The following is a 230686-nucleotide window of genomic DNA, read 5'->3' as shown; positions in this document are numbered from 1 at the left end:
GACCGCCACGCGCAGGCAGCGTGGTGCGATCCGCCAGACAGACGAATGTTTCTTCGAACAGCGTCTGCGTCTCCAATTCCCCCGGAAACTCGTGAAACACACCCAAAGCCAAATCGATTTCACCGTCGAGTAGCTGGGTGAGCATCGCTTCGCGGCTCGCTTGCGTGGCTGCGAGATCGATGCCCGGTGCGTGCTCTCGCACGCGACGCGTGAGCTGAGGCAGCGCCACGCGCGAGCCGTAATCGGACAGCGCGATACGAAAGGTGCGCTTCGCCCGACGTGGATCGAACGCCGGTGCGTGCAACAACCCTTGCAACTGATCGAGGGCGTCTTCAAGCGGACGTTGTAGTTCCAGTGCCCGCGAAGTCAGTGCGAGGCCGCCGTCGCGCCGTACCAGCAGCGGGTCGTCGAAGATGCCGCGCAACTGCGCGAGCGCGTGGCTCACTGCGGGCTGACTGCGATGCAGACGTAGCGCTGCGCGCGACACATGGCGCTCCGCCAGCAAGGCGTGCAGCGTCAGCAGCAGATTGAGGTCGATTCGACGCAGATCATCCATGTGATGAATAGTTTGTGTGACGAATTCGAATTTCCATTATTGAAATGGATGATTCATGCTGAAGGCAAGCAATATTTACGTATAGAGAGGTCCCCCCATGAATGCGTCGTTGACACCCCAAATCCCCGCGACTGTCTTGTTGCCGCTCGTCATTGCGATGCTGGCCGGTGCTGTCGTCCCGTTTCAGGCTGGCAGTAACGCAGCGCTCGGGCGTGCGCTGGGTCACCCGCTGTGGGCGACGGTGGCGTCGTTGCTCGTGAGTCTCATCGTTGTGCTGCCCGTGCTGATCGGCATGCGCGCCGGATTGCCGGACATCGGCACTGCCGCGCGCGGGCCGTGGTGGCTGTGGATCGGCGGTATTGCGGGCGTGGCCTACATTACGGCGGCGCTGGTGCTCACGCCGCGTCTGGGCGCTGCGAACTTCATCGTCTGTGTGGTGGCGGGGCAGGTCGTCGCGTCGCTGATCATCGACCACTTCGGGCTGATGGGACTTGCCGCCAAGCCTGTCAATCTCGCGCGCATTGCCGGTGTAGCGCTCATAGTCCTGGGCATGCTCGTCGTGCAATGGGGAACGCGTGCAGCATCGACAGGGCCGGTCGCGGCGAAATCCGTCGTTTCCTGAACGGGACGCAACCCGCATCGTCGTCACCCGTTCGGCATTGCGTTCAACGTCGATGTAATCAGGTGGCTTGATATATGTGATGGATACGCAATTCGCGTTGTTCCGATTCCATTTCGGTGCACGTTTCCATCGGTGGAACGCCTTGTCTGGCGGGCGTTTGCGGGGAGTCGCGCGAATTTGTCGCGGCAAGGCTCAAGTTTCGTCAAAAGCACTCGTTAAGTCTCGTCAGAGGTACCGAAAGCGGTACGGAGAGAGACAGAGACCTGCCACGCGTGCTGGCGGCAGGGCGAAACCAAGACCCCCAGGACGAATCGCGCAACCACCGATGTTCAAGAATCTGAGTATCAGCAAACGGCTCGCCGCCGCCTTTTCCCTCAACGTTCTCATGCTGTTGGTCGTGGCGGTCGTCGCCGTGACGAAGATGGCGACGATGGACACGAACACGCAGCTCATCGTGTCCGACCTGAACAACAAGATTCTCGAATTCCATAACCTGAAGGATCGCGCGTCCTATGTGGCTGTGCTGCTGCGCGACATCGCGATGTCCGAAGACGCTTCGCAGCTCGACACGCGTCTGAAGAAGATCGACGAGCTGCGTCAGGCGAACCTGAAGAGCATCGACGGCATGGCGACGATGTTCTACACGGAGAAGGGCAAGGCGCTCTATCAGACGCTCACGCAGGCTAGCGCGGAATACGGCAAGCAACTCGACGCGTTCAAGACGCTCGTGCACAACGGCGACTACGCCGGTGCCAAGGCGCAACTGCTGGGCAGTCTCCAGAAGGCGCAACTGGCGTTCTTCTCGCCGCTCGACGACCTGATGGGTGTCGGCAAAGCCGTGAGCGCAAAGGAAGCAGCCGACGCGAACGACGCCTATCTGTCGGCACGCGTGTGGCTGTTCGCGACGTTGTTGCTGTCGGTGACGTTGTCCGTGGTGGCAGGCGTGGCGATTGCGCGTTCGGTGACGCGTCCGGTGCGCGCCGTCTCGGAAGGGGCTTCGGCGCTCGCCAACGGCGATCTGACGCATCGCGTGCAAGTGGAAAGCCGCGACGAAATCGGCGAGATGGCCAATGCGCTGGATACGGCCATCGCACAACTGAGTCATCTGGTGCGCAACATTCAGGGCGCATCGGGTGCCATCGACACCGCAGCGCGTGAGATCGCGCAGGGCAACACGGATCTGTCGCAACGTACGGAAGAGCAAGCCGCCTCGCTCGAGGAGACGGCGGCGTCGATGGAAGAACTGACGTCGACCGTGCGTCAGAACGTGGAGCACGCCGTCGAGGCGAAGCGTCTGTCGCAAGAGGCGTCGGGCGTGGCCGACGCAGGGGCGCACAGTGTGCGTGCCGTCGTAGAGACGATGCAGGCGATGGCCAGCGCCTCGGCACGCATGAGCGAGATGATCACCGCTATCGAAGGCATTGCCTTCCAGACCAACATTCTCGCGCTCAATGCCGCAGTGGAAGCTGCGCGTGCGGGCGAGCAAGGTCGCGGGTTCGCTGTCGTGGCGGGCGAAGTGCGCACGCTGGCGCAGCGCTCGGCAGGCACCGCAAAGGACATCCGCGAACTGATCGCGGCATCGGTTCAGCAGGTGCAGGACGGCTCGTCGCGCGTGGAAGTCGCAGGTCGCACGATGGATCAGATCGTGGTGTCCGTGCGTCGTGTGAGCGAACTCATCACCGAAATCGCAGCGGCGAGCGACGAGCAGGCACGCGGCATCGAACAGGTCAATCAGGCCGTCGCACAGATGGATCAGGTGACGCAGCAGAACGCCGCGCTCGTCGAAGAGGCTGCGGCGGCGGCCGAGCATATGCGTCAGCAGGCTTCCGACCTTGTGAGCGAGACGTCGAAGTTCCGCGTGGACAGCAGCGTCGGTGTGCACGGTGGCTTCGCGCATCATCCGGTGTCCATGACGCCGAGGCTTGCAGCCCCAGACGACAGGCATCTGCGCGTCGTCGGCTGACGACGCGCCCATCGCCGTCTTCCCGTCAGGCAGCGTCGGCGACCGTCGCGCCTTGCGCCGCCTTCGCACCGAATGCCGTGTCGATGGCGGCGACGGCATCTACCAACTGCTGCGCAAGCGCCGGTGACGCACTCGTCATCGGTGCACGCAGCACGTCTTCAAGCCAGCCTTCGCGCGCGAGCCACGCCTTCACGGGGCCAGGGTTCGCTTCGGCAAACAACAGCTTCACGACCGGCATGAGTGCATGAAAGAGCACGCGCGCGACGTCGAGTTGCTGTGCGCGTACGGCACGATAGAGCGCGGCGAAATGGGCTGGACGGCAATGCGACGACGCAATGATCGCGCCGTGACCGCCCATCGTCAGTGTCGACAGCAGTTGATGATCTTCACCGGCAAGGACAGACAGACGCCCGTCGGCGATTAGCGCCTGCGTCGTGTGCGCGTTGCCGCCGCAATCCTTGATGCCGCGAATGTTGGCGTGACCGGCCAGCGTGAGCAGTGTCTCCAGCGTCAGCGTCGCCCCTGTGCGATACGGAATGTCGTAGAGCACCAGCGGCGCTGCCGAGCGGTCGGCCAGCGCGTGGAACCAGTCGACGAGTCCCGCCTGCGACGGGCGGATGTAATACGGCGCGGGCGTCAGCACACCGGCGAGCGGCAGTGCGTTCAGGGCGCCCACGCGTGCGAGCGTATGCCCGAGATGATTCCCCGCGAGACCGGCGATGACAGGCAGTCCGTCGGCTTCTGCCAATACGGTCTCAAGCACAGCGATCTGTTCGTCGTCTTCCAATGCGGCCGCTTCACCGGTCGTGCCGCAGATCACGAAGCCTGCAATCCCCGAGTGACGATAGTGCGCAACGAGCCGCCGCAGTGCGGTGTGATCGACCGGGGTGTGTGCGCCTTCGCGCTTGAAGGGCGTGATGAGCGGCAGCCAGATCCCGCGAAAGGCTGACGGTGCGTGCAGCGAAGCAGTTGGGTTGGCGGCGATGGGCGATTGCGTGTCTTGCATGGTGTCTCCCTGATACGAATGCGATGAACGTGTGGTGACCTTGTACGGAAACCGTTCAGCAGGGCGACGCAAGATTTGACGCGTGGTGTTCGGGGCAGATTGGCCGGTGATGCGGGGCGGTGCAGGTATTGCAGGCGCGCACTGGGCGCTGGGCGGGACTGCCGGTCCACGTGGCTATTCCGTCGCTCAACTGACGGAACAGCACGCTCCGGTCAGTTGAGCGACTGTTTTTTGCTTTTGACGAACGCACCCCGTTGTCCCGGAAGGGCAACGCGCAGCGTCTGCGAACGGAGGAGGGCGGTATTCGTCATGCGGTGACTCTATACGCAATGCGCGGGTAACGTCAAGCACGTCACCGCAAAACGTCACGGCGATGCCCGCGCGACCGGCGACGTCGGCGCACTCGCACGTCCAAATGTCCGGAAGCGGTCGCCAGCCGGTTGTACAAGTTCTTCAGCCCGTTGCGGCGCGGTCGAGCGTGGCGATATCGATCTTGTGCATGGTCATCATGGCTTCCATCGCACGGCGCGCTTTGGCGACATCGGGATCGGCCATGAGATCGAGCAGTCGCTTCGGCGTGATCTGCCACGAGAATCCCCAGCGGTCCTTGCACCATCCGCAAGCCGATTCGGCGCCGCCGTTGCCGATGATGGCGTTCCAGTAGCGGTCGGTCTCTTCCTGATCCTTCGTGACGACCATGAAGCTGATCGCCTCGTTCGGCTTGAACTCCGGGCCACCGTTCAGGCCGACGAACGGCTGGCCCAGCACGGTGAACTCGACCGTCAGTTCTTGCCCGGCGCCAATACCCGGAATGGGCGAAACGTGGCGCGCCTGAACGTGACTGTCGGGAAAGGTGGCTGCGTAGAATTCGGCGGCCTGGCGGGCCTCACCGTTGAACCAAACACATGTGACGAGCTTCGTCATGAATGTCTCCTGTCGTGAGTCGCCGACGCAATGAAGAGGGCGAAGGCGAGTCAGGTTACTACACCGGTTCGCTGCCGAAGTCGGGCATCCCACTGCCGGTGTCGAGCGGCGTCGCGACGCGTGAGTATGCCGCCGCGACGCACAACAATTATCGGCGATGAATTGTCGATCGTCTCAGGATATTTAATTCGTATTCCGATGTAATTAGAAGAATAAAAATTACGGATGAATTCCTGTGGTGCATGCCTCCGTCGCATGGCGAGCGGTCGTTCCGAGTATCGTTGGTTTCGCCCGCAAAGCCCCGTCGCGCGGGCACCACGGGTCAGTTTTGCCGGTTGCTAATTTGAAAAGTCCAAGTGACAATCACCGAAACCCGGGCAGTCAAAAATATCGGGGGGAAGAAGGGCGGGCAATAACGAATAAGAATCGGGACAAGATGGCAGCCAAAGTGGTGAAGTATTCGCGCGACGGGGTAATTTATTACGAAATTCGAGGCGCTTTACCGGACGGCACGCGATACGTCGACCGGGTGGGCTTCAGCGACCGGGAGTTGGGATTCCGTCACCCGGTGGCGGCGAGAATCAAGCTGCTCCGCACCGAGTACGCGGCAGCATGCAGCAAGGTGCGGGCAGAATGTGCGGCGGATGTCGTCACACCGCGTTGGGTCAAGCAATTGATTTTTTAAGCGAAATCGGTCGGCCCGGCCGGTCAGTCCTGGCAACGACCGTCGCAGGAAGGCAATCGCAAGTCTTGCGTTGTCATGGTGATGAAATATTCACATGTTGAGATTGCCTTATACGGGCCGGGCGCTTCATGGCCGTTCGAAATAAATGGAATTCGTAACAAAAGACGTCCTGGCGAGTTGCATGGAGTTGCTGCTGGACGCAGTGTTTCTCGTCAATCGGTCCGGCACTCTCGTGTACGTGAGTCCGGCCTGCGAAGCTATTCTCGGCTATAGCTCGCAAGAGTTGATGGGGCGCTCGATGATCGATTTCGTGGCGAAGGAAGACCGCGACAGGACCATCGAAGAATCGAAGCTGGTCATGGCGGGACGCCCGCGGATCGGGTTCGAAAACCGTTACATCCACAAGGACGGCCATTACGTCCACATCATGTGGTCGGCGCGTTGGTCCGAAGAGCATGGCATGCGTATCGGCGTCGCCCGCGACGTCTCGGCCCGCAAACGGGCCGAAGCCTTGCAGCGCGCCACCTACTCGATTTCCGAAGCGGCTCACGACGCCGCCGACATTCGCTCCCTCTGCAAGGCCGTCCACGACACGCTGGGCACGCTGTTTCCCATCGACGCTATCGTCGTCGCGACTTGCGACGCGGACCTGCGCGTGTGGGACAAGGCTTATCAGTACCGCGACAGCACGGACGTCCCGCTGCTCGACTGGACGCAGGCAGAAGCGCTTTCGACGCACGCCACCAATGCGCAAGAGCCGCTCTGGCAACTGATCGAGACGGTGCCCGATGCCGATCCTGCGACGGATGCTGTTCACGTGCGCACCGAGCCATTCTCATTAGATGATAACGTTGAAGCCGCACGGCACGCGCTGGCGGTGTTGCCCATGCATACGGCACGGCGCGCTGTCGGCACGCTCATGATTTACGGGCCTGTGAAGGCGTTGCAGGCGGAAGCGGCACAGCGGCTACTGGCGTTCGTCTGCGATCAGACGGCGCTGGCCATCGAGCGCAAGCAACTCATCGACGACCTCTACAACGCCGCGCGCTTCGACGAACTGACCGGACTGCCGAATCGCCGCACGTTTGGCGAATTCGCCAGCGAAGCGGTACGCCGCGCGCAGCGCACCAACGGCAAGCTGGCGCTGCTCGTCGCCGATATCGATGGATTCAAGGACGTGAACGACAGCCTCGGACACGCGACCGGCGATCTGCTGCTCAAGGAGATTGGACGCCGCATGAAGGCCGGGGTGTCGGACTGTGGCTTTGTGGCGCGGCATTCGGGCGACGAGTTCGTCGCCATCGTGCAGGACGCCGAGATCGTCGAGCGGATCGACTTCGCCGTCAACCGGCTGCGCGCGGAGATCGAACAGGCGATCTCGGTGAACGATGCGAGCCTGACGGTACGGGTGAGCGTGGGCGTCGCCGTGTTCCCCGACGACGGTGAGTCCATGAGCGAATTGATCCGCGTGGCCGATCAGCGCATGTACGCCAACAAAGCCGCGCGCAAGTCAGGTGGCGCGAGTTTCCTCGAACGGTTGATGTGATGCGACGCTGAACATCGCCGTGCCGCCCGCGTTACCTCAGCATCACCCCAGCGTCTGCGTCGGCCAGACCATTTCGATTTCGACGGCAATCGAGCGCGCGAGTCCGTCGAGATCCGGAAACAGCGACGCGTTCGTGACGTTCATCCGGTAGAGCCACTTCATGGCATCGGCGCGCAGCGCGACCGGCAGCACGATCTTGCGCAGCAGCGGTTCGTCGCTCTCGTAGCCGTCCAGAATGCGATGCATCGGCCGGTCGATCACACCGGGCACGACGAAGGTGCCGGACTGCGCGATCAGACGGCCATCCATTTCCTCCGGCTCGCCGAACCAGACCACTTCGTTGTCGTTGCCGAGAAAGTACTTCTCCATATTCCCTTTAACGCGCGGGTCGATCGTGTCGCGCGTGAGCCACGGCGCATGGCGCGGTCGTGCGCGGTCGTCGTACAGCGCGGGCGTGTTGAGCGCAAAGATGGCGGAGTCGGACGTCGCGCGTTCCAGTGCAAAGAACGCCGCCACGAACGGCGACTTGGTGAAATCGAGCAGACGAGTGGGCGCGCCGTGGTGCTGCATCAGCCCGAGGCAGCGCAGGTCGTCGTGCAGCAGTTCGGGCCAGGGCACATGGTTGTGCGCCTTGCGACGGAAGATGCGAATCGCGCGGGCCTCCCGGCTGCGCCACTGCTCCTTGTCCGACACGTAGGCGTGCAGGTAGCGGGACAACGAACTTTGCAGATGCCAGCGAGCGTCTTGCTGCCCGCGAAACGCCCAGCCTTCGAAGCGGGAGGACAGCTCCATGAAATCCTTCCAGCTCTCGACGACAGTGGTGTCCATAGTGGGCGAAATCCTTGAGTCGGCGTGCCACGGTGCCCTGTGCCGCCATACAATTTTGTGAGGACGCCACGGCGCAACGAGTGCGACATGGCGTCGGCCACTATAGTACGGCGTCCGTGACAGCTCAAGCGCGAAGGGGGCGTTCGCGCGGACTTGCGCTCAGCCCTAGGCGGCGATGATGGCCATTGCGACGCTGACCACCCACGCACCCGCATATAAACCCAGACCGAACACTGTGTGCGTCATCAGACTGCGCAGGCGTGCCTGCGCCGGTTTGGGTGTTTTGCTGGCGGCAACACCAGCGCCGAACGCGGGTTGCATGACGAAGAAGGGCATCACGACGGTGGCCACACCGAACGCGACCGCCGGGAGCCACGTTGGCGCATCCAGCCAGGCGGCACCCGCGAGCATGACGAGGGCGGCGGCGAAGCCGACCCCGATGGCGTAGTGCGCGAACCACCCGAGCGCTTTCTCACCGGTGACGGGCGTCGCACGGGCGATACCGGCGTGAGCGAAGCGACCTGCAGGCATGTGCCCAAGCCAGCGCCCGACCATCGCGAAGTCGAGCGATGCGATGCCGAAGACGCGGCGAAGCAACAGCGCCCAGAGGTCCATCACAACCGTGGCGAATACACCGATCGCAAGGATCTGCGCGGCGAGCGTGAGCGTTGTCATTGTCAATCTCCTGAATCGATAGGGCATCCGCGCCGAGACGGCGAGTCCGCGATTAGGGCACTATACGAATTCAAGTCAACTTGAAGTCAAGCGGGAGTCTCGACATGACACTGGACATTGGCGACGTCGTCGCGCGTGCGGGTGTGCCGCCGTCCACGCTGCGGTTTTACGAAGAGAAGGGGCTGATTGCCGCGACGGGCCGACGCGGGTTGCGACGGCAATACGATGAGTCGGTCTTGCAGACGCTGTCGCTCATCGCATTGGGCCGCACGGCCGGATTCTCGCTGGACGACATCGCCACGATGTTGTTGCCGCAAGGTAAGGCGAACATCGACCGTGAGCGGTTGCAGGCGAAGGCGGAGGACATCGACAAGACGATCCGGCAACTGAGCGCGTTGCGTGACGGCTTGCGCCACGCAGCGGAGTGTCCGGCGACGGAGCATCTTGCATGCCCGCAGTTTCAGCGTCTGATGCGGCTTGCCAGCATGAAAGGAGCGAAGGGGGCGAAGGCATCCCCGTTGGCGACGCGCTCGCCCCGGCCAGGCAAAGTCGCGAAGGCAGGCTGAAGCCGTCTGAGGTTACGGACGGTCGCCACCGTTCCCGAACGACGGCATCGAGCACACGGCAGCGAGACTCCCTGGCGCGGCCGGACGCGCTTGCAAGGCGCGTTGCGTGTCAGGCGTGCCGATGAGCGCCATCAATCCACACGCCAGCGAACCACGCCAGTGCAGGTAGTCGTGTCCGGTGGCGGTCGACGTGTACGTCACGCGGTAGCCCTTCGCACGCAACACATCGCGCATGTGACGGCCGGACGTGCCGATACCGGTCGGCCCGCGTCGGTCTTCGAACAGCCCCGATTCAAGGTAGAACTTCACAGGCAGACGCGGGCCGTCAGCGTACTGACGGATCAACCAACCGGATTCGCGCGCGTCGGCATCGCCTTGCGACGGCGCCCACCAATATGACCCCGACTGCGAGAGCACGTTGCCGAACCACTGCGGTGCTTCATGGGCTGCCCATGCCGACGCCAGTCCCCCGTAACTCGATCCGGCAACCACCGTGTGTTCGGCGGATGCGGACACGCCCTGTGCCTTGGCCCACGGCATCAGTTCATCGGACAGGAACCGCGCGAACGCCGGATTCGGCGGTAGCTCCTTGCCTCGGGTGCTGCCGTCGATCACGCCGACGATGAGCGCAGCCGTTCGCGGGATTCGTCCCTCGGCGATCAGGTTGTCGAGAATCACCGGCGTGGGCACGGTGTTCACATAGGCGTGTGCGTCGAACACCACGAGCAGGCCTCGCGAGGCGTCATCCGCACGATATCCCGCAGGACGATAGACGTAGACGTCGCGCGTATTGCCGAGCACTTTGCTGGTGAAGCGTGTGGCTTGCAGGGTGCCCGACGGTACATCGGCACGGCGTTCGATCCACGGTTGCGGCGGGGCGTCGGGCAGGACGACCGACGACTTCACGCTGCGCTTGCCGTCGAAGCCTTCCACCGTGAATGGATGGCGGTTGAGCGGGTCGGCCTGCAACGTCTTCAGGACCGCCCGACGACGCTCCATTGGCGTGCCTTCGACGTCGGGGACGTTCGGCGCGAGCTGGTAGGACAGCCGGGTGCTGTCGGGCACGACGTAGCTGCGGTACCAGACGTCGCTGTTGCCCAACTGACGCATGTCGTCATGATCGCCGGACGGCGCCCCCAGAATGCGCACGTTATGCGGATGGCCGCGCCAGAGAAAGGTCATCAGCGACACTTTGCCGGGGGGCGCTGCGAGCGGCGAGGCCATCTCGTCGCCGGTGATGGCACCCGGTGCAACTACCTCGATCATCGGCGTGCCCGTCGCACTGACTTCTTGCCAGAAGGCGTCGGTATTACCACCCGTGCATAGCGTCGCATTCAATGCGAGCAGACGCGGACTCACGAGTCCAAGCCGGTATTGCGGTGCGTGAGGATCGCTCGCGCAAGCGGCGTCGGACGGTGTCGGGGCTGCCAGCGCGAGGCTCGTCATGCCGCCGGACGCAACGAGCGCGACGGCGACCGCCGTCGCCCGAATCATAGGGAATGTCATGGCGAACCTCAGAAGTCGACGCTGGCGGAGAGCTTGAACGTGCGCGGGGCGTTCTGGATCACGTAACCGTCGTTGAACGTGCCCGACCATGCAATGCGATTGGTGACGTTTTCGACAGCAGCACGGAACACCACGCCTTTGCCGTAAACACGTGTGGCATAGCGCGCGCCGACGTCATAGCGCGTCCATCCACCGATCTGCTGTGTGTTGGCCGAGTTCACATACTGCGAGCTGGTTGTGATCATGCGACCGGTGAGTGTCACGCCCGGCACCCACGGCAAGTCCCATTCGGTGCCGAGGTTGGCCGTCCACTTCGGCACACCGTACGGCGTGTTGCCGTTGTAGAGATTGCCCGCCGTTTTGGTCAGCTCGCCACGCGTGTAGGCCACACCGCCCAGCACACGCCAGCGCGGCGTGAATTCGCCGAAGACGTTCCATTCCACGCCGCGGTTACGCTGCTCGCCGTCCGGGTTGTAGGTGTTGGTCGCGACGTCCTTGATCATGCCCGGCTTGGTGATCTGGAAGAACGAGAGCGTGTTCGTGAAGCTGCCTGCGTCCCACTTCACGCCGAACTCAGCCTGCTTGCTGCGATACGGCGCGAAGACCTGTCCGTAGTTGGCGGCGCTCACGTCCGTGACCATGCCGCCTTGCGTAAGGCCTTCGATGTAATTGCCGTAGAGCGAAACGTTCGGCCCGAAGGGTTTGAGCACGAGACCGAAGGCCGGGGTGATGGCGTTCTCGTCGTAGTTGGACGTGCGCGCGCCGGTCGTCGCCGAGAAGGCGGCAGCGCGAACGCGCTGGCTGCGCAAACCGGCGATCAGCGTCACGCGGTCCTGGAACATCGAGACGGTGTCGGCCAGTGCAAAGCTGGAGAGCGTGGATTCGGCGGTTTTCGGGGCCGAACCGGCGTCTTTGGCCAGCGTCGGATTGACCGGGGCGTAGATGTTCGAGTTGTAGTTCGCGCTCGTCGTGAAGACGTTGCCGCTGGTCGTGTCGAGCGACGTGGCCGAGAGCGTCAGCTCATGCTTGAGCGGGCCGGTGCGAAAACGCGTGCGAACACCCGCGTCGAGCGAGAGGGTGTCGGTCCAGCCACGCTGGAAATAGGTTGCGCCGGTGTAGCTGCCGTCCGCCTTGATCGGCCCGGTGCGCGTGCCGGTGATGAAGCCGGAGTAGCGGTAGCTCAATGCGCCGATACCGGCGTAGGCCGTGATGGCGTCGGTCACATCGACCTCACCGCGCAGTTGTACGCCGGTGCTTTCGAGATTGCCGAACTCTCCGCGCAGCACGTTGGTGCCCGAAGCGGGCGGAGCGACGACTTTCGTTGCGAAGGTCGCCATCCACGGACTGCCGCCGGTGTACTTCTCCGAGTCGGTATAGGCGTCGAGGCCGATACGGACGCGGTCCGTCTTCAGATCCAGCGCGACGGAGCCGAATTCGCGACGCTTGTTCTGACCTTCGAGCGTGGTGCGCCCGTCGCGCAGTGCGCCGTTAAAGCGAATGCCGATCTGTTCGTTGTCGCCGAAGCGTCGGCCGATGTCGGCCTGCACGCCGAATTGCGAGTCCGACAGATAGTCGGCGGTCACGCGTGTGAGCGGCGCGCTTTCCGCCTTCTTCGTCACCACATTGATCGCGCCGCCGACCGCGCCCGACGGCGACATGCCGTTGAGTAGCGCGTTCGGTCCCTTGAGCACTTCGACCCGTTCGATGAACTCGGTCGGCACGTGGCCGTACGGCGACAGGCCGAACATGCCGTTGAGCGAGACTTCGTCGGCCGTCAGCGGGAAGCCGCGCACGCTGAAGTTTTCGTACATGTGGCCGCTCGACGTCGTGAAGCGGACCGACGGGTCGTTGTCGAGCACGTCGGCCAGCGTGGTCGATTGCTGGTCCTGAATCGTCTTGGCCGTATAGGACGTGACGTTGAACGGCACATCCATGAAGTCCTTGTTGCCGAGCAGGCCGAGACGTCCGCCGCGCGCGACCTGTCCGCCATCGTACGCTTCCGGCAGGCCGACGGCCTGCGCGACGACGTGCGTTGTCGGCAGCAACACGCCGTCGCCTGCGACCGCCGCACTGGTGTCTTGTGAGGCGGCGCGCAGCGTGTAGACGCCCTGACTGCTGCGCATCGCCTGCAACTGATGCGGCGAAAGCAGTTGGTACAGCGCTTGCGTCAACGTGTAGTCGCCGTGCAGGCCGGTGCTCTGACGTCCTTGCGTGAGCGACGCATCGATGACCAACTCGATGCCTGCCGCGTTGGCAAACCGGTTGAGCACGGCGTCGAGTGTGCCGGGGGCGATCTGCCATGCGCGATGCGCATCGGCGGCGTTTTGCGCGACGGGGGCGGCAGTGGATGCGGGCGCAGCGGTGGCGCGCTCGGCAACGCTTGCGGCTGCGAGGGCGATCAGCAGGGCGACAGCGGGACGAAGGGCTGCGGAAGAGGGCTTCAAGCGCGGCGTCGGGCGCTGCAGGGCGGCGTCGGGAGTCAACACGTTCGTGAACACGGTGGTCAGGTCTGGAGAGCCAGAAGGTTCGGAAAGGGATGCCGGTGCGGTCATGCCGCACCAGCGCATACAGGTATTCCGAACGAGATCGGCAAACCCTCAACCGATTTGGAAAAAATCTGAAAAAAGTTGGCAGGACTTGGCGAGCCGGGGCGTCAGACGTGACGTGCCATCGCTATCGCGCCTTGACCGTCACCCAGTACCGCGTGCGATAGACCGTCTCGACGGGCAGGCCGACGGCCAGACTTGCCAGCGCCCGGTCGGTGTCGGCGAGCGAGAACACGCCGCTCACCAGAAGATCGGCGACGGCGGCATCGCAGCGGAGGACACCGCGCCGATAGTGCGAGAGCGTCTCGACGAGATCGCCGAGGCGAATGCGTTCGACGACGAGTTGCGCGCGCGTCCATGCTGCGGCGTTTTCGTCGAACGGCGTGGATTCGGCCAACGGCTCGATGGCGCTGGATGAGAAGCTCGCCGCTTGCCCGGCGTCGAGCCGCTGCGTGTGCGCACCGTGTGTGGGACGCACGAGTACGATGCCGTCGAAGACAGCGACCTGCGTGTGGGCGCCGTCGTCGCGCACGGTAAAGCGCGTGCCGATATCCCGAATCTCGCCTTGCCGGGTGGCGACGGTCAGCGGCGCGCGGTCGGTTGTGTTGGACGGACCGGTCTCGATGCAGATACGACCGCGTCGCAACGAGATGCGTCGCTCGTTCGGCGAGAGGCGCACGTCAACCGACGAGGCCGTATCGAGCCACAGTTGGGTGCCATCGGCCAACATGACACGACGCACTTCGCCCACGCCGGTTGAATAGTCCGCCGTCACGGTGTCCCACATCGGCGAGCGACTTAACGTGTAACCCGCTCCCGCCAGCGTGATGACACCCCCGAACACGCGTAGCGCCCGGCGGCGTCCGGCATCGCTCACGCGCGGCGCCGGGCGGGCGGTCAGCGTGTCGAAGGCTACCCGTGGTGGCAGCTTGTCGAGCGCTTCGAACTTCTGTCCGATGATGCCCAGACGTTGCCACGCACGCTCGTGATCGGGATGTGCGGCGCGCCAGTGCTCGCAGGCGGCAACGTCCTCAGCGGTCACGGCTTCGGACCAGAGTCGGGCGAGCCAGAGGCTGGCGCGCTCGACGACTTCCGGTGAGAGAGGCGCAACGGGTGCGTTCGGCAAGCTCATACGTCGCTCCCGAACTGCACGGCATAGCACTCGCGCAGCGCCTGCGAGATGTACTTTTCCACCGACGACACCGAAACCTGCAACTGCTCGGCGATCTCCCGATAGCCCAGCCCTTCGAGCTTGCACAGCAGGAACGCGGTGCGCGCTTTGGCGGGCAGACGCGAGAGCAGGGTATCGATTTCGATGAGTGCCTCAAGCACGAGGGCGCGTGTTTCAGGCGACGGGGCGATCGGCTCGGGCAGCGCGGCCAGCGTTTCGAGATAGGCCGTCTCGATGTGACGTCGCCGGAACAGATCGATCACCAGACAGTTGGCGATGCGCGCCAGATAACGACGGGAATCTTCGATGTGCGGCGCACGTCCGTTGGAGAGCACGCGCAGGTAGGTGTCGTGCGCAAGATCGGCCGCGTCGAACGCATTGCCGAGCTTCTTGCGCAACCAGCCGCGCAGCCAGCCGTGATGATCGCGGTAAAGCGCGCCCACCTCGCGCTGAAAATGACTTTCCATGATTCCCCGTGTTTGCATGACGCGTATTCCACGGGCGATGCCGCTCAAGAAAGGACGCTGATCCGCAAATGATAATGATTCTTATTAATTCTAAGCGTGAATCGTGGGGCGACGCAATAGGCGTGACATTCGTGTGGGAAAACGCGCGATGAAATTCAGGCGGCGCGGGCAGGGGACAGACGCGCCTGAAGGTCGGCAAGCGCGGCCTCGGGCGTGATGTCAGACGTGTCGAGCGTGATGTCGGCCAGCCGGTACAGCGACTCGCGGGCGTCGAGCATGCGATGGATGTGATCGAGCGCCTCGTTACGGAGGGCTTCGGTGGCGATGCGCGCGTCGTTCTGCTGCATCACGCGCTGGAAGTGGACTTCCGGGCGTGCGCGTAGCCACACCGTACGGAATGCGCGCAGCACGCGTTCGAACGTCGGTGCTTCCGAGACGATGCCGCCGCCGGTGGCCAGCACGACATGCTCATGCTCGCCGATGATCCGCTCGATGCACTGCCGCTCGATGCGACGCATCGCGGCCTGCCCGTAAAGCGTGATGACTTCACCGATGGCAATACCGGCTTCGCGTTCGACTTCCTTGTCGAGTTCGATGAAGGGCGCGCCGATGGCTTCGGCCAATTGAGGACCGAGCGTCGACTTGCCCGCCCCGCGCAGACCGATGAGCGCGATGCGCTGGCCCGTCCGTGCGGCGTCGGCCGCGACAGGCACGACGAGCTGGCGGCGCAGCCGCGAGAGCACCTCCGGCGATTGCTGGCGCAGGTACTCGATCAGGATGAGTAGATCGCCGTCGTGAATGGAACGCTCGGCGACCAGTGTTTCGACGCCCACATTCAGGGCTTCGGCCAGCTTGTGCAGCACCGCCAGCGACACATTGCCGGTACCGGCTTCCACGCGAGCGAGATACGGCAGCGAGACGCCCGACTGCGCGGCGAGCTGCTTGCGCGTCATGCCGCGCTGGGCGCGCAGCGTGCGCACCTGCCGGGCGAGCGACGCCAGACGTGACGTCACCCCGGCGTCGGCGTCTTCGGCCGGATCGAGCGGTGGCGTGGCGGCAGGCGGTGTTTTCATAGGCTAGCGGGGTGTGGTGCGGTTGCTGATAAATATACTATGAGATAGCACGTACAGAAGTGACTCGCTGCGCACTTCCTGCAACGAGGCGATTGAATGTGCATTAAATTGCCTTTGCAAGCAAAATATCCCTGTTAACCCTGAACTGCATTGCACAAGCTGCGCAACGGCGAAAATATCTTATAAGATACTTTTCACGATTTGGAGCGATGCAGACTATGACCTACCCCCACCTGCGCGTGCGCGTCGAAGACGCCATCGCGTTTGTCACTCTCGACCGCGCCGAGAAGCGCAATGCGCTTTGCGATGCGGCCATCGATTCGCTCGAAGCCGCCTTCCGCGATTTCGACGACAGCGTCAGAGCCGTTGTCCTGAGCGGTGCTGGCGAGCACTTCTGCGCCGGACTGGATCTCTCGGAGAACAGCACGCGCGATCCCATCGACGTGTTGCGCGTCTCGCAGCGCTGGCACAAGGTCTTCCATGAGATTCAGTTTGGCGGACGTCCGGTGGTCGCTGTCCTGCAAGGCGCCGTCATCGGCGGCGGGCTGGAACTGGCGCTGGCAGCCCATGTGCGCGTGATCGAGCGCAACGCGTTTTTCCAACTGCCCGAGGGCAAGCGCGGGATCTTCGTGGGCGGCGGTGCCTCGGTGCGCGTGGCGCGCATTCTCGGCCCGGACCGGATGACGGAAATGATGCTGACGGGCCGCCGGTACGACGCTGTCGACGGTGAACGTCTGGGCCTTGGACACTATCTGGCAGATGTCGGCGACGGACTCGCGCTGGCGACACAACTGGCGCGCGACACGGCCGCCAACAGCCCGCTGTCGAATTGGGCGACGATACATGCGCTGTCGCGCATTCACGACATGTCGATGGCCGACGGCCTCTTCACCGAATCGGTGACGAGCGCACTCATGCTCGCCACGCCCGAAGCGCGTGAGCGGATGGAACGCTTTCTGGGCCGAGCGGCGCGCTAGCCATCCGGCCATCCCCACGGAGACGAATGTGAAATACGACAACATCGAGCAGGTCGCCGTCATCGGCACTGGCGTCATCGGCGCGAGCTGGGCCGCGTACTTTCTGGCGCGCGGTCTGCGCGTGAGCGCATGGGACCCCGCGCCGGGCGCGCATGAGCGCCTGCGTGAAGCTGTCGATGCGCACTGGCCCACGCTCATCCGCATCGGGCTGACGGCGGGCGCGACACGAGACAGCCTTACCTTCCACGACACACTCGACGCCGCGCTCGAAGGGGCCGACTTCGTCCAGGAGAGCGGCCCCGAGCGTGAAGACCTCAAGCAGGATCTTTTCCGCAAGATGGACAGCGCGCTGCCGCCGTCGGTGGTGATTGCGTCGAGTTCGTCGGGGTTGTTGATGAGCCGGGTGCAGTCGGTGTGTGCGCATCCCGAACGTGTGGTGCTCGGGCACCCGTTCAATCCGCCGCATCTGATTCCGCTCGTCGAGGTGATCGGCGGCGAACAGTCGTCGCAAGCCGCCATCGACACCGCCATGCAGTTCTATCGCGCGATCGGCAAGCGCGCGATCCACGTCCGCAAGGAAGTGAAGGGGCATATCGCGAACCGTCTGCAAGCGGCGCTGTGGCGCGAGGCGATTCATCTGGTGGATACCGGCGTCGCCTCGGTTGCGGATATCGACGATGCCATCGCTTACGGCCCGGGCCTGCGCTGGGCGGCGCTGGGGCCGTTCCTGAATCTGCATCTGTCGGGTGGCGCGGGCGGCATCGCCCATCTGCTCGAACACCTCGGCCCGCCCATCGAGTCGTGGTGGGCAGACCTTGGCGAGCCGGTCCTGACGGACGACCTCAAGGCGCGTATCACCGCAGGTGTTGAAGCCGAGCTGGCCGGTCGCGGCAATGCACGTCTCGAAGCGCAGCGCGACGCCGTCATCCTCGGCATTCTCGCGAGCAAGCCCTGAAGCCTTGACCTGAACGCATTCCGATCCAACGAACGAACCACCGATTCGAAGAAGGAGACACGCATGAGCAAACCCAAAGTCATCGTCACCATCGCGCCCACGGGCGGCATGGCGTACAAGTCGCAGAATCCCCATCTGCCCACGCAGCCGGATGAGATCGCGCGCGATGTCTACGACTGCTACAACGCTGGCGCGAGCGTCGTGGCGATTCACGCGCGGCGTCCGGGCGACGACGGTGCGACGTGCAATCCGGCGATCTATCGCGACATCAACCGCCGCATTCGCGACAAGTGCGACATCGTCATCAATAACTCGACGGGCGGTGGCGTTCACGGCGACATGATCGGGCAGCAGGCCGATAACGGTTATTGGGAAATCCTCTGGGAAGAACGTCTGAAAGGCATGGATGCCGGTGCCGAGATGTGCACGCTCGACGCCACGACCATCATCGCGAGCTTCGGTGGCAAGGAGTTGCTGATGCACACCTCGCCGGAGCGCTCAAAGCATCTGGCCATCGAGATGAAGAAGCGCGGCATCAAGCCGGAGTGGGAGGTCTTTAGTCCCACGCACATCGTGCAGGACCTTGCCACGCTCACCGCTGCCGGATTCGACGACGAGCCGTTCTTCGTCAACCTCGTGCTCGGTGTGCATCGTGGCTTCCAGAACGCCATGCCGTACACGCCGCGCGTGTTGCAGTCGATGGTCGACCTGTTGCCCAAGGGCAGCATCTTCTGCGTGAGCGGCATCGGTCCGGCGCAACTGCCGTCCGCGATGAATTCGCTATTGCTCGGTGGCCACGTGCGGGTCGGTCTGGAGGACAACCTGTACTACGAGCATGGTGTGCCCGCGACGAACCAGCAACTCACCGAGCGTGTGGTGCGGCTTGTGCGCGAGATGGGTTACGAGCCTGCCACGCCGACCGAAGCCCGCGAAATCATGGGCTTGCCGCGCAACCGTGAAGTACTGCCGGAGTTCGCCGTGCGCTAACGAGGAGGTGTGCGTCGCAAGCTGTCCAGCCCCTAGAACGAAAACATCCCAGGAGACAAGTCACATGGCGGCAAACAGGTTCACACGCAGTTTCGCGTTATCTCGCATGCTTTCGTTGTCGACGCTCGCCGGTGTGGCGATGCTCTGCGCGACCTCGCAAGCGTACGCCCAACCGGCGGGCGTCACCGTAGGCGTCACGCTTTCGACGACCGGCCCCGGCGCGTCGCTCGGCATTCCGGAGAAGCAGGCCATCGGCATGCTGCCGCCGACACTTGGCGGCTTGCCCGCGCGCTACATCGTGCTCGACGACGCCACCGATCCGACCACCGCGACGAAGAACGCGCGTCGTCTCGCGACGGAAGACAAGGTCGACGCGATCATCGGGTCGTCCACGACGCCCGCGTGTCTGGCCGTCGCCGCTGTGGCGGCCGATACCGGCACCCCGCAACTGGGCCTGTGCCCGTTCGTGCCGAGCGCCACGCAGATGCGCTACGTCTTCTCGTTGCCGCAATCGGTCGCCGTCATGGCCGACGCCGTACTCGACGACATGAAGGCGCACAAGGTGAAGACGCTGGGCTTCATCGGCTTTAACGATTCCTATGGCGAAGCGTGGCTCAAGGACATTCAGGCGCGTGCCGTCGCCCGTCAGATTCAGGTCGCACCGGTCGAGCGTTACGCGCGCAACGATCAGTCCGTGACGGCGCAGGTGCTGAAGGTCATGTCGTCCAATGTGGACGCCGTCATCATCGCGGCGAGCGGTACGCCGGGGGCGCTGCCCATGAGCACGTTGCGCGAGCGCGGCTATAAGGGACGCATCTACCAGACGCACGGTGTCGCCAACAACGACTTCCTGCGCGTCGCGGGCAAGAGTGCGGAGGGCGCGATTCTGCCGGTGGGCAACATCCTCGTCGCTGAGCAATTGTCGGCGAACCATCCGGGCAAGGCCGTCGCCACGGACTTCGCGAAGCGTTACGAGGCACAGTACGGTGCGGGCTCGCGCAACCTGTTCGCGGGTTATGCGTACGACGCTTATCTGGTCCTCGACCGTGCCGTCGCGGTGGCGGCGAAGCAGGCGCAACCGGGCACGCAGGCGTTTCGCGACGCACTCGTCACCGCCGTCGAACAGACGCGCGGTCTGGCGGCCACGCACGGCATGATCAATGTCAACGCACAGGACCACTCGGCTTATGGCGAAGACGGTCGTGTGCTCGTCACGGTGAAGCGCGGAAAGTGGACCATCGAGTGAACGTGGCGGCGGGCGCGCGCCGTCTCGCCCGGCCCGATATCGAACGCGAGGTGCGCGCGGACGGCAGCTTCGTGATTCGCTCTCGCACTGTGCTCGGCGAGTTCGCGCGCAGCCCGGCGGACTGGCTCGTGCAATGGGCATCGAGGACGCCGGAGGCTGTTTTCGTGGCTGAGCGGCGGCAGCCCGGCGACGCCACGTCTGGCGCGGGCCTCTGGCGTGAGGTCACCTACGGCGAAGGGCTCGCGATGGCACGCGGCATCGGGCAGGCGTTGCTCGATCTCGACGTGCCGCGTGAGCGTCCGGTGGTGATTCTGTCGGACAACAGCGTCAATCACGCGCTGCTCGTGCTCGGCGCGATGATGGCGGGGCGTCAGACGGCCATCGTGTCGTCGGCCTACTCGCGCATCGCGAAGGACATGAGCAAGCTGCACGGCATTCTCGCGCGGCTCGACCCGGCGCTCGTGTATGTCGAAGACGGCGATGCCTACGCGCGTGCGCTGGACGGTGCACCGATCCGCTGCCCCGTCGTCGCTACGCGTAATGCGCGTGCAGACTGGTTGCGCTTCGACGCGCTTGCGTCGACGTCGGCATCGGCGGCGCTGGATGCCGTCTTCGCGCAAGTGCGGCCTGAGGATACGGCGAAGCTGCTGCTGACCTCCGGCTCCACGGGTAAGCCGAAAATCGTCGTCAACACGCACCGCATGCTGGCAGCGAATCAGCAGATGATCGCGCAGTGCTGGCATTTCCTCGACGAGACGCCGCCGGTCGTGGTCGACTGGCTGCCGTGGAGCCATACGTTCGGCGCGAATCACAACTTCCACATGGCGTTGCGCAACGGCGGGGCGTTCTATGTGGACGACGGTCGTCCGGTGCCCGAACTCGTGGAGCGCTCCGTCGAGGCGCTGCGCGACGTGTCGCCCACGCTGCACTTCAACGTCCCGAAGGGGTTCGAAGCGCTCGCACCGTTTCTCGAAGACGACGAGGCATTCGCCGCGCGCTTCTTCGGCCGTCTCCAAGTGCTGTTCTACGCGGCGGCGAGTTTGCCCCCGGCGGTATGGCAGCGCTTCGAGCGACTGGCGTCGCGGCACTGCGAGACGCTGCCGTTCTTCACGTCGGCGTGGGGCGCGACCGAGACGTCGCCGCTGATCACCAGCGTTCACTTCCCGATTCCGGGTGCGGGCAATATCGGTCTGCCCGCGCCGGGTAACGAGCTGAAGTTCGTGCCCAACGGCGACAAGCTGGAGATGCGTGTGCGCGGTCCGTCGGTATTTCGCAGTTATGCGGGCGATCCGGAGGCAACGGCGCAGGCGTTCGACGAAGAGGGCTTCTATCGCACCGGCGATGCGGGCCGTCTGTCTGATGCGAACGATCCCGGCGCGGGGGTGATTTTCGACGGACGGGTGTCGGAGGACTTCAAGCTGACGAGCGGCACGTGGGTTTCCGTCGGTGCGCTGCGGCTGCGTGCGGTGACGGCGTTGGCCCCTTATGCGTCGGACGTGGTGATCGCCGGGCATGATCGCGATGAGATCGGGCTACTGATCTTCCCGAGTCCGGCGATGCGGGCGAAGACGGCCTCTGCCCCGGTGTCCGCAGACGATCACGCAGGCAAAACACTCGCGATGCACGACGATGTCCGTTCGCTCATTGCACAGGCACTCGCGCAACTGGCGCATGACGCCGGGAGTTCGCAACGCGCGGCGCGTGCGGCCATTCTGGCATCGCCGCCGTCGCTCGAACAAGGGGAGATCACAGACAAGGGATACGTGAATCAGCGCGCGGTGCTGACGTTGCGCGCCGACGACGTCACACGGCTTTACTCGGACTGCCCGTCGGTCATTCGCTTACCGTCTTCCAACGGGTAAGTGCGACAACTTGAGAGGTGGGGGAAGTGAGAGCGACGGCGCGCCGGTGGCGGGGAATGCCACCGGCGCGTCAGATCGCCGGAACTGAGCGTCTGCGTTCAGCGCTCAGGCGAGCGCTTCGCCGTGACTTTCCGGCAGGAAGAAGTAGACGATGATGGCGGCGAGCAGGAAGAAGCCCGCCGTGGCGCCGAGTGCAACGCTCACGTTCTCGCCACGCGACAGCAGGCCGACAGCCGCCGGGGCGAGGGCGCTCGCGGCGCGTCCCGTGTTGTAGATGAAGCCTTGTGCCGTGGCGCGCACCTGCGTCGGGAACATCTCCGCGAACGTCGGGGCGAAGCCGCTATAAAAGCCCGTGCCGAAGAACGCCACGACCGGCCCGAACACCAGCAACAGCATCGGCTCGCGAATCGCGACATAAAGCGGCACAGTAATTGCCGACACGATGAAGAACAGCAGGAACGACTTGCGGCATCCGATACGGTCCGCGATGTAGCCGAAGCACACGAATCCTGCCGCTGCGCCGATCTGCATGATGACGATCCACGTCGTCGAGCGCATCAGATCGAAGCCCGGGCCGCCCTGATCGATTGGCGTCGACAGATACGCAGGAATCCACGTGAACAGTCCCCAGTAACCGCACATCGCTGCCGCCGTGAAGGCAAGGCCGACGACTGTGTTGCGCGCATACGGCCCGAACAGCATGCCGAGGGTCTGGCCGAGCGTGAGCCGCACGCGTTGTTCGCGCCAGATCGCGGGCTCTTCCACGTGACGACGCACCCAGAACGCCAGCACCGTCGGCACCAGACCGAAGGCGAACACCCAGCGCCAGCCGAAATGCGGCAGGATGACGGCGGCCACGATAGCGGCGACTGCATAACCTACGGCAAACGCACTCTGCACCCACGCCATCACCTTGGCGCGGTGCTCGGCTGGCCACGTTTCGGTAATCAGCGCAGCACCCGCGGACCACTCGCCGCCAATGCCCAGACCCAGCAGGAAACGGAAGATGAGGAGCGACGTCACCGAATCGGCGAAGCCGCACAGCGCGGTGCCGATGGAGTAACACAGGATCGAGAGAATCATCGACTTCGTACGACCGATGCGGTCGGCGAGGAAGCCAAAGAACAGACCGCCGAAGGCCGTCGCCAGCAACGTGAGCGAAGCGATGATGCCCGCCACGCCCTTGTCGAAATGCAGGTCGACGCTGATGTAGCGAATCACCATCGCGAACAGCATCAGATCCATGATGTCGAGCATCCAGCCGATATAGGCCGAACCAAATGCCCGCCATTGCGCCGGGGTCGCGCCGCGATACCACGGTCGACGTGCCGCGCCCGCCGCGTTCAGGGCGGTCGTGCCAGTGTCCATTCTTGTCTCCTTCATGGAACTATCCTAATGTCAGTCCTAGCGTATCGACTATCGATACGCATGGGAATGATTTCGTTTGAATGGTAGCAGGACATTCCAAAGTCATGTCTCGTGGTAAACCATAAATGGTGCTTTGCGTATCGATGATCGATACTAAATGCCAGTGTTGTCTCGATGGTCGGGGCAATCGACTGGTCACAGGAGATCGAAGTGAAGCCGTTTCAATTGCGTTTGTACGAGGATGTCATCGCACCGAACCATCCGCCCGTGTATCTGCCGTCTGCGCGTCGCGCAATTTATGTCGTGCGGGGTGACGTCGCCATCGAGTTCGACACGGGCGCGCAGCATCATCCAGCCGAGAGTGCGTGGCTGGGCGACGACAGCGTCGCGCTGATCGCTGGGAGTGAAGGGGCGACGCTGTGGCGTTGGGAACTGATGTCGGGCAGTGAGCCGACACCGGGTGAGATCGCGTCGGCACCGGGAGCGTCGTCGACGCTCAAGCTCGACGCGCCTGTCGAGCTGGACCCGCGCCAACAGTGGCTCATGCGTTGCGACAAGGTACAATTCCCCCCCGGCGGCGTGGCGCATACGCACGTGCATCAGGGGCCCGGCGTGCGTTGCACGCTCGAAGGCGAGATCACGATCGAGACGTTGGGCGCGTCGCACACCCATCCGGCAGGGCAAGCCTGGCTCGAACTCGGACATGCGCCGGTGCTGGCACCGACGACCGAGGCACGCGATACGACGTTCATCCGCTGCTTCGTCCTGCCGCGGGCGTGCCGTAATCGCAGCTCGATTCGCTACGTCCGCCCCGAGGACGTGAACAAGAACAAGCCGCAGCGCTATCACGTGTTCGGCGAGCGTTTCATCTCGCTCGAAGCACAGTAATCAGCGCGCGACGACAGTGACAAAGGACACGCAGTGAAAGGATCGAAGGACACCCCGAACGACGTCATCCGCCGCCCGCGCGCCGCCGCTGTGCCGAGTGCCGCCGGCGACGAGCGCGCAGAGCAGGGCGGCGACGAAATCAACACGTCGTCGACTTCGGTCATTTCGTTGCGCATTCTGGAGTTGCTGGCCGAGCGCAATGCCGAGTGCGGCGTGACGCATCTGGCAGAAGCGCTCGGCGTCCCCAAAGCACGGGTTCACCGGCATCTCACGGCACTGCGTCAGGAAGGGTATGTGGTGCAGAACCCGCGCACGAGCCGTTACCGAATCGGCTGGCGTCTCTTTCTGCTCGGACAAAAGCTCGTCAAACAGTTCGACGTGGTGGGGCTGGCACGCCCTGTCATGGAAGAATTGCGCGACGCCGTGGGGCAGACCATCGTCATCAGTTCGTTCACCGAGACCGATGTGGTCGTGCTCGACGTGATGCGTGGCCGCAGTCCGCTGGAGATCCTGCTGCATCCCGGCACGCAGTTCAAGCTGCACAGCGTGGCGCAGGGCAAGATTGCGCTGGCGTTCGGCGCAAAGGAGCGGCGCGACGCGGTGCTCGAAGGCCCGCTCGACGCCTGTACACCGCACACCATCACCGACGCGATGCGCCTGTCGCACGAACTCGCGCTGGTCCGCGAGCGTGGCTGGGCGGATGCGCCGGAAGAAGTGTTTCTCGGCGTCAACGCGCTGGCGGCACCGATTGTGCAGGACGACGGAACGCTGTTCGGCACGCTCGCCATCGTCGGCTCGATTCACTATTTGCCTGCGCACCCGAACCCGCAGACGGTCGCAGCGCTCACCGACGCAGCACGACGCATCTCGCGTCTGCTCGGGAGCGGGCGCAGCAACTGAGCGCCACGCTCACGTCCTTCACGTCTTTCACATCCGCAAGACGGCGCCTGCGGCAATCGTCAGCGTCAGCAACATCATGTGCGTGAGTTGCAGACCTTCCTGACGAATCCAGTAGCCGAACCACAAGCCGCCGATCATCATCATCAGCCACGCTGCGCTCAGGGCCGAGAGGCCCAGCGTCGCCCATGCAATGGCAGCGTGGGTCGCGTGAGCGGCACCCACACCGATGGCGCCTGCCAACTGAATGCCACCCCAGCCGAGGCACACCGTCGCCGTGAACTGAAGCGCGATCAGTACGAGCAACGCCAGCACCGACCAGCCCTTCGCATGCATCGCACGACGCAGCAACGGAATTTCGATGGCCGGTGCTTCGCGCAGGGGCGACATGTCCAGCGTTCGGCCGATGGCCCACGACGACGCACCGAACGCCACCACGTTGTTCAGCGCGGCAATGGCCGACCAAAGCGTCAGGCCGGTCACGAGCACCAGCTTGAAAATTACGAACGCATCGAAGGCATCGAGAACACTGACAGCACCGGGCATCGAGAACGGCTCCTGGGGTTTTGGATTGCACGTCTTCGCAAAGACGAGCATGGGGACGTAGGCCAAAGGATAGGAGCGCATCGTTATTTATGCAAGTTAACGCTTGTATAAATCAGGGGTATGCGAAGCCTTTCGCGGACGGCTTCCCCGGCAGGCATCCGAGGCCTTCGAGGGTCGTTTGGATGGCGACGTCGAGCGGCGTGTGCGGCTCCTCGCCGAGGGCATCGACCAGACGGGCGTTGTCCATGCGAACCGGCTGCTTCCAGAGATAGCGCATCTCCTGCAACTCGCGCAGCGTCGTGACGAAGGGCGACGCCAGCGTCATCAGCCACCACGGGAAACGGCGCGTTTTGACTTCGACGCCATGACGCGACATCACACGCGTGATCGCTGCGGCCATTTCCGTGCCGTCGGCATCCCAATGCCCGGCCATGTGAAAGTTTGCGAACGCGTCGAGCGTGTGGCGGCGTTCGATCAGCATGACCATCGCACGGGCCACGTCGGGCAGATACGACCATTGATGGCCGACGCCGGTGGCGTTGGGGATCTGCACCACGCGTGTCGTTTGTCCCGGCTTCACCAGTCCCTGAGCGAACCAGCTATTGCGGGTGAGCGGGCCGAAGAAGTCGCCTGCACGCACAATGATCGTCTGCACGCCGTTGCGGCTCGCGTCACGCAAACGATCCTCCATCGTCGCGCGAATGCGGCCCTTGCGGGTCAGCGGCCGTTGGGGTGTGTCTTCATGCAGCACGGGGAACGTCTCCGGCCCGTAGTTATAGACGGTGCCCGGCAGGACGATGGTTGCACCATAGCGTGTGGCAGCGGCAATCGTGTTGTCCAGCATGGGCAGCACCTGCGTGTTCCAGTTGCGATAGCCCGGCGGGTTGACGGCATGCACGATCACGGCGCAATCGCGGGCGGCGGCGAGGACGTCGTCGGCATGCATGGCATCGCCGTCGATCCACTCGATGCCAGCGTCCGTCACCGAGGCGGGAGCGCCACCTCGGCGCATCGCACGCACTTGCCAACCCGCTGCGAGCAACTGCCGCGCGACTTCTCCGCCGATGCCGCCCGTAGCACCTAGCACCAGTGCACGGGATGTTGTCTGTTGAGTGGAATGGCTCATGAGGAGGCTCCTCGTTCGTTGTCGGTGATGCAATTCTCCGCGCGAGTCGATTAGAATAAAATTACCTAAAACAATCTATCGGCTATACATTTTTGTATGACATCGAATCTCAGCTGGGATCTCTACCGAACGTTCCTGGCCGTGCTGACGGAGGGTTCGCTCTCGGGCGCAGCGCGCGCGCTGGGCATCACGCAGCCAACGGCGGGACGGCATATCGCCACGCTGGAACAAGCGCTGGGGCAGACGCTCTTCACGCGCTCGCAAACGGGCTTGCTGCCGACGGATGCGGCGCAGTCGCTACGCTCGCACGCGCAGGCGATGCAGCACACGGCGCTGGCCTTCGAGCGGGCGGCAGCGAGCCATGGCGACGGAGTGAACGGGGTGGTGCGGATCTCGGCGAGCGAGGTCGTCGGGGTGGAAGTCTTGCCGCCGATCCTGACGGCGCTGCGTCGCGCGCACCCGGATCTGACCATCGAACTGGTGCCGACGAATCGCATTCAGGATTTGTTGCATCGGGAAGTGGACATCGCGGTGCGCATGGCCCCGCCGCAGCAGGACGCGCTGATTGCCCGCCGCGTCGGCGTCATCGACGTCGGCCTGCACGCGCGCGACGACTATGTCGCCCGCTACGGCGCTCCGGCCTCGCTGGCGGACCTCGCGCATCACACAGTGATCGGATTCGACAAGTTGACGCCGTTCCTGCGAGACGCGACGAAGGGCGTGCCAATGTGGGCGCGGGAGACGTTCGCGTTCCGGGCAGACAGTGATCTGGCGCAACTGGCGATGATTCGCGCCGGATACGGAATAGGCGGGTGTCAGGTGCCGCTGGCCAGACGCGACCCGCGACTGGTGCGTCTGCTGCCGAGTGCCTTCCGATTCCGGCTACAGACGTGGGTCACGATGCACGAAGACCTGCGCGCCAATCCCCGTTGCAAAGTCGCGTTCGACGCGCTCGTGGCCGGATTAACCACCTACATGGCCGGATAAGACGCGGAGAAGTCGTCGGCGCGGCAAATATCGGACGTAATCGATGAATAGTGTGATATACAATATATCAATAACATCAACGATTACGGGACAATCACTGCGCCATGTTCGACCCTTCCTTGTTCGGACGCATGCCACCGGACGTCATCGCGTCCGCCGCCCCGAGCGCGCCAGCGTCGGCCTCTGCTTCATCGCCATCCTCTCCGCCATCTCCCGACCCGCTGCCTGAACCGTTCTCACCCGGTCGCCATTCGCTGGGCCTGAGTGAGACACGCGACGCAGTCCTATACGTTCCCACCGATTTGCCCACCGACAGACCGGTGCCGCTGTTCGTGATGTTTCACGGCGCGGGTGGTTTCCCGGAGAAGGTGCTGCCGTTCATCGAACCGCACGCGGATCAACACAAGTTTCTCGTGCTTGCGCCGCATTCGACCTTCCCAACGTGGGACATCGTGATCGGCGGCAACGGCCCCGATCTGGAACGTCTGCAAGCGGCGCTGCGACGCGTTGCTGCGCGCTATCGCCTCGATGCGCAGCGTGTGGCCTTCGCGGGCTTTTCCGACGGCGCGAGCTACGCGCTGTCGATTGGCGTGACGAACGGCGACATTGCGAGCCACGTCATCGCGTTCTCCGGCGGATTCATGTCGATCTTCGTGCAGGAAGGGCTGCCGAAAGTGTTCATCGCCCACGGGCTGATCGACGAGCAATTGCCGATTGCCACGAGCGGGCGTCAAAACGCAAACAAGCTCAAAGCGGCGGGCTACGATGTGCAATACGTCGAATTCGACGGGCTGCACATCATCGAGCCGGGTGTCGTGGCGCGTGCCATCGACTTCTTCCTCGCCTGAACCGATACGCCATACGGGGAGTGCCGTCCATGGATTTCGAAATTCCTGAATCATTGATTCATCCGCTGATGCAACTTATCGGCACCGAGTCACCGCTGGGCAAGCAACTGACGGCCTACGGGGTGTGTCGCGGCAATATGCTGGTCTCCAGCGAATGGTTCGACGCGAAGTCGCTCAACACGCTTTACGTGCTGAGCAAGTCACAAAACGAGCGCGCATTGATGTTCCAGATGCTCGCGCTCGATAACGTCTACAACGCGCCGCAAGCGCGCGTGATTCCCAGTCTGGACAAACTCGTGCCGGGGCTGGTCGCTTACCTCGCACGCGATGTGATCGACGGCTGGCTGTATCAGCGTCATCGCGACGGTGCGTTGTTGCCCTGGCTGGTGCGACGTTTGCGCTACGTCGAACCGGATCAGGGCTCGCCGTACGTCGTCGTCGACATGCTGGCGAACACCATGCAGTCGGCGAATCTGAGCCCGACGGAGCATCGTCCGCGTCGCTCGGGGATGACCACGTCACTTGTCTTCACGCGCGACGACATCGCGAATCGCACCATTCCCGAATTGCTCGCGGAGTTCGGTTTCTACAAAGAGTGCGCGGAGTTCAAGACCGAATACGAACAGCATGCGCAACGCTTCTTGCGCGTGCAGCGTGCGTTCGGTGCGCAGTTCGTGCTGAGCCGCGCCGCGTTCTCCGTCGACCCGAAGGGCGTGACGGAACTGATTCGTGTGGGCGACGGCGTGACGGCGAAGTGCGTCAACGACGAAGAGCGGCTGGAGCGCAACTTCGAAATGGCGTGCGATGCCGACTTCTGGCGCAACGCCGAGATCGGGCAGGCATTCGAGACGATTCCGCTGCACTGCTACGTGCACGTGTTCCATCTCGACTGGCACCGCAATCTCTGGGTCCACGTGCAGAACATGACCGAGTACGAATATCAGCCGAGTCTGCGCGACAAGCTGGTATTGCCCGCGCACCATCACGATCTGATCGACATCCTGACGTCGAATATGGACGTGATGATGCCGGACTTCGTCCCGGGCAAATCGGGTGGTGCGACGATCCTGTGTCAGGGCGCACCGGGCCTCGGCAAGACGCTGACGGCGGAGATCTACTCGGAAGTGGTCGGCAAGCCGTTGTATCGCGTGCACTCAGGTCAGTTGGGCACGACGGCGGCGTCCGTGGGCGCCACGCTCATGAGCATCTTGCGGCGCGCCATGCGCTGGAACGCGATCCTGTTGCTCGACGAAGCCGACGTGTACATCCGGCGTCGCGACAACGATCTGGAGCACAACGCCATCGTCGCGGAGTTCCTGCGCTCGCTGGAGTACTTCCACGGGTTGTTGTTCATGACGACGAACCGCATCGGCGACGTGGACGACGCCATCCTCTCGCGCTGCATCGCCACGATCCACTACGAAGTGCCGTCGTCGGCGGACGCGCGCAGGCTCTGGCGTATGCAGGCGGAGCAGGTGGGCGCGCATCTCGATGATGGGCTGATCGAGACGCTGGCCGCGCGATATCCGAAAGCCAGCGGGCGCGACATCAAGGAGTTGATGAAACTCGCGAGCCGCTATTGCAAGGTCAAGCAGTTGCCTTACACGGAAGACGTGTTCCGTTTGTGCGGCCTGTTCCGTGGCTACGACGCGTGACCGTCCGGCGGCAATCTTATCCGTTATACGACGCCGTCACTCCCGGTTGAAACGACGGTGAGCGATCGATCGTGCTCGCGTGTCGATCGCAAGTGACGCGACAGATGGATGGCGGTTGCCGCCAACGCGATCCCGGCGATGATGTCGATCAGGTAGTGTCCGCCGAAGGGCAGCGCCGAGACGATCATCAGGACGTTCACGGCGGGAATCACAAGATTCCAGCCGCGTAAGTGTCGAACCACATAGCTGAATATCACGGCGTGTGCTGCATGCAATGACGGCAGGGAAATCAGCCCCTGATTGTCATTCAGGTCGATGGTCCTCTGCATGCCCTCTCGAATGCTGGCGAATTGCGACCATTCAGATAGGTCATGCGGACCAATGCGGCCGAAATGGATGTAGGGGTTCGATGCAGGCACTGCTGTCGAAATCAAAATGGACAGGACCACGGTTGCGCAGAACAGTAGGAGGTAGTCCGTTAGCTCGACAGGTTTGTCTTTATAAGCCAGCAATACTGGCAGTAACGCTACCTGCCATCCGTACACCCGATAGCAAGTGCGAAGCAGATCGAAGAGGGGCGGGTGATTTTCAAACCAAGGATAGGCGGCATGCCAGCGAAAGCCCAGTGCGTCGTCGATCTGTTCGAGTCGATTGTCCACCAGGTCGAAGTGGATCGCGATGGCGCAGTCCTGAAGCACGAACGCCGCGAATGAGAAAACGGTGAGGAAGTAGAGACAGATGAGTGCGACGCTCGTTCGCGCCCAGAATCGTCGTAGTTTCGACCGGGTTTGACGAGACAGAACGGCCATGGCGATCCCAGTCAGCGCAACGGGGCTCGCCCAGTAGACATGATCAAGCCCGGTGAGCGTGAAGCCGAGCATCTGCGTACCGATGACATCCAGCAACAGTACGCCCGCCAGCAACGCCAACGCGAGCTGGAGTTTGCGCTGCGCAAAGAACGCTGCCAACAACGCGTTGGACGCACCACTTGCGCCGCGATTTCCGAACGTCCCCGAATGCCCTGATTCACCGTCTGCGTCGATCTCATTCATATGAGTATGCACACGACTTTTGTTAGATGTACTTTTTATTTCCCCGATGGCCAATGGTATATCGGGATGCTGGCTTCAGATCGAAGGATTTATCGGGGTTTACCAAAGGTCGACGGTTGGCTGGCGTGCGACGAGTTTCCATCCATTTTTCGAATACCACCCAACCAAACATTTAATTTCCCAATTCAAAACGTCCCACCCATACTCCATTGCACCAACACGCATTCAGCAAGGGCGATGCATAGACCGCGCCAATAAGCGGTCAGACCGAACGGTCAGGTCGTCCTTGCTTCAATCAAGGAGACAATGCGGATGCAATTGGACGTTTCGAACGAGGTCCTGGGCGGCATGCCCTCGACCGGGCAGTCTCATGCCCAAACTCACGCCCATCACTCTGTGCACGGGCTGAGCCCACGGCTGCATAACGCCGATCTGGCCCCGACAAAGGCCGAAGGACGGCGCTGGGGCCGCTACAGCATCTTTGCGCTGTGGACCAACGATGTGCACAACATCGCCAACTACTCCTTCGCTATCGGACTCTTCGCGCTGGGCCTGACCGGCTGGCAGATGCTCGCGTCGCTTGGCATCGGCGCGGCGCTCGTCTACGTCTTCATGAACCTGACGGGCTACATGGGCCAGAAGACCGGCGTGCCGTTCCCGGTCGTCAGTCGCATGAGTTTCGGTGTCTTTGGTGCGCAGATTCCTGCCATTGTGCGTGCCGTCATCGCGATTGCGTGGTTCGGCATTCAGACGTATCTCGCCTCGGTCGTGCTGCGGGTATTGCTCGTGGCGGTGTGGCCTGCGGTGGGTGCCTTCGATCACAACAGTGTGCTAGGTCTGTCGACACTCGGCTGGCTGAGCTTCGTCGCCATCTGGCTCGTGCAACTCGCGATTCTCGCGTACGGCATGGAGATGGTGCGCAAGTACGAAGCGTTCGCCGGGCCGATCATTCTCGTGACCGTCACGAGTCTTGCGGTGTGGATGTATCACCGCGCCGGAGGCCATATCGCCATGTCGGTCGGCACGCCGCTCACGGGCGTTGCCATGTGGATGAAGGTCTTCGCGGGCGGCGCGTTGTGGCTCGCCATCTATGGCACGCTGGTATTGAACTTCTGCGACTTCACGCGTGCTTCACCGAGCCGCAAGGTCATTCGCACCGGCAATTTCTGGGGGCTGCCCGTCAATATCCTGATCTTCGCGGTGATCAGCTTCGTGCTCGCCGGTGCGCAGTTCAGTCTGAACGGTCAGATCATCCACAGCCCGACCGAGATCATCGCCACCATTCCCGACAAGACGTTCCTCGTGCTCGGCTGTCTCGCGTTTCTCGTCGTGACGGTCGCCGTCAACATCATGGCGAACTTCGTCGCCCCGGCGTTCGTGCTCACGAGTCTCGCACCGCATCGGCTGACGTTCCGTCGCGCAGGGCTCATCAGCGCCACGATTGCCGTCGTTATCTTGCCGTGGAATCTCTATAACAGCCCCATCGTGATCGTGTACTTCCTGTCCGGTCTCGGTGCGTTGCTCGGTCCGCTCTACGGCATCATCACCGTGGACTACTGGCTGCTTCGCAAGACGTGCGTGCACGTGCCGCATCTGTACAGCGAAATGCGCGAGGGCACTTACCACTATGTGCGCGGCGTGAACCCGAAGGCGGTGATCGCGCTGGTGCCGTCGGCGCTGGTCGCGGTGACGGCGGCGCTCGTGCCTGCGTTCAGCGCGCTCACACCGTTCTCCTGGCTGCTCGGCGCAGGCATTGCCGGTGGCGTGTACTACGCCATCTCGGACCGTCGCCGCACGTTCGACGATTGCTCGGGCGAGCACTTCGCCGTCGACAGCGCCGCACACTAGGGTCTGTTCACATTAATACGGGCTCGTGAACGTGTTCTACCGGCTGGCTGGCAAGGCGCTCGCAGCGCCGCTTGGTTGCCCCAAGCAAGCTGCGGGCAACGCCGCCAGACGGCCGGTAGGGCACGTTCCCTTCGGGTTGTCCACCCAAAGGGGCGATCGCGGCGTCATGATCCTCGCGAATATTACCGATATTCGCTTCGGCTCATTCCTTGCGCTCGCCCCTTTGGCCGGGCAACACGAGCCCGTATTAATGTGAACAGACCCTAGTCCCCCCGCCTGCGCTGCGCCGGTAGCGCAGGCGAGTTTTACCTCTGCACCCATCCCATCTAGTCCCTTCTGGAGTGTTTATGAAGATCCTTGTCGTGAACGTCAACACGACGGCCGCGATAACCGACGCCATCGCGCACCATGCACGTGCGAGCGCGTCGCCGGGCACGGAAATCGTCGGACTCACGCCGCACTTCGGTGCGGAATCCGTCGAAGGCAATTTCGAAAGCTATCTCGCGGCCATTGCCGTGATGCAGCGCGTGATGAGTTACGACGAACCGTACGACGCCGTGATTCAAGCCGGTTACGGCGAACACGGACGCGAAGGCTTGCAGGAATTGCTGCACGTGCCCGTCGTCGACATCACTGAAGCCGCCGCGAGCATGGCGATGCTCCTAGGCCACAGATACTCGGTCGTGACCACGCTCGATCGCACGGTGCCGCTCATCGAAGATCGCTTGAAGCTGGCGGGTCTCGACGCTCGCTGTGCTTCGGTGCGCGCGAGCGGCATGCCGGTGCTGGAGCTGGAGCGCGATCCGCAGCGCGCCATCGAGGCCGTCGTGGCGCAGGCGGAGATCGCCGTGCGCGACGACCATGCCGAAGTCATCTGTCTTGGTTGCGGCGGGATGGTGGGGCTCGACGCGAAGATTCGCGAGCGCACGGGCGTACCGGTTGTCGATGGCGTGTCTGCTGCCGTCGCACTCGCCGAGTCGCTGGTGCGGCTCGGCCTGAGCACGTCCAAGGTGCGCACGTATGCACCGCCCCGCCGCAAGCAGATCGTCGGCTGGCCGCAGGCGCTGTTCGGCTGACGCAGATGATATCTGCCCGTTGCTCCCGCCCCGCTGCGACATCCATCAGAAAAACTCATGAAACGTTGCAGCATGCCGATATGCGGGAAAACTAGAGGCGCGCCCGCGCGCCGGTCTGGCTATATTGGTTGCGGACCGGTGCTGGTGTCATGGCGAACCTTTGGCAAGGCGAGCGCCTTGTTTTCAAGCCTCTGACTGTGCTGCACCGCGCCATTTCATCGGTACGGCAAGGAGACGCAGTGGAGACGCATGGCGAACTGCACCGGGCGATTCTGAACAACATCCCGGATCAGGCGTGGCTCAAAGACACCGAGTCGCGCTATATCCTCGTCAATGACGCCTTCATGGCCGCATGCGGGCGCACCGAGGCTGACATCATTGGCAGCACGCCGGACAAGGTCTGGTCCTCCGAGTGGGGACGTGTGTACCTCGCTACCGACCGTGCTGTCGTCGCGAGCGGCGTTCGTCGTCGCTACGAAGAAAGCCGACCCGGTGCGGACGGCGCACCACGCTGGTTCGACACCGTCAAGATGCCTGTGCGCGATGCGCACGGACGCATCGTCGGCACCGTCGGCATCTCCCGCGACATCACAGACCGAAAGCGCTCCGAGATGGCGCTGCTCGATTCGCGCGCACAACTTCGTCAGCTCTCCGCGTATCTGCAAACCGTACGTGAAGCCGAACGCACACGCCTGTCGCGCGAATTGCATGACGAACTCGGGCAGTGGCTGGGCGGTCTGCGTCTCGGTCTTAACTATCTGGAGACGCAACCGGACCTGCCTGCCGCAGATCAGTCCGCCCAAATCCAGATGCTCAAGGAACTGGTCGACGAGACCATCGACGCTGTGCATCGCATTGCGGCGGATCTGCGCCCGGCGGTACTCGACGAACTCGGCCTGCACGCCGCGCTGGAATGGCTCACGGAATCGTTTGCGCAGCGTCACGGCTTGCCGTGCGAACTGGCGATGCCCGAGTCGGTGACGGCGTGCCTCGATAGCGAGTGCAGCACAGCCATCTTCCGCATCGTGCAGGAGTCGCTCACGAACGCGAGCCGTCACGGACAGCCGACGCAAGTCCGCGTGACGCTCGAACTGCGCGACGGTCACTGCCACGTGTGCATCAGCGACGACGGGCGGGGTATGGATCCGTTGCGCGCCGGACATGGCCAGCGGCTTGGCCTCATGGGCATGCGCGAGCGGGCGCTGATGCTGGGCGGTGCCTTCGATATCGAAAGCGCGCCAGGGCAGGGCACGCGCATCGTCGTGCGGATTCCCGCACGGCCCGCAACGCACGCCTCGACGATTCCGGCGACTCACGATGCGGGGTGGCCATGCGTGTAATGATTGCCGACGACCACGCGATCATTCGCGACGGTCTGAAAAAGATCATTTCGATGGCCCCCGACATGGCCGTCGTGTCCGAGGCGGTGGATGGCGAAGACGTTCTGAAGCGTCTGCGCCTGACCACCGTCGATGTGCTGTTGCTCGATATGTCGATGCCCGGCAAGAGCGGCATCGCGCTTATCGCCCAGATCAAGTCTAGCTATCCGTCGCTGCCGATTCTGGTGCTCAGCATGTATCGCGAGTCGCAATATGCGGTGCAGGCCATCCGCGCGGGTGCGGCGGGCTATCTGACGAAGAACGCCGAGTCCGAGCAACTGATGAGCGCCATCCGGCGCGTGGCACGTGGTGGCACGGTCGTGTCGCCGCTGGTGGCCGACAAGCTCGTGCGTCAGTTGCAGCAACCGGCCGAGGCGCTACCGCACACGCGTCTGACGGCGCGCGAGTTCCAGATTTTCCAGATGCTGGTCGAAGGCAACGGCATCAACGACATTGCGCGCTGCCTGTCGTTGTCGGCCAAGACCGTCAGCACGCACAAAGCGAACATTCTCACCAAGATGGACATTCCATCGACGGCAGGGCTTGTGCATTACGCCATCGAACATGGCCTGATCGTCGCCGGTACCGATGCCTGATCAGGCGTTGAATTCCCTTGGCCGGACCCTCTGTCCGGTCAAACCCTTCCCCACGTTTTGATTGCTGCACCGCGTCTAGGGAAATTCTTAGGCGAAAACCAGCAAATCCCGATGCCCCGTAGTCGGGCGCTCTTCTAATCTTGGTTCAAGCCTCTCTTGAACCTTTGCCACCCCGGCCGTCAACGCATTCCTAGCACCCCGGCCAAGTCCATCAACCTCACTCTGCGACGTGATTCGCAAGTGCTTTTCGTGACGTAAGGAGACCCGCACCATGCATGTGGACCTGCTGATCAACAACGTGTGCGTACGCGATGACGCGCCGCTCGTGGATATCGCCATCAAGGGCGGACGCATCGCCGCGATAGAGCCGGGCATCGACGCCACCGCCGACGAGCAGATCGACGCGCAGGGCCGGGCTGCGATTCCCGGCCTCGTCGAGGCGCATTTGCATCTCGATAAGGCGCTGCTGCATCGTCGTCTGCCCGCACGTTTCGGCACGCTCGACGAGGCCATTCGCGTGACTGGCATTCTCAAGAGTAAGCAGGAGCGAGAAGACGTGCTCGACCGCTCGCGTCAGGTGCTCGACATGGCCGTCAAGAACGGCACGGTCGCCGTGCGTGCGCATCCGGACGTCGACCTGATTCAGGGCCTCATCGGCGTGGAGACGCTGCTCACGCTCAAGGACGAGTACGACAGCCTGCTCGATCTGCAGATCGTGGCGTTCCCGCAGGAAGGCATTCTCAAGTCAAAGGGCACCTATGAGCTGATGATCGACGCGCTGCGCATGGGCGCCGATGTCGTGGGTGGCTGCCCGTACAACGAGCTGAACTGGGAAGACACGAAGCGCCACATCGATATCGTGTTCGAGCTGGCGCAGCGCTTCGATGCGCCCGTCGACATGCACGCAGACTTCGCGGACGACACCAGCGATCAGCGCTTCGCCGCGATTTCCTACATCGCGCAGCGGACCATCGACACGGGCTATCAGGGACGCGTGTCGCTCGGCCACGTGACGAGTCTGGGCGCGCTTGACAACGACGAACTCGCGCCGGTGATCGAACAGATCCGGCTGGCGGGCATCAGCATCGTCACGTTGCCAGCAACGGATCTGTATCTCGGGGGGCGCAAGGATGTGCGGAACCAGCGCCGTGGACTGACCCCTGTAAAAGCGTTGCATAGCGCGGGCGTGAACGTCGCGTACTCGTCGAACAACGTACGTAACGCGTTCACGCCGTTCGGCAAGGCCGACATGTTGCAGATCGGCAATTTGCTCGCGCACGTGGCGCAGTTCGGCGTGCCCGAGCATCAGCAGGCGATTCTGGACATGGGCACGCATAACGCCGCGCGGGCCATCGGGCTGTCGCACGACTACGGCATCGCCGTGGGCAAGCAGGCCGATCTGATCATTCTCGATACGTTCCGGGTGGCCGACGCGCTGCTCGATATCCCGCCACGTCTGTGGGTCATCAAACGCGGCCGCATCACGGTCGTGACGCAGCACAGCTGCGAGATTCACCGGCATTCATGTTGTTGTGCGCAATGAAGTTCTTATAAAACTCAAGGAGACAATCATGAAGAAGCTGCCTGCGGAAGTCGTTGCCTCACTACTTGCTGTCACCACTATCCCGATTGCGATGCTGCCGTTGCATCTGCCGCCCTGGGCGATCTTCATCAGCTGGGCAGCCACGTTTGCGATGGGCGGCCCGACGCTGGTGAACCTCAAACGCATCTGGGCGACGCTACCGATCGGATCGTTCTTCGCGTTCCTGATCGTGCTGGGCTTCAAACAGGCCGCGACGCAATTCAGCGGCAACACGCTGGTGGTCGCGGAGATGGTGATTCTCTTCGCTGGCAACGGCTCGATGATGGCGCTGGCGCGCTTCTTCCCCGGCCTGAACTTCATCCCGGGCATGTTCTTCGGTTTCGCGACTTACTTCGCCACGCTGTTCGGCGGCTTCGGTCCCGTTGCGCAGGACCCGCTGGCCGCACTGGCCGCCGCCGTGGCGATGAACGCCCTCGGTCCGGTCTACGCCTGGGTCAAGGAGCGTTACTCCGCCCCGGAAGTTTCGCATCAGCGCAACTGGAAGGGCTGGAAGGCGGAAGTCTGACCTCCAACGCTTTGACGACTTAACTATGCGAGGGCGAAGCGCTGCCAGTGTCGGGTGCGCTTCGCCTTCCAATGACATCCCCAAGGGAGACGGCATGACGTTCGCACCAAAACTGGCCGATGGCCTCACTCCGACACCCCCGCAATCACAGCCTTCCACCAACGGCGACGCGACCGGCATCAACGCGCGTCGCAACTTTCTGATGGGAACGGCGGCACTCGCCGGTAGCGCCGTCCTGCCGCTCTCGGCTGTCGAGGCTGCCGAAGCCGTGGCAGCCGCGCCGTCGGTGGCGTCGAAAGCCGAGACGAACGCAAAGCCGGACGGGCGTCTCGCACAATCGACGCGCGGCATGGTGACCAGTCCGCATGAGCTGGCGAGCGAAGCGGGGCTGGAAGTGCTGCGCGCGGGCGGGAACGCCATCGAAGCGGCGATTGCCATCGGCGCGGTGCTGAGCGTCACCTATCCGCATTTCACCGGTCTGGGCGGCGATGCCTTCATGGTCATCAGCGATCGTGACGGCAATGTACGCACGCTCTCAGGCATCGGTCAGGCCGCAGCGCAACCGCCCGAGTACGGTAGCGCGATTCCTGTGCGCGGCCCCGGCGCGACGCTGACCACCGCCGCGACCGTTGCCATCTGGGACAAAGCATTCGAATTGAGTCGCACGCAGTGGGGCGGACAACAATCGTGGCCGTCGCTCTTTTCGCGTGCGACCGAGTACGCCGCGAACGGCTTTCCGGTGACGCCGTCGCAGCACTTCTGGCAGACGTTTCGTGCCAACGAGTTGTCCGGCTGGGAGGGCTTCTCAAGCACCTTCATGCCGAACGGACGCATCCCGCAGGCCGGTGAGCGCTTTCATCAGCCAGCGCTGGCGCGAAGCCTCGACAGCATCGCCACCCACGGCGGACGCGAATTCTATGAAGGCGATCTGGCCGGACGCATCGCCGCCGGTCTGAAGAAGGTGGGCTCGCCGTTGCGCGCGAGCGATCTCTCGCGTGCGCAGGCGCGTGAGGAAGTGCCGTTGCGCGTGGCATATCGGGACGGCGAGTTGCTCGGGTTGCGTCCGCCGACACAGGGCGTCACGACGCTTGAGATCATGGGCATCCTCAACCGCTTCGATCTGAAGTCGATGCCGGAGGGCAGCGCCGACTACTATCACGTGCTGGTCGAAGCCGTGAAGCTCGCGTTTCTCGACCGCAACCGCTACGTGGCCGATCCCGATTTCGTCGACGTGCCGGTGGATCGTCTGCTGTCGAGCACGAATCTCGACGCTCACGCGCGCAGCATTCGCATGGACCGCGCGATGCCGTGGCCGCACGTCTACAAGACAGGCGACACGGTGTACATCGGGGCGGCGGACAGTCAGGGCAATTGCGTGAGCATGCTGCAAACCGTCTACTTCGACTGGGGCAGCGGAGTAGTGTTGGGCGACACCGGTGTGCTGTGGCACAACCGAGGGGCATCGTTTAGCGTGGACCCGGCGAGTCCCAACGTGCTGCGCGGCGGCAAGCGTCCGTTCCATACGCTCAATCCCGGCATGTACCTGAAGGGTGGACGCCCGCAATTGCTTTACGGCACGCAAGGTGCAGACGGGCAACCGCAGACGCTGGCGGCCGTGCTCACCCGTCTCATCGACTACGACATGGATCCGTTGACGGCATTGAAGCGCCCACGCTTCCTGCTGGGCAAGACGTTCTCGGATTCGCGCGACAGCCTCAAGCTGGAGCAAGACGCAGGTGCTGGGGTGTTCACCGCGCTGGCGGCGCGAGGACACGAGATGAGTCCGCTGCCGCCACAAAGTCAACTTGCCGGGCATCCGGGGGCCATCCGTATCAGCCCGCAAGGACAGATGAGCGGCGCGCACGATCCGCGCAGCGACGGACGGGCGTTGGGCGTCTAACCAAGCGCTACCTGCACGACGCGGTGCCGGTCGCCACCCTGGCGCTGGCACCGCCGAAAACCCCAGTTGCCGGGCGTTCATCGCGCGTGATACAAGTTCAGCCATTCATCGCAAAAATAAATATGAGACATGGCTGGCAGTGCGAAATCGAATCGACCGCTGTTCGATCTGGACCTCTTGCGCTCGATCATCATGGTGGCCGATTGCGGCAGCTTCACGACGGCGGCCGCCCGTCTGCATTCGACGCAGTCCACCGTCAGTCAGAAGGTGAAGCGCCTGGAGGACATGGTCGGCCATAAGCTGCTCGACCGTGGCAATCGCGAGGTGCACGCCACCGACGCAGGCGAGCTGTTGCTCGGTTACGCGCGTCAGATGCTCGCACTCAACGATCAGATGTTCGAGGCGCTTTCGGGGGCGGTGGTGGCGGTGACGGTGCGCCTCGGTGTGCCGGAGGATTTCGCCACCGGTGCGACGACGCAGGTGCTCGCTCGTTTCAACCGTCAGTATCCGCAGGTCAAACTCGAAGTCACGAGCGGTCTGAGCCGCGATTTGCTAGGCAGTTACGATCACGGCGAACTGGATCTCGTGCTGGTCAAGCAGCGTCGCAACAGTCGCGAGTCGGTGGCGAGCAGTCCGGAAAAGCTGGCGTGGATCGACAGTGCGAAGCATCCGTCGTTCGGTCTCGATCCGGTACCGCTCGTGACGTTCCCCACGCGGGGGCTGTACCGCGACGACATGATCAACGCGCTCGAAGCGATGGGACGCAACTGGCGCATCAGCTTCACGAGTTCGAGTCTGAGCGGGATTCAGGGTGCCGTGGCCGATGGCATGGGGATCAGTCTGGTGCCGCCGCGCGCAGTGCTGCCGGGGCATGTGGTGCTCGGTCGTGCGCAGGGATTGCCTGTCGTCGACACGTTCGAGCTGGCGATCTTTCACCGGCCGACGGCCGACCCGATGGTGGTGGCGCTCGCCAAGGTGCTTGTCGGGATGCTGGAATCGAAACCGCGTGCGTCGAAGTGATCACGACGCACGCGGCTGAACTACCCGGGAACTACCGCTGAATACCGCTTACTTCGGCTGAGCGCCCAGCGTCAGATTCATGTGACGGTTGACGTCTTTGTACAGCAGGTAGCGGAACGGGCCCGGACCACCGGCGTAGCAGGCCTGCGGGCAGAACGCACGCAACCACATGAAGTCACCGGCTTCGACTTCCACCCAATCCTGATTCAGACGGTAGACGGCCTTGCCTTCGAGCACATACAGGCCGTGCTCCATCACGTGCGTTTCCGCGAACGGGATCACGCCGCCCGGCTGGAACGTCACGATGTTGACGTGCATGTCGTGGCGCATGTCCTGAATGTCGACGAAGCGCGTCGTCACCCAGCGGCCGTCGGTGCCCGGCATCGCGATCGGCTCGACGTCCTGCTCGTTCTTCACGAACGGTTCCGGATACGGCAGACCTTCCACGGCCTGATAGTGCTTGCGGATCCAGTGGAAGCGCGCCGTGCTCTGGCTGTTGTTGCGCAGTTGCCAGTCGGTCGCGGGCGGAATGAACGCGTAGCCGCCCGGGGTGAGCGTGTTCGCCTTGCCCTGAATCGTCACGGTGATTTCGCCTTCCACGACGAACAGCACGCCTTCGGCCTTGTCGTCCTGCTCGGGCTTGTCGCTACCGCCGCCGGCGCCCACTTCCATGATGTATTGCGCGAACGTCTCGGCGAAACCCGAGAGCGGACGTGCCAGCACCCACAGACGCGTGTTGTCCCAGAACGGGAGGTGGCTGGTCACGATGTCGCGCATCACGCCCTTCGGGATAACGGCGTACGCTTCGGTGAACATGGCGCGGTCGGTGAGCAGTTCCGTTTGGCTCGGATGCCCGCCGTGCGGCGCGTAATACGTAGTCTTGGACATGCTTGTTAGCTCCTGATGATTCTGATACGTCGTTCTGTTTTTCTCCCCATCGTCCGCCGCCGGGTTCCTGGGTCACGATCCACGCTTGGGGGCGCGCACGGATCGCTTCACCTCGGTGCGACGAACGTGAGCGACGCCAGCGCCTCGCGCAGGCAGCGGCGTCGCGCATGACAGTCAGGTCGGGGTGACCCCTGCTGTGTCTTTGAGCAGGGCGGGGTCCAGCGCGAGTTGCGCCGGGCCGCCCCAATAACGTCCGTGACGAATCACTGCACGCGCCGCCGGTGCGGCTGCCACAGCGGCTGCGGCGTTCGGTGCGTCGAAGACGACGAAGCTGGCTTCGTTGCCGGTGTGCAGTCCGTAGTCCGCTTTGCCGATCACGGCCGCAGCTGCCGTCGTCGCCATTTCCAGTGCGACGTGCAGGTCTTCGTCCGTATAGAAACCCGAGCGATAGCCGATCAGCATCGCGCGTTGCAGCATGTCGCCGTTGCCGTACGGCCACCAGCTGTCCTGAATGTTGTCGTTGCCCGTAAAGACACGCACACCCGCTTCGCGCAAGCGCAGAATCGGCGGGAAGGCTCGGTCGCCCGGGGCATTGGTCATGATCGAGACGTCGGCGTCGGCCAGCGCACGGGCGATGGTGTCGAGTTCCTCCGGGCCGATGTCGCCCAGTCCGTAGGCGTGGCTGACGGACACACGTCCCTGCAACCCGGCCGCCTGCGTACGTGCAGCAATGCGATGCAACTGCGCGAGACCGATATCGCCCGGCTCATGCAGATGGATGTCGATCTTCGTGCCGTGCTTCTCGGCAATGCCGAAGATCACACTCAGTTGCCCGTGCGGGTCGCCGTCGAGCGTGGTCGGGTCGATGCCGCCCACGACTTGCACACCGGCGCGGACGGCGTCTTCCAGGACTTCGGCCGTGCCGGGGCACGTCATCACACCGGCTTGCGGGAAGGCGACGAGTTCGATGTCCAGCCATTCGCGCCACTTTTCGCGCATGGCCAGGATTTCGTTCAGGTGCGTGAGGCCGGTGCTGGCTTCGACGTCCACATGACAGCGCATGGCGACGGTGCCGAACGACACGGTTTGACGCATGAGGGTGTCGGCACGCTGAGCCATCGGCGCGGCGGCGGCGATTTCCTGTTTCTCGGCGGCAAGGCGCTCGCGCAGGGTCGCAGCAGGGCGGTGCGGCCGCCAGCCATCGCCGACGAAGCTCTTGTCCAGATGGATGTGCCCATCGACGAAACCGGGCAGCACGAGCTTGCCTTGCAGATCGATGATTTGGGCGCCGGTGGCGTCGGGGGTGTACGACTCGGGCGCGCCGACGTAGGTGAAACGTCCGTCGCGCACAGCGAGGGTGATGGGGTTGCCGTCGGCACCGACGGCGCCGACGAAAACGCGGTGAGTCATTGGGAACGCCTCTATGCTGCCCGGGGCCTCGCTGGCGCTGCCTCACAACGTGCCGTGTGAACCTGTCGTGTGGAGGTGCGCAGCCGCGCTGCGGGGTCTCGTGGGGGGTGAAACTGCGGGGTAAGACTTACAAGATAGCGAACCGATCGGGCATCGACAAATTAAATATCAAAATGCATGCCATTCGATTTATGAATAGTTGGTTGCGGGTGAATCCATCAGCCCGCAACGATGGATAGCGGCCATCGAAATGTACCGAGGACCTCCGCATTTCGATCCGTCACGATTGCCTCGATCTGCATGTCGACGCTTCCCTCCGCAACAACGTCGACCTCCCAGCATGCGTCATGCGTGGTGCGCGTTTCGAACTTGGTGGGGTCTTCCATTTGTGGGACGAAGAGCGTCGCGTCGGGATTCGTCGTCAGGACCAGATCCGTGAGTACGTCGTCGTCAGGCAACTGCAAGTCAAGCAGGATTGCATGCTCGCCGCGCACCGATGTCGGGGACCAGCGGAAGCTGACACGCTCGCCAGGCATCGCATTCAGGTGAAGTTGCCCGTCGTTGCTGGTCAGCAGAGAATCCAGCCCGGTGCATAGCGCGTAACAGCAATCGGCGGCGGACTCTCCCGACAGCAACGCTGCGGCGTCGATGATTAACAGCACGTCCGCGCTGGTTTGGGATTCGGGCATAGCGGATTCCTTGCCGTGGGCAGTGGATTTGCGATCCACCGGCCGGTGGATCGCTGCCGTCAGTGATTTAGTCGTTGCGAATGCTGATGAACGGATCCCATTGATAGCAGCCGCAGAGATTGCCGCTGCGATCCAGAATCTGGAACTGGAAGTGATAGGTCACGCGTCCGGTCTTGAGCGTTTCGCACGACCAGAAGTAGTTGGATACCTGCTGCTTCTTCGGATGCGTGGGGTCCTGCGGGTTCGGCACGGGAATCTTGACCTCCGCTTCGCGCGGCGAGGGCTCCGAGATGAGATTGACCTGGCCGCTGACGAACTTGTAGAAGATGCATGACTCCTCGAAGCCCAACGAGAGGGAGTTTTCGCGCCAGCGGATCACGTCGCCGATCCGGGCAGCAACATCGAGTTCGCCACCGGCCTGACCGCTGACCACGTTCTTCTGCGTCACGATCATGAAAACGTGCTTGGCGTCGATGAGCGGCGGATTCGACAGACTGCTGTTCTTGCCATAGCGGTCGAGGATCGCCCTCGTGTCGATGGCAACGAGTACGTCAGTGACTTCAGACATGTGAGTCTCCCAAGAGGTGGAGTGATATGCCGTCGCAGAAGAGCGACGTCGTGGCGCGTAGCGATAGCGGTGCTTCGCGTCTCACTCGTGCAGGCTAGAAGCCCGTGCGGAGGACAGCAACCTACTCTGGGCGCGGAAAGGTGCGCTACTCAAGTGACGAACACGCGGAATACGCGATGAGCGTTGGATCGGCGGCGTGAGCGGCCTTCTCGGTCGAGTATCACCAAACGATGGATTGAATCGCCCGTCAATGTCCGTTTGCGTGGCGGACGTCGGAAAGGTGACTTCGGAGACGATGCAATGGCAGGGGAGGGAGAGCGTCACCCGGCCGCAGGTGGGCCGGGTGTACGTAAAGCTAACGCGAGGATTACGCGTCCTTGCGGCTATGTTGCAGACGTTCGAGTACGTGGATGCTCAGACGCGCCGTGTGGCTGCGCATCGCGTTATAGGCGGCTTCGGCATCGGCGGCCAGCACGGCTTCCACGACGCGGTCGTGTTCGTCGAACGACACGGTAAAGCGTTCTTCGACATCGGACTGCGCCGCCCGGAACGGGGCGAGCCGTTCGCGGTGGCTGTCGATCAGCGCCATCAGCGTTTTGTTCTGCGTGCCAGCGCTCAGCAACTGATGGAACTCGCGGTTGAGCGCGAGATAACCGGCTTCGTCGCCTGCGTCCATGCACTGCTTGCTCTGGACGTGGATCATCTCCAACTGCTTCTTCTGCATGGCGCTCATGCGCTGTGCACTCAGGCGGCAGCAAAGCGCGTCGAGTTCGCACATCGCTTCGAGCATGTCGGACAGGTCGTCGACGCTGATGCTCGCGACGACACCGCCCTTGTGCGGCGTGAGTTCGATGAGGCCACGGGCGTTCAGCTCGCGCAGCGCTTCCCGAATGGGCGTGCGCGACGCCTTGAAGCGCTCGGCCAGCACGACTTCTTCAAGCTTCTGGCCCGGGGGCAGGCGGCCGTCGATGATTTCGCCCGTCAATACGCGGCAGATCCGTGCGGCAATGGTTTCGGCCATGCTGGTTTATCTCGCTCCGTAGATGCGTCGTTTTAGTCGGATTGTATACATGCGGATTATACGAGTATTTTTCCTCGTGTTCTCGTGTAAAAAGGGCGCAACGCCATAAGGGACGGGGTTTTGTCGATTTCCGGAACGATGGGAGGCTCAGCATGCATTCAAAAATACGTTTTTGAATGCAATATGCTTAGATAGTATACATAAGCCATTCGTCGGCGGTGCCGGCGAGGCCTATCACCTCAATCCGAAGGAGACATTCATCATGGCCAAACTGCGTCACATTGCGCTTTCCGTGCCGGACCCCTGGAAGGCAGCCGAGTTCTATATGCAGGCGTTCGATTTCAAGAAGGTCGGGGAGACGGACTCCTCGCTCGCCCGGGGCGTCTACCTCTCGGACGGCGTCATCAACCTTGCGCTGCTCAACTATAAGAACGACGAAGCGGCAGGCGACCGCGGACGCGAGTTCGTCGGCCTGCATCACATCGGCATCTGGGTGGAAGACGTGGCCGCCACGCGCGCGAAGATCGAAGCCGCTGGCGGACGCTATTACATGGGCGAAGTGCCGGTGAAGAGCAACATCTTTTACGAAGTGAAGTTCTTTGACCCGAACGGCGTGATCTTCGACGTCACCGCGCACGGCTGGGGCGGCGCCTCGAAAGACGGCACGGGCAGCGACAACGCACCGAAGCTGCGCCACGAAGGCCTCCAGGCCGACCGCAGCGGACTTTGATCCGCGCGCGACGCATCTCGATATTCCCCACCGTCGTGCCTCAAATCGCCGCTGGCCACCTCGCGTGCATCGCGCCAGGTGTGTCGGCGGCGATTCATCATCCAAAGTCCTAAGGGGTAACCCGCTATAAAAAAATAGCCCGTTTGTATAAGCAAATAGCAGTAGAAATTCAATTTCTTTGATATGTATAATCATTCGAAAGATTGTATACATGCAACGGGCGAGCGGCAGACATCCCGGCAGTTAAACAGGGGAGGCGTCGCAAATAAAACGAGAAACATCAGGAGACAGCATGAAGAAGCGAGTGTTGTGTGCATTGCTGCTGGGTGCAATGCAGGGCGGTGCGTACGCGCAGTCTTCCGGGGGTGTCACGCTCTCGGGGTTCATCGACCTGAACATGGAGCAACTGTGGGGGTCGGGCGCGAATGGCGGCAAGGTCACGAGAATGTCCAGTGGTGGGCTGAACAACTCGCGTTTCAACCTGAGCGGCTATGAAGAACTTGGCGGTGGGAACCGCGCGTTCTTTACGTACGAGCCGATGTTCTCAGCCAACAACGGCACACAATCGGCGCAGGCGCGTCAGTCGTTCGTGGGGATCAAGGGGCCGTGGGGCGATCTGTCGCTGGGCCGTCAGTTCACGCCGTCGTACTGGATCGCGGGTTATGCCGATCCGAGCTGGGCGGCTGACTTCAGTATGGTCAACAACATGGAGTTCTTCTACGCGTCGTATCGCGTCGACAACTCCATCCAGTACAAGACGCCGACCTGGTACGGCCTGAACGCTCGCTTCATGGCGACGACCGGTGTGGGTGACGGTACGCGCTCCGGCCGCTTCTACTCCGCTGCGCTGGAATATCGCCAGGGTGGCATCTTCCTCGGCGCGGTCAGTGAGCTGCAATATACCCGCGACATCTATTCGGCCAGCCAGATCCGCTCGTCGCGCGACAACTACTTTGCTGCGACGTACAAGTTCGGCAGCGTCGAACCGACGTTCATCTATCACACGTACAACGGTTACTACGCCTATCCCCCGTACGTTGCGTTCAACGTGCGCGGTTGGGACATTCAGGCGGGCGTGCGCTATGCACTCACCGACCGCCATCGCTTCTACGCAAGCTTTGTTCACCGTCAGGACGACGACAACAAGGCGCTCTCCAACGCCAACGGTTTCGTCGTCGGCTACATGTACGGCTTGTCGAAGCGCACCACGCTTTATGCGACCTACGCTCGCGTGCAGCACAGCAACGACACGACCGTCCATTACCCGGTGACGTTCCAGGTCACGCCGACCGGAACGCAGAACCCGTCGGGCGTGCAGTTGGGTATTCGTCACGCGTTCTGACGCAGACGTCGTTCGCTATCCGCATTTCCGCATTCCCGCTTTTCGGTAATACGCCGCCGGCGTAGGTCGTTCACAGCGCCGGCGAGAAGACTTTTGAGACGAAGGAGGAAGACATGTTTCGCATGCAGACACGCGGTGCAGCCCCCGCCATGTTGACAGCCACGGCAGTGCTCGCGGCGCTCACGATGACGCTTGCCGCACACGCGTCGGCTCCCGAGAGCGCGCCGGTCGCGCAACCGGCCGCCGCTGAGAATCCGTCCGGTACGCCCGGCACGCCGAACGTCAAGGACCCGTATCTCGCCGGATGGTTGCGCCTCACGCCGGACCGCGAACCGAAGCCGCTCAAGGCCGGTGTCGACTACGGTATGGACCCGGCCACCGGCAAGTTCATCTGGCCGAAGGCATCGCCCGAAATTCACACGGGCCAGCGCTTCCCCGGCGAACTGACCACGTGGGACAAGAAGAGCTATTCGAAGAACGTGAAGGTGCTGGCGTTCTATCCGGGCGTCGATTCGCCGTTCCATGCGTGGAACAACATCGCCGACTTCAACGGCAAACGCTATCTCTACATCCACGACCGCGACTATCTGCGCATCATGGACGTGACCGATCCGGCCAACGGCAAGGTCGTCTACTCGAAGGGCGGCGTGTGGGGGCCGAAGGGATCGAGCGAGAAGTTCGACGCCAACAACGTGCAGGACTACCTCGGCGGCGCCACCATCGTGTGGAACAAGAAGCTGGGCAAGCCGATCCTCGTCGCGTCGTTCGAAATCGGCCGCTACGGGCTGATGCAGGACAAGTCGAAGCAGCCGGACAAGGTCGCAGCACAACGCAATTACAACTCGCTCAAGGGCTTCAAGGTCTTCGTGATGGACGGCCCGTTGCCGTCCGACTGGAAGCTGATCGCCACGCGCACGACCGACTACAAGCATCCGAACGCGCCGGTCGGCCAGCAGCAAGGCTCGGGTTCGCTTGACTCGCCGGAATTCTACGGCGGCAAGTACATGATTCTCTCGTCGGCGCCGGACGACAGCTACGCGCTCACCGAATACCCGAACTATCTCTACTCGCCGGGTTACCAGGTGTGGGATATGTCGGACCCCGCGAATCCGAAGTTCATCTCGCAGATTTCGGTGCCGGGCCAGATTCTCGGCAACGAAGAGCATGAGCAGGCCTACCTGCAAAACCCGCGTGCAGGCAACCGTACATCGTGGATGGGCTCGCGTATGCCGATCTTCCTGCCCAAGCCGCTGGAGCAGGGCGGCAAGGTGGGCTTCGGCGCGATGGGCGGTCTCGGACTGTGGTCGTTCGATCTGAGCGATCCGGCGCATCCTAAGGTCGTTGGTAACGTGAACACGGCACCGAGCTTCGCAGGCACGGAGTATGACAACGCCGACGTCAGCCAGTACGAGCGCACGGGTTATGTGCTCACCAGCGGCTACCCGATGAACCGCGACTGCTACGAGCCGTACAAGGACATCTTCGTCGTCGACGCGCGCAATCCCGCAAAGATGAAAGTGGCGGGCAAGCTGCCCGAGCCGGAAGTGCCGGAAGGCGCGCCGTTCACCAGCTTCTGCCAGCGTGGCGGCAACTACGGTCCGAAGCGTTCGAACTCCATCGGTCAGCCGGGTACGTGGCGTCAGGGCATCGTGCCGTACTCGTTCTACAACGCAGGCGTGCAGATTTTCGACGTGAAGGACCCGACCAAGCCGCGCATTGCCGGTTACTTCGTGCCGGGTCTGGCCGACGAGACGGAACTGCCGGTCTACACGCTGGGTAAGGGGGTGTTCGCGATGTACACCGAGTACGACCGCAACATCATGTGGGCCTTCACCGAGAACGGTGCCTACGCGCTGTCGAGCCCGCTGCTGGGTGAGCCGGTGATGGGCGCGCCTGCTAAGCCGTACCCGGCACGCTAACGAACGATTCGACGTCATGGGCGGCGCGACCGGAGGCATCGGTTCGCGCCGTCACCGCCGACTTCACAGGGCCTCCAAAGCGTGAAGTGTTGAAGCGGGCAACCTCCGATGGTCTCCCGGTTGCCCGCTTCTTTTTTATTTTGACGCGTTGCGATGTCCAACGGCGTTGACGGCAGCCGGTAGCGACGTGCCAGCCAGATGGGCGCGTGCGTTCGCCAGCAGCAGGTCGATCTGTGCTTGTAGCGCGGCGGGAGAGCGGCCTGAGATGTGCGGCGTGAGCACCACGTTCTCGAGCATGCGCAGTGCAGACGGCACCTCGGGTTCGGTCTCGAAGACGTCGAGTGCGGCACCGGCAATTACGCCGTCGCAAAGCGCTTCGATCAGCGCCACGGTATCGACCACGCTGCCTCGGGCCACATTGACGAGGAAGCCTTGTGCGCCCAGACGCGCCAGCACGTCGGTGCTCACGAGGTGATGCGTGGCCGGGCCGCCGGGACAGGCGAGTACGAGGAAGTCGCTCACGTCGGCCAGTGCGCCGATGTCGTCGAAGTGCTGCCAGCGACAGTCCGTGCGAGCCGTGCGCGTGTGATAGCCGATGGACATGCCGAAGGCTTCCGCACGCGTTGCGATGGCCTGACCGATGTTGCCGAGACCGACGATGCCGAGTCGTGCGCCGCTCAGCGTGGGACGCGGTGCGCGATGTTTCGCCCAGCCGCCAGCCTTCACGGCGCGGTCGAGCGTGACGAGTCCGCGTGCGCTGGCCAGCATCAGCGCGAGCGCGTGATCGGCGACGGTCTCGCCGTTCGTGTTCGGCGCATGGGCCACAGCAATGCCGCGCTGCGTGGCGGCGTCGACGTCGATGTTTTCAAAACCCGCGCCGAACGCGCAGATGAGTTCGAGCTGCGGTAACGCGTCCATTTGGGCAGCCGTGAGACCGGTGGTGCCGTTGGTCAGCACGAGGCGCACATGGGGCGTTACGGGGTCGTCCCCGACGCAAAGCTGGGTGGCGTCGACGTCGTGCAGATGCAGTCCGGCGGCAAGCAATTGGGCGCGGGCGAGCGGTTCGAGCGGGATGAGATTGAGGAGCAGCGGCGTGTCGTTCATGGGCCTTAATCGTCTCGACGAGATGGATTGAAAAATAAAATACAAATCAGTTGCTATGTATACATATGCTATGTATTGTGTTTCAACATAGCAATCAAAAAGACAGCCGATACGTGAAAACGAGATCGGTTACCGATGGAAGACAAGGAGGAAGGTGTGACCTGGTTTGGATTGGCAACTTATGAATCGCTGGCGCCGGGCGCCGTCGCCGCTCGTCGTACCGCACTGGTGCAGCACGGCCGTCTGTATGACCTCGAAGCGGTGCTGCGTCACATGGGCGCGGGTGCGGAAGACGACCTCGCGTCGGCACAAGACCTGACGGCGCTGCTCTCGGACTGGTATGTGCATGGCGAGGCCGTGTCGGCTGCGGTGCGTCGAGCACTGGACGCAGGCGTTCCGGCCAAGGTGGGTGCGCTGGCCACCGACAGCTACCGTCTGTGCGTGCCGTATCAGCCGGGCCGCATCTTTGCCACGGCGTCCAACTTCTACGAACACGCGGCGGAAATGGGCACCAAGCTTGCCCCGCGCAGCGAAAGCTCGCCGTACATGTTCATGAAGGCCGAGACGAGCGTGACGGCCACCGGCACCGATGTCGTGCTGCCGCCGCATGCCGAGCGCGTCGACTGGGAGGTCGAGCTGGCCGTGGTGATCGGCCGTCCGGGCCGTCACGTGCCGGTCGAACAGGCCCATGAATGGATCGCCGGTTACACCGTGATCAACGACGTGAGCGCACGGGATTTGAACCGTCGCACCGACTATCCGTTCACGCACGACTGGTTTCGCGGCAAGAGTTTCGATACCTTCGCACCTCTGGGGCCGTGGTTTGTGCCGCGCGACGTCATTCGCGATCCCCAGAACCTGCGCATGACCCTGTCGGTGAACGGCGAGTCGATGCAGGACGACACGACGGCAGGCATGATCTTCAACATTGCGGAGCAGATCGCTTACCTGTCGGAAATCCTCACGCTCAAGCCCGGCGATCTGATCGCCACGGGCACGCCGACCGGTGTGGGCATGGGGCGTGGCGTGTATCTCAAGGCGGGTGACGTGATGGTGGCGGGTATCGAGGGCATCGGCGCCATCGAGAACCGCGTCGTGGCACAACGCAAATAAGAAAGACCGCTCATGTGGCGGTCAGGAGGAGGCAGCAATGCAGCAGTGGCAGTGGACCCGGCGCTGGTGGACGGCGCTCGCATGTGCCAGCACGATCGGCACGGCAGGGATTGTCGGCGCAGGCGCGTTGTGGGCGACGCCGGTCGCCGCACAGGACAAGGTCAAGTTCAACCTCTCATGGCTGCCGCAGGGCAGTACCGGCGGCGTGCTCGTCGCGATCAACAAGGGCTATTACCGCGAGGCAGGGCTGGAAGTCTCGGCCATCGTCGGTCACGGCGGGCAACGCACCGTCAATGAAGTCGATCAGGGCCTGTTCGAGTTCGGCTACGGCGACCCGATCAGCGTCATGCTCAATCGCGCACAGGGCGGCAAGACCCGCATGGTCGGCTCGATCAACGCGGTCTGGCCCGGCGCGATCTGCTATCTCGCCAAGCCCGGGCGCACCATCACCAAGCCCGCCGATCTGAAAGGCATGTCGATGGGCGGTGGCGGCGCGTCGCCGTTGCAGAACATCGTACCGGCGTGGCTCAAGGCGAACGGCCTGCCGCCGACGTCCGTCAAGCTGCTTCGCCTCGATCCGTCCACGATCAATCCTTCGTTCCTGCAAGGGCGCGTGGATCTGACGGAATGCTGGGAAGGCGCGAATTTGCCGGTGCTCAAGTCGCTGGCGTCGAAGCAGGGTCGCGAGATCGGCTCGCTGCGCTATCGCGATTTCGGGCTGGACATGGTCGGCAACGGCATCGTCACGACCGAAACGATGATCGCGCAGAAGCCGGACGTGGTGCGTCGCTTCGTGCAGGCGACCTACAAGGGCTATGCCTGGATGCGCGAGCACCCGGAGGAGTCCGCCGGTGTGATCGTCTCGCAGTACCCGATGCTCGACAAGCAGGTCATGGTCGAACAGATTCGCCAGATCGGCGCGCTGGAGACCGATAGCGAGACGAAGGGCCACAAGCCGGGCTGGCTGCCGGTGCCGCGTATGGAGTCCACCGCGAAGTTCGTGCGCGATGCTTTCAATCTCGCGCCGACGCTCAAAGCCACCGACATCTATACCAATCAGTTCGTCGAGTGATTCCCGGTGTTCGGGAATTCGATCGATAGGCGATGAGAACTGTTGCAATGCAAGGAGTGGAGATGACAAGCCCCAAACCCAAACTCAATCCGAAGCGTCTCGGCCATCTGGTGCTGGTCGTGCGCGATATTCAGAAGTCGGTGAAGTTCTATACCGAAGTGCTCGGCCTCACGGTCTCCGACTGGATCGACGACCAGATGGTGTTCCTGCGTGCGGGCAGCGATCACCACGATCTGGCGCTGTCGCAGATTCCGAAAAACTCGCCCGACATCGACGATCTGCCGCGCTACGGACGTCCCGGCATGGAGCACTTCTCGTATCTGGTCGACAGCGTCGACGAGATGGAGAAGGCTGTGGAAGTGCTGCGTGCGCATGAGGTCGAAATTGTGCGCGGCATCGGCCGCCACGGTCCCGGTGCGAACTACTTCCTCGTGTTCAAGGATCCGGACGGCAACAACGTCGAGCTGTATTGCGAGATGACGCAGATCGACGCCGAGCATCCGTACGAGGCGAAGGTGTGGGAGCGCAACATCGAGAGCTTCGACCGGTTCCGGTTCGAGCGTTTCGTCGTGCCGCCCCCGCCGGGGATGGTCAAGGAGAAGTCGGGCGGCAAGGCTTAAGCCCCGTCCATCCGGAGGAGACATTCGAATGAAACGCATCGCACAGACGATCGTATTCTGGGGCGTGTTGCTCGCCCTGTGGGAATTGGCCGTGACGTACTTCAAGGTGCAGTCGTACCTGATGCCGCCGCCGTCGGCCATCTTTCGCGCCGCGTGGGAAGTGCATCCGCAGATGCTGGCGGACACATGGGTGACGACTGTCGAAGTGCTGACGGGGTTCGTCGCGGCCGTCGTGGGCGGGCTGGTGATCGGTGTGGTGATCAGTTACAGCGCGTTCGCGCGCCGCACGCTGTATCCGCTCGTCACCGCTTTGCAGAGCATGCCGAAGATCGCGCTCGCGCCGCTCATGATCGTGTGGTTCGGCTACGGCTTCGCCTCGAAGCTGGCGTCGACGTTCCTGTTCGCCTTCTTCCCGGTCGTGGTGGCGACGATGGGCGGTCTTGCGTCCGTCGCCCGCAATCTCGACGAGCACTTCCGTGCGCTGGGCGCAAGCCCGTGGGACACCTTCTGGCGGTTGTATCTCCCGGCGGCGCTGCCCGCGTTTGCCGACGGTCTCAAGATCGCCATGCCGCTCGCGGTCATCGGCGCCATCGTCGGCGAGTTCATCGGGTCGGAAGAAGGGCTGGGGCATCTGATCGTGTTCGCCTCGGCAGCGGCACGCACCGACGTGATGTTCGCGGCGATTCTCATGGTGACGTTGCTGGCGGTGGTGCTCTATTGGGCCATCGAACGGCTGGCACGGTTTGTCTGGTGGCGGGGGATCAACGTATGAGCGGTCTGACTAACTCGAAGGCGAACATCGTGACGCCTCTGCACTCGACGCGCGCGGCCGAAGCGCCGTCTGTGGCCCCCCAAACGTCGGACGCCATGATCGAAGTGCGCCACATCGACAAGACCTTTCCGGCGAAGAACCGCAAGACTGCGCCGGTGAAGATCCTCGACGACGTATCGCTCTCCATCGCGGACCAGGAGTTCGTGTCGATTCTCGGCACCAGCGGCTGCGGCAAGAGCACGCTGTTGCGTATCGTGGCGGGCCTGGTGGCGCATGACGGCGGTGAGGTGCGGGTGGCTGGCCAGCGCGTGTCGCGTCCGGTGCCCGAGATCGGCGTCGTGTTCCAGACGAGCAACATGCTGCCGTGGCTCACGGTGCGTCAGAACCTGCTGCTCGGCACCAGCCTGCGCAAGATTCCGAAGGAGAAGAGCGAGCCGCGCGTGGCGGCGCTGCTGGAGATGCTGGGACTTGCGCAGTTCGCCGACCACCATCCGCACGAGCTGTCCGGCGGTATGCGCCAGCGCGCGTCCATCGGCCAGATTCTGGCGCTCGAACCCAAAGTACTGCTCATGGACGAGCCGTTCGGTGCGCTCGACGCGCTCACTCGCGACAACCTGAACGTCGAACTGCTGCGCATCTGGCAGGAGCACCGGCAGACGGTGTTGCTCGTCACGCACAGCATCGAGGAGGCGGTGTTCCTGTCGGACCGCGTGATCGTGATGTCGGCACGTCCGGGCAAGGTCGAGCAGGAAGTGGTGATCGATCTGCCGCGTCCGCGCTCGCCGCAGACGATCAAGCAGCATCCGCGCTACGCCGGGTACATCGCGCAGCTTTCGCAGTTGATGGGAGTCTATTGATGGACGGACAGAGGTCAGTCGCCGCCGAGTGGGAAGTCGCACGCGCGGTCATGCGGGTGATCGGCCCTTCGTGGACCGACGACATCGCCGCTGGACGCCGTGCCGTGCTCGACACCTACACGCCGTTGCTGGCGAAGGCGTCGACGGAAGGCTTCTCCGTCGTGCAGGATCTGGCCTATGGCCCGCATGCGCGGCATCGGCTCGACGTCTACCGTCCGACAGCGCCGACCGGACCCGCGCCCGTTGTGGTCTTCGTGCACGGTGGCGGATTCGTGCGTGGCGATATGAATGCCAACGCGCAGATCTACGGCAACGTGCCGCGCTACTTCGCGCGTCACGGCTGCGTGGCCGTCAACGTGGAGTATCGGCTCGCGCCGGAAGCCACGTTCCCGGGCGGCGCAGAGGATGTCGCGCTGGCGATGCGATGGATCCGCGAGCACATCGCGCAATACGCGGGCGAGGGCGGGGCCGACTTGTCCCGCATCCTGCTGATCGGGCATTCGGCGGGCGGCTCGCACGTCGCCAGCTATCTGTGCGATCCGCGTGTGCGTCCGGTGGTACCTGAGGTGGCCGGAACCGTGCTGATCAGCGCGCGGCTACGTGCCGACGTCTTGCCGGACAATCCGAATGCCCCGGGCGTCATCGCTTATTACGGCGTCGACGCGGCGCGTCATGAAGCGGACGCCCCGATGGCGCACGTCGATGCCATGCCGGTGCCGGTGATGACGGTCGTTGCCGAGTTCGAGAATCCCCATCTCGATACTTACGCGCTCGAATTCTGTCATCGACTCGCGAAGCGCGATGCGCACGCGCCGCGCTTCGTTCAGGTGCACGACCACAACCACACGTCGGTCGTTGCGCATCTCGACACGGGTGACGATTCGCTCGGCCGCGAAATTCTGCAATTCCTGCACGAAATCAACCCATCGCCCTGATGCGGTCCGCGCCTGCCTGAATCGCTGAACGGGGACGTTCAGCGAGGGCAGCGCCGCAACTCTCTCCCTCTCTCTTAGGAACTGTCATGGTCGATCACGAATTGACCGGGGCGTTTGCGCCCGTCGTCACGCCGTTTCACGCGGATCTGACGCCGGATGCCCCCCGTTTTCTCGCGCATTGCGAATGGTTGCTCTCGCAAGGTGCCGGTCTCGCGCCGTTTGGTACGAACAGCGAAGCGAACTCGCTCGGACTCAGCGAACGTATGTCGTTGCTCGACCTGCTCGTCGACAACGGTCTCGACACGCGACGTATGCTGCCGGGCACTGGATGCTGCTCGTTGCCGGAAACGGTGGCGCTCACGCGTCATGCCGTCGAGCGCGGCTGCGCCGGTGTGCTGATGCTGCCGCCGTTCTTCTACAAGGGCATCTCGGACGACGGCCTGTACGCCTACTACGCCCGCGTGATCGAGCAAGTGGCCGATGCGCGTCTGCGCGCGTACCTGTATCACATCCCCGCGTTGTCGGGCGTGCCGATCACGCTGCCGGTGATCGAGCGGCTGACTCGCGACTTCCCGCAGACGGTTGTCGGTATCAAGGACAGCTCGGGGGACTGGAACAACCTGAATGCCATGCTCGACGCCTTCCCCGGCTTCGGCATCTTCCCGGCGTCCGAATCGCTTGTGTCGCGCGCGTCGGCCAAAGGTGCGAAGGGGTGCATCTCGGCGACGGTGAACGTCAACCCGCAAGTCATCGGACGGTTGTGCCGCGAATGGGCGGGCGATGCGGGCGCAGCGCTTCAGGCACAAGCGGACGCCGTGCGCAGCATCGTGCAGTCGTACCCCATGATCCCGGCGCTCAAGGCGGTGCTGGCGTCACATCGCGACGACCCGGCATGGTCGCGCGTGCGTCCGCCGCTCACGCAGCTGTCGGATGAGCAACACGAGCGGCTGCTTGCGCAGTTGGCCGCTTGCGGTTTCACGTTGCCGGGTTAAGGCAGGATGCGCGGCGCGTTGCGGTATCGGTTCTCACGCCGACGGGACATGAGTCATGCGACACGTTCAGGGTCTGCGCGCGCTGGCGCGCGTATGCCCGGTGCGGTGCTGGCGGTGGCCGTCGGGTTCGGCGCTTGCGAGATGTCGCAGGCGCAGGTGCAGATCTATGGACATCTCACGCCGATGACGGACTGGGTCAGCGTGAGCGGACGTCAGGTGCCGGCCTCCGCGCCGCGTCCGACGCAAGCGCCCGCAGGCGCGATCAACGTGCCGGAGCTGAGCGGCACACGCATGCTCTCGAGCATTTCGTACTTCGGCATGCGAGGCAAGGAAGATCTCGGCGACGGTTATGCCGCGATCTGGCAGATCGAAACGCCGGTCTCCATCGACGGCAAGGCCGTCGGTTCCATCGGCAATCGCAATTCGAACGTCGGGCTGAAGGGGCCGTTCGGCACGGCGTTTCTGGGCAACTGGGATACGCCGTATCAGTGGTCGACGCTGTCCGTCGGCTCGCCGGTGCGCAATCCCTACACGGGCGACCTCAGCACCATCCTGAGCAATCCCGGCTTCAACGTGCCGAACACGACGACGCAATCGGGGCGCGTCAACAACGCGTCGGATGCCACGTTCAACCGGCGTCAGGGCAACAGCCTTCAGTACTGGACACCCGAGTGGTACGGGTTGCAAATGCGGTTCTCATACTCGCTGTCGAACGGCAGCGTGACGACACCGGCAGGCAGCATTTCGCCACAAGTGTTCGGTGCGGGGCTGGAGTACGTGAACGGTCCGTTGCGCGTGCGTTACGCGTACGAGATGCACAAGGACTACTTCGGTCTTGCGTGGCTCGGCGCTCCGGCAAGTGCGAATCCGTCGAACGTCGGCTCACGTGCCACGGGCTCTCGCGACGACGGGCACAAAGTGCTGGTCGTCTTCACGTACGCCAACACGAAGTGGGTGGCGGGCTGGGACCGGCTGACCTATCGCACCGACGACGGCACCATCGGCAACCTCAACCACTACCGCCGCGACGCCGTCTACGCGATGGTCCAGCACTTCTTCGGCGGGGGAAAGCACTCTGTCTGGCTCGGTGGCGGCTATGCGATGAACGGTTCGTGCTCGCGCGTGGGCGGTGCGGTGTGTAGTACCGCCGACCTCGGCGCGACGCAGATGAACCTCGGCTACCGCTACGACTTCTCGAAACGCACCGACGTGTACCTCGCCTATTACCAGGTCATCAACCGGGCGTGGGGCAGCTACGGCTTCTCGCCACGTCCGAACTTCAGCGCCACCAATGGCGGCGCGGCGCCGCCCGGGGCGCACTACCGGGGCATCGGCTTCGGCATCGAACACACCTTTTAGTCATTTCAATACCGCAATAGCGAAGTACCGCAAGGAATATAGGAGACGATCTTGAGTACGACACAACCAGGCTTCGACAGCATTGTCGAGCGAGAAAAGGGACTGCACCGCGGCTTGACCAGCGGGCAGTTATCGATGATTGCGATTGGCGGTGCGATCGGCACTGGCCTCTTTCTGGGCAGCGCGTTCGCCATCGGCTTCGCCGGGCCGAGCGTCCTGCTGAGCTATGCCATTGGCGGCGCGATTGCGTTGCTGCTCATGGGCTGCCTCGCGGAGATGACCGTGGCGCACCCGACGTCCGGCTCGTTCGGCGCGTACGCCGAGCACTACATCGGGCCGCTGGCGGGGTTTCTGGTGCGCTACGGCTACTGGTCGTCGATTGTCTTTGCCGTGGGCACGGAAGTCACGGCGATTGCCGTCTACATGAAGTACTGGTTTCCGGCCGTGCCGGGCTGGTACTGGATCGTCGGCTTCTCGGTCGGCCTCATTGCGATCAATTCGGCGAGCGTCAAGGTGTTCGGCGCGGTCGAGTACGCATTCTCAATGCTCAAGATCGTGGCCATCGTCGCGTTCCTGATTCTCGGCGCGTACATCGTGTTCCGCGCCCCGACGGAAAGCGGCATCGGGCTGGCGAATTACACGTCGCACGGCGGATTCTTCCCGAAGGGGGCGTGGGGTATGTGGGTGGCGGTGATCGTGTCGATCTTCAGCTATCTGAGCATCGAGATGATTGCCGTGGCGGCCGGTGAAGCGCAGGACCCGCAGCGCGCCATCACGCAGGCCTTCCGCGCGACGATGTTCCGTCTGGTGTTCTTCTATCTGCTCACGCTGGCGCTGACGCTCGCCATCGTGCCGTGGAATGCCGCAGGTGAGGACGGCAGTCCCTTCGTGAAGGTGATGGCCGCGACGCATATTCCGGGCGCAGCAGGCGTGATCAATCTGGTGATTCTGGTCGCCGCGCTGTCCGCGATGAACAGCCAGCTCTACATCACCACGCGCATGATGTTCTCGCTCTCGCGTGCAGGGTACGCACCGCGCCGCTTCGGTGAAGTCAGCCGCAACGGCGTGCCGGTCGCCGCGCTCATGCTCTCGACCATCGGCATTGCGCTGGCGGTTGCGCTCAACGTGCTTGCGCCTCAGGCATCGTTCACGCTGATGATGTCGGTCTCGATGTTCGGTGCGATGTTCACGTGGCTGATGATCTTCGTCACGCATCTGTTCTTCCGCCGTGCGCACGACGCGAAATCGTTGAGCTTCCGGATGTGGGGGTATCCGTACGCCAGTCTGGCGGGCGCGTTGCTGATGCTGGCGACGCTCGTCACGACCTACTTCACCGACGAGTTCCGCATGACGCTCGTCTACGGCGTGCCGTTCGTCATCGCTTTGTCGGTGGTGTATGCGGTCTGGTACCGTCAGCGTGGCAATGCCGCTGCCGTTCCTGCTCAGGGGCAGGGTAACTGACATTAAGAGAGAAACGCACCGCGCCGAGAAGAATGGCGCGGTGCGAATGTCGTGCTTACGACTTGTGCGTGCCGTCCAGGCGAAGGGGATCGATCTCCAGCTCGGTGCGTTTGCGCACGGCTTCATTTGCTGTGTCGTCGCGGGTGCCCGCAGCATCGTTTTGCATGATGGACTGAAGCAACGTCATCAGATCGGACGTGCTCGACGCCGACAGCGGCGTGGTGACGTCGCTCACCAGCTTGGCCATTTCATAGCGCTGCACCTGCGTCTTCTGGCTAGCCGAGCGGCTGACCTGAGCCTGGGCAAGCAGGCCGTCGCGATAACTCACGTCGACATTGCTCGACGCCGAATCCTGCACCTTCACGTATTCGTAGTTCTGCGACTTCGGATCGCTCGTCAGTTGCAACGGCACTCCGGCCCAGAGCGAGCGGTGATAGCTCGCCGTCAGTGTGGCCTGCGATTGCTGTTGAATCTTGCGGTTAAGCGTGTCGGTACCGCCGATCTGGGTGCTCTGCGAGATCTGGTAATCGAAGCCATCGACTTCCGACGGACGCATAGGATTCGGCGACGTCTTCGTCTGCGACAGCGAAGCGCTGAAGTCTGCCAGACCGCTCAGCGTGGCCTTGTCTGCGTTGCTAAGCGTGATGCGCGGCAGGGTGGGCGCGGGCGGGTAATGGCTGTTCAGACCCGTGAATGCGGCCTTGAACATGTTCATGAGCGACTTATCGCCGTCGCCTCGCGCCTGCGCCGTGTCGAAGCGGGCGAGCCAGGCGTCCAGCGCTGCGGCTTGCGCCTTCGGGCTGCCGATAGCCTGAAGATTCTTCAAGTCGACGTTGACATCGAACTTGCCACTCGCGCCGTCGACGTGCATCGAACGTTGCGTCGCGTCCGTGTGGAACACGAAATTCTGCGGCGTGGTGCCGTTGGCATTCAGCGTAGCCGACAGATCCACTGACGTAAGCACCGACGTGTCGAAGCCCGTCAGTGCGCTGAAGTCTACGATGGGTGGTTGCTTCGCAAGACCGTTCACGGCGGTCTGGAACGCGTCTCCCAGCTTGCCGAGCTGATCTCGTTCGGCGTCGGTCAACGTGCCTTTCGTGACGGAAAATTCGACGGACAGACCGTCGTCGCTGCTGCCCAGCTTGACGTTGACCTGCGCGCCGCTGGCGGTCGTGACCGTCAGTGCGAACTGATTATCGGCGCTCGTCTGCAGCTTGAACTGTTGCAACGCCAGATCGGCGTCGGTGGCGGGCGTTGCAGACGTCGAGCGCACCACGCTTTGCGAGAAGGACGTAGCCCCCGTCGAAATGGCGGACATCAGCTTCGATCCAAGCTGATCGAGGCGATTGCCCAACGAGGTCGTCGACAGGTTGCCCGACATCAGTAGCGAAATCGCGTCAGAGGGCAATTGCCGCCAGTTCAGCGCGGCACCGTTGGCGACCGGCTGGGTGTACGTCGGCCAGTTGGCGACGGGCGGCGTTTGCGTGAGCGTGACGCGGGTCGATTCGGCGACTGCCGAAGCACCTGAGTCGGTAGAGCCTGCGCCGGACACTGCGCTCGGACTGGCAGCGCGCGACGCAAGGTCGCTCGTCGTCAGAGGAATCAGGTTCGTTGCTGTGTTGATAGACGTCATCGGGGGGGCGTGTCGTCGAAAGGGTTCTGGTAAGGCCCCGTAAGGAAGGCGGGCTAATCCTATGCATTAACGACCAGAGGTCGCCAATATTTAGCGGTACCCCTCAAATTGGACGGGGTTCGATGGCACTTGCATCGGTAGCTTCTCTCATGGCATGATGAAACATCAAAAGTTACATGAAAGTGGAGCCAGCCATGCAACAAGACACCATTGCGATGTTCGATCAGCACGCGGCAACGTACGACCAGACCTGGAGCGCGATGACGCCTTTGCGCGATGCGCTGCAACTGGTGCTCGACAACGTCTTTGCGCCTTTGCCGCCTGAGGCGAACATCTTGTGTGTCGGCGCTGGAACAGGCGCGGAGCTTCTGTATCTGGCCGAGCGCCATCCGGGCTGGCGGTTCACGGCGGTCGAGCCGTCGGGGCCGATGCTGGACGTGTTCCGCGGCAAAGCCGAAGCGCAAGGCATTGCGTCGCGTTGTGTCTTCCATCAGGGCTTTCTCGACTCGCTGCCCGAGAGCGAATCGTTCGATGGCGCGACGTCGATCCTCGTCTCCCAGTTCGTGACGGACCCGGCCGAGCGGCGGGCATTCTTTCGCGGGATCGCCGACCGGCTGAAACCGGCAGGCTACCTCGCGAGTGCGGATCTGGCGTGCGACATGACGTCCGAAGCAGGGCGGCGGCTGCTGGAAGTCTGGTTCGGGATGATGTCGGTATCGCCCGAGGCGCGTGAGCGGGCGAAGGCCATCTATGGGACGCAGGTGGCTGTTGTGCCGCCGGACGCGATGGACGACATCATCTGGGAAGGTGGCTTCGACGAACCGGTGCGTTTCTTCCAGAGCGGCCTGATTCACGCGTGGTTCGCGCGTCAGGCGCTGTGAGCGAGGGGTGACGATGAGAAGCGACAGTCGACTCTCGCGCATGCTCCACGTGCTGCTGCACATGGCGCGACATGACGCACCGTTCACGTCCGAACAGCTCGCGCAGATGCTGCGCACCAATCCCGTTGTGGTCCGACGCACGATGGCGGGATTGCGCGAGGCCGGGTATGTTCGTTCGGACAAAGGACATGGGGGCGGCTGGAGCATCGTCTGTGATTTGCACAAGGTGACACTGCTCGACATTCATCGTGCTGTCGGTGGTCCGAACATCTTCGCCATCGGCGTGGAGAGCGACAACCCCGAATGTGCCGTCGAACGCGCGGTGAACGCGGCGCTCGACGGGGCGTTACGCGAGGCGGAAGCGATCCTTATCGCAAGGCTCGGTGCCGTGTCGCTCGCTGATCTCGCGCAGAACTTCGATGCGTTGTGCTCACAGCATGAGGCGACAGCGAGCTAGTCGATGGGTGGGGCAGGCGTGAGATCGAAGTGGGTGTCCTCGTAGATCTCCTCGCGGCTGTCCAGCAAATCTAGTTCGGCCACGAACGTTTCGATTGTCGGCCCCCCAGCCCCCCCGAGATGCGCCTCATTGGCGTGCGAGAAAATCACTTTTCGCAACGCTTCGACCCTCGATTCGGACGCGTCGCCGGACGGGCCAGCGAGCATATGACGCGCGCCATGCCAAAGCAACGTGCGCCCGAACGGCCCGTATTCATGGACGCCCATTGCGAGTGACGGGAGCAGGCTGTTGAACGTGCGCGAGTTCGGCTGGACTTCGCCGGGTTCAAGCACAATGAGACGCGGCAGATTGAGGCAATTGAACGCTCTCTCCGCAAGATACTTGGGAAGGGGCGTTTTGCCTCCGTCAAAGCAGTTGTCGAGAATGCTGTCCATCAACAGGGCGTCCGGCGAGCCCTGTGGGACCTCGGTCATCCATTGACGAATATTGTTCACGAAGGTGCGCGCCTCAACCGATGCGAGCGGTTTTGCTTGCGCTGCCAGTCTGGTGAGCGCGTCCCAGGCGAGATTGTCAGGCACCCACGGATCACCCGCTTCTGGCTGGTTTGCGAGCGCCAGGTTCAGCGTCGAGGCGAGCGCGCCGATAGCGAGATCATCTGTGCGACTCTGGTGGGTGGCAGGGATAGCGCTTTCGGTACCCTGAATTCCGTGCATACAACCCTCCATAAGAAAGTGGCGAGAACTGTCTACTGTCTCGCCACTGACGGGTTTGTGCTTACGGATTTGGCTCTTTTGCGTCCGATTTACGACGGTTGCGCCGCCAACTGCGCCTTGATGGCCGCTTCCGTCTTGTCGTAATCGCCTTCGCCGAAGTGCGTGTAGACGATCTTGCCCGACTTGTCGACGAGATAGAACGCGGGCCAGTAGAGGTTGTCGTAGGCCTTCCATGTGGCGTAGCGGTTGTCCTGCGCGACCGGGTAGGTGATGCCTGCACGGCGTACGGCGTCCTGCACGTTCTTGGTGTCGCGCTCATAGGCGTATTCCGGCGTGTGCACGCCGACCACGACCAGTCCCTGATCCTTATACTTTTCGTACCACTGTTTCACGTACGGCGTAGTGTGGATGCAGTTGATGCAGGAGTACGTCCAGAAATCGACCAGCACGACCTTGCCGCGCAGTTGCGACAGTGTGAGCGGCTGGCTGTTGATCCAGTTGTCGATGCCCGTGAACTCGGGCGCAGTGCCGCCGGAGAGCGGACGAGCCTGCGACGGCGCGCAAGCGGTAAGGCCGGTGAGGGCGAGGGCGACGAAGGCACTTCTGAGTAGCGTCAACATGGCAGTTCTTCTCCTGTGAACAGTGCAACGGTTTTGGTGAGTCGGTAGCCGTATTTGACTGTCCGCGCGTATCTGCCATGTGTGCAAAAGGCCGCATTTCGGCAATGTCGTGTATCGGGGCGCCGTCCAGATACATTGAGATACAAACCGGGATAACGGGCGCGTTCGATTGCGATATAAAGCTCTCAACGACCGTGCCACCGGCGCGGGCCTATTCGGGAGTCGATCCATGTCTGAAACGTTGCAAGGTTCCTGCCACTGTGGCGCCGTCCGATTTGAAGTAGTCACGCCGATTGAACCGGCTGCGCGCTGCAATTGCAGCTTATGCCGCCGCAAGGGGGCGCTGATGACGCCTGCGTTCCCGGAAGCGAACCTGCGTATTCTCTCGGGAGCGGACGACCTGACCTGCTATCAGTTCAATACGCGCGTGGCAAAGCACTACTTCTGCAAACACTGCGGCATCTATCCGTTCCACGCATCGCGCACCATGCCCGGGATGTGGCGAGCGAATATCGGGTGTCTTGAAGGCGTCGATCCTTACGCGTTGGAAGCCTCCGTGGCCGATGGTCAGAAGCTCTCCGTGGTGGAGGACGCATGAGACGTCTGCTGAGTGTGCTGGCATTTCTGGCGGGTGGCCTGACGACGGAAGCCGTTCATCCGCTGCAATGCGATCTGGCCCCGGCGAGCCGCCGTGTGCTGCCGGAGACGGAGCGTGCACGGCGTCGTAAAACCCCCGATCTGGCGGGGAGCGGTGACGGCCGTGGATGTGGGGACTCGTCGCTATAATCGTTCACATGGAAAAAATCGATCATGTGCTGATCGTCGACGACGATCGCGGGATTCGGGAGTTGCTCGCCGACTACCTCGAAAAGAATGGCATGCGTGTGAGCGTGGCCGCGAACGGGCGTGAGATGCGCGCGGTGCTTGCCGACGGCGCACCCGATCTCATCGTGCTCGACCTGATGCTGCCCGGCGACGACGGCCTCGTGCTGTGTCGTGAGCTTCGCGCGGGCAAGTTCAAGGCGGTGCCGGTGCTCATGCTCACCGCGCGCAGCGAAGAGACCGATCGCATCGTCGGCCTGGAAATGGGCGCGGACGATTACCTCGCCAAGCCTTTCGCCGTACGAGAGTTGCTGGCGCGCATCAAGTCGGTGCTGCGTCGTACGCGTATGTTGCCGCCGGGGATGCAGGTCACGGAGACGGCCGAGATTCTCGGCTTCGGCGAATGGCAGCTCGACACGACGGCGCGTCACCTGCTCGATACCGACGGCACGCAGGTCGCGCTTAGCGGCGCGGAGTATCGCCTGCTGCGCGTACTGCTCGATCATCCGCAACGCGTGCTCACGCGCGACCAGTTGCTCAATCTCACGCAGGGCAGACAGGCCGATGCCTTCGACCGGTCCATCGATCTGCTCATCAGCCGGTTGCGCCAGCGCTTGCGCGACGGTGCGCGTGAGCCTCGCTACATCAAAACGCTGCGCAACGAAGGCTACGTGTTTTGCTCGGCTGTCACTGTCGTCGCCGCACCCGAATGACTCCAACCCTGACACAAGGCCCCGCTCCCGGGGCGTTTCAATGGCATTGGCCGCGCTCGCTGTTCGCGCGACTCGCGCTCATCCTCTTTGTAGGGCTGGCGCTCGCGCAGGCCCTCTCGTTCTGGCTCACCATGACCGAGCGCAATCGCGTGACGTCGAACATGATGAGCGTGTACATCGAGAGCGAAGTCGCCAGTTCCGTCGCTTTGCTCGATCATTTGCCAGCCGCCGAGCGGGCACAGTGGTTGCCGCGTCTGGCGCGTCGCAGCTATCGCTTCGAACTCGGCACGGGTGCTGCGGGTGGCAAGCCCGATGCCGGCGCGGCCGCGCAGGTGGCGCGCGTCATCGAAGATTCCATCGGTGTGGCGTATCCCGTGACGGTCAATAGCGTGCCCGGCGATCCGGATCAGCTTCAGGCGCACTTGCGTCTGAGCGATGGCTCGCCGCTGACCATCGACGTCTTCCCCACGCCGACCCTGCCGCTTTCGGGCTGGCTGCCTGCGATGCTGGTGCTGCAACTGGTGTTGATTGCCGGGTGCTGCTGGTTGGCGGTGCGTGTCGCGACGCGTCCGCTGAATGCGCTGGCGAAGGCCGCCGATACATTGGGGCCGGATTTGCGGGCGGAGCGTCTGAGCGAAGACGGCCCGTCTGAAGTGGCGCGTGCTGCGCGGGCGTTCAACGCGATGCAGGATCGCATTGGCGGCTACATGACCGAGCGCATGCAGATTCTCGCGGCCATCTCCCACGACTTGCAGACGCCGATCACGCGCATGCGCCTGCGCGTCGACACGATGGAAGACGAAACCTCGGCGGTACGTCTGCAGCAGGACCTGAAGGAGATGGAGTCGCTGGTGAAGGAGGGGGTGACGTACGCCCGAACGTTGCACGGAGCGTCCGAAGCACCCTGCAAGGTGGATCTGGATTCGTTGCTGGACAGTCTTGTCTGCGACTACGTGGATGCGGGGTCGCCCGTCACGTTGACGGGGCAGGTGGGACAGCCGATCGTGACGCGTCCGCAGGCGTTGCGCCGCATTGTAGGCAACCTCGTGGACAACGCGCTCAAGTACGGCAGCGAGGCGCATCTCGACGTGGCGCGGCGTGCCGGAGGGATCGATGTGATCGTGACCGATCGAGGTCCTGGCATTCCGGAGGACATGCTCGAAGCGGTCTTCGCGCCGTTCGTGCGGGTGGAGACGTCGCGCAACCGTCACACCGGTGGCACAGGGCTGGGGCTGGCGATTGCGCGTCAGCTTGCGCAAGCGATGGACGCGACGCTCACGCTGCGCAATCGCGAGGGCGGCGGGTTGGAGGCGCGGTTGTCGCTCAAGGCATAAGCGGGAACGACGGATTTCGTCGTCGCTTTGTATCGCAGTTTGTCTGGCAGCGTCGCAGGTACTTACGATTGCACTGGGCGCTGTATCGGACAAATGCCAGATACCTCCGAGAGGTCTAATGGTTTCAACGGCGGAGCAACAGAAACACACCGCGCGTTACTTAACCTTTACATCCTCTGGAGTTACACCATGAAAGCCCTTCTGATCGCTGTTTCGCTCGCTACCCTTGGCACCGCTGGCGTCGCTTACGCCGCAGGCACCGATGAAATCCTGACGAGCACCGGCAACTCGCTGTCCGCCGCTCACTGGACGCCGGACAACGGCCCGACGCTCAGCACGGCGCAAGTGCAGGCGCAACTCAAGAGCGCCGAAGCCTCGGGCCAGATCGACCACCTGAACATGACGCTGTACAAGGGTGCATGAAGCGGGTGTGCCGGGCTGACAGGCCCGGCAACGTTGGATGGCCTGAAACGACTGACGATGGGCTGAGCGCCGCGACATGCGGAACTCAGCCCATTTTGTCTTTTTGCCTACAGGCGATTGGCCTCTGATGGTTTGTGAATTAATTCTGAAATTTCTGTATTGACAGAAATAACTGAAATACTTACATTGGCTCCATAGAAGACGCAACTCGAAGCGAGGGAGCCATGAATGTTCTCGTCTGCGGTGCGCATGGATTCATCGGCGCGGCGCTTTGTGAACGGCTGGAAAGCTGCGGACACAAGGTGATCCGGGGGGTGTTGCGCACTGTCCTGCCTCAGGACCGGGAGATCGACTACACGCGTGAGTTTTCGCCGACGCAGTGGGACACGGTGCTTCACGGTGTCGATACTGTCGTGAACGCCGTCGGCATCCTCGTGGAGGATCGCGTGCAGCGCTTCGACAAGGTGCACACGCAGGCGCCGCAAGCGCTGTTCGACGCCTGTCAACGGCTCGGCATCAGGTGCGTCGTCCAGATTTCCGCGCTCGGCGCGCAGGACGGATCAACGGCGTACTTTAGGAGCAAGCGAGCGGCCGACGATCACCTGCTGTCGTTGCCGATCGCTGGCTGGGTGGTGCGACCGGCGCTGGTCTATGGCGCGTCGGGGGCGTCGGCTTCGTTCTTCCGAATGTTGTCGAGCCTTCCCCTGCATTGTTTGCCTGCAGGCGGTCGCCAGTCGCTTCGTCCGGTTCATGTGGATGAACTGGCAGAGATCGTCGAACGCTTGGTGAGTGGGACTTTTCGTGAGGCGGGAGTCGTCGAGATTGTCGGCGGTGAAGCGGTGCAATACCGCGAGATGCTCGCGATCTATCGCGCGTCGCTCGGGTTTGGCCGGGCGTGGCAGGTATCGGTGCCGGGTTGGCTGATTGGCTCCGTGGCGATGTTGCTCGACCGGGTGCCAGGCTCGATGCTGACCCGCGACACGTGGCACATGCTTCAAACGGGGAGCACCGGGGACGTCACCGCGACCACGACCCTGCTCGGGCGACCACCGACTGGCCTGCGTCAGTTCATCGGTGCCGACGCCCGGGCGCTGAGAGACCGAGCCCTCAACGCGTGGCGCTCGCCGATGCTCAGGGTTGTGCTGGCGTTCGTCTGGCTCTGGACTGCGGTGGTGAGTGCTTTGGTGTATCCGCGCGACGCAAGCATGGCGCTCCTCGCTCGCAGTCATCTGTATGGGGGGCTTGCGACGGCATCGTTCTGGCTGGCAACGGTCATCGACTTCGTATTCGGGGTGATGACAATTGTCAGGCCCGGGCGCTGGCTCTGGCTCGCTCAGGCCGGTGTGATTGCCGCGTACTCGGTGATCATTGCTGTCACGATGCCGGAACTGCTTTGGCATCCGTTCGGCCCGCTCCTCAAGAATCTGCCTGTTCTGGCCATCCTGCTGATTTTGTTCAGCGAGGAGACTTCACGATGAACGCCTATCTCACCGTCAAGGTACTTCACATCCTGTCGTCCGTTCTGCTTGTCGGGACGGGCTTCGGTTCTGCGTTCTATCTCTACTTCGTGAACCGCACCCGGTCGGTGGCAGCCATTGCGGCCGTCTCGAAGCTTGTCGTGCGCGCCGATTGGTGGTTTACGACGCCCGCCGTACTGTTTCAGCCACTTTCAGGTCTGTGGTTGATGCACACCGCAGGGTGGTCGTGGAGCACGCCGTGGATCGCCGCGACGCTCAGTCTTTACGCGATTGCGGGCATTTGCTGGCTTCCTGTCGTGTGGATGCAGATCGAGATGACAAGGATGGCGCGCGCCGCCCATGAGGCAGGGGACGACGTCCTGCCCAAGCGCTACTGGCGTTTCGCAAAACTGTGGGAGCGCCTAGGGTATCCGGCCTTTATCGCGATGGTGGCGATCTACTTCCTGATGGTCTTCAAGCCTGTCTGACGCGCTGCCGCTTTCATCAGTGAGACGACACATAAACCGCATCGGCAAACGCCTCGGGAATCGCAAAGCTCTCGCGCATGCGCTTCGTTTCGGCGGCGGGCGTCAGACCGAATAGGCGCTTGAATTCCCGGCTGAATTGAGACGGGCTCGTGTAGCCGACGGCATGGCTTGCCGCCTCGGCCGTCAGATCCTGACGCACCATCAACAGCCGTGCCTGATGAAGGCGTGTCGACTTGACGTATTGCATCGGCGAGACCTGCGTAATCGTTTTGAAATGACTGTGGAAGCTTGGCACGCTCATGCCAGCCTCGTCGGCAAGCTGCGTCACGTCGAGCGGCTGGGCGTAACCGGCATGAATCAACCGCAGCGACCGGCCGATCCGGCCGAACTGTCCCCGCATCGAAAGCGCCTCGCGCATCGCGCCACCCTGCGCCCCGGTGAGTACCCGGAAGTAGAGTTCACGCAGCAGACCGTGTCCGAGAACGGCGGCTTCGAGCGGATCGCTCATCGCTTCGAGAAAGCGAAGTACGGACGTTTGCATCCGTGCGTCCATCGGTGTCGACATCATGCTTTGCGGTGCGGCTTCACGGACGTTAGTGCCTTCGCGGTCAATCTGCGCGGCGAGTTCTGCGGCAAGCGTAAAGTCCAGATGCAGATAGAGCGCCAGCAGCGGCCGCTCGTGCGTCGCGTCCGTCTCCATGCTGAAGGGGACGGGCACCGAGACGGCGAGATAGTGGTCTTCGTCGTACTCGTACAACTGTTCACCGAAATAGCCTCGCTTGCGCCCCTGACACACGATCACGATGCCCGGGTCGTACAGGACCGGCGTTCGCGACAGCGCTCGGTCGGAGCGCAGGATACGGACGCTGGGCAACGCCGTCAGGTTGTAGCCCTCGGCGGGCGCGAGGTCTCGCAACAGCGCGATCGTGCGTGAGCGCATGTCTGTGCCCGCCGCTTGCGGCTTTTGCGAAGATATCTTGGGCGTCATAGCTTTAGGCAAGAAAAATAGCGAATTTCGACTTAAACGTAGAATTCAGTGAGACTAGTATGCGCCCATCGATTAACGTTTGGGAGAGGCAACGATGTCATCAGGAAAGATATTGCTCATTACGGGCGTGAGCAGCGGTTTCGGCCGTGCACTGGCGCAGGAAGCGCTTGCAGCAGGCCACAAAGTCGTTGGGACGGTGCGCAACGAGCAGGCGAAGCGTGAGTTCGAATCGCTTTCGTCAACATCGGCGTTCGGTCGCCTGCTCGATGTCACCGACTTCGACGCCATCGATGGTGTGGTGGCGGAGATCGAGGCCAACGTCGGCCCCATCGATGCGCTGATCAACAATGCCGGTTACGGGCACGAAGGCATCATGGAAGAATCGCCGCTGTCCGAAATGCGCCGACAGTTCGACGTCAACGTCTTTGGTGCTGTTGCGATGATGAAGGCGGTGCTGCCGTTCATGCGCGAGCGTCGGCGCGGACACATTCTGAACATTACGTCGATGGGCGGGCATATCACGATGCCGGGCATCACGTATTACTGCGGCAGCAAGTTCGCGCTGGAGGGGATTTCGTCGAGTCTCGGCAAAGAGGTCAAGCCTTTCGGGATCGCGGTGACGGCCGTCGCACCGGGCTCCTTCCGAACGGACTGGGCGGGACGCTCGATGGCGCGCACCCCGCGCTCAATCCCGGACTACGACGCGAGCTTCGATCCAGTGCGTCGCGCGCGCGAGGAGAAGAGCGGAAAGCAGCTTGGCGACCCGGTGAAGGCCGCTCGCGCCATGCTCGCCGCCATCGACTCGGCCCATCCGCCCGCACACCTCTTGCTCGGTAGCGATGCGCTCAGACTCGTCCGGGAAAATCTCACGGCATTGGAATACGAGTTCAGCCAATGGGAGACGGTGACGCTTTCGACAGACGGTTGAGGCGGTCGGGCCGGTGGTCGATGTCGCTCAGAGCAGATCGGCGATCTGCGGATGAAACTTGACCGGATCGAAGACGGTGACGCGATAGTCGGCAAGACCATGAATGCGGAACGGGTCTTGCTCGATGAGCGCGTCGAGTTCGTCACGCGAAACCTTACCGGAGACGATGAAGATGCCACCGTTACGCGGCTCCTTCGGTCCGGAGGCGATGAAGATCCCGCGCTCGTACTGCGTGGAGAGAAACGCGCGGTGCGCCTGCAACTGCGCATCGATGGCGCTCAACGGTTGAATGTAGGTCAGTTCGACGATGTACATCAGGGTGGCCCCATCAGGAAAATACGGCGATTGCCGCTTGGCGGCCAGTGTAGCAATTCGCCTGTGGACGCGTGCGACACATCGATCAATTGGCGTTGACCGGTGTTTCGTGCAGGTGACGCCAGACGATGTGTCCGTCGGACTCGCGTTCGAACACCGCTGTGGAGCGACGCACCGTCGTATGGCCTTCACTGTCGGTTTGCGTTTCCCGGTACGCCACGACACCGCCTGTCGGCGACTCCGCGATGGTGTCGACCTCGTCGACGACGATTTGCAATCCGGGACGCTTGCCATGTCCCTGACCGAAGAGCGTGTCGAGCGCGGCGCGATTCACACGAGCGCCTGAGAGCGCGATCATCGAAAACGCCGGTGAGAATCGGGCCAGCAGCGGTTCGAGCGCTGCGGATTCGGCGCGGCCGCTGAGCCATTGTTCGATGGCGATGTGCGCGTCGATGACTTCCTGAGCCAATGCAGGCGAGAACTGAGGGCGATGGTTTGACATGACGTGGCAGGTGCGAATGTGAAGCCGGACATTCTAGCGAGGTCGCATCCGACCTGCACAGTGCATCGGGTGCGGGCCTTCGGATGGATGTCCTGAGCATGTATTGAGCTAGGCGGCCGCCGTCTCGAAAAGCGTTATCACGGACACCGAATGTTCGTCATAGGGCTGGATCCGCTTCACACGCCGCATTGTTTCCCCTACACTCGCAACGCCGTATTTGTTTCGTACGGCGCAACCGCGTTTCACGCGAACCGTTCCCAAATTGCCCAAGCCGGACCCGTCGGGGTCCTGTTGCGCCTTGCTGCGCCGGGCATTTGGCACGGCTATCGTTATATAGATAGATATACAACGACGCCGAACGGCGACGAACTACAAGAACGAGAGGGGACAAAAGCAGTGCGCTTTACGATGAGAAAACTGTCGAAGCGAAAGCTTCCGTGGATGGTGGCGGCCGCAATGTCGTCGACGATGGGGTATGCAGCCGAAGACCCGGTCTTCGAGCTGGGCCGGGTGGATGTGACGGCAAAGAGCGACCGAGTTCCTGTCGGCACCGAGACGCTCGATGCCGAACAGATCGAACAGGCAAGCCGTTTGACGGTCGGCGCGGCGCTCGACATGTTGCCGGGCGTCAACATCTCCAAGGTCGGGCCGCGTAACGAGGAGATGGTCTATGTTCGCGGCTTCGACATGCGTCAGGTGCCGTTGCTGATCGATGGCATTCCCGTGTACGTGTCCTACGACGGCTATGTCGACCTCGGGCGTTTCACGACGTTCGACATCGGGGCGATCGATGTGCAGAAGGGCTACAGCACCGTACTTGCTGGCCCGAACACGCTGGGTGGCGTGATCAATCTGGTCAGCAAGCGTCCGCAGAGCAAATTCGAAGGCAACATCGGCGGCGGGCTGATGTTCGACCGCCAGATGGCCAACAACGGCTATCAGGGCAACTTCAATCTCGGCAGCAATCAGGGCATGTGGTACTTCCAGGTGAGCGGTTCGTACCTGGAGCGCGATTTCTACACGCTCTCGGACGCCTTCAAAGGTGTGCCGACCCAAGGCCCGGGACGGCGCAACAACTCCGACAATCGCGACAAGAAGATCAACGTCAAGATCGGTTTGACGCCGAACGCCACCGACGAATACTCGCTCAATTACATCAACCAGCAGGGCAACAAGGGTAATCCGCCGTATGCGGGCACCGACCCCACGCAGACGCCGCGTTACTGGCGCTGGCCCTACTGGGACAAGGAGAGCCTGTATTACATCTCGCGCACACAGATTGGCGACGACAGCTACGTGAAGCTGCGTGCGTACTACGACCGTTACAAGAACGGTCTGAGTATCTACGACGACGCTACGTACTCGACGCAACTCAAGAAGTCGTCGTCGAATTCGTCCTACGACGACCACACGTGGGGCGCGAGCGCCGAAGTCGGCACGAAGCTGTTCACGGCGAACACGCTCAAGTTCGCCGCACACATCAAGAACGACTACCACCACGAAACCAACGCGGGCAAGCCGGACCAACATTTCGAGGACGCGACCCTGTCATTCGGCATCGAAGACACCCACGAATTCACCGACCGGTTCTCGGCGCAGGCAGGCTTGAGCTACGACAAGCGCATTACGCGCAAGGCAGAAGACGTCAACGCGGCGAACCAGATCGTGGGCTTCCCGAAGGACAACGTCGACGCCTGGAATCCGCAGGTCGGGTTCGTCTACAAGACGTCGTCGACCGGCAAGGTGCATTTTGGCGTCGCGGAGAAGAGTCGCTTCCCGACGATCAAGGATCGCTACTCGTATCGCATGGGGACGGCGATTCCCAACGCAGGCCTCAAGCCCGAGCGCGCGACCAACGTCGAGCTGGGCTATAGCGAGCGCATCGCGCCGGGCACGATGGGCGCAGTGAATCTGTTCTATAGCGACATCCGGAATCTGATTCAGGGCACGTCGATTCCCGCCAGCGCTTGCAGCAGTCCGCCGTGTACCCAGATGCAGAACGTCGGCCACGTGGTTGTGCAGGGCGTCGAGCTGTCCGTCAACAGTCAGATCGGCGATGCCGTCGAAGTTGGTGGCAATTACACGTATCTGAATCGACAGAACCGCAGCGATCCGTCCATCGTGCTGACCGACGTGCCGCGTCACAAGCTGTTCCTTTACGGCAAGTGGAACATCACGTCGAAGGTGGCGCTCAGCGGGGACACGGAGTTCACGTCGTCGCGCGTGAGTTCGAGCGATGGCCGACGCGTGGCGGCAGGCTTCGGTATCGCGAACGCCAAGCTGGCCTGGAAGGTCGTGCACAACGTCACAGCAGAGCTGGGGGTGCGCAACATCTTCGACCGTAATTACGCTTACACCGAAGGGTATCCGGAGGCCGGGCGAAACTATTACGTGAATCTGAACTACGCGTTCTGACGGAGACGGGCATGCGCGAACGAGAGAGTGGGTCCTGGGTGAAGCGGTTGCGCGCGTCGGCGGCGCTTGTGCTGGCAGTCGTGGCAGGCGGCGCAGTGTGTGCGCCGCGCGAGACGATCACCGTCCTGACGAGTTATCCGGAAGAGGTGGTGGCGACGTTCGAGCGGGCATTCGAGCGTCGGCATCCCGAGATCGGGTTGCAGATTCTGTGGCGGCAGCATCGCGACGCCTACGACTATCTGCAAGGACCCGCGCAGGGGGGCGTCGATGTGTACTGGTCGCCCGCCGTGCGCAACTTTGCTGATCTGGGCGAAGAGGGATCCCTGCGTAAGTTGGACGTCGACCTGAACGGGTTGCCGTCCCACGTCGGCAAATTCCGCATCTCGGATCCGGACGGGCGCTTTGTGGCGTCCGAGATCGCAGGCTTCGGCTTCATGATCGACCCGGCCGCACTGGCCCGACAGGGATTGCCTGCGCCGAAAACGTGGCAAGACCTGACGGACCCTCGTTATCGTGGACGCATTCTGTTCCCGGTGCCGAGCCGCGTCGGCTTCTCGCCGACGCTGCTCGATGTGTTGCTTCAGTCGCAAGGCTGGAATGACGGATGGGCCTTGCTATCGGAGGCTGCGCCGAACTTTGTCTTTGCGGAAACCGGCGGCGCTTTCGCCAGCTTGTCGCAAGGCATGCGCGCGCCGATCTCGGTGGCCGTGACGATCGATTTCTTCGCCAGTTCGGCGATTGCGAACGGTGCACCGCTGGCGTTCGTCTATCCGCCTGGCACAGGGTTTTCGCCAGCCCACATCGGCATCCTGCGCGACACGAAGCATCTCGATGCGGCGCGGACGTTCGTCACGTTCGTGCTGTCGGACGAGGGCCAGCGTTTGCTGTTCGCGCCGGACGTGCGCAAGCTGCCGGTGCGTCCGAGCGTGTATCGCGACGCGCCCAAAGGCACCTACGATCCGTTCGCGGCCAATGCCACCACGGCCAATGTGACCTACGAGGAGACGCTCGGGCTGTCGCGATACTCACTGGATAACGCGCTGTTCGACGTCTTCGTCACGCGACGCAAGGCTGATCTGACCGAACTGTGGAGCCGTTGGCAGACGATGTCCGCGACGATCCGCGATAAGGCGCACGTCACGAACCCGGTCGATGCACGTTGCGTCGCGAAGGCGCGCAAGCTGTTGGCGCAAGCGCCGGTCGATGCGGCGACGGCGGCCGATCCAGCGCTTCAAAAAACGTTCGACCGTCGACGCAGCGATCCGCAGGCCAAGGCGCAAGCCGAGGCATTGGAGGCCCGCTGGTCCCAGGTGCTCGACGGACGTACGACGCAAGTTCGTCAGTGGCTCGCGGACGGCGCGCAATGTCCGGACTGAGGCGATATGCACGCGTGATGTCGCGCGTGTGCCTGACGACGGTCGTCATCGCCAGCACGTTTGCCGGTGTGGCCATCGCGCAAACGTCCGCGCCGTTAACGCGCGAGGCGTTCGGTCAGCCGATGGCGCTAGTGGATGAAAGCGAAGCGTCCCTCGCGATGTTTGCCGAGGGGCGCTCGTTGTTCCGGCAGAGCTGGGTGGTGTATCCGTCGGCAGACCGCCGCATCGCGGGCCTTGGTCCCGTCTACAACCAGATTTCGTGCATCGCCTGTCACGTCAAGTTCGGACGCGGCAATGCTCCAACTGGCCCGGAGGAAGCGCCACGTGGTCTGCTGGTTCGCTTGAGTGTGCCGGGCAAGACGGCGACGGGCGCGCCACGCGAGCATCCGAACTACGGCGACCAACTGGGCGACAAAGCGATTCCCGGGGTGCCTGCCGAAGCGCGGGTGCGCATCCGATACACCGAGCGGACGGAGACACTCGCGGGTGGTGAGGCCGTAGCGTTGCGCGTGCCGCATTTGCATGTCGACGCGTTGGCGTTCGGCCTGTTGGGGCATGGCACGATGACGTCGGTACGGGTCGGTTCCCCGGTCTACGGATTGGGATGGCTCGAAGCCGTGGACGACGACACGCTTCATGCGCTGGCGGCGCGTCGCTTGCCGGATGGCGTGCGTGGTCGCGTCAATCGCGTCTGGGATGCGAGTTCTAAGAGGCAGGTCGTCGGGCGTTTTGGATGGAAGGCTAACCAGCCGTCGATTCGTCAGCAGATTGCCAGCGCGTTCGTGGGCGATCTGGGCATCACGTCTCCGATCTTTCCCACGAAGTCCTGTCCGCCGGTACAGACCGCGTGCCGGGCTGCGCCGACAGACGGCCAGCCCGATCTGTCCGTCGCGCAGCTCGCCGCCATCGAGTACTTCCAGCGCACGCTCGACGTGCCGCCGAGACGCGACGTCGATGACGCACAAGTTCGACGAGGCGAGCGGCACTTCGGTCAGGCCGGATGCGCCGCGTGTCATGTGCCGTCGATGCGCACGGGCGCTTTCCCGCCCCTACGCGCGATGGCCAACCGCGACATCGCGCCGTACACCGACATGCTGTTGCACGACATGGGGGCTGGGCTGGCCGACGGGCGTCCGGATTTTCTCGCAGGTCCGAGAGACTGGCGCACGCCGCCGCTGTGGGGATTGGGGTTGAGCGCGATGGTCAACCCCGAGGCCACATACTTGCATGACGGCCGCGCCCGCACCGTGCAAGAAGCGATTCTCTGGCACGGCGGCGAAGCGCAGGTGTCCCGCGAGCGATTCCGCTCGATGACACCGCAGGCGCGCGCGGATCTGCTGCGCTTCCTCATGTCGCTGTGAACGTGCGGGGCAGGGTGTGTGGGACTATCGCTCCAGCCCTGCGCGATGCTTCTGATACTGGATCGCGGAGACGATGGCGACGCGCCGGATCGGTTCGGGCGGCAACCACGTCGGGCGTTCGAAACCCAGCGCGTCCGCCAGCTCCGGCGATTGTTGGCCGCAGGCCATCTCGCCGAGCAGCTTGCCGAACATGCTGCCCTTGAGCACGCCCGCGCCGTTGCATCCGAGCGAGGCGAACAAGCCCTGACGCACCTCGCCGAAGTACAGCGCGCCGTTGCGGGTGAGCGCCGTCACGCCGCCCCACACATGCTCGAACTTGTGCGAAGCCATCTGCGGATAGCGGCGCTGATAGGCGTCGGTGAGCATGGCGTTGACGTCGCCTAACGGACGCTCTTTCTCGTACGAGTACGCGCTACGCACGACGAAACGGCCGCCTAGCGTCTTGCGCAGCGTCGTCCCGAGGCGGTTCGCCGGGATCACGCCCCATTCGGTCGCCGGGCCAAGCTTGGCGAGTTCATCGACGGACAGAGCCGGGGTCATCGCCGCGTAAGTGTAGATCGTGAAGACGCGGTCACGCGCTAGTCCCAATTTGCTGGCAAAGCCGTTATTGGCGACGATGACTTGCCCGGCGCGCAGTTGCGTCGTCGCTGTCGTCACCGTGAAGGGGCCGGTACCGTCGAGCGACACGACCGGCTCGTTTTCCCAGAGACGGACGTTCGCGGGCAGGCTGTCGGCGAGTCCGCGAACGAGGGCCGCTGGTTGCACGAAGACGTTGTTGTTTGAGTGATAGCCGTAGCCGTAGTAGTCGGTGCCGATCTCGCTGCGCAGGGCGTCGCGCGACAACTCACGGTACGTCACCCCCCATTCGCGGTACTGCGCGAGCGTGTCGCGCAGGCGTTGCTCGCCGTCGGGCGTGGCGGCCGCATGGTACTTGCCGACCGGATTCCACCCGCAATCGATGCCGTACGTTGTCACAAGTTCGTGCAGCCATTTCAGACCGAGGTCGTACAGATGGATCTGCTTACGGGCGACCTCGACCGGGCTGCCGTGTCCGCCCATGCCGGTGTTATGCGGCAGGTTGATGAGAAAGCCCGAGTTGCGTCCTGCCGATCCGTTGCCGACGGTGGTGGCGTCGATCACGAGCACCGTGGCGTCCGGGCGGAGTTCCGCGACGCGCCGCGCCGCCGCCAGCCCGGTGAAGCCCGCACCGATGACGATGACGTCGAAGCTGCGCGCGACCGGCGCTTGCGTGTGGGGCACGCGAGACGGCAGCAGCGCGTTCCAGCCTGCGCCCGCCTGATAGGCGGGGAAAGTACCCCGCGAAGCGCGGGAAGGGGTGACTTGATTGGACATAACAATTGAGGTGCGGGGGCTTGCGAAACGTTGCTGAGGTAGTGAAGCCTTATGCCGCCTGACTCTCCAGGCTGCGCATGACTTCGGTCTGCACCGTGTTCCAGATTTGCGATTTGAGTTCGTTGTAGCGCGGCGAGAGCTGCACCTGTGCGTCGCGTGGCATCGGGAGATCGTTCGTCAGATCGCAAGCCACGCGACCCGGACGGGCGCTCATGATCACCATGCGCGTCGAGAGCATCAGCGCTTCGTCGATAGAGTGTGTGATGAAGACGATGGTCTTGCCGCTCTTTTGATAGATCTGGAGCAGTTCTTCCTGCAACACCTGACGCGTCATGGCGTCGAGCGCGGCAAACGGTTCGTCGAGCAAAATCACGTCCGGATCGTTGGCGAGCACGCGGGCAATCGACACACGCTGACGCATGCCGCCGGAGAGCGCCTTCGGGTAGCGATCCTCGAAGCCTTTGAGGCCGACCATTTCGATATAGCGTCGTGCAGTGGCGTAACGCGTAGCCTTGTCGATGCCTTTCATCTTCAGACCGAACGCCACGTTATCGAGCACGCTCAGCCACGGGAACAGCGCGTACTGCTGAAACACCATGCCGCAATGCGGGTCGATGCCTTTCACTTCGCGGCCGTTCACACGAATTCGGCCGGTCGTCGGCTCGTCAAAACCGGTGATCAGGTTGAGTAGTGTCGACTTGCCGCAGCCGGATGCGCCGAGCAGCACCACGAACTCGCCACGAGCGATGTCCATGTCGACGCGTTCCAGTGCCTGAAAGTCGCCGTACCGCTTCGATACGCCTTCGATGGCGATCATCGTGTCGGACGAGCCGTTGCCATGATGCGCAGCTTGCGCGCCTGCGTGGGAATCGATGCGATCGTTCATGCTTGCCACCTCAACACCTTGCGCTCGATGGCGCGAAATACGATATCCGTCACGAGTACCGTGACGCTGATCATCACCATGCCGAGCACCACGACTTCCGTCTGGAAGAACTCCTTGCCGTTCATGATGAGAAAGCCCAGCCCTTCGCGCGCGGCGACCAGTTCGGCAGAAATCACACACGTCCATGACAGGCCGAGAATGATCTTCATCCCCGAGAGGATCTGCGGCAGGCTGGCGGGCAGGATGACCTCGCGCATGACTTGCCAGTTGCTTGCGCCGAGGTTCTTCGCGGCGCGTACCAGCAGCGGGTCGACGTTGCGCGTAGCTTCGATCACGTAGACCAGCGCCGGGGCGAACGTCCCCATGAACACGATGCTGTACTTCTGCGTCTCCGAGATGCCGAACCACAGCAGCGAGAGCGGAATCCAGCTCATCGACGGCAACGGGCGGAGGAACGACAGAATCGGGTCGAACGCGGCGCGTGCGTAGCTCGACGTCCCCAGCACAATCCCCAGCGGAATCGCCACGACCGTGGCGGCGATGAAACCGGTCATCACGCGACGGGTGGAGGCGAGCACGTTCGAGAGCAACGTACCGTCGCTCAGCATGGCGATGATGCGCTCGCCCACGGCCGAGGGCGGCGGCAGAAACAGGGGATCGATGACCCCGGAGCGGCAGGCCGCTTCCCATGCCAGCAGGAAGACGACCACGGACGCAAATCCCACACTCAGCAGCGTGGCGCGGGACGGTTGACGATGATTCACTATCAGACTCCTCAGGCGGACGCCGGTACGCGTCGGGGGGGTAGAGGGGGGCGTACCGGCACGCGGATGCTTACAGATACGACGTGTTGATCCACTGGCGCACGGCGGGCGCCTTGTCGATCTGCTTGTAAGTCACGAGCATTTCGGCCAGACGCTGGAGGCCGTCGACATAGCTGCCCGGCGACTTGAGCAATTGCGTCTGTTGCGCGTGGCTGTACCACTCCGCGCCCTTGATCGTCTCGATCTGGTCGAGCGCCGACATGCTGGTGAGGCCGACCAGCGTGCGTGCGGCTTCGTCCGGCTTGTCGCGCAGGGTCTGGCAGGCGTCGAAATAGACCTTCAGGTACTTGCGCACCACGTCCGCGTTCTTCTCAGCCCATGCATTGCGCACGATCAGGACGTCCGGCCCCGGCGTCACGTTGTACTTCTTGTAGAGCGAGAACTGCGTGTCGTCGGCGAGCAGCTTCATGCCCGTCATCGCGCGGATGCGGTTGAACTGCGGCGTCCACGCGGCTGCGGCGTCGATCTGGCCCGACTGAATGGCACCGGGAATTTCCGGGGCGGGGACGTTGAGCACCGTGACGTCGTTCGACAGACCGGCGTTGCCCAGCAGGTCCAGCACCAGCAAATGCGCACTCGACGCAAACGTCACACCCAGCTTCTTGCCCTTGAGGTCCTGAAGCGAGTTCACACCGTCACGCACGAAGAGTCCTTCGACGCGTCCGAAGCTCTCCGGCACGGCCACGATAGAGAAATGCTTCGAGCCACGTGCCATCAGCGCGAGCGCCGAGACGATCCCCGTGCAGGCGATGTCGATGCCACCGGAGAGCACTGCGCTCATGCGGGCCGACGACGTGCCGAACGACTGCCATTGCTGGTCGATGCCTGCTGCGCTCAGTGCGCCCGACTTCATCGCGAGATAGGCGGGATAGTGGCCCAGCCATGCCGAGCCGCCGTACTGGACCGTCGTGGCGTCTGCGGCGCGGGCAATACCCGACAGCGACAGATTGCCGACGGCGGCGGCAGCGGGCAAGGCCGAGAGCGCGGCGCTCGTGTGGAGGAATTTGCGTCGTGAGAGGTTCATGCGTGTCTCCTTTGTAGGCTATGTGTTATTCGCGTTGAACGGTGGGCGCACTTCAGGTGAGGTTCGGTGTGAAATTCATCTGGCCCGGCGCCCCGGGCGGTGGTTCAGCAGAGCGCCAGCCGCTCGCCCAACCAGGGCATCACGCGGCGCAGTTCGGGGAAGGCTTCCTGCGCGAGCGCGAGACGCCCGGCAAGAAAGCATTGCGAGGCCATTTCCGAGACCTCGCCTTCACGCGAGACCTGATAGATCGTTCGCGAAAGTGCGGGTCCGGGCAGCGGCAGGGCGGCGACTTGCGAGAGCGAAGCGCGGCCTTGCAGCAAGCAGAGCGGCGTCGCAATCGTGAAGCCGACCTCGGCAGCGACCATCGACATCACCACATCGGACGTATCGATTTCGAGGTGCATGCGTGGCGAATGCCCGGTGCGACGCAGGTGACGTTCGATCACCGCGCCGAAGTGCGAGCGTCCGGAAAACCGAATCAGGGGCATTGAGCGAATCAGCTCGCTGAGATCGGCGTTCGCAAGCTCGGCCTCGCGTGCCTTCGGCACGACGACGATGAACGGCTCGGTAAAAATCGGGCGGCGCACGAGGCGTTCCATGTCGTGCATCGGATCGCTGGTGACGATCAGATCGAGTTGACGGGCAAGAAGCGCTTGCGCATGACCGTTGGCGAGACCGGACCAGAGAAGCAGTTCGCTGGTGCTCCCCGACATCTGCTTGACGATGGAGGGGCCGACGGTGGCGGCGAACGAGTCGATCATGCCGACGCGCACGGCGGCGCGGCTGGCGACGTCGGCGTCCTGCACCTGAGCGATAAGCCGATCCATGTCGTCGACGATCTGGCGGGCGTGACGCGAGAGTGCGAGGCCAGCGGGCGTGAGTTTCAGCGGGCGGCGTGAGCGATCGAGCACACGGGTGCCGACGGTTTGCTCGATTTGTGCGATGGCTTGGGAGATGGCGGACTGGGTGACGCCGAGGGTTTCGGCGGCGCCGGAGAGGCTACCGGCGCTGGCGACGGCTTCGAAGATCCGGAGTGATCGGACGTCGAGGTCTGCGCGCTTTTTCATCGGCGTGTCTCCATTCGGGGCGGCGAGTATCAGGGGATGAGAAGGTCTTTCCTGAGGTGCCGCGATGAATCGGTATAAGAATTTCTGGCGATTGTAGGGATATGGCTGGCTAAAACAAAACCAAGTTAAGTAAAACTAATACTTTGTATTAGATGGCGGGAATCGGGAGCGAAAAAAGGGGGAATTCTGGCGACGTCGGTCTCAGTGGATGAAATCAACGAGACGAAAGAGAGAGGGGGAGGTTTCGGTTGAGGGACTGATAGAGACGAGAGGGACGGATCGGCGCCCCCTTCTGAATCGAGTTGGGTCTATGTCTGAGAGGCGGAAGGGGGCGGCGGTCCGTCGGACTGCGGGGGGGTGAAGCGGGTGAGGCAAAAAAGTGCCGAGGCATTAGCCAATACCTCGGCAGGATGACATCAGAAAACCAAGTCAGAGCAACCTATAAGCCAACCGTGCGGCAACACGTGCCCCGGTGCCTTGTGCATCGAAGCGCGGGTTGTACTCGGCGAGATCCGCCACGCGGAGTTTGCCGGAGCGGCGAACGTGGGTGACGATGGCTTCGATGACGGAGATCGGCACGCCATAGGCCGCAGGGGCGGAGACACCGGGCATGACGGGAGCGGGGAGCACGTCGAGATCGATGGTGAGGTAGACGTGGCTGACGTCTGCGATCAGTGCGTCGATCTGTGCGAGACGTTCGTCGAGATGGCGGTCCTGCATCTCCGTATCTTCGACGTACGTCACCTTTAGCGCATTGGCGCGTTCGAACAGCGACGCGGTATTGCTCAACCGGCTGACCCCGAGGCATGCATAGTCGAACGGAAGTCCCGCAGCCTCGCAAGCTTGAGCGATCTGATCGAACGGCGTGCCCGACGTACCGGGTCGCGCAGTGCGCAAATCGAAATGCGCGTCGAGGTTCAGGATGAGCACCCGCGAGCGATCACCCTGCGCGTCGAGGTGAGCGCGCAGGCCTTGCCACGTTCCCCACGCAATCTCGTGTCCACCACCAAGCACCACCGGCTGTGCACCGGCGTCGAGTTGGTGGCGCACGGCGTCGGCGAGGGCCTGTTGGGCGGCTTCGAGGGCGTCGCCGTCGCAGACCACGTCGCCTGCGTCATACAGACAGGCGATGTCGTGCGCGGGCAGGTTCGCCAATGCACGACGAATCGCCAGCGGGCCTTCGGCAGCACCAACGCGGCCCTGATTGCGTTTGACGCCCGCGTCGCTCGCAAACCCGAGCAGCACGGGCGCGCCGCTCGTAGGGGCATCCGTCAGCGCATCGATCTCGCGCACGACATTAAAGAGACGGCGCGTGTCGCCGCGCTCGCCGACGTCCGTACGACCGTGCCAGATCGGCGTGTCGCCGGATACCGGTTTCAATTGCGTTGCCATGAAGATGTCTCCAGTTCGCGGGTGCTCAACGCGTCGAAAGATCGCGCCACTCACCGTTGCGCACCGTGCGCGAGGGCAGTTCCCCGCCCAACCAGTACGCCAGCTCCGCCGGACGCTCGATTTCCCAAGCCACGAAGTCCGCCGCCTTGCCGGCTTCGATCGTGCCGTGCGTGTCGAGCATGCCGAGCGCCTTCGCTGCGTTGCGCGTCACGCCTGCCAGGGCTTCTTCCGGCGTCAGCCCGAAAAGCGTGCAGGCCATGTTCAGCATGAGACGCAGCGACAGCGCAGGCGACGTGCCCGGATTCAGATCCGAGGCCACCGCAATATCCACGCCGTGGCGTCGCAGCAAGTCCACCGGTGGTCGACGCGTCTCCTGCAACATATGGAACGCGCCCGGCAGCAGCACAGCGACAGTACCCGCACGGCCCATTGCGGCAGCGTCTTCGGGCGTCATGTACTCCAGATGGTCCGCCGACAAGGCGCCCAGCTCTGCGGCCATGCTCGATCCGCCGAGCGGAGACAACTGCTCCGCATGCAGCTTCACCGGCAGCTTCAGTTTCTGCGCGCGAAGCAGCACACGCATCACCTGTGCGGGCGAGAACGCAATCGTTTCGCAGAAGGCATCGACCGCGTCGATCAGACGTTCTTCCGCGAGCGTCGGCAGAATTTCGGAGCAGACGTAATTCACATACTCGTCCGCTTTGCCTGCGAACTCCGATGGCACCGTGTGGGCGGCCAGACACGTTGTCTTCACCGTGACCGGCAGCGTCTCACCGAGACGACGTGCCACGCGCAACATCTTGCGTTCGCTGTTCAGATCCAGCCCGTACCCGGACTTGATCTCGACGGTGGTCACGCCGTCGCGCATCAGCGCGAGCAAACGCTTGCGGGCGGACTCGTAAAGGGCGTCCTCCGTGGCGTCGCGGGTGTGACGCACCGTGTGCTTGATGCCGCCCCCGGCCGCCGAAATCTCCGCGTAGCTCACGCCTTGCAGCCGCTGCTCGAACTCGAGACTGCGGTTGCCGCCGAACACCAGATGCGTATGGCAATCGATCAGACCGGGTGTCACCCACGCGCCCTGAAGATCGACACATTCATCCGCGCCGGAAGCCGAGCGCTCGCCACGCGGACCTACCCATTCGATCTGCTTGCCGCGCGTGACGATCACGGCGTCTTCGATAGCGTTGTAGCGACCGTCGCGCATCGTCGCGACATGGCAATGCTTCCAGTAGGTACGTTTCATGTGAGGCTTATTCCAGACTCATTTGGTTGCGCAATTGCGCTTCCTTGGGTTTCACACCGAACTGATACGCCACCGACATCAGCGCGATCCAGCCTGCACCGACGTAGAGCGCGACGCGCGTGTCTTCCATATACCCGAGCACACCGATCACGAAGAGCATGAAGGCGATGGCGAGCGCCGGACCGACCGGCCACAGCGGCACCTTGAACTTCAGCGCGGCCACTTCCTCCGTCGACAGACGACGGCGCATCGCCACCTGTGAGAGCAGGATCATCAGCCACACCCAGACCGTCGCAAACGTGGCGATGGACGCAATGATCAGGAACACGCCTTCCGGAATCAGGTAGTTCAGCACCACGCCGCCGAGCAGCGCGAACGTCATCACCAGCACCGTGACCCAGGGTACGCCGTGACGCGACGTCGCCGAGAACGCGGCCGGTGCCTGACCATGCTCGGCCATGCCGAACATCATGCGCCCCGCGCCGAAGATGTTGCTATTGATGGCCGAGATCGCCGCCGAAATCACGATGACATTGAGAATCGCTGCGGCCGACTTGATGCCGAGGCCCGAGAAGATCTGCACGAACGGGCTGCCCTGGCTGCCGATGCCGGTCCACGGGAAGATCGTCATGAGCACACACATCGTGAGCACGTAGAACAGCAGAATACGCGCCGGTACAGCGTTGATCGCACGCGGAATCACCTTCTCCGGATTCTTCGCTTCGCCGCCCGTAATGCCGATGATCTCGATGCCCCCGTAAGCGAACATCACCACCGCCAGCGAGGCCACCAGTCCACCCCAGCCATTCGGCAGGAAACCGCCGTGCGACCACAGATTACTGACCGCCGGGGCATGCTCGCTGTGCAGTTGCACACCGGCAAAGAGAATGACACCCCCGCCCACAATCATCGCGACGATGGCGAGAATCTTCACCAGCGCCAGCCAGAACTCCATCTCGCCGTACACCTTGACGTTACAGAGGTTCAGCCCGCAGATCAGCATCACGATGCCGAGCACCCAGATCCACTGAGGGACGTCCGGGAACCAGAAGCCCATGTAAATCCCGAAGGCGGTCACGTCCGCAAGACAGACGATCACCATCTCCAGAATGTAAGTCCAGCCCGTGAGGAACCCGGCCAGCGGGCCGAGGTTGTCGCGTGCGTAGCGGCCGAACGAGCCCGACACCGGCTGACGAACGACCATTTCGCCGAGGGCACGCATCACCATATAGACGGCGGCACCGCCCACGATGTACGCAAGAATGACCGCCGGGCCTGCGAGTTGGATGGCCGACGCCGAGCCGTAGAACAGACCGGTGCCAATGGCTGAGCCGAGCGCCAGAAAGCGGATATGCCGCGCGCTCAGATTGCGTTGCAGGTTTTTCAAGCTGTCTCCTGAATGCCTAATGAGCCGGCCCGCGCGTGCGGGCGGCAGGTGAACTCGGGTTGTGCGTGGACCGGTCCGAGGGGCGAACCCGTGGACCGGCGAACGAGGGGGCAACCCGGTACGCCACAATGCCGGTGCGCGAATCACTGTTCGTTTCGCCCCGGCAAGGGGCTGAATCAAACGCGAATCAAGCGCTCGGCAACGTACCGGCGGGCACAAGTGCGCTCAGTTGTCGTTGCGCAATCAGTTCGCTAGCGCCCTCGATGTCCGGGGCGAAGTAGCGATCCTTATCGTAGAACGGAACCGACTGGCGCAGCAGTGCGCGTGCCTTTTCAAGGGCGGGCGTGGTCTTCACACCTTCGCGGAAGTCCAAGCCCTGCGCGGCGCTCAGCCATTCGATCGCAATGATGCCCTTGACGTTATCGGCCATCTCCCAAAGCCGCTTACCGGCGTTCGGGGCCATCGAGACATGGTCTTCCTGGTTGGCCGAGGTCGGGAGACTATCAACGCTGGCCGGATGTGCCAAGGCTTTGTTGTCGGAGGCGAGTGCGGCAGCCGTCACTTGGGCGATCATGAAGCCGGAGTTCACGCCGCCGTTGGCCACGAGGAACGCGGGCAATTGCGACATGTGCTTGTCCATCATCAGCGAGATGCGACGCTCGCTCAGCGCGCCGATTTCGGCCAGCGCCAGCGCGAGATTGTCGGCTGCCATCGCTACCGGCTCGGCGTGGAAGTTGCCGCCGGAGATCACGTCGCCCTGTTCCCAGAAGACCAGCGGGTTGTCCGACACCGCGTTTGCTTCGACGGCGAGGACTTCCGCCGCCTGACGGATCTGCGTCAGGCACGCGCCCATCACTTGCGGCTGGCAGCGCAGCGAGTACGGATCCTGCACCTTCTCGCAATTGGCATGCGATTGGCCGACTTCGCTCGTCTCGCCCAGCAGGTGACGGAACACCGCCGCTGCGTCGATCTGGCCGCGCTGACCGCGTGCCGAGTGAATACGGGCGTCGAACGGTGCACGCGAGCCGAGCATCGCTTCGACCGTCATCGCGCCGCACACGCTGGCGGCGGCGTACATGTCTTCGGCTTCGAACAGGCCGCGCAGTGCGTAGGCCGTCGAGACTTGGGTGCCGTTGAGCAGCGCGAGGCCTTCCTTCGCGGCGAGCGTCAGCGGCTCGAGACCGGCGATGGCGAGCGCCTCACGGGCGTTCATCCACTGACCGCGATAGCGGGCCTGACCTTCGCCGAGCAACAGCAGCGACATATGGGCGAGCGGGGCGAGGTCGCCCGACGCGCCGACCGAGCCCTTGAGCGGGATGCGCGGATAGACTTCGGCGTTCACCAGCGTGACGAGCGCGTCGATCACCTTGCGGCGAATGCCCGAGAAGCCGCGCGCCAGGCTGTTGATCTTCAGGACCATGATGAGACGCACGAGGGCGTCGTCGAGCGGCGCGCCTACGCCAGCAGCGTGCGAGAGCACGAGCGAGCGTTGCAGGTTTTCGAGGTCGTCGTGTGCGATGCGCGTCGAGGCGAGCAGACCAAAGCCGGTATTGATGCCGTAAGCGGTGCGGCCTTCGGCCACGATGGATTCCACACAGGCCACGCTCTTGTCGATGGCGGCGTACGCCTTCTCGTCGAGCGTAACGGTGGTCGGGTTTTGATAGACGTCGCGCAGTTGCGCCAGCGTAAGGGTGCCGGGCGTCACGAACAGTTGTGCCATGGACGGATTTCCTTGATTCGACATATCGGGGGGTGTCTTGTCTTGATGTTTACTTTGCGGTGTTCAGCATTGGCAGATTGAGGCCGTGTTCACGGGCGCAATCGATGGCGATGTCGTACCCGGCATCGGCGTGGCGCATGACGCCGGTCGCCGGATCGTTGTTCAGCACGCGGGCGATGCGTGCGGCTGCGGCATCGGTGCCGTCGCACACGATCACCACGCCGGAGTGTTGCGAGAAGCCCATGCCGACGCCGCCGCCGTGGTGCAGCGAGACCCACGTCGCGCCGCTGGCCGTGTTGAGCAGCGCGTTGAGCAGCGGCCAGTCGGAGACGGCGTCCGAGCCGTCGCGCATGGCTTCCGTTTCACGGTTGGGGCTGGCGACCGAGCCGGAATCCAGATGGTCGCGGCCGATCACCACAGGTGCCGAGAGTTCTCCCGAGCGTACCATTTCGTTGAACGCCAGTCCGAGCTTTGCCCGCAGGCCCAGCCCAACCCAGCAGATACGCGCGGGCAGGCCCTGGAAGGCGATGCGCTCGCGCGCCATGTCGAGCCAGCGGTGCAGGTGGGCGTCGTCGGGGATCAGTTCCTTGACCTTGGCGTCCGTCTTGTAGATGTCTTGCGGATCGCCCGAGAGTGCAGCCCAACGGAACGGGCCGACACCACGGCAGAACAGCGGACGGATGTACGCGGGCACGAAGCCGGGGAAATCGAACGCGTTCTGCACGCCTTCTTCCTTGGCCATCTGACGGATGTTGTTGCCGTAGTCGAACGTCGGCACGCCCATCGCCTTGAAGTCCAGCATGGCCTTCACATGGACGGCCATCGATTGCTTGGCGGCCTTCACGACTTCGGCAGGCTTCGAGCGGGCGCGTTCGCGGTATTCGTCCCACGTCCAGCCGATCGGCAGATAGCCGTTGAGCGGATCGTGCGCGCTGGTCTGGTCGGTGACCATGTCCGGGCGTACGCCGCGACGCACCAGTTCCGGCAGGATCTCGGCCGCGTTGCCGCACAGGGCGATGGAGACGGCCTGACCCTCGGCCGTGTACTTGGCGATGCGGGCGAGGGCGTCGTCGAGATCCTTGGCCTGCTCGTCGACGTAGCGCGTGCGCAGGCGGAAATCGATGCTCGTCTGCTGGCATTCGATGTTCAGCGAGCACGCACCGGCCAGTGTGGCGGCCAGCGGTTGCGCGCCGCCCATGCCGCCCAGACCAGCGGTCAGCACCCAACGCCCCTTGAGGTTGCCGCCGTAGTGCTGACGGCCGGCTTCCACGAACGTCTCATACGTGCCTTGCACGATGCCCTGGCTGCCGATGTAGATCCACGAACCGGCGGTCATCTGGCCGTACATGGCCAGACCCTTGGCGTCGAGTTCGTTGAAGTGCTCCCAGGTGGCCCAGTGCGGCACCAGATTCGAGTTGGCGATGAGCACGCGCGGCGCGTCGGCATGCGTCTTGAACACGCCGACCGGCTTGCCCGACTGGACGAGCAGCGTTTCGTCGTCGCCCAGCGTCTTGAGCGTCTCGACGATCTTGTCGAAGCATTCCCAGTTGCGTGCGGCGCGGCCGATGCCGCCGTAAACCACGAGCGCGTTCGGATTCTCGGCGACGTCCGGATCGAGATTGTTCATCAGCATGCGAAGCGGGGCTTCGGTCAGCCAGCTTTTGGCATTGAGCTGCGTGCCGCGCGGGGCGCGGATCGTGACGTCGCGATATCGGGTGAATTGGCTCACGGTAATTCCTCTAGTTCTGAGCAGATGATGGCTTGTACAGTATTGTATATACAACCAATCGTGAACTAGGGTTTTCACGAACGCCGAACCTTTGTAGGGCGTTCGTCGGGTCTTACTTGTCGACGGGATTACTCGGCGTCGCCGAAACGCCCTTCGAGACGATGGCGCGAACCCGGATGCAGCAAACGGGCGACGGAGACGACGCGCTTACCCGACCACGTCCGACGGCGAATCAGCAGGCAGGGCTCGGTGCGTTGAATTTGCAGCATGTGCGCTTCGTCCGGCGTCGCCGTGACGGCTTCGACCACATGCTCGCCCGAGGTCAGCGGTGAGGTGCGCTGCAGGTAAGCGTTGGGCGTGAGCTTGGTGAAGTCCTGTTCGAGATAGTTCGGCGCGAGCGCCGGATTGACGAAGCGGTCTTCGATCTGCACCGGGATGTTGTCCTGATAGTGGACGATGACCGAATGGAACAGCTTCTCGCGTTCCTGCAATCCCATCGACAATGCGCGTTCCGGCCCGGCCAGTTCCTCGCGCAATAGCTTCACTTCGGCGCGATGGCGGTGGCCGTGCTCGGAAATCTCGTCGGCAATGTTGTTGACGGCGAGCAGCGGCGAGTGCGACTTCGGTTCGGCGACGAACGTGCCCACGCCTTGCATGCGCACGAGCCGACCTTCGGCGGTCAGCTCACGCAGCGCGCGATTGACCGTCATACGGCTCACACCGGACTGTTCGACGAGTTCGTTTTCCGACGGCACGCGGTGGTGCGGCGGCCAAACGCCCGTGTCGATCTGACGGCAGATGAACTGCTTGAGCTGCAAATAGCGCGGCGCAGGCCCTTGTTCGTTAAGCGTTTCGGCAGTGGGCTGAGCAGTTTGGCGTGGCACCTTGTTGGCCTCTCCGGTCACGAGTGTGCGGGTGGGGAAAGCCTGAAGGATAAGCCAATCGCCTGCCGGAGACGAGAAAAAAAGCGGCACGCCTGCGCACAGCACGGCTTGAGGCAAGGCCGTGCGAGGGGTGTGCGAAAGCGTGCCCAAGGGTGAGCCGGTCCGTCATGCAACGCCACACCATGTCCACAACGTTGCGTGTCGATCCGGTTCTCGCGAAGTCCCCGAGGTGAGGCTCAAGCCCCCCGCCGTGGGGCGGCGGGGGACAGTCCAACGTGACCCTACATCTACTACGGTGCTACAACTGCGATCCGCTCAGACGCTTAGAACGTCTGACGGACACCCACGCGCACGAACGTCTGCGTCGCCGTGGCGGAGGAGATGCCGTTGCCCACGTCGCCGACCGAAGCCGTCGCCGAAACAACGTTGCCGAACGTGTCGAGCGTGCTGCCCGACGCCTTCTGATAGCCGACCAGACCGTACAGCGACGTGCGCTTCGACAGGGCGTAGTACGAAGCGAAGTTCACTGTGTGGTACTTCGGACCGCCCGAACCCTTCACGTCGCTGCCTTGCGTGTAGTTGTACGCGGCGGCCAGACGCAAGGCCGGGGTGAACTGGTAAGCGATGGTCGTGCCGATCGTGTTGAACGTGAAGCTGCTGGCGAACGTCGACAGCGAGCCCGGCGTGTACTGCACGTTGCCGTACTGGATACCGACCTGCGTGGCGCCGAACGTATAGCTACCGGCGGCCGAGATAATGCGCTGGCTGGCGGCCGAGGCGAAGCCTTCGTTGATCGAGGACGCGAACGTGCCGTCGTACGAACCGGTCCACGTGCCCGAGGCGCCGTATGCGTTCGTCGCTTGCAGGTAACCCACGCCGATGGCGAACGGGCCGCTGGCGTACGAACCGCCGAAGCCCCACGTGTTCTGGTTCTTCACGCTGCCGGGTTGACCGCCGAAGCCATAGATTGCGCCGAACTGGAAGCCTGCGTAGTTCGGGCTGGCCCACTTCACCGAGTTGTTCACGCGCGACTGGTTGTCCTGGTTGTCGATGTCGCCCGGGTGTGCACCCATGCCGGTCACGAACGTACCGGCGCTGATCGGGCCGACGTAGTCGACGATCGGATCGTACTGACGGCCGAACGTGAGCTTGCCGAGCGTGGCGCTTTGCAGACCCATCCACGATTGACGACCGAACTGACGGCCACCCTGACCCGACGTACCGTTACCGATGTTGAAACCGTTTTCCAACTGGAAGATGGCCGAGTTGCCGCCACCCAGATCTTCCGAACCCTTCAGGCCCCAACGGTCGCCCGACCAGGTGCCGCTCGCGAAGCCCCAGACCGAACCGTTCGTGTAGTTGATCGGTGCGCCGACGCCGCCCTTGGAGTTGGCCGTGCGCTGACCGCTGGCATAACCCACGCCGGCATCGACGATGCCGTACAGGGTCACGCTGCTCTGAGCGTAGACGGGAGCCATGATGCCGGCCATACCGCCAAGGCCGAGTGCAGCGAGAAGAATACGTTTCATAATATTAGTGGTCCTAAATTTATATTGCAGGAACATCACGAAAACGCACCGGCAGTTCCCCGGTGTGGGTCGGTTTTATCGAACTGCCGATGTTACTTTCCGGGGTGGTCACCTCCGGGAAGTCCGGTGACGCTCAGCCAGGTGGCTACGGCCACGACCAACGCGTCGAGATCGTCGAAGCTCTCGGTGCCCGGCACGGCCGGGGCGTCGAGGACGGTAAAAACCGGTTTGCGCCACTGAAGCCCCAGCGCGATTTCCGAGAGCGTGCCCAGCCCGCCGCCCACGGCCACGAGGCAGATCGATGCGCGGGCGATCAGGGCGTTGCGCGTGATGCCCAGCCCGGTGGGCAGCGCCACGCTCAGGTAAGGATTGGCGTCGTTGGCATGTTCCTCGGGCAGCAGGCCGATCACGATGCCACCGGCGGCCGACGCCCCGGCGGAAGCCGCTTCCATCACGCCACCCTTGCCGCCGCACACCAGTGCGACACCGGCCGCTGCGAGCGCTTCGCCGATGCATTGCGCGGCGTAGAGTTGTGCGGGCGAGGCTTCGCGCGGACCGATGACACCGACGGGCGTCACATGACGCGAGGGACCTGCCTGACGGGCCGCGAGTTGATCGAGAGCGTGGCGGGCCGCAGCCGACCACTCATTAAGGATGACGCCGTACAAGACACTCTCCGAGAGCGAGCACACCGCTGCATACCGCCATCAACACGAGCGACAGCGCGGCAGCTTGAGGGAAATCCGTTTGCCCGTCCGACATCTTCAGGAACATGAGCAACGGCAGGATGTTGATCTGGGTGCCTGCGAGCGCCAGCGCCGTACCGTACGTCCCGAGCGCAATCGCCGTGACGAGACACCATGCGGCGGCCAGCGTAGGCCACAGTTCGCGCAGGGCGACGTCGACGATCGCTCGCAACGGCGTTGCACCCAGCGTGAGTGCAGCTTCGATGGGACGGCGGTCGAGGTTGGCGATCGCCGGATACACCATCAGCGCCGCGCGCGGGATCAGGTAATACGCATAGGCAGCGACGAGTCCGGGCGCGGTGTAGATCAGCGCACCGAAGTGCACCGGATCTGCGCCGAGCGACGCGAGGGTCATCGTCACGAAGCCCGAGCGGCCGAACGCCAGGATGAAGCCGTAGGCGATCACCAGCCCCGAGAAGGCGAGCGGCACGCCCATGGCCGCCAGCCAGATCCGGCGACGGCGCGGCGTCTGACGCGCAAGCGTCACGGCGATCAGCGCGCCCACGACGAGTGACACGGTGCCTGCGCCGATGGCCAATGCCATCGAGTTGACGAAGGCGTCGCGCACCAGCGGATCGAGGACGATGGCGGAAAACGCTGCGCCACGTCCCTCGAACGCTGCAAAGACCAGCGATGCGAGCGGCAAGCCGAAGCCCAGTGCCAGCACTACGGCGGCGGGCAAACCGCCGAAGCGGCGTACCCAGCCACGCGGCGTGTCTTTCGCACGTTGCGCCGTCGGCGACACGTTGGGATCGGGTGGCTCGACGAAGCTGGTCGATGCACGCGCTGACGTCATGGTCTGCGAACTCACTTGGCGAGTGCTGCGGCCGACCACAGACGATCGACTTCGGCCTTTTGCGCAGCGGCGCGAGCGACGTCGAGCGGATGCACTTGCGGGGCGTCCGGCATGCGTGCGCGCATCTCTGAGGTGAACGGCGTGCCGGGTACGGCCGGGCGCACATAGCCTTGCGCGAACAGCGACTGGCCGACCGGGCTCATGATGAGGTTCAGCCACAGCTTGGCCGCTTCCGGATTGGGGCCGTTCTTCACGAGACTGATGGCGTAGGGCGCCGAGACACTGGCTTCCTTCGGAATCACGACCTGCGCTGCGTCGCCCATACCGTCGGTGTACTTGGCCTTCAGGCCGTCGTTCTCGTAACCGATGAGAATCGGGATCTCGCCCTTGACGAACTTGGCATACGGCGTGGTGCCTTCGACACGCATCACGTTGCCTGCATCGCGCAATTTGCCGAAGAACTCGGCACCCGGCTTCGGATTGTCGACGTTGCCACCGAAGGCATAAGCCGCAGCAAACACAGCCACCTGACCCTGACCGGTCGAGCGCGGATCGAGGTAGACCACCGAGTTTTTGTACTCGGGCTTGAGCAGGTCTGCCCACGATTGCGGCACGTGCTTCACCAGCTTCGTGTTCACGAGAAACGCGATGTTCAGCGAGTGAATCGTGAACCAACGACCGTCGTTGTCGCGGAAGACCTTCGGCAGCGTGTCGAAGTTGATCGGCTTGAACGGCGCGACGACATCCTTCTGAACGGCGTCGAGCGCCGAGCCCGCGAAGTAGTAAGCCGTGTCGGCTTGCGGACGGCGACGCGATTTGTCCAGCGCGGTGACGGTCGCGGCGGAGCCGATGTCGTTGTACGTGATCTCGACCTTCGGATAGCGCTTGCGGAATTCGGCGAACAGCGCCTTCCAGTTGGCCCATTCCGGACCGGTGTCGAACGACACGACCAGACCTTCCTCGGCCGCCTTGGCATACAGCTCGGTCTCGCCCGGATACAGCGGAGCGGTAGCGCTGGTTTGAGCGAACGCGGAACCTGCGGCACCGGAGAGCAGTGCAAAGGCAGTCGCGAGCGTCGCCAGTGCAGGCAGGGCGCGCGGGCGCAGGGAAGAGGCGGGGTGGATCATCGACATAGCTCCGTCTTGGACGTGAATCGGAAAATGTTTGGCAGGTCGCGCGGTCATGAGGGCTGACATCTCATGCCCCCACTGGCGGCAATACGCGCAGATGCGCGGGGTCAAGCGCGATGGCGAACGACGCGGGCGTGCGGCTCTCGCCGAGCAGTGGGGTTGTCGCGCCTTCGGGCAGGAAGTCGAATCGGCAGGTCGCGCCGAAGAAGCGCACCGCGCCCGGATGACCGCCGAGGCGGTTGATGGTGCTCACCGGCGGGTCGCACTGAATGTGCTCGGGGCGCACCAGCAATGAGACAGCCGTCCCCGGCCGCCAAGCCCCGGTCTCGACGTGTAGCTCGGCGAAGCCGGTGTCGACCATGCCGGGACGCGTCACCCGTGCAGGCAACACCGTCGACAGCCCGGTAAAGCTCGCGACCGTCGCGCAGGCCGGGGCGTCGTACAGGCGTTGCGGCGTGTCGATCTGCAGCAGACGGCCGTTATCGATGACGGCGACGCGATCCGCCATGCTCAGCGCCTCGTCGCGGTCGTGCGTGACGATCAGCGTGGTGGCACCACTAGCCTGTTGCAGCGCGCGAATTTCGTCGCGCAATTGCTGACGGATACCGGCGTCGAGTGCGGCGAGCGGTTCGTCGAGCAGCAGTACGCGCGGCGAGATGGCCAGCGCACGGGCGAGCGCCACGCGCTGTTGCTGGCCGCCGGAAAGCGACGTTGGGCGACGCGTTGCGAATTCGGCCAGCCCGACACGCGTGAGCATGTCGAGGGCCGCACGCTGACGCTCGGCCGACTTGATGCCTTGCATCCGAAGCCCATAAGCCACGTTGTCGACAACGCTCAGATGCGGAAACAGTGCGTATTGCTGGAACACCATACCGACGTGACGACGCCAGACCGGCACGCCGCCGACGTCTTCATCGCCGATGGCAATGCGTCCGCGATAGCCGTCGAGCAGACCTGCGACGAGTCGCAGCACGGTCGACTTGCCCGAGCCGCTGCGGCCCATTACGGCAAGCAATTCGCCCTGACGCGCTTGCAGGCTGACGTCGTCAAGACCATTGGCCGCGCCTGCATAGCGGAAGCTGACGTTTTCGAGAGTGAGACTCATGAACTGACCTTCTGGCGGGAAGCCGCGACGATCGACATGCCGGTCGCGGCAAGCGCGAGCACGAGCAGCACGACGGTGGCGGCGCAGGCGAAGCCGGTCGCACCGTAGAACGCCTGCAGCAACACCACCGGATAGTTGCGATAGCGGAAACCCGCGATGAGATTGGAAATCTGGAATTCGCCGATGGACAACGCGGCGACCATCACCAGCCCGGCCACAAGACTGTGCGTGAGGTTCGGCACGGCAATCGTCAGGAATTGACGCAGCGGCGAAGCGCCCAGCGTGGCCGCGCAATCCTCAAGTTTGGCAATGTCGAGATGCCGCAGATCGGCAAGCAGCGTCTGCGTGAGATAGGGCAGCGTGAGCACAGCGTGCGCCAGCACGAGCAGCCAGAGCGAGCCGAGCCACGGCAGCGTGTCGCCGCTGAAGACTGCGATGTAGCCGAAGCCGAGCGTGAGCGCGGGCACCGCTACGGGCAGCAGCGTCACGAGTCGTGCAATCGCCCCGCGGCCGCTGCGCGAGCGGTGATGCAGCGAGTACGCCAACGGCAGGCCGATCAGTGCGGTCACCGCACAGCAGCTCAGCGCGACGATGAGGCTTGTGGAGAATGCACGGCGAAACGACGGGTCGCCCGCCAGGTCGGTGAACCAGTGCCCCGTCACGCCCGTCGGCAATACGGTATTGGTCCACGTCTGGCCGAACGCGCCGATCAGCAGCAACAGCACCGGCAGGCAGAGGTAAATCAGAAACAGAGCGGCGACGGCGCGCACGACCCAAATCAGCAGCCCCGTCTTCGCACGGGGTGCAGCATGCCCCACGGCGCCTGCGTCGGCAGGGGCTGGGTTGTGCCGGGGTGGCACAGTTTGGGCAAGGCGGTCGGCGTGGACGTCGGACATCGGGGAAACCTGAACGGCATACGGTGACAAATTCGCATCGGTCGGCCGGATGTCTTGCAATCCCTTACTGCAAAAGGGCGGGCGGGGAGACAGCCGGATCGACGTTGGGCGAGAGTTTCACGGTCTGAAATGTCATCGTCATGAAGAAAACACACGATTCGGGCATCGTTCTGTGCGAAAACGGAACAGTTGGCGCGTCGTCGGAATCGACCGCGAACCACTGTTTCTGACCGGAACCCAACGCCAGCCTGACATTCCCCGATGCGCCATTGCTATCCGAACATCGCCGAACTGCTTGCCTTCACCAGTGCGGCAAGGCACTTGAATTTTTCTCGTGCCGCTCGTGAGCTGGGCCTGACGCCGAGTGCCGTGAGTCGGCAGATCGGGGCGCTTGAGACGCTCGTCGGCACGGCCTTGTTCGTGCGCGAGGGGCGTCATCTGGTGCTGACGGAGGCCGGGCGTCGCTATCACGACCGCGTGGCCGAGCCGTTGCGTGAGATCGGGAATGCATCGCTGGAACTGATGACGTCGCGTGGCGAAAGCGATCTGCTGACGATTGCCAGCGTGCCGACGTTTACCACCAAATGGTTGATCCCCCGTTTGCCTGACTTCCTGGCGAGCACGCCTGGCGTTACCCTAAGTTTCAGTCGTCACCTGGCGCATGGCGACGCTTTTCCGTTCACGCTGGACGCGGCCGTGCGCTATGGCGATGGCTCGTGGGAGGGCGTCGTGAGCGAGTATCTGGACGGACGCCGCTTCGTGCCGGTCTGTGCGCCATCGTTCGTCGCGCGTTATCCGCTGGCGAGCGCAACGGATGTGGCCCGCGCGCCGAGGCTCGTGCACAATCAGGCGGAAGAAGTCTGGGGCACATGGGCGACGTGCTACGACGTTGCGCCCCATGCACAGCGCCCGGGGCCGCGTTTCGAGCAGTACTCGGTGCTGCTACAGGCGGCGGAGGCGGGCATGGGCGTGGGATTGGTGCCGGAGTTTCTGGCGCGCGAGGCGATACAGGCGGGTCGCCTCGTCGTGCCCGTCGAGGCCGGTGTGGATGTGCCGCGTCACGGGCATTACCTTTGCTATCCGAAGGAGCGCCTGCAACAACGCTCGGCGTTGCGGTACTTCCGCGAATGGATGCTCGGGCAGGCGTCGCAGGGGTAAGTTACCTATCAGGGAATTGCGTAATGGTTTTGCGTCTTGTCAGGATTGCAGGAGTTACCGTCGCTATGTCGTTCACGATTGGCGCTTACGCCGCACAAGGCGACTGTCCCGCGCCGCCACCGGGCAACCCCGACATCCGGGCGATGGGCTACTACTCGGACGCGGCCAGCTCCGTCGTCGATCCTCGGCTCAAGGCCGAAAGCGACGCGGCGGCCAAACCGCTGAACGACTTCGCGTCCCATGTCACGAAGACGGCCGATGCGTACGCCCGAACCGTCGACGCGGCCGCCGCACGCTGCACGTTGACGTGGCTCGACGCGTGGGCGAGCAGCGGGGCGATGCTCGGGCGTATGGTGCACGTGAACAACGACCAGTCGGACTACATGCGTCAGTGGATTCACGGCGCGATCGCGCTGGCTTATCTGCGCACACAGGCGGTGGCGACACCACAGCAACGCGCATCCATCGAGCCGTGGTTGCGCAAGCTGTCGGCCGCCAATCTGGCGTACTGGGACAACCCGAAACATAAGCGCAACAATCACTACTACTGGACCGGGATCGGCATCATGGCGACGGCTGTCGCCGTGCGCGACGACGCGTTGCTCAAGACTGCTCAGGGCGTATTTCGCACCGGCATCGATGCCATCGAGCCCGATGGCAGTCTGCCGATGGAGATGGCGCGCAAGCGTCGCGCGCTGCATTACCACGACTACGCGACGGCACCGCTCGTGATGATGGCCGAGCTGGCGCGTCTTCGCGGCGAAGACTGGTATGCGTACCGTCAGGGGGCCCTGGAACGCCTCGCCGCACGGGTGGCCGATGGTTACCGTGATCCCGCATGGTTCAACGCGCAATCCGGTTCGGCACAGGAGACGGCCAGCCCCAAGGCGTCCAGCGGCTGGGTCGAGTTCTATCGTCTGCGCTCACCCGATCCCGCCCGGTTTCAGGCGATGCACGACGCCGGGCCATTCCGGGACCCGCGAATGGGGGGCAATCTGACCTTCATGGCCACGAACGGCATCGTGCCGTCGGCGAACTGATCGACGGCGTCAGTCAGTCATCTGTCGAGCGTCGCACGGGACGCGATCAGATCGTAGAGCGCCTGCGCGGCAGGCGAGAGCCGTGCGCCTCGCCGGGTCACGAGCACCAGTGTTCGCGCAATCACCGGTTCGACCAGATCGACCACACGTATGTCCGGGTACGCCCCCTTTTGCAAGGCTAGACGCGGCACCACCGCCGCGGCCACGCCTTCCGCCACCATGCCCACCGCCGTCGAACTGCGCTGCACCTCGAAGTGCGGCTGCAGGTCGACGTCGCCCAGCGCGCCGTCGAGCAATGCCCGGTTGGCGCTGACCTGACCCGCGAAGATGAGTGGGTAGGGCGACAAGCTGCGCCAGGGAACGCGACGTCGCCGCGCGAGCGGGTGCGACGCATGACAAATCAGCACGAACTGATCCTGTGCGACGGGCAGACCGACGAGATCCGCGTGACGTGAACCCGCGATGTGGATGCCGAACTCGGCTTCACGACGAAGCACCGCGTCCGTTACGGCAGACGACGAATGATCGAGCACGCGCACACGGTTGTGCGGGAACTGCTGGGCGTACGTCTGAAGAATGCTCGGCAGGAACTGCACCCCCGCCGTGGGCACGCAGGCGATGGAGACGTCGCCACGCGCGGCTTGCCCGCTCTCGCGAATCTCGGTGAGCGCGTCGGACAACTCGTCGAGCAGTCGTCGCGCCTGCGGCAGAAAATCGCGCCCGATCTGCGTGAGCGAGACCGAGCGTGTGGTTCGCTCGAACAACGTGACCCCCAGATAGTCTTCCAGCTTGCGCAATCGCTGAGTGATCGCCGTTTGTGTGACGGAGAGCGCGTCGGCAGCGCTCTGGAATCCGCCACGGTCTGCAATGGCCACGAAAGCCTGCACGCCGAGGATGTCGATTTTCATCAGAAATATTGAGTAATCGGACAGATAAATTCATTTTACCGGCATTGAGACCAACGCCAGAATGCGTCCTGCGATCGCACCCATCCACCCCACAAAACCTTCCAAGAAGGAGTGATCGATGTCTCAATTCCTCTCTCCGGAGGCGCTCGCACGCCTCTATGCCGCCATGGCCGACAAGCTGGCCATCGTGCGCCGTCGCCTCGGTCACCCGCTGACGCTTTCCGAGTCGGTACTGCTCGGCCACCTCACCGATCCCGAAACGCAGCCACTGGTGCCAGGCAAGAGTTATCTGGCGCTCAGCGTCGACCGCGTTATGTTCCAGGATGTGCTCGGTCAGACGGGCATGCTGCAGTTCATGCAGACGGGGCGCGAGCGTGTCGCCGTGCCCGCGAGTATTCATTGCGACCATCTGATTCAGGCGCGTGTCGAGGGACGTGCCGACCTGAAGGCGTCCGTCGACGAAAACTACGAGGTCTACGCGTTCCTGCGCAGCGCGGCGGCGAAGTATGGCCTTGGGTTCTGGGAGCCGGGCGCGGGCATCATCCATCAGGTCGTGCTGGAAAACTATGCGTTTCCCGGCGCGCTCATGATCGGCACCGACTCGCATACCCCGAATGCTGGTGGTCTTGGCGCGTGCGCCGTCGGTGTGGGCGGTGCGGATGCTGTCGAAGCACTGGCCGGTTTGCCATGGGAGGTGCTGTATCCGAAGCGCATCGCCGTGTACCTGACAGGCACGCTCGGCGGCTGGACTGCACCGAAAGACGTGATCCTGCGCGTCGCGGGCGAGCTGACGGTGTCCGGCGGCACCAATGCCATCGTCGAGTACATCGGTCCCGGCGCTCGCACGATCAGCGCGACCGGCAAGGCGACCATCGCGAACATGGGCGCAGAGCTGGGGGCGACGACGTCGATGTTCCCCGCCGACGCACGCATGCTCGATTACCTGCGGGCGAGCGGACGCGCCGATCTGGTGCCGGTGATCGAAGCCAATCTGGCGTTGCTCGCCCCCGATCCCGAAGTGGAAGCCGACCCTGAAGCGTTTTACGACCGGGTCATCCGCATCGATCTGTCGACGCTTGAGCCCCACGTCGTCGGCCCGCATTCGCCGGATCGCGCCCGCACGGTGGCGCAACTCGCATCGCAAATGAAAGCGGCCGGTGAGTCGCAGAGGTTCGACGCAGGGGACGTGCAGACCGACGCCATCTCCACCGCACTCATCGGCAGTTGCACCAACTCGTCGTACGAAGACATGAGCCGTGCCGCGGATGTCGCCCGACAAGCACAGGCAAAGGGTCTCAAGGCGACGGTGCCGTTCATGGTCACGCCCGGTTCGGAGCAAGTGCGGGCGACCATCGAGCGCGACGGGCAACTGGCCGCGCTGTCGTCAATGGGCGGGACGGTGCTCGCGAACGCTTGCGGGCCGTGCATTGGGCAATGGCGTCGCGAGGCAGCGGCGGTTGCGTCACCCAACACCATCGTCACGTCCTACAACCGCAATTTCCCGCGTCGCAACGACGGCTCGGCCAACACCGTCAATCTGATCGCCAGCCCGGAGATCGTCACAGCGTGGGCGCTCGCAGGACGGATTTCGTTCGATCCGCAACGCGATACGCTGACCGGCCCTGACGGCAAGTCATTCCGGCTCACGCCGCCCGCCGTCGCGCCCGAGGTGCCGCCGCAGGGTTTCATGCGTGGCGCGACGCACTACATCGCACCTCCTGAGGACGGCCGCGCCGTGACGATCAGCGTCGATCCCGCGAGCGAGCGCATTCAGGTGTTGCGTCCGTGGCCCGCGTGGAATGGCAAAGATCCGAAGGGCATGCCGCTGCTCATCAAGACAAAGGGCAAGACCACGACGGACCACATCTCTCCAGCCGGGCCGTGGCTGAAACTGCGCGGGCATCTGGAGCGTTTCAGCGACAACCTGCTGATGGGTGGCACGAACGCCTTCACGGGGGAGACGGGCAGCACGACCGACTGGCTGAACGGCGCGGAGGGTGTCACACCTGCGCAGGCAGCACGTGCGTATCGCGCGGCGGGTGTGCCGTGGGTCATCGTCGGCGACTTCAACTATGGTGAGGGCAGCAGCCGCGAGCACGCGGCGTTATCGCCACGACTGCTCGGAGGTATGGCGGTGATTGCGCGCAGCTTCGCCCGGATTCACGAGACGAACCTGAAGAAGCAGGGGCTGCTTGCACTGACGTTTGCGAATCCCGACGACTACGAACGAGTTCGCGCCGACGACCGTATCGATCTCATCGGGCTGGCCGATCTTGCACCGGGCCGCGAGGTGCAGTGCGTGCTGCATCACGCGGACGGCACACAGGAAACTGTGTCGCTCAAGCACAGCTATAGCGATGTGCAGCTGGCGTGGTTCAGGGCCGGGTCTGCGCTGAACGTTGTGCCGAAGTCTGCGCAGTAATGGAAAGACCGGGCGGACGAGACCGAAACCATCTCGCCGTCCGGTGGCCTGACGTCAGATTGTCAGATCATCGCGACGCGCTTTGACGCGTCGCCTGTCCCTTCGTTTCAAGCACGGCGTTGAACGAGGTATCGACGATCTTGCTCACATCGAAGCGGTTCGGCAGTGCGCCGGTTTGCGTCAGGAAATCGCTCGTGCCCTGATAGTCGGCCACGGCTTGCTTATCGACGGCATCGACCGTCATCCCGGCCTGACCGATCCAGTGCCGCGCTACGTCGCGATCCAGTCCGGCTTTCTTCGCCCATTGATCGGCGTAAATCTCCTTGTGGCTCTCCACCCACGCGCGCGCCTTTTGCAGCCGTGCGAGGAAATCGGCAATCGCCGCGTGCTTCGTCCCGACCGACGGCGCGTAAGCCGCGACGCTACTCAGCCCCGGCATCAGATTGCGCGCCGTGATGATCGGACGCGCGCCGTTGTGCACCACTTGCTGCGAGATGTACGGCTCCCAGACGGGGAACGCGTCGATAGCGCCATTCGGCAGCGCGACGGCAGCATCGACCGGCATCAGCTTGACGAACTGGACGTAATCGGTCGGAAGTCCGGCTTTCTCCAGCGCGCGCAGCGTCAGTTGCTGACTCCATGCCCCCGGCCAGTAGGCGACCTTCTTGCCCTTGAGATCCTGAATCGACTTGACGGGCGAGTCCTTCGGCACGAGTAGCGCAATCGTGTCCGGATTCTGACGCGAGACGGCGATCAGCTTGACCGGTGCGCCTTTCGCAGCGAGGAACAGGAAACCCGAGTCGCCGAGAAAGCCGAGATCCAGCGCCCCCGCGTTGAGTCCTTCGGCCACTGGCGCGGCAGACTGGAAGTGTTTCCATTCGACTTGATAGTTTGCCCCTTCGAGCGCACCCGAAGCCTCCATCGAGGCCCGCACGTTGTAGTAGTTCTGATCCCCGACGCGCAACGTGATGCCTTGTGCGTTCGCCACGTTAGCGTGCATGACGCCGAATGCAGTGAAAGCGGATAGAGAAAGGGCGGGCAGGGCAAAGCGGGCGCGACGAATCCAGCGCAGCAACATCATGACACCTATAAAAAGCGATTGAAAAGAAGAACAGAACGAGAAACCTCGACGCGAATCACGCCGCCTGAGGCGTGCGCTGCCGGTCGAGTTCGGCGGTATGGCGGCGGATGGCGGGAATCAGCGATTCGCCGTAACGGATCGTGTCTCCGAGCGGATCGAAGCCGCGAATGAGGAACGTGTCGACGCCTAGCGCGTAATAGCGCCCCAGCGCTTGCGCCACCTGCTCCGGCGTGCCGACGAGTGCCGTCGAATTCCAGCGTGCGCCCGTCGCTTTTGCGACGCCCATCCACAGACGCTCGTCCACGACGTCACCGCGCTGGGCAGCGGCCAGCAGACGCTGGGAGCCGACGTTTTCGGGGGCTTCCGCTCGGAGGCCAAGGCTCGCGCGCGTTGCCTTGACCTGACGCAACACGTCGTCGGCCCGCGCCCATGCTTGTTCTTCCGTGTCGGCGACGATGGGGCGGAACGAGATCGAGAAGCGCGGCTTACGGCCGTAACGTTGTGCGGCGGCCCGCACGCGGTTGACTAGCGACTCGACGGCGTCGAGCGGCTCGCCCCAGAGCATGTACGTATCGGCGTGGCGTGCCGCGACGTCGATGGCGGCGTCGGACGCACCGCTGAAGTAAATCGGAATGTGCGGTTTCTGCCACGTCTGTACGGCGGGCGAGGCTTGTTCGAAGCGATAGTGCTCGCCGTCGAAATCGACTGGACTGTCGGCAGTCCAGATGCGCTTGAGGGCGTCGAGGTATTCGTCGGTGCGGGTGTAGCGCGCGTCGTGATCGAGGAAGTCGCCGTCGCGGCGCAGATCGGCGTCGTTCCCACCGGAGACCACGTTCAGCGCCACGCGGCCGCGCGAGAACTGGTCGAGTGTGGCGAGTTGACGGGCCGCAAGCGGCGCTGCAATGACCCCGGGACGGTAAGCGAGCAGAATGCCCAGCCGTTGCGTCGCGGCCGCGACGTGACTACTGACGAGGCTGCCCTCCGGGCCGTTCGAGAAGTAGCCGATGAGCGCGCGGTCGAAACCGGCCGTCTCATGGGCCTGCGCCATGCGCGTGATGAACGTGGGGTCGACGGCCGCGCCCGTGGGTTGATCGACTTCGGACCCCGGCGCTGCCGTAATCATCCCGATAATTTCTACGCTCATGAGTGCACTCCATACAGGCAAAGTGCGAGCGTAGCGGGCGCATGGCGCGCCGTGAACGAAGGAAATCGGGATACGTTATGCCGCGAGGCGGCATAAGCATCGCCAGCGTGCGACGCGGTCCTTAAGCAGCTACTCGGCGCTTACCAGCCGTGCAGACGCGACCACGTTGCGACATCGCGATCCGGATCGATGGCGTGGTACTCGGGAAATTGCGCGCCCGTCGCGCACGCATGATTCGGCAGAATGCGCAGCAGAGTGCCGATGAGGAAGCGCGCCACGATGTCCGGATCGGCTTCGCCCTCACGCGAGAGAATGCCGTGCTCCTGATTCGCACCGCTCAGCACGTAACCGGGCACGACGCTGCCGTCGATTCGGCAAACCTGCCCGTAACCGAAGTCGCGCTTCTGCTTTTGTGTGCCGCGGTCGCGACTCATGGCCATCCAACCGGCGTCGACGATGGCCCAGCCTTTGTCCGCCTGATGTCCGATCACCGTCGTGAGCACGCTCAGTGCCAGCTCGTCGGTCGTGCACACGCCGACGTTATGCATCACCAGATCGAAGAACACATACACCCCGGCGCGGACTTCCGTCACGCCTTCGAGGTGTTCGGCGGCGAGCGCGGTGGGCGTTGACCCGACGCTCACGACCGGACACGGCAGTCCGGCATCGCGCAGACGCGTCGCTGCCAGCACGCAGCCCGCGCGCTCCTGTTCGGCGATGGCGGCGAGCGCTTCGGGCGTGTCGAAGTCGTAGCTCGAACCGGCGTGCGTCATGACGCCGCCGAGCGTCGCGCCGCCGTCGTGCAGCACACGGGCGACATCGATCAGTGCGTCTTCATCGGGACGGATGCCCGAGCGATGTCCGTCCGTATCGATCTCGATCCACACGTCGAACGTCTCACCATACTCGGTCCCAAAGGCGACGATGGCCTGCGCCGATGCCACACTGTCCGTGATGATCTTCAGATCACAACCCCGGCGACGCAACGCCAGCGCTGCGGGCAACTTGCTCGCCACCATGCCCACGGCATAGAGGATGTCGGTCACACCGTCGTCGAAGAAGCGTGCGGCCTCTTTGAGTGTGGACACTGTGATGCCCGTTGCGCCTGCGTCGATTTGGGCCTGCGCGACCTCCACGCACTTGCTGGTTTTGACGTGCGGCCGGAATCGCACGCCGAGCGCGTCCATGCGCGACTGCATCCGGCGGATGTTGTGCTGCATGCGCGGCACGTCGATAACGGCGGCGGGCGTTTCCAGCGTTTGCAATGACGCGAGCGGAACGTTGTGGATCGAAGTCATGGCGATGAATTTCAGGCGGTGGCGTGGAAGTGGCGAAGCCAGTCGAGCGCAGGCGCAAGCGTAGGCGCTTCGCTGTCGGGGGCGGGCGCGCCGTCGGGACGCGACAGGCCGACACGGTTATGCCAGAACGTGCGCAAACCAACGGCCGACGTACCGAAGAGGTCGTAACCGGAACCGGCGACGAAGGCCGCATCGCTGGCCTCGACGCCGAGCTTGTCGAGTGCCAGACGATATGGGCGCGGGTCGGGCTTGTAGAACCCGGCTTCCTCCGACGTCACCACGACATCCCAGTCGATGCCGAGCAACCCGGCGGCCTGATGCCCGAGTGTCTTGGAGCAGTTCGTGACGACGCCCAGTTTGCAGTGCGGACGAAGCGCCTGAAGCAAATCGCGCGCGCCGTCCCAGGCGGGGAGCGTCAGCCATTCGGCTTCGAGTGCAAGCGGTGCCGAGGGCGGCAGGCCGACGTGTGCTGCCGCCTCGCGCACCAGTTGTTCGTAGCTCACATACGCGCCGCAGCCGTAGGTGCGTCGCAGATACTCGGCGCGCCAGGTCCGGCCCGCCGTTTCGCTACCGGCGGCGCGATTCCAGACGGTCCACGAGTCGAGCAGCGCGGTCAGAAGATCGAAGAGCACGGCGCGCGGCCAGCCGGTCTCGCGGGCGGGGGATGTGTCGGACATGACAGCCTCTTTCGTTGTGATTTTGCGTGAGATGACTGGACGCAGTGTAGGAAGGATAGGGCGTGCCGTGGTTAAATTACGGCACATCAAACATTAAGCTCAGGTGAATGATCCAGATCGAAGACCTGCGTCTGATCGAGGCGCTGTCGCAGTCGGCATCGCTGAGTGCGGCGGCGCGCATGCTCAACGTGACGCCACCCGCGTTGTCCGCCCGTCTGCGCAAACTCGAAGCGACGCTGGGGCTGGCGCTCGCGACACGCACCTCACGTCAGCTCAGCCTGACGGCCGAAGGCGAGCGTCTGGCCCGCGAAGGGTCGGCGTTGCTCGCGCAGCTGGACGCGCTGCCCGAATCGTTTCGACGCGAAGACAAACGTCTCACCGGCACGCTGCGCATTTCGGCCCCGTTCGGCTACGGGCGGCACCACGTGGCTCCGGTGCTCGCGCGCTTCGGGCTGTTGCATCCGGATCTGAAGCTGCAACTGGAGCTACGTGAAACCCCGTGGCCGGACAAACACGACTCGGATGCCGTGATTCATGTGGGTGCGGTGCGCGATTCGTCATGGATTGCGAGGCCGCTCGCGCCGAACGACCGCTGGCTGTGTGCGAGTCCTGCTTATCTGCAACGACACGGCACGCCGACTGAGCCGCACGCGCTACTACAGCATCGCTGCATCTGTATTCGGGAGAACGACGAAGACGCTTCGCTCTGGCGGTTTCGACGTCGGACGAAGACATCTACCAAAGCCGCACCCGCGACGTCCCGACGTGCCCCGGCACGAGACAGTGTGCGTGTGGTGCCTGCGTATACGACCAACGACGGCAGCGTCGCAAGGGAGTGGGCAGAGCAGGGGCTGGGGCTGGTGCTGCGTTCCGAGTGGGACACGCGCGACGCCGTGGCAGCGGGGCGTCTCGTGCGCGTGCTTGCGGACTGGGACTTCGACAGCGCGCCCGTTACGCTGCTGGTGCCGACGCGTCGCGGTCGCACCGCACGTCTGCAGGCGCTGATGGCGTTTCTCGAGGAGGCGCTGGCGACGTCGGCATCAGCGCGCCGCCCTACACGTCCTGCACGCGCGGGTCGCTGAAGTACTCAGGCCGGTTGATGCGCGAGCCGGGCGCTGACGGTGCGTGCCCGATTGGCCAGCACGCTGCACAGTACGAGCAGGATTGCCGTCATGAAGAACACCGCCGGGAGTCCGAACACGACGGCGATCTGACCGCCGATGATCGGGCCGATGACTTGCCCGCTGAACTGCGCCGATTGCAGATACCCGAGCAGCTTGCCAGTGCTGCGCTCGTCCACGGCGTGCCGCGCTAGCTTGCCGATGGCGGGCAGCAGGCCCGCCAGTGTCATCCCCATCAGCACGCGCAATGCAGCCAACTGCCACCACTCGGTGACGAATGCCTGTGGAATCATCACCAACGCGGTGGCGATCAGACACCCGACGATCACGCGCCAACTACCTACGCGGTCCGCCAGCGCGCCGAGCTTCGCGGCAGTTAGCATGCTGCCCAGCGCCGAACTGGCCATCACCACACCGGCCACACGCGTGAGGTGCGCACCGTCCACACCCAACTGTCCGATGTAGACGGTAATGATCGGCTCGATAGACATGTTGGCGAGCAGCACCATCATGCCGGTAAACAGGATGGCGGCGATGATGCCCACGCGCGCACGGGGCATGGGCGCGGTCGTGGCCGGATCCGCTTTCCGTTTGCTGTCGCGTGTGCGGTCGAAGTCTTCACGTACGCCGAAGATGGTGAGCAGTGCCGTGATCGAGATCATGCCCGCACAGGCGAAGAACGTGCCGCGAATGCCGAGCAACGGCGGCAACAAGCCGCCGATCAGTGGGCCGGTCAGATTCCCCGCGAGTGCGCCGGTCGAGAGTACGCCGAGTGCCCACCCAGCACGATCACGCGGCGCTTGCGTGCCGATCATGACCGTAGAAGCTGACGCGTAACCACCGATGAGTCCCGTCAACAAACGCAACGCGACGAGTTGATAGACGTTGTGCGCAATACCGATGAGCGACGTCACGATCACCATGCCCACAGCGGCGCGAATCAGCATCGGTCGACGCCCGAAGCGATCTGCCAGGTGCCCCCAGATCGGCGCGGTCACAGCGGTGCCGAGAAACGTCGCACTGAACGCGACGCCGGACCACTGGATCACGGCCGACTCGGGTGCGACGCCGAGTTGCTTGACGTAGAGCGGCAGGAACGGCAGCAACATGCTGAGTCCGGCCAGCGTTGTGAACGAGCCAAAGACACAGATGGCGAGGTTACGTTGCCAGTACGGATGGTTGCGTTCGGTGTAACTGGCGGTGGTGGGGGTAGATTCGGACGGGGGATTCACAAAAACCTCGGTATTTCGCGATTTACACGCGATGGTGCTCCGCTGACGCGTCATCCGTTGTCAGCAGTCCGAGTTTATTCCGGACGACGGGCGGTGAGTACGTCTGCTGCGCGTACGTCACTCTTACGCGGCGTGGACGAATGCGCAAGCGTTTGCATCAGGTAATCGACGAAAACCCTCCCGCGAGATGGGAGCGTCTTGCCGTGCGGATACATGAGACTCACGGGGCGAGAACGGCCTGCATGTTCCGGCAGCAGCTCGACGAGGCTCCCTTCGGCCAGTTCGGCTGCCACGCAGAACCGGTAGGTCTGGAATATGCCGCCACCCGCTTTGGCGAGTGTGACGCCGCCGAGCACGTCGTCGGCACAGCGGAATCCGCCGCGCGCGTGAAACTCGACGTCTTCGCCACCATTGCGGAACAGCCAGGGGATCGGACGCCCGGTGCTCGGCAAATCGAATTCAATGCACTGGTGATCGGCCAGATCGTCCAGCGTTCTGGGCGTACCCGCACGTTTGAGATAGTCCGGATGGGCGATCACGACCAACTGCGCCTCTTCGAGATGCCGCGCCACCATGCGCGACTCAGGTTGCGCGCGAAAGCGGATGGCGAAGTCGAAGCGCTCCTCGTGCAAGTCGATGTTCTGGTTGCTGACCTGAATGTCGAGCTTGATGAGTGGGAAACGAGCACGGAATTCGGGCAGCACAGGCAGCAGCCGATAGTGCCCGTAGGTCGTGGGCACACTGATCCGCAGCGTGCCGGAAGGCTGCGACTGCGCGCCCGAGACCCGTCGTTCGGCCTCCGACAACAGGCTCAGCGCAGTCCGGCATTCCTCGAAATACGCGCTGCCGCCCTCCGTCAGACGGATGCTGCGCGTCGAGCGCACGAACAGGCGCACGCCCAGTCGTTGCTCCAGCCGCGCGACCGACCGGCTGACGGCCGCGGGCGTCACGCCCGCCTGATTGGCGGCCGCCGTGAAGCTGCCAGCCTCCGCCGCCAGACAAAACAGCTCGATGCTGCCAAGCAGCACATCGTCGAATTGACGTTGCATGGTCGCGATTGATTACATGATGTAAAAAGACAAGTGTAATCGCATGCGTTTTTCGCGTCTTCAATCATGAATAGAGTGTGTTCAACCGGCGAGGCGGACGGATTGGCCGACGCCCCGGCAGGCGAAACGACATCAAGGACACACATCATGAGCAAGTCGGAACATACGGTCATCATCACGGGTGCTACGAGCGGCATCGGCCTCGGGCTGGCACAGGCATTCTTGCGCGACGGATACAACGTCGTCGGTACCGGGCGCAGCAGTGCCCGTCTCGAGCAGACGGCAGCGTTGCTGAACGCCGGAGAGCGTTTCCTGCCGGTCGCAGGCGACGTTGCCGATCCGTCCGCAGCCACCGCAGCGTTCGCGAAGGCCATCGAGACGTTCGGCCACGTCGACGTGCTGGTCAACAATGCAGGCATCTTCGCGGCGAAGCCGTTCGTCGACTTCACGCCGGAGGAGATCGAGGAACAGATCGCCACCAACCTGAAGGGCACGCTGTATTTCTCGCAGGCGGCCGCACGTCACATGAGCGAGCGCCGCAGCGGGCGGATCGTGAACGTGACGGCATCGATCGCCCTTCAGGCGCATTCGGGCGTGCCCGCGCTGCTGGCTGCGGTCCTCAAGGGCGGGATGAATCAGGCGACGAAGGCGCTGGCGCTGGAACTGGCGCCGTTCGGCGTCACCGTCAACGCCGTGGCCCCGGGCGTGGTGAATACGCCGATGCATGCGCCCGAGACGCACGACGCGCTGGGCAAGATGCACCCGCTGGGCCGTATCGCGGAGGTCGAGGATGTCGCGCGCGCGGTGCGGTATTTCGTGGAGAGCGATTATGTGACCGGCACGATTGCACCGGTGGACGGCGGTTTTGCCGCCGGTCGTTAATGGCAGCGACGGCCAATCATTTGCGATGAGTCGGTCGTCTCCCCCAACATCAGAAGGAGCAAGTCATGCCATTCGTCAGCATTCGCATCACCCGTGAGGGCAACACGGTCGAGCAGAAGGCGCAAGTCATTCGCGAAGTCACCGAGACACTGCAACGTGTGTTGGGCAAGCCGCCGCATCTCACGCACATCGCGATCGAGGAAATCGATACCGATAACTGGGGCTACGCGGGCCAGACTACCACTGAGTTTCGGCGTCAGTCAGCGGAGAACAAGGCCTGACGTCCGTGTGTTTCCGACGGCACGCCGCCGTCACGTGTTGTGACGGCGGCGTGCTGTCGTTTGGACGTTGTCAGAACGGTTTCGACATCGCCAGATAGAACGTGCGGCGCGGCCCGAACTGCGGTGCGCCGACACCGATGCCGGTGCCGTCACGCAATTCATAGACGCGGTCGAAGACGTTCAGGACCGACAGCTTCGCATCGAAGCGACCGACGCCCGGCAAGTTGAACTTCTCGCCGACACCGAGGTTGACCTGAAGGTACGCTGGCAGATGCTCGCTGTTGACGAACCCGCTGCGCAAGCCCGAGCCGAACAGTGCATCGGCCGATAGCAGCGTCCTGCCCCATTGATAGGACACACCGGCCGACCCCGTCACCTGCTGGTCGTGATCCAGATGCACCCAGTGATTGGCGATGTAGGCCAGTTCGTCCGCACCGAAGTTGAACTGGCCGGTCTCGATGCCTTGCCCCATCGCGCGCGAGACCGCCACGTTCAGGTACGCACCAACGTTGCCCTGACGGTAGTTGACGGTACCTTCCACGCCGTAAATGCGGCCCTTCTCGTAGTTGAACGTCGAGTAGATGAGCGCATTGCCGAACTGACCTTCGTCTTGCAGATGGTTTACGCGACGATAGTAGGCGTCGAGGCCGACGGTAATCGCCGACGTCAGTTGATGCGAGACACCCAGATCGAAGTAATCGGAGCGCTCGGCGCGCACGGCGGTGTTCGCGTCCGAGGGCAGGGCATTGGTCGTATTGAGGAATTTCGCGACCGACGTCGTATCGATCTTCTCGGTGGCCGGTGGTGTGAAGTAACGCGAATACCCGGCATGCAGACGCGTCCGGCTCGTCAGGTCGTACGTCAGCCCAACTCGCGGCGACAGTTGCCCTTCGTTCGTCACAGTATTCACGTGATCGTAACGAGCGCCATAGTTGACCGTCAGACGATCGGTCGCTTTCCACTCGTCTTGCAGGTACAGCCCGTAGGTGGTGCCCCGGTCGTTGGCGTTGTCCACGATGGTCAACGGCGTGCCGCTCGTCTGCTGACCGCTGTCGTCGGCGGGGAAGACGTTCGACGTGTTGTCGACGCTGAAATGCTCCTGCTGCACGAACAGTCCGAAGCGCAGCGTGTGACGGTCGGTGAGCTTGTAGCTACTGTCGGCCTGCACGCCATACGCTTCATTACGGCGCGTGATATTCGATGCCACGCCGTTGTAGACGAGATCGCCAATCGGATCCAGTGTGTAATCGACGCGGCTGGTGCGGTGGAACAGGGATATCTGGGTGTCGAGCTTTGGCGAGATGTGGCTTTGCCATGACAGCACCTGGAAGTCGGTCAGTTCGCGTTGGTGAGCGTTGAGGCTCGACGAATCGGGAATGGCGCCGTTGTCCAGCGTGAACTGTGGTGCAACGCCCGGCAGATTCGGAATCTGGAAGCGGTTGTTCGCGGTGCCAAACATGAACGACACGCGGTTATCCGGATTCAGCAGGTAGGACACCATGCCGAACGCGTTCGTCTGATTCGTATGGTCGTGAATCGCGTTGCGGTCGCCCGTCGGATTCTCGATCCCCATGTCGTTGGCCGAAACACGTGCGCTGAAGTAGTAGCTGAGTGCTCCTTTGGTGCCGTACAACTGGGTGTTGACCTCGCGGTCGGCATGGCTGCCGAAGACCACGCCGACTTCGCCGCCGAAGGCCTTGGGCGGCTCGCCGGTGTCGGCGGTGCCGTCGGCGAGACCGGGCGAACCTTTGGTGTGAATGTCGACGATGCCCGCCGTGCGATAGCCGAACTGTGCAGGCAGGGCGCCGGTGATCAGATTGATTTGCGACGCGATGCGCGCGTCGATGGCCTGACCGAATCCGCTGATCGACTCGGGAATGATCACGCCGTCGATGCGGTATTGCAGGTTCGCGTGATCGCCGCGCACGTGCAGTTGACCGTATGAGTCCTGCACGACGCCCGGCGCTTGCAGGAGCACCTGATTGAGCGGGGTGTTCGCGCCGAGTGGCAGTGTCTCGATATCCGTCTGGTCGAAGTTGTAGACGGAGCTGCCGGTATCGGGCGAGAGCGCGTTGCGGGCGGCGTCGAGCCGCTTGGCGGAGACGGTTGTGCCGGAAAGTGCGACGTTGGCGTCGGCCGGATTAGCGGTCGATTGGGCGTGCGCGTTGACGGCGAACGCGGACGCCGCTGCTGCCGCGAGGGCATGACGGGTAAAGCGGGTTAGCTGCGAGAAATGCTGGGAAAGCTGGAATTGCGTGAGACGAACGAACGGAATCCATCGGGCAGACATGCCGGACCTCAGTGTGTTTGACGTGTGGCCGCCGCGCAGCCGGTGACAGACGCGCCTGAGTTGGCGCGTCGCGACCTGCGACGGCGAATGTTCTGATCTAGACGAACGACACTGAGGGGCGTGGTGGGTCGCGATTACGTGTCGGCCCCCGCAAGACGGAACGCACCTGCACCGGCACAACCGGCGGGTAGTGCCACTCGCGCAGCGGCCGGAGCGAAGCAAAGACGGGCAGTGCGGGGAGTGCAACGTCGACCGCAATGAACGCGAGGCATTGCTCGCAGACGCCGTCTTCGTCGTCCGAGCGCTGGCCGTTGCTACCGACATCACCGTGTTGACGTGGCGCGTCTGCCGGTTCCACGGCGGCCATCGACGCAGCCGCCAGCGCGGCTGCGGTGTGAAACACCACGTGCCGTGCAAGGGCCATCTGCGAGACGAGTACGCAGACGATCAACCAGAAAGGAAGCCAGCGGCGATACATGAGCCGACGAGGAGCCGAACGAGAGACGGAAAAAGCGATGTCGAAAACCGGACGACAAATCGCGACAAAATTAAATGCAACTCAATTGCAATGCAACTGAGTTGCGAATTCTGTCACATCCGTGGGGGCTTTGCCAAGTCGGAAAACCGGGCGGGAGGAGACTTCAGGCAACCGGCTGACGCAGTGTGGCGTCAGCGACACGAATTTGTCGCGGAATCAGCTTGAGTTGCAGGAACGTGTCGGCAATCCGTTGTTGCGCGGCCAGCACGGACGGGGACACCGGCTTGTAGATGTGGGCGTAATGGCGCAGCCCCTTCTCGATAATTTTGGCATCGAGTCCCTGAATCGGGGCCAGTTGTGCGGCGGCGGCAGCATAGTCGCCGCGAATCTGCTGCCCTGTCTGGCCGAGCGCGTCGAGCGTTGCCTTGATGACGTCGGCGCGTTTTTCCGCGAAGGCCCGTTGGCTCAGGAAGAACTGATGGTGGTCGGCCGCGCCTTCGGCATTGGCGAGCAGACGCACCGGACTCTGGTCGAGCACGGCGGTAAGGAACGGATCCCAGATGGCCCAGGCGTCGACCGAGCCGTGCTCAAGTGCTGCGCGCGCGTCGGCGGGGGCAAGAAACACCGGGCTGACGTCGCCGTAATCGAGCCCGTGCTTGCGCAGCAACGCAACGAGGAACCAGTGGACATCCGATCCCTTGTTGAACGCCACACGCTTGCCGCGAAGATCGGCCACTGTCTTGACCGGCGAATTGTTGGGCACAACGACGCCCTCGGCCAGGGGCGTCGGCACCTCGTAGGCACTGTAGACGAAGTCGGCCCCGGCCGCCTGCGCAAAGACGGGCGGCGCTTCGCCGACGTATCCGAAATCGATCGCGCCAACGTTGAGCGCTTCGAGCAGCTGCGGTCCAGCCGCAAACTCTGCCCACGTGACTTCCACGCCGAGCGGTTTCAGACGCGCTTCCAGCGAACCATTCGCTTTGGCCAGCACGAGGGTGCTCGCCGCCTTCTGATAGCCGATGCGGAACTTGCCCGGCTCGTAGGCGGCGCGCGCCGGGAACGACGGCAACGCTGCCGCTGCCGCCCCTGCGCTGAGGACCGTAAGGAACTGACGGCGTGAGAAGGCTGAGATGGCTGAGTTTGTGTGACGCGGTTTCATGAGCGTTGCCCCGTGCAATGGCGTTGTAATGGATGTCGGTCAATTCACAAGAATTATCCGGACCGGGTCCACACGGGCAACGAAGCGATTCTGCTTTAGATATTCATCGCTGCGGTGCAATGTAAGCGACGCAAAGCGGCATTGCCGAGCCGGGCGTGTTGCCGCCGTGGTACGAGAATGGCAGCGTTTCGCGGGCGTCGATGGTCAGCGACGGCCAAAGGGCGAGCGTGTGCGCGAAGCTGGCACGTCGACACGACCGGCCGGGGTGGCCGAGCAGGATCGCCCCGCGCGCGCGGACCTCCACCTCGTCGATGTCCTTTGTGTAGATGTTGGGGCGCTTCTTCTCCGACCAGCGGGTGAGCAGGCGTGGGTGGCCCGGTGCGTAGAACGTCAGCCATGTTGCGAGATGGTCGTTGCCGACGTAAGCCAGCGGCGCGTGATAGCGCGCCTTCCAGCGCTGTTCGAGGGCGATGCTTGCAGCCTTGATACCGGCGAACTTCTCTCCGGTGTTACGCAGGTTCAGGCCCAGCACCGTCGCATAGCCTATCCACACCGTCAGCCCGACGACGGGCAACCAACGCGAAATTCGCGGTGCGCGCTTTGCCGTGGCCGGTAACACGCATGCGACGAGCAGCGCTGGCAACGGCACGGCGAAAGGTTGCAGCCATTCGGAGATGCGTCCGCCTTCGTGCAAGGTGAAATACACGATGATGGGCAGCAGTGGCGTAAGCACTGTGACGGCAACGACCCGGACCGGCGCGTCCGGACGTCTGAAGCGCAGACCGGCCAGATGCATGACGAAAGCGAGTGTCGCCACAGGATAGAACGCCGTGAGTGCGCCGCGCAGACCGCGCCAGTTCAGCCGTTGACGGATCTGGTCGTCGACCCAGCGGAATGCCGCGAAATCGTGATGCACGAGCCAAAGGATGTTCGGTGCAATCAGTGTGAGGAAGACGAGCAGTCCGAGCAGGAAAGCGGGGTGCCGATAATGGCGTCGCGTATCCGGGGTCCACAGCGTCATGACAAACATCGCGCCGAGCAGGGCGAATGTCGAATACTTGGTCATGACGGCCAGACCGGCGACGACGCCAAACGCGAACCAGAACCGTGGCGAGTCGAACATCGCGCGCACGAAGAGCCAGAGCATCCACGGCCAGAGCATGACCAGCAGATAGTTGTCGTTGTACGGGAGGATGTCGATGTTGATCGCGCCCGTCAGGTGCAGGCTCAGCATGGCCAGCCAGGCGAGACGCCGGTCGCCCGACAACCGTTTGGCCAGATGCCAGACCCCCAGCATCCCGACGGCAACTACTGCGAAATGCGTCGCGTACCAATAGAACGCAAGCGCTTCGCCGTTAAGCCCTAAAACTAACGCTGGCCACATCGAGAACCCGACCAGCCAGGGGTTCTTCGGTGTTCCCCATTCCGCATTGCGCGCCCAGTTCAGGGCCTCGACGGCGTCGAACGGCACCGTGGGATCGAGGGCTGCGCTCGTGAGGGTCCAGACGATGGCGTACACCGTCACATAGAGCGACGGCGAAAACTGAACGACGACGGCCGCGCGGCTGACGAGTGCTCGCAACGTGAGCGTGCGACGCACCGGCGCATCGGTCGGCGAAGTGGGGGTGGCGACGTGATTTTGCATGCGCGCTTCGACTGGGCGAACGCGCGCATGTTCTTCACGTTATTTTGCAATCCGAATCAAAGAAAGCGCTGATGGATTGCGATATATGTTGTTGATTTTTTTGAGATTGCTTCTGCTGAAGCAGCCTGTTGCCAGCCGTTTCCAGTCAAGCTTGTTCACAAACGTCAACAAAACAAAACGAATGAAAACGGACGACAACAAACTTTCCGCCGACGGCGTCGCCCGTCAGCCGTTTTCGAGCAGTGCGTCGACGATCAGTGCCGCGTTCACGTGGCGGATGCGCTGATCGACAAAATAGCCGCCGCCTTCCTGATAGCGCAGATACAGCCGACCGCAGTCGCGGCACCGGCACACGTTCGCGCGATTGTAGGGAAAGTAGCGCGGCGCGATAGGCGCGTTCGTTGTCCAGTAGGACGTGCCGTCAGGGTGATATTCGCTGAACGTCGGTTCCGGCTCATTCGGCGCGAACAACGTGCCGATGACTTCGAGCTGCGCATCGGGCAACGAGTTGGGCAGGCTCGCCCAGCCGTCGAGCGGCGTTCGGGTGCATTGGCAATCGGCGGAAAGGCTGCCTGACGATTCGGCGAGGGCTGCGAGATCAGCGAAAGCGGCGTGATCGAGGTAAGGAAGATCGCTCATGGGGGCTATTGGATTGACGTCTGGCCGTCATCGTGTCTCGTTCTGCGTCAGCGGGGAAGCACGGTGCGACGGTGTTCGCCATGGTAGCGCGCCACGGAAAATGAAACACGGCTCATCGCGGCAACCCATCGAATTTCGCAGGGCTGTCATGAAGCCGGGCATGGACTGATATATGATATTCGCTATATATCGATCTATATAACGGAGTTCAGGCTGTGAAGAAGACGGGGTTTTCCGCGCGCGCTGTCGCGACGATGACGCTGGCGTTGTGTGCCGGTGCGACGATGGTGATGGCAACGCAGGCGCGTGCCGACGACACGTTTCGTGTCGCGTATGCCGGTTCGATGGGTGTGGTGATGGACAAGGCGTTGGGTCCGGCCTTCGCGCAACGTGAGCATGTGACCTATCAGGGGCAAGGCGAAGGCGCGTACGGTCTGGCGCGTCTGCTGGCCTCGGGGCGTTCGACGGCCGACGTGTTCGTCTCGATCACGCCCGGGCCAATGGCGATTCTGAAGGACGCGGGATTGATCGACGACGCCGTGCCGGTCGCTAGCACACGCATGGTCATTGCCTACAACCCGAAGGGTCGTTTCGGTGAAGCTTTCCGTCTCGCGGGCACCGATGCGGCGCATCCGGCGTGGTGGAAGGTGCTGCAAACGCCGGGCTTGCGCTTCGGTCGCACCGATCCGGCAACGGACCCGCAGGGGCAAAACATCGTCTTCACGTTGATGCTCGCGCAGAAATACTACGATCAGGCGGGCCTCGCGCAGGCGGTGCTGGGCGACGTTCGTAATCCGCAGCAGGTGTTCGGCGAAGGCGGGTTGCTCACGCGTCTCGAAGCGGGGCAGGTCGATGCGGCCTCCGGCTACGAAAGTGCGACGCGCTCGGCCAAGCTGCCTTACGTGGCGTTGCCCGACGAGATCAACCTGAGCAATCCGGTGTTCTCTAAGACGTGGTACGACACCGTGTCATTCACGTTGCCGGGCGCCGACGGCAAGGAAAAGACGATCCGCCCGCAGCCGTTGGTGTTCTATGCGGCGAAGCTGAAGAACGCCGCGCATCCGAAGGCCGCCGACAATTTCCTCGCCTTCATGACGTCATCGCAGGGGCAGCAGCTGTTTGACGACAACGGTTACGGCAAGCCGAAGGGCGACGCCCTGTACCACTGACCCTCACCGATTGGCGGAACGTTTCGTGCAGAAGTGGAGGGATGACCTGCCTGTCGACGCGGATGTCGGCAGCCGAGTCGGCGCAGGACTGGGGCGGTTGGGCGAAGTTGTGACGTGGGTGCTGCTGGCGGTGCCCTTCATCGCCCTGGCGGTGGAAACACCGTGGCGGCACTTTCGTCTGGCCTATGGCGACTGGGATGCGGTCGCGGTCTCGCTCGGGCTGTCGTGCCTGTCGATGGCGATCATCGTCTTCCTCGGCACGCGCGTCGCCCATTGGCTGGCTTCGACCCGGTCGCGCTTCGCCCGCGTTGCCGAGGGGCTGGTGCTCGTCGCGCTCATGACACCACCACTCGCGATGGGCATCTTGCTGGCGACGGCCTACGGGCCGGTCGGCACGTTCGGTGCGCTGCTCGCGCGTGGCGGCATCCTGCTGGGCAATAACGCGCCAGCCTTCGTTCTCTCACAGGTCTACGGCGGGCTGCCGTACTTCATCCTCGCAGCTCGCGCTGCGTTCGAAGCGGTGCCGCCGGTCTTGCCAATGGCCGCGCGCAGTCTTGGCGCAACGCCGTGGCAAGTCTTCCGGCGTGTGACCTTGCCGCTAGCACGCGGAGGACTCGCGGCGGGGCTCGTCGTTGCGTGGGTGCGCGTGATCGGCGAGTTCGGCATCGTCATGATCTTCGCCTACTTCCCGCAGGGCATCCCGGTGAAGCTCTACGTCAATCTGCAAAACGACGGGCTGGGTGCGGTCTATGCACTGCTCTGGCTGTTGCTGGTCGTGGCGTTGCCGTTGCCCATCTTCGTGCTGATGATGACGCGCCGCCGACACCGTGCGCATCACACAAACGACGACACTGTCTTCTGACCCCTGATATTCACTGCCCCGAAATTCATTTCAGATGTTAATCTTTTGCGCGTCCGTCCTCGAAGACGGATGGTATGCATAACTAGCGATTCACTAGACATCGATTGACATCAGGAGGGTATGTGTTCGAAATGTTCCGTCAACAAGGTGGGAGTCTGACCCGGCAGTTGCCGAAGGCAGCAATGGGTTTGATGGCAGCGGCAGCATTGCTCGGTGCACCGGCGCACGCGAGCGAGGTGTTGTCGAGCGAGGTGTACAGCAAGAATCTGTCGCGCCCGCTGACCTACAACGTCTACCTCCCGACGGGCTACGAAGCCAGCGGCAAGACGACGTATCCCGTGCTGTATCTGCTGCACGGCAACGACGGTGTAAAGAGCGACTGGGCGGTCAAAGGTCACATGCAGTCGACCATGGACAAGCTGATCGGCCACGGCGACATTCCGCCCGCCATCGTAATCATGCCGGACGCCAATACCAACTGGTACGTGGACCTGAAGGAGCGCATGGAAACGGCGTTCTTCAGTGAGCTGATTCCGCACGTCGAGAAGACGTATCGGGCGATCAAGACGCGCGACGGACGGCTGATCGGCGGCTTGTCGATGGGCGGGTACGGTGCGATGCGCTACGCGCTCAAGTATCCGGAGAAGTTCAAGGCGGCTGCACTGATGAGCCCCGCCATCTACAATCCGGAGCCGCCGAAAGATTCGTCGGCCCGCTTCGTGAAGGTGTTCGCCGAGCCGAATACGAATGGCGAGTACAGCGCCCGTGTCTGGCAGCAGAACAACTATCCGGCGTACTTCGACGAGTTCCTGAAGAAGGGCATCAAGGTGCCGATGTACATCAACTCGGGCGACGACGACGATTTCAACATCGAGATGGAAGCCACGCGCTTCTATGAGTTGCTGCGTGCGAACAAGCAACCGGCGGAGTTGCGCATCGTCGACGGCAAGCATGAATGGCCGGTCTGGGCGAGCACGCTGCCCGACGCGCTGAAGTACATCTTCCGCGATGTTCAGCGTCCGCAGCGCAATGACTGACGTCTGATCCAGCGGTTGACGTGATTCAAAATCGGCCCCTCGAATCCATGTGATCGAGGGGCCGATTGTCTTGAGGCGACAGTGTTGACTACAGCGAACGTTCGATCGCCTGCCCAAGCAACGACAGACCCAGATCGATTTCTTCTTCGCTGACGGTCAGCGGCGGGGCGATGCGGAACACGCCGCCCATGCCGGGCAATTGCACGATGTTCATGCTCAGGCCGAGGTTCATGCATTCGCGCGTGATCTTCGCGCCGAGGCCATCCGCAGGCGCTTTGGTGCGTCGGTCCTTCACGACCTCCATGCCGAGCAGCAAGCCGCGTCCGCGAACGTCGCCCACGCAATCGAAGCGCTCCATCAACCCCAGCAAACCATTGCGCAGTCGCTCGCCCATGACATTGGCGCGGGCGACGAGTCCGTCACGTGCCACCACATCGAGCACGCGCAGGCCGACAGCCGCCGGTAGCGGGTCGGAAACGTGCGTCGTGTAGAACAGATAGCCGCGCTCGTGGGCGCGTTCCTCGATTTCCGCAGACGTCACGATGGCCGCGAGCGGCAGGCCTGCACCGAGCGTCTTCGAGAGCGTCAGGATGTCGGGCGTCACGCCGTCGCGTTCGAACGCGAACATGGTGCCGGTGCGTCCGATGCCGGTCTGCGCTTCGTCCAGAATCAGCAGCATGCCGCGCTCCTCGCACTTGCGCTTGAGGGCGGCGAGGTAGCCAGGCGGAAGTTCGATAATGCCGCCCGAACTCAGGATCGGTTCGGCGATGAACGCGGCGAGATTGCCGCTCGACTGACGATCGATCAGATCGAAGGCGTAGTCCAGTTCGGCGAGATAGTCGTATTGCCCGGCCGGGCCGAAGCGCGGACGGTACGCGAACGGCGCGGGAATGGCAAAAGAGCCCACGGCCGCCGGGCCGACGCCCTTGCGTCCCGCGCTGTAGGTCGCAGAGGCGGCTGCGCCCGTCATCCCATGCCACGACTGTGCGAACCCCACAACTTCGTACTTGCCGGTGACGAGCTTGGCCATACGGATGGCCGCCTCGTTCGACTCCGCGCCGGTGCTCAGCAACATCACGCGGTCCAGTCCCTCCGGCGTGATCTCGGCCAGTCGGGTGGCCAGATCCACGACCGGACGCGAGAGCATGCCGCTGAACAGGTGATCGAGTTTGCCGATGGATTCCGTCACGACCGAGACGATGTCCGGATGGCTGTGGCCGAGCACCGCGCTCATCTGTCCGGAGGTGAAGTCGAGGATGGCACGCCCGTCGGCGTCGTAGACGAAGCTGCCCTGGGCGCGCTCGACGATCATCGGCTCGAAGGTGCCGCCGTAGCGGATCAGATGCTCGCGGGCATTGCGCCAGAATTCGGCGTCTTGGTTCTTTGACACGGGAAATCTCCGGGGAACGGCATTGGACGAAAAGCAACGGGGGCACAACACGCGCTTGCAGTCTAAGCAGCGCTCTGCTTTCATAAAAGCGAATAATGCTAATGAGAGATAGTAGTGAGACTAATATCGTGAGCGCGACACTGGAAATCGATTTGCTGCGCTCGTTCGTGGCCATTGCACAAGCCGGTTCGCTCAGTCGCGCCGCGCAGCGCATCGCCCGAACGCAGTCGGCGCTGAGTCAGCAGGTGAAACGTCTGGAGGAGACCGTCGATCAGCCGTTGTTTCAGCGCACGGGGCGTGGCGTGGTGCTGACCGGTTCCGGCGAGCGTCTGCTCGGTCACGCGCAACGCATTCTTCGCGCGCACGACGAGGCGATGGCCGACATGTCGGGGCGCGGACTGACCGGGACGATCCGGTTCGGCTGCCCGGATGACTATGCCGCAGCGTTTCTGCCGCATCTGTTGCGCGAGTTCGCGGTGGTGCATCCGCACGCGCAGGTTGAGGTGATTTGCGAGCCGACACCGAGATTGCTGGAGCAGTTATCGCGTCATGCACTCGATCTGGCCCTGATTTCATTACCTGACGGCGTGGACGTGCCCAATGTGATCCGGCGCGAAGCGTTGGTCTGGATCGGGAGCCGGGGGCTCGACGGAGTGCTCTCGAATCCGGACGAGCCCTTGCCGCTCGCGCTCTCCGATCCCGATACGCTGGACCACATCGCCGCTTGCGATGCGCTCGCGAAGGCCGGGCGGGCGTACCGGATCGCCTATGCGAGTAGCAATCTGGCTGGATTGACGGCGCTCGCGCGCTCCGGACAGGCGTTCGCGGTGATGACACAGACGGCAGTGCCACCGGACTTACGCATTGTTACAGCTGATACCTTGCCGACGTTGCCGTCCGTGGGGATTACGGTAAAGTTCGATCGCGCGCGTCCCAGTCACCTGAGCGTGGCGTTCGCCGATCATATTCGGCAGACGCTGGCAGTGATGTAAGGCGGACGTACATCGACAGGGCGTCGGTGTGCGTTCCCGTGGCGACAAATTTCAAGCACAATTGCGCGTTGCGCTGGCGAGCGGGCCAAGTCCCGGGCCAGTGCAGCAGTCAGTCAAAAGAATCCGGGTTCTGTGCATTGGGGGCATCCATGGCCAGAGATCCGGGGTAATGCAGTCTTCGCAAGTTTTTGCGATTTTTTGTATCGAGGTCGATATGTTGGCGCGTTTCGTGGCGTTTTCTCTGGTAATCGGTTCGCTGTTCGCACTGGCGGGTTGCAATACGGTCGACGGCGTCGGTCAGGACATTTCGGGCGCTGCTCGCACCGTCAAGCGCGCGCTGTAAGTCGTTCGCGCCGCGTTAGTCCGTTTATGCCTCGCTTTGGTGCCATTTCGCCGAAAAGAGGCCGCGCTTGACGCACCATCTCAAGTTTTCCGCTTTCTCGCCGTTGGAGCCGCTAACGCTGTCATGAAGGTACGGGTATCGTGCCGGGTGGCAGACGGTGGCGGCCGCTCTCGGTGGCCACGAAATGGAAAGAAAGGCGGAAGCGCAAATGTTGAAAAATTGGACGATTCGTTGGCGGTTGCGGGTGGCCGTGGCCGGTCTGGCGGCCCTTGTGCTGATCATCGGTGGGCTGGCACTCATCGGATTGCGCGACACCGTGGGGAGCTTGCGCGAGGTCTACGACAAGGAGCTGGCGAGCACGCGTTTGCTGGGCGAATCGGAAATTCATATCGGCCGGGCGCGTGCAGTTGTGCTGCGTGCACCGCAAGCGCCGTCCGAAGACATCAAGGCGGCTGACGTAAAGAAGGGCACCGAGTACTGGGGCGAGTCCGAGAAGGCATGGCAGTCCTATCTGGCATTGCCGTCGGACGCCGACGAACAACGTCTAGCGAAAGACGTGACCAGCGCCCGCCAGGCGCTCAAGGACGCCTTCACGTTGATCCAGAACAGCATTGCTGCCGGACAGCCCGACGTCTACTACGAGCAGGCGGCAGTGCTGGGCAAGCGTTACACGTCATACGTCAATGCTAACGAAGCGCTCAAGAAGCTCTACGACGATCGCGCGAAGTCCAGCTTCGAATCGGCGGTGTCGACCTACGATCGCTTGTTTGTCGTGACCCTCGGGGCGATTGCGTTTGCGATTATTGCGGCCTTCCTGACGGCGCGCTCGCTGAACCGTGCGATCACGCGACCGCTTGACGATGTCCTCGAACACTTCCAGGAAATTGCCGACGGGAATCTGCAACGCGCGGTGCATGCGACGTCGACGGACGAGATGGGCCGGTTGCTGGGCGCACTCGCCAATATGAAGACGCAGCTCAACGATACGGTCGCCCGTGTGCGCAAAAGCGGTGAAGCGATTGCGGCCAGCGCGCGTGAGATTGCGGCAGGCAATCTGGATCTGTCGGCGCGCACGGAGCAACAAGCCGCCTCTTTGGAGGAGACGGCGGCCAGCATGGAGCAGCTGACCAGCACCGTGCGTCAGAACATGGAGCATGCGCGTCAGGCGAACCAACTGGCGCGGCAGGCAAGCGATCAGACGGGGGCGGGCGACACCGCAATGACCGAGGTCACGGACACCATGCGCGCCATCGATGCGGGGTCGGCGCGGATTCGCGACATCATTGCGCTGATCGACGGCATCGCTTTCCAGACCAACATCCTCGCCTTGAATGCGGCCGTCGAAGCGGCGCGTGCGGGCGAGCAGGGCCGTGGGTTTGCGGTCGTCGCCGGTGAAGTCCGGACGCTGGCGCAGCGCTCGGCGAGTGCGGCGCGCGACATCAAGACGTTGATCGAGACGTCGGCCGAGCGCTCGGCGGCGGGCAGCCGTATCGTCGGTGAGGCAGGCGCGGCGATGAGCAGCATCGCGAACAGCGTGCAACGCGTGACGGACATCATGGCGGAGATTTCGGCGGCGTCGGAAGAGCAGGCGGCGGGCATCGATCAGGTGGCACGTGCCGTCACGCAAATGGACGAAGTCACGCAGCAGAACGCGGCGCTGGTCGAGCAGGCATCGGCGGCGGCCCAGTCGCTGGCCGAACAGGCCGAGTCGCTGAAGTCCGCCGTCGCGGTGTTTCGTCTGGCGTAAGCCGAGTCGGATCGCCTTCAGATCGACGAACGCCCCCACCATTCGCGCACGAAGTCGCCGCGATCCGGGCGGGGCGTGACTTCCGGGTTCTCGGGCGGCGTACCGACGAAGAGGAAGCCGAGCACTCGCTCGTTCGGTTCGAAGTCGAGAATGTTGTGGATGTCGGGGTCGTAGGCGTCCACGCCGGTGGCCCAGAAGCCACCGTAACCCAGTATGTGGATGGCGTTCAGCAGATTCATGCTGGCTGCACCCACGCTGAGGAGTTGTTCGATTTCGGGCACTTTCGTCGCCGTCGAAACGGACGCTGCGATCACGATGATCATGGGGGCCGCAAAGGCTTTACGGCGGCGCTGCTCGTGGGTTTCGGCAGGTGCATCGGGATCGCGTCTGGCGGCAGCCTCGACGAGCGCTTGTCCGAGATCGTCACGGGCTTCGTCGCGCACAACCACGAAGCGCGACGGACGCAGACGTCCGTGATCGGGTGCACGCAGCGCGGCGTCGAAGATCAGGTTCAGTTCGGTATCGCTCGGGGCTGGCGCGGCAAGCGGCCATTGGGACTGGCGCGAGAGCAGCGCTTCGAGGGCCAATTGGCGCGAAGCCACGTCCGGCGGCGAGAATTCAGGGGTCGTGCCCATCGGCGGGATTCTCCAGAAACGGAACCCCCATCATCCGCCATCTACGTACAAATTGCAAAATGATTCTCATTTGCAATATTGCGATTCATGCGATCGCGGCGCTGTCTGTACACGAACACCGGTGGTCGCAGAAAGCGTGGTCCCGCTATCGCGTGCTAGCATCGATTTCGCATTTGCAGCCCGGTCATTGAAGGAGAAAACGCATATGGCAAAGCAATCGACAGCGAGTCAACGCAAGAAGGATTTGTATCCGGTATTCGGGGAAATGACGTCTCCGGCAAAGAACATCCGTCTCTCCGACCCGGAAGCAAGGGAAGCGATGGCGGCGGCGAAAGCGGTGGTGACAGCCAGTAAGGAGAACGCTTTACGGTTTCTGCAAAGCGTTGGAATCGTGACGGCGTCGGGACGGCTGGCGAAGCGCTACGGTGGGTGAATGACACGCCGGTGGGATCTGAATCCGATGATGGAGCGCTCTTTTGCGAAAGCTTGTAACCTACGCGTTCACTTCCTCGCACGCCTGTCCGGCGCACGTCATCCATGAGCCAGCAAAAGCCTGTCGAATACGTATCCGCGACGCCAGAAGTCAAAGCCGTCTTTGACGACATCAAAGCCACGCGGGGTGTCCCCCACGTCAACAACTTCTGGAAGTACATTGCACAGCATCCCCCGACCCTGGAGCGCACCTGGGGTAGTCTCAAGGACATCATGGCCGACGGTGCGCTCGATCCGCTCGTCAAGGAGCTGATTTATGTTGCAGTCAGCGTCACGAACAACTGCGGATATTGCGTTGCGAGTCACACTGCGGGCGCGCGTCGTGCGGGGATGACCGACGAGATGTTCGGCGAGCTGCTGGCCGTCGTAGGCATGGCCAACGAAACCAACCGGCTCGCCGTCGGCTATCGCGTGCCGATCGATCCGGCTTTCGAGTAAGCGACTCGGCACCGACGGCGACATTCAAGCAACATTCAGCGCGCCAAATTACGCGTCGTGTCCCGCGCCATCCATCGGCGGTATCGGCGCGTCTGACATGCTGCCCCAAGTTGCTGGGCGATCAGCGCTCGCACGGGTGAGACGGTCGGGTTTGTCGCCCGACCGGTACTCAGACGCATGAGCTGAAACTTGACGACGGCCATGTTCGCCATCGAACCCAGCATCTTGTTCTTCCAGCGAATCGGATTGAGTTGCGGCTCCGACGTCTGGCCCAGACGCCAGCGATTCGGCAATTCGGGATCGATGGAGAGTGCCGTCGCCATGCCCGCCATCGCTACACCGCTCGCGATCACCTGGTCAGCGACCGTCCGACGGCGAATGCCGCCCGTGACCATCAGCGGCATCGTCGCCACGCCAATCATTTCGCGGGCGAACTCCAGAAAATAGGCCTCGCGTGCGAGCGTGCGTCCGTCGCGCGACTCGCCCTGCATCGCCGGGGCTTCATAGCTGCCGCCGGACAGCTCCACGAGGTCGACGCCCAGCGAACCAAGCATCTGAATGACGCGACGCGCGTCTTCCGATCCGAATCCGCCACGTTGAAAATCGGCCGAATTCAGTTTGACGGCGACGGCGAAGTCGGTCGCGACAGCCGCACGCACGGACTGCACGATGTCCAGTAGCAAGCGGGCGCGATTCTCGAGACTCCCGCCCCAGCGGTCCTGGCGCTTGTTCGTCAGCGGTGAAAGGAACTGACTGAGCAGATACCCGTGTGCCGCGTGAATCTCTACGCCAGTAAAACCACTGCGCTCGGCGAGCAGCGCGCTTTGGGTAAAACGTGCAATGACGTCCGCAATGTCCGTCTCCGTCAATTCTCGGGGCATCGCGAAGCGCTTCGAGAAGCTGCCGAGTTCGAGGGCCACCGCAGACGGTGCGACAGTGGCCTGACCCAGCGCGGACTGCATTTGGCGACCGGGGTGATTGAGCTGCATCCAGATCTGCGCGCCATGCTGCCGCGCCGCCTGGGCCCATTGACGGAAGCGTTCGAGGTGCGCGTCGTCCTCCAGTACCACACCGCCGGGACCGGTCATCGCTCGCGCGTCGATCATCACGTTGCCGGTGATGATCAGGCCAGCCCCCCCGCGACCCCATGCGTCGTACAGGCGCACCAGTTCGTCGGACGGCGCGTGATCGGCGTCCGCCATGTTTTCTTCCATCGCGGCCTTTGCGATGCGATTGGGGATCGATGTGCCGTTCGGCAGGGCAAGCGGAGCGAACAGTGACAGGGGAGACATGGCCGTACCTCGAATCTTCAGTTGACGATGGCATGACCATAACCTTAAAGTTCACTTCAAGGTCAAGCGTTCGGAGCGTGAAAATGAAAATCGGTGAGTTGGCGCAGGTGAGTGGCGTGGCGGCGTCGCGAATTCGTTTTTACGAAGCCCAAGGCTTGCTGCCCAATGCGCTGCGACAGACCAATGGCTATCGCGAGTACGACGAAGACGCGCTGACGCGTCTCGATTTGATTCGACGCGCGCAAAACGCAGGATTTTCGTTGGACGAAATCCGCGCCATTTTGCCGCCGGACCTCAACGATTGGCCACACGACAAATTGCTCGAAGTGCTGCGCCGCAAGGTGGACGAGATCGAGGCACTAGAGCGAAATCTGGCGCTATCGAAGCACAATCTGAAGGCGTTGATCGACGCCATCGAGCATCGCGAGGAAGGGGAAGAATGCCGAGCGGCGTCGCAACGCGTGTTGACGTCCGTGCGTCGTGACGACGACCGTCCTCAGCCTGCGTCCCGGCGCGCCCCGGTTAAAAAGCGCGCCTGACGCGGCCCACAGCCACGACTTATTCAACGACTGGCAAGAATCTCGTTGGCCTTCGCGATGACGGGCGCGTCGATCATCTTGCCATCCAGTGCGACGGCGGCACCTGCGCTGGCATTGGCTGCGGCGACAACCCGCTCGGCCCACGCAATTTCGTCGTCCCGCCACGCGAATGCCGCGTGAACCGGCGCAACCTGCCGAGGATGAATGCACAACTTCCCCCGGAACCCGAGCGCGCGGGCGCGGCGGGTGGCGGCTTCGATCAGCGCCCGGTCGTCGAGCACCGTAGTCACGCCATCGACCGGTGCAGCGATGCCCGCGATACGCGACGCTAGCGTGAGTTGTGAACGGAAGTACAACAGCTCGTCGACGTCGCCCTCGATGCCGATGTCCAGTTGGAAATCGATGGTGCCGAACATCAACCGGTCGACGCGTGGCGCAGTGGCGATCTCGCCTAGCACGGCAAAGGCCTGCGCCGTCTCGATCAGCGGCACGAGTCGCAGCGATGACGCGGCACCTTGCACAACGCGGGCGAGGGTGGCGGCATCTTCTGTCTTCGGTACGACGACACCGCAGAGTTGCGACAGGTCAGCGAGTGCTGCGACGTCCTCGTCAAACCAGGGTGTCGACGCAGCATTGATGCGCACATAGACGGGGACCGATGTCGCGGGACTCCGCGCTGTCAGCCACTGCACAACCTGCGCTCGGGCCGTCAGCTTGTCGGCGGGCGGCACGGCGTCTTCGAGATCGAGAATGACGGCATCCGCGCCCGACGCACATGCCTTGTCGAAACGTTCCGGACGGTTGCCCGGCACGAAGAGCCAACTACGAATGACGGTATGTTTTTGCATCGCTCACACCGCCTGCGCTGCGTGCAGCGCTTCGATCTGTGCCGACGTGCGGCCAAGCTCCGTGAGAATCGCGTCGGTGTGCTGCCCCAGTGCCGGAATCGGGTCCATGCGCGGCGCGAACGCTGGGCTGGCTGAAGGCATGCCCGGCGGAATCGGTGCCTTGATCGTGCCGTTGGGCGTTGCGACGTCTGCCCAGCGCTCACGCGCGGCGAGTTGAGCGTGCTGCCACACGTCGTGCATCTCGTTGAGGTTGGCGTTGGCGATGCCCACGGCGTCGAGTCGGCTCACCAGTTGCGGTGCCGAGAGTCGCATGAAGACCTCGCGGATGATGTTGCGCAGCGCATCGCGATTCTCCAGCCGCTTGGGGTTGGAGGCAAAGCGTGCGTCTTCGGCGAGCACCGGCTGTTCGAGAACCTTGTCGCAAAAAATCTTCCACTCACGCTCGTTCTGCAAGCCCAGCATGACGGTCTTCCCGTCACCGGTTTCAAACGGGCCGTACGGGAAGATCGTTGCGTGCGCTGCACCTGCGCGGGGCGGGGGCGTCTGATCGTCGACAGCGTAATACAGCGGAAAGCCCATCCACTCGACCATGCATTCCAGCATCGAAATGTCGATGCGCGAGCCTTTGCCGGTTTTGCCGCGCTGGATCAACGCGGAGAGGATGTTCGTGTACGCGTACATACCGGCGGCAATGTCGGCAATCGAGCAGCCAGCCTTGGCCGAGGCCTCGGGCGACCCCGTCACCGACAGAAAGCCCGACTCGCTTTGGATGAGCAGGTCGTAAGCCTTCTTGTCGCGATAGGGGCCGTCCGGTCCGTAGCCGGAGATACCGCAAACGATGATGCGCGGATAGCGCGCCGACAGCGCGTCGTAACTCAGTCCAAGGCGGTCGGCTGCGCCGGGGGCGAGATTCTGCACGAGGACATCGGCGTCGGCGAGCAGGTCATGAAGGACCGACTGAGCAGCGTCCTGTTTCAGGTCGAGCGTCAGACTTTCCTTCGAGCGGTTCGTCCACACGAAGTGCGACGACATTCCGTTCACGCGCCCGTCGTAAGCGCGGGCGAAGTCCCCTGCGCCGGGCCGCTCGATCTTGATGACGCGCGCGCCGAGATCGGCCAGTTGACGGGTGCAGAACGGTGCCGCAATGGCGTGTTCGAGCGCAATGACCTTGATGCCGTCCAAGGGCCTCATGACAGAAATCTCCGAGAAAACCAGTTGAGTTAAGCGCGGCGGTGGCCGGGTCAGACGATCTTCGCGAGCACGATAAGGCTCAGCGTGATCGTGATGGCGCCGCCGATGCGTGTGGCGATTTGTGCGAACGGCATGAGTCGCATGCGGTTCGCGGCGGTGAGAATAGCGACGTCGCCCGTGCCGCCCATCCCGCTGTGCGTGCCGACCACGATGGCAGCGTCGATGGGATGCATATTCATACGACGCGCCACGACGAAGGCGGTGGCCATCAGCGTGAGGACCGTCGCGACGATGGTCACGAGCGTCGGCACGTTGAACGACGCGACGACCTTCTGCCACGGCGTGATCACGACACCGATGGCGAACAGCAGCGGATATGTCACCGCCGTCGCGAAGAATTTGTAGACGACGCCAGCACCGGCTTCGAGCTTCGGCGAGAAGATGAAACCGATCTTCGCGGCGACGGCCAGCACCAGCATCATCACCGGCCCCGGCAGGCCGAGCGTGTTCTGCGCGAGCATGCCGACGAAGTACAGGCAGACGGCGATCATGCCTGCCGCAGCGATGTCCGTCGCATCGACCGCCTTCGCAGGTTCGGCGTGAACGTCGTGTGCGCCGATGTCGTCGCTTCCCGTTCGCATGAGCTGCCCGTTACCCGTCAGCGAGGGGTAACGCTTGCCGAGCGCGTTGAGCACACCCGAGAACACGATGGCGCAGACGTTGCCGAGCATGACGGCGGGGAGTGCCTGCGCGAGGAGGTCGCCCGCGCCCTGATGCATGACTTCCGAGTAGCCGATGGTCAGTGGAATCACGCCTTCGCCCAAGCCGCCGGACATGACCGGAATCACGACGAAGAACACGGTGTGGAACAGGCCCATGCCGAGCATCGTGCCGACGGCCGTGCCGACGATGCCCGCGAGCACCGAGCCGATGGCGAGCGGGACGAAGATGCGCACGAAGCCGCCGATCAGCACCTTGCGGTCCATGCTCAAGATGCTGCCGACGATAATCCCGGGAATGAACAGGTACAGGAAGTTGCTTTGCTTCCAGAACGCCACGATAGGCGTGACGACAGACGGGGGCAGCACGTTCGCGAACACCAGCCACGAGGGCAGGAACGTGACGAGAATCACCGGGCCACCGATGCTGCGAAAGATGGGGATTCGCTGACCGACTTCCATGCAGGTAAAACTGCACACGGCCAGCAGCGCGATGATCGGCGAGAGTTCGGCTGAGAGTTTGCCGGTGGTGAGGACCGTCGTCGCGATAGCGGCGATGAGCACCAGATGGACTGGCAACGGCACGATACCGACGCGCATGTCCATGATTCGCCACCACAAGTCGCGCAGTGGATGGTGCTCTGCTGCCTGAGAAGTTGCCTGACCGCTTTGATTGCTTTGGCCGCCCTGACCGCGTTGTGCGGCAGTGGCCGAGAGTCCGTCTCGCATCCTGCTGTCTCCGTCCATTTGGAATTGGTTTGTTGACGGGACTATAGGCGCGTAGCCAGCGCCGAAGGAAATACCGATTTTGGATGCGGGTATAGGGTGGGGCTATAGCTAGACCTTCTCGTTGAGCGAGAATGGCGAGGCGATGGCTTTTAATGCAACGAAAACCTGAGTTTCACGATGCGTTGTATAGCAGTACGCTATGGCTTTTCGTTGCTGCCAACCGACCCGTCTCGGAGGCCGATGCTGTCATGGATGTGAGACAACTCAGGAATTTCGTAGCTATCGTCGATAGCGGCAGCTTGTCGAAGGCGGCGGAGCGCTTGCATATCGCGCAACCGTCGCTGAGTGCACAGCTGCGCGGGTTGGAAGACGAACTGCAAACGCAACTGCTGGTACGCAGTGCGCAGGGCGTGACGCCGACCGAAGCTGGGAAGGCGTTGTATCGCCATGCGCGCGTGGTGTTACGTCAGATGGAGCAGATACGTCAGGAAGTGCGAGAAGGCGGTGGCAGTGAGGCCGGGCCGGTGGCGGTGGGGTTCCCGACGACGATTGCGTCGATTCTCGCTGTGCCTTTGTTTGCGCGCGTGAGGGAGCAATATCCCGGGATTCGATTGCAGATATTCGAGAGCATGAGCGGGTACATCGGCGAGTTGCTTGCCAACGGACGGCTCGACCTCGCGATGCTCTTTCGCGACTCGGAAACGCGGGGCATCTCGGTGATGCCGTTGTTCGACGAAGAACTGTATGTGCTGGGCGGGCACCGGGTGTGTCCATCGATCTATGAGGATGCCGGGGACAACGCGGACGGGACTTGCGCACTGGAGAAGCTGGACAACGTACCGATTGTGGCGCCTAGCGCGTCAAATGGCTTGCGGCTGTTGATCGAGCGGAGTTTTGCGCAGGCGAATGCGGAGTTGAACATCGTCGCGGATATCGACTCGCTGCCGACGCTCATCGACATTGCCCGCTCGGGCGACGCGTGCTCGATCTTGCCAGTGTCGGCATTGGCATCGCGCGACCCGGCCTTGCGCCCGCCCTCGCGTCGGATCGTTGCACCGCACCTGCAACGCCCGGCCAGCCTGTGCTGGTCCAACTCACTGCCGGTAGGCTCGGCGACGATCGCCGTGCGTCAATGCATCGCCGACCTTATCCGCGAATTGCAGGCGGATGGACATTGGACGGGGATTACGTTGCGGCAGGGGAAGTACTGGCCGAACTAGCTTCCCATGGCTAGTCCCAGCCGCTGGCGGTGTGGTTGCGCTGTCGACACGCGAATGAAGCACCGCCGTCTACCACGCACGCGCTTAGCTGTCTGTTCGGATCACTTTCGCAAACTGTTTGTGAGACACATTTCCGCCGGAAATTACGGCGACCACGTTCTTGTCGCGAAATGACCGTGTCCGGGAAAGGACGGCTGCTAAGGCGATCGCTCCGCCGGGTTCGGTCACCAGTTTGAAATGACGGAAGAGAACGCGCATCGCTGCCTCAACGCTCGCGTCATCAACCAGCAATACGTCACGAACGGATTGCCTCATGAGATCAAACGTGAGGGCGCCTGGACGCCGATTCCTAAGAGCGTCACATATCGTGGTGCCGGCGTCAGGTGCTTCGCAGCATTCGCCCGCTAACAGGGATCGCTTCGTATCGGCAGCCGCCATTGGCTCCGCGCCCAGTAGTGCGATCGGACTATGTCCGACGGCCAGCGCAGCGCCAGCGATAAGACTTCCTCCTCCGCACGGGTATATCAGTGCATCGGGTACGCTGCCGTTGTTTGTCTTTGAGAACTGAGAAAGCAACTCAAGTGTCACTGTGGCTTGCCCATCGATGACTGAAATGTCGTCATATGCGGGTATGACAACCGCCCCCAACCTGGCAGCGATCGACTTTCCCAGCTTCACTACATCTTGCGTATCTGTCGCCGTATATACGTCGGCTCCACGACTAAGAATATTGTCGACCTTCACGTTCGGAATCCATGGGGGAACGACAACCGAGGCTGGGATCCCCAAATCTTTTGCCACTTCCGCTAATGCCGCGCCGTGATTGCCCGAGGACCATGTGAGCAGGTGGGAAGGGGGTTCGTCGGACGTCAAAACCAGAGTTTTGTTCAGAGCCCCCCGGATTTTGAATGACCCGGTTCTCTGTAGGTTCTCAGCCTTTATGAACAGGTTGCATTGCAGCTTATCGTTCAGGTAGTCGGACTTCAATAGTGGTGTGGTCTGAATGAACGAGGATATTCTGGTCGAGGCAATCTCAAGTCGGTCTGCGACGACCCTTGAATTTGTGTTTTCCATCATTTCCTATGCTCTGTGTGATTTGTTTTTCTTCCTGAATGTTATGGTCTGTCTGATTTATATATATTCCTATGTTTCTACGATAATTCCACGTCCGGCGTGAAACCGTTCTGCTATTTCTGTCTTGATGGCAGCGTTTTCCTGGAATGGAGGGATTCCAGAAGGGTTGTGCAGGAAGAGTTTTCCGTTATTCACTCCGTGAATAAGAACAAGATGCCCGCCTTTTCTATTGTTAGGAAGATCGGGAGACCTTATCTCAGTGCTTACGGATGAAATCGCCATGAATGATTTTTTTATGAATTTTTCAACATAGTCAAAGGTCTTGTTTTCGTATATGAAGGATTTAATTCCGTAGCAGTCTAGGATCCATCTGCAAAAAGGTGAATATATAAGGCCTTTGATTGAGTGATCACCATTTTTCACGTATGCGCCCCGCGACATTGCTGCTTCAATTAGATCTCTCCTGCTTTGATGTGGGATTTTCATGAAATCCAAAATTGACTCAAGGCATGCAATTCCACATGCTCGCTTGCTCCAGAAGCGATAGTCATCCGGGGTTGTGAATCCGGAATTAATCCAATCGGGATCTTCGCAAGGATCCATGTTGAATTTTATGATTTTCTCATTCAATGTCGGATTCGCCCACTGCGATCTGTAAGGTACGTTTTTTTGGGGATAGTCTTTTGGCATGTATTTTTCCTATGTCTCTAAGAAGCGGAAGTGATATGAGTTGCAGGATTGATAACGCCGATGCGAGTGCAAGTGTCACGCGATAGCCTTCCTGTGTGCAGATGACGGAACCTACCGCTGCGCCCAGAGGCATGAATCCCCAAGTGAGTGATCGATATATTCCGGTGATTCGACCAAGCGACCCTTCTGGGACAAATCGCTGTCGATATGTAATGGAAATAACATTCCATATAGTTAAGAAAAATCCGTAAATGAATAACGTCAATGAGGCAGACGCTGATGGCCCTCCGATTAGTCCGCCTAGGGGGAGGAGCGTCATGGCGAGGATGGACGCACAAATTAGTGGGAAATGAGGGAGTTTTGAGACCAACTTCGCCGATAGAATTGTTCCGGCTAAGGACCCAAACGCGATTGATGACATCATTAGGCCGTAGCCGAATGTGGTAAGTCCCAGCCCGCTAGCACTGTCGAAGACATAAAGAGTAAAAGCCGAACTCCATACGCCATAAGAGGCCATCATTACTGATGCGACAAGCAGGGTTCCAAAAAGAGTTCGATCTTTAAGGAGTTCTAGTATCTGTTGGGGATGGCTTTTCCTTGGCTCTCGAGAGGTGAATTTGTTAATTTTTGGGTTGTGGTAAATTAATATGATTGCTATTTGAATTGCAATCAATATTGATATCAGGGTGCTCGGGCCACTAATCAATGCGACTCCAGTAAGAATCGGGGCGACCAGCTGGGCTGAGGCTATCTGCATTCCTAGTAAGAATGAATTTATTTTTGCTGGGTCGTGGTTTGGAGATATTTTCGGTATTGATGTCTGGATTGCTAGCTCTGCTGAGATATCTCCGATTGTTACGATTGCCGATAGAATCATGAATTCAAAGAAAGTTAATGATTCTAAGAGCATCGATATGGCAAGAAGTGAAAAAGATGCAAGCCTTATTGAGGATCCAGATAGAATAATTCCTTTGAATGATAGATGATCTATTGCAAGCCCTGCGGCGATAGGCAAAAGTAACCATGGTATCTTCGATGCGGCAATCGACAAGCCAACGGCGGATGGATCGCTGTTGAGAGAGATTGCAAGTACGGGAATCGATGATCGAAAAATCCCTTCTCCCAAGAAATTCAGTGTGATCATGGACCACATCGGTAGATTTCTTGACATTACGGTCGATATTTTCTGGAAATTTCGATCGTCTCAATCAATCGAAATATCAGGTCCTCATAATCCCAGTTCAGGGCGTATCCCATTTGAGCTAGGTTCCCGTGTCTCGATAGCCCTGGAAGCGTGTTCACTTCCAGAAACCAGGAATCTGTGTCGTCGAGGATGAAATCAACACGAGCAAATCCTCTGCATCCCAGCGATGAATAGATGCTGAGTGCCATTTCCTTTAGTGAGTATTCCTGGGACTTTGATATGTCAGCCGGGCAGACGTATGCACGCCGTGAATTGCCGCTCTTGACTTCGAAGCTATAGAACTGTTCGTCGTGCCGCGTTTCGAGCAAGGGGAGTGCGACGGGGACACCGGCAATTTCAATGATCCCGACGCTTATGTCTTTCCCTGGAATGAACTGTGCGGCGACAAATAACGGCAGTTCGTCGTCGGCCGCTGTGGAAACCCAGTCGTCGAAGTCGTTGGCACCGGATAAGATCCGGGCGCCTTGACTGCATCCATTCGCCGCAGGTTTAACGAATACCTGCGGTCCCAACGTTCCGAAGAGTTCACAGGGTTCAGGTAATTTTCCGCGCCTGAGATCGATTAGCCATGATCGGGGAATGCGAAGACCTGAGTTCTCAGCAATCGCATTGGCAAACGGTTTGAAGTATGCGGCGGCACTTGCGGCGACGCCTGAGCCCGAATAGGGAATGCGCATCAGATCGAGGGCGCCTTGGAGCTTTCCGTCCTCGCCATACCATCCGTGCGTTGTGAGAAAGGCGCATTCGACTTGCTCAAGTTCACGGAAGTCGAGTTCTGCGGCGTCGAAAAGTGTTGTTCTGATGCCGAGTGATGCGCACGCTTCGCGAACGTGTTTTCCGGAAAGAAGCGCCCCAGGGCGCTCAGGGCCGTAGCCTCCGGTGATGATGCCGAGTTGCATGGTGCTCCCCCATCCCTTGCGACAAATCGCAGACCAAACGTGACGGGGGGTTGAGAGGTATTAGAGCAGAAAATGCCCTGTATCTCATGATTCGACGAATGGGAATTTGCTGAGAATTTTGTCGCAGATGGTGACGTATCGGGTCGCATCCAATCGATGTAATGGCGTCACCATTTTCTCGCGCCCCAGCTTACTGACGCATCCCAATTGCGAGCCGGTTGAACGCGCTCATCAATGCGATGGCGAACGTCAGGTCGGCGATTTCGGCGTCGGTGAAGTGTTCGCGCAGGGGGTTGAAGTCCTCGTCCGGAGCGTTGGTGCGATCGATGGCCCCGACAGAGTCGGCCCAGGCGAGGGCGGCACGCTCACGGTCGCTGAACTGCGAACTCACGCGCCAGCCGCCGACGCTGTCGATCTTGGCATCGGCCATGCCGCCGGCGCGCAGCGCCTTGCTGTGCATCTCCAGACAGAAAGCGCATCCATTGATCTGCGACACGCGCAGATAAACCAGCTCAATCAGCGGTTTGCCGAGGCTGCTTTTCTCCAGCGCCTTTTTCGTGGCGACGAACCCTTGATAGGCGTCGTTCGACAGCGTGAAATAGGACAGGCGAAGCGTACTCATCGAAATTCTCCAGAAATTAACTGAGCAAGGGGCATTGGTTAAGCTTGATGCGAACTGCAGGGGGCTTGTCGCAACGTCACCAATTTACGAGAATCATGGCCTAGTAGTCAGATGCAAGAATTGACGGAATCAATAGGACATCCCGAATGGATCTTCCGCTTTTAAGTCCGCACCTGAAACCCGGCCCGGGCGACGAGGCGCCGCTCTATCTCCAGCTGTATCGCCGCTATCGCGACGCCATCGCCTCCGGCAAACTCCGGGCGGGCGACCGCGTGCCGTCCGTGCGCAGCCTTGCCAGCGAACTCAATCTCGCACGTGGCACCGTCGAGCTGGCTTATCAGATGCTCACTAGCGAAGGCTATTTCTCACCGCGCGGCGCGGCCGGAACGTTCGTGTCGCCGCGTCTGGAACACCTCAGCGAGACCGCCGCGCCGGTCGCCACCCCGGCGGCGTCGGTGCCCGCGCCACGGGATGCACTGGCGGCCGTCGGGACGCCGCGTCCGTTTCAACTAGGCCTTCCCGCACTGGATGCATTCCCCCGCAAGACCTGGGTGCGTCTGGCGGGGCGGAGCCTGCGCGTCATGGATCTCGCGTCGATGGCTTATCCGGATCCTGCCGGGTACGCGCCACTGCGCCATGCCATTGCCACCTATCTCGGCATCTCTCGCGGCATCGTATGCTCCGCGCAGCAGGTCTTTGTGACGGCGGGTTACCGTGCCGCCCTCGATCTTGTCTGCCGGACATTGATCGAGCCCGGCGCACAAGGCTGGTTCGAGGATCCCGGATACCCCTATGCCCGGCATTTCCTGACGAGCGTCGGCATGCGCCTCGCATCGGTTCCAGTGGACGAGGAGGGGCTTAGCGTCGACGAGGGCGTGCGACTTGCACCGAAAGCTCGTTTTGCCGTCGTGACCCCGACGCATCAAAGTCCCACCGGGGCGACGATGTCCTTGCCCCGGCGGCTCGCGCTGCTCGAATGGGCCAATCAACAGCAGTCATGGATCGTGGAAGACGACTACGACAGCGAGTTTCGCTATCACGGGCGTCCACTACCCGCGCTCAAGAGTCTCGACCACGACGGGCGGGTGCTGTACACCGGCACGTTCAGTAAAGTGCTGTTCCCCGGACTTCGTCTCGCGTACCTCGTAGTGCCCGACGTTCATATCGAGCGCTTTACGCAGGCTGCCAATCAACTGGGTGGACCGGGCTCGGTCCACGTCCAGGCGACGGTGGCGGACTTCATGGAGCAGGGGCATTTCGCCCGGCACCTGCGCAAAATGCGAGCGTTGTATGCCGAACGACGTGGGTATCTTGTAGACGCGCTGGCCGAGGTGTTTGGCGACGACCTCTACGTGCAGCCGCAGGCAGGCGGCATTCAGACGCTGGCGTATCTGCGTCATGCGTTCGCCGAACAGGACGACGAATCCATCTCGCTTGCCGCCCACGCGCAAGGGCTGGCCGTGCATGGGCTGCGGCACTGGTACGGCAACGCGCCGTCGCGATCGGCCTTGCTCCTCGGGTTCACCAATATCCCGGATAGAGCGACGGCACTGGCACTGAGCCTGCGTTTGCGCGCGTCGATAGCGGGTTGAGTCGAGGCGTGAGCCAGACCCGAACGAGACCGGATCGACCCGGCCGTCAGCGTTCATAAGGGTTTCCGGTCGCGGTGCCCGATAAGACCACGTCAGGACAGGTGCTTTCGAAACCCGCTATGCTTCGTTGACTGGCGCACGCGCGTCCCAAAATACACCGTGCCGGTGGCAGCTCAGGCTCGCCCCGCATCCCAAGCTTCTCAGGAGTCCCCCTCGTGGCAGCGTTCGACATCGACGACATCGTTTCTTCATTGCACTCGGCCCGCCTGCGTTGGCGCGACGGGCAGCGACGCCTGCTCGAACCCGGTGGCCGCGATCTGCCGTCGCGCGAACGTCTCGCGGACATCGTCGTGCAACTCAAGGGCGCGCTGTTCCCCATGCGTCTCGGCCCGCTGGACCTGCACCAGCAAGGCGAAAACTACTACGTCGGCCATACGCTGACGAGCGCACTGAACGGTCTGGCCGAGCAAGCGCGCCTCGAATGGCGCTACAAGGCGCGCCACGACGCAGCCATCACGGCAACGCTCATCGAAGAGCGTGCGCATTCCGCCATCCAGCAATTCGCAGGCAAGTTGCCCGAGATTCGTGAATTGCTCGATCAGGATGTGCTCGCCGCCTATCAGGGTGATCCCGCGGCGGGCAGCGTCGACGAAGTGCTGATCTGCTATCCGGGCATCCACGCGATGATCCATCACCGTATCGCCCACGAGCTTTATCGTCTGGAACTGCCGTTGCTCGCCCGCATCATCGCGGAACAGGCGCACTCCGAAACCGGGATCGATATCCACCCGGGCGCGCGTATCGGTGCAGGCTTCTTTATCGATCACGGGACCGGTGTGGTCATTGGCGAGACGGCCATTCTTGGCCAGCGTGTGCGCGTGTATCAGGCCGTTACGCTCGGCGCCAAACGCTTCCCGGCCGACGACGACGGCAATCCGCGCAAAGGCCTTGCGCGTCACCCGATCGTCGAAGACAACGTCGTCATCTATGCCGGTGCGACGATTCTGGGCCGCGTCACCATCGGCGAAGGTTCGGTCATTGGCGGCAACGTGTGGCTCACACAAGACGTGCCGCCGTTCAGCAACATCACGCAGGCCCGCTCCCGCACCGAAGCTGGCTCGCCGCCGGTCTCCGGATGCGATAACGATCGTTCCTGATGTAAGCGACGCGCGCCGTCAGACCCTTTTCGGCGGCGCAGCGATGCGCGCGCGCACCTCCGGCGACGCTAGGCATGTCGCCACTGCTTCGAAGCCCGGCGCGCCCGCATACGGTGCGACGCGCACCGGCGGGCTGTGGTTCGCCGGGCAAAGGACGATGGCCTCGTCGCTACCGACAGCGCTCAGGTCGAGCATCGACGACGAGCGCGTCATCATGAAAAGCGGGTGTGCACGCGTTCGCGCGCGCAACCGCAGATAGCGAATCAGCGCCTCTTGCGTCGGCTGCGCCAGATCCTGCTCGATCATGTCGACGACAAGCGCACCCGCACGATCAGCTTCCAACGCCGTCAGCAAAATCGTCAGCGCATCGGAGGGGGCGGCCCCGTCGTCCACTAGCCAGGTCAGCGCCTGATCGACACGTTGTTGCAACGCGCCGTCGTTCGAAGACGAGGGAGAAGCCGCCACGCGCAGCGGGTCCAATCGGTCCAGTCCAAGAAACGTTCCGTTCGGCAAGGCTTGCGCCAGACGCATCGCCAGTCGTGTCTTTCCGCTACCCAGCGAGCCGATGATGTAGTTCAGCGGACGAATGTCGCGCATTTCGAACCACTCGCCGCCCCAAGGCCAGGGGAGCTCGAAGGCGACACTCGGCGCCGCTTGTTCGACAAGGCTTGGTAGCTCGCCGTGCGCGGGCATTCTTCCGCTCGCGAGCCCGGCGCGAAGACTTCGCACCGTCTCCAGTCGGCGTAGTTGCGTTCGAACCTCTGTGTCGAGCGCGTGCTCGTGCGCCTCAAGGGCTGTCGACAACGTTTGCGCATTGCCCTTCAAGACACTCGCTACCTGCGCGAGGCTCAAGCCCAATGCGCGTAGCGCGACGACTTCGGACGCGCGCGTCATCTCTGCACTGTCATACGTGCGATAACCGGCCGAGGTTCGCTTAGGCGACAGCAGACCGTGCTGCTCGTACAGCCGAAGCGCCTTGTTCGAGACGCCAAGCTGCCGCGCCGCCTCGGACGCATTCAGGCTCACCGCAGAATCCTTCATCGTTCACCTCTTGGTATTGATCGGGGTGACGCCATCGTCGAGCCGACCCCAAGGGGCAGGTCAAGCGTGATCCGTCGGGACGATGCACGACCGCCCCATACGTTATGCAAGCCCCAAATATCTGTCGAGTTATCTTCTGAATAATTAACCGACCGGTCGGTTTTTGTCATGTTAGGCTTCAATGCGCTTCCTCATAAAAACTACGGAGACATTGATGACTTTGATTTCTCGCTCGCCTGTTTCAGTGAATGCAACATCCACTGGCATTCGACATCAAGCTGCGCGTCCCGGCCGTAGTCGGGTTTCGCTGCTGTCTGCAAGCGTCTCGGCGGCACTGCTAAGTCTGGCGCTGGTTGCACCGAGCGTTGCGACCGCTGCGCCGGGCGCACCGGCGGCCACCGCCGTCGACAAAGTGCCGGGACGTACCGACGTCACCATCAAGCGCGACGAATTCGGTGTGCCGCACATCTACGCGTCGACGACATACGCGCTGTTCTATGGCTACGGCTATGCCATTGCGCAGGATCGCCTGTTCCAGATGGAGATGGCGCGACGTAGCACGCAGGGCACTGTGGCGGAGGTACTGGGCGAGAAGTTCGTCGACTTCGACAAGTCGATTCGCGGCAACTACTGGCCTGCGTCGATCCGTCGCCAACTGGCCGATCTGCCGCAACGCGAGCGGGATATTCTCGACGGCTATGCCGCCGGCATGAACGCATGGATCGCGCAGATCCGCGCGCAGCCGGACAAGCGCATGCCCAAGCAATTCAACGACTTCGGTTTCCAGCCGACGAACTGGGACGCGTTCGACGTCGCGATGGTCTTCGTCGGCACGATGGCAAATCGCTTCTCCGATGCGACGAGCGAGATCGACAACCTGGCGTTGGTCACGGCACTCAAGGACAAATACGGCGCGCAGAAGGGCATGGCGCTGTTCAACGAGCTGAAGTGGATCGTCAATCCGGATGCGCCGTCGACCGTACCCGCATCGGAAGGCACCTATCCGGTGAAGGTCGGACCGGCCACCGGCGCGCCCATGCAACCGCTCGCACGCTACGACGGACCAGCACCGATGTTCGCGCGACTGGCACGCGGCAGCGATGGTGCGCTCTTGCATCAGGACACCGAAACCAATGCCGCGACGATGCTCGCGCAATTTGCCGAGTCGGGCCAGCCGGGGCTCGCCGGTTTCCCCACGACGAGCAACATGTGGATCGTCGGCAAGGGCAAAGCACGCGACGCCCGCGCGATCATGCTTAACGGCCCGCAGTTCGGGTGGTTTGCACCGGCCTACACCTACGGCATCGGTCTGCATGGCGCGGGCTTCGATCTCGTCGGCAATACGCCCTTCGGCTATCCCTGCATTCTGTTCGGTCATAACGGCAAGGTGTCCTGGGGCTCGACGGCGGGCTTCGGCGACGACATCGACATCTATGCCGAGAAGCTCGACCCGGCGAATCCGAACCGCTACTTCCACAACGGTCAGTGGCACGACATGGAAAAGCGCGTCGAGATCATCAAGGTGAAGGGCGGTCAGCCGGTCGTGCAGGAGGTGTATCGCACCGTGCACGGCATCGTGATGCAACGCGACGCAAAGCGGCCGATCGCCTACGCCAAAGCGCGCGCGTGGGATGGCCTCGAAGTGCAGTCGCTGCTCGCGTGGACGCATCAGGCGCAGGCGCAGGACTGGAAGTCGTGGACGGCGCAGGCCGCGCGTCACGCGTTGACCATCAACTGGTACTACGCCGACGTGTCCGGCAATATCGGCTACGTCCATACGGGCGCCTATCCGGCGCGTCAGCCCGGCCACGATCCGCGTCTGCCGGTGCCCGGCACGGGCGAGTGGGACTGGAAGGGACTGCTGCCGTTCTCCACCAATCCGAAGGTCTACAACCCGAAGCAGGGGTGGATCGCCAACTGGAACAATTCGCCGCAGAAGGGTTACCCGGCGAGCGATCTGTTCGCGTTCCTGTGGGGCGGTGCAGACCGCGTGGTCGAGATCGACAAACGCATCGAAGCGCACGACAAACTCGGTGTCGACGAGATGTGGCAGATCCTCAAGGATACGAGTGCGGTGGACGTCAATCGTAGCCACTTCCTGCCGTTCATCGAGCGCGCAACGGCGAACCTTCCGGCCAGCGACGCACGCCGTCAACTCGCGATGCAACTGACCGCATGGAATGGCCTGAGTCGTGATGAGAAGCATACGGGCCATTACGACACGGCCGGTCCGGCGGTCATGGACGCGTGGCTGAGCGCCATGCTCAAACGTACGCTCGGCCAGGTCGTGCCCGCACCGTACGACAAGTGGTTCCTGGCAAGCGGTTACGCCGCCCCGCAGGACGGCCCGACGGGTTCGCTCAATATCGGCAACGGCAGCAAGGTACTGTACGAGGCGCTGCGCGGTGACAAGTCAGGCGTGCCGCAAACGTTCGACATCTTCGACGGCAAACGTCAGGACGAGGTGATTCTGGCGGCGCTGGACGACACCATTGCGTCGCTCAAGACGAAGCTCGGCCCCGACATGGCGGCCTGGCGTGCGCCTGCGGTGCCGCTGACGTTCCGTGCGAACAACTTCTTCGGCGTGCCGCAGGCCAACGCGACGGAAGCGGTGCGTACACCCGTCTACATGAACCGGGGCACGGAGAACGATCTGATCGTGTTCGGACCGAAGGGTAGCGCCGCAAAGGTCGAGGCGTTCGACGTCGTCGCGCCGGGGCAGAGCGGCTTCATCGCGCCGGATGGCACCCGCTCGCCGCACTACGCGGATCAGGTGGAGATGTACACGTCGTTCGGCCGTAAGCCCTTGTGGCATGACACGGCGGACGTGAACCGTGCGGCTAAGTCGGTGGAGCGTCTGCGTATCGAGCGCGTGTCGGACGGTCAATAAGTCGCAGTCAATAAGCCGCACTAAGCGGCTAAGCGATTAGACAAGCCCCGTCGCACCGGCGATCAAGCACAATGCGACGACCGCCAGCGGCGGGGTTTTCCACCGGACCAGCAACGCGAAGGAAACGACAGCGAGCGCGACATCGGCGACGCTGTGAACAGCGCTGGTCCACACCGGCGAATACAACGCCGATGCCAGAATCCCCACGACCGCAGCGTTGACACCCGCGAGCATGGCCGCTGTCGACGGACGCGCCCGAAGCGTCTGCCAATGCGGGAGCGCCGCGATCACCAGCAGCAGTCCCGGCAGGAAGATGCCGAGCGTGGCGAGTGTCGCGCCCAGCCACGAATGGGACGGTGCGCCGGACATCCACCCGAGATACGACGCGAACGTGAACAGCGGGCCGGGAACGGCCTGTGCTGCGCCGTAGCCGGTGAGAAAGTCGTTCGCGGACACCCATCCTGTCGTCACCGTCTGAGCCTGAAGCAGCGGCAACACGACATGGCCACCGCCGAAGACCAACGCACCCGAGCGGTAGAAGCCGTCGAAGATGGCGATGGCGCGGCCGTTCGTCCACTGATGCAAGAGTGGCAGGCCAGCTAGCAGTACGGCAAAGAGCACGAGGGACACCACGCTCGCTGTGTGCGAAATGTGGAATCGCAGCGTCGGTGCGGTAGGAGACGCCGGGGTGGCGTTGGATGTGCGAAGCAGTAAGTAGCCGAGTGCCGCGCCGAAAACGATCACGATAAGTTGCGCGAAGACCGTCGTCGTCAATGCAAGGATCGCAATCGCCGCCAGCGCAATACCCGCCCGCCGTATGTCGGCGCATAACCGTCGCGCCATGTCCCAGACGGCTTGCGCCACGACAGCCACCGCTACCAGCTTCAGACCGTGCACGACGCCGTCGCCGACCGTGCCGCCGAGATGTGGCGCGAGCACGGCGAACAAAAGCAACAGGCACACCGACGGCAGCGTAAATCCGCACCACGCAGCGAGACCGCCCAGCCATCCGGCGCGCATCAACCCGATTGAAAAGCCGACCTGACTGCTCGCCGGGCCCGGCAGGAACTGACACAAGCCGACCAGATCGACGAAGCTTGCGTCGTCAAGCCACTGGCGTCGCACGACGAATTCCCGTCGAAAGTAGCCGATGTGCGCGACCGGACCGCCGAAGCTGGTCAGCCCAAGCACAAGGAATGCGCGGAGCACGTCGAGTGCAGCACGCGGGCCCGTGGCGGTGGCGGAGGACGGTGAGAGGTCGGACGAAGTCGGGTCGGGCACGGCGCGTTCGGGAGACGATGTCGATGTCACGACGGTAGCACGTCCGGATGTCACGCCGCTGCACGGCGATGCGTGCTTCCTTGCGCTGCGGTTCGTCATGGGTTTCCCAATCTTGCGACGAGGTCGGGACAATCGTCTATTCCTGCACAGTTGCCGGTTCGTTTCAGCAATCGTGTGGCGCGTCCACGCGATAGCGTTGCCCCCGTGTCGTGAGCGGCAATCTGTCGTGCCTTCGTACGGCGGCCGCTGGCGACCCGACGCTCAGGAGAGACGTTCCATGACTCGCATGCATCCATCGATGCCACACCATGCCCATCGTCCAAACGCCCACATGCACGATGCGCCACCGCGCAGGCGTTGCCATGCCCTTGCGGACGACTGGCGCGCGGGGTGCGCATTGCCCCGCAGACAGGTGCGCAACAGTGCACGGGCACAACGCAACAACGTTGAATCGTCGCGTGCGACGCGTACTGAAGCGCGCAATCGGACGGCCACTGCCGCGTTCGCCGTGACGCTGCTGGCGGTCGCGAGTGTTGCCAGTGTCGCGAACCTCGCTGCTGCGGGCGTGCCAAGAGGGCCTTTTACCGGTTTGCGGGCGATGGGGAGGGGGCGGACGGCGTCGCCGGTGGTCACCACGGTACCCCCTGTGACGTTGGCGCACTCACAGGCCATCGCAGGCATTCGCACCCTGCTGAAGTTGCGCCCCGCACGTGAGGATAACGGCGGTGTTGCGCCTCAATGCCTGCCGTCGCGAAGCACATCGGCGATTGGCATATCGCCGCCCGCAGCCGACAGCGACGCAGCGCTTCGCATGGGATTGTCCGCCTATCGTGAGGACTTGCAGCGGGTCGTCGTCGCCATGATTCGTGATGCCGTTGCCGCCGCCGACCCCGACACGCGCGAAGCATTCGCGAATGCCGAGGTGCTGCGTCCCCGGTACATGAGGCTACGTGTCAACCACAAGGGAACGGAGGGCTGGCCGCCTCCCAGCATCTATTTCGCGTCGTCCGGCATCACGCTCAATCTGCGCGACGAACAGGGCCGCTGGCGACCCTTTGCGCTCACGCTTGCCGCGCAGGCGCCTGCACTCGTCGTGCCGCTCTCGACTTGTCGGATGGAGCGTCCGTCCGACGCGGACTGTATCAAGCGGACACTGGGCCCGTTGTTCTGGGGAGACCGGTGGGCATCGATTGCCGAGAAGATCGTGGACACCGACACGGTAAGGTTCGTATCAATGCGTGCAGGTGCAACGGTGTCGCCGGGATGGCCGTCGCCCGATACGCCCGTGCTCGAATCGCCCGACATGGGGGAGGTCGCCGAAATCCTGCTGGAGACGGTGATTCGTGGCGAACCGTCGAATGAAAGGTTCGGGTCACGTCCCCGCCGAAGTGCGATGGACGACGCTGGCAGCGCACGGGCGCTGGCGACGCGGTTGAGCGCGTCCGGCCTTGAATGCCTCGCTGCCGTGATCGGTGCGGCAACGTTCGACGACGATGCTTTGGCATTGCTGCGGCACCTCTGGCCTGCGAGTCCCGCACAGGTCTCTGACGTCGTCGCTTTGCCGCAGTCCCCCGGGCTGGCAACGTTCCCGCACGAATCGTTCAGCGGCCCGCTCGGACGTGGCGTGCAGTGGGTTTTGCCCGCCAACGTCTATGTCGAATATCGGCCCGACCTCACGCAGAACGGCGTGAAGGTCTTCAACATTGACGGCACGCTATATGGCGCAACCGTCGCCCGCACGCGCAAGCATGCTTCCGACTTGCGCCCGTTAGACAAAATGCGCGACGAACTCGGACCGCTCGCGCTGTGCCGCATTTCGCGCGGCGTCGGCATCGATGTCGACGGCTTGTGTCTGGAGTGTCATACAGAACGGGACGGCGAGGTGTCCGTCACGGAGCAAGGCGCGACGGTGACGCAGCATCAGGTGCTCGAGGCTTCGCCGCTGGCGCGCCTACGTGTCGCCGTGTATTCACAACCGTTCGAGGCGGAGAACGGACGTCGGCAGTTCTTTGCGTTCGGACGTCTGGGCGAATTCGACGCGCAGGGCATCCCGCAGGTGACGTCGAATTCCCCATTGGTGGCGGGTGACGTCTACGCAAGCGAACTGGAGGGCGACCTCAGGTACTTCGAACAGGCGACGACTGCCGGACCGGTGGGCGGACGCCGAGTTCGTCTTACGCTCGGGAACATGCACGTCGCTGTGCCCTTTGGCACCTATCGCGACCGTCACGAGGTGTTGCACGGGGTGGTGCAGTTGTCGCGTGAAGTCTATTACCGCTTCACATTGCCCCGCGGGGATGTGGAAGATGTGGGAGATGCGGGGGGTGGAGGAAGCGCGCCACAGCGTGTGCGTTTGCAGTATCGCCATGTCGGGAACCGCGATATCCGCGAGTATTGGATAGCACAGCATCACCGTGCGGCGGCGGAGAACGCCAGCGTTCTGCCAACGATCTCGTACGCAGAGACGCGCACACTGTTGCAACTGTATCTACGCATGTGGGAGCGGGCGCCTTCGCCGTCCGAGGTGTGGCAGGGTCTGGAGGACGTTCCGCTGTCGGTCGCCGAAGCCCGCGATGCCGTGGGCCAGCTCACACACGCTATCGAGTGGCACGTGGCCTCGGCGCGAGGCGCAGGTGGCGATGAAGTCGACGGTTCCCGCGCACGCTCATCTCCCGATGTCGATCCGGCATTGCTTCCGACGTTCAATCGTCTCTGGTCGCACTGGCAGCGCTATCCAGGTCAGGCGGACGCTTTCATCGGTGCCGTGGCGCGCGATTTCGTATCGCGCCCGTCGCCGCTAGCCGTGTGGTCGCAACTGCCGTTCACCGGCGACGTACAAACGACCCGGGATGTACTCTCGCTGTTCGAGGAGGTCTTCCCCGGCATGCCGGATCTTCAATCGCTGGTGACAGGCGAGGCCCGGGCCGCGCGCGACGTCGACGATGATATGCGCCTCGTGTCGCTGAACGCCAACATCGCCCTCGCGGAAGTCACGCTCGTGGACGGCACACGGATGATCTACTACTGCCTCTCGGGGCTTCAGCGGCGTGTGCTGCCGACGAATTCCCCGACGGTGCGATTCGTCGACGCCGGTCGCGCCTATCTGGAACGGGAGAACAATGTCATCGTGCAGCAAGGCGAGGGTCCGCGCGCTCGTGCGCAGGCGTATCCCACCGAGCCGCCCGAGCTGCGCTTTGTCGTCGCCGATGCGAATCTACCGACGTACCACGCGGCGTCCGGCACCGCGAAGTCCCGCACGCTCGATACCGAGCGCCTGATTCTGGCGCAGATCTATGCGGATCTTCCGGCGGGCGAAAACGTCGTGCGCTCGATCGTGCTGTGCTCGCGTCTGCCGTTCTGCGACTCCTGCGCGGTCAATCTGGCGATGGTGCCGTATCACTATCCGGATGCGGCGTTGCGCTTCTACTACGTTGCCGGGTCTTCTGCCCGCACACCGCCCGAGGCTGTGCCAGTTCCCGCCGACGCTTCGGCGACTGCGATGCCATCTGACGCTGCGGATAGTGCAGGGGCTCGCGCGCCCGACAGGCACGTGCATTCGACCCTGTAATCGGGACGTCTGCGCATTTTTCCCCTATATTGACCGGTCACACCAGCATTATGGAGCGAAGAACGCATGACGGCGCCAGAGGCTTCCCAGCGCAAACCCGCCATCGGGCTCGGCAGTGCCGCCCGTGATCTGTATCGCGCGTTGTGGCGACATGCGCAAGGCGTCCGCACGCATCTGCTGGGCGCAGCGGGGTTGCTCTCGGCGGCGCAGTTGCTTCGGCTGACCATGCCGTGGCTCGCCGCACAGGCCATCAATGCGCTTCAGCAGGGCGATATGACGGTCGCGGGACGCTGGATCGTCTTCCTCGTCGGCATCTATCTCCTGTCATGGTTACTGCATGGCCCGGGGCGAATTCTTGAGCGCAACGTCGGCGTTCGGGTGCGCTTGCGTCTGGCCGATCAGTTGTATGCACGCATTGCGGCCGCGCCGCTGGCATGGCGAGACGGACGTCATTCGGGCGAGTTGCAGCACCGCGTCGTGCAGTCCAGTCGCGCATTGTCGGACTTCGCGCAGAACCAGTTCGGTTATCTGCAAAGCGTATTCAATTTCGTCGGCCCGCTGGTCGCACTGGCGTTGTTGTCGCGCACCAGCGGCGTGATCGCCGTGACCGGGTATGTCGTCATCGCCATCATCATCCTTCGATTCGACCGTGTGCTGATGCAGCTCGCGCGTGCCGAGAACGATGCCGAGCGTCGCTATGCTGCGGCGCTGCTCGATTTCGTCGGTAACGCGGGCACGGTGATCGGTCTGCGCTTGCAGGCGGCATCGCGCAAGCTGCTCGGACATCGGATGGACGCCGTGATGGTGCCGCTGCGCCGCACGGTGACGGTCAACGAAGGCAAGTGGTTCGCCGTCGACATCCTGGGTATGGGGCTGACCTGGATTCTCGTCGTGGTCTACGTGTTGCAGTCGCGCGAACCGGGACAGGCTGTGATGCTCGGTACAGTGTTCATGATCTACCAGTACGCGCAACAGGCGGCGACGGTGGTCGGTGCGATGGCGTCGAACTTCCAGAGCTTCGCGCGCATGCACACGGACTACGGCAGCGCCGAGCCGATCTGGGACGCCCCGAGCGATCCGGATGCCGTCGTCCCGGCGGTCATTGCCGACGCGCCTTGGCAAACGCTGACGTTGCGCAATGTCTCGTGGACCTATGCCGACGATGCGCGCGGTGGGTTGCGTGGCGTCGACCTCACGCTTCGACGCGGGTCGCGCGTGGCGCTCATCGGGCCGAGTGGTGGTGGCAAAAGCACATTGCTGCGAACGCTTGCCGGTCTGTACCTTCCGCAACATGGCGAACTGCTGCGCGACGGCAACGTCACCGATTGGTCGGACCTGCGCACATTGGCGACGCTGATTCCCCAGGAAGCCGAAGTGTTCGAAGCCAGCGTCGAAGAGAACCTGACGTTCGGTGAACCCGCCGACGCGAAAGCGCTCCACACGGCTGTGCATGCAGGCGTGTTCGACGACGTGCTGCAACATCTCCCGGACGGCCTGTCGAGCACGCTGAACGAGCGGGGCAGCAATCTCTCCGGTGGTCAACGCCAAAGGCTTGCGCTGTCACGCGGTGCGTTGGCGGCGCAGGGCAGCTCGCTGTTGCTGCTGGACGAGCCGACGAGTGCGCTCGACCCGTTGGCCGAAGGGCGCGTGTTCGACCGCATGTACGACGCGTTTCCGACGGCGTGCATCGTGGCGTCCGTGCATCGGCCGAGTCTGCTGAGCCGATTCGACACTATCGTGGTCATGGAAAGCGGTCGTGTCGTCGACGCCGGCCCGCGAGACGAAGTGCTCGCCCGGCGCACGTGATCCGGTGGCGTGTCCCCCTTCGTCGCGATCACTTCCCTGACGGAATCGGCCCCGGCACGTAGGCCTTGCAGTAGACGGCGACGCCTTCGTCACCGGCACTCAATGTCGCGCCATCGTTCGGAGGCAGGCGGACCCAACTTCCCGTTGTAAGGACGTCGCTGTCGAGTCGCAGCGTTCCATCGAGGACGAACAGTTCGACGATGCATGCCTGAATTGAGGGGCGGGTGGCCGCAAACGGCGCGTTAGCCGGGAGACGAATCAGCTCTACGCGCTCGTGCTCATCGCTGAACAGCGGGCAGACGCCTCGTCCTGCGTGTGTCTGCCAGTTGCCTGCGTCACGCGTATCGACACGTACGACCGCGTCTTGCGAAGCGGACATCTGCATGAGTTTGACGAAGATCGTCGCACCGTCTCGGCTCGACGGTCGATGCGACGAGCCGGGCGGATTTCGCAGATACCATCCGGCCGGATAATCGTGTCCGTCGGCAGAGAACGTGCCGGAGAGGACGAGAATCTCCTCGCCGCCCGGATGACTATGCGCCGGAAAGTCGGACGCCGCGTCATAACGAACGATGCTTGTCGCACGCGCTTTTTCCGTGCCGATGCGGTCGAGCATCACACGCTCGACCCCGGCCTGCGGTGACGGCACCCACACGTACTGCTGGGGTGTGACAACGGCACGTTGCGAGAAATCGGCATTCACACGCATGGTCAGGCAGCCTGCTGCTTTCGCGAGCGGTTCCATTGAAGCCAGACGACGCCGATCATACCGATGGCCAGCGGCGGCAGCATAAGACCGGCCACAGCCGTCCAGCCCAGCGACGTGAGCAGACTGCCCGAGGCGAACGAACCGATGACCATCGCGCCGAAGACGACGAAGTCGTTCACCGACTGCACGCGCGGACCTTCCTCGGGGGAATGACACGTCAGCACCATCGCGGAGGCACCGAGGAATCCGAAATTCCAGCCCAACCCGAGCAGCACGAGCGCGACCCAGAAGTGCCCGACCGTGAGCCCGGCCATGCCAGCGAATGCCGCACACGCCGTCAGCACCAGCCCCAGCAGCACGATGCGATGCGCGCCAAAGCGGGTGATCAGGCGTCCGGTGAAGAAGCTGGGCGCGTACATCGCGATCACGTGCAGTTCGATGCCGAAGTTTGCATGCTCGCGCGGAATGCCGCACAGCTCCATTGCGAGCGGCGCGGACGTCATCATGAAATTCATCAGCATGTACGTGACGACGCCGCAGAGCATAGCGACGAGCAATCTCGGGTCGCGCAGGAAAACAGCGACGGGACGGCCCTCCTGCGAGGTTTGCGACGCCCCAGGCTGAACAGGCTTGCGAGGCATGTCGAACTTGCCGCCTGCCAGCACGACGACGGCCGCCGTCAGATACGTCACGGCGTAAGCGTGCGGCGGCCAGGCGTTCATCGTGCCGGTCACGAGTTGCGGGCCGAGCACGCCTGCGGCCACACCGCCCGCCAGCACCGTCGAGAGCGCCTTCGGCCGTTCCTCGGCGGCCACGCACTCCGCCGCCGCGAATCGGAACGTCAGCACGACGGCCGCATACGCGCCGCCGAAAATCATGGCAAACGTGAAGAGCGCGAACGAATGGAGGATAAGCGCGACGGCCGCCAAAAGACCCATCGCCACGCCGCAGGCATTGCCCGCGATGAACGCTGCGACACGTCCGTAGCGTTTCGTGATGGAACCGACGGGGAGCGTCGAGATGGCCATGCCCAGGACAAAGACCGAGATCGGCAGCGTCGCCAGCGCCGGATCGGGTGAGAGCATGTGGCCGATGATCGCTGCCGTCGCGTAGACGACCGTCGAGTTGGCACCGGCGAGGGCTTGCGCGAAGGACAACCGCAGCACGTTGCGGTTGGTGATCAGGCCAAACATCGTTGGCGTCCTTTTGAACATGGCGAAGAGGCGAAGTCTGACGCGTTCCGACCGACGTCGCAAATCAGTTTATCTGCGCCAGTCTGAAAGAAATTCTTTGTCTGGAGCGGCAAATGTCTTGTCGGGAAACGTGTCCTTGATGAAGCCGCTGAGTATCGGGCGAATGATGGCGTCGCCAATACCGACGAGCGCCGCAGTGACGAGCAACACGGCATAGGCGTCTGCGCGAAGCCGCAGCACCAGTCCAACCGTCAGGATGGCAAGCGCCACGAGCATCGAACGCTTAAGGCCAAGCCTGCGGTCGAGCGCGTGTCCGAGCGGCGAGAGCACGCCCATGCACACAACGGGGATGGCGGTGCGCAGACAGAGCCCCGCGCCGAACACCATCACCCAGGGCTGCCATGCGATCCATGACTTGTCATGGAAATTTCACGATCCGCCGGTACGCTGAGCCGTATTTGCTGTGGGGTTGAGCCAACTCGATCCCACGGAGTACGGACGATCGCGCGATAGACAATGACAGGCATCCCGGCATCGTTCGGTGGACTTGCGCTGATGGGGTGCTCGTTCGGTCTGGGTTTTCTGACGGTGACGAGCGCAGCGCAGGCACAGCAGCCCACCCCAACCACGATGGCGACGCCATCCCCGGCGGGCGAGGTGCGCTTCGACTTCGACATTCCCGCTCAGCCCCTGAACGACGCGTTGCAGCGCTACGGCGCCATCGCCCGTCAGCCTGCGCTCTATCGCAGCGAAATCCTCAAAGGACAAACCTCTACGGCCATACACGGCCGGTATTCGCCCGAGGCCGCCTTGCATCTGATGCTGGAAGGGACGGGCCTGAGCGCCGAAAAATTCAATATGGGGCAAAGCAGCGCGTTCATCCTCAAAGCGGCAAGCGACGCTAACGCCGCACCGTCGACCAGTGGACTGGGCAGCCGCACGGGCTATCCCGGTCTGGTGCAGGCGCGTGTCTGGCAAGCGCTGTGCGCTAACGCGCTGACCGTGCCGGGCCGCTACCGCGCCGTGCTTCGTTTCGAGCTGGATGCGACGGGCCGCGTCGAGCGACCGCGTCTGATCGGTTCGACCGGCGACAGCCGCCGCGATACCGTCCTGCTCGAAACGCTGCGCGATGTCCGTATGGACGCCGCACCGCCACGCGACATGCCGCAACCCGTCACGATGCTGCTCTTCCCGAACGACGCGCAGTTCGGTCTTCCGTGCAGCAGTGGCGCGCAAGGCGAGGCGGGCACCAGGGCCGGTTCATGAACGACGACCTTCCGCCGACGCCCCCGTCATCCCCCACGCCGATGGTGCTGGTCGACTACCTGACTAAGCACTACACGACGCTCAAGTCGCGCATGACACGTCTGCTCGGCAACGGTGATCTCGCCGGTGATGCCTTGCAGGACACCTGGCTGCGCGTGCAAAGCCGCGAGGAAGAGGAACCGATCCACAGCCCGGCGGGCTACCTTCTGCGCATGGCCGTCAATATTGCCGTGGACATTCAGCGGCGTCAGGGACGCTCGTTGCCGTTCGACGAGGTCGCGGAACTCATGGACATGGCCGATCCCGCGCCGGGCCCGGAACAGGTCGCGGAAGGGCGCTCTCGCATGGAGGCCATGCGGCAGATCATCGACCGCATGCCCAAGCGACGGCGTCAGGTCGTGCTCATGGTCCACTGGGACGGGCTGGAACAGAAGGAAGTGGCCCGACGGCTTGGCGTTTCGCTACGCACCGTCGAGTCCGATCTCAAGCGGGCGCACGATCATCTGATCGCCCGGAAAGACCGATGATGAAAATAATCTGCGGTTGCATGGGGGGCACGTTCGTCCTTCCTCATGAGCCTGAAATTTGTCACCTCCTGCCGTCCATCACGGACGTCTGCCGCCTGAGAGCGACGGCATGACCGCCCGCGACGACCTGCGCCCGCCCACGCCCGACGAACTCCAGCGTCAGGCGTGGACATGGTTGCGTCGACTCAGCTCGGGCGACGTCACGTCATGGGACGCCGACGCCTTCAAGCGCTGGCTGCGCACAAGCCCGGCACATCACGCCGCGTTCAGCGACGCGAAGCGCGAGTGGGCGGCGGTCCGGCCAGCGGCCGGGGCTGTTCTGCACAGCAACCCGGAAGCGTCGCGAGAACACATTCGTGCACTGCAAGGCCCCAAACCTACCGTTGGACGTCGGGCGTTCCTCGGTGCGGCAGTGAGTGCCGCCGGGGTCGCGGGGATCGCCATCTTCCATCCCCCAGCGGGGCTTTGGCCTGCGCCGTCGGAGTGGGGCGCAGATTTCCGTACGGCAACGGGCGAGCAGCGGGCGATTCAAGTGGCCTCGACGGTCAGCGTGACGCTTAACACCGAGACCAGCATCCGTCGGGAAACCTCGGGCGGCGCAACCGTCGGCATTCGTCTGCTGTCCGGGGAGGCGGCCGTGGATGTGACGGCAAGCCGCAATCCGTTCGTCGTGGTCTCCGGCGCGGGACGCAGTCTGGCCAGCGTTGGACGCCTCGAAGTGCGCCGGATGGACGGCAGCACTTGCGTGACCTGTATCGACGGAGCGGTGAGCGTCGAGCACCCGAGCGGCCGTGTAGCGTTGCGGGCCGGTGAGCAAACCGTGTACGACGACGCGTCGGTCGGTCGCGTGCGACGCGTGGCTGTCGCCGATGTCTCTGCATGGCGACAAGGCATGCTGGTGTTCCGCCAGACGCCGCTCAATCAGGTGATCGAGGAGATCAATCGCTATCGGCGCGGGCGCGTTGTGCTGATGAATGCCGCGATGGGACATCAGCCGGTCAGCGGCAGCTTCGAGATTCCCCTGCTCGACATGGCCGTCGCGCAGTTGCAGCGAACGTTCGATCTCAACGCCCGCACGTTGCCGGGCGGGCTGATCCTCCTTTCCTGAGCGTCAAAAAAATAATCGAAAAATAGTCTGCGGGTGGGTGGGTTCTTCGTTCGTCCTTGGGCATAGGGTTGCGATGTGAGTGTGCGGTTAGCCGCCAACGCCGCAAGCAACCCGGTGAACAGGACTGTCCGGTACGGGGTGGGCGGTCGAACGGGTATGGAACCATCTATCAGCAGGGTTTGAGATGAACACACGCGGGCACACGGGCGTAGCACAAAAATTACGGCATCCTAATCAAATGCATCGGATATTTCGTGCGGCGCCAATAGCACGCGCGGTGGCGATTGCGGTGGCCACCGGCGGGCTGTTCGTCGACGCCCACGCCCAGCAAGCATTCAGCTCCGCATGGTTCGCTGCCCGTGGCGCAGCGCAGAACACCGCCGCGCAGACCGGCCGGTTGCCGAACGGCATGCCGGTCACGTCGCTGAATTCACCCTCCGAGCAGCAGCGTCTGGCCAACATCCAGTTGCAACGCTCTATCGATAACCTCGGCATCACCGCGCAGGCGCTGGCCGCACAGCAGTCGATGCAGGCGGCGGCACGTCAGGCGGCGCAGAGTGACGCATCGATCCCGGACGGCCTGACCACGGGCGGCCTGAAGGTCGATACCAACAGCCTGACGCAGGGTTGGATCAACGCCAACGCCCCCACGCCGACAGTGGCGGACGGCAAGACGACCGTCAACATCAAGCAAACGGCAGACAAGGCCATCCTGAACTGGGAGACGTTCAACGTCGGCAAGAACACGACAGTGGCGTTCGATCAGCAGCGCGACTGGGCGGTGCTCAATCGGGTGAACGATCCGCAGGCGCGTCCGAGTGTGATTCAGGGACAGATCAAGGGCGACGGCACGGTGCTGATCGCCAACCGCAACGGCATTCTGTTCACCGGCACCAGCCAGGTCGATACGCGTAACCTCGTCGCGGCGGCGGCCAGCATCACGAACGATCAGTTCCGGAACAACGGTATTTATGGCGCGGGTGCCAGCACGCCTACGTTTACCGGCGCGGAGGGCAAGGTCGAAGTCCGGGCGGGCGCGCAGATCGCCACGCGTGCACCGACCGCATCGACGGACGGCGGTGGCTACGTGCTGTTGCTCGGCAAGGAAGTCCAGAATGCAGGCAACATCGCCACTGTCCGTGGGCAAACCACGCTCGCGGCAGGCGACAGTTTCATCATCAAGCGTGGCGTTGGCACCGACAGCGATCCAACGTCTACCACGCGTGGGAATGTCGTCACGCCGCAGTTTGCCGCCAACAGCCTCGCAGGTCTGGTGCGCAACACCGGACTGATCATGGCGCGGGAGGGCGATGTGTCCCTCGTCGGTCGCGACGTCCAGCAGAATGGCGTGGCCATCGCGACCACTACGGTCAACACGCGCGGCACCCTGCACCTCGTGGCGGTCGGCAACGATGCCAAGGTGTCGTTGGGCCAGGGTGCGACGAGCGCCATCGTCATCGAAGGCACCGGCAGCGCACTGGACGGTCAGCGCAGTGCGCTGCTCGGACCGCCCGTCGAGAGCACGTACAACGTTTCGCCGGTGAACGACCGCCGCGATCAGTCGCGCATCGAGATCACGAGCGATGGCACGGTCGACTTCCTCCCCGATTCCCTGACGCTCGCCACCGGCGGTCAGATTGTCGTCAGCGCAGCGACGCGTAGTCTGGTGCGCGACCGCGCGCAGCTCGACGTGTCGGGGGCCGTCGGCGTCGATGTGTCGATGGAGAGCAACAACGTCAAGGTCAACGTTCAGGGTAACGAGCAGCGCGACGCACCGGGCAATCGCGACAGCCTGCTGCTCAACAGCAACGACGTGTGGATCGACCGGCGCAAGCTGGTGTTCGTCGCCAAGGGCACGAACGACTACGACAGCGACCGCTGGTACACGGCCGGTGGCCTGCTCGAAGTGGGTGGCTATCTCGGCACGCAGGGCCATACCGTCGGCGAGTGGATGGCGCAGGGCGGTTCGCTGACGTTCACGGGCAACGATGTCGTCACGCAGTCCGGCTCGAACATCAACCTCTCTGGCGGCACGTTCAACGTACAGACCGGCAAGCTCAAGCAGACATGGCTCAAGGGCGTCGACGGACGCCTGTACGACGCCTCCTCGGCCCCCGGTGACTTGCAGTACACGGGTGTCTACAAGGGCTTCGAAGACGTTCACGCGCGCTGGGGTGACAAGGCGACGCTGTACTACGCCACGCCATTCATCGGCGCACCGGATCGTCTCGAGAACGGCTATACGGTTGGCCGTGACGCAGGCCGTCTCGTAATCTCGACGAAGGGGGCCGTGATCGAGGGCGGCATCGTCGGCGATGTCTTCCAGGGCCCGCGTCAAACGCAAGCCCCGGCGGCCAATCTCGATTCGTACAACCAGTCGCAGAACGCGGCAGCGCGACGCGGTCAGTTGATCGTCGGCAAGAATCAGCCGATGTACGACAAGACGAGCGGTCTGCTGTACGACAATCTGAGTGCGGTGATGAGTCAGGTGGAGCTGCGCGAGACCGACGCGAGAATTGCCGCCGGGCTGGATCTCAAAACGGCATTGCCCACCGAGCGTCAGGGCAAGCTGGTGCTCGACACCTCGCTGCTCAATGGCTTCGGACTCGGCGCCATTCGCATTGCCGCGAAGGACAAGATCGAACTGGGCAGCGATCTTCAGGTTGCGTCGGGCGGCATGGTCACGCTGTACGGCAACGACATTGCGGTCAAGGGCAACGTCACTGCGCACGGCGGACGCATCCAGATCGGCAGTCTCCTGACGCAGATGGACCAGAACGGTCTCGTGGGTACGATCGTCAATCCGGCCGCACCGATCGGCAACGTGGCCATTGCCGATGGGGTGAAGCTGGACGCCAGCGGGCTGTGGCGCAACCTGGTGACGGCGCCCGAAGGCTTCGACGGCCTGCCATATCGCGACGGTGGGAGTGTTTCCATCCTCGGTAGCGGCAACGTCGCGCTGGGTCGTGGCAGCCTCATCGACGTGTCGTCCGGTGCGACGCTCGCGAGCGATGGCAAACTGCAAGGCGGTCGCGGCGGCGACGTGACGCTGTCCGCCATGGGCAGCGCAGCATCGCTGAAGCTAGATCCGGACGCCGTGATCCGCGCCTACGGTTTCAGTGGCGGCGGCACGCTCGATCTTCAGTCCCGCAACATCTCGATTGGCGATACGTCGGCGGCACCGGATGCAGGTACGCTGGCACTGCGCAGCGACTTCTTCAACAAGGGCTTTTCGAACTACCGTGTGACGGGCGCGCTCGGCGTCGCCGTGAACGATGACGCGAAGGTCGACGTCGCCATGCCCGTCTATCATCGCAGCGACGAAACGCGGGATCTGACCACCGGCGACCTGCGCGACGCGTTCTCCGTCTGGACACCGCCGCTGTATCAGGCCGACGCCGCGAAGGCGAAGCTGACTCAGCGCAAGGGCGCGAGTCTTGCGCTGCAAACGGGCAACTATTCGTCGTCGGCGGCAGACATGGCGGCATCGCAACTGACGATCGGCAAGGGGGCTGTCGTCAGCGTGGACCCGGGGCAGTCGATCACGCTGAGCGCCATCGGACAGACGACGGTGAACGGTACGCTGAACGCCTGGGGCGGCAACATCACCTTCAGCGACATGAAGGACAATGCGCTGGTCGCCGAAATTGTGAATGCCATCGGTCACGGCCGCTCGGTCTGGATCGGGGAAAGTGCGGTGCTCGACGTCGCCGCGCGTGCCGCCACCGCCGTCGATGCGAATGGCAAAACGTACGGCATCGTGCGCAACGGCGGCAATATCGTCATCGGCGGCGATATCGATCATGTCGCAGGCACGGCAAAGGGTACGGACCTCTTCATCGTCGTGCGTGACGGCGCGCGGCTCGATGCGTCGGGGACGCAGGCGACAATCGCCGTGGACGGGCAGGGGCCTCGACTCGTGGCGTCCAATGGCGGCAACATCTCGCTTGCATCCAACAGCGGTCTCTATCTCGACGGGGCATTCAAAGCCTCGTCGGGCGGCGGCACTGCGGCGGGCGGCTCGCTGTCCGTTGCGCAGATCGCTGCCATGTACAAGAAGTCGGACGCGACGCAACGCGTGCTGGCGCAGCGCGAGCTGATCCTTGAGCAACTGCATAGCGACAGCCCGCTGCGCACGGTGCTCACACCGGCACAGGCGGCGACGGCTTTGGCGTATGGCTATGGGCGTCTCTCGGTGGCACAGATCGACGCGGGCGGTTTCGACAATGTGTCGCTGTTCGCACAGACCGACATTGCCGGTGACGTGTCGCTCAAGCTCAATCAGAATTTGCAGTTCTACGGCAACATCACGACGGCACCCGGTTCGAAGGCGACGCAGACGGCGCACTTCGACGTGTCGTATCTGCGTCTGGCGGCGCAGCGCCCGATCGGAAAGGATGGTTATGTCATTCCGGGGCCGGCCACCCAGCCCGTGCGCGCGACGCTCGCTAAGCTCGATGCCACAGCCAATTTGATTGACGTACGCGGCAATAACACGATCAACGCCAATAACATCGAACTCATCAGCCGTGGCGATTTGCGCTTCATGGGGACCGTCGATGGGTGGGACGGCGCGGCACCCGCCACATCGTTGAACAGTCCGGGCGACATCACGCTTCGTGCCGCACAGTTGTATCCGGACACGGGCGCAGGCGCGGCGGTTCGGGCAGGATTTACCTCGGGTGCCGACGCATACGACAAGCGTCGCACGCTGATTATTTCACGCACTACGGACACGGTGCCTGACGTGCCGTATTCCGCATTCGGCTCCTTGTCGTTGTTCGCTGCGAACGTCGAACAGGGCGGCGTTGTGCGTGCGCCGTTGGGGCGTCTGCAAGTGGGGGTGGCGACATACGAAGGTCAGAACACGGACGTCGTGCATCTCTTGCCGGGCAGCGTCACGTCGGTGAGCGGTGTCGGACTGACGATGCCGTACGGCGGTACGACGGACGGTCAGAACTGGAACTACAACGGCAAGACCGTGACGTTCAAAGGGGTCGGTGGCGGAGATTCCCGGGGCGACCTGGTGCTGGGCGGGAAGTCCATTCGCGTCGACAGTGGCGCCGTGGTGGATTTGACCGGCGGTGGCGACCTCACCGGCGCAGGCTTCGTGTCGGGACGCGGGGGTTCCACCGATGCCCGCTTCTATCCGTTGATGCAAGTGGGGCCGAACGGTGGCCTGACGTTGCCGGATCTGAAGACCAACCCGGTCTATGCGATCGTTCCTGGCAACCAGAGCGCTTATGCGCCGTCGTCCGGCGGTGCCGCCGATCCGGCCATCGGGCGACAGATCACCATCGGTGCAGGCGTGCCAGGACTTCCTGCGGGCACGTATACGCTGATGCCCGCAACGTACGCGCTGCTGCCTGGCGCATTCCGTGTCGAAATCAACGGTCGCGTCGGACAAAGTACAGGCGCGGCGGCAGCGGCGATGCGCAACGGTTCGTGGTCTGCGGCGGGCACATTGTCGGTCGCAGGGACCGGCATTCGCGACAGCCTCGCGAGTCAGATCATCCTCACACCGGCCAACGTCCTGCGCACGTATTCGCAATACAACGAAACCGGGTACGCTGCGTTCGCCGTTGCCGACGCGCAGCGACGCGGTATTCCGCGTCCCGCTTTACCGGCCGATGCCAAAACGTTCCAACTGTCGTTGCAGGCCGGTGCTGGCATCGATGCGCTTCGCTTCGACGGCGAAGGCCGCTTTGCGCCCGCCGAAGGCGGCTATGGTGGCGTGGTATCGGTGGTTGTGCCGAACTCGAGTCAGCAGCAGAACATCGAAATCGTCGCGACGAAGGCGACGGCGGGATTCGACGGGGTAACGCTTCGCGCAGACAGCCTGAACAATATCGGTGCCGCACGCATGGTGATCGGCGGCATGACGACCGTCACTTATGGTCAAGGAGGCAACTACGTTTCGTTCGGCAACGACAATGCGGTCGAGATTCACCTGCGCAGCGGTGCAGTCCTTTCTGCGCCGGAAGTCTTTCTGGTCGCGTCCGAACTAACGAACCCGGTCTTCCCCGCAGGGCTGATTAGTGTGGAAGCCGGAGCCAGCATCAATACGCTGGGGCGCGGCAAAGTGGCCTACGACTCGACCGACGGCTTCTACTACCGGGCGTCGCCGTATCTGCTCGCCGTGTCGAACGGGCTGCTCAATATCGTGGCATCGGATACGTCTGCGCGCGGCGCCATGGAGATCGGCGTCTGCCCGTCTGCCGGGTGCGTCGGCACGACGACACTTTATTCAGAGGGGACCATCGCCGCATCGACAACCGGAAAGTTTGTGTTGGACGACGCGGTGCGGTATGGCACACGCAATCTGACGCTGGCGGTGGGTGCGATCAATATCGGCACGACACAAGCACTCGCGCAGGTGCAGGCCAATGGCACCGGGGCGAGCGGTCTGGCAATGAATCAGGGGGTGCTGGATCGACTGCTGCGCGGTGACACTTCGACCGGCGCTCCGGCGCTGGAGACGCTGACGCTGGCCGCGGCCAACAGCGTCAACTTCTACGGTGACGTCACGCTCGACACCTACGACAAGACGACCGGCGCCTCCTCGTTGAGCCGATTGGTGTTGACGACCCCGGCCATCTACGGGCTGGGCAATGCGGCCACCGTCGCGACCATCCACACGGCGAATCTGATCTGGAGTGGCACGTCGGGCGTGCCCGGCACGGTGATCGCAGGCGGTGCAGGTACCGGCAGCGGCACGCTGAATTTCGTGACCGACCGCTTCGAGTTCGGTTTCGGACAGTTTGCGCAACCGAGCAGCATTACCTCGTACGATCGTCTCGCGCTGGGCTTTGGCACGGTCAACATCAACGCCGCCGAGCGCATTACGGCGCAACACAAAGGCAGCTTGTCGGTGTACCAGTCGCAGGGTGCCTATGACGCGAACAGTGGGTTTGCCTACACCGGCGGCAACCTGAATCTGACGACGCCCTTGATGACCGGCGGCGCAGGCTCCGTCAACCGGATCACGGCCGGTGGTGCGATTTCGGTGATGGTCCCGGTAGGGACGGTGAAGGCCGATCACTCGCGCGACATCGACGCGCTTGGCGCAGATCTCACGCTGCACGGCGACACTGTTCGCGTTGCCACCGCGGTGATGCTGCCTAGCGGCAAGCTCACGCTGATTGCCGACAAGGATCTCACGCTGACGGACACGGCGCAGATCGATATGGCAGGCCGCAAACGCAGCTTCTTCGACGTCGACAAATACACGTGGGGCGGCGACGTCGTGCTGGAAAGCCGCAACGGCAGCATCTTCCAGTCGGGAGGCTCGACGATCGACCTCTCGGCCGCGAACAGCAGCGCCGGTACGCTCAAGGCTATCGCACTCGCCGATGACGCAGGGCAGGTGGATCTTCAAGGAAAGATTCTCGGCACAAGCACTGGCGAGTACGATGCGAGCGGCACGTCGGTGCCGTACAAGTCGGCCCGCGTGGAAATCCGCGCACAGTCGCTCGGTGCGGGCTCGTCCGACGCGCAGTTTGCCGCGCTGAACCAGCGATTGAATGACGGCAAGGCCTTCGGGGGCCGCAGCTTCCAGCTCAAGCGCGGTGATCTCACCATCGGCAACGACGTGAAGGCAGGCGAAGTCAATGTCTCGCTCGATAACGGTCGCCTGACGGTTGACGGGCGGGTTGACGCGAGCGGCGCGTCCGTGGGCACGATCCGGCTGGCGGCAAAGCATGGCCTCACGCTGACCGATAGCGCCGTACTCGATGCTCACGGCACGCTGCTGCGCGTGGACAGCTACGGCAAGATCATCGACAGCCCGAACCGGGCCATCGTGGAACTGAGTTCCGGCGACGGCACGTTGACGTTGGGCAGCGGTGCGCAGATCGATCTGCGGCATGGTACGAGCGTGGCGAGTGGTACGCAGCCGTGGCAGAACGATGGGATTTCGCGTGGCACGCTGACACTGAACGCGCCGCGTCTGGGCAGTCAGGGCCACGTGGATGATGCCGATGCGGCCACGTACGGCGACGTCGCCATCGACACACGTAGCGGCGTGACGATTCGCGGCGCGAAGTCCATCGCGGTGAACGCCGTGCAGCGCTATGACGATGCCCCTTACGCCCTCGTCAGAGACGCCAACGGCAATGTCATGCTCGATGTGAACGGCAAGCCGATACTGGAGCTGGCTGCCAGTGGACGTCCGTATCAGGTGGTCGATCAGGCGTATCTCGATGCGAAAGACGCTGACAGCACCAATTTCATCAAGCACGCGCTGCTCAACGCCAATCTGCGCGACACAAAACTCGCGGGATTGAACAACGCGAACTATCTCAACGTATTGCATTTGCGCCCGGGCGTGGAGATCGTCAGCAAGGCCGCCGACGGCGACATCGTGATGCGCGGCGACATCGATCTGTCGGGCTATCGCTACGCAAGCATCAATCCGCTGTTCACCAAGACGAACGTCTATGGCTCCGGTGAAGTCGGCATGCTGACGGTGCGTGCGGGCGGCAATCTCGACATCTTCGGCAGCATCAACGACGGCTTCTCACCGCCGCCGCCGACCAAGGACGACACGGGGTGGCAGTTGTTGAAGGGGATCAACTTCGGCGGCGACGACATCGTGGTGCCGGGTGTGGGTGTCACGCTGGCCGACGGTACGGGCTTTCCGGTCGGCTCGATCCTGAACTTCGATCTGCCGATCAAGGGCTTCGTCCTGCCGCCGGGCAGCCGCGCGCCGGTCACGATCACGCTCGCTCAGCCGTTGACGCTGCCTGCAGGCACAGTACTCGCGGCAGCGGTTCGCGATGGTTCGGGCAACGTGCTTTATGCGGCTGGGACGCTGCTGAAGACCTCGGTGACGCTGGCGGCCAATACGCGTCTCGACGCGGGATCGGTCTTCAACACGGCCGTCAGCGTAAGCGCCATGATCTGGCCGAAGGGCGTGCCGCTGCCGGGTGTGCCCGACCCGGGGGTGGACACCCTGCTTAAGAATTTCGTGTTCCTCAACGGCGCAAAAGCACTCTCGACGGGTGCCATCCTGCCCTCGGGCACGGATGTGAAGCTGCCGGGCGATGCCGAATCGATCGCGTTGCGCCCCGAGGTTGCGGGGGTTCAGGGTAAGGCATGGGCGCTGGCGCAAATGCTCCCGGAAGGCTCCCAATCGTGGTCGCTGCGACTGGTGGCGGGTGCCGACACGCAAGCGGCCGACAGCCGCGTGGTGCAAACGCGTCCGGCGCACGGCGATCTGCGTCTTGCCGACAGTCATTACGGCATGTTCGGCAAGGGGGTGCCGCCAAAGGGAACGGCGTACTGGACTGACGCCGCTGGCGAACTGGGCATCGACGGCATTGTCCCGGGCGAAAAAATCGATCCGGACTTTCTCAAGAGTCTTGGGATCGATCAGTCGGTCGACGATTTCTGCAAAGACTCGCCGGAGTATTGCTCCATTAAGGTCAGCTACACCTGGACGAAGGAGGGGATCGATGGCATTGCCGATCCGAGCTTTCACGTAGGCGACGTGATCAACCTCGACGAACTCGGCTGGCCGACGATGTGTGCGGACAATCCCACGTGGTGCGCGACCCCTGGCATGAGCTACGCCTATTCGCCGACCAATCAGCGTTTCAGCGTACTGCGCACGGGCACCGGCGATCTGGAACTGCTCAGTGGCGGCAACATGCGAATGGATTCGCTGTTCGGTGTCTACACGGCGGGTACGTCGTCGAGTGCCACACGAGCCGGAGACCCGTATAACCAGCCGCGCGGCACGAGATCGGACGGTAAGGTGCTCAGCGAGGCTGCGGGCAACAACGAAGGGTTTGTGAACGGTGGCGATGACAATCTCTATCGCGCCTGGTACCCCGATCAGGGGGGCAACCTGTTCCTGCGTGTTGGCGGCAATCTCACGAGCTCAATGTTGCAGCCGAGCCCGGCAAGCAACCTGAGACCGCTGCCGGGAGACGGCGGCTACGATAGCGCGGACGCCGCCACATGGCTCTGGCGTCAGGGCAGTGCCGATGTCAATATCGGCACGCAGGCGCAACCTACCGCGTGGTGGATCAACTTCGGCAGCTTCGTCAGTGGCTACGGCAATGGCGTGACGCGTCTGGTCGGCTTTACCGGGTTCGGCACGCTTGGCGGGGGTAATCTCACGGCTCAGATCGATGGCGATACGGGGCAGTTGACGCGCCGCGTGGGTAGCCGCTACGACACCGCCGTGAACGTTCGTCCGCAAGGGCTTGTGCTCGCGATCGGCAGCACCGGCCGGGTGGCCTCGGACGGCAGCATGACCCTGACCGGAGGCGGTGACCTCGACCTTCGGGTGAGCGGTGCGGTCAATCCGATGAGCACCCAAGGCATCGATCATTCGAACGGCGTGCTGACCAATCTGCGAGGTCACAGTGAGATCAAGGCCGGGCAAATCGGGGCGATCGATCTTGTCTATGGGAGCAATGCTTTCTCTCACAACGCCAACGAAACACGTGCCTTCGACGCATTCCACTCGACGCTCGCCTATTCAAGAGGCGGATTTACACTCGTGCCGGGGGATACGACATTCAACCTGTCGTCGTTGTCGGATCAGGTCACGCACGATGTCGCGGACCCGGGGCGGCTGCCGATGGAGTTTTACTCACCGTATGTCAGCAAAGCGAGCGTCAACGGCTATGGCTGGAGCTGGTTCTCGTTGTGGACAAATCACACAGCCATCGACATGACGTCCGCGGGCGGCAATCTCACCCCCAACGTCACATCGGTCAAGACGAGCACCGACGAGGGCGTTGTTTATCCGTCGATACTCCGCGTCTCGGCAATGAGCGGCAGCCTGTTTTACAACAATTATTTGCCGATGGTGCTCGCACCGTCGCCGACGGGCAGCCAGTTGCAGTACCTTGCGGCCGATTCGATCTATGGAAATGGCACCTCGGTCAGCCCGTCCAGCGCGCCGATGAGTGCGATTGCCACGCCGCAGCGACCGGCTTACCTGGCTTGGATGTTCCCGATCGGTGGTTCGCCCTCGCTGGTGCCGGACGTGCGCAACTACGCCGGGGATGGCAATCGGGCGGAAGTCGGTGTGTTCCCGCTATTCGCCTTCGGCGCCAACTCGGCGACCGGCCAGCCTAACGCCAATCTGGTGACGTCGCAGTTCTATGCAGCGGACGGCGATATCATCGGCGTGAGCACCGGGCGCGTCATCAAGTTCACCGGCGCCGGAAACTTCTTCGAGAAGGATCCCCGGAACGGGCGTACGTGGTACGAAGGCGGTCCGGTCAGAATGCAGGCAGGGCGCGACATCGTACGCAGCGGCAATCTGGTGCTGGAAGACGGCTCGAAAATTGGCGGAGGCGAGTTCGGCTTCTCCACAACGGGCAATCTCTTCGTCCACAGCAATGCGTCGGATATCTCGGTCGTCTCCGCCGGGCGCGACATTCTGTATAGCTCGTTTAACGTCGCCGGTCCCGGCACGCTGGACATAAGCGCCGGACGCAACATTCTGATGGAGGACCGTGCTGCGGTCACGAGTCTGGGTCCGGTCACGCCGAGCGACACGCGCCCCGGGGCCAGCATTGCGATGCAGGCGGGTGTCGGCCCGAAGGGGCTGGACTACCTGCGTTTCGTCAAACCCTATCTGGACCCGGCGAATCTGGCACAAACCGGTGTGCCGCTGGCCGATCAGGCGGGCAAGGTCGTGAAGACGTATGAAACCGAATTGTCGACATGGCTCGCCGAGCGATTCGGCTTCACCGGCACGGCAGACGAAGCGCGTGCGTTCTACTTCGCACTGACGCCCGATCAGCAACGTGTCTTTGCGCGCAACGTCTACTTCGCCGAGTTGAAAGCGGGCGGGCGTGAGTACAACGATCCGGCAAGCCCGCGCTTCGGAAGCTTCCTGCGCAGCCGTAACGCTATTGCCACGCTCGCGCCGGGCGTCGATGCCGACGGTCATCCGGTGACTTACTCGGGCGACATCATCATGTTCCGAGGTCTGCGAACGGTGTTCAACCAAAGCACCGGCAAGTACGAAAGCACGCCGCGCAGCGGTTACATTCGCACGAACTTCGGCGGCGACATTCAGTTACTCACGCCGGGCGGCCGTCAGGTCATCGGTATCGAAGGCGAGGCGCCGCCCGCTCAGTCGGGTGTGCTCACACAAGGGGGCGGCAATATCGAGTTGTTCTCGCGTGGCAGCATTCTGCTCGGCCAGAGTCGCATCATGACGACCTTCGGTGGCGACATCCTGGGTTGGTCGTCCGAAGGCGACATCAATGCCGGGCGAGGCTCGAAGTCCACCATCGTGTACACGCCGCCTAAGCGTGAATATGACCAGTGGGGCAACGTCAAACTGTCGCCGGTCGTGCCGAGTACCGGGGCGGGTATTGCGACGCTCAACCCGATTGCGGAGGTGAAGCCGGGCGACGTCGATCTGCTGGCCCCGCTGGGCACGATCGATGCGGGCGAGGCCGGGATTCGCGTGTCGGGCAACGTCAACTTCGCTGCACTGCAAGTGGTGAACGCGGCGAACATTCAGGTGCAGGGCAAGTCGTCAGGACTGCCGGTTGTAGCCGGGGTGAACGTCTCGGCACTGACCAACGCCAGCGCGACGGCGTCGCAAGCGGCAACGGCCGCACAAGACGCAGTGCAGCGCGAGCGTAACGCGGCACGTCAGTCGCAACCGTCGATCTTCACGGTGCGAACGTTGGGGCAGGGCGGCGATGCGGCAACCGGCAGCGACGCAGGCAAGGTCGCACCGCTGCGCTTGTCGCTGTCGCCTGCGACGACGAGCTACAGCGCATCGAACCCGGTCCAGATCGTGGGGTTGGGAGAAAAGGTCGACCCGGCATTGTGGGCACGTCTTAGCGAAGCGGAGCGTCTCGCGCTGCGTCAGGACAGGTAGTCGTCACTCGCTTGAAATGCACGGCCCGCCGGTCTGATCGCCGGTGGGCCGTTTTTATTGAAAGACCGCGCAATTCATTACGAATTTTCACGAGCGCGCTATTCGCCACGCGCTTGTGCTACAGTTCCGCAGCAAAAAATCAAAAGCAAATCTTCCGGGCGGCGCAAAAACGCTCAGGAATCCAGATCGTCGTGTTTCGCCATACGACACGATGTAAGAAATTTTGCGACACGCCAGTTCCAGTAGTCGAAAGTGTTGTACCGAATCAGATTTTGCAACCGCATTGCGAAAGGGTATCGGGGACCATGATTAACGCTGCTGTGGGCCACCTTGCGGGTCGGCTCAACGAACACTTAAAACAGACGTATACGCTCGACGGCGACATCGTGACGATGTCCGGCCTGGTCGACGTCAACGGTCAGGCGGTCGCCAACACCAGCAACCGCCTGGTCGTGATGCTCACGCACATCGAGCGCGACTCCGGTCCAGTGCGCAAGGGCATTCCGGGTGATGCAGGCGCTTCGAGCCTGTCGCTCGGCGTGGCCCCGTTGTATCTCAATCTCTATGTCATGGTGGCGGCCAATTTCACGGGTGGCCATTACGAGGATTCGCTCAAGCTGATCTCGGCAGCCATCGCATTCTTCCAGCGCAATCCCGTATTCGATCATCGCTCGTCGCCGTCGCTCGATCCGCGTATCGACCGACTGATGCTCGAGATCGAGAATCTGGATATCCGCGAACTCAGCAACCTCTGGACGATGCTCGGCGGCAAGTATTTGCCGTCCGTGTTGTACAAGGTTCGCCTGATGGCACCGGATACCGGCGACATTACCGGCACCGTGCCGACCGTGCGTGCGCCGGTTCCGGCGATTAGTCACTGAGCGGACCAGAGGGGATGCCTACGTCTGCTTCCACGCCGGTGGTGCCGGGCTATACACGCCTGTTTACCATCGACGTCACCCACGCCTACTGGACGGAGCCGAGCCTGTGGCTTCGCCATGAAGCTACGCCGGATACCGCCCAGTGGGTGCGCCGTCGCGACCTCCTCGTGCGTGCGCACCGTCAAGGCGTCGCGGTGTTCTGTGCCGCTGAGCGCCGCGACGTCTTGCTCGACGGCCTCCGACGCGGCGACGCAGTGGCCACCTTCAAGTGGTACGCGCAAGACACCGCATTTTCCCTTTACACGTCCCCGACACGCCCGGCCGCGCAACAAGGCGCGTCGGTGTGCTTCCTCACCAGCGAAGCGAGTGTGCCCGTCGAGGGGCAGACGTCGACACGTCAGCTACACACACAACCTTGCGTCGACACAAGCGACGCAGTGCCTGTAGACACATCGTCGCTCGCACCGTATCTCGAACGCGCCGATCGCGTGAATCCGCCGGTATTGGTGGTGCAGATCGACCTCGCCGATCAGGTGGCGGGCAGCGAGCCGGGCGGTGTCGACTACTTGGCGAATTTCGCAGCGCGCGAGAGTTGCTGGCGCTACTACTACGTGTGCGCCGAAGGAGACGAAGGGGCGGACGCGCTGAACATCGTCGATCTGGACGAGAGGGTGAGTTTTGTTACGGCAGGCCGCGAGGCACGTCCGGGCGGACGTCACGCCGTGATCTTCGAGAGTGAGCAAGCGATTGCAATGCAGCAGCAATACCCGCAGCGATTTCAGTTGCGGGAACGGGGCCGGTCGGGTGAACGCGTGTTGATCCGGAGACTGCCCAATGCCGACATCGGCAGCCTGACGCAGAAGACGCCGAAGGTGCACAAACCGCAGGACGCTGAACTAGCGGCGCAAAGCCGGGCAGTACTGGTATCCGAGATCTACATCAATTGACATCGATGACCGAGGTGAACACATGGCGCAATACAAAACACCAGGCGTATACGTAGTCGAGCAAAACGCGTTTCCCAATTCCGTGGTCGAAGTCGCCACGGCCGTGCCTGCCTTCATCGGCTACACGCAGTTCGCCGATAACAAGGGCACGCCGCTGGCCGGTACGCCGTGGCGAATCAGCTCGATGGCCGAATTCCTCATGTATTTCGGTGGCCCGCCGCCGACGACTTACTCGCTCGACGCAGTGGCCGCTGCAACGGCACCGGCCAAGCCTGCGGCCGATGCCGCCGCCGGTGATGCCGCCGCTGCGCCCGCCGGTGGCGACGCTGCCGCCACGCCGCCCGCACGTCCTGTCGTCACCGACCTCTTCATCGGTGCACAGGGCGCGCGCAAGCCCTTCAAGTTCACGCCGCAAGGCATCGAATACCTGCTGTACTACAGCATGCTGTTCTTCTTCCAGAACGGCGGTGGCCCGTGCTACATCGTGTCGGTCGGCACGTACGACGGCGGCAGCGTCAGCTCCGACGACCTGATCAAGGGCGTTCAGTCGCTCGTGAAGGAACAGGAGCCGACGATGGTGCTCGTGCCCGACGCGGTGCGTTTGTCGCGTCAGGACTGTGCCTCGGTGCAAAAGGAAATGCTCATGCACTGCGGTTACACCATGCGTAACCGCTTTGCGATTCTCGACGTGTTCGGTGGTGCGTGGGACCGTCAGACGCCGGGCGGCGATTGCATCACCGACTTCCGCGACGACGTCGGTTCCTCCTTCCTCGACTTCGGCGCAGGCTACTACCCGTGGGTCAACACGTCGATCGTGACGGAGAAGGATCTCGACTTTACGAAGCTCTCCAATCTCAGCCAGCTCCAGACGCTGATCACCGCCGAACTCGATGCGGTGCTCAATCCGCCGGCGCCCGTATCACCGGCCGCACAAGCGAAGGCCTCACAGGTCAAGACCGTCCTGGCGAAGCTCACGGGCGGCGATGCAGCGAAGACGGATGCCGCACCGGCCGCTGCAGCCGATGCCGCCGCCGCGCCCGCCGCCGCACCGGCCGCCGAAGGTGACGCAGCCGCCCCTGCCAAGGCAGACGCGACGGCCGCAGCCAAGCCCCCGGTCATGACGAAGGCGGCCATTGCCGATCTGCACAAGACGCTGAGCGTCATCAGCCCTGTCTATGTGCAGGTGCTTCAGTCGCTTCAGAAGAAGATCAACCTGATGCCGCCCGCCGCAGGCATGGCCGGTCTTTACACGCTCGTCGACAACACGCGCGGTGTGTGGAAGGCCCCGGCCAATATCAGCCTGAACGGCGTAGTGTCGCCGTGCGTGAACATCTCGAATGCCGATCAGGAAGACCTGAACGTGCCGACGACCGGCAAGTCCGTCAATGCCATTCGCAGTTTCATCGGCGAAGGCGTGATGGTCTGGGGTGCACGTACGCTCGACGGCAACAGTCTCGACTGGCGCTACCTGAGCGTGCGCCGCACGATGATCATGATCGAAGAGTCGCTGCGCCTCGCGTGCAAGGCCTATGTGTTCGAGCCGAACACGGCCAATACGTGGGTGACGATCAAGAGCATGGTGCGCAACTTCCTGACCAGTGTGTGGAAGCGCGGCGGGCTGGCGGGTGCAAGCCCGGACGATGCCTTCCAGGTCTTCGTTGGCCTGGGTGAGACGATGACCGGCGAGGACATTCTCGAAGGCATGCTCAAGGTGACGGTGCTGGTGGCGGTGAGCCGTCCGGCCGAATTCATCGAGCTGACGTTCCAACAGCAGATGCAGAAGTCCTGAGCGCGCTCGGGCGCGATCCGCTAGGCCGGACGATAGCCGCTGCGCACGCAGGAGATCGACAAAGGTCGATACGAAGCGCGAAACGTGGGCACGGTCCGGCATTTTCCGCATGCAATCAATAGACGAGGTGTGTGATGGCAGACGATGGTTCGAAACAATCCACCACGGTTTGGCCCCTTCCCAAGTTCTACTTTCAGGTGAAGTGGGACTCGCAGGTCATGTCGTTTCAGGAAGTGAGTGGCCTGGACGTGCAGTCCGAAGAAATCAAATATCGTCATGGCGATAGCCCCGAGTTCTCCGTGATCAAGATGCCGGGCATGAAGAAGTACGGCAACGTGACCATGAAGAAGGGCGTGTTCAAGTCCGATAACAAGTTCTGGGACTGGTTCAACCAGATCAAGATGAACACGATCAAGCGGGTGCCGGTGACGATCAGCCTGCTCGACGAAGCGGGCAAGCCGACCATGGTCTGGACGCTCGCCAACGCGTGGCCGACCAAGATCACGGGCACCGATCTGAAGTCCGAAGGCAACGAAGTCGCCATCGAGACCATCGAGATCGTGCACGAAGGGCTGACCATCGCCAACGGCTGATGCTCGTGTGCCGCACTGGTGCGCCCGCCTCGCGGGCCGCCAGCGCTGGCCACCGTCGTGCTTGTCCGGGGTATGCGTTCGATTCCGTTCGTCCCCATTTTCCCGAATGTCCCTGCTGTTCCGATTACCACGCGTCTGCGCTATGCCGTCATCGCCGTTCGATCCCTATCCACCGTCAGCCTTTCATTTTCGCGTGATGTTCGCGTCTACCGCCGGTGCGATGGACGCCTCGTTTCGCGACGTGTCGGGCATTGCGACGGAGCTCGATACGGAAGCCGTGCCCGAGGGCGGGGAGAACCGCTTTGTGCACACGCTGCCGAAGGGCGTCAAGCATCCGCATCTGGAGCTCAAGCGGGGCATCGCTTCAATGACGTCGCCCTTGGTGATGTGGTGCCGTTCGGTGTTCGAGGGCGAGTTCATCGTGCCAATCCGGCCGCAGTCGCTGATGGTGCAGTTGCTCGACGAGTTGCATCTGCCGATTCGCATCTGGACGTTCGCAAACGCTTTTCCGGTGAAGTGGGAAATCGAGAGTTTTGGTTCGACCAAAAACGAAGTGGCCATAGAGAAGATCGTACTGAGCTACACCTACTCGAACCGTATGGCGTGAAGACAAGCAAAGCACACAAGGGGATTCGCCGATGCCAATCGAAATCGGTCATCTGAGCATCAAGTCGACGGTCGTGCAGCGCGCATCCGACACCGTCGGTGCACTGACGGCACCGATCGAGGAGCCGGGCGTGTTGCGCAGCTTCGACGAGCAGGCACGAGCCGAATTGCTTGCCGAATGCCGTTCGCTGGTGCTCGACCTGCTCGAACGGGCGAAGGAGCGTTAAGCCGTGGCGACCAGTCTCACCCGTCGCAAGTTCAGCATTGCACCGTGCACGGTGTCCAGCGGGCAGATTGCCGTGGACAACAGCCGCACGCCGTTTGAAGCGCTGATCAATCCGGTCGGCTACAAGCGCAAGCTGAGCATCGAATACAACAAGAAGCAGACGCTCGGGCAGCCGAGCGCGACGCCGCGCTTTAGCGCCGTGCGCCCGGAGACCATCAGCATCGACAATCTGGTGCTCGACGGGACCGGCGTGGTGGATGGTACTGACTCGCGCAGCGTAAAGGACATGATCGACGCCATGCTGGCGGTGATCTACAAGTACGACGGCAAGAAGCACGAGCCGAATTACGTGCGTCTGCTGTGGGGCACGTTTATTTTCTTTGGGCGTGTCGAGTCCATCGGGCTTGACTACACGATGTTCAAGCCCACCGGCGAGCCACTGCGCGCCCGAGTGTCGCTGGGTATCGTCGGCTGGGTGAGCGCGACCGAGAGTTCGCTGCGCGCGAATCTCAGCTCACCGGACCTGAGTCACCTCGTGGAAGTCACGGCAGGCGACACGCTACCGCTGCTGTGCAACCGCATCTATAACGATCCCTCGTATTACCGGGAAGTCGCGCGCATCAACAATCTGACCGGTTTCCGCAAGCTGGAGCCGGGCATGATGCTGCGCTTCCCGCCGCTGGTTTAACGCTATGGCCGACTCTCCCGCACTCAATGCCAGCGGCGTTCTCAAGCTGACGATCACCAGCAACGGCTCGCCCCTTGCCGACACGATCCGCATAATTTCGGTCGATATCGAGCGCGCCGTCGGGCGTATATGTCAGGCACGCATCGAGATCCTCGACGGCGATATGCCCGACAACGACTTCCCCGTCAGCGACATGGACACGTTCGCGCCCGGCGCGGTCATCGTGATCAGCGCTGGCTATGGATCGAACGCCACAAAGATTTTCGACGGTGTGCTGATCCGTCACAGCATCCGCATCACGGGCGGCAACGAGGCACGCCTCGTGCTGGAATGCCGCCACAAGGCCGTGAGTATGACGATTGGCAGTTGCAACGCCAACTACATCGACATGAAGGACAGCGACATCATGAGCCAGCTGATCGGCAAGGCGGGCGCGACGTCCGATGTCGCCGCGACCACCACCCAGCACAAGGAAATCGTGCAGTTCTACAGCACGGACTGGGACTTCATGCTGCTGCGGGCGGAGGCGAACGGTGCGCTGGTGATTGCCGACGACGGCGGCAAGATCACCGTAAAAGCGCCGCAAACCAGCGCAGCCGCCGTGTTGAAAGTGACCTACGGCCTGGATCTCATGTCGTTCTCGGCCGACATCGATGCGCGCACGCAGTTGCAGAGCGTCGTGGCCGCTGCGTGGGATCCGTCCACACAGGCGATGGTGCAGCAAACGGCGGGGAGTACGTCGCTTTACGAGCAGGGCAACCTGAGCGCATCGAAGCTGGCGACGGTCGCAGGGCCAGCCACGTTCCGTCTGCAATCGACGGTGCCGGTGCCGTCCGACGATCTCAAGTCCTGGAGCGACGCGACGCAAATGCGCGCAGCACTTGCCCGCATTCGCGGACGCATGTCGTTTCAGGGCAACGCATCGGCCAAACCCGGCACGATGATCGAGGTGGAGGGCGTGGGCAAACGCTTCAGCGGCAGCGTGTTCGTGAGCGCCGTGCAGCATCGCATTGCCGACGGCAACTGGATCTCCGAAGTGGATTTCGGCATGTCGCCGGAGCGATTCTCCGAGCGTCGCGGTGCGGGGGATGTCATGGCGTCCGGCCTCGTACCCGGTGTCGGCGGGTTGCAGATCGGCGTGGTCATGAAGCTCGACGCCGACCCTGAGAGCCAGTACCGGATTCAGGTGGCGGTGCAGGTGTTGCAGGCGGAGACCGTCGGTGTCTGGGCACGGCTCGCGAGCTTCTACGGTTCGTCAGGCGTCGGCGCATTTTTCATCCCCGAGATCGGCGACGAAGTCATTCTGGGATATCTCAACGGCGACCCGTCCTATCCCGTGGTGCTAGGCAGCGTCTACAGCAGTCAGCACAAGATGCCGTACGAGCTGACCGCCGAGAACTTTACCAAGGCGCTCTGGACGAAGGGGCTGCTCAAGGTCATCTTCGACGACGACAAGAAGGTCATCACGCTCATCACACCACAGAAGAACACGATTGAGATGAGCGACGACGCCAAGTCGATCTGCCTGACCGATCAGAACGACAACAAGATCCAGATGACGCCGGACGGCATCACGCTCGACAGCCCCAAGGACATCGTCATCAACGCGAAGGGCAAGGTGAGCATCAGCGCGGTGGGGAATATCGAGCAGACCGCGCAGGCCGACCTCAAGAGCCAGGCGCTCAACATCACCAGCACCGCGAACGTCGGCTTCACCGCCAAAGGATCGGCCACGGCCGAGCTTTCCGCCAGCGGCCAGACGACCGTCAAGGGCGCGCTGGTGATGATCAACTGACGCGCAAGCTAAGCGTCCGGAAAACGACAAGGAGACAACGACATGCCGATGGCAGCCAGACTGACCGACATGCACACCTGCCCGATGCAGACACCCGCCGTGCCTGCGCCGATCCCGCACGTCGGCGGTCCGATCATCGGTCCGTGCGTGCCCACGGTGCTGGTCGGCAAGCTGCCTGCCGCCGTGGTCACCGACAACTGCGTCTGCGTCGGTCCGCCGGACAGCATCGTCATGGGCTCGGCGACTGTGATGATCGGGGGCAAACCGGCGGCGCGCGTGGGCGACACGTGCGCACACGGCGGCGCAATCGTGATGGGATGTCCCACCGTGATGATCGGCGGCTGAGTGCGGGAGGATCGTTTGAGCACAGATAAATCGTTTCTTGGCACCGGCTGGGCGTTTCCGCCGCGCTTCGGCGACAGCGCGGGCAGCGGCCGCACGCAGATGGTCGAAGCCGAGGCCGATATTCGCGAAAGCCTCGGCATCATCCTGTCGACGGTGCCGGGCGAGCGCATCATGCAGCCCACGTTCGGCTGCGGGATCAAGGCGTACGTCTTCGAAGAAATCAGCGAGAGCGTGATGACCGAGATGCGCGACGCCATCGACCGGGCGATTCTGTTCTTCGAGCCCCGCGTCACCGTGGAGCGCATTGAGATCGACGCGTCGAACGCCTTGGAGGGGCGCGTCGACGTGCTTATCGATTACACGGTGCGCGGCACGAACACTCGCAGCAACATGGTCTACCCGTTCTATTTCCTCGAAGGCACCAATGTGCCGACGGTACAAATCGAGCCGCAGCGATAACCCGGCCCGGCGTTCCGATAACAAGCAACGTCACGATCAGCGCAACGACAACACGAACCGATGCACAACCTCATCATTCGAGATGGCACCAGTCAGGCGATGCGGGCGCTGCCCGCGTTGCAGGACGGGTATTTCCATCTCGACGAGATGACGTTCCACGACTTGCTCGATGTTGTGGTCGAGTTCGCGGCGCTGGTGCGCTTTCATAACGCCGAGGACAAGCCTGAGGGCGACTGGTCGCCATTCTTTCGCGCCGACGAAACCGTCGTCATGAGCCGCATTCTGGCGTTCGATCTGTCGCGCGAGACGGCGCGGTTCGCGCAGTGGTGGCGCGACACCCCGGAGTACGACGGTGTGCGCGGCAACGGCACGGGCGTTCGCGCGATGATCGGCGCGTCGCCGGTGCCGGAACTTGTCGTCACGCTCAACGGCTGGTACGTGGCGCTCTCGCAAGCGCAGACGGACAACGGACTGGCGCTGCGCACGGTGCTGCGAGCCGTCATCATGCAACTGAGCCGACGGGCCTCCGGCGTGCCGCACGTGATCGAATCGATGTCGCTGCGCGAGCCGCTCGATCCCGTTTGGACCGAGGCCGAGCGTTTGCCGCATGCGCCTGTGGCTACCACGGCTACGCCTGAACCAGAGACCGTGCCGGGCAAAGCCGACGTGCGTGCAGATTTTCACGCGTACATGAAGGCCATCGAGATGGTGCGCAAGGAGGCGTTGGCCCGCCTGCCTGTGTCGCTCCAAAGCGGCAATCACGATCCGGCTATCGGCTTGCTGATCGCGTTCGTCAAACAGTTCGAAAAGCTCCAGAACAAGCTCAACGGATACACGCAGAAGTTCATCGATTTCTACTACGAACGCATGCTCGGCAGCGCGCCGCGCGGCGTGGTGCCGGACCGGACGTGGCTGGTCTTGCGTCGCAATCCCGACGCCAGAGATGTCGTGGTCCCCGCCGGGACAGCATTCCCCGCCGGGGTCGACGCACAGGGTCACGACATCGTCTACGAGTCGGAAGACGAACTGCGTGTGAGCGGTGCACGCGTGACGCGTGTGCAGACGCTGTATCTCGACCACAACGGCTACAGCATGCCGGAGAACCTGCTGCCGGAAGATTCCGACAACGGTGCGACTGGGCGCAAGTGGCCCACGGCGGCGTGGTTCGAAGAAGTGCCATGTGGCCCCCCCGGCGTGGAGCATCCGCAAGCGTGGCCGGTGCTTGGCGCGCCGAAGCCCGGCGCGGGTATCAGCCCGCATAGTGCCGCGCGTGTCGGCTTTGCGCTGGCCAGCAAGGTGCTGTTGCTCAAGGAGGGCGAGCGCGTCATTCGGCTGACGATTACGTTTGCCGATGAGCGGCTGGTCACGCAGCTCGGGCACATCGCCGACGCCGTATTCAATACGCCGGTCGAAGGCACTGCCCGGACCGTTGACGACGGCGAGCAAGGGCGAGAGAGGGCGGACGATAGCCATCTGCGTCGTCAGGATCTTTACCTCAAAATTCTGCGCAGCTTGTTTTCCGTCTCACTGACGGGAGAGAAGGGGTGGATCGATATTGCGGGTTACGTGCCCGGACTGTTCGGCAACCAAATGACGCTCAGCTTCGTGCTTGCACCGGAGGCACCGTCGGTAGTGCGATATTCGCCGGTGCTGCATGGTGAGAATTTCGACGTCGACACGCCGCTCGTGCGCTGCGTCATCAATCCCGGCGCGTATCTGTTCCCGTATGGGTTGCTGCGCAACCTGCCCGTGAGCGGCGCGCAAATCGACGTCGAGGCGAATGGCTGTCGCGATCTGGTGCTTTATAACAACATCGGCCAGCTCAGCGCCGCGACACCTTTCGCGCCGTTCGGGCCGCTTCCGCGATTGGGGAGCTATCTGGTGGCGGGCAGCACGGAAATGGCGTCCAAGCGCATCACGCGGTTCGGCCTTCGTATCGAGTGGGCGGACCTGCCGCGTGTGACCGGTGGCTTCGGTACGTGGTACGACGGCTACGACGTGCGTCTCACGAACGAAGACTACGTGGCGTCGGTCGAGGTGCTGGCCAAGGGCGGATGGTTGCCAGCAGGGGATGCGCCGCGCTCCGTCGTACCGCTCTTTCACACGCGGGTCACGCCGGGGAAGGGCGAGCGCATCGACAACGTCATCGTGTGGGAGGTGGGTTCGCTCGCGCATCTCTTCGAGCCGGACGAGAGCGTCAGTCCTGCGCATCCGCTCACATGGGGGCCGGGGGCGAAGAATGGATTCTTCAAGTTCACGTTTGCCGCGCCCGCCTTCGCTTTCGGGCACGAGGCGTACCCGCAGGTGCTGTCGTCGACGATGCTCGCCAACTCGCGCAAGCGTATGTGGCGCAAACAGCGCCCGATGCCGCGTGCCCCATACACGCCCATCGTCAACACTATCTCGTTCGATTACAGCGCGACGGGAGCGATCAGCGTCGACCGGATTGCGAATCGGGACGAAGACGGCCGCTTCCTGCATCTGTTCCCGTCCGGCTGGGAATCGCTCGACATGACGAGCTATCCCGCCCCCGAGCTGCTCCCTCGCTTCGAAGATGCGGGCAATCTCTACATCGGCATCGATGCCAACGACCTCGGCGACACGCTGACGTTGCTGTTCCAGCTTCGCGAAGACTCCCGGCCGGTGACGGGGTCGGTGGACGACGACGTCGATGATGCACGCCCGGCAGGCCTACGCTGGAGCTACCTCAGCAACAACGTCTGGAAGCCACTCGCGCTTCGCGACGTCCTGACGGACGGCACGCACAAACTCATGACCTCCGGGATCGTGACGTTGCGGGTGCCGGACGATATCACCAACCGCAACACCGTCATGCCGGACGGGTTGTACTGGCTGCGCGTGAGCGCCAACCGCGATATGGAGAAGTATTGCAGTCTGTACGCGGTGCATGCGCAAGCCGTGCAGATCCGGCGCGGGACCGACGTGCCGCCGGAGGTGCCGATGGTCCTGCCTGCGGGCACCATTGCGCGCAGCCGACGTCCGCTGCCGGGCATCGTGTCTGTCGTGCAACCGCTGCCGTCATGTGGTGGCCGGGCACAGGAGACACGCGAACAGATGCGTACGCGTGTGAGCGAACGGTTGCGCCACAAGCAACGTGCGGTCACGCCCGCCGACTTCGAATCGATGATTCTCGAGGCGTTTGCCGAAGTCTACAAAGTGAAGTGTTTCGCGAACCTGTCGACCCGGCACGGACCGATCGATTGCGTTCGCCCGGGGCAGGCGCTTGTGGTGCCGCTGCCGTACTGGCCTGCCACGAAGGACAGTGAGCAGATGCCGATGCTCGACGGCAACGTCGTCCAGCAGATCGCCGAGTTTGCGAATGCGCTGTCGTCGCCCTGGGCGAGTGTTTCCGTCGAGAACCCGGTCTACGAACGTATTCAGGTGCGCTGCAAGGTGCGCTTCACCGACCGCGCGGGCAACGGTCATTACCTCGCGCTGCTCAACGCGGCGATCTCGCGCTACCTCACGCCGTGGCAGGACGACGTGGGCTATCGAACGCACTTCGGGTGGTGCATCCGGCAACACGACCTCGAGGCGTATATCGGCTCGTTGCCCTATGTGCAGTACGTCTCGGGCTTCTCGATGCTGCGCATCGCGACGGTGGTCACGGACCCCGACGCGACGGCGGCAGCGGGCACCGACATGCAGACCTTCACGCTGTTCGACACCGCCCGGCACTCGGGCGATGCCGCGACCCCGCAGACGGACATCGTCCCGCTGTATCCGTGGAGCATTGCGATCCCGGTGGCGCATCACGCCATCGAAGCCGTGGACGACGACAAGGATTACGAGGGCGTGCCGACCACGCTCAGTCAGTTGGAAATCGGCACCACCTTCATCATTTCGGATGACGACCATGAACGGAAAACCGATCGCCCGGCGTAACCGGGACACCTTGAGGCGTAAGTTCGGCAACGGCGAGATGCCGTCGGCCACGGCATTTTCCGAACTGATCGACTCCATGCTCAACATCGTGGACGAGGGGTTCGACAAGACCCCGGTCGATGGCCTGAAGGTCTCCCAGCTCAATCAGGGCAAGTTGCTGAGCTTCTATCAGAACATCGACCTGAAGAGCCCGATCTGGACGATCCAGCTGGACAGCGAGGCGGGTGGACTGGCCTTCGGCAACCCCGATAACCCCAACGCACTCACCTTGCGGCAGTTGGGCAAGAAGCCGTCGCGCGATACGGTATCGGGAGCAACGCAAGCACCGGGGGCGCAAGGCGCACCGGCGGCCACACCCACTTACGAACTGGACGTGGCCGGGCGCGTGGTCGCCGACGGACGTCGCGGACGCCCGGGTGCACGCAGCGTGCAGGCCGACGGCAAGTGGCACGACATCACCGATCCGCTCACGGGATGTCAGGCGTTCGAGATCACCGCCGGTGTCGGCAAGCGCGGCAGCGGCAAGTTCGCGCTGATGCATGCCTACGCGGTGATGGCGTACAACGGCAAGGGGGATATCGACTACCGTCAGTCCCATTTCGGCAGCAAATGCAATCGTCTTCAACTGCAATGGGTCGATGCACCCGACGGCGCGAAGCATAGCTATGTGCTGCAAATGCGTGTCGGTTGCCCGTACGATTCGACGCGGGATGCCGCCGGTGCGCCCAAGACATGGGTGATGTATTACCTCACCACGCTGTGGTTCGATCCCGACATGACGGGCAGCGCCACCGACCCGGAACCCAAGGGGGCGCAATGACTCGCGATAACGTGCGTGCCACGCCCGCAACGGTGGACATCGTCATCGGCACCGACGACGCGCAACTGCTGATGGCCGCGCTGGGCGAGCTGCCGTTCAAACGCGTCTTCGAACTGATCGGCGCGTTGAACCGCCAGGCCAACGCCGTCGCCCCGGGCGCGCCCGTCGTCTGTGCGCTCGACGCGGCGGCCTTCGCACTGATTGTCGAAGCGCTGGGGCATCTGCCGTATCACCGGGTGCATGGACTGATCGACGACCTGAGAGCGCAATTGCACGCCGCGAGGCACGCGTTTGGCAACGCGGCGGTAGACAGTTCGAGCCGTATGCCGGGGGCGAGAGTGCAATGAACGCGCCCGAGTCCATTGCTCGCCTTGCGCCCGATCCTCAGGGGCTCGACTTCGATGCGCTACGTCGCGCCGGGATTGCGACGTTGCAGGCGCTGTGCGGCGATCGCTGGACCGATTACAACCTGCACGACCCGGGCGTCACGATCCTCGAACAGCTGTGCTACGCGATCACCGAACTCGGTTACCGTTCGGACTTTCCGCCCGAGGACTACCTGACCGATGCCGATGGACAGATCGATTACCGGCATCACGCGCTGCATCCGGCGGACGAAATTTTTCCGAGCGAGGTCCTGACGTTCGAGGACTATCGCAAGGTGCTGTACGACACGATCCCCGAGTTGGAGGACGTCTGGCTGACGCGTGACGAACGGCCGACGAGCACCGGCCAGCCTGCGCACGGCTTGTGTCGCATCGCCATCAAACTGAACGATGCGTTGCACGACAGTGCCGACGAGGCGTCGCTCGCGCAGATCGAGGCCGCCGTGTGTTTGCGGGTGCGGGAAGTCTTTCACGCGCACCGGAATCTGGGGGAAGACCTGTCGGACGTGACCGTCGTGCCGGTTCAGCCGGTGTATCTGAGTGGCGACATTCAGATTCACAGCGAGCGCGACCCGGCGTCGATCTTTGCGGACGTCTTCTTCCAATGTGCGCGTGCCGTGCATTCGGGATTTCGCATCGACCGTTATGTGAAGGCGTTCGAGGCCGGTGTGACGCTTGACTCGCTGTTCGCGGGGCCCCGGACGGTGCACGGATACGTCGGCAGCACGGGCGCGCAGGCGCAAGGCGCACCGGTTGCCGTGGCGCGTCTCGTCGGACTGGTGCAGGCGGTGGACGGCGTGGCTCACGTGCAACGTCTGGCGCTGTGTACCGCCGACGGAACGCCCGTGAGCGGCGACAGTTTGACGGGTGCGTCCGGCACGGTATTGCGCCTGCGGTTTCCCGGCGACGCGCAGAGCAACTTCCTGCGACTGCATTTCGCCAGCGGGGCGGTCGGGAGTGGCGCGCATGCGTCGACGTCCGTCAGCGATCGTCGACGTGAGGACAAGTCGCGGGTCGTACTCGACGACGCCCGCGTGGCCCTAGCCAAAGCACGCTTCGAGTTCGATACGCTGCGAAATACGAAGCAGTCGCTCGCGACCGTGGTGCCTGCACCGACGGGCGCGTCACGTGAGTTGCGAGAGTACTTCTCGATTCAGCATCAGTTTCCGGCGATCTACGGCATCAACCGCTTCGGTGTGCCGCCCACGGCCCCGCTGGAGAGCCGTGTCAGTGCGCACCAGTTGAAGGCCTATCTGTATCTGGCCGAGCAACTGATGGCGAACTATCTCGAAAACCTGCAATCGGTCGGTCGCATGTTCTCGGTCGAAACGCTGTACGAGACCTATTTTTCGCAGCGGATCGACAACGAGGCGTTGCCGGACATCGAAGCGTTCTATACGGACGCGCCGGACGCCATCCGCAGCCAACTGGCCGGGATCGTCTCGCGCAAGGACCGCGCGGAAGACCGTCGCAGTCGGTTGCTCGACGTGCTGCTGGCCATGTACGGCGAGACGTATTCCCAGAAGTCGCTGCGTCGATTCGACGATTATCAGGACGTGCGCGGCGCGCGCTGGCTGATCGATAACAAGCTGGATTTCCTGCGTCACATTGCGACGCTCTCGCGCGACCGGGCGTCGGCGTTCGATATCGGGGCGGCGGATGTGCGGGCGGACGGACGGCCCAACGTGGCTGGCGTGCACGCGAAGATCTCGATCCTGCTGGGCTTGCCTGCCGAACCACCCGGGGCACCGCTGAGCGATGCGTTGAAGCGCTGGCATTTGCGGTTGCAGGGAGATCACACGGCGACGAAGGAGAGCTACGAATTCGCGGCGGCGCGTCTGATCGTGCTCAAGTCTCAGGGCGAGCCGGAGGTGCGTCCAGCCGGGGCGCACGCGCGGCCCGGCGACACGTTACCCGGCGGCCTGCTCGTGCATGGCGTGCGTCTGGAGAATTTCATCCTCCGACAGCACGAGGATGCGGTGCATGTCCACTTCCGCACGCACGACGCGCGCCTCGGCGGCGACTCGCCTGGTGAAGTCCCGCTGGCGCGGTTTCATGGCGACGACGCGGTGACGTACGCCGGACGATACGTCGAAATTCTGCGCGAATTTCTTTGCACGCTGAATCAGGCGTCCGAGGGCTTCTATCTGGTCGAGCATGTGCTGTTGCGGCCGAGGGGCGTCGAAGCGACGAAAGACGGAACGACCGCAGAAGCCGACGGGCAGGCCCGCGAGGCCGAATCGTTCTTCAACGCGCGGGTGAGCGTCGTCTTCCCGGCGTGGACGTCGCGATTCAGCGATCCCGACTTCCGCCAACTGGCGCAGGAGACGGTGTGCCGCAATCTGCCCGCCCATCTGCTGCCGGAGTTTCACTGGATGGATTACGTCTCCATGCGCGACTTCGAGCATCGATACGGACTCTGGCGCGCAAGGCTACGGGAGCGGGAGACAGCGGCTACATCGGACCGGCTTGATGCCGCGAGCGCCAGCTTGCGCGCCCTGCTGATGCGACGCCGCCGTGCGCACGAACTGACGTTGTGGGTGTAGACATGACCTCCCGACATCGGATCCGTTCGCTCGATTTCGATCTGACCTTTGCGTCGGGCGGCATGGCGATGTCGCAAGGCGAACCGCTGCGCGCGCTGGTCGTAGACCAGTTGTTGCCGGTGGTGGCGTCGGTGTTCGATGAGGCGACGGGCGATGGCACGGCAGCAGACATCTACCGAATCGATCGACTCGACGTCGACCTTGGCAAAGTGTACGCCGAGGATCTGCCCGAGACGCTGGCAGAGCGGCTGGCGCAGGCGTTGGCGGATGTGTTGGTCATGCGGCTGGACGAGGGGGCGGCAGCGGATGGCGCTACGGAGCATGGCGGGGCAGGTGAGGGCGTTGGTAGCGTCGGCGTTGGTAGCGATGCTGTTGGAAGCGGTGATTATGGTTCTGTGATTGGGCAACGGCAATCGGACGGTGCCGATACTTCGGTGGAGTCTCAGGCCGTGCCGCGACCTCGTGTCAGCAAGTTTGCGACAGCCGCCGCGGCTGATACGGCAGATCTGATTGCGTTTCTGACGTCCGGCCAATGGGTGAGGCCGGGTTCGGTGCCAGCGTCCGTGCAGAAAGAACCTAACCATGCGTTGCGCGGCGACGAAGGCTCGCATCGAGACACCGACGCAGTTGGGGCCGACGGCATCGACGGTATTGAGGGCCTTCTGGCTCGTGTGCTGGCGGGCGATATACAGATCGTCCGGCAACAAATCCGGGCGAGCGCTTCGCCGGACATGCTGATCCAGCGGCTGACGAAGCAGTTTCCCTCGGACAGCGTTGACGCTCTCCTTCGGGCGCTGCGTCCGTCAGACGCATCCGGGTGGTTGCGACAACTTGATGCGCTGGATCGATTACTGACGACGATAGGTTGGAACACGGCACAACGCGCCGAGGCGCAATCGGCTGTCCGCGCCCGGTTGCTCACGATGGGTCTGCTTCCGCCGGACGCAGGCCCGCGAGAAATGCCGTGGCATGGTGTCTGGCAAGCGGTGCTGTCGATTGCGTCGGTGCGGGGACTGGTGCGCGACGAGTCAGATTTCGTCGCGAAGGTGCGGGAAAGCGCACGGGCCGATGAGGCGCGCGCGGGTGCGATAGACGCTACGAGAACGGGCGACGCATCGCAAGCGGGTTCGGCACGCTCACCGATGATCGATGCCCTGCACCGCGTTGCCGAAGCAAGAGCGAATGGGGCGATGAGCGAGGGCGATACGGCATCCAGCGAGACATCCAGCGAAGCACTCAACACCACACCTAGCGCGATGCACGGCCAGACATCTGGCGGACTTCCCCAAATGCCGGCCCCAACGAACAGCGCATCGTTGCGACCGTTTACACACGCAGGCCTGAGGGCATTGCTGGCGACGGCCCTGATGCGTGCTCAGGCTAAGGCGCTTTATGATGTTTGGCCGAGGTTGGTGGCCAACGAGACCGACACTTTGCGCGAAGCGCTGCGTCGCTATCTGTCCGTATCCGATCTGCGCGAGCAAATCGCACTGACGTTTCCGGTGTCGATGCTTGAGGATATGTTGGCGCTGCTGTTGGTGGCACGTCCTGAACCGACCCAAGGACTGACCCAGGGACCGACGCAGATTCGTCGCAAACAAGCCGATGCATATGTTGTCGAGACACATCCACAGAACACCGTCCCTGACATCGGTCGAACGTGGGCGTGGCGAAGCGCGTGGTCTCATGACATCGCTGCGACATTGGGCGTCCACGATACCGAGGTGATCCCTGGGACCGCCTTGCGAGACAAAGCACAGCCAGACGCGCCGGTTCCTGCCGCCTCGTTCGACGTGCGCGTCGGGGCCGATGCTTCACTCTCAGTGAGACATGAGTCATCGACGGTTTCGACTTCTGGCGACTCGGTTCCGAATGCCGCTTCGGACGAACCATCGGACCAGCCATCGGACGCACTCGGCTCCAGCGACGCGATGTTACGCAGCGCGGGACTCAATGTACCTGCTGACGAACGCACGCTAAACAACTCGTTAGATGCGCTGCCAGCGGCAGCGGGAGACCGGGCAGGTCGATTGCAAGCCTCAACTCGCGGCGGGAATCGCCTCGCTGCTGGCGATCCGCGTGTCGACGATGATTTGCCACCGGTGAGCGGCAGTGCCGGTACGGCCCGAGTCATGCACCGAAGCATCGACGACGAGGCGACGTCGGCTGAACCAGCGGCGTGGCCTTCGGAACGCGCAGTACCGCCCTCTGTACCTGTGATGCGACCGTCAGACGATGACGTCGACGCACATACGGAAGTGACAAGCCGGAATGACAGGCTTATCCGAGCGCTATTGAGCGGTTCGGCCGTGGCGATTCAAGAGGATTGGGCGGATTGGATCGGTGCAGAGCGTGCCGCGCTTGCGTCCGTCTGGCGTCATTACGTGACGTACGACACGGTGTTGATGCGCGTCACGGAGGGCTTTCCGGAAGCGATGCTTGTGGATCTGGCAACGGTGACGGCGCCATCCGCAGCAGCACTTTGGGAGGCGTTCGCCGAGGTTTCGGTCGGTAAGCTGGCTGAGGCCGCACAGGTGTCGGCGAGCGCCATTGAACGCCTACCCGACGACACGTCCCTCGCGTTTATGGGGACCACAAGCCTTGCCGATACCGGCGGGCATGAGACTCACGCCGGGTCGATCACACGAAAAGTACCGTCGCAGACCGAGTTCGATCGCTGGAAGCGGGGAGTCTGGCATGCGCTCTTCATGCAGTTACGTGCCATGTCGCCGGTCGCGTCCACGTCGGCCATCGTGTCGATCTCGTCCGTGTCGTTCGCAGCGCTGGAGGCCATCGCCTTGGGGCGCGGTTCGGCAGCAGGGGCACGTCGGGCGCTTGATCTGTGGCGAGCCACCGTCACATCCGGTACAACAGACACAAACGCTTCTCCGGGCACCTTTGCCCGTTCATTAGGAATGGCCGGCAGCATGGCCGCGGATGACCATGCCCTCCGGCCGTTGAAGTCATCGATTGCCGATGCAGCGTTTTCAGCAACGGCGGTCGAGCCAATGAGCCACCGCGCGTCTACCGTAGCGGTCCAACGTCTCATTGAGCATCGCCAAAGGACAAACCCGCAAGGCGGTGACCTGACCGCTCGCGTCGCGTCGTTGTCCGACGCAGAGCGAGTCGACCTCCGGCAAATCGTCACCGAGGTAGCTTCGACACGGGAGTCCGATCTAGTCGGAATGGCCGCGCAACACTGGCAAGCCGTCGTTGACACGATGATCGCCGTCAGCGAGACGATTCCCGACGCGCACAGGGAAGTGCTTTATCGCTCGATTCTCGAGAGTGCACCGGAAGTCGAAGATCTCCCCGCCGAAGCCGCAAGACGCTATTACGCGAGTGTGGTTGCAGTACTCGCCAGCGATGCCGTACTCGACCTCGACCTATTGGCAGAGACGGCGATTTCGGAAGTTGTTACGTCGTCACCAGACGATCAAGACATCAATTCCAGAGAAATGCCGACGCCGCCGCCAGTGCAGGAACACCGCAAATCAGCCGAACGGACAGGCCCACACGATCCTGTGGGTGTAGGGGCTCCACGTCATCCGGACGATCAACGAAAGTCGCTCGATTCGACCGATCGGCTTGATCGACTCGATGCACTCCCTCCATTCCCCCCGACATCCCCAAGCCGTCTGCCCGCCATGCCGGAAGACTTCATCGCCTATCTCACCTCCACGGACTTCCGCCAGGGCAGGACTCCGCCCTCCGGCTTCGACATCTGGCTTCGTCAGTCGGTCTATTCGGGCGCGCATGTACTGCGACCGGTCATCGCGACGGCCGCAGAAGACGACGCGCTGGCCGAGCGTTGGCTGGATCTGATTCCGCAGCCGCTGTGGCCGGGCATCGCGCGGCTGTCGTCCCGCGACACACCGCAAGTGGCGCAAATGCTGCGCGTCGCCAGCGACATCACCGATCTGTTCGCCACGACCGTCGAGACGGTCGCACCGGTGAGTCTGCACCGGGCGCGCTGGCGTTTCTTATTCCCGTGGCTGTTCATGCCGCAGCGTCCATTCGACGCCACAACGTTCGCAACATCGCTCGTGGCGCAACTGGCTCGCCACGCGAGTGTCGCCGTGCCGCCCGCGCTCGCCGCGCGCGTTCAACAACAAACCGGTATCGATATGCGCACTGCCGACGTCACCGACGACGCCCACCTCTTGCAGACCCCGTTGATGGTGCCTTACGCCGGGATGGTCCTGACCTGGCCGTTCACGGCTCATCTCTGGGACCAGCTCGGTCTCACAAAGGAGCACCGATTCGTCAGCGACGAAGCCGCAGAGCGCGCCGTGCTGCTGCTGCACTACGTGGGCTCGGGCCTCACCGAAGCCCCCGAACCGCATCTGACGATGCACAAGCTGCTTTGCGGATTGCCGTTCGCCACGCCGGTGGCGCGCCATTTCGACATCACGGACGACGAGTCGACGATCTGCGACCAGATGCTCGACGTCATCATCCAGTACTGGTCTGCGCTCGGCCACACGTCTCACGCCGGGCTTCGCGGAAACTTCTTGCAGCGTGAAGGCCGGTTTTCGCTGGCGGAGGATGGCTGGCATTTGAAAGTGAGACGAGCGCCGTACGACATGCTGTTGGATCGACTGCCGTGGAGCATCTCGACAATTCGTCTGTCCTGGATGGAGCAGCCGCTATGGGTGGAGTGGGCATGACCGATCCATCAGATCCATTCGACCCGTTGGGCGCGAACGCCGCGAGCCTGTCGCGCGAGATCGACTGGTTCGGTGCCGTGCTGGAGACGCGGCTGCACGCGTACTTCATGCATGAGGGCGTGCCACACGACATTTATGCGCATACGCCGCCGAATCTGACGGACGATCCGTCGCCGTTTGCCCGTGCCTTGCTCGAACACGAACTGGCCGACGATTTCGACGCGCGTATCGTGCTCATGCTCGCGATGCTGCCGCACGTCCGTCCGCAAGCGCTGGATCTGCTGTTCACGCAGAACAAGAACACCGAGCGCCAGTTCACCGAGTTCGGAGGATGGCGCGCCCAGCATCACAACGGCCTGCTGCCGACTGGCGAGACCGCTGCGTTCGTGCTCGCCGGTGACGACCTGAGCCGCCGTTTCGACGTCATGGCGCTGTTCGACGCAGACCACGTCTTCACGCGCGCCTCGATTCTGCGACTCGAACGCCGGGCGGACGGCGAACCGGCCCTGGCCGCCGCATTGCACATCGAGCGCGACTTCCTTGAACGCAGCACATCGGGCCGCGAGCATAAGCCGGACTACAGCGCCGGATTTCCTGCCAAGCGCATCACGACGCAGCACGACTGGAAAGACCTCGTGCTCACGCCGGACGTGATCGAGGAAGTCGACCAGATTCGGCAATGGCTCGACGACGGCGAGGGCATCATGCAGCGCTGGCAACTCGATCGCATCGTCAAACCCGGCTTCCGCGCCCTGTTCTACGGCCCGCCGGGCACCGGTAAGACGCTCACCGCGACGCTGCTCGGCAAAGCGGCTGGTGTGGACGTGTACCGCATCGACCTGTCGAAGATCGTCTCCAAGTACATCGGCGAGACGGAGAAGAACATGGCGAACGTCTTCGATCAGGCACAGAACAAGCACTGGATTCTGTTCTTTGACGAAGCCGATGCGCTGTTCGGCAAGCGCACCGAGGGCAGCACCGCCAACGATCGTCATGCCAATCAGGAAGTCGCTTATCTGCTTCAGCGCATCGAAGACTATCCCGGCGTGGTGCTGCTGGCGAGCAACCTGAAGGACAACATCGACGAAGCCTTTGCCCGGCGCTTCCAGAGTGCGATCCATTTCCCCATGCCGGACGAAATTCAGCGGCTGCAACTATGGCGCAATCTCTTCCCGGCACGCCGGGGGCTGTCGGATGACGTCGATCTGCCCGCGCTCGCGGCCGAACACGTGCTCTCTGGCGGTGCGCTACTCAACGTGGCGCGGCATGCCGTCATGTGGGCGGAGCGCGACGGCCGTCATGTCGTGACGCAAGGCGACTTGCTGCGCGCGATCCGACGCGAACACATCAAAGAAGGACGCACGATCTGATATGAGCTATGTCGACTTTCTGAGATGTGCCCGCAGGTGGAGGCCATTGCTCGGCACGCTGGTGCTGGGACTTGTGATGCCGATGGCCGCCGTCGCTGCTGCGCCGATGCCTGCGAGTTCTGTGAGTACGGCGGGGGCGTCTGCACCGCAAGCGGCGTCTGTCACGGTCGCACCGCGCGCGTCTGCCGCGACATCTCCCGCTGCCCCCTCCGACCCTGTCGAAGCGACTGCGCCAGCCGTACCCGCGCAAGCGTCGCAACCTGCCGCCGTCAAGGGCGCGCCCACGCAAGCCGTCGCGCCCCCCGGCGAAACGTCGACGGCGAAGTTCTCGCGCATGGCGCCGCCCATCGGCAGCGACGGCAAACCGATGACGCCCGAGCAGGCATGGCACATCGTGAACACCGTTCAGGTGAAGCCCGAACCGACTTCCGGCCCGGCCACCGTGTTGATTTCGGCGGATGTCGTGCGGCTTCTCGTGCCCGCCACGCGTCGTGCCATCCAGCAAGCTTTGCTCATCATCTACTCGGAAGATCCTGCCTATCTTCAGGCCTACCGCGAGAGCACGCGGCCCCTGTCCGACAACCTCGTCGGCCCGATCACCTTGTCGTGGCTGAATCGATTCTGGCTCGACTTCAAGATGCAGCCGGTGGGTAATCTGACGAGCGCGTCGGTGCAGGCGCTGCTGAAGTTCGCGTCGATCGTGCGTGCGCACCCGCAATGGAAGGCCGATCTGGTCGGCGCGGACCTTGGGAAGTGGATCGACGGATTCGAGGCGAAAGAGCAGGCGCGCTATTACCAGATCCGCCTAGCGGGTACGGACGACGAGATCGCCGCCATGTTGTGGCTGTATCACCTCGACACCGACGGCAGCCGTAACGCAGGCCCCGATCCCGACCGCGCGTTGCTCACGATCTACAACTACACGCTCGACGCCGGCGACTTCACGTTGCTGGCATCGAAGTCGAAGGTCATCGATCACCTTTCCGCCTTGCAGGACAAGGTGTATCTGAACCAGCCGCTGTTCGACGCCGCGGTGCTCGATGCGCTCAAGGACCTCGGCAAGCAGGTGGAAGCCTATCTGCCGGAAGCCCGCGCGGTGGCGATCTCAACGACCTATCAGTTGACGGAGGCATCGCTTGCGCAACTTCGCAACGACGCCCGCGTGCCCACGCCGATCATCGATGCCGTCTCCGGGTTGACGGAAGAGTATGCGAGTCAGGCCGACTTCAACGAAGCGATTCTCGACGCCACAGCCGACATCAAAACGCCGGTCGATCCCTACGTCCCCGAGATCGTGCGGGCGGCGCAATCGCAAACCACTTATGTGCTGACGGCGCAGGCACTGGCCGAGCTGGCGTCAAGCCGACGCAACGAGTCGGTGCCGCCGGTCATCCTCGATATGCTCAAGGGGATGCAGGGATTGCAATATCCCCAATTGTGGCTGTTCGACCGGGCCGTGATGGCGCGTTTGCGCCAGGGCGTGGGCGCATGCCCCACGGGTATTCCGGGCAGCGTGGCCGACGCACGCAAAGTCTCCGCCGAACAGATGCAGCAGCTGTCGGCGGTCCTGCGCGACCCTGCGCTGTTCGCGCAACTCGAAGCGCTGTGGCGCAAGGGCGCATGCAGCAACGTCGACACTTTGTCACTGCCGCAACTGATGCAGGCGCTGTACGACCGGTTCCGCCCGTCGCTGGTCGCCACCGCGCGCAAGAAGCCCGCGTTCGACCCGAATAAGCAGGTCAGTTGGGATGGCAACGGTTGCGGGTGCGTGCTGGACCGGCTGGACGGGGAGGTGTACGGCTTCTTCCCGTTCTGGATGGCCGGGCCGAAGCAGAACGTCGACTTCAGCACACTCTCGCGCATTGGCTATTACGGGGCGACGTTCGACGATACCGGACGGCTGGTGCAAGCCAACTACGGCAGCAGTTTCGTCGATCTTGCGCAGACGTCAGCGTCGTTGCCCGGCGACTTCGTGTCGGTCGCTCAGCGCCATCAGAGCAATGTGCAGTGGGTCATTCAACGCAACGACTGGCGCTCGTGGACCCGACTCGACAAGGACCGTAAGGTCGCCGTGCTCAATCGTCTGAGCGACGACATCGTGCGACTGCTCTCGACCGATCTGAAAAACTGGACTGCCACCGTCTCGAATCATCTCCCGTTCGGCGCGCGCTTTGCGCCGACCAACGGCAGTGGCGTGGTGTTGTTCTTCGACGGCTATCCGGAAGACCCGGTGTCGGTGCAGGCCTTCAACCAGTTCATGGATCAGTTGCGCAGCCGTTTGCGCAAGGCGAGGGCGGGGGATCGGATCGACGTCATGCTGCGGCACGACCGCGTCGGGCATGGCGTCTACAGTTACACGAACCTCATGCAGTTGGTGACGGACAGCGACAAGAACGCCGTGACGGACCTGCTGGCCAGTGTCGAGCGCGACCGGACGCGTCGGCCGAACTTTCTGGTGCTGCTCGATGAGCCGACCACCGATTCGAAGAAAGCGTTGCGCGAATCGGTCGAAGCCGGGCTACACGGTGAGGAGCGCATGACGGTGCTGCGTCAGATCGTGCCCGTCATCACGTTCGACAACGACAACTGGCAGCAACTTCAGGACGACATCGTCTACGCGCAGGACAATTTCGGCGGGATCGGCTTCTGGCCAATGCCGCTGAGCGCCGCCGGCGCGGCGCAAAAAGCCGATCCGGCGATGCCGACGGTCGACTCGCTGGTCCCCAAGGCGATGGACGGTGTGCAGGCCTGTACATTGACGCGCAGCATCAGTGAGTGCATCGCGGATCACTATCAGGATCCGCCCGGCGCGCAATCGTCCGCCGTGTGCAAGACGGTCTGCGAGAACCTCTACGCGTTCCGGCTGGCGACTAAGGTCGTGCTGCTGTTGCTGATCGGGTGCGGCGTGGCGTACTACGCGTCGTGCCGCTGGCGGGAGTGGATGGCGCGTTACCATCACGCACCTGCACTGGTCGTGGCCGCTGTGTGGATTCTGCTGGGACTGGCGTTGCTGTTCTGCGATCCGTTCCTGCGATGGCTCGCGCGCGGCTACATGATCCCGATTTTCCTGGTGCTATTCATCATCGCGGTGATCGCCTGGTACCAATACCAGCTCAAAGCGCGCGACGATCAGCCGTAATCGGACAAGATCCGTCGACGTCGGCGGTAAGAGAACGAAACAAGACGGGCCGCGCCGTTTGTAAAACGACGTGGGCCCGTCACCGATTTCAGCTATGCTGGCGACTAAACAAGCCGAAGGACGGGGTCATCGCGGGGATGACCATCGTGGGGGCCTCGCAGCACGCACAGCGCATAGCCCGTTCCGGCGATATACGAAACAAAATACTTCGCCAGGCCTACATGTCTATCCCGGCAGTCTTCATCAGCATCGCGATCCTCTCGTGTGTCATGAGCGTGGCGGTTCTCGGCTCGCTGTATCAGACGCACGTACCGGGGGTTCGCTTGTGGAGCGTGGCAAGCGGACTGCTGGCCGTGACGTCCGCGCTGTTGCTCTCCGGCACGTCGGATGTCGTCGTCGCCACGGCGAGCAGCCTGCTGATGATTGCCTCGCTCCTTGGCGTACAGGGCTTTCGACAATTTCTGAACACGCGCCCCGACTACGCGTGGGAATACGTGGCGATCGCCGCGATCCTCGGTCTGCTGATGTACTGGACGTTCGTGTCCCCGCACGTCGATGCCCGTAGCGCAATGATCTCGGGCGTCATCGCCTACGTCCGCTTCAACATCGGCTGGATGGTGCTGAGGTACCGTCCGGCGGGACGGCCCAAGTACGCGTATTACTTCGTCTCGGTGGCCGCAACGCTCGGCGCGGTCGTGCACGGGGTTCGATCGATCGCCTATGCCCTGGGCCTCGCCCATGAAACGGTTTTCCTTGAGCCGACACCTCTGAACGTACTCTTCCTCGGCATGGCAACGCTCACGCTTCCGAGTCTGTCAGTCGGCATGGTGCTGCTGGCGCACGACCGGCTCGCCGACCGAATGGAGCGGCTGGCCACGTACGACGACCTGACCGGTGTCCTGGCGCGCCGGGCCTTCATTGCGCGCGCCGAAGCAGTCGCCATGCAAAGCGGGATGGGGCGCATGCCGCTGTCCGTCGCCATTCTCGATATCGACAACTTCAAGAGCGTGAACGACCGGTATGGGCACGCTGCCGGGGACTGTGCGCTGGCGCATGTGGCGTCGCTGATCTCGCGCTCCGTCCGGGCCGACGACGTCGTGGGGCGCATCGGCGGGGAAGAGTTCGCCTTGCTGCTGCCACACGTCACGAAAGAGGAAGCGGGGCGACTCGTCGACCGATTGCGTGACATTGTGGCAACCTCCGGCTCATGCGTCCCGAACCGGGATGTGGTGCCTACGCTCAGTGCCGGTGTGGATGCGTTCGGCGCGGGCGATACCCTGGCGACCGTGATGGCCCGAGCCGATGCGGCGCTCTACGCCGCAAAGGCAAACGGCCGGAACTGCGTCGTGGTTGTGCCGGACACGGAAGTGCGCCCGGCCGAGGGCTGGGATCGGCGCGCGGGCGCTGGAAAGGCGGCAGCGGGCTGACCGAGGCGCGCTCGACACGCCGCCGTTTTGGGGACTAATACCATCAGGTGATATTCCGGCATCCCCCGGGTCGACTAGTCTTTTGTCGGGTTGCACAGTGCACCCGCGCGCAACATAAAGTCAAAGGACCCTGACCATGTCGAATCCCAAGCTCGAAGTCTTGACCCCTCAGAACAGCCAGCTCATCATCATCGACCACCAGCCGCAAATGGCATTCGGTGTTCAGTCGATGGACCGCCAGGCGCTGAAGAACAATGTGGTCGGTCTGGCCAAGGCCGCGAAGATCTTCAATATCCCGACGACGATCACGACGGTCGAGAGCGAATCGTTCTCCGGCTACACCTATCCGGAAGTCCTCGACGTATTCCCCGGCGCGAAGACCCTTGAGCGTACCTCGATGAATTCGTGGGACGACCAGAAGGTGCGCGATGCGCTCAAGGCCAACGGCCGCAAGAAGGTGATCGTCGCGGGCTTGTGGACCGAAGTCTGCAACACGACCTTCGCCTTGTGCGCCATGCTCGAAGGCGACTACGAAATCTACATGGTCGGCGACGCCTCGGGCGGCACCAGCAAGGAAGCCCACGATTTCGCCATGCAGCGCATGGTGCAGGCGGGCGCAGTACCGGTTACGTGGTTGCAGGTGCTGCTCGAATGGCAGCGCGACTGGGCGCACCGCGATACGTACGATGCCGTGATGAAGCTCGTCAAGGAACACGCCGGTGCCTACGGCATGGGCGTCGACTACGCCTATACGATGGTGCACAAGGCTGCGCAGCGCACGTCGGGCACGCACGAATCGCTGCCGCCGGTCCCGGCTCGCTGATCGTTCTCAGCCGTTCGAGGCAATAAGAAAGGCCGCCAGTTTGACGCTGGCGGCCTTTTTTTGTGAGTTGCGTGCGAGACGATCAGTCGTCCAGCGGCAACCCGCTACGGTCCTTCACCAGTGCGACGGCGACGACCGAGACCAGCGCACACGCGATCATGAAGAAGACCACCGGCACGTAGCTGCCGCCGAAGTAGGCGACGAGCGCAGTGGCAATCAATGGCATCGGACCGCCCACGAGCGCCGCACCGATCTGATAGCCGAGCGACATCCCGGTGTAGCGAATCGACGGCGGGAACGCCTCAGCGAGCAACGTGCCGATCATCGAGCCATAGGTCGTCCAGATCACGCTCAGACCGACGCCCACGGCCACCGACGCCAGCAGAATCGACTTCTGATTCAGCAGCCAGAAGTACGGCCCGATCCACACGATGAATGCGACCGTACCCCACAGGAATACCTTCTTGCGCCCGATCTTGTCCGACAGATGCCCGAAGTAGAGCATGAACGGGAAGGCGATCAGCGCACAGACCAGCACGATGTTCAGAATGTCCGAGCGCTGGAAACCGTGGCCAATCATGTACGAGATCGTGAACGTGGCATACAGGAAGAACGTCGACGTCTCCACGACCTTTGCGCCAATGGCGATCAGCACTGAACGCCAGTGATCCTGCAACGTTTCCTTGAGGGGAATACGCGTCTCAGTGCGCGTGGTCATGATCTTCTTGAACGACGGTGTCTCGCCCACGGCGTTACGAATCCACATGCCGATCAGCACGAGCACGATCGAGCCGACGAACGGAATACGCCATCCCCAGCTTTGGAAGTCGGCGTCGCTGATCGAGTTGCTCAGCAGCGACGTGATGATATTGCCGAGCGCCAGCCCGAGCACCGCTCCCGTCTGCGGCACCGCACCGTAGAAGCCACGACGATGGCGGGGTGAATACTCGACCGCCAGCAACACACCGCCGCCCCATTCACCGCCGAGCGCCAGCCCTTGCATCAGGCGCAGTACGGAGAGCAGGATCGGTGCCCATACGCCGATCTGGTCGTAATTGGGCAGCAAACCCATGAGTACCGTCGACATGCCCATCATTGTTAGCGTGATGGCCAGCGTCTTCTTCCGGCCGACGCGGTCGCCGATGTGCGCGAAGATCACACCGCCCAGCGGACGAATGACGAAGGCCAGCGCGAACGTCGCCAGCGCCAGGAGGTTGCTGACCAGCGGATCGGTGCTCGGGAAGAATTGCTTCGCGAAGATGATGGACGCCATCGTTCCGTAGAGGAAGTAGTCGTACCACTCGATGGTGCTGCCCACGGCGCTGCCGAGGAGTGCGCGTCGACGCTCGGCGTCGGGCACCATCGCTTCTTTCATTGTTGACGTCAGGCCGGGGGTGCCTGCGCTGTTGGGCGCTATTCCGCTCATTGTCTCCACCTTGTTTTTTAATGACCGGACGAAGTCTACAAAGGCGGGGAACGTCAGTACACTGAACGTTTGCGTTAGCGCTATAACTTTTTCTCAGAGCAAACGGCGATATCGCGTCCCTTCGCCATGCGAGGGACGCATACCTGCGACACAGTGGGGCGGATGGGCCCCCGCTTATTCACCCCGGATGGCGCCATTCGCGACGATGGCATCCATCAGCATCTGCGCGCCGTGCGACACTGGTGCGCCGCGTCGCGTGACCAGCTCGTACGGCTCGCTGAGCGACGACAGCGTCAGGGGAAGCGTGCAAGCGATGCCGTGCCCGGTATGGAAGCGCGCCACGTCGATCGACACCAGCGCCACCAGCGACGGGTTCTTCTGAAGCAACGACACCGTTGCAAACGCGGACGTCGTTTCCAGTAAATGCGCGGGAAACCGTAAGCCTGCGTCATGAAACTCCCGCTCCAGCAGCCGTCGCATCGGCATGTTGGCCCGATAGACAACCCAGCGGTAGTGCGCAAGATCTTCGAGCGACACGTGGGCGGCATCGGCCAGCGGGTGTGCAGTATTGGCGATGACGGCGAGCGTTTCGTCCTGAACGAAGGTGCTGTCGTATAGGTAGGGCGTCTGGCTGACGCTGGTGCGGCACACGGCGAGATCGAGTCGACCGGCATCGATCTGACTGAGCAGGGCGGCGCTCGTGTCTTCTACGATTTCAATCGACATCTCGGGCTGCGCCTCGCTGACTGCCGTGATGGCGTCGGTGAGCAACGGCACGGCCCCCATGATCACGCCCACCGACACGCGCCCGCCGTGTCCGCGCATGATCCCGACCATCTCTTCGCGCAGGTGCGCCAGATCCGACTGGATCAGACGTGCATAGCGAATCACACAGTGCCCGACGGCGTTCGGTTCGAGGCCGCGGTTCGAGCGTTCGAACAGGGCGGTGCCGAAGGTCGTCTCGATTTCATGCAACGCCTTGCTGGCACCGGGTTGCGTCATCGCGAGCTGCTTGGCCGCGCCCAGCAACGAACCGTGTTCCTCGATGGCGATGAGCAACCGGAGTTGCTTGACGTGCAGCCGGGAGATGATCGAATTGAGCGAGGGAGGCGTCATTGTCTTGATGAAAAGTTATATCGCTATCAAATGCTGTCAATATCGCCGCAGCACGATGGGCCATACACTGCGAAATCTCTGCGTGAGCATAGCTTTCCTATAACTTTTCGTCATCCACTATGTCCCTCATTAACTACATCACCCAGATCCAGTTCGGCTTCGACTCGATCCGGCTTCTCGCGAGCGAATGCGAACGCATCGGCATCCGCCGTCCCCTGATCGTGACGGACGCGGGCATTCGGGCCGCCGGTTTGCTCAACACCGTATTGAGCGCGCTGGGGCAGGGCGAGTCGGTGCCAGTCTTCGACGGGACGCCGCCGAACCCGAACGAATCGGTCGTTCGCGAGGCGGTCGCCATGTATCGGGCGAACGAATGCGACGGTGTGATTGCGTTGGGCGGTGGCTCGTCCATCGATCTGGCGAAGGGTGTTGCGGTGTGCGCAACGCATGAGGGGCCGTTGCAGAGTTTCGCGGTGATCGAAGGGGGCGCGGCGCGGATCACGTCGGCGACGGCCCCCGTTATCGCCATTCCGACAACCGCTGGTACTGGCAGTGAGGTCGGCCGTGGGGCCATCCTGATTCTCGACGACGGCCGCAAGGTCGGGGTGATCTCCCCGTACGTCGTGCCGCGTGTGGCCATCTGCGACCCCGCGCTGACGCTGGGTTTGCCTGCCGGAATGACGGCAGCGACCGGTATGGATGCTATCGCGCACTGCATGGAAACGTTCATGGCTCCGGCATTCAACCCGCCCGCCGACGGTATCGCGCTCGACGGCCTCTGGCGCGCCTGGCGGCACATCGAGCGCGCGACACGCGAGCCGTCCGATCGTGAGGCTCGCCTGAACATGATGAGTGCGTCGATGCAAGGTGCGCTCGCCTTCCAGAAGGGCCTCGGCTGTGTGCACAGCCTGAGCCACTCGTTGGGCGGCATCAATCCTCGCCTGCATCACGGCACGCTCAACGCTATCCTGTTGCCTGCTGTGATCGCGTTCAACCGCACGGCACCTTCGATGCAGGAGGATTCCAAGCTCGACCGGCTGGCGCAGGCGATGGGGCTTGCGTCGGGCGACGATGTCGGTCCGGCGATTGCCGCGATGACCGCAAAACTCGGCCTGCCGGGCGGACTTGCGGAACTGGGGGTGACTCGCGAGCAGTTCCCGCGCATCATCGAGGGTGCGCTGAAAGATCACAGCCACAAGACCAACCCGCGAGATGCCTCGGCTGAGGATTATCGCGAGATGCTGGAAGCGTCGATGTAATGCTCAGCGAGGTGTACGTAGGGCCGATGGCCATCGGTTCGTACGCCTTGCCTTTGCCCAATCATTCTCAGGAAATTCATATGGTTACGTCAGGTTATACAGACACCAAACTTCTGATTAACGGCGAGTGGTGCGATGCCGCCAGCGGCAAGACGCTCGACGTCGTCAACCCGGCGACGGGCAACGCTATCGGTAAAGTCGCACACGCAGGCATCGCCGACCTCGACCGCGCCCTCGACGCCGCCCAGCGCGGTTTCGCCACGTGGCGCAAGATTCCGGCCGCCGAGCGTGCCGTGACGATGCGCAAGGCCGCCGTGCTCGTGCGCGAACGTGCCGATTCGATTGCGCGCCTCATGACGCAGGAGCAGGGCAAGCCGTTTGCCGAAGCGCGTGTCGAAGTGCTCTCGGCTGCTGGCATCATCGAATGGTTCGCTGACGAAGGCATGCGCGTGTATGGCCGTGTCGTGCCGTCGCGCAATCTGAATGCGCAGCAGACGGTGCTCAAGGAGCCGATCGGTCCGGTCGCCGCCTTCACGCCGTGGAACTTCCCCGTGAACCAGGTCGTGCGCAAGCTGAGCGCAGCGCTGGCCTGCGGCTGCTCGTTCCTGGTCAAGGCACCGGAAGAGACCCCGGCGTCGCCTGCCGCGCTGCTGCAAGCGTTTGTCGACGCAGGTGTTCCGGCCGGTGTGGTGGGTCTGGTCTTCGGCGATCCGGCCGAGATTTCGAGCTATCTGATTCCGCACCCGATCATCCGCAAGATCACGTTCACCGGCTCGACGCCGGTCGGCAAGCAACTGGCCTCGCTGGCCGGTCTGCACATGAAGCGCGCGACGATGGAATTGGGCGGTCATGCGCCGGTAATCGTGGCCGAAGACGCAGACCTCGCGCTGGCCATCAAGGCAGCAGGTGGCGCGAAGTTCCGTAACGCCGGTCAGGTGTGCATCTCGCCGACGCGTTTCCTCGTGCACAACAGCATCAAAGACGAGTTCGCGAAGGCGCTCGTCAAGCACGCAGAATCGCTGAAGCTGGGTGACGGCCTTGCCGAAGGCACGACGCTCGGCCCGCTCGCCAACGCACGTCGTGTTACGGCCATGAGCCGCGTCATCGAAGATGCACGCAACACGGGCGCGACGATTGCAACGGGTGGTGAGCGCGTCGGCACGTCGGGTAACTTCTTCGCACCGACCGTGCTGACCGATGTGTCGCTCGAAGCCGATGTGTTCAACAACGAGCCGTTCGGCCCGGTGGCGGCCATCCGTGGCTTCGATAAGCTCGAAGACGCGATTGCGGAAGCGAACCGTCTGCCGTTCGGTCTGGCCGGTTACGCGTTCACGCAATCGTTCCGCAACGTGCATTTGCTCTCGCAGCAGTTGGAAGTGGGCATGCTGTGGGTCAACCAACCGGCCGCGCCGTCCCCCGAAATGCCGTTCGGCGGCGTGAAGGATTCGGGCTACGGTTCGGAAGGCGGGCCGGAAGCGATGGAAGCCTATCTCGTGACGAAGGCCGTCTCGGTCATGGCGAACTGATCGCCTGAGTGATCGTCTGAAAAGCGCGGCACCCCATCCCGAGGGTGCCGCGTTCTCCATAAGTCAAATCGTATGTGGACATCCGGAGATCGAATCGCCGGGAGCGCTTAGCGCATCACAATCTTCCTGATCGTCACACGCCCTTACGCGAAGACGCCTCACTCAGGAAGCGCGATGATCGAAATCTATCTGCTGACGGCCGTTGGCGCCGTCGTCGCCGGTTTTGTGCAAGGCATCTCCGGCTTCGCTTTCGGACTGGTCGCCATGTCGTTCTGGGCATGGTCGCTGGACCCCAAACTCGCGGCATGTCAGGCCGTGTTCGGTGCACTGACCGGACAACTCCTGAGCGCCGTGACAATGCGTCGCGGATTCAATCTGAAGCTATTGTTGCCGTTCTTGCTCGGCGGACTGGCCGGTATTCCGATAGGCGTCGCGATTCTGCCGCACCTGGAAATGAACTGGTTCAAGGCGGCATTGGGCACGTTGCTTGTCGTCTGGTGTCCGGGCATGTTGCTTGCCCGGGATCTGCCGAAGATCACGGCTGGCGGCCGGTTCGGCGACGCCGTTGCAGGGCTGACGGGCGGTGTGCTGAGCGGCATTGGCGGGTTCGCGGGCACATTGCCCACGTTGTGGTGCACCCTGCGAGGATTCGAGAAGGATACGCAGCGTGCCGTCATTCAGAATTTCAATCTGGCGATGCTGACGGTAACGATGGGGGCCTATCTCGCGACGGGCGTCGTGACGAAAGAGGCCGTGCCCTTGTTCGCTATCGTCGGTCCGGCGATGCTGATTCCAACCTTCCTCGGCGCGCGGCTGTACATCGGTCTGAGCGAAGCCCGTTTCCGCCAGATCGTTCTCTCGCTGCTGACAGCATCGGGCATTGCGTTGCTCGCGTCCTCATTGCCCCATCTTGTCTAACGTGTCGCAAGCACGGACCGTTCGCCTGACCGGTCCACGCGGGTTCACGTCGACGTATCGACCATCAGTTGCACGCGGTCCGCAGCGAAGTGCGTGATGCCGTATTTGATCGGCACACCGGCGAGATCGACGTCGACGTTTTCGACCCAAAGCACCGGTTGCTGACGGTTCACGCCGAGACGCCAGGCGATCTCGGTGTCCGGCAACACGCTGCCGATGCGACTCCACTTGCGCAGATAGTCGGGCACGCCCATCGAGGCGAGCGCGCGCGTGATGCTGCTGTCTTCTTCGAGCAGGCTCGGCAGATCCGGGAAGCGCGCAGCAGGGTACCAGTTGCACGCGTAGGTCAGCGGCACGCCATCGGCCGCATGCAGCGACTCGATGCGCCATACCGGCGCGCGCACACGCAATTCCAGCTCCTTGGCGACGGCCGCATCGGCCTGAAGGCGCACCGCCGAGAGCATCTGTCCTTCGGCTGCGTGATGTTGCTGACGCAGGTTCTCGGTGAAACGCGTGCGTCGTCCGATCAGATAGTCGATGGCGCCGTGCTGCACAAAGGTGCCGCGTCCTTGCTCGATGCTCACCAGACCGTTCGCGGCCAGCCCCAGCACCGCGCGTCGCACTGTATGACGGTTCACGTCGAAACGCTTCGCGAGTTCTCCTTCGCTCGGCAGACGGCCTTCGTCGCCGAAGCCGTTGGCGGCAATCTCCTTGGCAAGAATCTGCTCGATCTGACGCCAGACGGCCACGCCTGCGCCACGCTCCACACGCTCCCCATTGCCTGCATTTGCACTCAGTAGTGCATTCCCACTCGCTGTCATAGCGACGTCATCCTCTGGACTTCATATGTTCATCGATCAGGGCGCATTGTAGTGCGCGCGACGTGATGGATGTGTGACTTTGGCGTGTCCATATGCAGAATCGTCACGAATTCAAGGCGTAATTTTTAGTAACAAAATCGTCTAGACGTTCAGATAAATGCATCACGGTTCTGTCATATCCGATTCCTAGAATCCGCAGCAGAGTTTTCGCACGCCCGTAGTACAACCCAGAGGGAATTCATGAAAGCTATCAAACGCTTCGCCGCCGTCGCCTTCTTTGCTGCTGTCGCCAGCGGTGCAGCACACGCCGCCGGCGAGTGCCCGAACAATGGTGTCGTCCGCTTCGGCGTCGAGCCGTACGAGTCGTCGGCACGTATGCTGCCGGTCTACACCGATCTCGCCAAGCTGATCGGCGACAAGCTCGGCTGCAAGGTCGAGTTGTACATCACCACGAGCTACAACGCCGAGATCGAAGCGATGCGCAACAACAAGCTCGAATTCGCCCAGTTCGGCCCGCTCGGCTACGTGCTCGCGCATCAGGTCGCGCATGCCGAAGCCGTCGCCACGTTCGCCAACGAAAACGGTTCGCCGCAGAACTACTACGCATCGATCGTCACGTGGCCGGGTTCGGGTGTGACGACGCTGGCCGACACGGCAGGCAAGTCGTTCGCGTACGCCGATCCGGCATCGACCTCGGGCCACCTGTTCCCGGCTTACGGTCTGCGCAAGAATGGCATCGACCCGGACAAGGGTGTGAAGGCCATCTATGCGGGTAGCCACACGGCGTCGTTTGAAGCCCTGCGTAACCACAAGGTCGTCGCTGGCGAACTGAACAGCGAAGAAATCTCCAGCGCGCGTCTGCACGGCGAATACGACGACAAGGCTTACGTCACGCTGTGGAAGTCAGACCCGATCCCGGTCGACCCGATGGCCGTTCGTGGCGATCTGCCTGCCGAGTTCAAGACGCGTCTGGCGAAGATCCTGTCGAACCTCGACCTGAAGGAACTGCCGGAAGCCGACCAGAAGTTCATGGCCGCCAACGCGACCCCGGCGCTCAAGACCGTGCCGCAGAACGACGCGGCTTACAACCAGATTCGCGATCTCGTCTCCACCCTCCATATCGATCTGTCGAAACTGTGAACACCTTGTCCAAATCAACGGACGGATTGGCATTGACCCCGGCTGACGCGTTCGCGGCCGCCGGGGCCGCACATGCCAGCACGCCGGGTGCGTTTCGCCGTACCAAACTCGCCCCCGGTGTGAAGCTCGCCGTTCAGAATCTGACGATGTGCTACGCGAACGGTCATACCGCGTTGCGCGATTTCAATCTGTCGGTCGAGGCCGGCGAAATGGTTGTGGTGCTCGGTAGCAATGGCTCCGGCAAATCGACCTTCATGAAGTGCGTGGTCGGCATCAACCGGCCGACGCAGGGCAGTGTGAATCTGGCCGGACGCGATCTGGTCAAGCTGTCCGGCGAGCCGCTGCGCGAAGCGCGTCTGCCGCTCGCACTGATCTCGCAGAACGCCAATCTGGTCAAGCGTCGCAGCGTGATCGCCAACGTGAGCTGTGGCGCACTCGGCCGTCACCGCACGCTCGCGACCGCACTCGGACGCGTGCCGCGCGAAACCATCGAACCGGCCCGCGCATATCTCGACGAAGTCGGCCTGTTGCATCTCGAAAAACAACGTGCTGGCACGCTGTCGGGTGGTCAGGCGCAACGTGTCGCCGTCGCCCGTGCCCTCGCGCAGGAGCCGCATGTATTGCTGGCCGATGAACCCGTCGCGAGTCTCGATCCCGAAGCCGCCGACGAAGTCATGCGCTTGTTGCGCCGTCTTGCGACCGAGGACGGACTGGCCGTCGTCGTGGTGCTGCACCAGCCGGATCTCGCCATGCGCTATGCGGACCGTATGGTCGGACTGCGTCGCGGCGTGATGGAATTCGATCAACCGGCGCGTGAGGTGTCCGCCCGTCAAATCGCCAATCTTTATGTCACCGAGGCTTCATGAGTACAGTGCTTGAAATGCGGGGCGGTCGTGGCCCGGGAGAGATGCCTGCGGGCTTGCGCAACGCGCTGACGCTGCTCGGTGTGGTGATCGCCATCGCGTTGTTCGTGCAGGCGTGGATCGTCGTGCAGGCGCGTCCGCAGGATCTGATCACCGGCGCACACGGCATGGCCGACATCATCTCGCGCGCCATGCCGCCGGATTTTGCGCAGTTCATTCCGAACCTGCGCCCGGTACTGGAAACCATCGACCTTGCGATCTTCGGCACGGTGTTCGGCATTCTGCTTGCGTTCCCGCTGGCGATTCTCGCGGCAAAGAACGTCACGCCGGGATTGCCGCTGTACTACGGTGCACGTGCGGTGATCGGCGTGACGCGCGCAGTGCCCGATCTGGTGTGGGCGTTGCTGTTCGTGACGGCGGTCGGTCTCGGGCCGTTCCCCGGCGCACTGGCGCTCGCCGTGCACTCTGTCGGCATGCTCGGACGTCTGTTCGCGGAAGTCATCGAAGACATGGACATGGGGCCGGTCGAAGCGCTGACGCTCACCGGCGCGGGACGCATCGCCGTGCTCACCCATGCGGTCATTCCGGGCGTGTTGCCGTCGCTGTTGGGGATCGGGCTGTTCCGTTTCGACGAGAACCTGCGGTCGTCGCTGGTGCTCGGTTTCGTGGGCGCGGGCGGCATCGGTTTCCAGTTGCTCACGGCGATGAACCTGTTCGACTACCAGACGGTGTCGTACCTGCTGATCGTCACGTTCGTGTTGGTGGCTTGTGCAGAGCGCGCTTCGGCGTACCTGCGCAGTCTGGTGCATTGAGGGCAGGGCGGTATGCAACGTATCAATTGTGGGGAGGGCGTCGATCCGTGGACCGGCGCTCGGGTGTTGAGCGAGGTACCGGAAATCGATCCGACGTCGCTCGTGCGCGATAGCGATTTCGGACGCTTTACCTATCTCGGACCGAATTCGGCAGTGCGGGCGTCGACGATAGGCGACTACGGGTACGCGATGGGTAGCAACCAGATCGCGCACGCGCACATCGGCAAGTTCGTGAATATCGCGACGGGCGTTCGCATCAATCCGTCGAATCATCCGATGTGGCGCGCGACGCTGCATCACTTCACGTATCGTTCGCGCTCATACGGTATGTCGCTCGACGACGATGCCGAAATCTTCGACTGGCGAGCGCAGGACGCCATCACGATCGGACCGGACGTCTGGATCGGCCACAACGCGATCATCATGCCGGGCGTGAGCATCGGCACGGGGGCCGCGATTGGCTCCGGTGCCGTGGTGACGAAGGACGTGCCGCCGTACGCCATCGTCGTTGGTGTACCCGCCCGGGTGCTGCGCTATCGCATGGACGACCGTACCGCCGAGCGCATGCAGGCGATTGCGTGGTGGGACTGGAATCCGGCGCAGCTGGACGCGGCGCTCGCCGATTTCAGAAACCTGAGTTCGGCAGCGTTCGTGGAGAAGTACGAGCGGTAGGTCGGGGGGTAGGGGCTGACGTGCCGCGATGACGGGTGCGTCGGCCACATGCTTCCGTAGTAGAATCCGCTGGAATTGCCGGGACAACCGACGGGAGCGTCACCGACCATGCAATTCCGTGCGAAGCCGCATCAGGATAACGACAATCGAAGCGCGGTCGCACGGGAATCTCCCGGGCCGAAAACGGCCACACAGCGCTATCACTTCGTCGATAACCGGCCCGCCACTGCACAGTTGCGCAGTCTGCAAAGCGCCGTGAACGACAGCCCTCTGGTCATCGCACAGCGCAAACGCATCGACCGTCTTTTTCCCTCGGAGGCGACGCCCGCGCAACGGCGTGTCACCGACGATCTCTACACGCGCGGTCTCACAGGCGGACTCAACGACGGCGAAGTCACGTTGAGTCGGCGGCCCGACGTCGGCGCCGTCAACCTCCACCATCTGGCGCAATCGCTCAAACCCGTTACGCAGCCCAACGCGACGCCAGTGGCCGACGCGCTGCACGCCAACACTGCCGTCGTCGCGCCTGGCCACGTGCAGATGAAAGGCATCGAAGCGAGCGCCGATCCGATTTCGATTGCGCGTCAGGTTGGCCAGCTTCGGCCGAGGGACACACGTATCCGACAGTTTGCCGATGGACGTTTCGAACTTCAGGCGCGTCTGAATCCCTGGGTGTCGGTGTTGACTGGCGAGGTGCTCGACCATCTGGCCAGCAGCTCGGCAAAGCCCAAGGACGGTGCGCGCTATCCGGGCCGACCGGATGTTGTATGGCGGGACGAGATTCCGGAGGAAGATCATGCGGGTGCCTACGCCGCCTTCATGCAGTGTCTTGCGGAAATCGATGGGGACAAGTCGCTGAAGCCCGTGGAAAAACAGCAGGCCAAGTCGGAGATGCTGCTCGCGTTTCATGGTGGTCTGCAATCGTTGCCTGCCGCAGCCATTCTGAAGTTTGGTACGGACCTGATGCACGCCATTGCGGAACATGAAGCAACGGACTCGCTCGACGCGGCATTTGAGGAAAATCGGGTGGTTTACCGCACATGGCATGAACCCAAACGGATCGCCGAGTCGACCCAATTGGGTGCGAGCAAAGAGGGCGGAGAAGAGCTTGTGGGGGCAGACGCACTGAACGTCGCCCTCAGTCCGGAGCGCTTCAGGGCGCACAAGGAGAAAACGAAAGAGGCCGACTCAGGACTCGTGCCAATCGGTGCGGCGCCGTCGTCGTTGCTTTACGGCGACCTTGAGGGCAACTTGAAGAATACGGTCTTCCTGCGCGATCGCGGCACGGCTGCCGCACTCTTGCCCGAAAATCTGAACGCGAGCTTTAGCCTGTTCAACGAGACCGCGAAATCGGTGTTCCGGTCGAAACAACCGGAAGACGAATTAGATGCCGACGAGCAGAATCTGCAAAAGCACGCCAAAGCGATGCGCGCTCTCGTGACTCGACCGGTCTTCTTCGACAAGGGGGACATTCAGTCGTCCGTGGGGGCCTATACCCATAAGGACAAGGGTGACGATCTTCACGTCAGGAAGACGCATGCGGCACTAGGCACGGATCACAACCCCTTGCGCGAGACCTTGGAACAGAAGTTGAACGATCCACTGCGTCGCAACGCGATCTTCTACCAGACGTTCTCCGAACACTCTCGGGCCAATGTGCATGGTGGTGCGTGGAACGAGATGGTCGTCAAGTATCGAGGGACGGGGAAAACCTCCGCGCTTGACGACAATGTGGCGCAATGGGTGCCGGGTATCCCTACCAACGACACTATCGCCCCGCAACTGCTCGACAGCGGCAAGTTCAGTGCGGAGTATGCGCAGGCTACCAAGGCTGAGGCAGACACAGCGCTGGACGGGCAAGCGTTCGATCCCGTCGTTGAACAACCCGAAGCCCCCGTTGGCAAACGACGAGGAAAGAAGAAAAAGGGCGGGCAATAAGGGACTAGGAAGGGACTAGGGCGCTACCACACTAATGCCTTTCGTACAGATCGATGCCCATTCGCTGCAACGCCGACGTGCGGCCTTGCACGAATTGCGCGGCCTGAGTCGCCAGCCACGCCTCGAACACGCCGACCGATGTCGACTCATGATTGCGCGTCACCGTCCAGTAGCTTGCGGGTGAGCGAACCGCCACCGGCAGCACAGGCACGAGGCGTCCATCGGCCAACTCGTCCACGATCAGGGAGGCGCGGCCGATAGCCACGCCCTGATGATTGAGCGCTGCACTGTATGCCATGCTCGCCAGATTGAAGCGCGGGCCGTTCACGAAAGGCAGCCAGTCGGGCCGGATCGCATGCATCCAGGCCTGCCATTCCGCCGACGCTTCCGCCCCCGGCCACGCAAACGCATCGTGTAGCAACACGCAGGACCCGTCGATGCGTCCCTCGGCAAGTATCGGCGTGCGCTGGAGATAGGCGGGCGTTGCCACGGGAATCAACCACTCGTCAAACAATCCGGTGCGACTGCCAGGCGTGCCCTGGGTCTCGACGCAGTACCGAATCGCCAGATCGATTTCCGTGATGTTGTCTGTCGCGACGCCGAGTGCGCCGAACTCCGCCATCAACTGCACCGGGTTGCGTTCGTCGTGGTGGTGATACTGCGACAGCCGCGACACTAACCAATGCAGGGCGAACGAAGGGCAGCATCCGACCTTCACCGGCGTGACCGAATTGGAAATGCTCGCCAGCGTCGATTCGATTTCGTCGAACGCCCGTTGTGCGCCTTCGAGCAGCGTGATGCCTTCTGAGGTCAACGCGAGACTCCGATGGCCGCGCACGAACAGCGGATACCCCAGACGCCGTTCCAACTGACGCATCTGCTGACTGATAGCGCTTTGCGTGAGGTTGAGTGCGTCTGCCGCGCGCGTAAAACTGAGCAGCTTTGCCGCCACGGTGAACGAGCGTAATGCACCAAGCAAAGAAGCGTCGACCACGTTTCGCATTAGCCTGTCTAATTCCAAAGTAAAAAATCGTCGCTTGTCACGGCATCGGGATTTTTAGAGGATGCTTCGATCATGCCGCGAAAATGAATGCTGATTCACGCGAATTAGCATAAGCCATTTTCGCGGGAAACGAATCTCTGATGGGGAGGCATCTTGATTTCATCATTCGCATCTGCACTGGGTAAATTTCCGACCGTCGCGTTGACGCGCCTGTCAACGCCGGTGACGCGCATCGAGCGTCTTGAGCAGGCGTGTGGCGCTCAATCGCGCGGCATCCGGATCTTCGTCAAGCGCGACGATATCGGCGATGTCGGTAACGGCGGCAACAAGCTTCGCAAGCTGACGTTCCTGCTCGGACAGGCGCAGGCCGAGCGCGCCGACAAGGTGATCACTGTGGGCGGCATTCAGTCGAATCATGCGCGACTCACGGCGGCCGCCTGCGCGAAACTCGGCATCGCTTGCGAACTGTTTCTCTCCGATATGGTGGCCATTCACGACACCGAGTACCGCGAAGGCGGGAACGTGTTGCTCGACCGGATCTTCGGGGCGCCGCTGACGGTCGTGCCGTCGGATCGGGACGTCATGGCCGCCGCCAATGCGAGAGCGGCCGAACTGGCGTCCTCAGGGCACCGCGTGATGGTCATTCCTGCCGGTGGGTCGTCGCCTCTGGGGACATTAGGGTACGCGCAGTGTGCTCAGGAAATCCTCGAATTCGAAGCCCAGAACGGCATCGAATTCCGTCATATCGTGATCCCCAACGGCAGCCACGGGACGCAGGCCGGACTGATTGCCGGGTTGACGTTTGCCGGTCAGCGAGGCGCTCGTGTAAAAGCCTACTCCGTGCTTGCGGATCGTGATGTCACACACGTCAAGACGGCAGCATTGGCGCGCAACGCGCTGGAACTGCTCGGCGGGAACCCGGCGGACGTGGATGCGCACGCCGACGTCGTGATCGACGGCGGCTATCGCGGTGCGGCCTATGGCATTCCCACGCAAGCCATGGTCGACGCGGTCCATCTGCTGGCGAGGACCGAGGGCATTCTGTTGGACCCGGTGTACTCGGGGAAGGCGTTCTCGGGACTGCTGGCCGATATTGCGAGCGACCGCATTCCCTCAGGGGCAGACGTTCTGTTCGTGGCTACGGGTGGCGTGCCGGGCCTCTTTGCTTACCGCGATACGTTGGCGCAGACAGCGACTGCCATTTGACGGGATTTGTCGGCCAGGCGGGTAGTACAGAGCGCGCCCGGTCGGCAACATCGTTCCGCATCTGCTATAGTTCGCCTCATCGAAAACGTTTTCGATATCCGCAAACTACGCAACCTGCAATGAAACAGCGCACCAACATCGTCGAACTCGCACGCCATCTGGGCCTTTCCGTGTCTACGGTCTCGAAGGCGCTAAATGGCCGTTCGGACGTGAGCGAAGCGACGAAGCAGAGGGTGCTGGAAGCCGCCAGCGGGCTAGGGTTCTCGCCCGATCCGGCAGGCCGACGGTTGCGCATGGGGTCGTCGGAGACGATTGGCTTTGTCCTGTCGCCACCGCAAGCGCACTTCGCGCAGCCGTTTTTCCTCGATCTGCTGATGGGCATCGATCAGGGACTGGAGAAGACGCCATTCCAACTGGTCATCGTCACGGCGCGGACGGTGGAATCGGAAGTCGAGAGCTTTCACCGGCTCGTCGAGCGTCAGCGTGTCGACGCCGTCATGTTCGGCAGAACGCGACGCGACGATGCCCGAATCCAGTTGCTCCAGGATCGCGGGATTCCATTCGTCACACTGGGGCGGAGCGAGACAGGGGATCCGTTTCCTTATGTCGATATCGACCGGACCGTGGCGGGACGTAACGGCACGGCGCGCTTCATTGGTCTGGGACATCGTCGCATCGGATTGCTCGCTACGCCGGGCTACCTCATGCTCAGTCAGCATCTGCGCGAAGGCTATCTTGCCGCGCTCGACGCTGCGAAGCTCCCGTTCGATCCGGACCTCATCGTGGAGTGCGATCTGTCCGAGGAGGGCGGATTGAAGGGCGCACGGCAACTCCTGAGCATGAAGCACCCACCGATGGCGCTCATGTGCGGGCATGATCTGATTGCGAGCGGTGCAATGCAGGCGATCGTCGAAACGGGGCGACGTCCCGGCACCGACGTCGGTGTGATCGGCTGCGACAATCATCCGCTCGGCCCGTATCTGAATCCGCCGCTGACAACCTTTTCCGCGCCGACGGTGGAGGCGGGCAAGCGCATGGTGCAGTTGCTGCTGGCGCACCTGGATGGTCGCCCCGTCGAAACGCTGCAAGAAGTCTGGTCACCGGAGTTGATCCTTCGTGCCTCTCATGGCAGCGCCATCGGCGCCCAATAGCTTTGGGGATCGTACGGTCGTGCTATCGCACGGCCTTTTTTTGACACTCTTACGAAATCGTTTTCGAGACTAACTGTTTGATGAAGGAATGCGCCATGAAAGTACGCGAAGGAAGCTGCCTGTGCGGCACCGTCCGTTACACGCTGAAGGATGAACCGCAAGCAACCGTGATTTGCCATTGCACTCATTGCCAGAAGGCGAGCGGCAGTGCGTTTTCGGTCAATCTGCTGGTCAGGGAAGCCGACTACGAGCAGACAGGCGAGACGAAATTCCTGGTCGACATCGGGGATAGCGGGACGCCGTCCTGTCGGCATTTCTGTGGGAATTGTGGCTCGCCAGTGTTGACGAAGGCATCAAACCTGCCCGGCATCGTGTTGGTCAAGGCAGGCACGCTAGACGACAAGGCGGGCATTCGTCCACAAGCGGAGATTTACACCGACTGCGCCGTTGCGTGGCATGTGTCGCCCGAAGGCACGTCGCGTTTCACGCAAGCGCCTCCGGCCTGATGGTTTCACGTCAGACGGCATTTCCTCACCCAAAATCGAAAACGTTTTCGATTGCGCATTTCCAACACGTTATTGTCGAGGCTCAATGGCCACGACGTTCTCAGGCAACGCATCCATTGCAAGGAGTTTTCTCATGAGCTTCCAGAGCATCAACCCCGCAACGGGCCAACTTCTGAAAGAGTTTCCGCTTCAATCCGACGCCGAGGTGTTCGCCGCCCTGGAGAAGGCCGACACGTTGTATCGGGAGGACTGGCGATTCCGGCCGGTGGCAGAGCGCATCGCCGTCATTGCACGTGCCGCGAAGATCCTGCGCGAGAAGCGCGACGAATACGTCACCTATCCGACGCTTGAGATGGGCAAGGTGACGCGCTTCGGCTACATGGAGATCGATCTCGTCGCCGATATTCTCGACTACTACGCCGCCAATGGCGAACGTCTGCTGGCGCCGCAAGCGCTGCCGGACGAACCGGGGGCCATGCTGCTGTCCGAGCCCATCGGCGTGATCCTCGCCATCGAACCGTGGAATTTCCCTTACTACCAACTGGTCCGCGTGGCCGCGCCGCAACTGATCGCGGGCAACGTGGTGCTAATGAAGCATGCTGAGAATGTGCCGCAATGTGCATTGGCGTTCGCGCGCCTGTTAGAAGAGGCGGGGGCACCGCAAGGCGCTTACACCAATCTCTTCTGCAGCATCGACCAGATCGGCAAGCTCATCGACGACTTCCGCGTGCGCGGCGTCGCGCTGACGGGGAGCGAGCGTGCCGGTACGTCCGTGGGCGAGCGTGCCGGACGCAATCTGAAGAAGGTCATTCTGGAGCTTGGCGGCAGTGATCCGGCGATTGTGATGCCCGGCGCGCCGATGGATCACGCCGTCGAACAGATTGTGATGGGCCGTACGTTCAATTCGGGTCAAGGGTGCGTCAACATCAAGCGCGTCATCGTGATCGGACACGAGCGCGGCGAGCAAATGCTGTCGGCGCTGCGAGAGAAGTTCGCCGCCATCAAGGTGGGGGACCCGACCGACGAAGACACGCTGCTCGGCCCGCTCGTGAGCGAACGCGCGCTGAATGGACTGCTCAAGCAGATCGAGGACGCCAAGGCCGCAGGGGGGCGCATCGTCTTCGGTGGCAAGCGCGTCGCGCGTCCCGGCTTCTACCTTGAGCCGACGATCATCACCGACATTGACGCGAATAACCCGCTCTACACGCAGGAAGCCTTCGGGCCGGTGCTGTCGTTCTACGTCGTGGACACTGAGGAAGAGGCCATCCGGCTAGCGAACGCCACGCCTTACGGGTTGGGCGGCTACGTGTTCGATGCCGACGTGGATAACGCCCGACGCATCGCGTCGCACATCGATTCCGGCATGGTCTACATCAACTCGTGCTTTGCCGATTCGCCGGGGCTGCCGTTCGGTGGCGTCAAGAACTCCGGCTTTGGGCGGGAGCTGTCGGAGATCGGGATGGGGGAGTTTCTGAACCGCAAGCTGATTCGCGTAGCAGACGTCGGCTGAAGTCAGGCTGAGCCAACGATGCGGAATCCCCGCGCAAGGGATTCCGCGTCTGTACTTGTCTTGTGCGTCAGTCGCTCAGGAGACCTGACGCGGCGTCAGCAAATCGCCAAGCGCGATGGCGTTGTAGATTTCACGGCGCATGCGGTCGGCCACCGCGTTGACAACCTCCGCGCCGTCCTGCGACGGGTCGACGTGCACGCGGAACGGGCGACGGCCGTGCGGCAGATCGACAACACGCACGATCTCGCTTGCCACTTCCGCAGGGTCCGCGTCTGCCGGTTCCAGACCAGCGAGCCCCTTGAGCGCGGCTTCGGCCACTCCCGCATACGGCCCTTGCTCGTACTCGGCGGCGATATGCGCATCGGCAGGCTTACCCGAGTGGGCGAAATGATTCGTCCCCTTGGTGAAGGCGCCCGGCACCATGATGGTTGTCTCGATACCCCAGCGCGAAAGCTCGGTCGAATACGACACGGCCAGTGCGTCCATAGCGGCCTTCGCGGCGAAGTACGGCGCGAGGAACGGTGGCGTACCACCCCGCGTCGACGACGAACCCACCCACAACATCAGCGCGCGGCCTTGCTTGCGCAGGTGCGGCAGGGCGGCGCGGTTGACGCGTTGTGCACCGAGCACATTGACGTCGTACTGCTGAATCATCTGTTCTGGCGTGAAGGCCTCGGCGGGACCGAAGACCATATGCCCGGCGTTGTGGATGAGGACATCCAGACGGCCCACGTCGGCGACCACGCTCTGGATGGCGGCCGCGGCCGACGCCTCCGACTGCACGTCCAGCTCGACGGTGCGCAAGTCCACTGCATTGTCCGACGCCCATTGCGCCACTTCCGCCACGCGCGGTGCATTTCTGCCCGAGGTGTCGCGCATGGAGGCGTAGACGATGTGGCCAGCCTTGGCGAGCGCTTTGGCGGTCATGAGGCCGAAGCCCGACGAGGCACCGGTGATCAAAATGGTTTGAGGCAGGGTTTGAGACATGACGACGGCTCCCTTCAAAGAGCAAACGAAGATTAAGTTCGATGGAATCGGGTGGAATCGACACCGCCCGCGCTACTGCGCGGCGGGCGATCCTTCAGTAGCATTCAGGCCGCTGTAGAGCTGCTTTCCTGCGGCGAGGTGACGGTCGAACCTGAAACCTCTCGCCAGCATGTCGTCCATATCGGCGGCGGCGATATGCATGACGTAACTGTGATCGTTGGCGATGAGCCGGTAATCGTGGTTGCTCACGCGGTCACGGTTGAACCATTTCCCCGGATCGGCATGTCCGCTCGGGTAGCGTTGCCCGCTCACGACCAGATCCCATCCACCATCCAGCAGGATCCAGTACCCATCGAAATCTTTCGGACTTTCCGGCCTGACGATGGGTTGCCCCTTGGCCACCTCCCACTCACGCGAGTGTCCGATGACCCAGCGCAACTGGTCCGTCGTCAGGTCGGTGAAAAACGGGGTGTGGCGCAGCAAATGCAAGTAGGTCACGCTGGGTTTCATGGACGGGGTCTCCTGCGGGTCGGGGCGCGCACATGCGGCCGTCGCACCAATCAGCGCGGTGAGCGACAGCAGCATGGCGGCTTGGCGAAAGCACTTCATCGCCGTGACGTTCAAACGACGCCGCCGTTGGCGCGCAGCACCTGGCCATTGACCCAGCCGCTGTCCGGACCAGCGAGAAACGCCACGACGTTTGCGATATCGTCGGGCTGCCCGAGGCGTTCGAGCGGTGGCATCTTGGCAAAGGTCTGAATCTGTTCGTCGGTCTTGCCGTTCAGAAACAATTCAGTCGCTACCGGGCCCGGCGCAACGGCGTTGACGGTGATGCGACGCCCGCGCAGTTCCTTGGCGAACACCCGCGTGAAGGACTCTACCGCCGCCTTGGTGCCGTTGTAGATGGCGTAGCCGGGCATGTTCAGTCCAAGCGTGGTGCTCGACACATTGACGATGTGACCGCCTTCGTTCATGCGCGTCGCCGCTTCGCGCAGCGTATTGAAGACGCCACGCGTGTTGATCGCGAAATTCTGCTCGTACAGTTCGTCGCTGGTTTGCGCGAGGGGGGCCGTCTTGAGAATCCCGGCGTTGTTCACGAGCACGTCGATCTTGCCGAGCTGCTGCTCGACCGTATCGAACATCGCCTTCACCTCGGCCGACTTCGAGACGTCCGCCTTCACGGCGATGGCGGCGGTCCCGGCGTCGACCAGCTCGGCCACCAGTGCGTCGGCCTCGGCGGCGTTCGAGGCGTAGTTGATGGCGACGGAGAAGCCGTCACGTGCCAGACGGCGGGCGATGGTGGCGCCAATGCCGCGCGAAGCACCGGTGATCAGGGCGATTTGAGACGTTTTCATGGTGGTTTCCAGTTCAGGTGATCGGTGAGGACATTCTGGTTCATTCCATTTAAAAGATAATTGGGGATGATTTGTTTTCAGAATTCCATTTGCATTAACAAATCGATGGCACTATGACGGGCAACGGCGCGGATGACCGACAACCCCCGGGGGCAGAACAACATGGATAGATTTCAGGAAATGCAGGTTTTCGTGCGCATTGCCGACCGGCACAGCTTCTCGCTCGCGGCCGACGATCTACAGATTCCGCGTGCGACCGTCACCAATCTGATTAAGCGACTGGAGGCACGCATCGGCGTGCGGTTGCTGGAGCGCACCACACGCCAGGTGCGGCTGACGCTGGAGGGGGAGGAGTACTACCGCCGCTGCGTACGACTGCTGGCCGACCTGGAGGAAACCGACGGGGCATTTCGCGACGCGCCACCAAAAGGGCTGCTACGCGTGAATCTTCAGGGGACGCTCGCCAAACACTTCATCATGCCCACGCTCGGGACCTTCCTCGATGCCTATCCCGGCATCGCCTTGCATGTGGGCGAGGACGACCGGCTGATCGACATGGTCAGGGAAGGGGTGGACTGCGTGCTGCGCGCGGGGGTGTTGCAAGACTCGTCGCTGGTCGGCAGGCAGGTCGCGACGATGGAGCAGGTGACGGTCGCCAGTCCGGCGTATTTGCAGCGATATGGCATGCCAGACGCGATCGACGATTTGGACGCGCACTTTGCCGTCGACTATGTTTCCAGTGCGACCGGGCGGCCCGTGCCGTTGGACTTTCGTCTTGACGATGAATACGTCACCCGGCGGTTGAAATCGAACATTTCCGTGAACGGTGCGGACTTGTACACCGGTGCGGCACTAGCCGGTTTGGGGCTCGTTCAGGTGCCGCGATATCGCATCGAAAGCGAGTTAGCTGCCGGGCGGTTACAGATCGTGCTGGCGGACAATCCGCCACCGTCAATGCCGGTCTCAGTGCTTTATCCACACAGCCGTCAGTTGTCGCGTCGTGTGAAGGTCTTCACCGAGTGGCTCTCGGCGCAATTCGCGCGCGTTCAGGACAAAGGTCGCTGACGGTGTGAATTCGCAAACATGCGCGGATCAGTCGATATCCGGTGCGCCTTGCTTGAAGGCGTTCGGCGGTGCATAGCCGTGTTGTCTGAACAGGCGCGCAAGATAGGTCGGAGAGTCCAGCCCGACAGCCGCCGCGACGGCCAGCACAGTCATGCCGGGGGCACGCAGCAACGTTGCCGCGATTTCCACGCGGCGTCGCGACTGGTAATCGACGACGGACTCGCCCGTGGCGTCCCTGAAGATCCGTGTCAATGTTCGACGTGACAGGCCGAATTCATAGGCGATGCGATCGAGCGTAATCGGCTGGTCGAGCGTTGCATCCAGAAACGTCTGGATGTCGCGCACGATCTCGGCATGGGCATCGCTACGACTTTGCGGGATCGGAGTGGACGTCAGACCGGCTTCGACGCAACTCGCAGCCACCGTGCGCACTGCGAGATCCGCGCGGAAGGCGGCCAGATCAGGGATTGGGACGTCGTTTGTCATGCGCGTGTCGCCTGCGATACGAACCGCATCGAGCAAGGCCAGCGGTGCCGACCAGATCGAGATGCGGCTGCACGCGAGCTTGCGTCGCGCCTTGCGTTCGCAAAAGGCCACGAAATCGCTCGCGACATACACGGCGACATGCGCCTGCCCCGGCCGATAACCCCGCGTATCGTGAACACGCTGCGGTGGCACCACGACGAACGACTTTGGCGCGACGCGTACCGGCGCGACATTCGACTCGACGTTGAGCACGAGTTGCCCGGTCCTGGGGAGGAGGAACATGTACTCGTCGTCATGCGCGTGAGGGTGCGTGCGGTATTCACCGACGCTCACATGCCGGACATCGGCGATGCGATCTCCGTACAAATGACGCGATGCGGTGGGATAGGGCTTCACTCTCGATTCCTTGGCTGGACAGGCTGAATGGCACCGTTGCCAGAGCATATTCCGGCGGGCAGGCGACCAGTATAGTCTTTGTCCAAAGCGTCGGTGGTACCGGCTTGAACGAGGTTTGGCCCGATCGGACGCATGCTTTGGCCCGATGAGCGGCGACTGTCGTTCCGACGTTGGGCATGCTTGCGCCACTTGCCATCAGGAGTGTCCGATGACCACCCCAAGCCTTGTTTCTCGCAGCAGTCCTTCGCCCGATGCGCTCACGCCGGATTTGCGCTTCGTCAACGTGTTCTCCGCCGGTGCCGGTGGCGGCAATCCGGCCCCGGTCGTGTTCGACGCCGACAGTCTGTCGTCAGACGACATGATGGCCATCGCGGCGCGTTACGGCCATGAAAGCGCCTTTGTCTGTCGAGCCAGCGACCCGCGCTATACGGTTCGTCTGCGCTTTTTCGTCCCGGCGCATGAGATGGAAATGTGCGGGCATGCCACGCTCGGCGCGATGTGGCTGTTGCGTGAAGCGGGGCGCTGGACGACGGCAAGTGCGACGGTGGAGACGCTGAGCGGTCTGGTCGACGTACGTTTCGACGAGGCAACGCAGCGCATCGACGTTGGTCAGCCGCGCGGCATCGTCGAACCGGTAGACGATCCGACGCTCGTGGCTGATATTTGCGAAGTGCTCGGCATCGGTGTGAACGATCTGGCGCCGATGGACATTGTCAACGCGAGCACGAGCCGCACGAAGACGCTGGTGCCCATTCGCACCGTGGAAAAGCTGAACACGCTCACACCGAGTCTCGGTGCGGTCGCTGCATTGTGCGACGCCCTCAATTCGACCGGACTGTATCCGTTCGCCGTCGAGCACACGCGGCCTTTGGAGTTGCATGCGCGGCAGTTCCCGCGTTCGTCTGGCTATCCGGAAGACGCGGCCACAGGCATCGCCGCCGCTGCCACGCTTTACGGCGTGCTGCATTACGGCTTGCTGGCAAATGGCGAGTCTGCGATGCGCGTCTATCAGGGCTTTGCGATGGGACGTCCGTCCTGCATTCGCGTGGCGCTACGCGAACCCGGTAATCGCGAGTCCGGCTGCTGGATCAGCGGTGCAGTCGAATTCGCGATGCTTGAGCCCCACGGGTGAGCGGGCAGAGGTCATTCGAAGACAACTGAAACGTCGACCTCGTGGGAATCTTCGGCCTCTTCCTTCGCAGTCCAAAAATTGTCAATATGTCAGACATCACGCCAGCTCTCGGCGCGATGCTCGATAAACGACATAACAGGAGCGAATTCATGACATCGTCGAAGACCCCTCGGCAGGTTCTGATGCACTCGGTCGCAGTGACCGCACTGACGTTGAGCGCTGGCGGCTACGCCTTGACGGCCACCGCGGCCGGTTCGGAGCTGCCCAAGCCGCGCATTCTCGTGCTCGCCACCGGCGGCACGATCGCCAGCACGGGCGACGCGCGCTCGGCCATCGGCTACAACGCTGGCGGCGTGACGGGCGAGCAACTGACGGCCAGCGTGCCCGGCCTGGACAAGCTGGCCACGATCAAAGCGGAGCAGATTTCAAACATCGGCTCACAGGACATGAACAGCAAGGTCTGGTATCAGTTGGCCGCGCGCATCAAGCAGGCGTTCGAGCGCAACGAGGCCGACGGCATCGTGATCACGCACGGCACCGACACGATGGAGGAAACCGCGTTCTTCCTCGATAACGTGCTCGCGACGAGCCAACCGGTCGTGCTGGTCGGTTCGATGCGTCCGAGTACGGCGGTGAGTGCCGACGGTCCGGGCAATCTCTACGAAGCGGTCGAAGTGGCCGCCAGTGCGCAGTCCCGCAACCGGGGTGTGCTCGTCGTTCTGAACGACACGATTCACTCGCCGCGCTGGGTCACCAAGACGAATACGACGTCGGTGCAGACGTTTCAAAATCCGAACGGCGGGCCGCTCGGGTACGTCGATCCTGCGTCGATCCGGTATCTGGCCGCAGCACCGGCGGGTCGAAAAGGAGCGCTGGCTGTGCCCAACGCTGGTTTGCCGCGCGTCGACATCGTCTACGCGCACGCCGACATGGATGCCACTCAGATCGACGACGCTGTGCGACGCGACGCCAAGGGCATCGTGCTTGCGGGCGTAGGTGATGGCAATGCCTCCAAAGCGGCACTCGACGCGCTCGAAGCCGCTGCGCGCAAGGGCGTCGTCGTGGTCCGGTCGTCGCGCGTGGGAGCCGGGTTCGTCAACCGCAACGTCGAAGTGTCCGACGACAAGACCGGGTTCGTCGTCTCATACGATCTGAACCCGCAGAAGGCCCGCGTACTGACGCAACTCCTCATCGGCAATGGCGTCAGCGCCGCAGACAAAGTGCAAAAGGCGTTCGACGTCACGTATTGACACGCGTTAGCGTCGGACTGACTTTGACGGGACGTTAGTGTTGGCCCGTCCGGGTCAGTCCAGCGCAGGCTCTTCCGCGATCTTTCGTTCGCGCAGTTGGCGGAAGAATCGGGCGTTGTGGTGATCGGCGACGGTGAAAACCTCGTCTGACGCGCGGGCAAGCGCGGCGAAGAGCCGTTCGAGTTCGTCGTACGCCGGACCGGAAATGCCGCAGCGCTCCACCAGAGATTGCCGGATCTCGTCCATTGCCGCCTGCTGGAAGCAATCGAAGGCAGGGGCTGGCGTCGCGTCGAGATGATTGATGTGTGCAAGCAGCATGCCTAGCACCTGCGCGTGCACGAGCGCTGTGGCGCGTTGTTCGACAGCCAGTACGTCGGTTTCCGTCATGATGACCTCCGTCGGACGCAGGTGGAAATGCGAACGAATGCAGTTGCAGCATAGCATCGGCGCGTGGAGCAAGCTGGCGCGGGCGCAGCCTCGTTGCCACTGACGCAAAAGTGTCGCGTCAAAGCGCCAGAATGTCGCGAGCCGTCTCTGGCCAGCCATCGAACCTACTCTATGCACGACATTGACCAACGATTGGCCGTCGCAGTGCGCATCGTCCACGACGCCGCGCACTCGGCGCTTGAATTGTTTGATGCCCGCGGCCGCTTTGCGCTGGAGGAAAAGGGCGCACGCGAATATGTGTCCGAAGCCGACCGGATGATCGAGCGACGCATTCGCGAGGCGCTGGCGACCGACCTGCCAGGAGACGATGTGATGGGGGAGGAGATGGGCGGAGAAGGCTCGAACGCCTTTTGGGCCATCGATCCCATCGACGGGACCGCGAACTTTCTGCGCGGATCGCCGCTATGGGGCGTGTCGCTGGGTTTTGTCGAGGACGGCGAGGCCGTCGTGGGCGCGATTGCCTATCCATCGGTGGACATGACACTGAGCGCTGCGCGAGGACGCGGGATGTCGCGCAACGGGCTGCCGTTCGAACGAAATGTCGACTTCCCGTCGGTCCATCTCGCAGCCGTGGGCGACAACGCCCGCTGGCCAGCCACCGAAATCGCTCAGGTCGAATACGCGTTGCGGACGTCGGGTTGGGGCATCGCCGAGTATCGGTGCGCCACCATCGGCCTTGGCTTTGCCGCACTCGGGTTCGTCGATGGCTATCTGGAAAAACACACAAGCATCTGGGATGTCGCCGCCGGATCGGTGATTTGCCGTGAAGCCGGTTTAAGCGTCCACGCGCACGGGACGTATGAGGGCGGTGGCCAGACGATCTTCGCTGGGACTGACGCGTTGCACGACGTCGTCGGCTGCTATCTCAGCTAAAGCTAGTCGCGCTGCGAAAGCTGAAAGACGTTGCCCTCCGGATCTTCCCCATCGCACATTGATTGCGGGAAGCCCTCGTAGCGCTTCATTTCACGCATCTTGACGCCTGCTTTGAGCAGCGTCTCCCGCAAATCCTCCAGCCCCGATTCCACCGAAAAAACGAGCTTTGCGTTCGACGTCTCGCCGCTCGTCGGCCCACCTCGATAGGCCACGCCGACACGGTGCAGCGCAATCTCCACGTCACCGGCTTTGAGCACCGCCCATTCGTTCTCGATTGCTTCGATTACAGGGAAGGCGAAATGCGTCCGGTAAAACGCTTTCAACAACTCAACATCGTGGACGTAAAGGATCAATCTGGACATGAAAATCGGCATTGCATGCTCCGAAATGGCTAAGTTCGCCGATTAAGGTCAATTCAAGAGGATCGATATTGCCGGATTCACGTCATTTCGAAAACAAAATCCCGCTTTGGGACGGCATTCGGACGTCGGCCGACACGCGCTTAGCATCAAGACGATTCGGCTTTGCGCATATTCAAGCAAAGGCTGTAATGCGGTTGAAATGGGGGATAAATAGGGTCGGAAAGAGGGCGAAAACCGCCTATTCTCGGGAAATCTCATCTGACCCCCACTTCAATGTTAGGGTTTCCACCCATGTTTTCGACGGTTTCAGCTACAATCCGGCGTTTTCGATGCTCGGCTTGTGCTAGCTGCCGAAACACCGGCTGGATGACGTCTGTCAGTCCGAATCCTGCCAGCGCGCCCGCCAAGCGTGCGCTTTCCCCCCCGGCGTGTGGAAGATGGCGACGCCACACGTAATTGATAAGGTGACTGATTCCCATGACTCAAACCGATAAGAAGCCGGTGCCAGGTAGCGGCCGCAAGCGCTTTACCCGCCGCAAATTCCTGGGCACCGCCGTTGGTGCCGCTGCGGTGTGGGCCGGATATTCGTACTTCTTCGGCAGTCAGTACCGCGCCGCCAAGGCAGACCGCAAGGTCGACGTGCTGCTGATCGGCGGCGGCATCATGAGCGCGACGCTCGGCGTCTATCTGTCCGAACTGGAGCCGAACTGGACTTGCGAAGTCTTCGAACGTCTGGACAAGGTCGCAGAAGAAAGCTCGAACGGCTGGAATAACGCCGGTACCGGTCACTCGGCCCTGTGCGAACTGAATTACACGCCGATGGACGATAAGGGCAACGTCCATATCACGCAGGCCATCAACATCAACGAGAACTTCCAGATCTCGCGCCAGTTCTGGTCGCATCAGGTCCGTCAGGGCGTGCTGGGCAATCCGCGTGAGTTCATTAATTCCACGCCGCACATGAATCTGGTGTTCGGCGAAGAGAACCGCGAGTTCATCAAGAAGCGCGTGGAAGCGTTGAAGGCGTCGCCGCTGTTCGCTGGCATGGAAATGACGACCGACCCGGCGAAGATCGCCGAGTGGATTCCGATCATGATGGAAGGCCGTAAGCCCGACGAGGTGGTCACCGCCACGCGCTCGCCGCTCGGCACGGACGTCAATCTGGGTGAAATTACCCGTCAGTTCTACAAACACCTGACCGAGAAGTCCGGCGTGAAGGTCTCGACCGGTTACGAAGTCCGTTCGATCACCCGCAACGAAGACGGTAGCTGGCGCGTGTCCGCGTTCGATATGAACGACAGCTCGAAGATCCAGACGGTGGATGCACGGAACGTGTTCATCGGCGCGGGCGGCGCTGCACTCCCGCTGCTGCAACTGTCCGGCATTCCGGAAGCCAAGCAATACGGCGGTTTCCCGGTGGGCGGCGAGTTCCTCGTCACCGAAAAGCCCGAGATTGCTTCGCGCCATCTGGCCAAGGTCTACGGTCTCGCGGATACCGGTTCGCCCCCCATGTCGGTGCCCCACCTGGACACCCGCGTGCTCGACGGCAAGAAGGTCATCCTGTTCGGGCCGTTCGCGACGTGGTCGAGCAAGTTCCTCAAGAACGGCTCGTACTTCGACCTCGCGAAGGCGGCGACGCCGTCGAACGTCATTCCCCAGTTGCAGGTCGGTGTGCACGAGTTCGCGCTCGTGAAGTACCTCGCGCAGCAATTGCGACTGTCGATGGACGAGAAGATGGCGGCGCTTCGCCACTACATGCCGGAAGCTAAGAACGAAGACTGGCGTCTGTGGGAAGCCGGTCAGCGCGTGCAGATCATCAAGAACGATCCGGAGAAGGGCGGCGTACTGAAGCTCGGCACGGAAGTCGTGGTATCGAGCGACCGTACGGTGTCGGCACTGCTCGGCGCGTCGCCTGGCGGCTCGACTTCGCCTGCGATCATGCTGTCGTTGCTGGAGCGTGTATTCCCGGATCAGATGAAGACGCCTGCGTGGCAACAGAAGATTCGCGAGATCGTGCCGAGCTACGGCAAGAAGCTCCACGACAATCCGCAAATGCTCGCCACCGAGTGGGCGACGACGGCCGAAACGCTGCAACTGGCCATCGCGCCGCCGAGTCTGAATGGCGTCGTGCCGGACAATGCACCGATGGCGAATCCGGGTGTCGTGAAGAAGACCCCCGATATGGCGCTGTAATAGCGTTCGCGTAACCCAAAGCAAAAGGGTTCCGGGATATCCGGAACCCTTTTTCGTTGGAAGACGGAAAGTGGAGCGCGGTCGTCTCAGGCCGTGGCGCCGTGCTTCAGGCCCAGCGCTCGTTCCCGGATGGCGTCCATATCCTTGGGCAGCGGATGAAGGTCGAGTCGACGGCCCGCTTTCACGATCTGACTGGGCGTATCGTGTCCGATCAGCGATGGCAGACGGTTCGACGCCTCGATCAATTTCGCCAGATCGACGCCGGTGTCGTAGCCCATCAGTGCCAGCGCATGCACGATTTCCTCGGTACATACGTTGCCGGTCGCGCCCGGTGCGTACGGACATCCGCCGATGCCACCCAGCGACGCGTCAAAGCGATCCGCCCCCGCGTCGATGGCTGCCAGCACGTTCGACAAGCCCATACCCCGCGTGTTGTGGAAGTGCAGCGTCAGCTCGGTCTGGGGCCACCGCGCCCTGAATTCGCTAACCAGCGTGCGCACCTGACTGGGGTAGGCCATTCCGGTGGTGTCGCACAGCGTCACGCCCGCAACGCCCATGCCACCCACGAAGCGCTCGCACAGCGCGAAGACGTCCGACTCCGGCACGTCGCCTTCCATGGGGCAGCCGAAGACGCAAGACAGCGAGATATTCACCGGAACCGAAGCGCTCCTGGCCGCGTCGACGACCTGACTTAGCACGTCGATGGATTGATCACGGGTCATGCGCAGGTTGGCCAGATTGTGGCTCTCGCTGGCCGACATCACCAGATTCAGTTCGCCCGCGCCGCACGCCATCGCGCGCTCCGCGCCCTTGAGATTCGGCACCAGCGCGCTGTAGACGACGCCAGGCACCCGCTCGATCCCTTGCATCACCGCTTCGGCATCGCGCAACGCGGGAATGACCTTCGGTGACACGAACGCGGTCACTTCGACCTTGTTCATGCCCGCGCGCGACAACGCATTCACCATCGCGATCTTGTCTTCGGTTGGAATGAACACCGACTCCGCCTGAAAACCGTCACGGGTGCCCACTTCGTTCATGTAGATGCGTCGGCCGCCGCCATGCCACACGGTCATGCAATCACTCCTTTGCTGCGCAAGACTTCGACGTCTTTCTCCGAGAGTCCGAGCTGCGCCAGCACATTGTCGGTATCGTCGCCGAGTCCCGGGGCGGACGACCGGATCGTGCCCGGTGTGCCCATCAGCTTCGGTACGACACCGGGTACGTCCAGCGCATAGCCGTCGCGCGTGGTTTGCGAAACGATCATGTCCCGAGCGCGGTAATGTGGGTCGGCGACGATGTCCGCGACGGTGTACACCTTACCGGCAGGTACACGCGCCTGACCCAGTGCATCCAGCACCTCGACGACGGTTCTCGTCGCCGTCCAGACGCCAATGGCGGCGTCCAGTTCGACAACACGCTTCGTGCGACCGGCGTTGTCCGCGAGGGTGGGATCCTCGGCCAGATCGTCGCGACCGATGGTCTGCATCAGGCGCTTGAAGATGCTGTCGCCATTGCCAGCGATGAGCACATACCCGTCGGTGCACCGATAGGCGTTGGAGGGCGAGATGCCGGGCAGGGCGCTGCCAGCGGCTTCGCGCACTGCACCGAACGCACTGTACTCGGGAATCAGGCTCTCCATCACGTTGAGCACGGCTTCGTTGAGCGCCACGTCGATGACCTGTCCCTTGCCGCCATTGACCTTGCGGTGATGCAGCGCAGTCAGCACGCCAATGGTCCCGTGCAATGCAGCCAGCGTGTCACCAATCGAGATGCCGCAGCGCACCGGCACGCGCCCCGGCTCGCCCGTCAGATGACGCAATCCGCCCATCGCTTCACCGATGGCACCGAACCCCGGCAGATCGCGGTAGGGGCCTGTCTGACCGTAACCCGAGATGCGCAACATGATCAGACCGGGATTGAGTTCGGACAGGACGTCCCAGCCCATGCCCCAGCTCTCGAGCGTTCCCGGGCGAAAGTTCTCGATCAGCACGTCGGCCGAGGCGATCAGCTGACGCGCGATGTCCTGACCTTCAGGGCTGCGCAGATCGAGCGCAATCGAGCGCTTGTTGCGCGACTGCACTTGCCACCAGACCGACGTGCCTTCCTTGAGCATGCGCCAGTTGCGCAGCGGGTCGCCTGCGCCCGGCGGCTCGATCTTGATCACGTCTGCGCCAAACTCGCCCAGCGTCTTCCCGGCGAACGGCCCGGCAATCAGTTGCCCCATCTCGATGCCCCGAATACCGCGCAGCGCAGCATCGGGACGGTCTTGTTCATCGGTCTTCATACGTCGTCTCTCAAAAATCGGATCATTCAGTCACGCGCGCGCAGCTTCTCGGGCATCGCAATCGTCAGGATCACCACACAGACCAGCCCGAGGCCGCCGATCAGATACAGCGCTGGTGTCGTGCTACCCGTCATGTCCTTGATCCTGCCCACCACGACCGGGCTGACGATGCCGCCGAGCTGCCCCAGCGTATTGATGAGCGCGATGCCACCGGCAGCGCCTGCGCCGGTCACGAGCTTCGGCGGCAATGCCCAGAAAGCGGGAATCGCAGCCACGACGCCTGCGCCGATGGCGGCGAGCGAGATCACCAGCACGGCGGTCTGCTTGTCGAACATCCCGGCACTGAAGAAGCCCAGCGCAGCCAGCAGCATCAGGCCGATCACGTACTTTCTGCGCTCGCCGGACCGGTCGGACAACTGCCCGACGATCACCATCGCAATCGCACCGCAGAGGTACGGCACCGCCGTCAAGAGACCGATGGTCGTCGAGTTGCTGATGCCGGACGCGCGGATCATGTGGGGGGCCCAGAAGTTCAGGCCGTAAGAGCTGACCTGAATCAGGAAGTAGACGAGGCCCAGCGTCAGGAAGCCCGGTGTCTTCACGGCATCGAGCAGCGAATGCCCGCCGATGTGTCGGTTCTGATGCGTGATGTTGGCAAGCAGCACGGACTTCTCTTCAGGCTTGAGCCAGCGCGCATCTTCGATACGGTCGTTCAGTACCTTGTAGACGACGAAGCCGAGCAGCACGCAAGGAATGCCACCCACGAGAAAGAGCCAGTGCCAGCCACGGGCGAATACGCCGTCGAGATGCGAGAGGACGAGACCCGACGCGGGGGCGCCGAGCAAGCCCGCAAAGGCCGACGCAAGAAAGAGCAGGGATGTCATGCGTCCGCGATAGGCCGCAGGAAACCACAGCGTCAGATAGAACAGCACGCCGGGCGCGAAGCCTGCTTCCATCGCGCCGATCAGAAAGCGCAGGAAGTAAAACTGCCATTCGGTCTGAACGAACACCATCAGCGCCGTGGCGATCCCCCACGAGACCATGATGCGGGCGATCCAGCGTCGTGCGCCCACCTTGTACAGCATGAGGTTGCTCGGCACCTCGAACAGCACGTAGCCCACGACGAACAGGCCAGCGCCCAGGCCGTAAGCCGTGTCGCTCAGGCCCAGATCCGTCTGCAATGAGAATTTGGCGAAACTGATGTTGATGCGATCGAAGAACGCAAACAGGTAGCACACCATGATCAACGGCATGATGCGCCACGCGATCTTGCGAACGATTTGCGATATTTCGGTGTCCGCCAGCGTACCGGTGGATGGAACGGGAATCGACTCGGTGCGAGCCATGACTGTCTCCTGATGAATAGGATGGCAGCGGAGGCCGCAAGCGCGAGGACTTGCCGGACGACTCGCACTGCATCGCCAGAACGGCGCTCTGTGTGGCGCGTACCGGAATTCTGGTCGCAGGCAGGTCAGGACAGAAGCCCAAAGGCGCGAACCGAGCTTTCGCGAATTGCGAAAGCTGACGATGCAGGCAGGACAGCGAGTGGGATCGTGGGTCGGATCGTGAGCGTCGGTGGGATCAGGCGTCCCGGCCGGACCGAAGGTGCTCGATCAGCGTTCGGACGTGACGCGGCACGGCGTTCACGTCGCGCAATCCGATCAGCAACCGTCGCTCGGCCCACGTGTCTTTCAACGATATCTGGCGCAAATTCAGCGAACGCGCGAGCGCTCGCACGGCGTCGGACGGCAGTACGGCGATGCCCATGCCTGCCGCCACCATCTGACACATCGCGTCGAAGCTGCGCACCTGAATGTGCAGCTTCAGACGGCGTCCAAGTGCCTCCGTCTCCATCTGAAGCCGATTGGCGAGCGACGTTCCCTCGGACAGGCTGACGAAATCGTAGTCCAGCACTTCGTTGAAATAGACCTCGCGACGGCGTGACAGCGCATGTCCCTTCGGCACCACGAGACTCAGATGGTCCTCCCGATAGTCGAGGCACTGCAGGCCCAGCGCTGGTGTTCGATCCGCGAAGATGCCAATGTCGGCGCGGCCGTCGAGCACTGCCAGCACGATCTCGTGACTGTTCTTCTCTTCCAGCTCGATCCGAATGCCGGGATTGGCTTTCGTGAAGCTCGCCAACTGACGCGGCAGAAACTGCGTCACGGCCGATGTGTTGGCCCAGAGGCGCACCACGCCGACGATACCGGAGGTGAAGTCGGAAAGCTCGGCGGCGAGCACATCGACATCGGTCAGGATGCGTTGCGCGTGCCGATACAGCGCCTGACCGGCGACCGTCAGTGTGACGCCGCGCGAATGACGCTCCAGTAACGCCGTGCCGACCGCGTGCTCGAGGTCCGAGATCCGTTTGCTGGCCGCACCGACCGCGAGGTGTGCCAGCGCCGCGCCCTTGCTGATGCTACCCGTGCGGGCGATCAGATTGAAAAGGGACAGCGAAGCGAAGTCGATACGGTGGGGGTTCATGAGACAGAGGAAATATAGGTGGCGCGCGGACGCAACATGAACGCCTGCGCGTATTGCTCGACCACGTGAGCGCACCATCCGGCGGTGCGCGCGAGTATCCAGAGGGCAGCAGCACTGCCTCGCGGCATGTTCAGCGCACGGGCGAGGGCAACGAGCGCGACAGCGAGGCCCGGCGTCATCTCCGTCTCGTCTTTCACGCGGTCGATGAAATCGAGAATGTGAGTCACATCGGGACGGTCGGCGCCGCAGCGGGCTGCAAGCGAAAGAATCAACGTTGCACGCGGATCGCCTTCGGGATAGAGCGGATGATTGAAGCCGAACAGTGCGACGCCATGATCGCGCACGTGTTTGATTTTCGCCGACAAGGCCTTCGGCGTGCAGGTCTCGAACAGTTGGGTCTCGACCCGTGCCGTCCCCGCCCCGGTCGCATACCCGACATGCGTGCTGATCGCCGACGCGATGCAGTTGTACAACCCGGCATCGCTCGATGCGGCCACGCGTGCCGCAAACGTCGCCGGCGCAAGCTCGTGGTCGGCGAGGATGATCAGCGTCGCATCGACAGCGGCGACCGCTTCGGGCGCAACCGGCGCACCACTGGCACGCAGCGCGTGGACGGCCAGTCGTTCGCCCGGCCGACGCGCGACATAGCGGGCCGTCGGCGACAGGTAGCCGAAGCTCCCGGCAAAGACCTCCAGCATCGCGCGTAGTGCAGGCATCGCTGCCTCGCTGGAGACGTCATGCAAGTCGCGCCCCCGCGTGCTCATTGCGAGCGCGAGCATCGCCATGAAGTGCCCCACGTCGGCAGGCGCGACTTCACTGGCACGAGTGTCCAGCAGCGATTGCACATCAGGGGGGATGTCGGTCGCAGGCCAGTCGGCCCCAGTGTCGTGCCACCGCCCCGTCACTAGGAACTCGGCCACGACTTCGAACGCATACCGGGCCATGGCGAGATCTTCGGCCGGACGGTTGCGATACGCCGGACCACGTGCATCGATGGACGTGA

General features: G+C 62.8%; 196 protein-coding genes (2 of these 196 only partly in view). 110 read left to right on the top strand and 86 right to left on the bottom strand.

What is annotated here, in order from left to right; all coding sequences use genetic code 11:
* On the bottom strand, positions 1-556 hold the 5' portion of the coding sequence (locus tag ACIQWO_RS05950) for a LysR family transcriptional regulator (RefSeq protein WP_402820503.1). Its footprint begins 344 nt before the window's first position; only the first 556 of its 900 coding nucleotides appear in the window; the start codon lies at positions 554-556; its stop codon lies off the left edge, out of view.
* Between the two features lie 97 nt (positions 557-653).
* Between ACIQWO_RS05950 and ACIQWO_RS05945 the strand changes: the two genes are divergently transcribed.
* Together ACIQWO_RS05945 and ACIQWO_RS05940 are read left to right on the top strand one after the other, a co-directional pair.
* The gene (locus ACIQWO_RS05945; protein WP_402820500.1) at positions 654-1178 is read left to right on the top strand and encodes a DMT family transporter; all 525 of its coding nucleotides are present in this window, start codon (positions 654-656) and stop codon (positions 1176-1178) included.
* A gap of 325 nt (positions 1179-1503) precedes the next feature.
* Complete coding sequence (locus ACIQWO_RS05940; RefSeq protein ID WP_402820497.1) at positions 1504-3141, top strand: methyl-accepting chemotaxis protein; 1638 nt, start codon at positions 1504-1506, stop codon at positions 3139-3141.
* A gap of 25 nt (positions 3142-3166) precedes the next feature.
* Here ACIQWO_RS05940 and dapA read toward each other — a convergent pair whose 3' ends face one another.
* Both dapA and ACIQWO_RS05930 read right to left on the bottom strand, forming a co-directional pair.
* Positions 3167-4147, bottom strand: a complete 981-nt coding sequence (gene dapA / locus ACIQWO_RS05935) for a 4-hydroxy-tetrahydrodipicolinate synthase (protein ID WP_402820494.1) — start codon at positions 4145-4147, stop codon at positions 3167-3169.
* A gap of 453 nt (positions 4148-4600) precedes the next feature.
* A complete protein-coding gene (locus ACIQWO_RS05930) occupies positions 4601-5071 on the bottom strand; it encodes a VOC family protein (RefSeq protein WP_402820491.1) in 471 nt (156 codons plus the stop codon).
* 2 nt (positions 5072-5073) lie between these two features.
* On the opposite strand from ACIQWO_RS05930, the gene ACIQWO_RS05925 reads away from it, so the two are divergent.
* The 3 genes from ACIQWO_RS05925 (at position 5074) to ACIQWO_RS05915 (ending at position 7302) form a co-directional block, all read left to right on the top strand.
* Positions 5074-5232: a hypothetical protein gene (locus tag ACIQWO_RS05925; protein WP_402820488.1), complete on the top strand. Its 159-nt coding sequence runs from the start codon at positions 5074-5076 to the stop codon at positions 5230-5232.
* A gap of 275 nt (positions 5233-5507) precedes the next feature.
* Entirely contained in the window at positions 5508-5756 is a 249-nt protein-coding gene (locus ACIQWO_RS05920; protein WP_402820485.1) for a hypothetical protein, read from the top strand.
* A gap of 181 nt (positions 5757-5937) precedes the next feature.
* On the top strand, positions 5938-7302 hold the full coding sequence (locus tag ACIQWO_RS05915) for a diguanylate cyclase (RefSeq protein ID WP_402820482.1): 1365 nt from the start codon (positions 5938-5940) through the stop codon (positions 7300-7302).
* A gap of 42 nt (positions 7303-7344) precedes the next feature.
* Here the strand turns inward: ACIQWO_RS05915 and ACIQWO_RS05910 are convergent, their stop codons facing one another.
* Both ACIQWO_RS05910 and ACIQWO_RS05905 read right to left on the bottom strand, forming a co-directional pair.
* Positions 7345-8130 carry an FRG domain-containing protein gene (locus ACIQWO_RS05910; protein WP_150574278.1) on the bottom strand — a complete coding sequence of 262 codons (786 nt, stop codon included), beginning with the start codon at positions 8128-8130 and terminating at the stop codon, positions 7345-7347.
* 165 nt (positions 8131-8295) lie between these two features.
* Positions 8296-8805: a DUF2938 domain-containing protein gene (locus tag ACIQWO_RS05905; protein ID WP_402820478.1), complete on the bottom strand. Its 510-nt coding sequence runs from the start codon at positions 8803-8805 to the stop codon at positions 8296-8298.
* 104 nt (positions 8806-8909) lie between these two features.
* Here ACIQWO_RS05905 and ACIQWO_RS05900 point away from each other — a divergent pair, with 104 nt between their 5' ends.
* Positions 8910-9371 (top strand): helix-turn-helix domain-containing protein, encoded by a 462-nt coding sequence (locus ACIQWO_RS05900; RefSeq protein WP_402820475.1) that lies wholly within the window; start codon positions 8910-8912, stop codon positions 9369-9371.
* 12 nt (positions 9372-9383) lie between these two features.
* On the opposite strand, the gene ACIQWO_RS05895 is transcribed toward ACIQWO_RS05900, so the two are convergent.
* From ACIQWO_RS05895 to ACIQWO_RS05875, 5 genes are all read right to left on the bottom strand, one after another.
* The gene (locus ACIQWO_RS05895) at positions 9384-10877 is read right to left on the bottom strand and encodes an enterochelin esterase domain-containing protein (protein ID WP_402820472.1); all 1494 of its coding nucleotides are present in this window, start codon (positions 10875-10877) and stop codon (positions 9384-9386) included.
* Between the two features lie 8 nt (positions 10878-10885).
* Complete coding sequence (locus tag ACIQWO_RS05890) at positions 10886-13321, bottom strand: TonB-dependent siderophore receptor (protein WP_402820469.1); 2436 nt, start codon at positions 13319-13321, stop codon at positions 10886-10888.
* Positions 13322-13550: 229 nt separating this feature from the next.
* Entirely contained in the window at positions 13551-14555 is a 1005-nt protein-coding gene (locus ACIQWO_RS05885) for a FecR domain-containing protein (protein ID WP_402820466.1), read from the bottom strand.
* Positions 14552-15061, bottom strand: a complete 510-nt coding sequence (locus tag ACIQWO_RS05880; RefSeq protein ID WP_402820463.1) for a sigma-70 family RNA polymerase sigma factor — start codon at positions 15059-15061, stop codon at positions 14552-14554. The genes ACIQWO_RS05885 and ACIQWO_RS05880 overlap by 4 nt, the downstream gene beginning before the upstream one ends.
* A 155-nt stretch (positions 15062-15216) precedes the next feature.
* Positions 15217-16134 (bottom strand): helix-turn-helix transcriptional regulator, encoded by a 918-nt coding sequence (locus ACIQWO_RS05875; protein WP_402820460.1) that lies wholly within the window; start codon positions 16132-16134, stop codon positions 15217-15219.
* Between the two features lie 218 nt (positions 16135-16352).
* Between ACIQWO_RS05875 and ACIQWO_RS05870 the strand changes: the two genes are divergently transcribed.
* From ACIQWO_RS05870 to ACIQWO_RS05850, 5 genes are all read left to right on the top strand, one after another.
* On the top strand, positions 16353-17111 hold the full coding sequence (locus ACIQWO_RS05870; RefSeq protein WP_402820457.1) for a crotonase/enoyl-CoA hydratase family protein: 759 nt from the start codon (positions 16353-16355) through the stop codon (positions 17109-17111).
* A 28-nt stretch (positions 17112-17139) separates the two neighbouring features.
* Positions 17140-18066 carry a 3-hydroxyacyl-CoA dehydrogenase NAD-binding domain-containing protein gene (locus tag ACIQWO_RS05865; protein ID WP_402820454.1) on the top strand — a complete coding sequence of 309 codons (927 nt, stop codon included), beginning with the start codon at positions 17140-17142 and terminating at the stop codon, positions 18064-18066.
* Positions 18067-18129: 63 nt separating this feature from the next.
* Positions 18130-19053: a 3-keto-5-aminohexanoate cleavage protein gene (locus ACIQWO_RS05860; protein ID WP_402820452.1), complete on the top strand. Its 924-nt coding sequence runs from the start codon at positions 18130-18132 to the stop codon at positions 19051-19053.
* A 106-nt stretch (positions 19054-19159) separates the two neighbouring features.
* Positions 19160-20299 (top strand): ABC transporter substrate-binding protein, encoded by a 1140-nt coding sequence (locus tag ACIQWO_RS05855; protein ID WP_402820449.1) that lies wholly within the window; start codon positions 19160-19162, stop codon positions 20297-20299.
* Entirely contained in the window at positions 20284-22161 is a 1878-nt protein-coding gene (locus ACIQWO_RS05850; protein WP_402820446.1) for a feruloyl-CoA synthase, read from the top strand. Before ACIQWO_RS05855 ends, ACIQWO_RS05850 begins: the two co-directional genes overlap by 16 nt.
* A gap of 105 nt (positions 22162-22266) precedes the next feature.
* Here ACIQWO_RS05850 and ACIQWO_RS05845 read toward each other — a convergent pair whose 3' ends face one another.
* The gene (locus tag ACIQWO_RS05845; protein ID WP_402820443.1) at positions 22267-23544 is read right to left on the bottom strand and encodes an MFS transporter; all 1278 of its coding nucleotides are present in this window, start codon (positions 23542-23544) and stop codon (positions 22267-22269) included.
* A 195-nt stretch (positions 23545-23739) separates the two neighbouring features.
* Here ACIQWO_RS05845 and ACIQWO_RS05840 point away from each other — a divergent pair, with 195 nt between their 5' ends.
* A complete protein-coding gene (locus tag ACIQWO_RS05840) occupies positions 23740-24417 on the top strand; it encodes a hypothetical protein (RefSeq protein WP_402820440.1) in 678 nt (225 codons plus the stop codon).
* Between the two features lie 33 nt (positions 24418-24450).
* Positions 24451-25317, top strand: coding sequence for an IclR family transcriptional regulator (locus tag ACIQWO_RS05835; protein WP_402820437.1), 867 nt, complete (start codon positions 24451-24453; stop codon positions 25315-25317).
* Positions 25318-25344: 27 nt separating this feature from the next.
* Here the strand turns inward: ACIQWO_RS05835 and ACIQWO_RS05830 are convergent, their stop codons facing one another.
* Positions 25345-25860 carry a DUF2165 family protein gene (locus ACIQWO_RS05830; protein WP_402820434.1) on the bottom strand — a complete coding sequence of 172 codons (516 nt, stop codon included), beginning with the start codon at positions 25858-25860 and terminating at the stop codon, positions 25345-25347.
* Positions 25861-25972: 112 nt separating this feature from the next.
* On the bottom strand, positions 25973-26986 hold the full coding sequence (locus ACIQWO_RS05825) for an SDR family oxidoreductase (RefSeq protein ID WP_402820431.1): 1014 nt from the start codon (positions 26984-26986) through the stop codon (positions 25973-25975).
* Between the two features lie 96 nt (positions 26987-27082).
* Here ACIQWO_RS05825 and ACIQWO_RS05820 point away from each other — a divergent pair, with 96 nt between their 5' ends.
* The 3 genes from ACIQWO_RS05820 to ACIQWO_RS05810 all read left to right on the top strand — a co-directional run bounded on the left by ACIQWO_RS05820 (position 27083) and on the right by ACIQWO_RS05810 (position 30476).
* The gene (locus tag ACIQWO_RS05820) at positions 27083-27973 is read left to right on the top strand and encodes a LysR family transcriptional regulator (RefSeq protein ID WP_402820428.1); all 891 of its coding nucleotides are present in this window, start codon (positions 27083-27085) and stop codon (positions 27971-27973) included.
* Positions 27974-28077: 104 nt separating this feature from the next.
* Entirely contained in the window at positions 28078-28821 is a 744-nt protein-coding gene (locus ACIQWO_RS05815; protein WP_402820425.1) for an alpha/beta hydrolase, read from the top strand.
* Positions 28822-28850: 29 nt separating this feature from the next.
* Complete coding sequence (locus tag ACIQWO_RS05810; RefSeq protein WP_402820422.1) at positions 28851-30476, top strand: AAA family ATPase; 1626 nt, start codon at positions 28851-28853, stop codon at positions 30474-30476.
* A 23-nt stretch (positions 30477-30499) separates the two neighbouring features.
* Here ACIQWO_RS05810 and ACIQWO_RS05805 read toward each other — a convergent pair whose 3' ends face one another.
* Positions 30500-31528 carry a phosphatase PAP2 family protein gene (locus ACIQWO_RS05805; protein ID WP_402820419.1) on the bottom strand — a complete coding sequence of 343 codons (1029 nt, stop codon included), beginning with the start codon at positions 31526-31528 and terminating at the stop codon, positions 30500-30502.
* Between the two features lie 348 nt (positions 31529-31876).
* Here ACIQWO_RS05805 and ACIQWO_RS05800 point away from each other — a divergent pair, with 348 nt between their 5' ends.
* The 8 genes from ACIQWO_RS05800 (at position 31877) to ACIQWO_RS05765 (ending at position 41455) form a co-directional block, all read left to right on the top strand.
* Positions 31877-33376 (top strand): NCS1 family nucleobase:cation symporter-1, encoded by a 1500-nt coding sequence (locus tag ACIQWO_RS05800; RefSeq protein WP_402821845.1) that lies wholly within the window; start codon positions 31877-31879, stop codon positions 33374-33376.
* A 347-nt stretch (positions 33377-33723) separates the two neighbouring features.
* Complete coding sequence (locus tag ACIQWO_RS05795; protein ID WP_402820416.1) at positions 33724-34452, top strand: aspartate/glutamate racemase family protein; 729 nt, start codon at positions 33724-33726, stop codon at positions 34450-34452.
* Between the two features lie 149 nt (positions 34453-34601).
* Complete coding sequence (locus tag ACIQWO_RS05790; RefSeq protein ID WP_402820413.1) at positions 34602-35792, top strand: PAS domain-containing protein; 1191 nt, start codon at positions 34602-34604, stop codon at positions 35790-35792.
* On the top strand, positions 35783-36427 hold the full coding sequence (locus tag ACIQWO_RS05785; RefSeq protein ID WP_402820410.1) for a response regulator: 645 nt from the start codon (positions 35783-35785) through the stop codon (positions 36425-36427). The genes ACIQWO_RS05790 and ACIQWO_RS05785 overlap by 10 nt, the downstream gene beginning before the upstream one ends.
* A 271-nt stretch (positions 36428-36698) precedes the next feature.
* Positions 36699-37970 carry an amidohydrolase family protein gene (locus ACIQWO_RS05780; protein ID WP_402820406.1) on the top strand — a complete coding sequence of 424 codons (1272 nt, stop codon included), beginning with the start codon at positions 36699-36701 and terminating at the stop codon, positions 37968-37970.
* Positions 37971-37998: 28 nt separating this feature from the next.
* Positions 37999-38535, top strand: coding sequence for a DUF1097 domain-containing protein (locus ACIQWO_RS05775; RefSeq protein WP_039398196.1), 537 nt, complete (start codon positions 37999-38001; stop codon positions 38533-38535).
* Between the two features lie 349 nt (positions 38536-38884).
* The gene (locus ACIQWO_RS05770) at positions 38885-40435 is read left to right on the top strand and encodes a gamma-glutamyltransferase family protein (protein WP_402821842.1); all 1551 of its coding nucleotides are present in this window, start codon (positions 38885-38887) and stop codon (positions 40433-40435) included.
* A 129-nt stretch (positions 40436-40564) separates the two neighbouring features.
* Positions 40565-41455: a LysR substrate-binding domain-containing protein gene (locus ACIQWO_RS05765; protein WP_402820403.1), complete on the top strand. Its 891-nt coding sequence runs from the start codon at positions 40565-40567 to the stop codon at positions 41453-41455.
* Between the two features lie 48 nt (positions 41456-41503).
* On the opposite strand, the gene ACIQWO_RS05760 is transcribed toward ACIQWO_RS05765, so the two are convergent.
* The 5 genes from ACIQWO_RS05760 to ACIQWO_RS05740 all read right to left on the bottom strand — a co-directional run bounded on the left by ACIQWO_RS05760 (position 41504) and on the right by ACIQWO_RS05740 (position 46031).
* On the bottom strand, positions 41504-42343 hold the full coding sequence (locus ACIQWO_RS05760) for a bifunctional allantoicase/(S)-ureidoglycine aminohydrolase (RefSeq protein ID WP_402820400.1): 840 nt from the start codon (positions 42341-42343) through the stop codon (positions 41504-41506).
* A 174-nt stretch (positions 42344-42517) separates the two neighbouring features.
* Positions 42518-43753 carry an amidohydrolase family protein gene (locus ACIQWO_RS05755; protein WP_402820397.1) on the bottom strand — a complete coding sequence of 412 codons (1236 nt, stop codon included), beginning with the start codon at positions 43751-43753 and terminating at the stop codon, positions 42518-42520.
* A gap of 218 nt (positions 43754-43971) precedes the next feature.
* The gene (locus tag ACIQWO_RS05750) at positions 43972-44481 is read right to left on the bottom strand and encodes an AidA/PixA family protein (RefSeq protein WP_402820394.1); all 510 of its coding nucleotides are present in this window, start codon (positions 44479-44481) and stop codon (positions 43972-43974) included.
* A gap of 28 nt (positions 44482-44509) precedes the next feature.
* Positions 44510-45010 carry an inclusion body family protein gene (locus tag ACIQWO_RS05745; protein ID WP_402820391.1) on the bottom strand — a complete coding sequence of 167 codons (501 nt, stop codon included), beginning with the start codon at positions 45008-45010 and terminating at the stop codon, positions 44510-44512.
* A 367-nt stretch (positions 45011-45377) separates the two neighbouring features.
* The gene (locus ACIQWO_RS05740; protein ID WP_150736973.1) at positions 45378-46031 is read right to left on the bottom strand and encodes a GntR family transcriptional regulator; all 654 of its coding nucleotides are present in this window, start codon (positions 46029-46031) and stop codon (positions 45378-45380) included.
* Positions 46032-46293: 262 nt separating this feature from the next.
* On the opposite strand from ACIQWO_RS05740, the gene ACIQWO_RS05735 reads away from it, so the two are divergent.
* The 3 genes from ACIQWO_RS05735 (at position 46294) to ACIQWO_RS05725 (ending at position 50022) form a co-directional block, all read left to right on the top strand.
* The gene (locus ACIQWO_RS05735; RefSeq protein WP_246184396.1) at positions 46294-46761 is read left to right on the top strand and encodes a VOC family protein; all 468 of its coding nucleotides are present in this window, start codon (positions 46294-46296) and stop codon (positions 46759-46761) included.
* Positions 46762-47053: 292 nt separating this feature from the next.
* The gene (locus ACIQWO_RS05730; protein ID WP_402820385.1) at positions 47054-48103 is read left to right on the top strand and encodes a porin; all 1050 of its coding nucleotides are present in this window, start codon (positions 47054-47056) and stop codon (positions 48101-48103) included.
* Positions 48104-48216: 113 nt separating this feature from the next.
* Complete coding sequence (locus ACIQWO_RS05725) at positions 48217-50022, top strand: hypothetical protein (protein ID WP_150574250.1); 1806 nt, start codon at positions 48217-48219, stop codon at positions 50020-50022.
* A gap of 135 nt (positions 50023-50157) precedes the next feature.
* On the opposite strand, the gene ACIQWO_RS05720 is transcribed toward ACIQWO_RS05725, so the two are convergent.
* Entirely contained in the window at positions 50158-51126 is a 969-nt protein-coding gene (locus ACIQWO_RS05720; RefSeq protein WP_402820380.1) for a 2-hydroxyacid dehydrogenase, read from the bottom strand.
* 156 nt (positions 51127-51282) lie between these two features.
* Between ACIQWO_RS05720 and ACIQWO_RS05715 the strand changes: the two genes are divergently transcribed.
* The 9 genes from ACIQWO_RS05715 (at position 51283) to ACIQWO_RS05675 (ending at position 60307) form a co-directional block, all read left to right on the top strand.
* Positions 51283-52239: a fumarylacetoacetate hydrolase family protein gene (locus ACIQWO_RS05715; RefSeq protein WP_402821839.1), complete on the top strand. Its 957-nt coding sequence runs from the start codon at positions 51283-51285 to the stop codon at positions 52237-52239.
* A 37-nt stretch (positions 52240-52276) separates the two neighbouring features.
* Positions 52277-53311, top strand: a complete 1035-nt coding sequence (locus ACIQWO_RS05710; RefSeq protein WP_402820377.1) for an ABC transporter substrate-binding protein — start codon at positions 52277-52279, stop codon at positions 53309-53311.
* A 62-nt stretch (positions 53312-53373) separates the two neighbouring features.
* Positions 53374-53931: a VOC family protein gene (locus ACIQWO_RS05705; protein ID WP_402820374.1), complete on the top strand. Its 558-nt coding sequence runs from the start codon at positions 53374-53376 to the stop codon at positions 53929-53931.
* A 28-nt stretch (positions 53932-53959) separates the two neighbouring features.
* The gene (locus tag ACIQWO_RS05700; RefSeq protein WP_402820371.1) at positions 53960-54703 is read left to right on the top strand and encodes an ABC transporter permease; all 744 of its coding nucleotides are present in this window, start codon (positions 53960-53962) and stop codon (positions 54701-54703) included.
* Positions 54700-55560, top strand: coding sequence for an ABC transporter ATP-binding protein (locus ACIQWO_RS05695; RefSeq protein WP_402820368.1), 861 nt, complete (start codon positions 54700-54702; stop codon positions 55558-55560). The genes ACIQWO_RS05700 and ACIQWO_RS05695 overlap by 4 nt, the downstream gene beginning before the upstream one ends.
* Positions 55560-56495, top strand: a complete 936-nt coding sequence (locus ACIQWO_RS05690; protein ID WP_402820365.1) for an alpha/beta hydrolase — start codon at positions 55560-55562, stop codon at positions 56493-56495. The genes ACIQWO_RS05695 and ACIQWO_RS05690 overlap by 1 nt, the downstream gene beginning before the upstream one ends.
* An 86-nt stretch (positions 56496-56581) precedes the next feature.
* Complete coding sequence (locus tag ACIQWO_RS05685) at positions 56582-57487, top strand: dihydrodipicolinate synthase family protein (protein ID WP_402820362.1); 906 nt, start codon at positions 56582-56584, stop codon at positions 57485-57487.
* Positions 57488-57535: 48 nt separating this feature from the next.
* On the top strand, positions 57536-58846 hold the full coding sequence (locus ACIQWO_RS05680) for a porin (protein ID WP_402820359.1): 1311 nt from the start codon (positions 57536-57538) through the stop codon (positions 58844-58846).
* A 51-nt stretch (positions 58847-58897) separates the two neighbouring features.
* Complete coding sequence (locus ACIQWO_RS05675; protein WP_402820356.1) at positions 58898-60307, top strand: amino acid permease; 1410 nt, start codon at positions 58898-58900, stop codon at positions 60305-60307.
* A gap of 55 nt (positions 60308-60362) precedes the next feature.
* On the opposite strand, the gene ACIQWO_RS05670 is transcribed toward ACIQWO_RS05675, so the two are convergent.
* Positions 60363-61940, bottom strand: coding sequence for a hypothetical protein (locus tag ACIQWO_RS05670; RefSeq protein WP_402820353.1), 1578 nt, complete (start codon positions 61938-61940; stop codon positions 60363-60365).
* Between the two features lie 194 nt (positions 61941-62134).
* Between ACIQWO_RS05670 and ACIQWO_RS05665 the strand changes: the two genes are divergently transcribed.
* Positions 62135-62821 carry a class I SAM-dependent methyltransferase gene (locus tag ACIQWO_RS05665; RefSeq protein WP_402820350.1) on the top strand — a complete coding sequence of 229 codons (687 nt, stop codon included), beginning with the start codon at positions 62135-62137 and terminating at the stop codon, positions 62819-62821.
* 13 nt (positions 62822-62834) lie between these two features.
* On the top strand, positions 62835-63278 hold the full coding sequence (locus ACIQWO_RS05660) for an Rrf2 family transcriptional regulator (RefSeq protein ID WP_402820348.1): 444 nt from the start codon (positions 62835-62837) through the stop codon (positions 63276-63278).
* On the opposite strand, the gene ACIQWO_RS05655 is transcribed toward ACIQWO_RS05660, so the two are convergent.
* Positions 63275-63991 (bottom strand): hypothetical protein, encoded by a 717-nt coding sequence (locus ACIQWO_RS05655; RefSeq protein ID WP_402820345.1) that lies wholly within the window; start codon positions 63989-63991, stop codon positions 63275-63277. The two genes, ACIQWO_RS05660 and ACIQWO_RS05655, sit on opposite strands and share 4 nt — an antisense overlap.
* 89 nt (positions 63992-64080) lie before the next feature.
* A complete protein-coding gene (locus tag ACIQWO_RS05650) occupies positions 64081-64611 on the bottom strand; it encodes a thioredoxin family protein (protein WP_402820342.1) in 531 nt (176 codons plus the stop codon).
* Positions 64612-64840: 229 nt separating this feature from the next.
* Between ACIQWO_RS05650 and ACIQWO_RS05645 the strand changes: the two genes are divergently transcribed.
* From ACIQWO_RS05645 to ACIQWO_RS05615, 7 genes are all read left to right on the top strand, one after another.
* Positions 64841-65209 (top strand): GFA family protein, encoded by a 369-nt coding sequence (locus tag ACIQWO_RS05645; protein ID WP_402820339.1) that lies wholly within the window; start codon positions 64841-64843, stop codon positions 65207-65209.
* Entirely contained in the window at positions 65206-65397 is a 192-nt protein-coding gene (locus ACIQWO_RS05640) for a hypothetical protein (RefSeq protein WP_402820336.1), read from the top strand. Before ACIQWO_RS05645 ends, ACIQWO_RS05640 begins: the two co-directional genes overlap by 4 nt.
* A gap of 8 nt (positions 65398-65405) precedes the next feature.
* On the top strand, positions 65406-66146 hold the full coding sequence (locus ACIQWO_RS05635) for a response regulator (RefSeq protein ID WP_402820333.1): 741 nt from the start codon (positions 65406-65408) through the stop codon (positions 66144-66146).
* On the top strand, positions 66143-67480 hold the full coding sequence (locus tag ACIQWO_RS05630; protein ID WP_402820330.1) for an ATP-binding protein: 1338 nt from the start codon (positions 66143-66145) through the stop codon (positions 67478-67480). The genes ACIQWO_RS05635 and ACIQWO_RS05630 overlap by 4 nt, the downstream gene beginning before the upstream one ends.
* Positions 67481-67669: 189 nt before the next feature.
* Positions 67670-67903 (top strand): DUF4148 domain-containing protein, encoded by a 234-nt coding sequence (locus ACIQWO_RS05625; RefSeq protein WP_039398243.1) that lies wholly within the window; start codon positions 67670-67672, stop codon positions 67901-67903.
* Positions 67904-68127: 224 nt separating this feature from the next.
* Positions 68128-69381: an SDR family oxidoreductase gene (locus ACIQWO_RS05620; protein ID WP_402820326.1), complete on the top strand. Its 1254-nt coding sequence runs from the start codon at positions 68128-68130 to the stop codon at positions 69379-69381.
* Positions 69378-69848, top strand: coding sequence for a DUF2269 family protein (locus ACIQWO_RS05615; RefSeq protein ID WP_402820323.1), 471 nt, complete (start codon positions 69378-69380; stop codon positions 69846-69848). The genes ACIQWO_RS05620 and ACIQWO_RS05615 overlap by 4 nt, the downstream gene beginning before the upstream one ends.
* A gap of 16 nt (positions 69849-69864) precedes the next feature.
* On the opposite strand, the gene ACIQWO_RS05610 is transcribed toward ACIQWO_RS05615, so the two are convergent.
* Positions 69865-70788, bottom strand: coding sequence for an AraC family transcriptional regulator N-terminal domain-containing protein (locus ACIQWO_RS05610; protein WP_402820321.1), 924 nt, complete (start codon positions 70786-70788; stop codon positions 69865-69867).
* Positions 70789-70930: 142 nt separating this feature from the next.
* Between ACIQWO_RS05610 and ACIQWO_RS05605 the strand changes: the two genes are divergently transcribed.
* Positions 70931-71764, top strand: a complete 834-nt coding sequence (locus tag ACIQWO_RS05605; protein ID WP_402820318.1) for an oxidoreductase — start codon at positions 70931-70933, stop codon at positions 71762-71764.
* Positions 71765-71791: 27 nt separating this feature from the next.
* Here the strand turns inward: ACIQWO_RS05605 and ACIQWO_RS05600 are convergent, their stop codons facing one another.
* Positions 71792-72079, bottom strand: a complete 288-nt coding sequence (locus ACIQWO_RS05600; protein WP_150736952.1) for a YciI family protein — start codon at positions 72077-72079, stop codon at positions 71792-71794.
* An 85-nt stretch (positions 72080-72164) separates the two neighbouring features.
* Entirely contained in the window at positions 72165-72581 is a 417-nt protein-coding gene (locus ACIQWO_RS05595; protein ID WP_402820314.1) for a DUF4440 domain-containing protein, read from the bottom strand.
* Between the two features lie 408 nt (positions 72582-72989).
* Between ACIQWO_RS05595 and ACIQWO_RS05590 the strand changes: the two genes are divergently transcribed.
* From ACIQWO_RS05590 to ACIQWO_RS05580, 3 genes are read left to right on the top strand one after another with little or no spacing between them, the layout of a single operon-like run.
* Positions 72990-74996 (top strand): TonB-dependent receptor plug domain-containing protein, encoded by a 2007-nt coding sequence (locus ACIQWO_RS05590; protein WP_402820302.1) that lies wholly within the window; start codon positions 72990-72992, stop codon positions 74994-74996.
* An 11-nt stretch (positions 74997-75007) separates the two neighbouring features.
* Positions 75008-76372, top strand: coding sequence for an ABC transporter substrate-binding protein (locus ACIQWO_RS05585; protein ID WP_402820289.1), 1365 nt, complete (start codon positions 75008-75010; stop codon positions 76370-76372).
* Complete coding sequence (locus ACIQWO_RS05580; RefSeq protein WP_402820284.1) at positions 76360-77733, top strand: di-heme oxidoredictase family protein; 1374 nt, start codon at positions 76360-76362, stop codon at positions 77731-77733. The genes ACIQWO_RS05585 and ACIQWO_RS05580 overlap by 13 nt, the downstream gene beginning before the upstream one ends.
* A gap of 24 nt (positions 77734-77757) precedes the next feature.
* Here ACIQWO_RS05580 and ACIQWO_RS05575 read toward each other — a convergent pair whose 3' ends face one another.
* The 17 genes from ACIQWO_RS05575 to ACIQWO_RS05495 form a co-directional block, all read right to left on the bottom strand.
* Positions 77758-79086 carry an NAD(P)/FAD-dependent oxidoreductase gene (locus tag ACIQWO_RS05575; protein WP_402820281.1) on the bottom strand — a complete coding sequence of 443 codons (1329 nt, stop codon included), beginning with the start codon at positions 79084-79086 and terminating at the stop codon, positions 77758-77760.
* Positions 79087-79135: 49 nt separating this feature from the next.
* Positions 79136-79903 carry an ABC transporter ATP-binding protein gene (locus ACIQWO_RS05570; protein ID WP_402821836.1) on the bottom strand — a complete coding sequence of 256 codons (768 nt, stop codon included), beginning with the start codon at positions 79901-79903 and terminating at the stop codon, positions 79136-79138.
* 65 nt (positions 79904-79968) lie between these two features.
* On the bottom strand, positions 79969-80736 hold the full coding sequence (locus ACIQWO_RS05565; protein WP_402820278.1) for an ABC transporter permease: 768 nt from the start codon (positions 80734-80736) through the stop codon (positions 79969-79971).
* Between the two features lie 70 nt (positions 80737-80806).
* The gene (locus ACIQWO_RS05560) at positions 80807-81820 is read right to left on the bottom strand and encodes an ABC transporter substrate-binding protein (RefSeq protein ID WP_402820275.1); all 1014 of its coding nucleotides are present in this window, start codon (positions 81818-81820) and stop codon (positions 80807-80809) included.
* 104 nt (positions 81821-81924) lie between these two features.
* Positions 81925-82887 (bottom strand): LysR family transcriptional regulator, encoded by a 963-nt coding sequence (locus tag ACIQWO_RS05555; RefSeq protein ID WP_150662744.1) that lies wholly within the window; start codon positions 82885-82887, stop codon positions 81925-81927.
* Positions 82888-83316: 429 nt separating this feature from the next.
* Positions 83317-84279 (bottom strand): formimidoylglutamase, encoded by a 963-nt coding sequence (hutG, locus tag ACIQWO_RS05550; protein WP_402820270.1) that lies wholly within the window; start codon positions 84277-84279, stop codon positions 83317-83319.
* 25 nt (positions 84280-84304) lie between these two features.
* Positions 84305-85522, bottom strand: coding sequence for an imidazolonepropionase (gene hutI, locus ACIQWO_RS05545; RefSeq protein WP_402820267.1), 1218 nt, complete (start codon positions 85520-85522; stop codon positions 84305-84307).
* A 7-nt stretch (positions 85523-85529) separates the two neighbouring features.
* Positions 85530-86909, bottom strand: a complete 1380-nt coding sequence (locus tag ACIQWO_RS05540; protein ID WP_402820264.1) for an amino acid permease — start codon at positions 86907-86909, stop codon at positions 85530-85532.
* A gap of 187 nt (positions 86910-87096) precedes the next feature.
* Entirely contained in the window at positions 87097-88653 is a 1557-nt protein-coding gene (hutH, locus tag ACIQWO_RS05535; protein WP_402820261.1) for a histidine ammonia-lyase, read from the bottom strand.
* A 25-nt stretch (positions 88654-88678) separates the two neighbouring features.
* Positions 88679-90358 (bottom strand): urocanate hydratase, encoded by a 1680-nt coding sequence (hutU, locus tag ACIQWO_RS05530; RefSeq protein ID WP_150736941.1) that lies wholly within the window; start codon positions 90356-90358, stop codon positions 88679-88681.
* Positions 90359-90486: 128 nt separating this feature from the next.
* Entirely contained in the window at positions 90487-91242 is a 756-nt protein-coding gene (hutC, locus tag ACIQWO_RS05525; RefSeq protein WP_402820258.1) for a histidine utilization repressor, read from the bottom strand.
* Positions 91243-91565: 323 nt separating this feature from the next.
* Positions 91566-92771, bottom strand: coding sequence for a porin (locus tag ACIQWO_RS05520; RefSeq protein WP_402820255.1), 1206 nt, complete (start codon positions 92769-92771; stop codon positions 91566-91568).
* A gap of 92 nt (positions 92772-92863) precedes the next feature.
* Positions 92864-93439: a TIGR00725 family protein gene (locus tag ACIQWO_RS05515; RefSeq protein WP_402820252.1), complete on the bottom strand. Its 576-nt coding sequence runs from the start codon at positions 93437-93439 to the stop codon at positions 92864-92866.
* Entirely contained in the window at positions 93420-94328 is a 909-nt protein-coding gene (locus ACIQWO_RS05510) for an ABC transporter permease (RefSeq protein ID WP_402820250.1), read from the bottom strand. The genes ACIQWO_RS05515 and ACIQWO_RS05510 overlap by 20 nt, the downstream gene beginning before the upstream one ends.
* Complete coding sequence (locus tag ACIQWO_RS05505; protein ID WP_402820247.1) at positions 94325-95440, bottom strand: extracellular solute-binding protein; 1116 nt, start codon at positions 95438-95440, stop codon at positions 94325-94327. Before ACIQWO_RS05505 ends, ACIQWO_RS05510 begins: the two co-directional genes overlap by 4 nt.
* A gap of 70 nt (positions 95441-95510) precedes the next feature.
* Positions 95511-96548: an ABC transporter ATP-binding protein gene (locus tag ACIQWO_RS05500; RefSeq protein WP_402820244.1), complete on the bottom strand. Its 1038-nt coding sequence runs from the start codon at positions 96546-96548 to the stop codon at positions 95511-95513.
* Entirely contained in the window at positions 96545-97444 is a 900-nt protein-coding gene (locus tag ACIQWO_RS05495) for an ABC transporter permease (protein ID WP_402820241.1), read from the bottom strand. The genes ACIQWO_RS05500 and ACIQWO_RS05495 overlap by 4 nt, the downstream gene beginning before the upstream one ends.
* A gap of 261 nt (positions 97445-97705) precedes the next feature.
* Here ACIQWO_RS05495 and ACIQWO_RS05490 point away from each other — a divergent pair, with 261 nt between their 5' ends.
* Entirely contained in the window at positions 97706-98602 is an 897-nt protein-coding gene (locus ACIQWO_RS05490; protein ID WP_402820238.1) for a LysR substrate-binding domain-containing protein, read from the top strand.
* Positions 98603-98667: 65 nt separating this feature from the next.
* Positions 98668-99642, top strand: a complete 975-nt coding sequence (locus ACIQWO_RS05485; RefSeq protein WP_402820235.1) for an alginate lyase family protein — start codon at positions 98668-98670, stop codon at positions 99640-99642.
* Positions 99643-99659: 17 nt separating this feature from the next.
* On the opposite strand, the gene ACIQWO_RS05480 is transcribed toward ACIQWO_RS05485, so the two are convergent.
* Positions 99660-100550: a LysR family transcriptional regulator gene (locus tag ACIQWO_RS05480; RefSeq protein ID WP_402820232.1), complete on the bottom strand. Its 891-nt coding sequence runs from the start codon at positions 100548-100550 to the stop codon at positions 99660-99662.
* Between the two features lie 118 nt (positions 100551-100668).
* Here ACIQWO_RS05480 and ACIQWO_RS05475 point away from each other — a divergent pair, with 118 nt between their 5' ends.
* Positions 100669-102972: an aconitate hydratase gene (locus ACIQWO_RS05475; protein ID WP_402820229.1), complete on the top strand. Its 2304-nt coding sequence runs from the start codon at positions 100669-100671 to the stop codon at positions 102970-102972.
* A gap of 67 nt (positions 102973-103039) precedes the next feature.
* Here ACIQWO_RS05475 and ACIQWO_RS05470 read toward each other — a convergent pair whose 3' ends face one another.
* The 4 genes from ACIQWO_RS05470 to ACIQWO_RS05455 form a co-directional block, all read right to left on the bottom strand.
* Positions 103040-104053 (bottom strand): ABC transporter substrate-binding protein, encoded by a 1014-nt coding sequence (locus tag ACIQWO_RS05470; RefSeq protein WP_402820226.1) that lies wholly within the window; start codon positions 104051-104053, stop codon positions 103040-103042.
* Positions 104054-104108: 55 nt separating this feature from the next.
* Positions 104109-105197 carry an LLM class flavin-dependent oxidoreductase gene (locus ACIQWO_RS05465; protein WP_402820223.1) on the bottom strand — a complete coding sequence of 363 codons (1089 nt, stop codon included), beginning with the start codon at positions 105195-105197 and terminating at the stop codon, positions 104109-104111.
* Between the two features lie 140 nt (positions 105198-105337).
* The gene (locus tag ACIQWO_RS05460; RefSeq protein WP_402820220.1) at positions 105338-106495 is read right to left on the bottom strand and encodes a DSD1 family PLP-dependent enzyme; all 1158 of its coding nucleotides are present in this window, start codon (positions 106493-106495) and stop codon (positions 105338-105340) included.
* A gap of 11 nt (positions 106496-106506) precedes the next feature.
* Positions 106507-107172 (bottom strand): HAD family hydrolase, encoded by a 666-nt coding sequence (locus tag ACIQWO_RS05455; protein ID WP_402820217.1) that lies wholly within the window; start codon positions 107170-107172, stop codon positions 106507-106509.
* Between the two features lie 107 nt (positions 107173-107279).
* Here ACIQWO_RS05455 and ACIQWO_RS05450 point away from each other — a divergent pair, with 107 nt between their 5' ends.
* Positions 107280-108254, top strand: coding sequence for a LysR family transcriptional regulator (locus ACIQWO_RS05450; protein WP_402820214.1), 975 nt, complete (start codon positions 107280-107282; stop codon positions 108252-108254).
* 5 nt (positions 108255-108259) lie between these two features.
* Here ACIQWO_RS05450 and ACIQWO_RS05445 read toward each other — a convergent pair whose 3' ends face one another.
* Together ACIQWO_RS05445 and ACIQWO_RS05440 are read right to left on the bottom strand one after the other, a co-directional pair.
* Positions 108260-109525 carry an MFS transporter gene (locus ACIQWO_RS05445; protein ID WP_402820211.1) on the bottom strand — a complete coding sequence of 422 codons (1266 nt, stop codon included), beginning with the start codon at positions 109523-109525 and terminating at the stop codon, positions 108260-108262.
* Positions 109526-109599: 74 nt separating this feature from the next.
* On the bottom strand, positions 109600-110574 hold the full coding sequence (locus tag ACIQWO_RS05440; RefSeq protein WP_402820208.1) for a LysR substrate-binding domain-containing protein: 975 nt from the start codon (positions 110572-110574) through the stop codon (positions 109600-109602).
* 147 nt (positions 110575-110721) lie between these two features.
* Between ACIQWO_RS05440 and ACIQWO_RS05435 the strand changes: the two genes are divergently transcribed.
* Both ACIQWO_RS05435 and ACIQWO_RS05430 read left to right on the top strand, forming a co-directional pair.
* Complete coding sequence (locus tag ACIQWO_RS05435; RefSeq protein WP_402820205.1) at positions 110722-111456, top strand: SDR family NAD(P)-dependent oxidoreductase; 735 nt, start codon at positions 110722-110724, stop codon at positions 111454-111456.
* A 65-nt stretch (positions 111457-111521) separates the two neighbouring features.
* Complete coding sequence (locus ACIQWO_RS05430; RefSeq protein WP_402820202.1) at positions 111522-111737, top strand: 4-oxalocrotonate tautomerase family protein; 216 nt, start codon at positions 111522-111524, stop codon at positions 111735-111737.
* Positions 111738-111807: 70 nt separating this feature from the next.
* On the opposite strand, the gene ACIQWO_RS05425 is transcribed toward ACIQWO_RS05430, so the two are convergent.
* From ACIQWO_RS05425 to ACIQWO_RS05405, 5 genes are all read right to left on the bottom strand, one after another.
* The gene (locus ACIQWO_RS05425; protein ID WP_402820200.1) at positions 111808-114027 is read right to left on the bottom strand and encodes a TonB-dependent receptor; all 2220 of its coding nucleotides are present in this window, start codon (positions 114025-114027) and stop codon (positions 111808-111810) included.
* Between the two features lie 97 nt (positions 114028-114124).
* Positions 114125-114505 carry a hypothetical protein gene (locus tag ACIQWO_RS05420; protein ID WP_402820197.1) on the bottom strand — a complete coding sequence of 127 codons (381 nt, stop codon included), beginning with the start codon at positions 114503-114505 and terminating at the stop codon, positions 114125-114127.
* A 163-nt stretch (positions 114506-114668) separates the two neighbouring features.
* Entirely contained in the window at positions 114669-115664 is a 996-nt protein-coding gene (locus tag ACIQWO_RS05415; protein WP_402820194.1) for an aliphatic sulfonate ABC transporter substrate-binding protein, read from the bottom strand.
* 103 nt (positions 115665-115767) lie between these two features.
* Entirely contained in the window at positions 115768-117309 is a 1542-nt protein-coding gene (locus ACIQWO_RS05410) for a glycosyltransferase family 39 protein (RefSeq protein ID WP_402820191.1), read from the bottom strand.
* Positions 117310-117534: 225 nt separating this feature from the next.
* Positions 117535-117948, bottom strand: coding sequence for a hypothetical protein (locus ACIQWO_RS05405; RefSeq protein ID WP_402820188.1), 414 nt, complete (start codon positions 117946-117948; stop codon positions 117535-117537).
* 215 nt (positions 117949-118163) lie between these two features.
* Between ACIQWO_RS05405 and ACIQWO_RS05400 the strand changes: the two genes are divergently transcribed.
* From ACIQWO_RS05400 to ACIQWO_RS05390, 3 genes are all read left to right on the top strand, one after another.
* Complete coding sequence (locus tag ACIQWO_RS05400; protein WP_402820185.1) at positions 118164-119117, top strand: extracellular solute-binding protein; 954 nt, start codon at positions 118164-118166, stop codon at positions 119115-119117.
* A 25-nt stretch (positions 119118-119142) separates the two neighbouring features.
* Positions 119143-119979: a molybdate ABC transporter permease subunit gene (locus ACIQWO_RS05395; protein ID WP_402820182.1), complete on the top strand. Its 837-nt coding sequence runs from the start codon at positions 119143-119145 to the stop codon at positions 119977-119979.
* 131 nt (positions 119980-120110) lie between these two features.
* Positions 120111-121016, top strand: coding sequence for an alpha/beta hydrolase (locus ACIQWO_RS05390; RefSeq protein WP_402820179.1), 906 nt, complete (start codon positions 120111-120113; stop codon positions 121014-121016).
* An 88-nt stretch (positions 121017-121104) separates the two neighbouring features.
* Here ACIQWO_RS05390 and ACIQWO_RS05385 read toward each other — a convergent pair whose 3' ends face one another.
* The gene (locus ACIQWO_RS05385; RefSeq protein WP_402820176.1) at positions 121105-122406 is read right to left on the bottom strand and encodes an aspartate aminotransferase family protein; all 1302 of its coding nucleotides are present in this window, start codon (positions 122404-122406) and stop codon (positions 121105-121107) included.
* A 128-nt stretch (positions 122407-122534) separates the two neighbouring features.
* Here ACIQWO_RS05385 and ACIQWO_RS05380 point away from each other — a divergent pair, with 128 nt between their 5' ends.
* The 3 genes from ACIQWO_RS05380 (at position 122535) to ACIQWO_RS05370 (ending at position 125488) form a co-directional block, all read left to right on the top strand.
* A complete protein-coding gene (locus ACIQWO_RS05380; RefSeq protein ID WP_402820173.1) occupies positions 122535-123398 on the top strand; it encodes a LysR family transcriptional regulator in 864 nt (287 codons plus the stop codon).
* A gap of 214 nt (positions 123399-123612) precedes the next feature.
* On the top strand, positions 123613-123741 hold the full coding sequence (locus tag ACIQWO_RS05375) for a hypothetical protein (protein ID WP_257125724.1): 129 nt from the start codon (positions 123613-123615) through the stop codon (positions 123739-123741).
* A gap of 208 nt (positions 123742-123949) precedes the next feature.
* The gene (locus ACIQWO_RS05370; RefSeq protein WP_402820169.1) at positions 123950-125488 is read left to right on the top strand and encodes a methyl-accepting chemotaxis protein; all 1539 of its coding nucleotides are present in this window, start codon (positions 123950-123952) and stop codon (positions 125486-125488) included.
* A 17-nt stretch (positions 125489-125505) separates the two neighbouring features.
* Here the strand turns inward: ACIQWO_RS05370 and ACIQWO_RS05365 are convergent, their stop codons facing one another.
* The gene (locus ACIQWO_RS05365; protein WP_402820166.1) at positions 125506-126123 is read right to left on the bottom strand and encodes a nitroreductase; all 618 of its coding nucleotides are present in this window, start codon (positions 126121-126123) and stop codon (positions 125506-125508) included.
* 205 nt (positions 126124-126328) lie between these two features.
* Between ACIQWO_RS05365 and ACIQWO_RS05360 the strand changes: the two genes are divergently transcribed.
* The gene (locus ACIQWO_RS05360) at positions 126329-126556 is read left to right on the top strand and encodes a hypothetical protein (RefSeq protein ID WP_402820163.1); all 228 of its coding nucleotides are present in this window, start codon (positions 126329-126331) and stop codon (positions 126554-126556) included.
* A gap of 104 nt (positions 126557-126660) precedes the next feature.
* Entirely contained in the window at positions 126661-127053 is a 393-nt protein-coding gene (locus ACIQWO_RS05355) for a carboxymuconolactone decarboxylase family protein (protein WP_402820160.1), read from the top strand.
* Between the two features lie 35 nt (positions 127054-127088).
* On the opposite strand, the gene ACIQWO_RS05350 is transcribed toward ACIQWO_RS05355, so the two are convergent.
* Positions 127089-128336 (bottom strand): NADH:flavin oxidoreductase/NADH oxidase family protein, encoded by a 1248-nt coding sequence (locus ACIQWO_RS05350; RefSeq protein WP_402821833.1) that lies wholly within the window; start codon positions 128334-128336, stop codon positions 127089-127091.
* Between the two features lie 92 nt (positions 128337-128428).
* Here ACIQWO_RS05350 and ACIQWO_RS05345 point away from each other — a divergent pair, with 92 nt between their 5' ends.
* Positions 128429-128884, top strand: a complete 456-nt coding sequence (locus ACIQWO_RS05345; RefSeq protein WP_402820157.1) for a MerR family transcriptional regulator — start codon at positions 128429-128431, stop codon at positions 128882-128884.
* A 23-nt stretch (positions 128885-128907) separates the two neighbouring features.
* Here ACIQWO_RS05345 and ACIQWO_RS05340 read toward each other — a convergent pair whose 3' ends face one another.
* Genes ACIQWO_RS05340 through ACIQWO_RS05330 form a run of 3 tightly spaced genes read right to left on the bottom strand, consistent with a single transcriptional unit; the run spans position 128908 to position 132371 of the window.
* Positions 128908-129732, bottom strand: a complete 825-nt coding sequence (locus ACIQWO_RS05340) for an HpcH/HpaI aldolase/citrate lyase family protein (protein ID WP_402820154.1) — start codon at positions 129730-129732, stop codon at positions 128908-128910.
* 3 nt (positions 129733-129735) lie between these two features.
* Positions 129736-130923 carry a CaiB/BaiF CoA transferase family protein gene (locus ACIQWO_RS05335; RefSeq protein WP_402820151.1) on the bottom strand — a complete coding sequence of 396 codons (1188 nt, stop codon included), beginning with the start codon at positions 130921-130923 and terminating at the stop codon, positions 129736-129738.
* A gap of 50 nt (positions 130924-130973) precedes the next feature.
* The gene (locus tag ACIQWO_RS05330; RefSeq protein WP_402820148.1) at positions 130974-132371 is read right to left on the bottom strand and encodes a 2-hydroxycarboxylate transporter family protein; all 1398 of its coding nucleotides are present in this window, start codon (positions 132369-132371) and stop codon (positions 130974-130976) included.
* A 248-nt stretch (positions 132372-132619) separates the two neighbouring features.
* Here ACIQWO_RS05330 and ACIQWO_RS05325 point away from each other — a divergent pair, with 248 nt between their 5' ends.
* Complete coding sequence (locus ACIQWO_RS05325) at positions 132620-133591, top strand: LysR substrate-binding domain-containing protein (RefSeq protein ID WP_402820145.1); 972 nt, start codon at positions 132620-132622, stop codon at positions 133589-133591.
* An 84-nt stretch (positions 133592-133675) separates the two neighbouring features.
* Here the strand turns inward: ACIQWO_RS05325 and ACIQWO_RS05320 are convergent, their stop codons facing one another.
* The 5 genes from ACIQWO_RS05320 to ACIQWO_RS05300 all read right to left on the bottom strand — a co-directional run bounded on the left by ACIQWO_RS05320 (position 133676) and on the right by ACIQWO_RS05300 (position 138080).
* Positions 133676-134668: a threonine/serine dehydratase gene (locus ACIQWO_RS05320; RefSeq protein WP_402820142.1), complete on the bottom strand. Its 993-nt coding sequence runs from the start codon at positions 134666-134668 to the stop codon at positions 133676-133678.
* 66 nt (positions 134669-134734) lie between these two features.
* A complete protein-coding gene (locus tag ACIQWO_RS05315) occupies positions 134735-135355 on the bottom strand; it encodes a C39 family peptidase (protein ID WP_402820139.1) in 621 nt (206 codons plus the stop codon).
* Positions 135288-136499 (bottom strand): MFS transporter, encoded by a 1212-nt coding sequence (locus ACIQWO_RS05310; RefSeq protein WP_402820136.1) that lies wholly within the window; start codon positions 136497-136499, stop codon positions 135288-135290. Before ACIQWO_RS05310 ends, ACIQWO_RS05315 begins: the two co-directional genes overlap by 68 nt.
* A 26-nt stretch (positions 136500-136525) precedes the next feature.
* Positions 136526-137458, bottom strand: coding sequence for an ATP-grasp domain-containing protein (locus ACIQWO_RS05305; protein WP_402820133.1), 933 nt, complete (start codon positions 137456-137458; stop codon positions 136526-136528).
* 190 nt (positions 137459-137648) lie between these two features.
* Positions 137649-138080: a carboxymuconolactone decarboxylase family protein gene (locus tag ACIQWO_RS05300; protein WP_039398323.1), complete on the bottom strand. Its 432-nt coding sequence runs from the start codon at positions 138078-138080 to the stop codon at positions 137649-137651.
* Positions 138081-138226: 146 nt separating this feature from the next.
* On the opposite strand from ACIQWO_RS05300, the gene ACIQWO_RS05295 reads away from it, so the two are divergent.
* Together ACIQWO_RS05295 and epsC are read left to right on the top strand one after the other, a co-directional pair.
* Positions 138227-139672 (top strand): PLP-dependent aminotransferase family protein, encoded by a 1446-nt coding sequence (locus ACIQWO_RS05295; RefSeq protein WP_402820129.1) that lies wholly within the window; start codon positions 138227-138229, stop codon positions 139670-139672.
* Positions 139673-139887: 215 nt separating this feature from the next.
* Positions 139888-140829, top strand: coding sequence for a serine O-acetyltransferase EpsC (gene epsC, locus ACIQWO_RS05290; RefSeq protein ID WP_150662707.1), 942 nt, complete (start codon positions 139888-139890; stop codon positions 140827-140829).
* Between the two features lie 18 nt (positions 140830-140847).
* On the opposite strand, the gene ACIQWO_RS05285 is transcribed toward epsC, so the two are convergent.
* Positions 140848-141870, bottom strand: a complete 1023-nt coding sequence (locus ACIQWO_RS05285; RefSeq protein ID WP_402820124.1) for a MerR family transcriptional regulator — start codon at positions 141868-141870, stop codon at positions 140848-140850.
* A 214-nt stretch (positions 141871-142084) separates the two neighbouring features.
* Here ACIQWO_RS05285 and ACIQWO_RS05280 point away from each other — a divergent pair, with 214 nt between their 5' ends.
* Complete coding sequence (locus ACIQWO_RS05280; protein WP_402820121.1) at positions 142085-144760, top strand: penicillin acylase family protein; 2676 nt, start codon at positions 142085-142087, stop codon at positions 144758-144760.
* A gap of 36 nt (positions 144761-144796) precedes the next feature.
* On the opposite strand, the gene chrA is transcribed toward ACIQWO_RS05280, so the two are convergent.
* Positions 144797-146041 (bottom strand): chromate efflux transporter, encoded by a 1245-nt coding sequence (chrA, locus tag ACIQWO_RS05275; RefSeq protein WP_402820117.1) that lies wholly within the window; start codon positions 146039-146041, stop codon positions 144797-144799.
* A gap of 397 nt (positions 146042-146438) precedes the next feature.
* Here chrA and ACIQWO_RS05270 point away from each other — a divergent pair, with 397 nt between their 5' ends.
* Positions 146439-149609 carry a deaminase domain-containing protein gene (locus tag ACIQWO_RS05270; protein WP_402820114.1) on the top strand — a complete coding sequence of 1057 codons (3171 nt, stop codon included), beginning with the start codon at positions 146439-146441 and terminating at the stop codon, positions 149607-149609.
* A gap of 66 nt (positions 149610-149675) precedes the next feature.
* The gene (locus tag ACIQWO_RS05265) at positions 149676-151415 is read left to right on the top strand and encodes an ABC transporter ATP-binding protein (RefSeq protein WP_402820111.1); all 1740 of its coding nucleotides are present in this window, start codon (positions 149676-149678) and stop codon (positions 151413-151415) included.
* 28 nt (positions 151416-151443) lie between these two features.
* On the opposite strand, the gene ACIQWO_RS05260 is transcribed toward ACIQWO_RS05265, so the two are convergent.
* The 3 genes from ACIQWO_RS05260 to ACIQWO_RS05250 all read right to left on the bottom strand — a co-directional run bounded on the left by ACIQWO_RS05260 (position 151444) and on the right by ACIQWO_RS05250 (position 153707).
* Entirely contained in the window at positions 151444-152160 is a 717-nt protein-coding gene (locus ACIQWO_RS05260; protein WP_402820108.1) for a cupin domain-containing protein, read from the bottom strand.
* On the bottom strand, positions 152127-153317 hold the full coding sequence (locus ACIQWO_RS05255; RefSeq protein ID WP_402820105.1) for an MFS transporter: 1191 nt from the start codon (positions 153315-153317) through the stop codon (positions 152127-152129). Before ACIQWO_RS05255 ends, ACIQWO_RS05260 begins: the two co-directional genes overlap by 34 nt.
* Before the next feature lie 69 nt (positions 153318-153386).
* Entirely contained in the window at positions 153387-153707 is a 321-nt protein-coding gene (locus ACIQWO_RS05250) for a hypothetical protein (RefSeq protein ID WP_402820102.1), read from the bottom strand.
* 126 nt (positions 153708-153833) lie between these two features.
* Here ACIQWO_RS05250 and ACIQWO_RS05245 point away from each other — a divergent pair, with 126 nt between their 5' ends.
* From ACIQWO_RS05245 to ACIQWO_RS05135, 23 genes are all read left to right on the top strand, one after another.
* A complete protein-coding gene (locus tag ACIQWO_RS05245; RefSeq protein WP_402820099.1) occupies positions 153834-154583 on the top strand; it encodes a TonB family protein in 750 nt (249 codons plus the stop codon).
* Positions 154580-155110: an RNA polymerase sigma factor gene (locus ACIQWO_RS05240; protein ID WP_402820096.1), complete on the top strand. Its 531-nt coding sequence runs from the start codon at positions 154580-154582 to the stop codon at positions 155108-155110. Before ACIQWO_RS05245 ends, ACIQWO_RS05240 begins: the two co-directional genes overlap by 4 nt.
* Before the next feature lie 58 nt (positions 155111-155168).
* Positions 155169-156218, top strand: coding sequence for a FecR family protein (locus tag ACIQWO_RS05235; RefSeq protein ID WP_402820093.1), 1050 nt, complete (start codon positions 155169-155171; stop codon positions 156216-156218).
* A 238-nt stretch (positions 156219-156456) separates the two neighbouring features.
* Entirely contained in the window at positions 156457-169083 is a 12627-nt protein-coding gene (locus tag ACIQWO_RS05230; protein WP_402820090.1) for a filamentous haemagglutinin family protein, read from the top strand.
* Between the two features lie 305 nt (positions 169084-169388).
* The gene (locus tag ACIQWO_RS05225; protein ID WP_257957881.1) at positions 169389-169964 is read left to right on the top strand and encodes a DUF4255 domain-containing protein; all 576 of its coding nucleotides are present in this window, start codon (positions 169389-169391) and stop codon (positions 169962-169964) included.
* 14 nt (positions 169965-169978) lie between these two features.
* Positions 169979-170911 (top strand): hypothetical protein, encoded by a 933-nt coding sequence (locus ACIQWO_RS05220; protein ID WP_402820086.1) that lies wholly within the window; start codon positions 169979-169981, stop codon positions 170909-170911.
* A 22-nt stretch (positions 170912-170933) separates the two neighbouring features.
* Positions 170934-172700 carry a phage tail sheath family protein gene (locus ACIQWO_RS05215; protein ID WP_402820083.1) on the top strand — a complete coding sequence of 589 codons (1767 nt, stop codon included), beginning with the start codon at positions 170934-170936 and terminating at the stop codon, positions 172698-172700.
* A gap of 134 nt (positions 172701-172834) precedes the next feature.
* Positions 172835-173293 (top strand): phage tail protein, encoded by a 459-nt coding sequence (locus ACIQWO_RS05210; protein WP_402820081.1) that lies wholly within the window; start codon positions 172835-172837, stop codon positions 173291-173293.
* A 142-nt stretch (positions 173294-173435) separates the two neighbouring features.
* Positions 173436-173900 carry a phage tail protein gene (locus tag ACIQWO_RS05205; RefSeq protein WP_039398343.1) on the top strand — a complete coding sequence of 155 codons (465 nt, stop codon included), beginning with the start codon at positions 173436-173438 and terminating at the stop codon, positions 173898-173900.
* A gap of 31 nt (positions 173901-173931) precedes the next feature.
* On the top strand, positions 173932-174126 hold the full coding sequence (locus ACIQWO_RS05200) for a DUF5908 family protein (RefSeq protein ID WP_402820076.1): 195 nt from the start codon (positions 173932-173934) through the stop codon (positions 174124-174126).
* 3 nt (positions 174127-174129) lie between these two features.
* Positions 174130-174813, top strand: a complete 684-nt coding sequence (locus tag ACIQWO_RS05195; RefSeq protein ID WP_150574167.1) for a peptidoglycan-binding protein — start codon at positions 174130-174132, stop codon at positions 174811-174813.
* Positions 174814-174817: 4 nt separating this feature from the next.
* Positions 174818-176608, top strand: a complete 1791-nt coding sequence (gene vgrG, locus ACIQWO_RS05190) for a type VI secretion system tip protein VgrG (protein WP_402820072.1) — start codon at positions 174818-174820, stop codon at positions 176606-176608.
* Between the two features lie 48 nt (positions 176609-176656).
* The gene (locus tag ACIQWO_RS05185; protein WP_402820069.1) at positions 176657-176953 is read left to right on the top strand and encodes a PAAR domain-containing protein; all 297 of its coding nucleotides are present in this window, start codon (positions 176657-176659) and stop codon (positions 176951-176953) included.
* A gap of 15 nt (positions 176954-176968) precedes the next feature.
* Positions 176969-177412 (top strand): GPW/gp25 family protein, encoded by a 444-nt coding sequence (locus ACIQWO_RS05180; protein ID WP_402820066.1) that lies wholly within the window; start codon positions 176969-176971, stop codon positions 177410-177412.
* A 60-nt stretch (positions 177413-177472) separates the two neighbouring features.
* Positions 177473-181318 carry a baseplate J/gp47 family protein gene (locus ACIQWO_RS05175; protein ID WP_402820063.1) on the top strand — a complete coding sequence of 1282 codons (3846 nt, stop codon included), beginning with the start codon at positions 177473-177475 and terminating at the stop codon, positions 181316-181318.
* Positions 181290-182138 carry a hypothetical protein gene (locus tag ACIQWO_RS05170; RefSeq protein ID WP_402820060.1) on the top strand — a complete coding sequence of 283 codons (849 nt, stop codon included), beginning with the start codon at positions 181290-181292 and terminating at the stop codon, positions 182136-182138. The genes ACIQWO_RS05175 and ACIQWO_RS05170 overlap by 29 nt, the downstream gene beginning before the upstream one ends.
* Positions 182135-182485 carry a hypothetical protein gene (locus ACIQWO_RS05165; protein ID WP_402820057.1) on the top strand — a complete coding sequence of 117 codons (351 nt, stop codon included), beginning with the start codon at positions 182135-182137 and terminating at the stop codon, positions 182483-182485. Before ACIQWO_RS05170 ends, ACIQWO_RS05165 begins: the two co-directional genes overlap by 4 nt.
* Positions 182482-185070, top strand: a complete 2589-nt coding sequence (locus tag ACIQWO_RS05160; RefSeq protein ID WP_402820054.1) for a hypothetical protein — start codon at positions 182482-182484, stop codon at positions 185068-185070. The genes ACIQWO_RS05165 and ACIQWO_RS05160 overlap by 4 nt, the downstream gene beginning before the upstream one ends.
* Before the next feature lie 2 nt (positions 185071-185072).
* Positions 185073-189740: a contractile injection system tape measure protein gene (locus ACIQWO_RS05155; RefSeq protein ID WP_402820051.1), complete on the top strand. Its 4668-nt coding sequence runs from the start codon at positions 185073-185075 to the stop codon at positions 189738-189740.
* Positions 189737-191110, top strand: coding sequence for an ATP-binding protein (locus ACIQWO_RS05150; protein WP_402820048.1), 1374 nt, complete (start codon positions 189737-189739; stop codon positions 191108-191110). Before ACIQWO_RS05155 ends, ACIQWO_RS05150 begins: the two co-directional genes overlap by 4 nt.
* Before the next feature lie 46 nt (positions 191111-191156).
* A complete protein-coding gene (locus ACIQWO_RS05145; RefSeq protein WP_402820046.1) occupies positions 191157-194249 on the top strand; it encodes a hypothetical protein in 3093 nt (1030 codons plus the stop codon).
* A gap of 221 nt (positions 194250-194470) precedes the next feature.
* On the top strand, positions 194471-195676 hold the full coding sequence (locus tag ACIQWO_RS05140; protein WP_402820044.1) for a GGDEF domain-containing protein: 1206 nt from the start codon (positions 194471-194473) through the stop codon (positions 195674-195676).
* Between the two features lie 136 nt (positions 195677-195812).
* A complete protein-coding gene (locus tag ACIQWO_RS05135) occupies positions 195813-196499 on the top strand; it encodes a hydrolase (RefSeq protein ID WP_150574157.1) in 687 nt (228 codons plus the stop codon).
* 82 nt (positions 196500-196581) lie between these two features.
* Here ACIQWO_RS05135 and ACIQWO_RS05130 read toward each other — a convergent pair whose 3' ends face one another.
* Both ACIQWO_RS05130 and ACIQWO_RS05125 read right to left on the bottom strand, forming a co-directional pair.
* Positions 196582-197925 carry an MFS transporter gene (locus ACIQWO_RS05130; protein ID WP_402820040.1) on the bottom strand — a complete coding sequence of 448 codons (1344 nt, stop codon included), beginning with the start codon at positions 197923-197925 and terminating at the stop codon, positions 196582-196584.
* 174 nt (positions 197926-198099) lie between these two features.
* Complete coding sequence (locus tag ACIQWO_RS05125; protein WP_402820037.1) at positions 198100-199041, bottom strand: LysR family transcriptional regulator; 942 nt, start codon at positions 199039-199041, stop codon at positions 198100-198102.
* Between the two features lie 119 nt (positions 199042-199160).
* Here ACIQWO_RS05125 and ACIQWO_RS05120 point away from each other — a divergent pair, with 119 nt between their 5' ends.
* From ACIQWO_RS05120 to ACIQWO_RS05110, 3 genes are all read left to right on the top strand, one after another.
* Entirely contained in the window at positions 199161-200300 is a 1140-nt protein-coding gene (locus tag ACIQWO_RS05120; RefSeq protein ID WP_402820034.1) for an iron-containing alcohol dehydrogenase, read from the top strand.
* A gap of 80 nt (positions 200301-200380) precedes the next feature.
* The gene (locus ACIQWO_RS05115; protein WP_402820032.1) at positions 200381-201826 is read left to right on the top strand and encodes an NAD-dependent succinate-semialdehyde dehydrogenase; all 1446 of its coding nucleotides are present in this window, start codon (positions 200381-200383) and stop codon (positions 201824-201826) included.
* A 174-nt stretch (positions 201827-202000) separates the two neighbouring features.
* Positions 202001-202744, top strand: a complete 744-nt coding sequence (locus ACIQWO_RS05110; RefSeq protein ID WP_402820029.1) for a sulfite exporter TauE/SafE family protein — start codon at positions 202001-202003, stop codon at positions 202742-202744.
* Positions 202745-202788: 44 nt separating this feature from the next.
* Here ACIQWO_RS05110 and phnF read toward each other — a convergent pair whose 3' ends face one another.
* Positions 202789-203565 (bottom strand): phosphonate metabolism transcriptional regulator PhnF, encoded by a 777-nt coding sequence (gene phnF, locus ACIQWO_RS05105; protein ID WP_402820026.1) that lies wholly within the window; start codon positions 203563-203565, stop codon positions 202789-202791.
* Positions 203566-203805: 240 nt separating this feature from the next.
* Between phnF and ACIQWO_RS05100 the strand changes: the two genes are divergently transcribed.
* The 5 genes from ACIQWO_RS05100 to ACIQWO_RS05080 all read left to right on the top strand — a co-directional run bounded on the left by ACIQWO_RS05100 (position 203806) and on the right by ACIQWO_RS05080 (position 208990).
* Entirely contained in the window at positions 203806-204705 is a 900-nt protein-coding gene (locus tag ACIQWO_RS05100; RefSeq protein ID WP_402820023.1) for a phosphate/phosphite/phosphonate ABC transporter substrate-binding protein, read from the top strand.
* Positions 204702-205571: a phosphonate ABC transporter ATP-binding protein gene (locus tag ACIQWO_RS05095; RefSeq protein ID WP_402820020.1), complete on the top strand. Its 870-nt coding sequence runs from the start codon at positions 204702-204704 to the stop codon at positions 205569-205571. Before ACIQWO_RS05100 ends, ACIQWO_RS05095 begins: the two co-directional genes overlap by 4 nt.
* Entirely contained in the window at positions 205568-206380 is an 813-nt protein-coding gene (gene phnE, locus ACIQWO_RS05090; RefSeq protein ID WP_402820017.1) for a phosphonate ABC transporter, permease protein PhnE, read from the top strand. Before ACIQWO_RS05095 ends, phnE begins: the two co-directional genes overlap by 4 nt.
* Positions 206381-206392: 12 nt before the next feature.
* Positions 206393-207052: a DapH/DapD/GlmU-related protein gene (locus ACIQWO_RS05085; protein WP_150662675.1), complete on the top strand. Its 660-nt coding sequence runs from the start codon at positions 206393-206395 to the stop codon at positions 207050-207052.
* 486 nt (positions 207053-207538) lie between these two features.
* Positions 207539-208990 (top strand): hypothetical protein, encoded by a 1452-nt coding sequence (locus ACIQWO_RS05080; RefSeq protein ID WP_402820013.1) that lies wholly within the window; start codon positions 207539-207541, stop codon positions 208988-208990.
* A 31-nt stretch (positions 208991-209021) separates the two neighbouring features.
* Here the strand turns inward: ACIQWO_RS05080 and ACIQWO_RS05075 are convergent, their stop codons facing one another.
* Positions 209022-209993, bottom strand: a complete 972-nt coding sequence (locus ACIQWO_RS05075) for a LysR family transcriptional regulator (protein ID WP_402820010.1) — start codon at positions 209991-209993, stop codon at positions 209022-209024.
* Between the two features lie 153 nt (positions 209994-210146).
* Here ACIQWO_RS05075 and ACIQWO_RS05070 point away from each other — a divergent pair, with 153 nt between their 5' ends.
* From ACIQWO_RS05070 to ACIQWO_RS05055, 4 genes are all read left to right on the top strand, one after another.
* Positions 210147-211199 carry a D-cysteine desulfhydrase family protein gene (locus ACIQWO_RS05070; protein WP_402820007.1) on the top strand — a complete coding sequence of 351 codons (1053 nt, stop codon included), beginning with the start codon at positions 210147-210149 and terminating at the stop codon, positions 211197-211199.
* A 119-nt stretch (positions 211200-211318) separates the two neighbouring features.
* Positions 211319-212350: a LacI family DNA-binding transcriptional regulator gene (locus tag ACIQWO_RS05065; protein WP_402820004.1), complete on the top strand. Its 1032-nt coding sequence runs from the start codon at positions 211319-211321 to the stop codon at positions 212348-212350.
* Between the two features lie 95 nt (positions 212351-212445).
* A complete protein-coding gene (locus ACIQWO_RS05060; RefSeq protein ID WP_402820001.1) occupies positions 212446-212856 on the top strand; it encodes a GFA family protein in 411 nt (136 codons plus the stop codon).
* A gap of 133 nt (positions 212857-212989) precedes the next feature.
* Positions 212990-214366: an aldehyde dehydrogenase family protein gene (locus ACIQWO_RS05055; protein WP_402819998.1), complete on the top strand. Its 1377-nt coding sequence runs from the start codon at positions 212990-212992 to the stop codon at positions 214364-214366.
* Between the two features lie 75 nt (positions 214367-214441).
* On the opposite strand, the gene ACIQWO_RS05050 is transcribed toward ACIQWO_RS05055, so the two are convergent.
* The 3 genes from ACIQWO_RS05050 to ACIQWO_RS05040 form a co-directional block, all read right to left on the bottom strand.
* Positions 214442-215353, bottom strand: a complete 912-nt coding sequence (locus tag ACIQWO_RS05050) for an SDR family oxidoreductase (RefSeq protein WP_402819995.1) — start codon at positions 215351-215353, stop codon at positions 214442-214444.
* A 72-nt stretch (positions 215354-215425) separates the two neighbouring features.
* The gene (locus ACIQWO_RS05045) at positions 215426-215962 is read right to left on the bottom strand and encodes a hypothetical protein (protein WP_402819992.1); all 537 of its coding nucleotides are present in this window, start codon (positions 215960-215962) and stop codon (positions 215426-215428) included.
* An 11-nt stretch (positions 215963-215973) separates the two neighbouring features.
* A complete protein-coding gene (locus ACIQWO_RS05040; protein WP_402819989.1) occupies positions 215974-216708 on the bottom strand; it encodes an SDR family oxidoreductase in 735 nt (244 codons plus the stop codon).
* Positions 216709-216870: 162 nt separating this feature from the next.
* Here ACIQWO_RS05040 and ACIQWO_RS05035 point away from each other — a divergent pair, with 162 nt between their 5' ends.
* The gene (locus tag ACIQWO_RS05035) at positions 216871-217773 is read left to right on the top strand and encodes a LysR family transcriptional regulator (RefSeq protein ID WP_402819986.1); all 903 of its coding nucleotides are present in this window, start codon (positions 216871-216873) and stop codon (positions 217771-217773) included.
* Between the two features lie 27 nt (positions 217774-217800).
* Here ACIQWO_RS05035 and ACIQWO_RS05030 read toward each other — a convergent pair whose 3' ends face one another.
* Positions 217801-218655, bottom strand: a complete 855-nt coding sequence (locus ACIQWO_RS05030) for a helix-turn-helix domain-containing protein (protein WP_402819983.1) — start codon at positions 218653-218655, stop codon at positions 217801-217803.
* 208 nt (positions 218656-218863) lie between these two features.
* Between ACIQWO_RS05030 and ACIQWO_RS05025 the strand changes: the two genes are divergently transcribed.
* Entirely contained in the window at positions 218864-219787 is a 924-nt protein-coding gene (locus tag ACIQWO_RS05025; protein ID WP_402819980.1) for a PhzF family phenazine biosynthesis protein, read from the top strand.
* A 149-nt stretch (positions 219788-219936) separates the two neighbouring features.
* Positions 219937-221037 (top strand): asparaginase, encoded by a 1101-nt coding sequence (locus ACIQWO_RS05020; RefSeq protein WP_402819977.1) that lies wholly within the window; start codon positions 219937-219939, stop codon positions 221035-221037.
* 54 nt (positions 221038-221091) lie between these two features.
* Here the strand turns inward: ACIQWO_RS05020 and ACIQWO_RS05015 are convergent, their stop codons facing one another.
* Positions 221092-221424: a hypothetical protein gene (locus ACIQWO_RS05015; RefSeq protein WP_402819974.1), complete on the bottom strand. Its 333-nt coding sequence runs from the start codon at positions 221422-221424 to the stop codon at positions 221092-221094.
* 171 nt (positions 221425-221595) lie between these two features.
* Here ACIQWO_RS05015 and ACIQWO_RS05010 point away from each other — a divergent pair, with 171 nt between their 5' ends.
* A complete protein-coding gene (locus ACIQWO_RS05010) occupies positions 221596-222357 on the top strand; it encodes an inositol monophosphatase family protein (RefSeq protein ID WP_402819971.1) in 762 nt (253 codons plus the stop codon).
* A 2-nt stretch (positions 222358-222359) separates the two neighbouring features.
* Here ACIQWO_RS05010 and ACIQWO_RS05005 read toward each other — a convergent pair whose 3' ends face one another.
* The gene (locus ACIQWO_RS05005) at positions 222360-222731 is read right to left on the bottom strand and encodes a VOC family protein (RefSeq protein WP_402819968.1); all 372 of its coding nucleotides are present in this window, start codon (positions 222729-222731) and stop codon (positions 222360-222362) included.
* 465 nt (positions 222732-223196) lie between these two features.
* On the opposite strand from ACIQWO_RS05005, the gene mqo reads away from it, so the two are divergent.
* On the top strand, positions 223197-224912 hold the full coding sequence (mqo, locus tag ACIQWO_RS05000; protein ID WP_233325753.1) for a malate dehydrogenase (quinone): 1716 nt from the start codon (positions 223197-223199) through the stop codon (positions 224910-224912).
* Positions 224913-224998: 86 nt separating this feature from the next.
* Here mqo and ACIQWO_RS04995 read toward each other — a convergent pair whose 3' ends face one another.
* The 5 genes from ACIQWO_RS04995 to ACIQWO_RS04975 all read right to left on the bottom strand — a co-directional run.
* Positions 224999-225988 (bottom strand): hydroxymethylglutaryl-CoA lyase, encoded by a 990-nt coding sequence (locus ACIQWO_RS04995; RefSeq protein WP_402819964.1) that lies wholly within the window; start codon positions 225986-225988, stop codon positions 224999-225001.
* On the bottom strand, positions 225985-227199 hold the full coding sequence (locus ACIQWO_RS04990) for a CaiB/BaiF CoA transferase family protein (RefSeq protein WP_402819962.1): 1215 nt from the start codon (positions 227197-227199) through the stop codon (positions 225985-225987). The genes ACIQWO_RS04995 and ACIQWO_RS04990 overlap by 4 nt, the downstream gene beginning before the upstream one ends.
* Positions 227200-227225: 26 nt before the next feature.
* On the bottom strand, positions 227226-228545 hold the full coding sequence (locus tag ACIQWO_RS04985; RefSeq protein WP_402819959.1) for an MFS transporter: 1320 nt from the start codon (positions 228543-228545) through the stop codon (positions 227226-227228).
* A gap of 235 nt (positions 228546-228780) precedes the next feature.
* Entirely contained in the window at positions 228781-229683 is a 903-nt protein-coding gene (locus ACIQWO_RS04980) for a LysR substrate-binding domain-containing protein (RefSeq protein ID WP_402819956.1), read from the bottom strand.
* Positions 229680-230686 carry the 3' portion of a citrate synthase gene (locus tag ACIQWO_RS04975; RefSeq protein WP_402819953.1) on the bottom strand. The gene runs 247 nt beyond the window's last position, so only the last 1007 of its 1254 coding nucleotides appear in the window; its start codon lies off the right edge, out of view — the gene reads right to left on this strand; the stop codon is at positions 229680-229682. Before ACIQWO_RS04975 ends, ACIQWO_RS04980 begins: the two co-directional genes overlap by 4 nt.

Source organism: Pandoraea sp. NPDC090278, from assembly GCF_044772185.1.
Lineage (GTDB): Bacteria > Pseudomonadota > Gammaproteobacteria > Burkholderiales > Burkholderiaceae > Pandoraea.
Note: the sequence above shows the minus strand (reverse complement) of the source record. Positions and strands in the feature narration are given on the sequence as shown.

Coding starts and splice junctions, on each gene's coding strand:
- ACIQWO_RS05945 (WP_402820500.1), top strand. CDS start 654: ATGAATGCGTCGTTGACACCCCAAATCCCCGCGACTGTCTTGTTGCCG.
- ACIQWO_RS05940 (WP_402820497.1), top strand. CDS start 1,504: ATGTTCAAGAATCTGAGTATCAGCAAACGGCTCGCCGCCGCCTTTTCC.
- dapA (WP_402820494.1), bottom strand. CDS start 4,147: ATGCAAGACACGCAATCGCCCATCGCCGCCAACCCAACTGCTTCGCTG.
- ACIQWO_RS05930 (WP_402820491.1), bottom strand. CDS start 5,071: ATGACGAAGCTCGTCACATGTGTTTGGTTCAACGGTGAGGCCCGCCAG.
- ACIQWO_RS05925 (WP_402820488.1), top strand. CDS start 5,074: ATGTCTCCTGTCGTGAGTCGCCGACGCAATGAAGAGGGCGAAGGCGAG.
- ACIQWO_RS05920 (WP_402820485.1), top strand. CDS start 5,508: ATGGCAGCCAAAGTGGTGAAGTATTCGCGCGACGGGGTAATTTATTAC.
- ACIQWO_RS05915 (WP_402820482.1), top strand. CDS start 5,938: ATGGAGTTGCTGCTGGACGCAGTGTTTCTCGTCAATCGGTCCGGCACT.
- ACIQWO_RS05910 (WP_150574278.1), bottom strand. CDS start 8,130: ATGGACACCACTGTCGTCGAGAGCTGGAAGGATTTCATGGAGCTGTCC.
- ACIQWO_RS05905 (WP_402820478.1), bottom strand. CDS start 8,805: ATGACAACGCTCACGCTCGCCGCGCAGATCCTTGCGATCGGTGTATTC.
- ACIQWO_RS05900 (WP_402820475.1), top strand. CDS start 8,910: ATGACACTGGACATTGGCGACGTCGTCGCGCGTGCGGGTGTGCCGCCG.
- ACIQWO_RS05895 (WP_402820472.1), bottom strand. CDS start 10,877: ATGACATTCCCTATGATTCGGGCGACGGCGGTCGCCGTCGCGCTCGTT.
- ACIQWO_RS05885 (WP_402820466.1), bottom strand. CDS start 14,555: ATGAGCTTGCCGAACGCACCCGTTGCGCCTCTCTCACCGGAAGTCGTC.
- ACIQWO_RS05880 (WP_402820463.1), bottom strand. CDS start 15,061: ATGGAAAGTCATTTTCAGCGCGAGGTGGGCGCGCTTTACCGCGATCAT.
- ACIQWO_RS05875 (WP_402820460.1), bottom strand. CDS start 16,134: ATGAAAACACCGCCTGCCGCCACGCCACCGCTCGATCCGGCCGAAGAC.
- ACIQWO_RS05870 (WP_402820457.1), top strand. CDS start 16,353: ATGACCTACCCCCACCTGCGCGTGCGCGTCGAAGACGCCATCGCGTTT.
- ACIQWO_RS05860 (WP_402820452.1), top strand. CDS start 18,130: ATGAGCAAACCCAAAGTCATCGTCACCATCGCGCCCACGGGCGGCATG.
- ACIQWO_RS05855 (WP_402820449.1), top strand. CDS start 19,160: ATGCTTTCGTTGTCGACGCTCGCCGGTGTGGCGATGCTCTGCGCGACC.
- ACIQWO_RS05845 (WP_402820443.1), bottom strand. CDS start 23,544: ATGAAGGAGACAAGAATGGACACTGGCACGACCGCCCTGAACGCGGCG.
- ACIQWO_RS05830 (WP_402820434.1), bottom strand. CDS start 25,860: ATGCCCGGTGCTGTCAGTGTTCTCGATGCCTTCGATGCGTTCGTAATT.
- ACIQWO_RS05825 (WP_402820431.1), bottom strand. CDS start 26,986: ATGAGCCATTCCACTCAACAGACAACATCCCGTGCACTGGTGCTAGGT.
- ACIQWO_RS05820 (WP_402820428.1), top strand. CDS start 27,083: ATGACATCGAATCTCAGCTGGGATCTCTACCGAACGTTCCTGGCCGTG.
- ACIQWO_RS05815 (WP_402820425.1), top strand. CDS start 28,078: ATGTTCGACCCTTCCTTGTTCGGACGCATGCCACCGGACGTCATCGCG.
- ACIQWO_RS05810 (WP_402820422.1), top strand. CDS start 28,851: ATGGATTTCGAAATTCCTGAATCATTGATTCATCCGCTGATGCAACTT.
- ACIQWO_RS05805 (WP_402820419.1), bottom strand. CDS start 31,528: ATGAATGAGATCGACGCAGACGGTGAATCAGGGCATTCGGGGACGTTC.
- ACIQWO_RS05800 (WP_402821845.1), top strand. CDS start 31,877: ATGCCCTCGACCGGGCAGTCTCATGCCCAAACTCACGCCCATCACTCT.
- ACIQWO_RS05795 (WP_402820416.1), top strand. CDS start 33,724: ATGAAGATCCTTGTCGTGAACGTCAACACGACGGCCGCGATAACCGAC.
- ACIQWO_RS05790 (WP_402820413.1), top strand. CDS start 34,602: ATGGCGAACCTTTGGCAAGGCGAGCGCCTTGTTTTCAAGCCTCTGACT.
- ACIQWO_RS05785 (WP_402820410.1), top strand. CDS start 35,783: ATGCGTGTAATGATTGCCGACGACCACGCGATCATTCGCGACGGTCTG.
- ACIQWO_RS05780 (WP_402820406.1), top strand. CDS start 36,699: ATGCATGTGGACCTGCTGATCAACAACGTGTGCGTACGCGATGACGCG.
- ACIQWO_RS05775 (WP_039398196.1), top strand. CDS start 37,999: ATGAAGAAGCTGCCTGCGGAAGTCGTTGCCTCACTACTTGCTGTCACC.
- ACIQWO_RS05770 (WP_402821842.1), top strand. CDS start 38,885: ATGGTGACCAGTCCGCATGAGCTGGCGAGCGAAGCGGGGCTGGAAGTG.
- ACIQWO_RS05765 (WP_402820403.1), top strand. CDS start 40,565: ATGGCTGGCAGTGCGAAATCGAATCGACCGCTGTTCGATCTGGACCTC.
- ACIQWO_RS05760 (WP_402820400.1), bottom strand. CDS start 42,343: ATGTCCAAGACTACGTATTACGCGCCGCACGGCGGGCATCCGAGCCAA.
- ACIQWO_RS05755 (WP_402820397.1), bottom strand. CDS start 43,753: ATGACTCACCGCGTTTTCGTCGGCGCCGTCGGTGCCGACGGCAACCCC.
- ACIQWO_RS05745 (WP_402820391.1), bottom strand. CDS start 45,010: ATGTCTGAAGTCACTGACGTACTCGTTGCCATCGACACGAGGGCGATC.
- ACIQWO_RS05740 (WP_150736973.1), bottom strand. CDS start 46,031: ATGGCCGAAACCATTGCCGCACGGATCTGCCGCGTATTGACGGGCGAA.
- ACIQWO_RS05735 (WP_246184396.1), top strand. CDS start 46,294: ATGGCCAAACTGCGTCACATTGCGCTTTCCGTGCCGGACCCCTGGAAG.
- ACIQWO_RS05730 (WP_402820385.1), top strand. CDS start 47,054: ATGAAGAAGCGAGTGTTGTGTGCATTGCTGCTGGGTGCAATGCAGGGC.
- ACIQWO_RS05725 (WP_150574250.1), top strand. CDS start 48,217: ATGTTTCGCATGCAGACACGCGGTGCAGCCCCCGCCATGTTGACAGCC.
- ACIQWO_RS05720 (WP_402820380.1), bottom strand. CDS start 51,126: ATGAACGACACGCCGCTGCTCCTCAATCTCATCCCGCTCGAACCGCTC.
- ACIQWO_RS05710 (WP_402820377.1), top strand. CDS start 52,277: ATGCAGCAGTGGCAGTGGACCCGGCGCTGGTGGACGGCGCTCGCATGT.
- ACIQWO_RS05705 (WP_402820374.1), top strand. CDS start 53,374: ATGACAAGCCCCAAACCCAAACTCAATCCGAAGCGTCTCGGCCATCTG.
- ACIQWO_RS05700 (WP_402820371.1), top strand. CDS start 53,960: ATGAAACGCATCGCACAGACGATCGTATTCTGGGGCGTGTTGCTCGCC.
- ACIQWO_RS05695 (WP_402820368.1), top strand. CDS start 54,700: ATGAGCGGTCTGACTAACTCGAAGGCGAACATCGTGACGCCTCTGCAC.
- ACIQWO_RS05690 (WP_402820365.1), top strand. CDS start 55,560: ATGGACGGACAGAGGTCAGTCGCCGCCGAGTGGGAAGTCGCACGCGCG.
- ACIQWO_RS05685 (WP_402820362.1), top strand. CDS start 56,582: ATGGTCGATCACGAATTGACCGGGGCGTTTGCGCCCGTCGTCACGCCG.
- ACIQWO_RS05680 (WP_402820359.1), top strand. CDS start 57,536: ATGAGTCATGCGACACGTTCAGGGTCTGCGCGCGCTGGCGCGCGTATG.
- ACIQWO_RS05670 (WP_402820353.1), bottom strand. CDS start 61,940: ATGACGTCTATCAACACAGCAACGAACCTGATTCCTCTGACGACGAGC.
- ACIQWO_RS05665 (WP_402820350.1), top strand. CDS start 62,135: ATGCAACAAGACACCATTGCGATGTTCGATCAGCACGCGGCAACGTAC.
- ACIQWO_RS05660 (WP_402820348.1), top strand. CDS start 62,835: ATGAGAAGCGACAGTCGACTCTCGCGCATGCTCCACGTGCTGCTGCAC.
- ACIQWO_RS05655 (WP_402820345.1), bottom strand. CDS start 63,991: ATGCACGGAATTCAGGGTACCGAAAGCGCTATCCCTGCCACCCACCAG.
- ACIQWO_RS05650 (WP_402820342.1), bottom strand. CDS start 64,611: ATGTTGACGCTACTCAGAAGTGCCTTCGTCGCCCTCGCCCTCACCGGC.
- ACIQWO_RS05645 (WP_402820339.1), top strand. CDS start 64,841: ATGTCTGAAACGTTGCAAGGTTCCTGCCACTGTGGCGCCGTCCGATTT.
- ACIQWO_RS05640 (WP_402820336.1), top strand. CDS start 65,206: ATGAGACGTCTGCTGAGTGTGCTGGCATTTCTGGCGGGTGGCCTGACG.
- ACIQWO_RS05635 (WP_402820333.1), top strand. CDS start 65,406: ATGGAAAAAATCGATCATGTGCTGATCGTCGACGACGATCGCGGGATT.
- ACIQWO_RS05630 (WP_402820330.1), top strand. CDS start 66,143: ATGACTCCAACCCTGACACAAGGCCCCGCTCCCGGGGCGTTTCAATGG.
- ACIQWO_RS05625 (WP_039398243.1), top strand. CDS start 67,670: ATGAAAGCCCTTCTGATCGCTGTTTCGCTCGCTACCCTTGGCACCGCT.
- ACIQWO_RS05620 (WP_402820326.1), top strand. CDS start 68,128: ATGAATGTTCTCGTCTGCGGTGCGCATGGATTCATCGGCGCGGCGCTT.
- ACIQWO_RS05615 (WP_402820323.1), top strand. CDS start 69,378: ATGAACGCCTATCTCACCGTCAAGGTACTTCACATCCTGTCGTCCGTT.
- ACIQWO_RS05610 (WP_402820321.1), bottom strand. CDS start 70,788: ATGCGCTCACGCACGATCGCGCTGTTGCGAGACCTCGCGCCCGCCGAG.
- ACIQWO_RS05605 (WP_402820318.1), top strand. CDS start 70,931: ATGTCATCAGGAAAGATATTGCTCATTACGGGCGTGAGCAGCGGTTTC.
- ACIQWO_RS05600 (WP_150736952.1), bottom strand. CDS start 72,079: ATGTACATCGTCGAACTGACCTACATTCAACCGTTGAGCGCCATCGAT.
- ACIQWO_RS05595 (WP_402820314.1), bottom strand. CDS start 72,581: ATGTCAAACCATCGCCCTCAGTTCTCGCCTGCATTGGCTCAGGAAGTC.
- ACIQWO_RS05590 (WP_402820302.1), top strand. CDS start 72,990: ATGAGAAAACTGTCGAAGCGAAAGCTTCCGTGGATGGTGGCGGCCGCA.
- ACIQWO_RS05585 (WP_402820289.1), top strand. CDS start 75,008: ATGCGCGAACGAGAGAGTGGGTCCTGGGTGAAGCGGTTGCGCGCGTCG.
- ACIQWO_RS05580 (WP_402820284.1), top strand. CDS start 76,360: ATGTCCGGACTGAGGCGATATGCACGCGTGATGTCGCGCGTGTGCCTG.
- ACIQWO_RS05575 (WP_402820281.1), bottom strand. CDS start 79,086: ATGTCCAATCAAGTCACCCCTTCCCGCGCTTCGCGGGGTACTTTCCCC.
- ACIQWO_RS05570 (WP_402821836.1), bottom strand. CDS start 79,903: ATGATCGCCATCGAAGGCGTATCGAAGCGGTACGGCGACTTTCAGGCA.
- ACIQWO_RS05560 (WP_402820275.1), bottom strand. CDS start 81,820: ATGAACCTCTCACGACGCAAATTCCTCCACACGAGCGCCGCGCTCTCG.
- ACIQWO_RS05555 (WP_150662744.1), bottom strand. CDS start 82,887: ATGAAAAAGCGCGCAGACCTCGACGTCCGATCACTCCGGATCTTCGAA.
- hutG (WP_402820270.1), bottom strand. CDS start 84,279: ATGGCAACGCAATTGAAACCGGTATCCGGCGACACGCCGATCTGGCAC.
- hutI (WP_402820267.1), bottom strand. CDS start 85,522: ATGAAACGTACCTACTGGAAGCATTGCCATGTCGCGACGATGCGCGAC.
- hutH (WP_402820261.1), bottom strand. CDS start 88,653: ATGTCGAATCAAGGAAATCCGTCCATGGCACAACTGTTCGTGACGCCC.
- ACIQWO_RS05520 (WP_402820255.1), bottom strand. CDS start 92,771: ATGAAACGTATTCTTCTCGCTGCACTCGGCCTTGGCGGTATGGCCGGC.
- ACIQWO_RS05505 (WP_402820247.1), bottom strand. CDS start 95,440: ATGATCCACCCCGCCTCTTCCCTGCGCCCGCGCGCCCTGCCTGCACTG.
- ACIQWO_RS05500 (WP_402820244.1), bottom strand. CDS start 96,548: ATGAGTCTCACTCTCGAAAACGTCAGCTTCCGCTATGCAGGCGCGGCC.
- ACIQWO_RS05495 (WP_402820241.1), bottom strand. CDS start 97,444: ATGTCCGACGTCCACGCCGACCGCCTTGCCCAAACTGTGCCACCCCGG.
- ACIQWO_RS05490 (WP_402820238.1), top strand. CDS start 97,706: ATGCGCCATTGCTATCCGAACATCGCCGAACTGCTTGCCTTCACCAGT.
- ACIQWO_RS05485 (WP_402820235.1), top strand. CDS start 98,668: ATGTCGTTCACGATTGGCGCTTACGCCGCACAAGGCGACTGTCCCGCG.
- ACIQWO_RS05480 (WP_402820232.1), bottom strand. CDS start 100,550: ATGAAAATCGACATCCTCGGCGTGCAGGCTTTCGTGGCCATTGCAGAC.
- ACIQWO_RS05475 (WP_402820229.1), top strand. CDS start 100,669: ATGTCTCAATTCCTCTCTCCGGAGGCGCTCGCACGCCTCTATGCCGCC.
- ACIQWO_RS05470 (WP_402820226.1), bottom strand. CDS start 104,053: ATGATGTTGCTGCGCTGGATTCGTCGCGCCCGCTTTGCCCTGCCCGCC.
- ACIQWO_RS05465 (WP_402820223.1), bottom strand. CDS start 105,197: ATGAGCGTAGAAATTATCGGGATGATTACGGCAGCGCCGGGGTCCGAA.
- ACIQWO_RS05460 (WP_402820220.1), bottom strand. CDS start 106,495: ATGACTTCGATCCACAACGTTCCGCTCGCGTCATTGCAAACGCTGGAA.
- ACIQWO_RS05455 (WP_402820217.1), bottom strand. CDS start 107,172: ATGTCCGACACATCCCCCGCCCGCGAGACCGGCTGGCCGCGCGCCGTG.
- ACIQWO_RS05450 (WP_402820214.1), top strand. CDS start 107,280: ATGATCCAGATCGAAGACCTGCGTCTGATCGAGGCGCTGTCGCAGTCG.
- ACIQWO_RS05440 (WP_402820208.1), bottom strand. CDS start 110,574: ATGCAACGTCAATTCGACGATGTGCTGCTTGGCAGCATCGAGCTGTTT.
- ACIQWO_RS05435 (WP_402820205.1), top strand. CDS start 110,722: ATGAGCAAGTCGGAACATACGGTCATCATCACGGGTGCTACGAGCGGC.
- ACIQWO_RS05430 (WP_402820202.1), top strand. CDS start 111,522: ATGCCATTCGTCAGCATTCGCATCACCCGTGAGGGCAACACGGTCGAG.
- ACIQWO_RS05425 (WP_402820200.1), bottom strand. CDS start 114,027: ATGTCTGCCCGATGGATTCCGTTCGTTCGTCTCACGCAATTCCAGCTT.
- ACIQWO_RS05420 (WP_402820197.1), bottom strand. CDS start 114,505: ATGTATCGCCGCTGGCTTCCTTTCTGGTTGATCGTCTGCGTACTCGTC.
- ACIQWO_RS05415 (WP_402820194.1), bottom strand. CDS start 115,664: ATGAAACCGCGTCACACAAACTCAGCCATCTCAGCCTTCTCACGCCGT.
- ACIQWO_RS05410 (WP_402820191.1), bottom strand. CDS start 117,309: ATGCAAAATCACGTCGCCACCCCCACTTCGCCGACCGATGCGCCGGTG.
- ACIQWO_RS05405 (WP_402820188.1), bottom strand. CDS start 117,948: ATGAGCGATCTTCCTTACCTCGATCACGCCGCTTTCGCTGATCTCGCA.
- ACIQWO_RS05390 (WP_402820179.1), top strand. CDS start 120,111: ATGTTCCGTCAACAAGGTGGGAGTCTGACCCGGCAGTTGCCGAAGGCA.
- ACIQWO_RS05375 (WP_257125724.1), top strand. CDS start 123,613: ATGTTGGCGCGTTTCGTGGCGTTTTCTCTGGTAATCGGTTCGCTGTTC.
- ACIQWO_RS05370 (WP_402820169.1), top strand. CDS start 123,950: ATGTTGAAAAATTGGACGATTCGTTGGCGGTTGCGGGTGGCCGTGGCC.
- ACIQWO_RS05365 (WP_402820166.1), bottom strand. CDS start 126,123: ATGGGCACGACCCCTGAATTCTCGCCGCCGGACGTGGCTTCGCGCCAA.
- ACIQWO_RS05360 (WP_402820163.1), top strand. CDS start 126,329: ATGGCAAAGCAATCGACAGCGAGTCAACGCAAGAAGGATTTGTATCCG.
- ACIQWO_RS05355 (WP_402820160.1), top strand. CDS start 126,661: ATGAGCCAGCAAAAGCCTGTCGAATACGTATCCGCGACGCCAGAAGTC.
- ACIQWO_RS05345 (WP_402820157.1), top strand. CDS start 128,429: ATGAAAATCGGTGAGTTGGCGCAGGTGAGTGGCGTGGCGGCGTCGCGA.
- ACIQWO_RS05340 (WP_402820154.1), bottom strand. CDS start 129,732: ATGCAAAAACATACCGTCATTCGTAGTTGGCTCTTCGTGCCGGGCAAC.
- ACIQWO_RS05335 (WP_402820151.1), bottom strand. CDS start 130,923: ATGAGGCCCTTGGACGGCATCAAGGTCATTGCGCTCGAACACGCCATT.
- ACIQWO_RS05330 (WP_402820148.1), bottom strand. CDS start 132,371: ATGCGAGACGGACTCTCGGCCACTGCCGCACAACGCGGTCAGGGCGGC.
- ACIQWO_RS05325 (WP_402820145.1), top strand. CDS start 132,620: ATGGATGTGAGACAACTCAGGAATTTCGTAGCTATCGTCGATAGCGGC.
- ACIQWO_RS05320 (WP_402820142.1), bottom strand. CDS start 134,668: ATGATGGAAAACACAAATTCAAGGGTCGTCGCAGACCGACTTGAGATT.
- ACIQWO_RS05315 (WP_402820139.1), bottom strand. CDS start 135,355: ATGCCAAAAGACTATCCCCAAAAAAACGTACCTTACAGATCGCAGTGG.
- ACIQWO_RS05310 (WP_402820136.1), bottom strand. CDS start 136,499: ATGATCACACTGAATTTCTTGGGAGAAGGGATTTTTCGATCATCGATT.
- ACIQWO_RS05305 (WP_402820133.1), bottom strand. CDS start 137,458: ATGCAACTCGGCATCATCACCGGAGGCTACGGCCCTGAGCGCCCTGGG.
- ACIQWO_RS05300 (WP_039398323.1), bottom strand. CDS start 138,080: ATGAGTACGCTTCGCCTGTCCTATTTCACGCTGTCGAACGACGCCTAT.
- ACIQWO_RS05295 (WP_402820129.1), top strand. CDS start 138,227: ATGGATCTTCCGCTTTTAAGTCCGCACCTGAAACCCGGCCCGGGCGAC.
- ACIQWO_RS05285 (WP_402820124.1), bottom strand. CDS start 141,870: ATGAAGGATTCTGCGGTGAGCCTGAATGCGTCCGAGGCGGCGCGGCAG.
- ACIQWO_RS05280 (WP_402820121.1), top strand. CDS start 142,085: ATGACTTTGATTTCTCGCTCGCCTGTTTCAGTGAATGCAACATCCACT.
- ACIQWO_RS05265 (WP_402820111.1), top strand. CDS start 149,676: ATGACGGCGCCAGAGGCTTCCCAGCGCAAACCCGCCATCGGGCTCGGC.
- ACIQWO_RS05260 (WP_402820108.1), bottom strand. CDS start 152,160: ATGGAACCGCTCGCGAAAGCAGCAGGCTGCCTGACCATGCGTGTGAAT.
- ACIQWO_RS05255 (WP_402820105.1), bottom strand. CDS start 153,317: ATGTTTGGCCTGATCACCAACCGCAACGTGCTGCGGTTGTCCTTCGCG.
- ACIQWO_RS05245 (WP_402820099.1), top strand. CDS start 153,834: ATGACAGGCATCCCGGCATCGTTCGGTGGACTTGCGCTGATGGGGTGC.
- ACIQWO_RS05240 (WP_402820096.1), top strand. CDS start 154,580: ATGAACGACGACCTTCCGCCGACGCCCCCGTCATCCCCCACGCCGATG.
- ACIQWO_RS05230 (WP_402820090.1), top strand. CDS start 156,457: ATGCATCGGATATTTCGTGCGGCGCCAATAGCACGCGCGGTGGCGATT.
- ACIQWO_RS05225 (WP_257957881.1), top strand. CDS start 169,389: ATGATTAACGCTGCTGTGGGCCACCTTGCGGGTCGGCTCAACGAACAC.
- ACIQWO_RS05220 (WP_402820086.1), top strand. CDS start 169,979: ATGCCTACGTCTGCTTCCACGCCGGTGGTGCCGGGCTATACACGCCTG.
- ACIQWO_RS05215 (WP_402820083.1), top strand. CDS start 170,934: ATGGCGCAATACAAAACACCAGGCGTATACGTAGTCGAGCAAAACGCG.
- ACIQWO_RS05210 (WP_402820081.1), top strand. CDS start 172,835: ATGGCAGACGATGGTTCGAAACAATCCACCACGGTTTGGCCCCTTCCC.
- ACIQWO_RS05205 (WP_039398343.1), top strand. CDS start 173,436: ATGCCGTCATCGCCGTTCGATCCCTATCCACCGTCAGCCTTTCATTTT.
- ACIQWO_RS05200 (WP_402820076.1), top strand. CDS start 173,932: ATGCCAATCGAAATCGGTCATCTGAGCATCAAGTCGACGGTCGTGCAG.
- vgrG (WP_402820072.1), top strand. CDS start 174,818: ATGGCCGACTCTCCCGCACTCAATGCCAGCGGCGTTCTCAAGCTGACG.
- ACIQWO_RS05185 (WP_402820069.1), top strand. CDS start 176,657: ATGGCAGCCAGACTGACCGACATGCACACCTGCCCGATGCAGACACCC.
- ACIQWO_RS05175 (WP_402820063.1), top strand. CDS start 177,473: ATGCACAACCTCATCATTCGAGATGGCACCAGTCAGGCGATGCGGGCG.
- ACIQWO_RS05170 (WP_402820060.1), top strand. CDS start 181,290: ATGAACGGAAAACCGATCGCCCGGCGTAACCGGGACACCTTGAGGCGT.
- ACIQWO_RS05165 (WP_402820057.1), top strand. CDS start 182,135: ATGACTCGCGATAACGTGCGTGCCACGCCCGCAACGGTGGACATCGTC.
- ACIQWO_RS05160 (WP_402820054.1), top strand. CDS start 182,482: ATGAACGCGCCCGAGTCCATTGCTCGCCTTGCGCCCGATCCTCAGGGG.
- ACIQWO_RS05155 (WP_402820051.1), top strand. CDS start 185,073: ATGACCTCCCGACATCGGATCCGTTCGCTCGATTTCGATCTGACCTTT.
- ACIQWO_RS05150 (WP_402820048.1), top strand. CDS start 189,737: ATGACCGATCCATCAGATCCATTCGACCCGTTGGGCGCGAACGCCGCG.
- ACIQWO_RS05140 (WP_402820044.1), top strand. CDS start 194,471: ATGTCTATCCCGGCAGTCTTCATCAGCATCGCGATCCTCTCGTGTGTC.
- ACIQWO_RS05135 (WP_150574157.1), top strand. CDS start 195,813: ATGTCGAATCCCAAGCTCGAAGTCTTGACCCCTCAGAACAGCCAGCTC.
- ACIQWO_RS05130 (WP_402820040.1), bottom strand. CDS start 197,925: ATGAGCGGAATAGCGCCCAACAGCGCAGGCACCCCCGGCCTGACGTCA.
- ACIQWO_RS05125 (WP_402820037.1), bottom strand. CDS start 199,041: ATGACGCCTCCCTCGCTCAATTCGATCATCTCCCGGCTGCACGTCAAG.
- ACIQWO_RS05120 (WP_402820034.1), top strand. CDS start 199,161: ATGTCCCTCATTAACTACATCACCCAGATCCAGTTCGGCTTCGACTCG.
- ACIQWO_RS05115 (WP_402820032.1), top strand. CDS start 200,381: ATGGTTACGTCAGGTTATACAGACACCAAACTTCTGATTAACGGCGAG.
- ACIQWO_RS05110 (WP_402820029.1), top strand. CDS start 202,001: ATGATCGAAATCTATCTGCTGACGGCCGTTGGCGCCGTCGTCGCCGGT.
- phnF (WP_402820026.1), bottom strand. CDS start 203,565: ATGACAGCGAGTGGGAATGCACTACTGAGTGCAAATGCAGGCAATGGG.
- ACIQWO_RS05100 (WP_402820023.1), top strand. CDS start 203,806: ATGAAAGCTATCAAACGCTTCGCCGCCGTCGCCTTCTTTGCTGCTGTC.
- phnE (WP_402820017.1), top strand. CDS start 205,568: ATGAGTACAGTGCTTGAAATGCGGGGCGGTCGTGGCCCGGGAGAGATG.
- ACIQWO_RS05085 (WP_150662675.1), top strand. CDS start 206,393: ATGCAACGTATCAATTGTGGGGAGGGCGTCGATCCGTGGACCGGCGCT.
- ACIQWO_RS05075 (WP_402820010.1), bottom strand. CDS start 209,993: ATGCGAAACGTGGTCGACGCTTCTTTGCTTGGTGCATTACGCTCGTTC.
- ACIQWO_RS05065 (WP_402820004.1), top strand. CDS start 211,319: ATGAAACAGCGCACCAACATCGTCGAACTCGCACGCCATCTGGGCCTT.
- ACIQWO_RS05060 (WP_402820001.1), top strand. CDS start 212,446: ATGAAAGTACGCGAAGGAAGCTGCCTGTGCGGCACCGTCCGTTACACG.
- ACIQWO_RS05055 (WP_402819998.1), top strand. CDS start 212,990: ATGAGCTTCCAGAGCATCAACCCCGCAACGGGCCAACTTCTGAAAGAG.
- ACIQWO_RS05050 (WP_402819995.1), bottom strand. CDS start 215,353: ATGTCTCAAACCCTGCCTCAAACCATTTTGATCACCGGTGCCTCGTCG.
- ACIQWO_RS05045 (WP_402819992.1), bottom strand. CDS start 215,962: ATGAAGTGCTTTCGCCAAGCCGCCATGCTGCTGTCGCTCACCGCGCTG.
- ACIQWO_RS05040 (WP_402819989.1), bottom strand. CDS start 216,708: ATGAAAACGTCTCAAATCGCCCTGATCACCGGTGCTTCGCGCGGCATT.
- ACIQWO_RS05035 (WP_402819986.1), top strand. CDS start 216,871: ATGGATAGATTTCAGGAAATGCAGGTTTTCGTGCGCATTGCCGACCGG.
- ACIQWO_RS05025 (WP_402819980.1), top strand. CDS start 218,864: ATGACCACCCCAAGCCTTGTTTCTCGCAGCAGTCCTTCGCCCGATGCG.
- ACIQWO_RS05020 (WP_402819977.1), top strand. CDS start 219,937: ATGACATCGTCGAAGACCCCTCGGCAGGTTCTGATGCACTCGGTCGCA.
- ACIQWO_RS05015 (WP_402819974.1), bottom strand. CDS start 221,424: ATGACGGAAACCGACGTACTGGCTGTCGAACAACGCGCCACAGCGCTC.
- ACIQWO_RS05010 (WP_402819971.1), top strand. CDS start 221,596: ATGCACGACATTGACCAACGATTGGCCGTCGCAGTGCGCATCGTCCAC.
- ACIQWO_RS05005 (WP_402819968.1), bottom strand. CDS start 222,731: ATGCCGATTTTCATGTCCAGATTGATCCTTTACGTCCACGATGTTGAG.
- mqo (WP_233325753.1), top strand. CDS start 223,197: ATGACTCAAACCGATAAGAAGCCGGTGCCAGGTAGCGGCCGCAAGCGC.
- ACIQWO_RS04995 (WP_402819964.1), bottom strand. CDS start 225,988: ATGACCGTGTGGCATGGCGGCGGCCGACGCATCTACATGAACGAAGTG.
- ACIQWO_RS04990 (WP_402819962.1), bottom strand. CDS start 227,199: ATGAAGACCGATGAACAAGACCGTCCCGATGCTGCGCTGCGCGGTATT.
- ACIQWO_RS04985 (WP_402819959.1), bottom strand. CDS start 228,545: ATGGCTCGCACCGAGTCGATTCCCGTTCCATCCACCGGTACGCTGGCG.
- ACIQWO_RS04980 (WP_402819956.1), bottom strand. CDS start 229,683: ATGAACCCCCACCGTATCGACTTCGCTTCGCTGTCCCTTTTCAATCTG.